The sequence below is a fragment of the Bradyrhizobium sp. USDA 372 genome, from assembly GCF_053629095.1.
Genome location: NZ_JBRJHR010000001.1, coordinates 7074163 through 7304848, shown reverse-complemented (window position 1 = coordinate 7304848; position 230686 = coordinate 7074163). Strand labels below are relative to the sequence as shown.

General features: G+C 65.7%; 197 protein-coding genes, 5 pseudogenes and 3 riboswitches (2 of these 205 running past the window's edge). Of the genes and pseudogenes, 75 read left to right on the top strand and 127 right to left on the bottom strand.

The genetic code is table 11. The annotated features are described in order from the left end of the window. The 7 genes in view from AB7M16_RS34000 to AB7M16_RS33970 are tightly spaced (at most 30 nt apart) and all read left to right on the top strand, a layout consistent with a single transcriptional unit that may run on beyond the window. On the top strand, window positions 1-468 hold the end of the coding sequence (locus AB7M16_RS34000) for a xanthine dehydrogenase family protein molybdopterin-binding subunit (RefSeq protein ID WP_172784498.1). 555 nt of this gene lie to the left of the window's left edge; 468 of the gene's 1023 nt are visible here — the last part of the coding sequence; its start codon lies off the left edge, out of view; the stop codon is at window positions 466-468. 10 nt (window positions 469-478) lie between these two features. Continuing rightward, a complete protein-coding gene (locus tag AB7M16_RS33995; RefSeq protein WP_172784497.1) occupies window positions 479-1360 on the top strand; it encodes an AAA family ATPase in 882 nt (293 codons plus the stop codon). Next, entirely contained in the window at window positions 1357-2475 is a 1119-nt protein-coding gene (locus tag AB7M16_RS33990) for a vWA domain-containing protein (protein ID WP_453946634.1), read from the top strand. Before AB7M16_RS33995 ends, AB7M16_RS33990 begins: the two co-directional genes overlap by 4 nt. Further along, window positions 2472-3356: an amidohydrolase family protein gene (locus AB7M16_RS33985; RefSeq protein WP_453946633.1), complete on the top strand. Its 885-nt coding sequence runs from the start codon at window positions 2472-2474 to the stop codon at window positions 3354-3356. Before AB7M16_RS33990 ends, AB7M16_RS33985 begins: the two co-directional genes overlap by 4 nt. Before the next feature lie 30 nt (window positions 3357-3386). Next, a complete protein-coding gene (locus AB7M16_RS33980) occupies window positions 3387-4235 on the top strand; it encodes an MBL fold metallo-hydrolase (protein WP_453946632.1) in 849 nt (282 codons plus the stop codon). A gap of 16 nt (window positions 4236-4251) precedes the next feature. Further along, the gene (locus AB7M16_RS33975) at window positions 4252-5826 is read left to right on the top strand and encodes an isochorismatase family protein (RefSeq protein WP_453946631.1); all 1575 of its coding nucleotides are present in this window, start codon (window positions 4252-4254) and stop codon (window positions 5824-5826) included. A 3-nt stretch (window positions 5827-5829) separates the two neighbouring features. After that, window positions 5830-6456, top strand: coding sequence for an FMN-dependent NADH-azoreductase (locus AB7M16_RS33970; protein WP_172784492.1), 627 nt, complete (start codon window positions 5830-5832; stop codon window positions 6454-6456). Window positions 6457-6696: 240 nt separating this feature from the next. Here the strand turns inward: AB7M16_RS33970 and hydA (AB7M16_RS33965) are convergent, their stop codons facing one another. After that, window positions 6697-8157 (bottom strand): dihydropyrimidinase, encoded by a 1461-nt coding sequence (hydA, locus tag AB7M16_RS33965; protein WP_453946630.1) that lies wholly within the window; start codon window positions 8155-8157, stop codon window positions 6697-6699. Next, window positions 8118-8831: a maleate cis-trans isomerase family protein gene (locus tag AB7M16_RS33960; protein ID WP_453947298.1), complete on the bottom strand. Its 714-nt coding sequence runs from the start codon at window positions 8829-8831 to the stop codon at window positions 8118-8120. The genes hydA (AB7M16_RS33965) and AB7M16_RS33960 overlap by 40 nt, the downstream gene beginning before the upstream one ends. A 231-nt stretch (window positions 8832-9062) precedes the next feature. Between AB7M16_RS33960 and AB7M16_RS33955 the strand changes: the two genes are divergently transcribed. Together AB7M16_RS33955 and AB7M16_RS33950 are read left to right on the top strand one after the other, a co-directional pair. Further along, window positions 9063-9779 (top strand): FCD domain-containing protein, encoded by a 717-nt coding sequence (locus tag AB7M16_RS33955; protein WP_439400837.1) that lies wholly within the window; start codon window positions 9063-9065, stop codon window positions 9777-9779. Then, window positions 9776-10525, top strand: coding sequence for an aspartate/glutamate racemase family protein (locus AB7M16_RS33950; RefSeq protein ID WP_453946629.1), 750 nt, complete (start codon window positions 9776-9778; stop codon window positions 10523-10525). Before AB7M16_RS33955 ends, AB7M16_RS33950 begins: the two co-directional genes overlap by 4 nt. On the opposite strand, the gene AB7M16_RS33945 is transcribed toward AB7M16_RS33950, so the two are convergent. Next, window positions 10526-11914: an amidase gene (locus AB7M16_RS33945; RefSeq protein WP_453946628.1), complete on the bottom strand. Its 1389-nt coding sequence runs from the start codon at window positions 11912-11914 to the stop codon at window positions 10526-10528. A gap of 88 nt (window positions 11915-12002) precedes the next feature. Here AB7M16_RS33945 and AB7M16_RS33940 point away from each other — a divergent pair, with 88 nt between their 5' ends. Genes AB7M16_RS33940 through AB7M16_RS33925 form a run of 4 tightly spaced genes read left to right on the top strand, consistent with a single transcriptional unit; the run spans window position 12003 to window position 15871 of the window. Further along, complete coding sequence (locus AB7M16_RS33940; protein WP_172784487.1) at window positions 12003-13097, top strand: ABC transporter ATP-binding protein; 1095 nt, start codon at window positions 12003-12005, stop codon at window positions 13095-13097. Window positions 13098-13142: 45 nt separating this feature from the next. Beyond that, window positions 13143-14189, top strand: coding sequence for an ABC transporter substrate-binding protein (locus tag AB7M16_RS33935; RefSeq protein WP_036004961.1), 1047 nt, complete (start codon window positions 13143-13145; stop codon window positions 14187-14189). 3 nt (window positions 14190-14192) lie between these two features. Continuing rightward, window positions 14193-15056, top strand: coding sequence for an ABC transporter permease (locus tag AB7M16_RS33930; protein WP_453946627.1), 864 nt, complete (start codon window positions 14193-14195; stop codon window positions 15054-15056). Next, window positions 15056-15871 (top strand): ABC transporter permease, encoded by an 816-nt coding sequence (locus tag AB7M16_RS33925; RefSeq protein WP_453946626.1) that lies wholly within the window; start codon window positions 15056-15058, stop codon window positions 15869-15871. The genes AB7M16_RS33930 and AB7M16_RS33925 overlap by 1 nt, the downstream gene beginning before the upstream one ends. Here AB7M16_RS33925 and AB7M16_RS33920 read toward each other — a convergent pair whose 3' ends face one another. Then, window positions 15872-16207 carry a hydroxyisourate hydrolase gene (locus AB7M16_RS33920; protein ID WP_453946625.1) on the bottom strand — a complete coding sequence of 112 codons (336 nt, stop codon included), beginning with the start codon at window positions 16205-16207 and terminating at the stop codon, window positions 15872-15874. It abuts the gene before it with no gap. Window positions 16208-16233: 26 nt separating this feature from the next. Here AB7M16_RS33920 and AB7M16_RS33915 point away from each other — a divergent pair, with 26 nt between their 5' ends. Genes AB7M16_RS33915 through AB7M16_RS33905 form a run of 3 tightly spaced genes read left to right on the top strand, consistent with a single transcriptional unit; the run spans window position 16234 to window position 19675 of the window. Next, window positions 16234-17442 carry an MFS transporter gene (locus AB7M16_RS33915; RefSeq protein ID WP_453946624.1) on the top strand — a complete coding sequence of 403 codons (1209 nt, stop codon included), beginning with the start codon at window positions 16234-16236 and terminating at the stop codon, window positions 17440-17442. Further along, a complete protein-coding gene (locus AB7M16_RS33910; protein ID WP_453946623.1) occupies window positions 17423-18790 on the top strand; it encodes an amidase in 1368 nt (455 codons plus the stop codon). Before AB7M16_RS33915 ends, AB7M16_RS33910 begins: the two co-directional genes overlap by 20 nt. Window positions 18791-18814: 24 nt before the next feature. Next, window positions 18815-19675: an alpha/beta fold hydrolase gene (locus AB7M16_RS33905; RefSeq protein ID WP_453946622.1), complete on the top strand. Its 861-nt coding sequence runs from the start codon at window positions 18815-18817 to the stop codon at window positions 19673-19675. 124 nt (window positions 19676-19799) lie between these two features. On the opposite strand, the gene AB7M16_RS33900 is transcribed toward AB7M16_RS33905, so the two are convergent. From AB7M16_RS33900 to AB7M16_RS33855, 10 genes are all read right to left on the bottom strand, one after another. Beyond that, on the bottom strand, window positions 19800-20132 hold the full coding sequence (locus AB7M16_RS33900) for a Rieske (2Fe-2S) protein (protein WP_453946621.1): 333 nt from the start codon (window positions 20130-20132) through the stop codon (window positions 19800-19802). Next, window positions 20125-20829, bottom strand: a complete 705-nt coding sequence (locus AB7M16_RS33895) for an ABC transporter ATP-binding protein (RefSeq protein WP_172784478.1) — start codon at window positions 20827-20829, stop codon at window positions 20125-20127. The genes AB7M16_RS33900 and AB7M16_RS33895 overlap by 8 nt, the downstream gene beginning before the upstream one ends. Further along, window positions 20822-21604 carry an ABC transporter ATP-binding protein gene (locus AB7M16_RS33890; protein ID WP_453946620.1) on the bottom strand — a complete coding sequence of 261 codons (783 nt, stop codon included), beginning with the start codon at window positions 21602-21604 and terminating at the stop codon, window positions 20822-20824. Before AB7M16_RS33890 ends, AB7M16_RS33895 begins: the two co-directional genes overlap by 8 nt. After that, entirely contained in the window at window positions 21604-22650 is a 1047-nt protein-coding gene (locus AB7M16_RS33885) for a branched-chain amino acid ABC transporter permease (protein WP_453946619.1), read from the bottom strand. The genes AB7M16_RS33890 and AB7M16_RS33885 overlap by 1 nt, the downstream gene beginning before the upstream one ends. Beyond that, on the bottom strand, window positions 22647-23519 hold the full coding sequence (locus tag AB7M16_RS33880) for a branched-chain amino acid ABC transporter permease (protein ID WP_453946618.1): 873 nt from the start codon (window positions 23517-23519) through the stop codon (window positions 22647-22649). The genes AB7M16_RS33885 and AB7M16_RS33880 overlap by 4 nt, the downstream gene beginning before the upstream one ends. 297 nt (window positions 23520-23816) lie before the next feature. Continuing rightward, window positions 23817-24971 (bottom strand): ABC transporter substrate-binding protein, encoded by a 1155-nt coding sequence (locus AB7M16_RS33875; RefSeq protein WP_453946617.1) that lies wholly within the window; start codon window positions 24969-24971, stop codon window positions 23817-23819. A 75-nt stretch (window positions 24972-25046) separates the two neighbouring features. Next, window positions 25047-26246, bottom strand: a complete 1200-nt coding sequence (locus AB7M16_RS33870; RefSeq protein ID WP_453946616.1) for a xanthine dehydrogenase family Fe-S subunit — start codon at window positions 26244-26246, stop codon at window positions 25047-25049. Beyond that, window positions 26243-27079, bottom strand: coding sequence for an FAD binding domain-containing protein (locus AB7M16_RS33865; RefSeq protein ID WP_453946615.1), 837 nt, complete (start codon window positions 27077-27079; stop codon window positions 26243-26245). Before AB7M16_RS33865 ends, AB7M16_RS33870 begins: the two co-directional genes overlap by 4 nt. After that, window positions 27076-29469 (bottom strand): xanthine dehydrogenase family protein molybdopterin-binding subunit, encoded by a 2394-nt coding sequence (locus AB7M16_RS33860; protein ID WP_453946614.1) that lies wholly within the window; start codon window positions 29467-29469, stop codon window positions 27076-27078. The genes AB7M16_RS33865 and AB7M16_RS33860 overlap by 4 nt, the downstream gene beginning before the upstream one ends. A 9-nt stretch (window positions 29470-29478) precedes the next feature. Then, on the bottom strand, window positions 29479-30756 hold the full coding sequence (locus AB7M16_RS33855) for an amidohydrolase/deacetylase family metallohydrolase (protein ID WP_453946613.1): 1278 nt from the start codon (window positions 30754-30756) through the stop codon (window positions 29479-29481). Window positions 30757-30967: 211 nt separating this feature from the next. Between AB7M16_RS33855 and AB7M16_RS33850 the strand changes: the two genes are divergently transcribed. Further along, on the top strand, window positions 30968-31411 hold the full coding sequence (locus AB7M16_RS33850) for a MarR family winged helix-turn-helix transcriptional regulator (protein ID WP_172784470.1): 444 nt from the start codon (window positions 30968-30970) through the stop codon (window positions 31409-31411). A gap of 266 nt (window positions 31412-31677) precedes the next feature. Then, complete coding sequence (locus tag AB7M16_RS33845) at window positions 31678-33096, top strand: cytosine permease (RefSeq protein ID WP_453946612.1); 1419 nt, start codon at window positions 31678-31680, stop codon at window positions 33094-33096. Between the two features lie 20 nt (window positions 33097-33116). On the opposite strand, the gene treZ is transcribed toward AB7M16_RS33845, so the two are convergent. Further along, window positions 33117-34937 carry a malto-oligosyltrehalose trehalohydrolase gene (gene treZ, locus AB7M16_RS33840; RefSeq protein WP_453946611.1) on the bottom strand — a complete coding sequence of 607 codons (1821 nt, stop codon included), beginning with the start codon at window positions 34935-34937 and terminating at the stop codon, window positions 33117-33119. Between the two features lie 178 nt (window positions 34938-35115). Between treZ and AB7M16_RS33835 the strand changes: the two genes are divergently transcribed. From AB7M16_RS33835 to AB7M16_RS33825, 3 genes are all read left to right on the top strand, one after another. Beyond that, window positions 35116-35349, top strand: a complete 234-nt coding sequence (locus AB7M16_RS33835; RefSeq protein WP_453946610.1) for a hypothetical protein — start codon at window positions 35116-35118, stop codon at window positions 35347-35349. Between the two features lie 34 nt (window positions 35350-35383). Next, complete coding sequence (gene glgX / locus AB7M16_RS33830) at window positions 35384-37621, top strand: glycogen debranching protein GlgX (RefSeq protein WP_453946609.1); 2238 nt, start codon at window positions 35384-35386, stop codon at window positions 37619-37621. A gap of 290 nt (window positions 37622-37911) precedes the next feature. Further along, on the top strand, window positions 37912-38922 hold the full coding sequence (locus AB7M16_RS33825) for a patatin-like phospholipase family protein (RefSeq protein WP_172784465.1): 1011 nt from the start codon (window positions 37912-37914) through the stop codon (window positions 38920-38922). A 208-nt stretch (window positions 38923-39130) separates the two neighbouring features. Here the strand turns inward: AB7M16_RS33825 and AB7M16_RS33820 are convergent, their stop codons facing one another. Together AB7M16_RS33820 and AB7M16_RS33815 are read right to left on the bottom strand one after the other, a co-directional pair. Beyond that, a complete protein-coding gene (locus AB7M16_RS33820; protein WP_453946608.1) occupies window positions 39131-40027 on the bottom strand; it encodes an SIR2 family NAD-dependent protein deacylase in 897 nt (298 codons plus the stop codon). Between the two features lie 49 nt (window positions 40028-40076). Beyond that, on the bottom strand, window positions 40077-40514 hold the full coding sequence (locus AB7M16_RS33815; RefSeq protein ID WP_453946607.1) for an NUDIX hydrolase: 438 nt from the start codon (window positions 40512-40514) through the stop codon (window positions 40077-40079). 157 nt (window positions 40515-40671) lie between these two features. On the opposite strand from AB7M16_RS33815, the gene AB7M16_RS33810 reads away from it, so the two are divergent. Further along, window positions 40672-40854, top strand: coding sequence for a hypothetical protein (locus AB7M16_RS33810; protein WP_212256679.1), 183 nt, complete (start codon window positions 40672-40674; stop codon window positions 40852-40854). Window positions 40855-40875: 21 nt separating this feature from the next. Here AB7M16_RS33810 and AB7M16_RS33805 read toward each other — a convergent pair whose 3' ends face one another. The 5 genes from AB7M16_RS33805 to AB7M16_RS33785 form a co-directional block, all read right to left on the bottom strand. Next, entirely contained in the window at window positions 40876-41346 is a 471-nt protein-coding gene (locus AB7M16_RS33805; RefSeq protein ID WP_453946606.1) for a metallophosphoesterase family protein, read from the bottom strand. A 14-nt stretch (window positions 41347-41360) separates the two neighbouring features. After that, window positions 41361-41579, bottom strand: coding sequence for a DUF6894 family protein (locus tag AB7M16_RS33800; protein WP_453946605.1), 219 nt, complete (start codon window positions 41577-41579; stop codon window positions 41361-41363). A 190-nt stretch (window positions 41580-41769) separates the two neighbouring features. Next, window positions 41770-43539 carry an SDR family oxidoreductase gene (locus AB7M16_RS33795; protein ID WP_453946604.1) on the bottom strand — a complete coding sequence of 590 codons (1770 nt, stop codon included), beginning with the start codon at window positions 43537-43539 and terminating at the stop codon, window positions 41770-41772. 87 nt (window positions 43540-43626) lie between these two features. Beyond that, complete coding sequence (locus AB7M16_RS33790; RefSeq protein ID WP_453946603.1) at window positions 43627-44559, bottom strand: hypothetical protein; 933 nt, start codon at window positions 44557-44559, stop codon at window positions 43627-43629. Beyond that, window positions 44556-44702, bottom strand: coding sequence for a hypothetical protein (locus AB7M16_RS33785; protein WP_172784459.1), 147 nt, complete (start codon window positions 44700-44702; stop codon window positions 44556-44558). The genes AB7M16_RS33790 and AB7M16_RS33785 overlap by 4 nt, the downstream gene beginning before the upstream one ends. A 206-nt stretch (window positions 44703-44908) precedes the next feature. Here AB7M16_RS33785 and AB7M16_RS33780 point away from each other — a divergent pair, with 206 nt between their 5' ends. The 15 genes from AB7M16_RS33780 (at window position 44909) to AB7M16_RS33710 (ending at window position 60582) form a co-directional block, all read left to right on the top strand. Next, window positions 44909-46009, top strand: a complete 1101-nt coding sequence (locus tag AB7M16_RS33780) for an inositol-3-phosphate synthase (RefSeq protein ID WP_453946602.1) — start codon at window positions 44909-44911, stop codon at window positions 46007-46009. Further along, a complete protein-coding gene (locus AB7M16_RS33775) occupies window positions 46009-46605 on the top strand; it encodes a histidine phosphatase family protein (protein ID WP_453946601.1) in 597 nt (198 codons plus the stop codon). Before AB7M16_RS33780 ends, AB7M16_RS33775 begins: the two co-directional genes overlap by 1 nt. After that, window positions 46602-47705, top strand: coding sequence for a CgeB family protein (locus AB7M16_RS33770; protein WP_453946600.1), 1104 nt, complete (start codon window positions 46602-46604; stop codon window positions 47703-47705). Before AB7M16_RS33775 ends, AB7M16_RS33770 begins: the two co-directional genes overlap by 4 nt. A gap of 2 nt (window positions 47706-47707) precedes the next feature. Beyond that, on the top strand, window positions 47708-48508 hold the full coding sequence (locus AB7M16_RS33765; protein ID WP_453946599.1) for a nucleotidyltransferase family protein: 801 nt from the start codon (window positions 47708-47710) through the stop codon (window positions 48506-48508). After that, a complete protein-coding gene (locus AB7M16_RS33760) occupies window positions 48505-49272 on the top strand; it encodes a TIGR04290 family methyltransferase (RefSeq protein ID WP_260383092.1) in 768 nt (255 codons plus the stop codon). The genes AB7M16_RS33765 and AB7M16_RS33760 overlap by 4 nt, the downstream gene beginning before the upstream one ends. Continuing rightward, window positions 49269-50219 (top strand): beta-xylosidase, encoded by a 951-nt coding sequence (locus AB7M16_RS33755; RefSeq protein ID WP_453946598.1) that lies wholly within the window; start codon window positions 49269-49271, stop codon window positions 50217-50219. The genes AB7M16_RS33760 and AB7M16_RS33755 overlap by 4 nt, the downstream gene beginning before the upstream one ends. Then, a complete protein-coding gene (locus AB7M16_RS33750) occupies window positions 50207-51412 on the top strand; it encodes a phosphopentomutase (protein ID WP_453946597.1) in 1206 nt (401 codons plus the stop codon). Before AB7M16_RS33755 ends, AB7M16_RS33750 begins: the two co-directional genes overlap by 13 nt. Before the next feature lie 195 nt (window positions 51413-51607). After that, entirely contained in the window at window positions 51608-52720 is a 1113-nt protein-coding gene (locus AB7M16_RS33745) for an NAD-dependent epimerase/dehydratase family protein (RefSeq protein ID WP_439363599.1), read from the top strand. After that, the gene (locus AB7M16_RS33740; RefSeq protein ID WP_453946596.1) at window positions 52720-53781 is read left to right on the top strand and encodes an NAD-dependent epimerase/dehydratase family protein; all 1062 of its coding nucleotides are present in this window, start codon (window positions 52720-52722) and stop codon (window positions 53779-53781) included. Before AB7M16_RS33745 ends, AB7M16_RS33740 begins: the two co-directional genes overlap by 1 nt. Beyond that, window positions 53778-55064 carry a TIGR04295 family B12-binding domain-containing radical SAM protein gene (locus AB7M16_RS33735; RefSeq protein ID WP_453946595.1) on the top strand — a complete coding sequence of 429 codons (1287 nt, stop codon included), beginning with the start codon at window positions 53778-53780 and terminating at the stop codon, window positions 55062-55064. The genes AB7M16_RS33740 and AB7M16_RS33735 overlap by 4 nt, the downstream gene beginning before the upstream one ends. Continuing rightward, complete coding sequence (locus AB7M16_RS33730) at window positions 55061-56173, top strand: glycosyltransferase family 4 protein (RefSeq protein ID WP_453946594.1); 1113 nt, start codon at window positions 55061-55063, stop codon at window positions 56171-56173. The genes AB7M16_RS33735 and AB7M16_RS33730 overlap by 4 nt, the downstream gene beginning before the upstream one ends. Further along, the gene (locus tag AB7M16_RS33725; RefSeq protein WP_439363603.1) at window positions 56170-57300 is read left to right on the top strand and encodes a CgeB family protein; all 1131 of its coding nucleotides are present in this window, start codon (window positions 56170-56172) and stop codon (window positions 57298-57300) included. Before AB7M16_RS33730 ends, AB7M16_RS33725 begins: the two co-directional genes overlap by 4 nt. Further along, the gene (locus tag AB7M16_RS33720; RefSeq protein ID WP_453946593.1) at window positions 57297-58385 is read left to right on the top strand and encodes a CgeB family protein; all 1089 of its coding nucleotides are present in this window, start codon (window positions 57297-57299) and stop codon (window positions 58383-58385) included. Before AB7M16_RS33725 ends, AB7M16_RS33720 begins: the two co-directional genes overlap by 4 nt. Then, entirely contained in the window at window positions 58382-59506 is a 1125-nt protein-coding gene (locus tag AB7M16_RS33715) for a CgeB family protein (protein WP_453946592.1), read from the top strand. The genes AB7M16_RS33720 and AB7M16_RS33715 overlap by 4 nt, the downstream gene beginning before the upstream one ends. An 11-nt stretch (window positions 59507-59517) precedes the next feature. Continuing rightward, window positions 59518-60582 (top strand): UDP-glucuronic acid decarboxylase family protein, encoded by a 1065-nt coding sequence (locus AB7M16_RS33710; protein ID WP_453946591.1) that lies wholly within the window; start codon window positions 59518-59520, stop codon window positions 60580-60582. Between the two features lie 34 nt (window positions 60583-60616). Here AB7M16_RS33710 and AB7M16_RS33705 read toward each other — a convergent pair whose 3' ends face one another. Then, window positions 60617-61696: a HoxN/HupN/NixA family nickel/cobalt transporter gene (locus AB7M16_RS33705; RefSeq protein ID WP_453946590.1), complete on the bottom strand. Its 1080-nt coding sequence runs from the start codon at window positions 61694-61696 to the stop codon at window positions 60617-60619. Between the two features lie 255 nt (window positions 61697-61951). Between AB7M16_RS33705 and AB7M16_RS33700 the strand changes: the two genes are divergently transcribed. Beyond that, window positions 61952-62155: a hypothetical protein gene (locus tag AB7M16_RS33700; RefSeq protein WP_439363608.1), complete on the top strand. Its 204-nt coding sequence runs from the start codon at window positions 61952-61954 to the stop codon at window positions 62153-62155. A 27-nt stretch (window positions 62156-62182) separates the two neighbouring features. Here AB7M16_RS33700 and AB7M16_RS33695 read toward each other — a convergent pair whose 3' ends face one another. From AB7M16_RS33695 to AB7M16_RS33650, 10 genes are all read right to left on the bottom strand, one after another. After that, complete coding sequence (locus AB7M16_RS33695) at window positions 62183-63184, bottom strand: formate dehydrogenase subunit gamma (protein WP_212256719.1); 1002 nt, start codon at window positions 63182-63184, stop codon at window positions 62183-62185. A 40-nt stretch (window positions 63185-63224) separates the two neighbouring features. After that, window positions 63225-63821 carry a formate dehydrogenase FDH3 subunit beta gene (fdh3B, locus tag AB7M16_RS33690; RefSeq protein ID WP_027571966.1) on the bottom strand — a complete coding sequence of 199 codons (597 nt, stop codon included), beginning with the start codon at window positions 63819-63821 and terminating at the stop codon, window positions 63225-63227. A 13-nt stretch (window positions 63822-63834) separates the two neighbouring features. After that, window positions 63835-66777, bottom strand: a complete 2943-nt coding sequence (locus AB7M16_RS33685) for a formate dehydrogenase subunit alpha (RefSeq protein WP_453946589.1) — start codon at window positions 66775-66777, stop codon at window positions 63835-63837. Between the two features lie 15 nt (window positions 66778-66792). Then, window positions 66793-67002 (bottom strand): twin-arginine translocation signal domain-containing protein, encoded by a 210-nt coding sequence (locus tag AB7M16_RS33680; protein WP_260383078.1) that lies wholly within the window; start codon window positions 67000-67002, stop codon window positions 66793-66795. A gap of 29 nt (window positions 67003-67031) precedes the next feature. Then, window positions 67032-67811: a molecular chaperone TorD family protein gene (locus AB7M16_RS33675; RefSeq protein ID WP_212256723.1), complete on the bottom strand. Its 780-nt coding sequence runs from the start codon at window positions 67809-67811 to the stop codon at window positions 67032-67034. 129 nt (window positions 67812-67940) lie between these two features. Then, a complete protein-coding gene (locus AB7M16_RS33670) occupies window positions 67941-68552 on the bottom strand; it encodes a DUF3306 domain-containing protein (RefSeq protein ID WP_453946588.1) in 612 nt (203 codons plus the stop codon). After that, window positions 68549-69064: a DUF3305 domain-containing protein gene (locus AB7M16_RS33665; protein ID WP_453946587.1), complete on the bottom strand. Its 516-nt coding sequence runs from the start codon at window positions 69062-69064 to the stop codon at window positions 68549-68551. The genes AB7M16_RS33670 and AB7M16_RS33665 overlap by 4 nt, the downstream gene beginning before the upstream one ends. Further along, window positions 69061-70068: a DUF6352 family protein gene (locus tag AB7M16_RS33660; RefSeq protein WP_453946586.1), complete on the bottom strand. Its 1008-nt coding sequence runs from the start codon at window positions 70066-70068 to the stop codon at window positions 69061-69063. Before AB7M16_RS33660 ends, AB7M16_RS33665 begins: the two co-directional genes overlap by 4 nt. Next, window positions 70065-70604 carry a DUF6505 family protein gene (locus tag AB7M16_RS33655; protein ID WP_453946585.1) on the bottom strand — a complete coding sequence of 180 codons (540 nt, stop codon included), beginning with the start codon at window positions 70602-70604 and terminating at the stop codon, window positions 70065-70067. The genes AB7M16_RS33660 and AB7M16_RS33655 overlap by 4 nt, the downstream gene beginning before the upstream one ends. Continuing rightward, the gene (locus AB7M16_RS33650; RefSeq protein ID WP_453946584.1) at window positions 70601-71341 is read right to left on the bottom strand and encodes a biotin/lipoate--protein ligase family protein; all 741 of its coding nucleotides are present in this window, start codon (window positions 71339-71341) and stop codon (window positions 70601-70603) included. Before AB7M16_RS33650 ends, AB7M16_RS33655 begins: the two co-directional genes overlap by 4 nt. A 164-nt stretch (window positions 71342-71505) precedes the next feature. On the opposite strand from AB7M16_RS33650, the gene AB7M16_RS33645 reads away from it, so the two are divergent. Together AB7M16_RS33645 and AB7M16_RS33640 are read left to right on the top strand one after the other, a co-directional pair. Then, window positions 71506-73476, top strand: coding sequence for a 4Fe-4S binding protein (locus tag AB7M16_RS33645; RefSeq protein WP_453946583.1), 1971 nt, complete (start codon window positions 71506-71508; stop codon window positions 73474-73476). 49 nt (window positions 73477-73525) lie between these two features. Beyond that, window positions 73526-73825, top strand: a complete 300-nt coding sequence (locus AB7M16_RS33640; RefSeq protein WP_246571057.1) for a hypothetical protein — start codon at window positions 73526-73528, stop codon at window positions 73823-73825. 7 nt (window positions 73826-73832) lie between these two features. Here AB7M16_RS33640 and AB7M16_RS33635 read toward each other — a convergent pair whose 3' ends face one another. Both AB7M16_RS33635 and AB7M16_RS33630 read right to left on the bottom strand, forming a co-directional pair. After that, on the bottom strand, window positions 73833-75044 hold the full coding sequence (locus AB7M16_RS33635; protein WP_453947297.1) for a c-type cytochrome: 1212 nt from the start codon (window positions 75042-75044) through the stop codon (window positions 73833-73835). 152 nt (window positions 75045-75196) lie between these two features. Continuing rightward, the gene (locus AB7M16_RS33630) at window positions 75197-75457 is read right to left on the bottom strand and encodes a hypothetical protein (RefSeq protein ID WP_453946582.1); all 261 of its coding nucleotides are present in this window, start codon (window positions 75455-75457) and stop codon (window positions 75197-75199) included. 182 nt (window positions 75458-75639) lie between these two features. Here AB7M16_RS33630 and AB7M16_RS33625 point away from each other — a divergent pair, with 182 nt between their 5' ends. Together AB7M16_RS33625 and AB7M16_RS33620 are read left to right on the top strand one after the other, a co-directional pair. Continuing rightward, entirely contained in the window at window positions 75640-75762 is a 123-nt protein-coding gene (locus AB7M16_RS33625; RefSeq protein WP_257187580.1) for a hypothetical protein, read from the top strand. A gap of 292 nt (window positions 75763-76054) precedes the next feature. Beyond that, entirely contained in the window at window positions 76055-77191 is a 1137-nt protein-coding gene (locus AB7M16_RS33620; protein ID WP_453946581.1) for a GNAT family N-acetyltransferase, read from the top strand. 19 nt (window positions 77192-77210) lie between these two features. Here the strand turns inward: AB7M16_RS33620 and AB7M16_RS33615 are convergent, their stop codons facing one another. Further along, a complete protein-coding gene (locus AB7M16_RS33615) occupies window positions 77211-78428 on the bottom strand; it encodes an FAD-dependent oxidoreductase (RefSeq protein WP_212256738.1) in 1218 nt (405 codons plus the stop codon). 419 nt (window positions 78429-78847) lie between these two features. On the opposite strand from AB7M16_RS33615, the gene AB7M16_RS33610 reads away from it, so the two are divergent. The 3 genes from AB7M16_RS33610 (at window position 78848) to AB7M16_RS33600 (ending at window position 83150) form a co-directional block, all read left to right on the top strand. After that, window positions 78848-80194, top strand: coding sequence for a lipopolysaccharide biosynthesis protein (locus tag AB7M16_RS33610; protein WP_260383070.1), 1347 nt, complete (start codon window positions 78848-78850; stop codon window positions 80192-80194). Window positions 80195-80409: 215 nt separating this feature from the next. Beyond that, on the top strand, window positions 80410-81585 hold the full coding sequence (locus AB7M16_RS33605) for a glycosyltransferase family 4 protein (RefSeq protein WP_453946580.1): 1176 nt from the start codon (window positions 80410-80412) through the stop codon (window positions 81583-81585). A gap of 29 nt (window positions 81586-81614) precedes the next feature. Next, entirely contained in the window at window positions 81615-83150 is a 1536-nt protein-coding gene (locus tag AB7M16_RS33600; RefSeq protein WP_453946579.1) for a glucosamine inositolphosphorylceramide transferase family protein, read from the top strand. On the opposite strand, the gene AB7M16_RS33595 is transcribed toward AB7M16_RS33600, so the two are convergent. The 7 genes from AB7M16_RS33595 to AB7M16_RS33565 all read right to left on the bottom strand — a co-directional run bounded on the left by AB7M16_RS33595 (window position 83115) and on the right by AB7M16_RS33565 (window position 91643). Continuing rightward, window positions 83115-84842, bottom strand: coding sequence for an FAD-dependent oxidoreductase (locus AB7M16_RS33595; protein WP_453947295.1), 1728 nt, complete (start codon window positions 84840-84842; stop codon window positions 83115-83117). The genes AB7M16_RS33600 and AB7M16_RS33595 overlap by 36 nt on opposite strands. Window positions 84843-84888: 46 nt before the next feature. Next, window positions 84889-85356, bottom strand: a complete 468-nt coding sequence (locus tag AB7M16_RS33590; RefSeq protein WP_453946578.1) for a MarR family winged helix-turn-helix transcriptional regulator — start codon at window positions 85354-85356, stop codon at window positions 84889-84891. A gap of 161 nt (window positions 85357-85517) precedes the next feature. After that, a complete protein-coding gene (locus AB7M16_RS33585; RefSeq protein ID WP_172784424.1) occupies window positions 85518-86465 on the bottom strand; it encodes an ABC transporter substrate-binding protein in 948 nt (315 codons plus the stop codon). A gap of 101 nt (window positions 86466-86566) precedes the next feature. After that, window positions 86567-87607, bottom strand: a complete 1041-nt coding sequence (locus tag AB7M16_RS33580) for an ABC transporter permease subunit (protein ID WP_172784423.1) — start codon at window positions 87605-87607, stop codon at window positions 86567-86569. Beyond that, on the bottom strand, window positions 87600-89123 hold the full coding sequence (locus tag AB7M16_RS33575; RefSeq protein WP_439363621.1) for an ATP-binding cassette domain-containing protein: 1524 nt from the start codon (window positions 89121-89123) through the stop codon (window positions 87600-87602). The genes AB7M16_RS33580 and AB7M16_RS33575 overlap by 8 nt, the downstream gene beginning before the upstream one ends. A gap of 137 nt (window positions 89124-89260) precedes the next feature. Next, the gene (gene xylB / locus AB7M16_RS33570) at window positions 89261-90706 is read right to left on the bottom strand and encodes a xylulokinase (protein WP_453946577.1); all 1446 of its coding nucleotides are present in this window, start codon (window positions 90704-90706) and stop codon (window positions 89261-89263) included. A gap of 13 nt (window positions 90707-90719) precedes the next feature. After that, window positions 90720-91643, bottom strand: coding sequence for a LysR family transcriptional regulator (locus AB7M16_RS33565; RefSeq protein ID WP_212256750.1), 924 nt, complete (start codon window positions 91641-91643; stop codon window positions 90720-90722). 107 nt (window positions 91644-91750) lie between these two features. Between AB7M16_RS33565 and AB7M16_RS33560 the strand changes: the two genes are divergently transcribed. The 11 genes from AB7M16_RS33560 (at window position 91751) to AB7M16_RS33510 (ending at window position 102605) form a co-directional block, all read left to right on the top strand. Next, window positions 91751-92074: a Dabb family protein gene (locus AB7M16_RS33560; RefSeq protein ID WP_036005173.1), complete on the top strand. Its 324-nt coding sequence runs from the start codon at window positions 91751-91753 to the stop codon at window positions 92072-92074. After that, entirely contained in the window at window positions 92071-93150 is a 1080-nt protein-coding gene (locus tag AB7M16_RS33555; protein WP_453946576.1) for a maleylacetate reductase, read from the top strand. Before AB7M16_RS33560 ends, AB7M16_RS33555 begins: the two co-directional genes overlap by 4 nt. Window positions 93151-93154: 4 nt before the next feature. After that, on the top strand, window positions 93155-94519 hold the full coding sequence (locus tag AB7M16_RS33550; RefSeq protein ID WP_453946575.1) for an amidohydrolase family protein: 1365 nt from the start codon (window positions 93155-93157) through the stop codon (window positions 94517-94519). Window positions 94520-94540: 21 nt separating this feature from the next. Then, complete coding sequence (locus AB7M16_RS33545) at window positions 94541-95443, top strand: NAD(P)-dependent oxidoreductase (RefSeq protein WP_212256755.1); 903 nt, start codon at window positions 94541-94543, stop codon at window positions 95441-95443. 15 nt (window positions 95444-95458) lie between these two features. After that, window positions 95459-96343, top strand: coding sequence for an intradiol ring-cleavage dioxygenase (locus AB7M16_RS33540; RefSeq protein ID WP_172784416.1), 885 nt, complete (start codon window positions 95459-95461; stop codon window positions 96341-96343). Between the two features lie 50 nt (window positions 96344-96393). Beyond that, window positions 96394-97788, top strand: a complete 1395-nt coding sequence (locus AB7M16_RS33535) for an FAD-linked oxidase C-terminal domain-containing protein (protein ID WP_453946574.1) — start codon at window positions 96394-96396, stop codon at window positions 97786-97788. Further along, entirely contained in the window at window positions 97785-99308 is a 1524-nt protein-coding gene (locus AB7M16_RS33530) for a sugar ABC transporter ATP-binding protein (RefSeq protein WP_453946573.1), read from the top strand. The genes AB7M16_RS33535 and AB7M16_RS33530 overlap by 4 nt, the downstream gene beginning before the upstream one ends. Beyond that, window positions 99301-100251 (top strand): ABC transporter permease, encoded by a 951-nt coding sequence (locus AB7M16_RS33525; RefSeq protein ID WP_453946572.1) that lies wholly within the window; start codon window positions 99301-99303, stop codon window positions 100249-100251. Before AB7M16_RS33530 ends, AB7M16_RS33525 begins: the two co-directional genes overlap by 8 nt. Next, entirely contained in the window at window positions 100248-101225 is a 978-nt protein-coding gene (locus tag AB7M16_RS33520; protein WP_453946571.1) for an ABC transporter permease, read from the top strand. The genes AB7M16_RS33525 and AB7M16_RS33520 overlap by 4 nt, the downstream gene beginning before the upstream one ends. A gap of 41 nt (window positions 101226-101266) precedes the next feature. After that, a complete protein-coding gene (locus AB7M16_RS33515; protein ID WP_453946570.1) occupies window positions 101267-102241 on the top strand; it encodes a sugar ABC transporter substrate-binding protein in 975 nt (324 codons plus the stop codon). A gap of 76 nt (window positions 102242-102317) precedes the next feature. Further along, complete coding sequence (locus AB7M16_RS33510) at window positions 102318-102605, top strand: YciI family protein (RefSeq protein ID WP_453946569.1); 288 nt, start codon at window positions 102318-102320, stop codon at window positions 102603-102605. On the opposite strand, the gene AB7M16_RS33505 is transcribed toward AB7M16_RS33510, so the two are convergent. The 13 genes from AB7M16_RS33505 to hydA (AB7M16_RS33445) all read right to left on the bottom strand — a co-directional run bounded on the left by AB7M16_RS33505 (window position 102577) and on the right by hydA (AB7M16_RS33445) (window position 118188). After that, complete coding sequence (locus AB7M16_RS33505) at window positions 102577-103587, bottom strand: ABC transporter ATP-binding protein (protein ID WP_453946568.1); 1011 nt, start codon at window positions 103585-103587, stop codon at window positions 102577-102579. The genes AB7M16_RS33510 and AB7M16_RS33505 overlap by 29 nt on opposite strands. After that, the gene (locus AB7M16_RS33500; RefSeq protein ID WP_453946567.1) at window positions 103584-104573 is read right to left on the bottom strand and encodes an ABC transporter ATP-binding protein; all 990 of its coding nucleotides are present in this window, start codon (window positions 104571-104573) and stop codon (window positions 103584-103586) included. The genes AB7M16_RS33505 and AB7M16_RS33500 overlap by 4 nt, the downstream gene beginning before the upstream one ends. Before the next feature lie 31 nt (window positions 104574-104604). Further along, a complete protein-coding gene (locus AB7M16_RS33495; RefSeq protein ID WP_453946566.1) occupies window positions 104605-105528 on the bottom strand; it encodes an ABC transporter permease in 924 nt (307 codons plus the stop codon). Continuing rightward, on the bottom strand, window positions 105525-106466 hold the full coding sequence (locus tag AB7M16_RS33490) for an ABC transporter permease (RefSeq protein WP_453946565.1): 942 nt from the start codon (window positions 106464-106466) through the stop codon (window positions 105525-105527). The genes AB7M16_RS33495 and AB7M16_RS33490 overlap by 4 nt, the downstream gene beginning before the upstream one ends. A gap of 17 nt (window positions 106467-106483) precedes the next feature. Beyond that, window positions 106484-108088 (bottom strand): ABC transporter substrate-binding protein, encoded by a 1605-nt coding sequence (locus AB7M16_RS33485; RefSeq protein ID WP_453946564.1) that lies wholly within the window; start codon window positions 108086-108088, stop codon window positions 106484-106486. Window positions 108089-108229: 141 nt separating this feature from the next. Continuing rightward, complete coding sequence (gene nikE / locus AB7M16_RS33480; protein WP_453946563.1) at window positions 108230-109900, bottom strand: nickel ABC transporter ATP-binding protein NikE; 1671 nt, start codon at window positions 109898-109900, stop codon at window positions 108230-108232. Then, window positions 109897-110745 (bottom strand): ABC transporter permease, encoded by an 849-nt coding sequence (locus AB7M16_RS33475; protein WP_453946562.1) that lies wholly within the window; start codon window positions 110743-110745, stop codon window positions 109897-109899. The genes nikE and AB7M16_RS33475 overlap by 4 nt, the downstream gene beginning before the upstream one ends. Continuing rightward, complete coding sequence (locus tag AB7M16_RS33470; protein ID WP_453947294.1) at window positions 110742-111776, bottom strand: ABC transporter permease; 1035 nt, start codon at window positions 111774-111776, stop codon at window positions 110742-110744. The genes AB7M16_RS33475 and AB7M16_RS33470 overlap by 4 nt, the downstream gene beginning before the upstream one ends. 28 nt (window positions 111777-111804) lie before the next feature. After that, entirely contained in the window at window positions 111805-113424 is a 1620-nt protein-coding gene (locus AB7M16_RS33465; RefSeq protein ID WP_453946561.1) for an ABC transporter substrate-binding protein, read from the bottom strand. A 119-nt stretch (window positions 113425-113543) separates the two neighbouring features. Beyond that, entirely contained in the window at window positions 113544-114980 is a 1437-nt protein-coding gene (locus tag AB7M16_RS33460; protein WP_453946560.1) for an NAD(P)-binding domain-containing protein, read from the bottom strand. After that, window positions 114977-115726, bottom strand: a complete 750-nt coding sequence (locus AB7M16_RS33455) for an SDR family oxidoreductase (protein ID WP_453946559.1) — start codon at window positions 115724-115726, stop codon at window positions 114977-114979. The genes AB7M16_RS33460 and AB7M16_RS33455 overlap by 4 nt, the downstream gene beginning before the upstream one ends. Window position 115727: 1 nt before the next feature. Next, window positions 115728-116702: an NAD-dependent epimerase/dehydratase family protein gene (locus AB7M16_RS33450; RefSeq protein WP_453946558.1), complete on the bottom strand. Its 975-nt coding sequence runs from the start codon at window positions 116700-116702 to the stop codon at window positions 115728-115730. Window positions 116703-116718: 16 nt separating this feature from the next. Next, complete coding sequence (hydA, locus tag AB7M16_RS33445; RefSeq protein ID WP_453946557.1) at window positions 116719-118188, bottom strand: dihydropyrimidinase; 1470 nt, start codon at window positions 118186-118188, stop codon at window positions 116719-116721. A gap of 56 nt (window positions 118189-118244) precedes the next feature. On the opposite strand from hydA (AB7M16_RS33445), the gene AB7M16_RS33440 reads away from it, so the two are divergent. Beyond that, window positions 118245-118907 (top strand): aspartate/glutamate racemase family protein, encoded by a 663-nt coding sequence (locus AB7M16_RS33440; protein ID WP_172784397.1) that lies wholly within the window; start codon window positions 118245-118247, stop codon window positions 118905-118907. On the opposite strand, the gene AB7M16_RS33435 is transcribed toward AB7M16_RS33440, so the two are convergent. The 8 genes from AB7M16_RS33435 to AB7M16_RS33400 form a co-directional block, all read right to left on the bottom strand. Beyond that, complete coding sequence (locus AB7M16_RS33435; protein WP_172784396.1) at window positions 118904-119563, bottom strand: flavin reductase family protein; 660 nt, start codon at window positions 119561-119563, stop codon at window positions 118904-118906. The genes AB7M16_RS33440 and AB7M16_RS33435 overlap by 4 nt on opposite strands. Window positions 119564-119568: 5 nt before the next feature. After that, window positions 119569-120501 carry an N-carbamoyl-D-amino-acid hydrolase gene (locus AB7M16_RS33430; protein WP_453946556.1) on the bottom strand — a complete coding sequence of 311 codons (933 nt, stop codon included), beginning with the start codon at window positions 120499-120501 and terminating at the stop codon, window positions 119569-119571. A 104-nt stretch (window positions 120502-120605) separates the two neighbouring features. Then, complete coding sequence (locus AB7M16_RS33425) at window positions 120606-122282, bottom strand: long-chain-fatty-acid--CoA ligase (protein WP_453946555.1); 1677 nt, start codon at window positions 122280-122282, stop codon at window positions 120606-120608. Next, on the bottom strand, window positions 122279-123574 hold the full coding sequence (locus AB7M16_RS33420) for an aminotransferase class III-fold pyridoxal phosphate-dependent enzyme (protein WP_453946554.1): 1296 nt from the start codon (window positions 123572-123574) through the stop codon (window positions 122279-122281). Before AB7M16_RS33420 ends, AB7M16_RS33425 begins: the two co-directional genes overlap by 4 nt. Window positions 123575-123584: 10 nt before the next feature. Beyond that, window positions 123585-125165, bottom strand: coding sequence for a hydantoinase B/oxoprolinase family protein (locus AB7M16_RS33415; protein ID WP_453946553.1), 1581 nt, complete (start codon window positions 125163-125165; stop codon window positions 123585-123587). Beyond that, window positions 125162-127171 carry a hydantoinase/oxoprolinase family protein gene (locus tag AB7M16_RS33410; protein ID WP_453946552.1) on the bottom strand — a complete coding sequence of 670 codons (2010 nt, stop codon included), beginning with the start codon at window positions 127169-127171 and terminating at the stop codon, window positions 125162-125164. The genes AB7M16_RS33415 and AB7M16_RS33410 overlap by 4 nt, the downstream gene beginning before the upstream one ends. Window positions 127172-127635: 464 nt before the next feature. Beyond that, the gene (locus tag AB7M16_RS33405; RefSeq protein WP_212256779.1) at window positions 127636-129066 is read right to left on the bottom strand and encodes a PepSY domain-containing protein; all 1431 of its coding nucleotides are present in this window, start codon (window positions 129064-129066) and stop codon (window positions 127636-127638) included. Window positions 129067-129078: 12 nt separating this feature from the next. Continuing rightward, window positions 129079-131436 carry a TonB-dependent receptor gene (locus AB7M16_RS33400; RefSeq protein WP_453946551.1) on the bottom strand — a complete coding sequence of 786 codons (2358 nt, stop codon included), beginning with the start codon at window positions 131434-131436 and terminating at the stop codon, window positions 129079-129081. A 116-nt stretch (window positions 131437-131552) separates the two neighbouring features. Continuing rightward, window positions 131553-131755, bottom strand: a riboswitch (cobalamin riboswitch). A gap of 71 nt (window positions 131756-131826) precedes the next feature. Here AB7M16_RS33400 and AB7M16_RS33395 point away from each other — a divergent pair. Further along, entirely contained in the window at window positions 131827-132399 is a 573-nt protein-coding gene (locus tag AB7M16_RS33395) for a histidine phosphatase family protein (protein ID WP_453946550.1), read from the top strand. Here the strand turns inward: AB7M16_RS33395 and cobT are convergent. The 8 genes from cobT to cbiE all read right to left on the bottom strand — a co-directional run bounded on the left by cobT (window position 132392) and on the right by cbiE (window position 139586). Next, window positions 132392-133444, bottom strand: a complete 1053-nt coding sequence (gene cobT / locus AB7M16_RS33390; protein WP_453946549.1) for a nicotinate-nucleotide--dimethylbenzimidazole phosphoribosyltransferase — start codon at window positions 133442-133444, stop codon at window positions 132392-132394. The genes AB7M16_RS33395 and cobT overlap by 8 nt on opposite strands. A gap of 10 nt (window positions 133445-133454) precedes the next feature. Continuing rightward, window positions 133455-134204 carry a precorrin-6A synthase (deacetylating) gene (gene cobF / locus AB7M16_RS33385; protein ID WP_453946548.1) on the bottom strand — a complete coding sequence of 250 codons (750 nt, stop codon included), beginning with the start codon at window positions 134202-134204 and terminating at the stop codon, window positions 133455-133457. Between the two features lie 39 nt (window positions 134205-134243). Continuing rightward, complete coding sequence (locus AB7M16_RS33380; protein ID WP_260383036.1) at window positions 134244-134921, bottom strand: energy-coupling factor ABC transporter permease; 678 nt, start codon at window positions 134919-134921, stop codon at window positions 134244-134246. A gap of 37 nt (window positions 134922-134958) precedes the next feature. After that, window positions 134959-135177, bottom strand: a riboswitch (cobalamin riboswitch). A 45-nt stretch (window positions 135178-135222) separates the two neighbouring features. Continuing rightward, window positions 135223-135954 (bottom strand): uroporphyrinogen-III C-methyltransferase, encoded by a 732-nt coding sequence (cobA, locus tag AB7M16_RS33375; protein ID WP_172784384.1) that lies wholly within the window; start codon window positions 135952-135954, stop codon window positions 135223-135225. Further along, on the bottom strand, window positions 135951-137261 hold the full coding sequence (locus tag AB7M16_RS33370; RefSeq protein WP_453946547.1) for a cobyrinate a,c-diamide synthase: 1311 nt from the start codon (window positions 137259-137261) through the stop codon (window positions 135951-135953). Before AB7M16_RS33370 ends, cobA begins: the two co-directional genes overlap by 4 nt. Then, window positions 137261-138043: a precorrin-4 C(11)-methyltransferase gene (cobM, locus tag AB7M16_RS33365; protein ID WP_260383034.1), complete on the bottom strand. Its 783-nt coding sequence runs from the start codon at window positions 138041-138043 to the stop codon at window positions 137261-137263. The genes AB7M16_RS33370 and cobM overlap by 1 nt, the downstream gene beginning before the upstream one ends. Next, window positions 138040-138408: a cobalamin biosynthesis protein gene (locus AB7M16_RS33360; RefSeq protein ID WP_260383033.1), complete on the bottom strand. Its 369-nt coding sequence runs from the start codon at window positions 138406-138408 to the stop codon at window positions 138040-138042. Before AB7M16_RS33360 ends, cobM begins: the two co-directional genes overlap by 4 nt. After that, window positions 138405-139586 (bottom strand): precorrin-6y C5,15-methyltransferase (decarboxylating) subunit CbiE, encoded by a 1182-nt coding sequence (cbiE, locus tag AB7M16_RS33355; protein WP_453946546.1) that lies wholly within the window; start codon window positions 139584-139586, stop codon window positions 138405-138407. The genes AB7M16_RS33360 and cbiE overlap by 4 nt, the downstream gene beginning before the upstream one ends. Between cbiE and AB7M16_RS33350 the strand changes: the two genes are divergently transcribed. After that, a complete protein-coding gene (locus AB7M16_RS33350; protein WP_260383031.1) occupies window positions 139585-140331 on the top strand; it encodes a cobalt-precorrin-6A reductase in 747 nt (248 codons plus the stop codon). The two genes, cbiE and AB7M16_RS33350, sit on opposite strands and share 2 nt — an antisense overlap. Here AB7M16_RS33350 and cobJ read toward each other — a convergent pair. From cobJ to AB7M16_RS33315, 7 genes and pseudogenes are all read right to left on the bottom strand, one after another. After that, window positions 140307-141041 (bottom strand): precorrin-3B C(17)-methyltransferase, encoded by a 735-nt coding sequence (gene cobJ, locus AB7M16_RS33345; RefSeq protein WP_260383030.1) that lies wholly within the window; start codon window positions 141039-141041, stop codon window positions 140307-140309. The two genes, AB7M16_RS33350 and cobJ, sit on opposite strands and share 25 nt — an antisense overlap. Beyond that, entirely contained in the window at window positions 141038-141769 is a 732-nt protein-coding gene (locus AB7M16_RS33340) for a precorrin-2 C(20)-methyltransferase (RefSeq protein WP_260383029.1), read from the bottom strand. The genes cobJ and AB7M16_RS33340 overlap by 4 nt, the downstream gene beginning before the upstream one ends. A gap of 2 nt (window positions 141770-141771) precedes the next feature. Then, entirely contained in the window at window positions 141772-142401 is a 630-nt protein-coding gene (locus AB7M16_RS33335; RefSeq protein ID WP_260383028.1) for a precorrin-8X methylmutase, read from the bottom strand. After that, on the bottom strand, window positions 142401-143564 hold the full coding sequence (gene cobG, locus AB7M16_RS33330) for a precorrin-3B synthase (protein WP_453946545.1): 1164 nt from the start codon (window positions 143562-143564) through the stop codon (window positions 142401-142403). Before cobG ends, AB7M16_RS33335 begins: the two co-directional genes overlap by 1 nt. Then, window positions 143561-146810 (bottom strand): annotated as a pseudogene (gene cobN, locus AB7M16_RS33325) (cobaltochelatase subunit CobN). Before cobN ends, cobG begins: the two are co-directional and overlap by 4 nt. Beyond that, complete coding sequence (gene cobW, locus AB7M16_RS33320) at window positions 146810-147859, bottom strand: cobalamin biosynthesis protein CobW (protein WP_453946544.1); 1050 nt, start codon at window positions 147857-147859, stop codon at window positions 146810-146812. The pseudogene cobN and the gene cobW overlap by 1 nt, the downstream one beginning before the upstream one ends. Continuing rightward, window positions 147856-148230, bottom strand: coding sequence for a DUF1636 family protein (locus AB7M16_RS33315; protein ID WP_025035271.1), 375 nt, complete (start codon window positions 148228-148230; stop codon window positions 147856-147858). The genes cobW and AB7M16_RS33315 overlap by 4 nt, the downstream gene beginning before the upstream one ends. 94 nt (window positions 148231-148324) lie before the next feature. After that, window positions 148325-148545: riboswitch (cobalamin riboswitch) on the bottom strand. A 40-nt stretch (window positions 148546-148585) separates the two neighbouring features. On the opposite strand from AB7M16_RS33315, the gene cobO reads away from it, so the two are divergent. Continuing rightward, window positions 148586-149221: a cob(I)yrinic acid a,c-diamide adenosyltransferase gene (gene cobO, locus AB7M16_RS33310; protein WP_260383023.1), complete on the top strand. Its 636-nt coding sequence runs from the start codon at window positions 148586-148588 to the stop codon at window positions 149219-149221. Window positions 149222-149228: 7 nt separating this feature from the next. Continuing rightward, a complete protein-coding gene (locus tag AB7M16_RS33305) occupies window positions 149229-150677 on the top strand; it encodes a cobyric acid synthase (protein WP_453946543.1) in 1449 nt (482 codons plus the stop codon). Here AB7M16_RS33305 and cobD read toward each other — a convergent pair. Further along, window positions 150666-151631: a threonine-phosphate decarboxylase CobD gene (cobD, locus tag AB7M16_RS33300; RefSeq protein WP_453946542.1), complete on the bottom strand. Its 966-nt coding sequence runs from the start codon at window positions 151629-151631 to the stop codon at window positions 150666-150668. The two genes, AB7M16_RS33305 and cobD, sit on opposite strands and share 12 nt — an antisense overlap. A gap of 11 nt (window positions 151632-151642) precedes the next feature. Further along, a complete protein-coding gene (cbiB, locus tag AB7M16_RS33295) occupies window positions 151643-152584 on the bottom strand; it encodes an adenosylcobinamide-phosphate synthase CbiB (protein ID WP_453946541.1) in 942 nt (313 codons plus the stop codon). 121 nt (window positions 152585-152705) lie between these two features. Between cbiB and cobU the strand changes: the two genes are divergently transcribed. From cobU to bluB, 3 genes are read left to right on the top strand one after another with little or no spacing between them, the layout of a single operon-like run. Next, entirely contained in the window at window positions 152706-153209 is a 504-nt protein-coding gene (gene cobU, locus AB7M16_RS33290; protein WP_439363661.1) for a bifunctional adenosylcobinamide kinase/adenosylcobinamide-phosphate guanylyltransferase, read from the top strand. Further along, window positions 153206-153988, top strand: a complete 783-nt coding sequence (gene cobS / locus AB7M16_RS33285) for an adenosylcobinamide-GDP ribazoletransferase (protein ID WP_453946540.1) — start codon at window positions 153206-153208, stop codon at window positions 153986-153988. Before cobU ends, cobS begins: the two co-directional genes overlap by 4 nt. A 4-nt stretch (window positions 153989-153992) precedes the next feature. Beyond that, the gene (gene bluB / locus AB7M16_RS33280) at window positions 153993-154625 is read left to right on the top strand and encodes a 5,6-dimethylbenzimidazole synthase (RefSeq protein WP_212256820.1); all 633 of its coding nucleotides are present in this window, start codon (window positions 153993-153995) and stop codon (window positions 154623-154625) included. A 181-nt stretch (window positions 154626-154806) separates the two neighbouring features. Here bluB and AB7M16_RS33275 read toward each other — a convergent pair whose 3' ends face one another. From AB7M16_RS33275 to AB7M16_RS33265, 3 genes and pseudogenes are all read right to left on the bottom strand, one after another. Then, complete coding sequence (locus AB7M16_RS33275; protein ID WP_453947293.1) at window positions 154807-156495, bottom strand: ShlB/FhaC/HecB family hemolysin secretion/activation protein; 1689 nt, start codon at window positions 156493-156495, stop codon at window positions 154807-154809. A gap of 11 nt (window positions 156496-156506) precedes the next feature. Next, window positions 156507-173299 (bottom strand): annotated as a pseudogene (locus AB7M16_RS33270) (leukotoxin LktA family filamentous adhesin). A 69-nt stretch (window positions 173300-173368) separates the two neighbouring features. Further along, window positions 173369-174106, bottom strand: coding sequence for a hypothetical protein (locus tag AB7M16_RS33265; RefSeq protein WP_172784363.1), 738 nt, complete (start codon window positions 174104-174106; stop codon window positions 173369-173371). A 288-nt stretch (window positions 174107-174394) separates the two neighbouring features. On the opposite strand from AB7M16_RS33265, the gene AB7M16_RS33260 reads away from it, so the two are divergent. The 3 genes from AB7M16_RS33260 to AB7M16_RS33250 all read left to right on the top strand — a co-directional run bounded on the left by AB7M16_RS33260 (window position 174395) and on the right by AB7M16_RS33250 (window position 178607). Continuing rightward, entirely contained in the window at window positions 174395-175438 is a 1044-nt protein-coding gene (locus tag AB7M16_RS33260; protein ID WP_439363665.1) for an ABC transporter substrate binding protein, read from the top strand. Next, entirely contained in the window at window positions 175435-178128 is a 2694-nt protein-coding gene (locus AB7M16_RS33255) for an ATP-binding protein (protein ID WP_453946539.1), read from the top strand. Before AB7M16_RS33260 ends, AB7M16_RS33255 begins: the two co-directional genes overlap by 4 nt. 308 nt (window positions 178129-178436) lie before the next feature. Further along, window positions 178437-178607, top strand: coding sequence for a hypothetical protein (locus AB7M16_RS33250; RefSeq protein ID WP_212256831.1), 171 nt, complete (start codon window positions 178437-178439; stop codon window positions 178605-178607). 193 nt (window positions 178608-178800) lie between these two features. On the opposite strand, the gene AB7M16_RS33245 is transcribed toward AB7M16_RS33250, so the two are convergent. Together AB7M16_RS33245 and AB7M16_RS33240 are read right to left on the bottom strand one after the other, a co-directional pair. Then, window positions 178801-179277 carry a hypothetical protein gene (locus tag AB7M16_RS33245; RefSeq protein ID WP_453946538.1) on the bottom strand — a complete coding sequence of 159 codons (477 nt, stop codon included), beginning with the start codon at window positions 179275-179277 and terminating at the stop codon, window positions 178801-178803. 354 nt (window positions 179278-179631) lie between these two features. Next, entirely contained in the window at window positions 179632-180555 is a 924-nt protein-coding gene (locus AB7M16_RS33240; RefSeq protein WP_453946537.1) for a LysR substrate-binding domain-containing protein, read from the bottom strand. Window positions 180556-180683: 128 nt separating this feature from the next. Here AB7M16_RS33240 and AB7M16_RS33235 point away from each other — a divergent pair, with 128 nt between their 5' ends. Further along, window positions 180684-181622, top strand: coding sequence for a ring-cleaving dioxygenase (locus AB7M16_RS33235; protein ID WP_453946536.1), 939 nt, complete (start codon window positions 180684-180686; stop codon window positions 181620-181622). Beyond that, window positions 181619-182245, top strand: a complete 627-nt coding sequence (locus tag AB7M16_RS33230; protein WP_453946535.1) for an alpha/beta hydrolase — start codon at window positions 181619-181621, stop codon at window positions 182243-182245. Before AB7M16_RS33235 ends, AB7M16_RS33230 begins: the two co-directional genes overlap by 4 nt. A gap of 36 nt (window positions 182246-182281) precedes the next feature. On the opposite strand, the gene AB7M16_RS33225 is transcribed toward AB7M16_RS33230, so the two are convergent. After that, on the bottom strand, window positions 182282-183256 hold the full coding sequence (locus tag AB7M16_RS33225) for a magnesium transporter CorA family protein (protein ID WP_172784355.1): 975 nt from the start codon (window positions 183254-183256) through the stop codon (window positions 182282-182284). A 219-nt stretch (window positions 183257-183475) separates the two neighbouring features. Here AB7M16_RS33225 and AB7M16_RS33220 point away from each other — a divergent pair, with 219 nt between their 5' ends. After that, window positions 183476-184387, top strand: a complete 912-nt coding sequence (locus tag AB7M16_RS33220) for an arginase family protein (protein ID WP_453946534.1) — start codon at window positions 183476-183478, stop codon at window positions 184385-184387. A 215-nt stretch (window positions 184388-184602) separates the two neighbouring features. Here AB7M16_RS33220 and AB7M16_RS33215 read toward each other — a convergent pair whose 3' ends face one another. From AB7M16_RS33215 to styA, 3 genes are all read right to left on the bottom strand, one after another. Continuing rightward, window positions 184603-185130 (bottom strand): flavin reductase family protein, encoded by a 528-nt coding sequence (locus AB7M16_RS33215; RefSeq protein WP_453946533.1) that lies wholly within the window; start codon window positions 185128-185130, stop codon window positions 184603-184605. Then, window positions 185130-185432 carry an EthD family reductase gene (locus AB7M16_RS33210; RefSeq protein ID WP_453946532.1) on the bottom strand — a complete coding sequence of 101 codons (303 nt, stop codon included), beginning with the start codon at window positions 185430-185432 and terminating at the stop codon, window positions 185130-185132. Before AB7M16_RS33210 ends, AB7M16_RS33215 begins: the two co-directional genes overlap by 1 nt. Window positions 185433-185502: 70 nt before the next feature. Continuing rightward, a complete protein-coding gene (gene styA, locus AB7M16_RS33205; protein WP_453946531.1) occupies window positions 185503-186753 on the bottom strand; it encodes a styrene monooxygenase subunit StyA in 1251 nt (416 codons plus the stop codon). 93 nt (window positions 186754-186846) lie between these two features. Here styA and AB7M16_RS33200 point away from each other — a divergent pair, with 93 nt between their 5' ends. Continuing rightward, window positions 186847-187743, top strand: a complete 897-nt coding sequence (locus AB7M16_RS33200) for a LysR family transcriptional regulator (RefSeq protein WP_453946530.1) — start codon at window positions 186847-186849, stop codon at window positions 187741-187743. Window positions 187744-187894: 151 nt separating this feature from the next. Here AB7M16_RS33200 and AB7M16_RS33195 read toward each other — a convergent pair whose 3' ends face one another. From AB7M16_RS33195 to AB7M16_RS33185, 3 genes are all read right to left on the bottom strand, one after another. Next, on the bottom strand, window positions 187895-188875 hold the full coding sequence (locus AB7M16_RS33195; protein ID WP_453946529.1) for an ABC transporter substrate-binding protein: 981 nt from the start codon (window positions 188873-188875) through the stop codon (window positions 187895-187897). A 225-nt stretch (window positions 188876-189100) separates the two neighbouring features. After that, window positions 189101-190039 (bottom strand): ABC transporter substrate-binding protein, encoded by a 939-nt coding sequence (locus tag AB7M16_RS33190; RefSeq protein WP_453946528.1) that lies wholly within the window; start codon window positions 190037-190039, stop codon window positions 189101-189103. 282 nt (window positions 190040-190321) lie between these two features. Beyond that, complete coding sequence (locus tag AB7M16_RS33185; RefSeq protein WP_453946527.1) at window positions 190322-190852, bottom strand: hypothetical protein; 531 nt, start codon at window positions 190850-190852, stop codon at window positions 190322-190324. 289 nt (window positions 190853-191141) lie between these two features. On the opposite strand from AB7M16_RS33185, the gene AB7M16_RS33180 reads away from it, so the two are divergent. Further along, the gene (locus AB7M16_RS33180) at window positions 191142-191330 is read left to right on the top strand and encodes a hypothetical protein (protein WP_172784347.1); all 189 of its coding nucleotides are present in this window, start codon (window positions 191142-191144) and stop codon (window positions 191328-191330) included. A 745-nt stretch (window positions 191331-192075) separates the two neighbouring features. Here the strand turns inward: AB7M16_RS33180 and AB7M16_RS33175 are convergent. The 9 genes from AB7M16_RS33175 to AB7M16_RS33135 all read right to left on the bottom strand — a co-directional run bounded on the left by AB7M16_RS33175 (window position 192076) and on the right by AB7M16_RS33135 (window position 203684). Beyond that, a complete protein-coding gene (locus AB7M16_RS33175) occupies window positions 192076-193521 on the bottom strand; it encodes an IS1182 family transposase (RefSeq protein ID WP_453942833.1) in 1446 nt (481 codons plus the stop codon). A 174-nt stretch (window positions 193522-193695) separates the two neighbouring features. Then, the gene (locus tag AB7M16_RS33170) at window positions 193696-194697 is read right to left on the bottom strand and encodes an NAD(P)H-dependent flavin oxidoreductase (RefSeq protein ID WP_453947292.1); all 1002 of its coding nucleotides are present in this window, start codon (window positions 194695-194697) and stop codon (window positions 193696-193698) included. 189 nt (window positions 194698-194886) lie between these two features. Further along, window positions 194887-196542 (bottom strand): amidase family protein, encoded by a 1656-nt coding sequence (locus tag AB7M16_RS33165; RefSeq protein ID WP_453946526.1) that lies wholly within the window; start codon window positions 196540-196542, stop codon window positions 194887-194889. A 231-nt stretch (window positions 196543-196773) separates the two neighbouring features. Then, window positions 196774-198270 carry an ABC transporter substrate-binding protein gene (locus AB7M16_RS33160; RefSeq protein ID WP_453946525.1) on the bottom strand — a complete coding sequence of 499 codons (1497 nt, stop codon included), beginning with the start codon at window positions 198268-198270 and terminating at the stop codon, window positions 196774-196776. A 56-nt stretch (window positions 198271-198326) separates the two neighbouring features. Next, a complete protein-coding gene (locus tag AB7M16_RS33155) occupies window positions 198327-199331 on the bottom strand; it encodes an ABC transporter ATP-binding protein (protein WP_172784341.1) in 1005 nt (334 codons plus the stop codon). After that, window positions 199328-200341, bottom strand: coding sequence for an ABC transporter ATP-binding protein (locus AB7M16_RS33150; RefSeq protein WP_453946524.1), 1014 nt, complete (start codon window positions 200339-200341; stop codon window positions 199328-199330). Before AB7M16_RS33150 ends, AB7M16_RS33155 begins: the two co-directional genes overlap by 4 nt. A gap of 2 nt (window positions 200342-200343) precedes the next feature. Further along, the gene (locus AB7M16_RS33145; protein WP_439400908.1) at window positions 200344-201231 is read right to left on the bottom strand and encodes an ABC transporter permease subunit; all 888 of its coding nucleotides are present in this window, start codon (window positions 201229-201231) and stop codon (window positions 200344-200346) included. Further along, window positions 201228-202178 carry an ABC transporter permease gene (locus AB7M16_RS33140; protein WP_172784338.1) on the bottom strand — a complete coding sequence of 317 codons (951 nt, stop codon included), beginning with the start codon at window positions 202176-202178 and terminating at the stop codon, window positions 201228-201230. Before AB7M16_RS33140 ends, AB7M16_RS33145 begins: the two co-directional genes overlap by 4 nt. Before the next feature lie 84 nt (window positions 202179-202262). Next, on the bottom strand, window positions 202263-203684 hold the full coding sequence (locus AB7M16_RS33135) for an amidase (protein WP_453947291.1): 1422 nt from the start codon (window positions 203682-203684) through the stop codon (window positions 202263-202265). A gap of 124 nt (window positions 203685-203808) precedes the next feature. Here AB7M16_RS33135 and AB7M16_RS33130 point away from each other — a divergent pair, with 124 nt between their 5' ends. After that, window positions 203809-204696: a LysR family transcriptional regulator gene (locus AB7M16_RS33130; protein ID WP_453946523.1), complete on the top strand. Its 888-nt coding sequence runs from the start codon at window positions 203809-203811 to the stop codon at window positions 204694-204696. 6 nt (window positions 204697-204702) lie between these two features. Here AB7M16_RS33130 and AB7M16_RS33125 read toward each other — a convergent pair whose 3' ends face one another. The 17 genes and pseudogenes from AB7M16_RS33125 to AB7M16_RS33045 form a co-directional block, all read right to left on the bottom strand. Continuing rightward, on the bottom strand, window positions 204703-205638 hold the full coding sequence (locus AB7M16_RS33125) for a carbohydrate kinase family protein (protein ID WP_453946522.1): 936 nt from the start codon (window positions 205636-205638) through the stop codon (window positions 204703-204705). A 5-nt stretch (window positions 205639-205643) separates the two neighbouring features. Then, the gene (locus AB7M16_RS33120; protein ID WP_453946521.1) at window positions 205644-207290 is read right to left on the bottom strand and encodes an FGGY-family carbohydrate kinase; all 1647 of its coding nucleotides are present in this window, start codon (window positions 207288-207290) and stop codon (window positions 205644-205646) included. Window positions 207291-207329: 39 nt separating this feature from the next. Beyond that, window positions 207330-208103 (bottom strand): SDR family NAD(P)-dependent oxidoreductase, encoded by a 774-nt coding sequence (locus AB7M16_RS33115; protein ID WP_172784334.1) that lies wholly within the window; start codon window positions 208101-208103, stop codon window positions 207330-207332. A gap of 20 nt (window positions 208104-208123) precedes the next feature. After that, the gene (locus AB7M16_RS33110) at window positions 208124-209131 is read right to left on the bottom strand and encodes an ABC transporter ATP-binding protein (RefSeq protein ID WP_172784333.1); all 1008 of its coding nucleotides are present in this window, start codon (window positions 209129-209131) and stop codon (window positions 208124-208126) included. Window positions 209132-209140: 9 nt separating this feature from the next. Continuing rightward, window positions 209141-209971, bottom strand: a complete 831-nt coding sequence (locus AB7M16_RS33105) for a carbohydrate ABC transporter permease (RefSeq protein WP_172784332.1) — start codon at window positions 209969-209971, stop codon at window positions 209141-209143. 3 nt (window positions 209972-209974) lie between these two features. Beyond that, window positions 209975-210847 carry a carbohydrate ABC transporter permease gene (locus tag AB7M16_RS33100; protein WP_172784331.1) on the bottom strand — a complete coding sequence of 291 codons (873 nt, stop codon included), beginning with the start codon at window positions 210845-210847 and terminating at the stop codon, window positions 209975-209977. 84 nt (window positions 210848-210931) lie between these two features. Beyond that, window positions 210932-211846 (bottom strand): annotated as a pseudogene (locus AB7M16_RS33095) (extracellular solute-binding protein); the annotation flags it as partial. Window positions 211847-211942: 96 nt separating this feature from the next. Continuing rightward, entirely contained in the window at window positions 211943-213271 is a 1329-nt protein-coding gene (locus AB7M16_RS33090) for an IS1182 family transposase (protein ID WP_212257604.1), read from the bottom strand. Window positions 213272-213318: 47 nt separating this feature from the next. After that, a pseudogene (locus AB7M16_RS33085) lies at window positions 213319-213684 on the bottom strand (ABC transporter substrate-binding protein); the annotation flags it as partial. Between the two features lie 263 nt (window positions 213685-213947). After that, window positions 213948-214898 carry a sugar-binding transcriptional regulator gene (locus AB7M16_RS33080; protein ID WP_172784329.1) on the bottom strand — a complete coding sequence of 317 codons (951 nt, stop codon included), beginning with the start codon at window positions 214896-214898 and terminating at the stop codon, window positions 213948-213950. A 6-nt stretch (window positions 214899-214904) separates the two neighbouring features. Next, window positions 214905-215567, bottom strand: a complete 663-nt coding sequence (locus AB7M16_RS33075; RefSeq protein ID WP_453946520.1) for an HAD family hydrolase — start codon at window positions 215565-215567, stop codon at window positions 214905-214907. A gap of 73 nt (window positions 215568-215640) precedes the next feature. Continuing rightward, complete coding sequence (locus AB7M16_RS33070) at window positions 215641-217554, bottom strand: VWA domain-containing protein (RefSeq protein WP_453946519.1); 1914 nt, start codon at window positions 217552-217554, stop codon at window positions 215641-215643. A gap of 9 nt (window positions 217555-217563) precedes the next feature. Then, on the bottom strand, window positions 217564-218370 hold the full coding sequence (locus AB7M16_RS33065; RefSeq protein ID WP_453946518.1) for an AAA family ATPase: 807 nt from the start codon (window positions 218368-218370) through the stop codon (window positions 217564-217566). A gap of 61 nt (window positions 218371-218431) precedes the next feature. Further along, a complete protein-coding gene (locus tag AB7M16_RS33060; protein ID WP_453946517.1) occupies window positions 218432-219778 on the bottom strand; it encodes a cbb3-type cytochrome c oxidase subunit I in 1347 nt (448 codons plus the stop codon). 34 nt (window positions 219779-219812) lie between these two features. Next, window positions 219813-220265 (bottom strand): c-type cytochrome, encoded by a 453-nt coding sequence (locus AB7M16_RS33055; protein WP_260382994.1) that lies wholly within the window; start codon window positions 220263-220265, stop codon window positions 219813-219815. 95 nt (window positions 220266-220360) lie between these two features. Continuing rightward, window positions 220361-220621, bottom strand: coding sequence for a cytochrome C oxidase subunit IV family protein (locus AB7M16_RS33050; RefSeq protein WP_439400916.1), 261 nt, complete (start codon window positions 220619-220621; stop codon window positions 220361-220363). A gap of 2 nt (window positions 220622-220623) precedes the next feature. Then, window positions 220624-221199 (bottom strand): cytochrome c oxidase subunit 3 family protein, encoded by a 576-nt coding sequence (locus AB7M16_RS33045; protein ID WP_172784322.1) that lies wholly within the window; start codon window positions 221197-221199, stop codon window positions 220624-220626. Between the two features lie 170 nt (window positions 221200-221369). Between AB7M16_RS33045 and AB7M16_RS33040 the strand changes: the two genes are divergently transcribed. Next, window positions 221370-221525, top strand: coding sequence for a hypothetical protein (locus AB7M16_RS33040; RefSeq protein ID WP_085965373.1), 156 nt, complete (start codon window positions 221370-221372; stop codon window positions 221523-221525). A gap of 152 nt (window positions 221526-221677) precedes the next feature. Next, window positions 221678-222103 carry a cupin domain-containing protein gene (locus AB7M16_RS33035; protein WP_212256863.1) on the top strand — a complete coding sequence of 142 codons (426 nt, stop codon included), beginning with the start codon at window positions 221678-221680 and terminating at the stop codon, window positions 222101-222103. Between the two features lie 97 nt (window positions 222104-222200). Here the strand turns inward: AB7M16_RS33035 and mmsB are convergent, their stop codons facing one another. The 8 genes and pseudogenes from mmsB to yjfF form a co-directional block, all read right to left on the bottom strand. Then, entirely contained in the window at window positions 222201-223391 is a 1191-nt protein-coding gene (mmsB, locus tag AB7M16_RS33030) for a multiple monosaccharide ABC transporter permease (protein ID WP_453946516.1), read from the bottom strand. Next, window positions 223388-224965 (bottom strand): multiple monosaccharide ABC transporter ATP-binding protein, encoded by a 1578-nt coding sequence (gene mmsA / locus AB7M16_RS33025; protein WP_212256864.1) that lies wholly within the window; start codon window positions 224963-224965, stop codon window positions 223388-223390. The genes mmsB and mmsA overlap by 4 nt, the downstream gene beginning before the upstream one ends. A 241-nt stretch (window positions 224966-225206) precedes the next feature. After that, window positions 225207-226277 carry a multiple monosaccharide ABC transporter substrate-binding protein gene (chvE, locus tag AB7M16_RS33020; protein WP_172784318.1) on the bottom strand — a complete coding sequence of 357 codons (1071 nt, stop codon included), beginning with the start codon at window positions 226275-226277 and terminating at the stop codon, window positions 225207-225209. A gap of 71 nt (window positions 226278-226348) precedes the next feature. Beyond that, a complete protein-coding gene (locus tag AB7M16_RS33015) occupies window positions 226349-227227 on the bottom strand; it encodes an SMP-30/gluconolactonase/LRE family protein (RefSeq protein WP_453947290.1) in 879 nt (292 codons plus the stop codon). Next, window positions 227227-228303 carry an aldose epimerase family protein gene (locus AB7M16_RS33010; RefSeq protein WP_453946515.1) on the bottom strand — a complete coding sequence of 359 codons (1077 nt, stop codon included), beginning with the start codon at window positions 228301-228303 and terminating at the stop codon, window positions 227227-227229. Before AB7M16_RS33010 ends, AB7M16_RS33015 begins: the two co-directional genes overlap by 1 nt. A gap of 2 nt (window positions 228304-228305) precedes the next feature. Then, entirely contained in the window at window positions 228306-229232 is a 927-nt protein-coding gene (locus AB7M16_RS33005) for a Gfo/Idh/MocA family protein (protein ID WP_453946514.1), read from the bottom strand. Beyond that, complete coding sequence (locus AB7M16_RS33000; RefSeq protein ID WP_172784315.1) at window positions 229229-230005, bottom strand: FadR/GntR family transcriptional regulator; 777 nt, start codon at window positions 230003-230005, stop codon at window positions 229229-229231. Before AB7M16_RS33000 ends, AB7M16_RS33005 begins: the two co-directional genes overlap by 4 nt. 6 nt (window positions 230006-230011) lie before the next feature. Next, a pseudogene (gene yjfF, locus AB7M16_RS32995) lies at window positions 230012-230686 on the bottom strand (galactofuranose ABC transporter, permease protein YjfF) (its annotated part continues 297 nt past the right edge of the window); the annotation flags it as partial.

Below are 230686 nucleotides of genomic sequence, written 5' to 3'. Positions count from 1 at the left end.
GCCCATGCCTGCCTCGTCGCCGAGGTCGAGGTCGACGACGAGACTGGCGAAGTTGCGATGGTCCGGATGGATTCCGCCTACGAGCTCGGCCGCGCGCTCAATCCGCGCCTGGTCGAGCAGCAGCTCGTCGGCGGCGCCTGGATGGGCGTCAGCCACGCGCTCTACGAGACGCCTGAGCCCTACTATCCCGATCCCGTCCACGGGCCCCGCGACTTCGTCGAATATCTGATGCCCGGTCCCGGTGATATCTGCCCGCATGACATTGCCGTGCTGGAGCGTCCCGCCCCCGATGGGCCGTTCGGGGGAAAAGGCCCTGGCGAGATGTGCGCCAATCCGGTGCTGCCGGCGGTGGCGAATGCGATCTTCAACGCCGTCGGCGTGCGCATCGACGACCTGCCGATCACGCCGGAAAAGGTGCTGCGCGCGATCAAGGCGCAAGGCGGCGCACGGCCGCAGGCGCGGCGCTAGAGGCTCGGCCGTGGCGGTTCGCAGCAACATCGTCGGCATCGACAGCCCCGAGGCGCTGGAGAAGGCGCTGCGCGCGGCGTATTATCTCGCCGACGAAGGGCTGGCGACCGCCGCCTATCTCGGACTCGCGCTCGGCAAGCCGCTGCTGCTGGAAGGTGCGCCCGGCGTCGGCAAGACGGAAGCCGCAAAAGCCATTGCCGCCGTGCTCGGCCGCCGCCTGATCCGCCTGCAATGCTACGAGGGCATCGACGCCTCTGCCGCGCTCTATGAGTGGAACTATCCGCGCCAGATGCTGGCGATCCGCCAGGCCGGCGATGAGAGCATCGACATCTATGGCGAGACGTTCCTGATCGAACGACCGATGCTGGCCGCGCTGCGCGCGCCCGATTCCACCGTGCTCCTGATCGACGAAATCGACCGCGCCGACCAGGAGTTCGAGGCCTTCCTGCTCGAATTCCTCTCCGACTTCCAGATCTCCATTCCCGAGCGCGGCACGGTTCGCGCCGCCGAGCGGCCGGTCGTCGTGCTGACCTCGAACCGGACACGCGATCTGCACGAAGCGTTGCGCCGCCGCTGCGTCTATCACTGGATCGACTATCCCAGCGCCGAGCGGGAGGCGCGGATCATCATGATGCGCGCATCCAGCGTCGCCGAAGCCACGGCCCGCGCCGTCGTCGCGGCCGTCGAGAGATTGCGGCGCGAGCCGCTGAGCAAGGCGCCCGGCATCGCCGAAGCCGTCGACTGGGCCGAGGCCGCGACCCTCCTCAACAAGGGCGGCGCGCGCTGGCCTGATGCCTTCAAGCGCTCGATCGGGGTGGCGCTGAAGGACGAAGAGGATCTGCACTTCATCGCGCCGCGGCTCGATGCCATGCTCGCGGAGGCGACCGCATGAGCCTTGAGCCGCAGCTTCCGCGCGCTGCCCGCACCTTTGTTTCCTTCGCTGCGCTGCTGCGCGCCAACGGCTTCGCCGTCGCGCCGGAGCAGACCACCGCGTTCCTCGCCGCGATCGCGCTGCTGGGCCCGCGCAAGCTCGACGACATCAGGCAATCTGCGCTCGCCACCCTCGCGCCCCCGCCCGAGCGCCGCGCCACTTTTGACCGGCTGTTCGACCTGCATTTCCGCGGCAGCGAGGCGATCGAGCATGCCCGAGAGGGCGAGGACGATGAGACCGTCCGTCTGCAGGAGGAAGGTCGCGGCGACGAGGAGCCGCTGCTCTCCGACGACGCCAACGAGTCCGGCCTGACCGCGACGCGCAGCGAGGCGCTGGTCGAACGCCGCTTCGCGCAGCTCGCCACGACCGACGCCCTGCGCCGCCTGGCCCGCGAGGCCCCGCGGCGCCTGCCGCGACGGCGCGGGCACCGCCGCATGCGTGCGCGGCGCGGCCCCTTCGCCGACCTCCGCCGCACCTTGCGCGACAGCGTCCGCAGCGACGGCGAGATCCTGCGCCTCGGCCACATGAAGCGGCGGCAGCGCCCGCGCAAGGTCTTGCTGCTGATCGACGTCTCCGGCTCGATGAAAAGCCGCACCGAGGAGAACATGAAGCTTGCGCATGCGCTGGTGCAGGCCGCGCCCAATGTCGAGGTCTTCACCTTCGGCACGCGGCTGACCCGTGTCACCCGCGCGCTGCGGCTGAAACGGCGCGAGCAGGCGCTGAGCGCCGCGGCCCATCTGGTCAGCGACTGGGACGGCGGCACCCGGATCGGCGACGCGCTGCAAGCGTTCCTGGCGGTCCCGCGCTTCGGCGGTTACGCCCGCGGCGCCGCCGTGATCATCGTCTCCGACGGGCTCGAGCGCGGCGCGCCCGACGCCCTTCGCGACGCCGTCGCGAAACTGTCGCGGCGGGCCTGGCGCCTGAGCTGGCTGACGCCGCTTGCGACGGGTCCCGGCTTCCGTCCGCAGACCGAAGCGCTGGTCGCGATCGAACGCTTCGTCGACGATCTCGTGGACGGCGGGTCGAGCGCATCGATCGTCGCCCATGTCCTGGCACTGGGAAGGAGAGCTGCGTGAACGGTATTGTCGATGGCCATCATCACATCTGGCGGCAGGCCGATCTGCCCTGGCTGACCGGCCCCATGCAGCCACGCATCTTCGGACCATACGAGCCGATCCGGCGCGATTATCCGATCCAGGAATATCTCGACGATCTCAGGGACAGCGGCGTCACCCGTTCCGTCTATGTGCAGACCAATTGGGCGCCCGAGCATTTCGAGGAGGAGGCAGCCTGGGTGCAGCGTACCTCCGACGAACACGGCTGGCCTCACGCCATCGTTGCCTACGCCAATTTTGCGGCCGACGACGTGCGTCCGCAGCTCGACCGGCTCAAGCGCTATCCGCTGCTGCGCGGGGTACGCATGCAGCTGCATTGGCATGAGAACCCGCTCTATCGCTTCGCGGCGCGTCCGGCTCTCTGCGCCGATCCCGTGATCCGTCGAAACGTCGCGCGTCTTTCCGATTACGGCTGGAGTTTTGACCTGCAGGTCTTCACGCCGCAGATGCCGGATGCCGCGCAGCTCGCCGAGTCCTGTCCCGGCGTGACCTTCATCCTTCAGCATGCCGGCATGCTCGAGGATCTCTCGCCGGCTGGACGGGCGGCCTGGCGCGCCGGGATGGCCCGGCTCGCGACCTGTCCGAACGTGGTCTCGAAACTGTCCGGGCTCGGCACCTTCATCCATCGCAACGATCCCGCGCATATCGCCGCCGTGCTCACCGACACCGTCGCGATCTTCGGCGCCGAGCGCTGCCTGTTCGGCTCCAATTTTCCGATCGAGAAATTGTGGACCAATTATCGCGAGCTCGTCGGAGCCTTTCGCGCCGCAGCCGCCCCGTCCAGTGCGGAGCAGCAGGATGCGATCTTCAGGACGACGGCAATGCGCGTCTATCGGCTTTGACAAACAAGAAACGAGACAGGAGGGACACGAATGGCGCTGGAGATCAAGATCCTGGACTACGGCGATATCGAGCTGGAATCGAGCTTCCTGGTGCTCGGCCGCGACTGCGGCCGCACCCGCCGCGTCCTCACCCTCGGCTTCCTGATCCTCGGCGGCCCCTATCCGGTCGTGGTCGACACCGGCTATCGCTCCAACCAGATCATGGAGACGCTGGGCATGCGCGGGCTGCAGTATCATGAGAACATGATCGAGAACCAGCTCGCGCGCCACGGCGTCCGCATGGGTGACGTCCGCTTCGTCTGCCACACCCATCTGCACATCGACCATGCCGGCAAGGACGATCTGTTTCCCATGAACACGACCGTCGTGCTCAACCGCAAGGAGCTCGAATATTCCGTCTCCGGGCTGATGCATCCGCAATATCCGGCGCCCGACATCAAGCACCTGATCGACCGCCTGCACACCAAGAGCGCGCTGCGCTTCCTCGATCTCGAGATCACCGGACCGATCGAGCTGATGCCCGGCGTCTATTGCGATGCGGCCAACGCCCACACCGAGGGCTCGATGAACATCATCGTCCACACCGCCGACGGCATCGCGACCATCTGCGGCGATGTGATCTACGACTTCAACGACCAGATCGTCACGCCCTTCCACGAAATCCACGATTGGGAGCCGCGCACCACCGGCAATCACGGCACCACCAAGCGCGCAGAAAAGGCGGCGATCAAGAAGCTCCTCAGCAATTCCCGCTACCTGCTTCCTGTCCACGACAGGCCCGCCAAGATCGAAGGCGGCAACGTCGTAGGGCGGCTGCATGATCAGGTCCCCGGCCCGATCGTCCAGTCGCTGCCGGCGCGCAACTGGTTCCCGGCTTGATGTCGAGGACGGACCGATGACGCATGTGACGTTGCGAAGCGAGTTCGAGACCCTGATCGATCCCTATGCGCCGGTCGCCCAGATCGGCACCGGCTTCGACTTCACGGAAGGGCCGATCTGGCACCCGGTCGATCATTATCTGCTGTTCTCGGACATGCCGGGCGACGTGCGGCGGCGCTGGGATGCGCGGCGCGGCGTCGTCGAGGTCAAACGCCCGTCGAACAAATGCAACGGCATGACCTATGATGCCGAGCTCAATCTGATCGTCTGCGAGCACGCGACCTCGTCGCTGGTTCGCGAACGCCCGGACGGACGGCGCGAGGTGCTGGCCTCGCATTTCGGCGGCCAGGAGCTCAACAGCCCGAACGACGTCTGCGTGCATTCATCCGGCGCGATCTATTTCTCCGATCCCTGGTATGGCCGCATGCCGGTCTATGGTGTCGAACGGCCGCGCCAGCTCGGCTTCCAGGGCGTCTACCGCCTCGTGCCCGGCGGCGAGCCGAAGCTCGTGGTCGAGCGCAGTTTGTTCGACCAGCCGAACGGGCTGTGCTTCTCGCCGGACGAGAAGCTGCTCTACGTCAACGACACGGTGCAGGCTCTGATCCGCGCGTTCGACGTCAGCAGCGACGGCTCGCTGTCGAATGCGCGCGTGTTTGCGAGCGGCATCAAGTCCGAGCTCGAGCCCGGTCTGCCCGACGGCATGAAGTCCGATCAGCACGGCAATGTCTGGGTTACCGCGCCCGGCGGCGTCTGGGTCTTTTCGCCGCGCGGCGAACTGCTCGGCAAGGTCCGCCTGCCCGAACTCGTCGCCAACCTCGCCTGGGGCGGGCCGGATTTCCGCACGCTTTACCTCACCTCGACGCATTCGGTGTATGCGATTCCGACCAAGGTCGGCCCGCGGCATGAGCCCTATATGAGCGGCCGGCGCGCTGGTGGCGGAACAAGCCCGAGCTCATCGCCAGCCGCGCCTATTCTGACCGAGGGCGAGATGCGGCTCGATCCGCAACGCTGCGCCATGATCATCCAGGATCTCCAGAACGACGTCATCATGGACGGCGGGGCTTTCGCCGAGTCCGGCGCGCCCGGTCACGCCAAGCAGCAGCACGTCGTGGAGAATGTGCGGCGCCTCGCGGAAGCCGCACGCGCCCGCGGCGTCGCCATCATCCATGTCTGGTTCGTGGTCGAGCCCGGCGCACCCGGCGTCACGCTGAACGCTCCGCTGTTCGAAGGTCTCGTCGACAGCAAGGCGATGGTGCGCGGAAGCTGGGGCGCGGCTCCGGTTTCAGGCCTCGAGCCACGGCCCGGCGATTTCGTCGTCGAGAAGATGCGGATGAGCGCATGGGAAGGCACGCGCCTCGAGACGATCCTGAAAGCGACCGGCCGCGACATGATCATCAACACCGGGGCCTGGACCAACATGTCGATCGAGCACACCGCGCGGACCGGCGCCGACAAGGGCTATTTCATGATCGTCCCCGAGGATTGCTGCTCGACCATGAATGCCGACTGGCACAACGCCTCGATCAATTTCGCCATGCAGAACGTCGCGATCGTGACCAGGGCCGACACCGTCATCAGAGCGCTGGGATGAGCTGTGGCAAAGCTCCTGCACCTGTCCTGCTCGCCGCGCGCCGAGTCCGTCTCGACGGCCGGCGCGCGCGTCTTTCTCGATGGCTTCCGCCAGACTCGGCCGGATTGGGACGTTGACGTCGTGGACATCTGGCGTGAGCGGATGCCGGAGTTCACGGGCCCTATCGTCGAAGCCAAATATGCGCGCATGAAGGCTCAAGGCTTCACCGACGCGCAACGCGAGAGCTTTGCCGAGGCCGAGCGAATGGCGCTGCGCTTCTCGCTTGCCGATCGCGTGCTGATCTCGACCCCGATGTGGAACTTCAGCCTTCCCTACAAGCTCAAGCAATGGTTCGACATCATCGTCCAGCCCGGCCTCACCTTTCGATTCGATCCATCGCAGGGATATCTTCCGCTGCTGCAGGACCGGCCGACGCTGGTGATCATCGCCAGCGGCAGCGATTTCGCCACCGGCATGAACCGCGGTCGCATCGATATGGCAACGCCCTACTTGCGGGAAATCCTGCGCTTCATCGGGATCAGCAATGTCCGTTTCGTGTTGATCGGTCCAACCACGGGACCGCAGCAGCCGATCGATGCCGCCCGTGAACGGGCCCATCAACGCCTCGCTGCAATCGCCGCGACCTTCTGAAGCGCGATCGATTTAGGTTGAATCGATTGCCGCGGGTCGGTCACCTCTCCCGCTTGCGGGAGAGGTCGGCGCGAAGCGTTGGGTGAGGGCTTTCTCCTCTTGGGGATTGTTTCATTGCGGAAGCACCCTCTCCCCAACCCTCTCCCGCAAGCGGGAGAGGGGGCCCACTACCGTCGTCGCAGCAAATCAATCCCAATCTCATCGCGCTTTGGAAGCGCGATGGCGGCGTGTCGCGCCGGATCAGATCAGGCTCGATTTGCCCCGGCTCAGCACCTGGCCTGCGCCTTTGGTGCCGACGATGCGGCCCTGGCTGCAGACCACCTCTCCCCTGGCGATCGTCGTCACCGGCCATCCCGTGACCTCGAAACCTTCCCAGGGCGTGTAGTCCGCGCCGTGATGCAGGTCGGCCTGCCGGATGGGCTTCTTCAACTTGGGATCCCAGAGAACGATGTCGGCATCGAAACCGACGCCGATCGAGCCCTTGCGCGGATAGAGGCCGTAGATGCGGGCGTGGTTGGTCGCCGTCAGCTCGACGAACTTCTGCAGGGTGATGCGGCCCTTCGAGACGCCTTCAGAGAACAGGATCGGCAGCCGCGTCTCGACGCCGGGAATGCCGTTCGGCACCCAGCGGAACGAGGTGCGGGCGTTCGGCGTCAGCTTGCCCTTGGGATCGTCGTAGCGGAACGGGCAGTGATCGGACGAGAAAGTCTGGAACACGCCCGAAGCGATGCCTTCCCAGATCGCCTCCTGGCTCTCGACATCGCGCGGCGGCGGCGAGCAGACATATTTCGCGCCCGTGATGTCCATGTTGAGGCCCTTCATGTCATCGGCCGTCAACGTGATGTATTGCGGGCAGGTCTCGGCGTGAACGGGCAGGCCGCGCTGCTGGGCCCAGCGCACCTGCTCCATCGCCTCGCGTCCGGAGACGTGCACGATCATGATGGGAACGCCGATCACCTCGGCATGACTGATGGCACGGTGCGTCGCCTCGCGCTCGACCGCCTGCGGCCGCGAGGTGCCGTGGTAGTACGGCGCGATATGACCTTCGCGCTCCAGCTTGCTGGTGAGGAAGCGGATGGCGTCGTAGCCCTCGCAATGGACCATGACCAGCGCCTCCTCGCGGCGCGCGACGTCGAACACCTCGAGCAGCTGCTTGTCGCTGAGCACGAGGTCGTCATAGGTCATGAACACCTTGAACGAGGTGTAGCCGTCCTTGACCAGGGCCGGCAGCTCCTGCCCGAGTACCACCGCAGTCGGATCGGAGATGATGAGATGGAAGGCGGTATCGATGTAGCACTCACCTTCGGCGAGCTTGCGATAGTTCTCGACACAGCTGCGCAGCGAGGTGCCCTTCTCCTGCAGCGCGAAGGGCAGCACCATGGTGTTGCCGCCGGCCGCCGCCGCGCGCGTCGCCGAGGCGAAGTCGTCGGCCATCACCACGTCGGGGCCCGAAGGCTGCGAGATATGCACGTGGCTGTCGATGCCGCCCGGCAGCGCCAATAGACCCGTCGCATCGATCTCGCGGGCCGCGCCCTCGATACGATAGGCGATGCTGACGATGCGGCCGTCGCGAATGCCGATATCGGCGCGAAACTCGTCGCTGGCCGTCACGATGGTGCCGCCGCGGATGGCGAGGTCGAGCTGCGTCACTGATGTCTCCGTCACTTGATGTCTGGCATTGTCTGGAAGATCCGGCCCCATTGCGCAAGGGCGGTCACATCTCCGCCCGCGAGGCCGAGGGTCCGCCACAGCGTCACCGCGACCGAATCGAGCAGGGCGATGTCCAGCTCCCGCTCCAGCGTGGCCGCAAGCGCCGCACCATCGAGATTGGTGCAGAGAATGACGATAGCGTCAGACCCCTCCGCCGCCACCGCCCGGATCATGCCTGCGATCGTCGCCGGCGCGACCTCGCCAAAGGAAAAGTTGTCGCGCAAGCCGAGATGCCGCTCGGCATGCGGGGTGATCCCCTCCTCGGCCCAGACGTCGGCAATGCGCCGCTGCACGTCGTCGGTATAGGGCGAGACCAGGCCGATGCGCCTCGCGCCGAGCGCGCGGGCCGCATCGATGCAGGCCAGCGTCGATGTCGTTGCCGGAACATTCGTGCGCGCCGTGATCGCCTCGCACAGGCTGCGGTCGCGGCCGATGCCGAGCCAGCTTGCGGACGTGCCATTCCAGGCGATCGCGTCGACCTTGGCATCCGCCAGCAGATCGGCCGCTGGCAACATCACCGAGGCATCGAACTGGCTCAGCGCGGCGGCATCGAGCGCGATCTCGGTGACGCGGAAGCGCGAGAAATGTGCGGTGATACCGGAGACACCGGCCAGCATGGCGCTGGTGACGGGCTCGAGCACCGAGTTGGAGGACGGCGTGATCATGCCAAGGCGTTTGCGCAAGACTACATCGGTCACGATCGCTCCGTTGCCGTGGAGCGCATGAACGCTCCCTCGAAACGATCATCGGCATCCCCCGTGGGGCGCGCAACCGGCAATTTGCATACTGCATGCAATTTGTTCGATATGCATTTGTTTTAAGCCACATACGTCGCCTATTTGGGCATCGCCTTCGGCTCGGGATGGCTAGGATGAGTTGCAAGCAGGAAATCTCTCGTGCAGCAGAAATCCGAACCGAACCCGGGGCGAAAGTCGCCCAAGCTCAAGCGAATGGGACTGCATGAGCGCGCCGCCGCGCGGATGCGGACGATGATCATTCGCGGCGAGCTGCCGCCGGGCTCGCAGACCCAGGAGACGAAGCTGTCGAAGGAGCTCGGCGTATCGCGCACCCCCTTGCGCGAGGCGATGAAGGTGCTGGCGGCGGAAGGGTTGATCGAGCTGCGTCCCAACCGCAGCCCGCGCATTGCCGATATCGCGGTCGACGGCATCTCGGAATTGTTCGAGGCCCTCGCCGGCATCGAGCGGCTCGCCGCCGAGCTTGCCGCGGAGCGCGCCACCGAGCGCGATCTCGCCCGCCTGCGCACGCTGCAGACCCGGATGGAAGGTCATCACCGCAACGGCAAGCTCGACGATTATTTCGCACTCAACGGCGAGATCCACAACACCATCGTCCGCATGGCGCGCAACACGCCGCTGCGCGAGGCGCACGAGACGCTGATCTCCCGCGCCGAGCGCGCGCGCTATCTCGCGCTCGGCGCCGACAGGCGCTGGAGCAATTCGGTCGACGAGCACGCCGACATCCTCGCCGCCCTCGAAGCGCGCGACGGCGAAGCGGCCGGCCGCCTGCTCGGCGCGCATGTCGCGCGCACCGGCACGGCGCTGCTGGAAGTCCTCGCCGCCTCTCAGGCCAAGCGGACGGTGGCATATTCATGAAGCTGCTGCTGCTCAACCCAAACACCAGCACCGAGGTCACGCAGCTGATGCTGGGGGTCGGGCAGCGCGCGGCCACACAAGGCACCGAGTTGATCCCCTGCACCGCGACCCGCGGCGTGCCATATATCGCGACCCGCACCGAGGCGCAGATCGGTGGCGCCATCGCGCTGGAAATGCTGGCCGAGCAGCACAGGAAGGTCGACGCCGCGATCATCGCGGCGTTCGGAGATCCCGGCCTGTTCGCCGCGCGCGAGAGCTTCGACATTCCCGTGGTCGGCATGGCGGAGGCGGCGATGCTGACCGCGTGCATGGCTGGACGCCGCTTTGCCATCGTCACCTTCGCTCAGGCGCTAGGGCCCTGGTACGAGGAATGCGTCCGCGCCCACGGCCTGTGGGAGCGCTGCGCCGGCATCCGCATGCTAGATACGCCGTTTCAGGCGATCTCCGAGGTTGGCACCGAGAAGGAAGACGTGCTGGTCGAGCTCGCCCGGCGCGCCATCGTCGAGAACGAGGCCGATGTGCTGATCTTTGCCGGCGCCCCCCTCTCGGGCCTTGCCGAGCGCGTTGCCGACCGGATCCCCGTCCCCGTGGTCGATCAGGTCATCGCCTCAGTGAAGCAAGCCGAGGCGCTGCATGCGCTACGTTTGCGCAAGGCCATTGCGGGTACGTTCCGCCGGCCCGCCGCCAAGCCGACCATGGGCCTTGCCGATGCGCTCGCCGCCCGGCTCGAGCATCGCGACAGCTGATCAGAGAGGCTGCCGGCGATGCGAAAACTCCAGTTCGTTCTCGAGCATGCGGCCGAAGGCAAACAAGCGGGATTCGCATCGCGGCGGCGCGATGATCTGGATGCCGAAGGGCAGCTCATTCACCCCGCGCGGCGCCGGCAAAGTCAGGACCGGGAAACCGACCAGCGACACGATGAAGGTGACGGCGAGATAGTCGATTGGCGTCTCCAGCGCAGCCCCGTCGATGGCCGTGACGTCGCTGATCTCATTCGGCCAGGGAAAGACCGACGCGGCCGGCGCGACCAGGAAATCGGCCGCCGTGAACAGCTCGCGAAAGCTGCGATAGATCGCGGCGCGACGCCGCTCGGCGGTGAGGTAGTCCTGCGCGGAGAGGTTTGCGCCGGCCTCGATGTTCCAGATCACCGTCGGCGTGAGCTCAGAACGCCGCGTCCTCAGCAACTCGCCATAGCTGTTCGCGATGTGCGCGGCTCGCAAGGTGCGGAAGGCTTCGATGGCGCCGCTGCAATCGGGCGGGGACGGCACGACATCGGCAACACGCGCGAGCGACTCGCAAGCCGCAGCGAAGCGCACACGAACCTCGCGCGCAACGGGCGCGACACCGAAATCGGGCGTGACGGCAATCCGGGGACGGCCGGCGATGGGTGGATCATCACCGGCGCTGCCGAGCGAGAGCGGATCATCCGCATCGCCTCCGGCGCAGACCGACAACGCGAGTTCGAGATCGTCGACACCGCGGGCAAGGAAGCCGTGGGTTGCCAGCATGTCCCAGCCGAGCGGCCGGCGCGGCGATGCAATACGGCCGGGCGTCGGCCGGATCGAGGCGACGCCGCAGAAACTGGCGGGCGTGCGCACCGAGCCGCCGAAATCGGTGCCATGCGCCAGCGGCACCATGCCGGCTGCGACAGCGACGGCAGAGCCGCCGGACGATCCGCCGGAGGTCAGCGCGGGATCGAACGGGTTGCGCGTCGGTCCGCGCAATCTGTTGGTGCAGACTGCGCCGAAGCCGAACTCCGGCGTGTTGGTCTTGCCCAGAATGATCGCGCCGGCGCGCCGCAGCCGCGCCACAACGAGATCATCCTCGGCCGGAACGTGATCGCGGAACAGCACCGATCCGTAAGTCGTCGCAAGTCCCGCAGTGTCGGTGAGGTCCTTGATGCCTATCGGCACGCCGTGCAGCGGGCCGATCGCCGCAGCAGCCGCATCGCACATCTGCGCGGCGCGGCGGGCGCCGTCCGCATCCACCGTCACGAATGCCGCCAATTGCGGATCGAGGCTCGCAATCCGCGCCAGATGCGCTTCGACGGCCTCATGCGAGGACACTTCGCCCCTCGCAATGGTGCGTGCAAGCTCGGTGGCCGTGAGGTCGCATATCGATCGGTCCGATGTCATCGGGCCACCATGCCAAAACGCTCGCCGAAAAGCGACAGGTGCGGGCACGAGACTTGCTTTCTCATTGGGGGCAACGGGAGGCAACACCATGGCTGATGCGCCAAGCGGCCGATCGCTCGTCGTCGATGCGGTCACCCACCGGTATCCGAGTGGCGCGCTTGCGGTCGAGAACATCAATCTCGACATCAAGGGCGGCGAGATCATCGCCCTGCTGGGCCCCTCCGGCTGCGGCAAGACCACGCTCCTGCGCATCATCGCCGGCTTCATCGCGCAGACGCAAGGGCGGATCATCATCGGCGATGACATCGTCGATGCGCTGCCGCCGAACAAGCGCGCCGTCGGCATCGTGTTCCAGAACTACGCGCTGTTCCCGCACCTGTCGATCAGCGAGAACGTCGCCTACGGCCTCGCCGCCCGCGGCATCGACAAGGCGACACGCCAGCGCGAGGCACAGCGCCTGCTGGAGCTGGTGCAGCTGCCTGCTATGGCCGAGCGGCTGCCGCGGCAGCTCTCCGGTGGCCAGCAGCAGCGCGTGGCGCTCGCCCGCGCGCTCGCGATCAAGCCGTCGATCCTGCTGCTCGACGAACCCTTCGCCGCGCTCGACAAGAATTTGCGCCTGGACATGCAGATCGAGGTCAAGCGGCTGCAGCGCGTCTCCGGCATCACCACGCTGATCGTGACCCACGACCAGGAGGAAGCGCTGTCGATGGCCGATCGTGTCGCCGTGCTGAGCCATGGCAAGCTCGAGCAGTTCGGCTCGCCATCGGACGTCTACGACCGTCCGCAGACGCTGTTCGTCAACACCTTCGTCGGCTCCACCAACCGCATGCCCGGCGTCGTGGTCTCGGCAGACCGCACGGCGGCGAAAGTCCGGCTCGATGCCGGCGCGGAGATCATCGCGCGTCCCGCGGGCGGTGCGCTCAGCGAGGGCGGCCGCGTCACCGTCTGCATCCGCCCCGAGCATCTGCAATTCGTCGGCGACGAGACCGGCTTTGCCGGCGTCGTCGGCATGTCGCTGCCGCTCGGCGCCACCGTCGTGCACGAGGTCACCACGGCCGACGGCTCCGGCGTCAAGGTTTCTCAGGCACGCATCGGCGAGACGCGAGCATTGGAGAACGGCGCGGCAGTGCGCCTCGCACCGCTTGCCCCATCGCTCGCCAATGCCTTTCCCGCAACGCTTTAGATCCAGTCCAGAACGCTTTAGATCCAGTCCAGAGGGGAGTTTGACATGATCATGAACCGCAGAAGCCTGCTGACCACGGCGCTCACACTCGGGGCCATGAAGGCGTTTCCCGGCCTGAGCTACGCCCAGGCGCGGCCGCTGGTGTTTGCGACCTTCACCGGGAGCTGGGAGGAAGCGCACAAGGCCGTGCTGGTGCCCGCGTTCCGCAAAGCCAATGCGGATGCCGCGATGGTGCTCGATCCCATGCTCTCGGTCGACCAGATCGCCAAGGTCAACGCGGCGAAAGCAAATCCGCCGATCGACGTCATGCTGCACGATCCCGGCCCCGCCCTCGTCGCCGTCGGCCAGGATCTGGTCGAGCCCTATCCGGTCGAGAAGAGCGCGTACTACAAAGATCTGATCGCCGAGGCGCAGGAGCCGATGGGCCCTGCACCGTTCTTCCAGGTCGTCGGCCTCACCTACAATCCGGAAGCGGTCAAGACGCCGCCAACCTCCTGGGCCGATCTCTGGAAGCCGGAGTTCAAGGGCCGCGTCGGCATCACCAACCTCAACTCGACGCTCGGCACCGGCTGGCTGGTCGAGATCGCCAAGATGCGCGGCGGCTCGGAGGCCAATGTCGATCCCGGCTTCAAGGCGCTGGAGGAGCTCAAGCCCAACCTCGCCGCGGTCGCCGCCAATCCCGGCGCGCTCGCCACCTTGTTCCAGCAGGGCCAGATCGACATCTCGCCCGGCAATTTCAACGCCATCCAGATCCTGAAGGCGCGCGGCGTGCCGGTCGAGTTCGTGGCGCCGAAGGAAGGCGCGATCGCCTTCAAGACCACGATCCACATCGTCAAGAATTCGCCGAACCGCGAGCTCGCCTTCAAGCTGATCGAGGCGGCGCTGACGCCGGAGGTGCAGACCACGCTGATGAACCCGCCCTATCTGATCGTGCCGACCAATTCCAAGGTGACGATGGGCGGCGAGATCGCGCGTGTGCTGGCCAAGGACACGGCCGAGCTGAAGAAGAAGTTCGTGTTCCAGGACTGGAAGAAGATCAACGAGCAGCGCTCGGCCTGGATCGAACGCTTCAACCGCGAGATCAAGATCTGAGCTATGGGTGCAGCGCCGGCATCACGGGACGTGACGTCCTACGGAATGGGATTGGCAGCGCCGCTGGCGCTGTTCTTCCTGGTCTTCTTCGTCGCGCCGCTGCTGCAACTGTTCTGGCTCTCGCTGCACAACGACACGTCCGGGCTCCATTGGGGGCTCGGCCAATACCTGCACTTCCTCACCGACCCCTTCAGCCTTGGCGTGCTCGGCTCGACGCTGCTGCTGGGCGCGGAGGTGACTGCCGTCTGCCTCGTGCTCGGCTTTCCCATCGCCTGGCTGTATCAGCGGGTCGGGCCAAAGCTTCAGACCATCATCATCCTGATCGTGCTGCTGCCGCTTCTGACCAGCGTCGTGGTCCGCACCTTCGCCTGGATCGTCATCCTGGGGCGGCAGGGCATCATCAATGCGACGCTGCAATCGCTCGGCCTGATCGATACCCCGCTGAAACTGCTCTACACCCAGTTCGGCGTGGTGATCGCGCTGGCGCAGGTGCAGATGCCCTTGATGACGCTGCCGCTGATCACCGCGCTCGGCCGCATTGATCCCAATCTCGACGATGCCTCCTGCTCGCTCGGCGCCGGAAGCTGGCGCACCTTCTTCCGGATCGTGCTGCCGCTGTCGTTGCCCGGCGTCATCGCCGGCTGCACGCTGACCTATGCCGCCGCCATCACCGCCTTCATCACCCAGTCGCTGATCGGCGGCGGCCAGATGCTGTTCATGCCGATGTATCTCTACCAGCAGGCCTCGACGTTGCAGAACTGGCCGTTCGCGGCCGCGATCTCGATCATCTTCCTGCTCGCCGTGCTCGCGGTCGTCTCGGTCTTCACCACGCTCGGCCGCATGTCGCGCGGCTATGGAGGCGCATGATGAGCGGCCGCAAGCGCACGCTCGAGGCGATCAGCTTCGAGCTCGTCATGATCGTGATCGCGGTGATCGCGCTTCTCATTATCATCGCACCGTCGCTGGTAGTGCTGATCGTCTCCTTCACCAGTGGCTTCTCGCTGCGCTTCCCGCCGCCCGGCTATTCGCTGCGCTGGTACGCCGAGCTGTGGAATGCCTGGCAGCTGCATTTCGCGGCCAAGAACAGCCTGATCGTGGCGATGTGGGCGACCGGCCTGTCCGTTACCCTCGGCGTCGCCGCGGCGCTGGCCATCTCGCGATCGCGAACACTGTCGGCGCGGCTGCTCGATTCCCTGTTCATGTCGCCGCTGGTGCTCCCCGCCCTCGCCTTCGGCCTCGCCGCGCTGATGCTGTTCTCGCTGGTCGGACTGCCGGTGTCGCCGCTGACGCTGGTGATCGGCCACACCGTGGTCTGCGTGCCCTATGTCGTGCGCAACACGGTCGCGGCGCTCGCCCAGCTCGAGCCGACCTTGCTTGAAAGCTCGGCCGTGCTCGGCGCGAGCCGCCTCTACACGTTCCGCCGCATCGTGCTGCCGCTGATCCGGCCAGGCATCATCGCCGGCGCCTTCATCGCCTTCATGTCGTCCTTCGACAACGTGCCGGTGTCGCTGTTCCTGCGCGATGCCGCGACCGACATGCTGCCGATCCGGATGTGGCAGGATCTCGAAGGCAAGCTGGATGTCACCATCGCGGCCCTCTCAGGCGTGCTGATCATTGCCACCGTCGCGCTGGTCGCACTCATGGAGCGCGTCACCGGCCTGTCGCGTCGGCTCACCAACTGATCAGGCGCCGCGGAACAGCGAATAGCCCCAGCGCGTGAATTTCAGCGGCAGATGAAAATGCTCGTCAACGTTCTTGATGCGAAAGCGGAACGGCGTCACGGTGAGGAAGCCGTCGTGCTCGCCAAAGAACTCGCCGAGATGAAACAGCACCTCGTACTCGCCTTCAGTCACACCGGCACCTTGCGCGACGGCATGATCGAGCACGCCGTTGGCGCCGAGCCGCCCGTCGGCGATGCGCTGGGAATCCGGATCGATCCGCCAGATCTCGACGCGCAGGCCCTGCGCGGGCCGTCCGCTCGCCACATCGACCGCGTGAATGGAAATACCGCCTGCCACAATGTTCCTCCCATGAGCACGCCGCCATGGTAGACGGAAACACGGCCGCTCGGCCAGCGCCGGCGCTGCTGCCGGCTCTGTTGCCTGCTTTGGGGGCGATGACCGGGCTTCAGGCCCTCGTGGCGCTGGCCTTGTTCGCACCCGGCGTGGTCGCCCCGCGCGCCCAGATCGAGGTCTGGCAGCTCTCGATGTTCTCCTGCGCGGTGTTCGCGGTCGGCATCCCCGCCTCGTTCTGGGGCGGCGGCTTCATCGCGCGCGTTGGCTCGCTGCGGATCGCGAGCCTGTGCGCGGCGGCCATCGCCGTCGGCATGGCACTGGCGTCGCTCGGAACGAGCGCCGCCCTGCTGGCGGCAGGCCTCTGCATCGGCCTTGCCATGGGGCCCGAGACGCCGGCGAGCGCAGCGCTGCTGGCGCGGCTCGTGACCGCCGAGCGGCGCGCCTTCGTGTTCTCGGTGCGCCAGACCGGCAACCAGATCGGCGCGGTCTGCGGCTCGCTGGCCCTGCCCGCGATCGCCATCGCGTTCGGACCGGCATGGTGCTATGCGACCGTAGCTGCCGTGGCGCTGCTGGCGATCTTGCTGTTCGAATGGTTGCGGCCGGCCTATGCCGGCAAGGTCGCCCCGCCGCCGAAGCTCGATCTCCGCGTGCGGCTGGCGCTGGTGATTGCGGACCGGCGGATCGCGATGCTGGCGCTGGCCTCGATGCCGTTCAGCGCGATGCAGGTGTCGCTCAACACGGTCTTCGTCACGCTCGGCACACGCGAGCTTGGCCTCAGCCATATCGAAGCCGGCACGGCGCTCGCTTGCGCGCAGGCCGGCGGCCTCGTCGGCCGGCTCGGCTGGGGCTATGTCGCCATGCGCCTCGATGCCTCGCGCGCCGTTCTCGTCGTCATCGGCCTCGGCATGGCCTTCTGCGCCGCGCTGCTGGGCCTCGATGGCGCATCGCTCGGCCGCAACGGGCAATTCATCGTTGCCGCATTGTTCGGCCTGACGGCGTCGGGCTGGAACGGCGTCTTCGTCGCCGAGATCGCCCGCCTCGCCCCGCAGGAGCGGATCGGCGAGACCACCGGCGCGGTGCTGACCGCATCCTATGTGGGCCTCCTTGCGGCGCCGGCGCTGGTGTCGATCCTGGATGGCGTGGCCAGCCTCGGCATGGCGTTCTTCGCCCTGGCGTGCCTTGCGCTCGGCGGCACATTGGCGTTGATCTGGGGAGGCCATGACAAAGCCGAAGAATAGCGCGCGCGAGATCGCTGCCGACGTCAGCGCCGGGCGGACGAGTGCCGTCGAGACCGCAAAGGACGCGCTGGCACGGATCGAGGCTGCCAAGGCCTTGAACGCGGTCGTCACGATCGATCCTGCACGCACACTCGTCGATGCCGCAGCGGTCGATGCTCGCCTGTGCGCCGGCGAGACCATGCCGCTCGCCGGCGTTCCCATCATCGTCAAGGATAACATCTGGGTCGGCGGCTGGCGCGTGACGCAGGGTTCGCGCCTGTTCTGCGACTTCATCGCGCCGCGCGATGCCATCGCGATCGAGCGGCTGCGCAAGGCCGGTGCCGTCGTCGTCGGCATCGGCGCGACCTCCGAATTCGCCTGCAAGGGCGTTACGACCTCGCAACTGTACGGGCCGACGCGACATCCGCTCGATCCCGCGCTGACATCAGGCGGCTCATCGGGCGGCCCCGCCGCAGCGGTTGCGGCCCGTCTGGTACCGCTCGCGATCGGCACCGATGCAGGCGGCTCCAGCCGCAGGCCGCCGGCCCATGTCGGGGTCGCCGGCTTCAAGCCGTCCTATGGCGCGATCCCCTATGGGCCAGGTTTCGCCGAGCCGTTCTTCGGCCTCTCCGTCATCGCGCCGATCGCATCCGATGCGACCGACATCGCGCTGGCCTTTGAAGCCATGGTCGGCACCGATCCGCGCGATCCGGATTCTGCCGTCGTGGCGCAGCAAGCCAAAGACATCGGCGGTCAGCGCATCGCATTCTCGCCGCGCCTTGGTCTCGACGTCGCGATCGACGACGTCGTCGCGAATGGCCTCGCCGCCGCCGTTGACCGGCTTTCCGCCGCAGGTCTGCGCATCACCCAACGCGATCCCGTTTGGCCGGCAGGCGCCACGGAGGACGCGATCATGCCGCTGCAGCATGCCGGTCTCGCGGCGCTCCATGGCGACACCTTCCGCAAGGATCCGGCTGCCTTCGACCCTGACATCGCCAAGCAGATCGAGCGAGGTCTCTCCTGGTCGGGTGCCGACGTTGCGGCAGCGCTGCTCGCGAGCACCGCGATCGCCAATACCTTTGCGGCGTTCTTCGCTGAGACCGACCTGCTGCTGGCGCCGACCGTCCCGTGCGTCGCCTGGCCGCTGACGCAGCTCGGCCCGGACATGATCGGTGGAAAAGCGGCAAGCCCGCGGGCCCACGCGGTGTTCACGCCCTTCGTCAATCATGCCCGCCTCCCGGCGATCTCGATTCCGTGCGGAACGGATCAGCGCGGGCTTCCCTTCGGCCTTCAGATCATTGCGGCGCGCGGACAAGACCGCTCGCTGCTCGCAGCCGCGCAAAAGATCGAAGCGACCTTGCGAGCGTAGGGCCTGACGCAAACGGAGACTCCCATGGTTGAGAACGCTCATTTGACAATTCGGCCGCTCGACCCTCGCGACCACTGGTCCGAGCTGTCCCGGGCGGAGCGCAGCGCGGCCTATGACAACAACGCCGCCGTCAAGAACAGCCCGGCCCTGATCGCCGAGCGCAACGAGGCCTCAAGCCGGATGCGGAGCACGCTGAAATCCCATCTCGACCTGCCCTATGGCGAGCGGGCCAACAACAAGATCGACATCTACCCGGCCGCCAAGCCTGATGCGCCCTGCCTGGTGTTCCTGCATGGCGGCTACTGGCAGCGCAATTCGCGCGAGCTGTTCGCCATGCTAATCGAAGGCGTCGCTGCGCATGGCTGGTCGGTGGCGATCCCCGGCTATTCGCTGGCGCCCGAAGTGTCCCTCGGGAACATCGTCGGCGAGATCCCGCGCGCACTCGACTGGCTCGCGGCGCACGGCGCGTCCTACGGCGTTGCCGGACCGGTCGTGCTGTCGGGTTGGTCCGCCGGCGCCCATCTTGCTGCGATGGCGCTGGATCATCCGCGGGTCCATGCGGGGCTGGCGCTCTCGGGCGTCTACGATCTCGCGCCGATCCGCGATACCGGATTGAACGATGCGCTGAAGCTGACCGACGAGGAGATCGCCACGCTGTCGCCGCTGCGCCTGCCCGTCACCCGGAAGCGCCTCGACATCGCCTATGGCAGCAGCGAGCTGCCGGCGCTGGTCTGCGATTCAATCAATCTCTTCGACAAGCGCGTGGCGGAGAGAGCGCCGGGCAAGCTCATCTCGGTCGAAGGCGCCGACCATTTCACCATTCTCGAGGCGCTGCGCCGGCCGGACGGTGTCCTGGTGGAGGCCGCGCGGCGGCTGCTGGACTAAAACTCGCGAAAACAACCCCATGCACAGTAGCGATGCCGTTGTTCTCAAAGGGACATTTTTCGAAGGCCCATCGACACCGTCGTGACCGCTTTGACTCGTCGGGCAAAACAGGGGCATGATGTCATCATCGCCCCGGCTGCCACTCCTGCAGCTCAATCCAGATTTTCTCGCCCTTGATCCGCGCCGGATAAAGCCGCAACGGCGGACTCGGCCATCCCGCGGTGATCGCGCCATCGCGCAAATCGAACGATGCCGCGTGACGCGGGCAATACAGCCGCCCCGTGCTCACCTGCCCCAAGGCCAGATCAGCCTGTTCGTGCGGACATGCACGTTCGCAGGCGACGACATCGCCCTCGTTCCAGATCACGAGCAGGTCGCATCCGGGGACGCGGACGATCGTCTCCGCCTTCAGCCGGTCGAGATCGCAGACGGCAATCCACCCGGCGTCGTCACCCACCGAGATAGGCCTTGCGCACATGCTCGTTCGCGATCAGCTCGGTGCCGGCGCCCGACAGCACGATGCGGCCGTTCTCGAGCAGATAGGCGTGGTCGCACATCTCGAGCGCGGCGAAGGCGTTCTGCTCGACCAGCAGCACCGTGGTGCCGGCATCGCGAATGCCGCGAATGATCGCAAAAGTGCGCTCGACGATGTTGGGCGCGAGCCCGAGCGAGGGCTCGTCGAACATGATCAGCCGCGGCCGCGACATCAGCGCGCGCCCGATCGCGAGCATCTGCTGCTCGCCGCCCGACAGCGTGCCCGCCGCCTGCCGGCGCCGCTCGGCGAGCCGCGGAAATTCCGTGTAGATGCGGTCGCGGTCGGCCGCGATCTCGCCCGAACCACGCCGGAGGTAAGCCCCCATGTCGAGATTTTCCTCGACGCTCATATGCGGAAACACGCGCCGCCCTTCCGGGCAATGCGCGATGCCGCTCGCCAGCACGCGCGGCGGCCTCGCGCCGGTGATGTCGATGCCCTCGAATTTCATCTGGCCCGAGCGCGGCGGCACCAGGCCGGAAATCGCGCGCAGCGTCGTACTCTTGCCGGCGCCGTTGGCGCCGATCAGGGCGACCAGCTGGCCGGCCTTCACGTCGAGCGAGATGCCGCGCAGCGCGGTGACGCCGCCGTAGGTGCAGACCATGTCGCGGATCTCAAGCACGCCCCGCTCCATGTCCGAGATAGGCTTCGATGACCGCGGGATCGTTGCGGATCACCTCCGGTGTCCCTTCGGCGATGATGCGGCCATAGTTGAGCACCACGATGCGATCCGAGACCGTCATCACCATCGGCATGTCGTGCTCGACCAGCAGGATGGTGATGCCGCGGTCGCGAATGCTGCGGATCAATTCGACGAAGCGGTGCGTCTCCGAGGCGTTCATGCCGGAGACGGGCTCGTCGAGCAGCAGCATCGACGGCTCGGCTGCAAGCGCCAGCGCGACGCCAACGAGACGCTGCTCGCCGTAGGACAGCGAGCCAGCGGCATCGTGGGCGCGGCGTTCGAGCCCGACCCATTCGAGCAGCTCGCTCGCCCGCTGCCGTAAGCGGCGCTCCGAGGCGCGCGCGCCTGGCAGGCCGAGGATGGCGTCGAGCAGCCGAACCCGACCCTGCCGGTGCAGGCCGATCAGGAGGTTGTCGTAGACGGTGTCGTTCGGGAATACGCTGGTGCGCTGGAAGGTGCGGATCAGGCCTAGATCGGCGATCTCATGCGGCTTCAATCCGGCGAGCCCAGTGTTGCGATAGGTGACGCGGCCCGCGCTCGGCGTCAGGAATCCGGTCATGACGTTGAAGGCGGTGGTCTTGCCGGCGCCGTTCGGCCCGATCAGGCTGACGATCTCGCCCTCGCCGACGTCAAAGCTCATGTCGGAGATCGCGACCAGTCCGCCGAAGCGCACCGCGACTTGATCGATGGTCATGGCGATGCTGCGCGCCGTCATCAGGCCGACTCCTTGGCGCTGGTTTCACTGAGCGCGACCGGTGCCAGCGCCGCCGTCGCGCTCCGTTGCCGGGTCAACCGCTGCGCCAGCGACGGCACGATGCCGCGCGGCAGCACGAACAGGATCGCGATCAGCACGCCGCCATAGGCGATCCATTGCGCCTCCGGCGCCATGACCGGACGAAGCGCGACCGGCAGAAGCCCGAAGATCAGGCCGCCGACGACGGGCCCCGCCAGCGAGCCCTTGCCACCGCTGATCACCATGATCACCATGGTGACGGTGTTGATGAAGGCGAACACTTCGGGGTCGATGATCCGGATGTAATGAGCATAGAGGCTGCCGGCCGCGCCCGCGATCGCGGCCGAGATCACCGCCGCGATCGTCAGAGTCCTGGTCACGTCAATGCCGACGGAGACGGCGAGCGTTTCATTTTCCATCAACCCGCGCATGGCGCGGCCGAAATGGGAGTGAACGAGGCGTGCGATCAGGAGATAGGCGATGAGCGCCACCACCAGCACCAGATAGTAGTTGTGGAATTTCGTGCGCAGCGTCAGCTCACCGAAGCCGGGCAATGGCAGCGCGATGGAGGGGATGTTGGTCAGCGCCAGCGGTCCCTGCGTCAACTCGACCCAGTTCAGCGCGACCAGCCGCACGACCTCGGCAAAGGAGATCGTGACAATGACGAAATAGGCGCCGCGGACGCGGAACGAGAGCAGGCCGACGAAATAGCCGCACAATCCGGCAATCAGGATCGCGAGCACGAAGCCTGCGATCGGCGGCCAGGGCGCGTGAACCAGGCGGAAGTCGCCGGGCAGGCCGATGTCGAAGCCGAGCGATGTCAGCGCGCTGACATAGGCGCCGATGCCGAAGAAGGCGATGTGGCCGAGGCTGAGCTGGCCGGTGAAGCCGAGCAGCAGATTGAGGCTCATCGCGCCGATGACGAAGATGCCGGTGGTGATCAGCGCATTGAGCAGATAGGGATCGCGCAGCCAGAGCGGCACGGAGGCAAGCGCAGCGACGGCGAGGATGGTGATGATCGTCCTCATCCGACGCGCTCCGCGCGCGCGAACAGGCCGGTCGGCCGGAAGATCAGGACGGCGATGATGATCAGAAAGCCCATGGCGTCGCGGTAGCCCGACGAGACGTAGCCGGCGCCGAGCTCCTCGGCGAGCGCCAGGATGAAGCCGCCGATCACCGCGCCGGTGATGTTGCCGAGGCCGCCGAGAATGACGATGGCGAAGGCCTTCACCGCGGCGAGATCGCCCATCTGCGGAAAGATGACATAGACCGGACCGAGCAGAGCCCCCGCGGCCGCCGCGAGGCTGGAGCCGATCGCGAAGGTCGAGGTGTAGATCATGTCGACATTGACGCCCATCAGCGAGGCCGTGTCGTGGTCCTGGAACGTCGCCCGCATCGCGCGGCCGAGGCTGGTCTTGTTGATCAAGAGGTATGTCACCAGGATCAGCAGCGCGGCTGCAGCGAGCACGAACAGGCGCAGCCAGGATACGGAGACCGGCCCGAGCACCAGCGGCGCCTCCGGAAACGGCGTTGCCACTGATTTGGCGACGCCGCCCCAGATCCACAGCGTGCCGGACTGCATCGCTATCCAGGCGCCGATCATGACCAGCATGGTGGTGTCGATGTCGGAGCCGCGCAGCGGCCGCAGCAGGGTCAATTCGATCGCTGCACCCAGTAGCCACCCGGCCAGCACGGCAACCGGCAGCGCGAGGAAGAAGTTCAACCCGAGCTGCTGCACCACGATGAACATGATGTAGGCGCCGAACGTGTAGAGCACGCCATGCGTGAAGTTCACGACGTTCATGATGCCGAAGATCAAGGTCAGCCCGATGCCCAGCAGCGCATAGGTGCCGCCGAGCACGAGCATGTTGACCAGATGCTGGAGGAATTCGCTCAAAGCCGTTCCCGAATAGTAGCGCTACCGCTTATGACAGAAGGCATCCGGGCGAGTTCGGCCTGCATGGTTCGCCCGGCGATGCGGAGCATCGTCCGGCGAGCCCGCTTTGGCGGGCTCCTCACCATGAGGGTCTGATATCTCTCCGCAAAACGCGACCTCATCCTGAGGCCCGCCAAAGGCGGGCGTCTCGAAGGATGGGCCGCAGGCAAGCTGTCCACCACGTCTTTCCTCATATGAGATAGCCCTACGTAGTGAGGCGAGAGCGACGATGCCGCCCTCGCCCGGGATTGATAGATGCTAAAGCGTCTTCATCTCGACCTTGCCGTCGTTGATCTCGATGAGATAGACGTTCGGCTGGCTCTGCCCGCTCTCCTTGCCCTCGGGGCCGGACTTGCGGAACACGATGTCGCCATTCAATCCCTTGATGTTGATGTTCCAGAGCGCCGCCTTGATCGCGGCGGGTTCGGCCTTGCCGGCCTTCTCGATCGCGGCCGCCGCGGTGCGGATGCCGTCATAGCCACGAAAACTCTCGGTGCAGCCGGCGAACTCGAAGCCGCGCTTCTTCCATTCCGTGATGAAATAGTTGGTGGCTTCCGGGTTCGGCGTCTTGTCCGGGAACCAGGGCAGGAACGTCGTCAGATGCATGGTGCCGTTGGCAGCGGCGCCCGCCTGCGCGATGATCTGGTCCGGGTTCTGCGAGCCGCCGGTGGTGATGATGCGCTTCTTCAAGCCCAGCGCGGCCGCCTGCTTGAAGATCAGCGTAAGCTGGTCGACTGCGGTCGTGACGATGACCGTCTCGGAATCCGAGCTCTTGATCTTGGAGAGCTGCGCGCTCATGTCCTGCGCGCCCTGATCCATGGTTTCGACGAGGCCAATGGTGATGCCCTTGTCCTTCATCATCTTGCTGAAGTCCTCGGCGGTGCCGCGGCCCCAGTCGTTGTTGATGACGAGGAAGTCGACCTTCTTCAGCGCGAGCTTGTCGACGATGCCCTTGAACGCGGCCGCTTCCACCGCTGACGGCGGCGAGATGCGGAAGATGAAGGGATTGCCCGTCGTCGTGATCTTGCCGGAGGACGAGGTCTCCACCACCATCGGCGTCTCGTATTCCATCAGCTTCGGCATCACCGCGAGCGTCAGGCTCGAGCCCCAGGCGCCCATCAGGACCGGCACCTTGTCGCTGGTGATGAGCTTCTCGGCGACGGCGGCGGCCTCCGTCGGGTTGCTCTTGTTGTCCTCGATCACGAGCTCGATCTTCTTGCCGAGCACGCCGCCCTTGGCGTTGATCTCGTCGGCGGCGATCTTGGCACCGTTGACGACGTAAGTGCCGGACGCGGCGAAAGCGCCGGTGAGCGGCTCGTTGACGCCGATCTTGATGGTCTGCGCCCCCGCGGCGCCGCCGAACAAGGCCGTCGCCAGCGCGATTGCCGGAACCAGTCCGAATGTTCGTGTCATGCTGTCTCTCCAAATCCCACGCTGTTGATGTCTAGGCAGTCCAGGCTTCGTCACTCCGCGGCGCCGGCGCGCCGATCATTCCGCGCCATCTCTCCCGGTGAAGGCGCGGCCAAACATGCGTGCGAGCCGGGCTCGCAAAACATCCGAGACAATCGACCAGCCACTAAGCTCTGCCGCGGCCGCCTGCCCTGACGGCGCGCCGGACATGTGGCGATCGAGATTGGCGGCGAAGTCCGCGACCAGACGGCGGGCGAGATCGCGCACCAAGCCTGGGCGGCCGACCTGCGCCAGCATTCCCGTGAGCGTGTAGCCGATCGACAGCTCGACGGCCGTCGCCGCGCCGTCTTCGCGCGCAAGCAGGCGATAGCGGATCTCACCTTGCGTCGCCGAATGGCTGCGCTGGTCGGAGCCGATGCCGACGATGCGCCCCGACAGCATTGCGGGATCGCGCTCGACCCGAGCGGCGCCCTCGAAGCTTGCTGCGATCGGCCCGAGCCTGACGCGGATCGATCCCTCCACGCGCTCCGGCCTCGGCGGCGATGTCAGCGACACGCCGGGCAGGCAGGCGGCGATGGCTGCGATGTCGTCGAACATCGCAAACACCTTTGCCGGCGGATGCGGCAGTGTGAAGCGCTGGTCGAGCACGGTTGCCGGGGTGAAGTCGGGGATGCTGACCGTCGCGGCGCTCTCCGATGCCGCAACCGGAGCCTGGCGCGCAGGCTGCAGCTCGTTCCGGGCGGTCGCCGCGCGACCAGAGCCGGCAGGACCAAGCACGGTTCGGCCGCCATCCTCCACCGGCGCGACGTTGCGCGCGCGCCTCGCCTCGATCACGGACTGCACCGCGCGCACGATTCCGACATAGCCGGTGCAGCGGCAGAGATTGCCGCTGAGGCCGACGCGAATGCGGCGCTCGTCGGCATCGGGCAGGCGCAGCACCAGGTCGCGCGCCGAGACCAGCATGCCCGGCGTGCAATAGCCGCATTGCAGCGCATGCTCGCGGGTGAAGGCGGCGCGCAGTTCGGTGGTGATCTCGTCCTCGTCGAGGCCTTCGATGGTGGTGACGTCAGCGCCGTCGCAGGCTGCCGCATAGGTGATGCAGGAGCGCGCCGGCACGCCGTCGAGCAGCACGGTGCAGGCGCCGCAGACCCCATGCTCGCAGCCGAGATGGGTGCCGGTGAGATCGAGCTTGTCGCGGACGAAATCGGCAAGGCTGGTGCGCGGCTCGGCCGAGACCTCTACCGCACGCCGGTTGACCTGAAGCGCGATCGTGGTCATGCCGCGGCCTCCTGGACGGCACGCTTCAGCACACTGACGTGGATGTGGCGCTGCGCGGCATCGTCGATGCCGGCGCTTGCGAGCAGAGCATCGGCGGCACGGACATCGAAACGTTGCTTGTAGTCGGCGGCGATCCGGCCGCCGAACAGCACCGCGGCATCAGTGATGACGATGGGCGCGGTATCGATCGCACCGATCACGACACGCGCCGAGGCGGCAGCGGGATCGACCAGCACCGCGCCGATGGCATGCGCGAATTCGCCGGTCTTGCGGCAGCTCTTGGCGTAGCCCCAATGTGCCGTCGCCGATCGTGCCGGCACGTGGACCGCCTCGACGATCTCGCCGACATGCAGCGCGGATTCCAGCGCACCGACCACAAACGCTTCGACCGCCATCGATCGCGCACCGGCAAGGCTGCGCAGCATCACCCGCGCGCCTAAGGCCGCCAGCGCTGAAATCCAGTCCGCGGCAGGATCGGCGTGGCTGAGCGAGCCGCCGATCGTGCCGCGGTTGCGCACCGCGCGATAGGCGATGTTGGCGGCGACTGCCCGCATCGCGCCGCGGGTCACATCGGCCGTGCGGCCGTCCTCGATATCGGCATGGGTGACGAGCGCGCCGAGCACCAACTCGCCGCCGGAGACTTCTGCACGCTTGAGCTCGGCCAGGCCGGAGATGTCGATGATGAGCTCCGGCTGCACCAGCCGCAGATTGAGCATCGGCCCGAGCGACTGGCCGCCGGCGATAATCTTTGCCGATCCGCTATTTGCGGCGAGCATCGACAGTGCCGCATTAAGGTCGCGCGGGCGCTCGTAGGCGAAGGGCGCCGGTTTCATGCCGCGCTCCTCTCAGCCGCACGCGCAGCCAGCACGGCCGCGACGATCCGATGCGGTGTGATCGGCGACTGCATCAGCTCGACGCCGAGCGGGCGCAGCGCGTCGTTGACGGCATTGGCGATCGCGGCCGGCGGCGCAATCGCACCGCCCTCGCCGATGCCCTTGACGCCGAACTGCGTGTAAGGCGACGGCGTCTCCATGTGGTCGAGGCGCGCGGCCGGGACCTCGGTCGGGCCGGGCAGCAGGTAGTCGGCGAGCGTCGTCGCCAAGGGCTGGCCGGAGGCATCGAACGGCATTTCCTCGTAGAGCGCGGTGCCGATGCCCTGTGCCAGGCCGCCATAGATCTGGCCGTCGACGACGAGCGGATTGACCAGCACGCCGCCGTCCTCGACGATCACGTAGTCGAGGATCTCGACCTCGCCGAGATCGGGATCAACCGCGACGACGGCGGCATGCGCGGCATAGCTGAAGGTGCCGCTGTCGCGCACGGGCTTGTAGCCTTGCGTCACCTCCAGCCCGCCGGGATCGACGTCTGCCGGCAAATCCTGTGGGCGGCGGTACCAGGTGTGGGCGATCGCCTTCAGGCTGACGCTGCCGTTGACGCCGCGCACCTCGCCGTTCTGCAACACCACGGCGGCCGGATCGTGCTGCAATAGTTTAGCGCCGATGCGGCGCGCACGTTCGCCGAGCTCGCGGCAGGCGGTCGCGACCGCACCACCCGCCATCACCATCGAGCGCGAGCCCCAGGTGCCGGTCGAATAGGGCGTCATCGCGGTGTCGCCGAGGATGATGCGGATGTTCGCGACATCCACGCCGAGGATTTCATGCGCGACCTGGGCGAGCGTGGTCTCCATGCCCTGCCCGTGCGAGTGCACGCCGACGCGCAGTTCGAGGCCGCCGTCCGGCGTCATCCGGGCCGAGGCCTGCTCGTGGCCCGGCACCATCGGGATGCCCCAGCCGGAATAGACCGAGGTGCCGTGCGCGGCCTGCTCGCAATAGATGGAGACGCCGACGCCGATGCGGCGGCCGTCGGCCTCGCCCTGCTTTTGCCTGGCGCGGATGGCGTCGATCTCGATGGCCGCGAGCGCGCGGCGCATCGCTTCCGGATAATCGCCGCTGTCGAAATGCTTCCTGGTGATATTGTCGAACGGCATCTGCTCGGGGCGCACCAGATTGCGCAGCCGCACCTCGCCGGGCTCGAGACCGGCTTCCGCCGCTACGAGGTCCAGCATCAATTCCAGCGCAAAGCAGACGCCGGTGCGCGCGACGCCGCGATACGGCAAAATCGGGCATTTGTTGGTGGCGACCGAGAAGGTGCGGCAGCGATAAGCCGGCATCTTGTAGGGACCGGGCAAAATGCTCGCGACCTGCGCGGCTTCGAGACAGGCCGAGAACGGATAGGACGAATAGGCGCCGGAATCCACGGTCGCCTCGCAATCGATACCGCGCAGCGTGCCGTCGCTGTCAGCATAGACCGTGATCTTGTAATGATGCTCGCGGCAATTGGAGCTGGCGACGAGGTGCTCGCGGCGGTCTTCCAGCCAGCGCACCGGATGGCCGCAGCGCATTGTCAGCCAGGACAGGCAGACCTCTTCGGGCAGCAGAATGCCCTTGTGACCGAAACCGCCGCCCACATCGGGCGAGATCACGCGGATCTGGCCCTCCTCCATGCCGAGGCATTCGGCAAGGCCGCTGCGCGTAATGTGCGGCATCTGTGCCGCCGAGTGCAGCGTGAGCTGGTCGAGCCTCTTGTCGAAGGTCGCGACCACGCCGCGGCCTTCCAGCGGCGACATGCATTGCCGCGCGGTCGAGATCTCGCGCGTCACCTTGATCGGCGCGTCGAGCGCGGCGGAGATGTCGACCTCGTAATTGGTCTCCAGGAAGACGTTGTCGCCCCAATGCTCGTGCACCAGCGCCGAGCCAGGCTCGCGCGCCTTGAGCATGTCATGGATTGCGGGCAGCTCCTCCAGATCGAGCGCCACGGAGGCCGCGATATCCTCCGCCTCGGCCCGGGTCGGCGCGAGACACATCGCGACGAGCTCACCGACCTGGCGCACCTTGCCGGTGGCCAGCACCGGCTGCTCGGAAATCTTGAAGCCCGGCAGCCCCGACACCGCGCGGATCGGCTTGATGCCGACGAGATCGGCAGCGGTGAAGACACTGCCCCGATAACGTTCGGGCACGTGAATGCCGCGGATGCGCGCATGCGCCAGCGGGCTGCGCACCAAGGCGACGTCCTGAAGGCCGGCGAGCCTGACGTCGCCGACATACTGGCCGCGACCGCGCATCAGGCGGTCGTCTTCCTTGCGCGGCAGCCGCGCGCCCACGCCCTGCCCGGTCTTTCCGTGCGGAAACTCTCGCTCGTTGCGCACCCGCGCGCCCTCCTTCACGGCCCGGCCTTATGCCGCGACGGCCTGCGGCAGGATCGGCGCGACCGCGTCGAAGCGCGTGCCGGCGCGCAGGCAGAAGGCCGGCTGCAGCAGGCGCTCGGCGATCACCTCGTTCTTCTCGTTGTCCTTGAGGACGAAGCGGCCATTCTGCTCGGTGAGCACGGAGACGTCGGCGTCCATGCCGACCTTGAGCGCGCCGATCTCCCCGCTGCGGCCGAGCATTTTGGCCGGATTGGAGGTGACCATCGGCACCACCTGCTCCAGCGACAGGCCGAGCGCCATCATCGAGCTCATCGCCTGGACCAGACTGAACTTGGCCTGGCCGGCGAAGGGATGGTTCTCGTCGTCCTCGTGCTGGTCCGGCGTTCCCGCCGGCGCGGGCACATGGGTGTTGTAGCCGTGGATGTCGGCGCCGAGCGTGGTCGGAATGATGCCGGCAGCGATCGCCTTCTTCGCAAGCCGATAGGAGAAGTGGCTGCCGTGGCCGACATCGACCTTGAGGCCGCGGTCCAGCGCGGCCTGGATCACCGGGTGCACCTCGCCCTCGCGATTGACGAAGCCGCCGGGATGGCGCGTGAAGGGATGAGCGAGGATGTCGCCCTCGCGCAAGAGCGGGATTACGCGGGTGAGGATGGTGTCGGCATCCTCGCCATTGGCGCCGCTCTCGGGCAGGCCCCAGAGCTGGCCGAAATGCACATAGACCGGCAGGTCGGCGCGCTTGCCGATCTCGGCTGCCATCTCGATGACGCGAATGCCCCAGCGCGCGAAGCCGCCGATCTCGGCGTGAGCCTTGATGCCGCGCACGAGATCGAGATTGGCCGTCGCCGCCTTGACGGTGGCATCGATGTCGACGCCGTCGGGGCTGTAGAGCTGCGGATAGAAGTGGCCCTCGAGGCCGCCGACGAGATAGGCGGAGATAAACGCATAGACGCGCGAGGCCGCTTGCTCGGCAATGAAATGGCGGAAGCCCGGCAGCGTCATGCAGGACGGACCGCCCTGATCGACCAGCGTCGTCACGCCGGATTGCACGCCGACCATGTCGGGGTTCATGCCGAAGCGGCCGGAGACATATTGGTAGACGTGGGCGTGGGTGTCGATCAGCCCAGGCAGCACGAGCTTGCCGCTGACATCGACGATCTCCTTCGCGCTGGTCGGCAGAATGTCGGATGCGACCGCCGCGACCTTGCCATTGCGGATGGCGACGTCCTGGAGGCCATCGACGCCGGAGGCCGGACAGATCACGCGGCCACCTCGCAGCAGAAGATCGAAGCTGGCAGTGACGGACATGGCGCTCTCCTCAGGCTCTTGCGCAGGCGGTTGCCCCGCTCTCGAATTACGAAGCATGCTTCGCATTTGGATAAAAGCAAGCTTCGTGCCATGATGCTGTTGTGGCGAGCGCGTTCGAATCGAGCTAAGCGCGGAAGGTCTGGGGTTGGGAGAGCGTGCATTGCGGCAAGCCAGGAAAAGTCGCAGCGGGGGCAAGCACCGCCCCTGGCCATTGTCGGAACGGCCCGGCTATTTGATCCGGCGCTTGCATCAGATTCACGTTGCGCTGTTTCAGGAGGCCTGCGGCGAATTCGAGGTCACGCCGCTGCAATACAGCCTGCTCTCGGCGCTGGCGGTGCGCGAAACCGCCGACCAGACCACTTTGGCGGCCGATATCGCGCTCGACCGCACCACGACGACAGGCGCATTGAAGCGGCTCGCCGCACGGAACCTGGTCGAGCGCGCGGTGAACAAGGACGATCGGCGCGCGCGATTGTGCCGCCTGACGCCCGCCGGCGCCGCGCTGCTGATCAGAATCGAGGGCGCAGCACGGCGGGCGCATCGCGCCACGCTCGGCGATTTGAGCCAGCGGGAACAGGCGCTCTTCATCGAGATGATGCAGCGCATCGTGGCCGGCAATCCCAGTCGCGACAGCGCCGCTGCCCTATTCGACTAGAGGCGGTTGCTGCGCTTTTGAGTTGGGCTGCTCAATTTATCATCGTACCGCTGCCCGGCCGTGCATCGATCGCGACCATCAGGCGTCAGGTCGGGTGTGACGCAGCACGTCGGCGCGTCAGCATCGCCCGCGCTTGAAAACGCAGTCGCATCCGAGGCGAGCCTCGTTGCATCCGGCATCCGAACGTGCCCTGCCCGGCCGCCCCGCAACCCATGGCACGATTTATGCTGCGATGATGCGAAGCGTGCTTCGTATTGGGGGATGTCATGACGGATTCCGAACTTCGCGCTGATATTCACAGCATCGAGCCAATTCCCGACGCGGACCGGGACTCGACCGGGCCGCAGCAGATGTGGATCTGGGCCGGCGCCAACATCGCGCCGGTGAACTGGGCGCTCGGCGCGCTCGGCATCATCCTCAAGCTCGGCCTGATGGAGACGATCGCGGTCATCGTGGTCGGCAACATCGTGGGCTGCGCGATCTTCGCCACCTTCACGGTGATGGGGCACAAGACCGGCGTCAACCAGATGGTGCTGAGCCGGTCCGCCTTCGGCGTCCGCGGCGCCTACCTGCCGAGCATACTGATGTTCCTGATGACGCTGGGCTGGATCGGCGTCAACACCTACTTCCCGGTCAAGGTCTCGATGGGCATCCTCGGCCAGTTCGGCGTGCCCGACACCTGGCTGGTCGAGATGATCGTCATCACGCTGGTGATGGCGGTGCAGGTGCTGATCGGCGTCTACGGCTTCTACGCGATCCGCACCTTCGAGAAATACACGGTGCCGCCGACCATCGCCATCATGGTGCTGATGAGCATCCTGGCCTGGACGCGGCCCGGCGTCGTCAACTGGAGCCTGACCACCTCGCTGCCGCCCGGCGCGCATCTTGCGATGCTGACGCTGCTGATGACCGCAATCGGCGTCGGCTGGGGAATTTCCTGGGTCACCTGGGCCTCCGACTATTCGCGCTTCGTGCCGCGCTCGACGCCGTCGAAAGCCGTGTTCTGGTACAGCTATGTCGGCATGTTCGTGCCGACGGTCTGGCTCGGCATCCTCGGCGCGACCATCGCCTCGACGACGCTGGATACCGATCCCGCCAAGATGGTGAGCGCGGTGTTCGGCGGTCCGGTCAGCATCCTCGTGCTCTTGATGGTGCTGCATGGCCCGATCGCCACCAACATCCTCAACGTCTATTCGGCGACCTTGGCGGCGCTGAGCGCGGGGCTGAAACTCTCGCGCTTCTGGCTTACCGTCATCGTCGGCATCGCCGGCTATCTGGGCACCCTCTACTTCATCTTCGCGCCGTCCTTTGCGAAGGCATTCGACAATTGGATGATCAGCCTGCTGTTGTGGATGAGCCCGTGGGCCGGCGTGGTGCTCGCCGACTTCTTCATCAAGCGCAAGGGCAAGATCGAGGTGGCCGAGCTCTATCGCTCGCCGGAGACCAGCGCCTATGGCGATATCAACTGGGCCGGCATGATCGCGTTCTTCGCGGGCCTCGTTGCCGGATGGCTGGTGCAGGACGGCCTCGTCGGCGCGCTGCAGGGACCGATCTCGATCAATCTGCTCGGCGGTGCCGATCTCAGCTGGCTGTTCGGGATCGGTGTGGCCGGCCTCGTCTACCTCGGGCTCGGCAAGTTCGCGACCTCGCCCACACCGGCCGTCGCGAGCCGGGCCGGCGGATAGCCCGCTGACCTCGTCTCTCGTCAGCGCTTCCGTCCAAGCCTCACCATCATGTCGCCGGGCCCAAGCCCTCCGGCGACATGAGAGCGCAATCGCCACAGGCTCTCGCCGTCGACCAGCGAGGGCATCGGGAGTTCGTGGTCGGCGAAATTGACGGCGATCTGCAGCACGTCGCCCTGCTCGGTCTGCCAGCGTACATCTACGCCGCCGAAGCGGGGATCGGTGCCCAGCAGCTGTCGCTGCGCCGAAACGAACCCGCGTTTGATCAGCGGCACGATCTTCTCGCGCCGCATCGTCAATAGCTGCGCCGTCAGCGCCCGGAACCTTGTGCCGGACGGCGACTGGTCGATGCCGGTCCAGTCCAGCTTGGAGGCGAGGAAGGTTCTTTCGTCGCACGGGTCGGGGATCCCGGCGCGCGTTTCGGGCGTCGCGAACGCCTTGAAGTGCGAAAACTCCTTGCGGCGGCCCTCCCGTGTCAGTTCGCCCGTCCAGTCGGCGAAGAACAGGAAGGGCGTTTCGGCTGCCGCTTCCTCGCCCATGAAAAGCAACGGAATATGCGGACTGAGCAGAACCAGTGCGAGGGCCAGTTCCAGTCTGTCCGGACCGACCAACCGGGACAGCCGTTCGCCGAAGGCGCGGTTGCCGACCTGGTCGTGGTTCTGGGCGAAGAAGATGGTCGCTTCGGGCGGCAGGTGCGCGCTCGGCTCGCCGCGCGGCGCCTGGTGCAGGGGGAAGACCTCGCCCTGATAGGCAAAGCCCTCGGTCAGGGATCGCGCCAGATGTTCGAGCGGCTTGTCTGCAAACGCCCGGTAATAACCTTCGTCCTCGCCGGTGAGCAGGACGTGGAGCGCGTTGTGAAAATCGTCGCCCCATTGCGCGTCGTAGTACGTCGCGCGTCCCTGTGACCGCGCGAGCAGGTGCGCCTGATTGGCCTCGTTCTCCAGCATCAGATGAACGCGCCGGCCCGCCAGCTGACTGCGCAGGGTCTCGGCGAGCTCGACCAGGAAATGACGCTTCGAATCGTCCTTCAGCGCATGAACGGCATCGAACCGCAATCCGTCAAACCCATAGTCGCGCAGCCACATCAGCGCATTCTCGATCAGAAATCCGCGCACGAACGCGCCGTCGGCTCCTTCGAGGTTGACGGCGGGGCCCCATCCAGTGGTGTGGCGCGAATTGAAGAAGTTCTCCGCATAGAGATGCAGATAGTTCAGCTGCGCCCCGAAATGGTTATAGACGACGTCGAGATAGACCATGATGTCGAGGGCATGCGCGGCCCGCAGCAGCCGCTTGAGATCCTCCGGCCGGCCGTAGCGGGCATTCGGCGCGTTCAGGAGCACGCCGTCATAGCCCCAATTGTGCCGTCCTGGGACGTCGTTGAGCGGCATCAGCTCGATGGCGGTGATGCCGAGATCGCGAAGATAGGGCAACTTCTTCTCGACGCCGGCATAGGTCCCCTCGTCGCTGAACGTGCCGACATGCAGCTCGTAAATCACGGCTTCCGCCCAGGGACGGCCCGGATAGAGCACCGAGTCCCTCAACGCGGCCGTATCGATCACCTCGCTCGGCGCGCCGACGTCGTCCGGCTGGAAGCACGAGGCGGGATCAGGGACGAGGAGATCTTCGTCGATCCTGAACTGATAGCGCGTGCCGGCGCGCGCGGTCCGGCTGAGCAGCTGACACCAGCCGTCCGCATCGCGCGGCATCTTCCGTGGCGGCTGGCCGATTTCGAGCAGCTCGACGGATCGCGCCGTCGGCGCCCACAAGTTGAACGAGACCCCTTGATCGACGATCTGGGGACCATGGCGCCGACTTTGCTCGGCCTTTCCCAGTCTTTGATTCAAGCCCGTCGCCTTTCGCCGCATGCCGCCTCGGCACGCTCCAAGATCGCTTGCGCGCGTCGGGGCGACAAAGCGGAGCCGCACGCGTTCGTTCCTCCACGGCGCCGACGCCGGACATTTGCAACGCGACGGGAACGGAATCAGCAGCGCGACGGTTACCGTTCCAACAGGAGCTGTCGCCATGCGCCGCCCGAAGCCGCAACCGATCCGTAACAAGCTCGACCTGACCGACCGCACCCAGGTACGCCTCGTCAAGAAACGGCTCGGACTGTCGGACGCCGAGCTGATCGCGATCGTAGGGCGCATCGGCAACTCCATTCCGGCCATCAGCAAGGAGGTGGCTCTGCAGAAAGCCAACGCGCTGTCCAAGCCGGCCGACGTCGAGCCCATTGCCGCGACGGCGCCGATATCCTGACGGGCAATTCGGGGGCAGAAATTCGGGGGCAGAGATGGACCAGCCAGCACATTCAGACGAGGCCCTGACGCGGACGGCCTCGCGCCTGCGCCGCACCCGGATCACCGAAGGCAGACCCTTCCCGCTCGGCGCCACCTGGGATGGCCTCGGCGTCAATTTCGCGCTGTTCTCAGCCCATGCCACCAAGGTCGAGCTCTGCCTGTTCGACGATGCCGGCGAAACCGAGCTCGAGCGCATCGAGCTTCCCGAATATACCGACGAGGTCTGGCACGGCTATCTGCCCTCCGCCCGCCCCGGCACCGTCTACGGCTATCGCGTCCACGGCCCTTACGAGCCCGACGCCGGCCACCGCTTCAATCCCAACAAGCTCGTGCTCGATCCCTACGCCAGGCAGCTGGTCGGCCAGCTCCGCTGGGGACCGGAGCTGTTCGGCTACCGGCTGGATCACGCCGACAAGGACCTCTCCTACGACGAACGCGACAGCGCGCCCTTGATGCAGAAATGCCGCGTCATCGATCCCGCCTTTACCTGGGGCATGGCGCGCAAGCCGGAAGTGCCGTGGGAACGCACGATCTTCTACGAGATGCACGTCAAGGGCTTCACCCAGCTGCATCCGCTGGTGCCGGAAGCCGACCGCGGCACGTTCTCGGGGCTCGCACATTCGGAAATCCCGGCTTACTTGCGCTCGCTCGGCATCACCAGCGCCGAGCTGCTGCCGATCCATGCCTTCGTCGACGACAGCTATCTGGTCGAGAAAGGCCTGCGCAATTACTGGGGCTACAATTCCATCGCCTTCTTCGCTCCTGATCCGCGCTACCTGAAGGCGACGTCTGCGAACGAGTTCAAGGCCACGGTCAACCAGTTTCATGCCCATGGCATCGAGATCATTCTCGACGTCGTGTACAATCACACCGCGGAAGGCAACGAGCTCGGCCCGACCCTGTCGTTCAAGGGCATCGACAACGCCAGCTATTACCGCCTGCTGCCGGACAAGAAGCGCTACTACATCAACGACACCGGCACCGGAAACACCGTCAATCTCTCGCATCAGCGTGTGCTGCAACTCGTCGCCGATTCCTTGCGTTACTGGGCGACCGAGATGCGGGTCGACGGCTTCCGTTTCGATCTCGCCACCATTCTGGCGCGCGAACCCTATGGCTTCGATGAAGGCGGCGGCTTCCTCGACGCCTGCCGCCAGGATCCCGTGCTCTCCAGCGTCAAGCTGATCGCGGAGCCCTGGGACGTCGGGCCCGGTGGCTACCAGGTCGGTCAGTTTCCGCCGGGCTGGGCCGAGTGGAACGACAAGTTCAGGGATACCGCGCGCGCCTTCTGGAAGGGCGATCCGGGCACGCTGGCCGACTTTGCCAAGCGCGTCTCCGGCTCCGGCGACCTCTTCAACAAGCGCGGACGCCGGCCTTGGGCCAGCGTCAACTTCGTCACCGCCCATGACGGCTTCAACCTCAACGACCTCGTCTCGTACAACGACAAGCACAACGAGGCGAATGGCGAGGACAATCGCGACGGTCACAGCAACAACCATTCCTGGAACTGTGGCGTCGAAGGGCCGACCACCGACCCGGAGATCATCGCCTTGCGCGAGCGCCAGAAGCGGAATCTGCTGGCAACGATGCTGCTGTCCCACGGCACGCCGATGCTGTTCGCGGGCGACGAGTTCGGGCACACCCAGAACGGCAACAACAACGCGTACGCCCAGGACAACGAGACCACCTGGCTCAACTGGATGGGCATCACCGCGAACGGCCGCAGCCTGCGCGAGTTCGTGCGCAAGCTGATCGCCACCCGCAAGGCGTTTCCGATCCTCTACCGCAGCCGCTTCCTGGTCGGCTCGCACAACGAGGAGCTCGACGTCAAGGACGTGACCTGGCTGTCGCCATCGGGCGAGGAGATGACGACGGAGCAATGGCAGGACGGCAATGCCAAATGCTTCGGCATGCTGCTCGACGGCCGCGCGCAGGAGACCGGCATCAAGCGCCGCGGCTCGGATGCGACCATGCTGCTGGTCTACAACGCGCACCATGACGTCGTGAATTTCACCCTGCCGGAAGTCACCGACGGACGCAGCTGGCTCGGCCTGATCGACACCAATCGTCCCGACGCGCCGATGGCCGAGTTCGAGTTCGGGCATGCTTACGCGGTGACCGCGCGCTCGCTGGTGGTGTTTGGCCTTGCGAACGACAGCATCGCGACGCGGCGCCTCCGCCAAGGCCTCGGCGCGCTGATGGACATCGCCGACACGCCCCTGCCCGAGTAGCCGCGTGCCGTTCGCTCGCGATCAGCGATCGACTTCGCCGAAAACGATGAGCCAGCGAGCCAAGAATGGCCGGGACGTCCGCCAGCAATGCCCCTTACAGCCGAAAATCCATCGCTTGAGCCTTTGGAACACCGCATCAAGAGCCGCGTTCAATGTCGGAATTGGAGACTTGAGATGAATGTCGATTGCTCGCCGCCGCTCTCGCGATCAATCCTCGCTACGCCTGCGCGCGCCGTTACAGGAGTTACCGGTGATCGGCCCGACCAACCGACCGGCAACTGGCGCTCGTCTTGACCGACCGTGCAGCTGGACCGGGCGGCGCGAGCGCAGCCGAGCGCCCTCTCTCCGCCGTCGCGTTCTCGGGCGGTCTCGGCCTCGGCGCCTATCATGGCGGTGTGTTTGAAGCACTCACTTCGCTTCGGCTGCCGATCGACTGGGTGACCGGTTCGTCGGCAGGAGCCATCACGGCTGCGTTGATCGCGGGGAGCGCGCGCGACGACCGGCTGCGGAATTTACGCAGCTATTGGCATGCGCCAAGCAGTCCAACCGACGTGCCGAACGCGAGCCGCCATACGTTCGCGTGGCTGAGCTCCATCAGTACGCGCGTGCTGGGCCATTCGGGATTCTTCCATCCCCGCCTCCCGATTCCGGCTTCTCACTACGGCGGCCTCTACGATCTCGGCCCGACCCGCGAACGCCTGCAGCGCTTGATCGATTTCGGACGTCTGAACGGCGGCGATCCGCGCGTCACGATCTGCGCCACCGACGTCGAGAGCGGCGATGCCGTGTTGTTCGACACCGCGTCGGAGCGGATCGAAATGGACCATATCCTGGCCAGCTGCGGGTTTCTCCCTGAATTCGCTCCGGTGCAGATCGCCGGCCGCTGGCTCGTCGACGGCGGGTTCTCGCTGAACGCGCCGTTCGACCCGATCCTCGAAACTGCAGGCCCGCTCCGCCTCTATGTGGTCGATCTGTTTCCGCGCGACGGCAAGGTCCCTGACGGGCTCGAGGCCGCGTCGGAGCGCAAGAGTGACCTGACCTTCGGCAATCAGACCTTCCAGCGCCTCGGCTACGCTCTCGAAGCCCGTCAGCTCCGCGCCGAGCTCCAGGACCTCCACTACGACGACGAGGTCCATCTCCTGAGCTACCGCCCGGGCCGCGAGGAAGCCGGGCCGGAAAAATCCTTCGATCTGTCTGAGACAGCCATGGCGCAGCGCTGGTGCGCCGGCTTTCTGGACATGCAATATGCCGCAAGCCTCACGCCAGTCCCGAACGAGATCTGCAGCGTGCGGCGGCCCTAAAGCGGAATGGCTTTAGGTTGAATCATTTGCCACGGGCTCGGTGCAACCTCTCCCGCTTGCGGGAGAGGGAGCGCCGAAGGCGCGGGTGAGGGTTTTCTCCTCTAGGGGGCTATCCCATTGCGGAAACACCCTCTCCCCAGCCCTCTCCCGCAAGCGGGAGAGGGAGTGCACTTACCTTGTGGCAATCAAACCTGATCTCATCACGCATTTAGTGATGTCTGTCGGTGTCGGGACGCTCGCTACGCGCTGTCTTGCCGCCGAGCCGCTCGCGAATGTCGCACAGCAGCTGCCTGAGACCGTCATCGGCAGCCATGCCGTCGGGCGGGGCGATCGTGGTAATGCCCCAGTTCGCGAGCACTGCCTCCTGCACCGGGTTGCGCTGCGCGACGAACACGAAGGATCGCGGCCGGTCCTGGCTGTGCCCGGACTCGTCCCAGATCTGCCAGATCCGGTGCAGCAGCAGGCGAATGTTCGGATCGGACATGCTGTATCCGACGAAGAGCAGCGTGCTTCCCAGCGCATCGGCGCGAAAGCGGATATCCAGCGGGGAATTGAAGGCGAGCCGGTTGAGAAAGTCGGTCTCGGTCAGAACGAGCGAGGCATCATCGTCGAAATCGCCGTGGAATTTGATGATGTGGGTGACACCGGCACGAGCGCTCGCGATCTCCTTCGCGTTGCTGATCTTCGCAAAGGGCTTTTTCAGGACGTCGAATGCGGTTTCGAGATTGCGGTCGTAATTGGTGGTGTAGATGACCGGAAAATCCAACTCGACGATCATCCGATGCAGCTCCGAAGCCGCGATCTTCTCGGGATCGACACGCCAATTGCGGTCGAGCCAGCTGCGCAGCGGGCCGATTCCGCCGCGCCTGATCCGGTAATATTCCGCGAGCATCTGATAGCCGCCGTGCATTCCGTCGATGACGTCGCGTTCGAGGCCGAGATCGTCCAAGAGGTGATCGATCAGCGACTGCCAGGACGGCAAGCCGACCGCCATCGAGACCCCGGCGCCGACGAACAGCACCGCGCGGCGTCGCTCGATCGCCGCTGCCAGGATTTCATGAGGCGGCCGCTCCTCGGATATGAGCCCTGTCGTTTGTTGGTCCATCAAGCTTGAATGACGGGGCGCGCGAGGCGTTCCTAAGGCTGACTACCCCTCACCGGCTCGGCGGCGAGGATGCCTCGCGCACCGTCCGCGCCGCGAAGCGGGCGATCAGGCGCCGGAGCTGCGCCTTGTGCACCAGGCGCGCCGCCGTCTTGGGCGAGACCCAGATGGCTTCCCGCTCTCCCTTCTCGGGCCACCAGCGCTCCCGCCCGTGCACCTTCATGGGGAAGACGGCAACGTTCATGGTCCGCTTGCGATCGCCCTTTCGCTTGCGGTGCTTGAAGCTGCCCAAGGCGCGCGTTGCCACGACACCGACCAGGCCCGCCTCCTCATAGGCCTCGAGCGCTGCCGTCAGATGCGGCTCCTTGTTGCGCATCGGCGATCCCTTCGGGACGCTCCACCGGCGCTTGCGCCTGGTCGTGATCAGCATCACCCGCAGCTCGGACTTGTCCAGACGAAACGGCAGAGCGGCAAATTGCTTCTTTCCCATCGGGCGCCTCCAACTCGCGTTCGATAAGCGAGCGCCGCAGCCATGGTTCCTGTTCTGCGCAGCGGCGCCTCATCCACGCAGGGAACACCCTGCTGTCACCTGGGTTATTTAAAGGGCGGTGGCACAACGCCATCGTGCGAGCTCGACAGGGAAACATATGCCGAAGGCAACTGAAAACGACCCGCGAGAGACACCGCTTGACGATCCGCGCCAGCAGACGGACATGCCGACGCACCGGCAAACGAACAAGCCGTGGCAAGGCAATCCCGAGAAGGACCAGATCGATCCGAAACGGCCGCCGGTGGATCTGGAGCGTTGGCAGAAATCGAAGACGCACTAGGCAGCGGCCGCTGGCTGGCCGTCACATCCGGTCGAGATCATGAATGACGGGCCGCAGTGGCCCGGCGGAATCGAGGTCGAGCGTTGCCAGCGTAATCGGCAGCTTGAAGCGTCGCTTCCCTGCACTGCCCGGGTTCAGATAAAGCACGCCTTCCCTGGTCTCGATCCGCACGCGGTGGGAATGCCCTGAGACCACGACGTCGATGCCGCGCTCGGCAGGATCGATCGCCAGCTCGTTGAGGTCGTGCAGAACGTAGAAGCCGCGACCGCCGAGGCGCAGCGTTTGCGTTTCAGGATAGCGTTCAGCCCACGCGCCCCGGTCCACGTTTCCTCTGATCGCGGTGACAGGGGCGATGCGGCCAAGCCCGCCCATCACAGCCTGGGCGCCGATGTCGCCGGCGTGGATGATGTGCGAGACGCCGGCGAGGCAGCGCTCCGCCTCGGGCCTCAACAGCCCATGCGTGTCGGCAATCACCCCAATCCTGAAGGTCATGTCAGATCATCGCTTCAGTGCAAGACGTCCAACGGCACCCGGCCGATTTCCTCACCATCCTCGTTCGTGACGAGGATCGCGAAGTGACGGCCCTTGAGCTCGGGACGCTGCGCGAGCAGACGCCGCGCAATTTCTTCGGCAACGTCCAGGGCCTGCATGTCATCCGGCAACTCGGCACCTCCTTCGTCTGCCACGGTTTTAGAATCCACCAAATCAAAATGATAGCGCGGCACGTCTGGCCCTCAGCTTTTCCCGCAGGAACGCCCGGTCTCGAAGCTTCGTTCCGGCGGGGGAGCCATCTGCGGTCCAGCAGACAATACGTCGTGACGGTGGACGGAGGCCACGGCTCGTTCGGCGCCAAGCTCGGCGATTGCGTCAGGGCCTATGCCTTGCCGGAGCGACGGCAACAGACGAGCGGCGGCGTCACGCGCGGCGCCGCCGCGTCCGCGCGCGGGAGCGGTACGGACGGCCGGCCCTCGATGCCGCGAACGCCAGGCCGGCAGCGATCCCGAGCACCACGAGCCCCTTGCTGAGCACAGCGGCGGGCGGAACTTGCTTCCGCGCCAGCCAGCCGCCGTCGACGGACGTGCCCTGCGGAGCCGCTTCGAGCATGGTGCCTTCGTTCCTCGCGGCGGGACGCGCGCGCGACAGCAGCCAGCGGAATGCTGCTCCCAGGATATTCTCGGTGATCCCAGGGGCAATCGCATAGGCCAATTGCCCGGCGCGCGCCGGCCACCCCACCGCCACCTCGTCACGAGGCGCGTGGGCGAGGCGCAGGAAGGTCTGAGCCACGTCTTCGGATTGATAAAGCAGCGGGCCAGGATCGAGCCTTCGTCCGGAGGCGTTAGCGCCGTGGACGAAGCCCGGCGTATCGACGATGGACGGGAAGACGCCGCAGACATGAATGTCGGGACGAGCCCGGAGCTCCTGACGCAAGCTTGCGGTGAAGCCGCGCAGGCCGAACTTGCTGGCGGTATAGGCTGCGGCGAAGGGCGTCGGCGCCCAGCCACCGAGCGAGATGTTGTTGATCAGGACACCGCGGTTCTGGCGGAGGAAGATCGGAAGCACCGCGAACGCGCCATGCATGGTGCCGAGCAGATTGACCTCGATGGTGCGGCGATGGAGCGCGATATCCGCATCCTGATAGGCCCCGAACACGCCGGTGCCGGCGTTGTTGATCCAGACGTCGATGCCGCCGAAGGCCTCGTCCGCCGCACCGGCCAGACGCTGCACCGCCTGCGCGTCAGTGACGTCGGTCGGCACGGCCAGGGCCCGGCCTCCGAGCGCCTCACATTCGGCAGCAAGGCGCATCAAGACCTCGCCGCGGCGCGCCGCGAGGACCACGCTCGCGCCCTCGCGGGCAAAAGCCAGCGCCGCGGCACGCCCGATTCCACTGGAGGCGCCGGTGACGACGACGCGGGTGCCGACCACCTGCCGCTGCTCGCGTCCCGAAACGTCTGCGGGAAGCAGCCAGCGCAGCGATCGCCGCAGGCGCGCCGTTCCCTGGGTTTCGAACCAGTCGCCATGCGCAAAGATCACCCGCTCCGGAGCCAGCTTCACCAGCCGCTCGGCCGCAGCCTGCGCCGAACGGCCGCCGAGACGCAGCAGCAGCCGCAGATAGACCGGGGCCTTCCCGTCCGGCTTGGCAATGCCGAGCAGGTTCGCCGCAGCCGCATTCGAGGCGCTGAGGTGGTGGGGATCGAGGTTCTGCACGATATCGGTCAGAACCAGCGTCCGGCTCCGCCGGTCGAACAGCTCGACCTCGGAGAACATCGGAGCATTCACCGACAATGTTTGGAGGTCGGCGGCCCATTCCTCCGGCGTCGTGTCTCCAATTTCGCGATCGATACGGATGCCGGCCGCCCGCACCTGCCCGCGCGCCGCAAGGCCGCGCGCGGCAAAGATCGCGGCCTGCGGCAGCTGCCTTTGCCATTCAGGCAGAAACATCCAATGCGCGATATTCGGCGCAAGCAGGTACCTGATCGAGCCCAGCCGCTCCAGCTCCTGGCGCAGAGCGGGCGAATAACGCACCGGCGAATGCAGCACGAGGTCGCCATTCGACAAGCGGATGACGGTCATCCGCACGGGCAGTTGCAGGCCGGCGGCGCTGATCGGCTTGTCATCCAGGATCCAGATATCGTCCGTCACCCGCGACAGGCTGGCGGTCGACACAGCGGCGTCGGAACTTTGCATGAGCGTCTTTCCCTCGCGAGGACGTTGCTCCAAAGCGCGTGGGCGACGCTCGTTCCTCAGCAATGTCTTGGAAATAATGGTCTGGAATCACGTCGCCGCAGTGGCTCGACCTGCTTCGAGGCGCGCCCGCAGCGCGTCGCGGACTTCGGCGACGACATGGCCCCAATCGCCCGGCCGTCTTTGGTGAAACAGGCGCAGGCTCGGATACCAGAACGAGCGCGCGCCGGATGGAGGCCAGCGCCAGTCGCAATCGGCATGAAGCAAGACCCAGGCCTCGCATCCAAGCGCGCCCGCAAGGTGTGCGACCATGGTATCGACACATACGACGAGATCGAGCTGCCGCAGGCGATGGCCGAGAGCTGTGATGTCGGGCGTGCTGACGTCCCGCGCTCCGATCGCCGCGAGCTCTTCGGTGCTGGCGCCGCGCTGGAGCGAATGGAGCGTGACGCCGAACCCTGCGAGGTTGCGCAACAAGACGGCCGGCACCTCCCGCCGCTTGTCCCACTCACCGACCTTCCAGACCAGGCCGACGGCCAGACCTTGTTCTCTTCGGGGCGGCCGAACGGCAAGTGGAGGCAGCGCCAGGTAAGGCCCGCGCATTTCGACCTGATCCCGTCGGGCTCGGATCGCGTGCGGCACCTCCATGATCTCGATGTCGACCTCGAAAGCGATCTCGGGCGCACCATCATGCAGCGGGATCGCACGATCGACGCCCGCGGCGCCCACGACCAGCGGCAGCAGCTCGGGTTGACACCACAGGGTCACGCTGCGCGCAATCGCGCGAAGCGGACTCATGAAGCGCAGGAACTGGATGGTGTCGCCGAGCCCGTGATAGCAGCGCACCAGCACGTGCTTACCCTTGAGGTCCTCGCCGCGCCAGATGCGCTGCAGATGGCGCGGGCCGGTGTGCTTGGGCGGATGTGCGATCTCCAGCAGATCACGATCATTGACCATCCAGGCCCGAGCGAAATCGCCCGCCCTGATCGCTTCCGCCCAGCAACCGGGCGCCCTCGACGTCATGTCACCTCTCTTTGACGAACCGGGCGATGAGCCCGTACCGCACCGAACCATTGGCCGACAAACGCGGGCCGGAATGATTGGTTCTTCGCGGCAGATTCGAAGCGGTCGTGCGAGGCGAGCATCATCTTCTTCATCTTCATCATGAAAGCTGTTCGTTCCCGGTTGGCGGTTCGGGAATCTATCCCATGTTAAGCGCGTCGCATTTTGTCGCGATGAATCGCCCAAGCCCTGCCGCTCGCATCTCCTTTCCAGGAACGAACATACCTTCCGCACGTTCGCCGACGTACTTACACCGACTCTTGCACCGACTCTTGCACCGACGCCGCGTGTTTCCGGAGGGCTTCATTCCATGCATTCTCGTCTTCAAGACAGGCGCCGCGTGCGCGTCGGACTCGTCGGCGTCGGCAATTGCGCGAGCTCCTTCGTCCAGGGCCTCACCTACTACCGGAACGCCAAGTCGAACGAGCCGGTCCCGGGACTGATGAACGCGGACCTCGGCGGTTACCATATCAGCGACATCCAGATTGCGTCGGCCTTCGACGTCAACGCCAACAAGGTCGGCCGCGACGTCGCCGATGCGATCTTCGCGGCGCCCAACAACACGCACCGCTTCTCCGACGTCGCGCCGACAGGCGTGATCGTCCAGCGCGGTCCGGTCCTGGATGGCATCGGCCAATATCTCACCGACGACGTTCCGGTTGCGGACGTGCCGGAGGCCGACGTGTCCGAAGTGCTGGCGATGTCCCGCACCGACGTTCTGGTATCCTATCTTCCGGTCGGCTCGCAGCGCGCCAGCGAGTGGTATGCGGCGCGCGCCATCGAGGCCGGCTGCGGCTACGTCAATTGCATTCCGGTTTTCATCGCCTCCAATTCGGAGTGGCGGCGCCGCTTCGAGGAGGCCGGCCTGCCGATCGTCGGCGACGACATCAAGAGCCAGGTCGGTGCCACCATCCTGCATCGCGTGCTCGCCAATCTGTTCCGTGACCGCGGCGTGCGGCTCGACCGCACCTACCAGCTCAATGTCGGCGGCAACACCGATTTCAAGAACATGCTCGAGCGGGAGCGGCTGGCCTCGAAGAAGATCTCCAAGACCCAGGCCGTGACCAGCCAGTTCGACGTCCCCATGGACCCCGACAACATCCATGTCGGACCGAGCGATCACGTGCCATGGCTCACCGACCGCAAGCTCGCCTTCATCCGCCTGGAGGGAACGACGTTCGGCGGCGTTCCCTTGAGCGCCGAGGTCAAGCTCGAGGTCTGGGACTCCCCGAACTCGGCCGGCGTCGTGATCGACGCGGTGCGTTGTGCCAAGCTCGCCATGGACCGCGGCCAGGCCGGAGCGCTGACCGGCCCTTCCAGCTATTTCATGAAATCGCCGCCGCAGCAGTTCACCGACGAAGAGGCCGGACGGCGGACACGCGCCTTCATCGACGACAAGGCGCTTGCGTGATGGCTGGGATCATCCATCTCGTCCGGCACGGTCACCATGCCCTGCTCGGCCGCATCCTGTGCGGCCGGATGAAAGGCGTCGAGCTCAGCGATCTCGGCTGTGAGGAGATGGCACGCTGTGCCGGCACCATCGCGCCGCGGCCATCGCTCATTCAGTCCAGCCCGCAACGGCGCTGCGTGCAATCGGCCTGCATCCTCGCCGCGCATTTCAGGCTGCCGGTGGAGATCGTCCCCGCCCTCGACGAGCTCGATTATGGCGAATGGACCGGACGATCGTTCGACGACCTGGCGCCGGATCGTCGATGGTCGCGCTGGAACGGGCGACGCGGCACGAGCCGCCCGCCCGGCGGCGAGACCATGCGGTCGCTTCAGAACCGCGTGGTCGCTCATCTGGAGCAGCTGCGTGGCGATCGCAATCTCGGTGCCGCCGTCCTCGTCAGCCACGCCGAGCCGATCCGCGCCGCGCTCCTGCACTATTCGCGCACGCCGCTCGACCAGTTTCTTTCGATCGAGATCGATCCTGCCAGCATCAGCACGCTCCGCGCCGACGCCCGCGGCATGAAGATCACCGGGATCAACCAGCGGGTGCCGGCGTGAAGATCGTCATCTTCGGCCTGACAATCTCCTCATCCTGGGGCAACGGGCATGCCACCTTGTGGCGCGGCTTCTGCAAGCATCTCGCGCGGTCGGGGCACAGTATCGTCTTCTTCGAGCGCGACGTTCCCTATTATGCCGGTGCCCGGGATCTCCAGGAACTGCCGGGCGGCGCGCTCCGGCTGTTCGCGAACTGGGACGATGTGCGGCAGGCGGCAAGCGCCGAAATCCGTGATGCCGACGTTGCGATCGTGACTTCCTATTGTCCCGATGCGATTGCCGCGACCGAGCTGATCCTCTTCGAAGGTCGTGCTGTTCCCGTGTTCTACGACCTCGATACGCCGATCACGCTGGCAAAGCTCGACGCCGGCGAGCCCGTCCCCTATATCGGTCCGCGCGGCCTGCAGGATTTTGAGCTGGTGCTCAGCTTCACCGGCGGACCTCACGTTGCGGATGAATTCCGCAATCGGCTCGGGGCGCGGGATACCCGGGCGCTTTATGGGCATGTCGACACAGACATCCACCATCAGGTCATGCCGCAGCCGCATTATCGCGCCGATTTGTCCTATCTCGGCACCTACTCCGAAGATCGCCAGCGCACGCTCGGGACACTTTTCGTCGCGCCCGCGCGGGCGCGCCAGGACCTCCGCTTCCTGATCGGCGGCGCGCAATATCCGGACGATTTCCCGTGGTCGCCCAACATCTATTTCGTGCGGCACCTGCCGCCGTCCGAGCACGCACCGTTCTTTGCCTCGTCGCGGCTAACGCTCAACGTCACCCGCCGGGCCATGGCGGAAATGGGCTGGTGCCCATCCGGCCGGCTGTTCGAGGCCGCGGCCTGCGGCGCCCCGCTGCTGAGCGACCACTGGCCCGGAATAGCGGACTTCTTCGCGCCCGGAGAGGAAATCCTGATCGCACGCGACGAGCACGACGCGCTCGCCGCGCTCGCGATGCCGGATGCCGAGCTCAGGCGGATGGCCCGGCGCGCTTATGACCGCACCATGGACCAGCACACATCCGACAAGCGCGCGCGTGAACTGATCTTAATGCTCGAGCAGATGACGTCGAGCCACGTCAGCCGGCAACAAATCGAGGAGGCCTGATCATGTGGGGCATCGTTCCGGCCGCGGGCCGCGGCAGCCGAATCCAGCCGCTTGCGTTCTCGAAGGAATTGCTGCCGGTCGGCAGCCGGAGCGACGACGGTACGGACCGTCCCTGCGCCGTCTCCGAATATCTGCTGGAGCGCCTCATCCTCGGCGGCGCCGACAAGATCTGCTTCGTGATCTCGCCCGGCAAGTCCGACATCCTGGAATATTTCGGCGACCATTACGGCAGCGCCGAGCTCGCCTATGTGGTGCAGCCCGAAGCCTCCGGCCTGTGCGACGCCGTGTTCAGGGCAAGCACCGTCGTCGGGCAGCACGAGGATGTCATGGTCGGCCTGCCCGACACGGTCTGGTTTCCCAAGGCGGCCCTGCAGTCCCTGCCCGATGCAGACCTCTCGTTCCTGCTGTTCCCGGTCGAGCATCCCGAATTCTTCGATGCGGTCGTGCTGGACGGCGAGCAGGTGACGGAGATCCAGGTCAAGCAGCCGAATGCAAGCTCGCGCTGGATCTGGGGTGCTTTCAAGATGTCGGCGCACGGCTTCCGCCAGCTGCAGTCGCTGTGGCACGCACGCGAACGCCGCGACGAATATTTCGGGACGCTGGTCAATGCCTATCTTGCGGCCGGCGGCAACGGCATCGGCGTCAGGGCCGGCGAATCCTACGTCGATGTCGGCACCATCGACGGCTATCGCACGGCGATGGCCCTGCTTGCCGAGAGCGCCGAGGGCCGTTCCAAGTTGCGGGCCCGCGCCTCATCGGACGGAGCCCGGCCGGTCACTGTGAACAACGGAGCGATTGCATGACCATAGGCGCCCTCTCCCGTGAGGAAATCCGCCAGCGTGTCGATGCGCTGGGGCCATGGTTTCACAATCTCGACCTCCAGGGCGTGCCGACCGCGCCGTCGCACTTTCTCGGCGACTATCCCAATGTGAAGTGGCAGCGCTTCTCCGGCATCATCCCGGACCGGCTCGAAGGCAAGACCGTGCTCGATATCGGCTGCAATGCCGGCTTCTACGCCATGGAGATGAAACGGCGCGGCGCCGAGCGCGTGCTCGGCCTCGACACCGACGAGGAATATCTGGCCCAGGCCCGCTTCGCGGCCGAGGTCAACGGGCTCAGGATCGAATTTCGCAAGATGTCGGCCTATGATGTCGGGCAGCTCCGTGAACAATTCGACCTCGTGATCTTCATGGGCGTGCTCTATCATCTGCGACACCCGCTGCTGGCGCTGGACCTGATCCATGAGCATGTCGCCGGCGATCTCCTGCTGTTCCAGTCGATGCAGCGCGGCGACAGCCACGTCGATGCGATCGAGAAGAACTACGACTTCTGGACCACCGACCAGTTCGGTTCCTCCGGCTACCCGAAGCTGCACTTCATCGAGCACAAATATGCCGACGACCCCACCAATTGGTGGGTGCCCAATCGCGCCTGCGTCGAGGCCATGCTGCGCAGCGCCGGCTTTGCCATCGCGGCCCATCCCGAGGAGGAAGTCTACCTGTGCAAGCGCACGACGCGGCCGCAGGCTGACGGGCCGGTCTATCCGTCACGGGAGGCGGGCCGATGATCGAGGCGGCCAAGATCTGGAACGAGCCCAACAACAAGTCGCATTGGGACATCCTGATCGACCCGGACTGGGCGATGTTCGCCAACCTGGCGCTCGCGGCCGGAAAGGCCATCCGCAGCGCGTATCCGACCTTGCCGCGCGTGCTCGGTGGCATCTCGCCGATCGACCCGTCCTTCATGCGCAACATGCAGGCGCGCGGCGTGCTCGATCACGTCGACGCCGTCGCCGTGCACGGCTTCCCGCTCGACTGGAATTTATGGCAGATCGGAGAATGGCCGGCCAAGATCGAGGAGATCAGGGCCGTCACCTCGCTCCCGGTCTGGGTGACCGAGGTCGGCGTCTCCTCGTTCGGCGCCGAGGAGGTGCAGGCGTGGGGCCTGTCGCGCACCGCCGAGCTTCTGATCGGCCGCGCGCCGCGCATCCATTGGTACAGCCTCTACGATCTCCCTTCGGCCTGGGAGGCGACCACCCGGCACAAGGAGGCGGAGGGATCTTCCTACTACCGGCATTTCCACATGGGCCTGCTGCGCGAGGATGGAACGCCGAAAGCCGCCGCGGAGCTGTTCGGGCAATATGCCGCCGACATGGGCCTGTGCCAGTGGTTTCACTTCGAGGACCATCGCCTCGATGACGCCGTGCGCTGGATGCGCCGCTTTGGCGTGAGGCACTTGCGGACCGGGCTGTCATGGGCCGACAGCTTCCGTCCCAACGCGCTGGACTGGTTCGACCGCCAGATGGATGCGCTGGCCGAATTCGAGGTCACCGTGACGTTCTGCTTCACGCCGGAGCACCGCGGTCTCGAACCGCATCACACCAGCCCGCCGCTCGACGTCAACGAGTTCGCCGACTTCTGCGCGCAGATGATCGAGCGCTATTGCACCAAGACCGGTCTCGCCGCCTCCATTGGCGCCTCTCCACCGATCAGGGAGCCGACATGCGTGCCCTGATCCTGGTGATGGATTCCGTCGGAATCGGCGCGGCGCCCGACGCTGTCAATTACGGCGACGAGGGTGCCGACACCGTCGGCCACATCGCGGATGCGTGCATGGCCGGCCGTGCCAATGGTCCGCAACGGGAGGGCCCGCTGCGCCTGCCCAATCTCGTGGCGCTGGGCCTTGGCGAGGCCTGCCGCCTCTCCACGGGCCGGATCCCGCCCGGGCTCGACGGCCGGACACAACATGCGCGCTATGGCTGCGCCAGCGAGATCTCGAGGGGCAAGGACACGCCATCAGGCCATTGGGAAATCGCCGGCGTCCCTGTCGCGTTCGATTGGGGCTATTTTCCTAAGGTCCAACCCTGCTTCCCGCCCGCTCTCGTAACGAAGCTGTGCGAACAAGGCGGACTGCCCGGCATCCTCGGCAATTGCCACGCTTCCGGCACCGACATCATCGCCGAATTCGGCGAGCGCCACATGCGCAGTGGCGAGCCGATCTGCTACACCTCGGCCGACAGCGTGTTCCAGATCGCGGCGCACGAGGAGACGTTCGGGCTCGAGCGGCTCTACGACGTCTGCGCGGTCGCGAGGCGGCTGGTCGATCCCCTCAACATTGGGCGCGTCATCGCGCGTCCGTTCGTCGGAACGAGCGCGGACAATTTCAAGCGCAGCTCGCACCGGCGCGATTTCTCGGTACCGCCGCCCGAGCGAACCATCCTCGACCTTGCAGAAACTGCCGGCCGCGACATCGTGACGATCGGCAAGATCGACGACATCTTCGCTCATCGCGGCACCGGGCGAAACCTGCGCGGCGACGGCAATGCGGCGCTTTTCGATGCCACGCTCGATGGGCTGGCAGGCCTTGCAGAAGGCGGGCTGTTGTTCGCGAACTTCATCGATTTCGACACGCTCTACGGCCACCGTCGCGACGTCGCGGGCTACGCCGCGGCGCTTGAAGCCTTCGACGCCCGCCTACCCGAGCTGCTGAGCCGGCTGCGAAGCGACGATCTCCTGATCATCACCGCCGATCATGGCTGCGATCCGACCTGGAATGGCACCGATCACACGCGTGAGCAGGTCCCGATCCTGACGTGGGCCGCACAATCGATGTCTCCGATCGGCCGGCGCGCCGGCTTTGCCGACATCGGCGCGACCGTTGCAAGACATCTCGACCTGCCGGCGCCGCTTCATGGCGCGCATTTCTAGCCGGGATTCACCTGGGTTATTGATCCAGGTTAGAGAACTTTTCGTTTGTAGGTTTCGCAGGAACGAACATTCCTAGCACCGCTTCTAATTCCCAGACGTGACTGGCGCGCAGGTCGCCCGACCGAGCAAAGCGCGCTTCAACTCTCATCATCGGCCGGTCCGAACGGATCGGTCCCATGCGGCACGGAGCGGTGAATGACGCGAGTATTGATCACTGGGGGCGCGGGATTCATCGGTTCGCATACGGCGGACGTGCTGCTTGCAGCCGGCTACGAGGTCCGCCTTCTCGACAATCTCTCTCCGCAGGTGCATGGCGGCAACCGTCAGCGTCCCGCCTATCTCGCCGACGACGCCGAGCTCGTGGTCGGCGACGTCACCGATGCCGCCACGGTCGAACAGGCCTTGCGCGGCGCCGACATGGTCCTGCATCTCGCCTCCGCCGTCGGCGTCGGCCAGAGCATGTACGACATTGAGCCCTATGTCAGGACGAACGAGCTTGGCACCGCCGTGCTGCTGCAGGCGCTCGCCAGGCGACCGGTCGCACGGCTGGTGGTGGCATCCTCGATGAGCATCTACGGCGAAGGCCTGTATCGTGATGCCGTTGGAAGCGTCGTCGCCGGCGACGAACGACCGATCGAGCAGCTTCGCAAGGGCGAGTGGGAATTGCGGGATCATGCAGGCCATGCGCTCGATCCCGTGCCCACCCCTGAGACCAAGCAGCCGTCGCTGAGCTCGATCTACGCCCTGAACAAATATGCGCAGGAGCGCATGTGCCTGATCACAGGCAAGGCCTACGGCATTCCGACCGTCGGCATGCGCTTCTTCAACGTGTTCGGTCCGCGGCAAGCGCTGTCGAATCCCTATACCGGCGTGCTGGCCATCTTCGCCGCACGGCTGCTCAACGGCCGGCCGCCGCTCGTCTTCGAAGACGGCCTGCAACGGCGCGATTTCGTCCATGTGCACGACGTCGCCCGCGCCTGCCGCATGGCGCTCGAATCCGACCACGCCCAGGACGTCTTCAACGTCGGTTCGGGTCAGAGCCGCACCATTCTGTCGGTGGCCGAGGATCTGGCGCAGGTGATGGGACGGCGCGAGATCGATCCCGAGATCACGCGAAAATACCGTGCCGGCGACATCCGGCACTGCTTCGCCGATATCGGCAAATCACGCGACCTGCTCGGCTTCGAGCCGCATGTCGCGTTCAAGGACGGCCTTGAAGAGCTCGCCGGGTACCTCGCCGACCAGATCGCCGACGATCAGGCAGAACGGGCGACCCGTGAGCTGCTGCAACGAGGGTTGGTCGCGTGATGAGTGAACAAGACAACAGACCCGTCCTGGTCACCGGCGGCTGCGGCTTCATCGGCTGCAATCTCGCCGACCGTCTCGCCGAGCGGGGCGATCGCGTGCTGGTGCTGGACAATCTCGCCCGCGCCGGCGTGCGCGAGAACGCGCAATGGCTGAAATCCCGGCATGGCGACCGCGTCGCGATCACATTGGCCGATATCCGCGACCCCATTCCGGTGATCGACGCCGTGCGCGAGGCGCGGGCCGTGCTGCACCTCGCAGCCCAGGTCGCGGTGACCGACAGCGTCAGCGATCCCTCGGCCGACTTCGAGATCAATGCGCGCGGCACGCTGAACGTGCTGGAAGCCGTTCGCCTGCACAACGCTTCGGCCCCGGTGATCTTTGCCTCGACCAACAAGGTCTATGGGCGCCTGATCGACGACAGCGAGATCGCGCTCACCGACCGCCGCTACACGCCGGTCAATGATCTGCTCGCGGGGGGCATTTCGGAGAACGCGCCGCTGGATTTCTACAGCCCCTATGGCTGCTCCAAGGGGACCGCCGATCAATACGTGCACGACTATGCCCGGGTGTTCGGGCTGCAGACCGTGGTGATGCGCATGAGCTGCATCTACGGGCCGCGGCAATTCGGCACCGAGGATCAGGGCTGGATCGCGCACTTCCTGCTCAGCGCCATCAGCGGCAATCCGCTGACGATCTACGGCGACGGCAAGCAGGTCCGCGACGCGCTGCACGTGTCGGACGCGGTGAGCGCCTGGCTCGCGGCGCTCGACCACATCGCGCTGGCCCGCGGGTGCGTCTTCAATCTCGGCGGCGGTCCGGCGAATGCGGTCAGCCTGCTGGAGTTGATCGACCGCATCACCGAGCTGACGGGCCGCAAGGTCAGCTATCGCTTTACGGACTGGCGACCGGGCGATCAGCCCTGGTACGTGACCGACACGCGGGCGCTCGCCACCGCGCTCGGCTGGGCGCCGCAAATGCCGCTCGCGGACGGCCTACGCTCACTCCACACCTGGCTCGACAGCCGCTTCGGATCACAGGACAGAAGCGAGGCCCTGGCATGACGCGGGTCGCCCTCATCAATCCCAACTGGGATTTTTCGGGCAGCATCTATTTCGGCTGCCGCTCGCCTCACCTGCCACTCGAGCTCGGCATCTCCGAGCACTATCTGAAGGCGGCGGGCCACAACACGCTGCTGCTCGATGCGCACATGTTCGATCTTTCCCTCCCTGAGATCGAGGCCGAGCTGCGCGCCTTTGGTCCCGACCAGATCGTCTTCACCACCGCACCGACCTATCTGTTCTGGCGCTGCGCGCCGCCCGAGCTGCGCGTGCCCCAGCAGCTCGCGATCGCGATGCGGGACCTCGCGCCGACCCTGATCGCGGTCGGCCCGCATGGCTCGACCACGCCGAAGACCGCCCTGAAGAAGCTCGGCGTCGACATCGTGGTGATGGGCGAGTGCGAGTCGTCGCTGCTGCGGCTCGCCAATGGCGAACGGGACTTTCCCGGCCTGTGCTTCGCCGACGGTGCTTCGCTCCGGGTCAATGACGGCCCACAGGTGGTCGCGTTCAACGATCAGCCCGTGCTCGAATGGCCGGGCGAGATGATCCGGCGTCACCATCACCATCATCACCGCTTCGAGGCCGAGCCGATGGCGCCGGGCGCCGAGGTGGAGGCCTCGCGCGGCTGCCCCTACAATTGCACATTCTGCGCCAAGGAGAATTTCCGCAACGCCTATCGGAAGCGGCCGCCCGCGATCATTCTCGACGAGATCGATCGTCTGCGCCGTCACGGCATCGAGTACGTCTACTTCATCGACGAGATCTTTCTTCCCAATCGCGAGCTCCTGGAGGGCCTGACGACGCGCGGGCTGAAGTTCGGCGTGCAGACGCGGATCGATTTGTGGAAGCCCGACATGCTCGCCCTACTCGGGCGCGCCGGCTGCGTCTCGATCGAAGCCGGCATCGAGAGCCTCACCGTGGAAGGGCGCGCGGCCCTGGCCAAGAACTGCAAGATGACGACGGATCAGCTCGCGGGCCGGCTGGTCGAAGCCCGCCGCCACGTCCCCTTCGTGCAGGCCAATCTGATCGAGGTGCCCGAGGACGACGATCCCGTCGTGCAGCGCTGGCGCCGCACCATGCAGGATGCCGGCGTCTGGGCCAACGATCCGGTGCCGCTCTATCCCTATCCCGGCTCGCCCGACTACCGGAAGCTCTGGGGCGAGCCCGACGATGTCGCCTGGGAGCGCGCGCACCGGCACTATCTCGCGATGTTCGACCAGTTCAGCGACGTGCAGAACGATCGCCCGGTCCCGCTCGACACCCTCGAACTCCAGGTGGCCTCATGAGCCGTGGCGCCGACATCAGGATCATGATGACGACCGACACGGTCGGCGGCGTCTGGACCTATTCCTGCGCCCTCGCCGCCAGTCTCGCTGCGTCCGGGGCCGACGTCACGCTCGTGACGCTGGGCCCGCGGGCGCGTGTCGATCAGCGTCAGATGCTGCGTGAGACCAGTGTGCACCTGATCGAGACGGACCTCGCACTCGAATGGCAGGACCCGGAGGGGCGGAACGTCTCCGACGCAAGGCGCGTGCTTGCGAACCTCGAAGCCAGATTGGTGCCTGATGTCGTGCATCTGAACAGCTTTCGCGAGGCGACCTTTGCCTGGCACGCCCCGACCGTACTGGTGGCGCATTCCTGCGTGAACTCCTGGGCGCTCGCCTGCCACGATACGGCCTGGCTCGGCGAACCCAGATGGCGCCGCTACAGCGAGCGGGTCGCCGCGGCGCTCGACATCACGCAGGCCTGGGTCTGTCCGAGCCGGGCCTTCCACGACGACATCACCGCGATCTACCAGCCGCGATCGCGCGGCGCGGTGATCTGGAACGGAATTGCGCCACGCGCCCCTTCTGGACGAAAGCAGGGCGTGATTTTCGCGGCGGGACGGCTGTGGGATCGTGCCAAGAACATCGAAGCGCTCGCCACCGCCGCGCCCGGGCTGGATTGGCCGGTCGAGGTGGCCGGTCCTATCGACGCACGTCTGCCAGCTGACGTCACCTGGCTCGGAGAGCTGCCGCACGGTGCGCTGGAGGCGCGCTTGCAGCATGCAGCGATCTTCGTCAGCCCCGCACTCTATGAACCGTTCGGCCTTTCGGTGCTGGAAGCCGCTGCCGCGGGCTGCGCGCTGGTCCTCTCCGACATCCCGACGTTCCGGGAATTGTGGCGCGGCGCCGCCTTGTTCGTCGATCCCGCCGACAGCGTCGCGCTGCATCGGACACTGGCAGAGCTTTGCGCTGACGATAGGGGTCGAGCAAAGCTGCAGCGCGCTGCCTACGAGCAATCCCTGACCTATTCCTTGACGCGCATGACGAGCGCTTATCTCGGGCTCTACCAGGACCTGATCGCATCCAGCCGGACGAGCGCGGCGGCTAGCCAGATCGAGGTGCGCGCATGAAATGCGTCCTGTTCTACCATGCCTTCACCTCCTGCTGGAACAACGGCAACGCGCATTTCCTCCGTGGCTATGCGCGCGAGCTCCATGCGCTCGGACACGAGGTCGTCGTGTTCGAACCCATCGACGGCTGGAGCCGGCTGAACGCGATCCGCGAAGGCGGCAGTCATGCCATGGACGACATTCCCGTGCTCTTTTCCGGCATCGACATCCGCCGCTACGATACCGGCCTCGATCTCGCGCGGGCGCTTGACGGCGCCGATCTCGTCATCGTGCACGAATGGAATTCGCCCGACCTCATCGCGCAGATCGGGCGCAGGCGGGCGCAAGGCGCGTCCTTCACCCTGCTGTTTCACGACACCCATCACCGCGCGGTCAGCGCACCCGAGGAGCTTGCGCAATTCGATCTCGACGGATTCGATGGCGTGCTCGCTTTCGGCGAGGTGCTTCGGCAGATCTATCTGAAGCTCGGCTGGGCCGACCGGGTCTTCACCTGGCACGAGGCCGCCGATGTCGCGTTGTATCATCCGCTGCCGCAGGTCGAACGGACCGACGATCTGGTCTGGATCGGCAATTGGGGCGACGGCGAGCGCAGCGCCGAGCTGAATGAGTTCCTGGTCACGCCCGTGGCGGAGCTGAAGCTCCGCGCGAGCGTCCATGGCGTCCGTTACTCAGATGGCGCACTTCACACCATCAGGAGCGCAGGCATCCGCTATGGCGGCTGGCTGCCGGCGCATTGGGCTCCCGTCGCCTTCGCCGGTGCGCGCGCGACCATCCATGTGCCGCGCGGGCCTTACGTCGCCCTGCTTCCGGGCATCCCGACCATCCGCGTGTTCGAGGCGCTGGCCTGCGGCATTCCCCTGGTTTCAGCACCCTGGTCGGATGCGGAAGGCCTGTTCCCCGAGGGCGCTTATCTCAGCGTTGCCGATGGCGCGCAGATGAAGCAGGCGCTTCGTACTGTCATCGACGATCCGGAATTCTCTGCCGCGATGGTGGCGACCGGGCTGAAGGTCATCAGGGATCGTCATACCTGCCGCCACCGCGCCGAGCAGCTCATCGACATCGTCACCGACATCAGGGATTCGGGTCGTTCGGCACGGCCTCAGCACGACATCGGAGCCGTTGCATGAAGATCTGCTTCTTCGGATCCAGCCTCGTCTCGTCCTACTGGAATGGCGCCGCCACGTACTACCGCGGCATGCTGAAGGAGATCGCGGCGCTCGGCCACGAGGTCACCTTCTACGAACCCGACGCCTTCGAACGCCAGTCGCATCGCGACATCGAGGACCCGGATTGGGCCAGGGTGATCGTCTATCCCGCGACCGCGGACGGCTGGCGCCGCTCGCTCGACGACGCCGCACAATCGGCCGACATGCTGGTCAAGGCCAGCGGCGTCGGCGTCTTTGATCTCGAGCTGGAGAACGCCGTCGCCGAGCTGCCCTCGCGGCTGACGCGGATCTATTGGGACGTCGATGCTCCCGCCACGCTCGAGGCGATGGAAAGCGATCCGCAGCATCATCTGCGCCGCGCGATCCCCTGCTACGACATGGTCCTGACCTATGGCGGCGGCGAGCCCGTCGTATCCGCGTATCGATCTGTGGGCGCGCGGGACTGCGTGCCGATCTACAACGCGCTCGATCCGGCCACGCATTTTCCCTCGCCGTCCAATCCACGCTTCGCCTGCGATCTCAGCCTGCTGGCGAACCGCCTGCCCGACCGCGAGACGCGCGTCGAGCATTTCTTCCTCGACGTCGCGCGCCGCCTGCCTGAAAAGTCCTTCGTGCTCGGCGGCTCCGGCTGGGACGACAAGGACGCCTCCGCCAATCTGCGCAAGGTCGGCCATGTCGGCACCGCCGACCACAACGCGTTTTTCGGCTCCGGGCTCGCCACGCTCAACGTCAATCGCGACAGCATGGCGCGCTACGGTTTCTCCCCGCCAACGCGTGTGTTCGAAGCGATCGGCGCCGGCGCCTGCCTGATCACCGACCAATGGGCCGGCATCGATCATTTCCTCGATCCCGGCCGCGAGGTGCTGGTCGCCGCTGACGGGGCCGAGGTGGCAGAGCACCTCGCCACGCTCAATCCGGAGCGAGCCCGGTCGATCGCCCGCCGTGCCCGCGCACGCATCCTCAGCCAGCACACCTATCGGCAGCGCGCCCGTCAGTTCAACGATCTCTTCGTCGCCAACAGCTCCCGAATCGAGGCAGCAGAATGAATCTCTCCATCGTCGTCATCGGTCTTTCGGTCACTTCGTCCTGGGGCAACGGTCATGCGACGACCTACCGCGCCCTGATCGAAGCGCTGGCGCGACGAGGTCACCGAGTCACGTTCCTGGAGCGGGACGTGCACTGGTATCGGGATCACCGCGACCTGACCAAGCCCTCTGCCTGGACGGTCGAGTTGTACCAATCCTTAAAGGATGTTCCGCGCCAGTTCGGCAAGCTGATCCGCGATGCCGATCTGGTGATCATCGGCTCATACGTTCCTGACGGCATCGCGATCGCCGAATGGACCACGACCCACGCGAGGGGCGTCACGGCGTTCTACGACATCGACACGCCTGTTACCCTGGCGCGGCTGGAGCAGGGACTCGACTATCTCTCGGCGGCAATGATCCCACGCTTCGATCTCTATCTCTCCTTCACCGGCGGACCGGTGCCCGGCATGATCGAGCAGAGCTACGGCAGTCCGCTCGCGCGCGTGCTTTATTGCAGCGCGGATGCGGAGACCTACGCACCGAAGCAGGCGCAGCCGAAATGGGCGCTCGGCTATCTCGGGACCTACAGCGAGGACCGGCAGCCCGTTCTCGACGAGCTGCTGCTTGCACCGGCGCGCACGCTGCCGTCGGATCAATTCGTCGTCGCCGGCGCGCAATATCCGGAAGACATCGCCTGGCCCGCCAACGTCGCCCGGATCGAGCACCTCTCGCCGAAGCAGCATCCGGAGTTCTACGCGGCGCAGCGTTTCACGCTGAACGCCACCCGCGCCGACATGAAGGCGCTGGGCTTCTCCCCGAGCGTCCGGCTGTTCGAAGCCGCTGCCTGCGGCACGCCCGTGATCTCGGACCGCTGGCCCGGGATCGAGACGATCTTCGCGCCGTCGAAGGAAATTTTGCTGGCAACCAGCCCACGCGAGGTCGTCGAGATCCTGCGCGACATGCCGGAAGAGCAACGGCGCACGATCGCCCACAACGCGCGGCAGCGAGTCCTCGCCGATCACACCCCCGACCATCGCGCGCGGCAGCTCGAGACCTATTACGCCGAGGCAGCCGCGCGGCGCCGCCGCAAGGCGGCGCCACTCCCCGTCGTTCGCCCCATGCAGGTCGCCCAACTCTGAAAGGCCACATCATGACGCTCCAGACCCGCATCCACGCGTCCCGCCGCTCGCCGACGGTCCTGGTCGCCGGCGGCGCCGGCTTCATCGGATCGCATCTCTGCGACGTGCTCCTGCAACGCGGCAGCATGGTGATCTGCCTGGACAATTTGTTCACGGGAACCACCGACAACATCCGGCCCCTGCTCAATCATCCGAACTTCCGCTTCATCGAGCATGACGTGCGCGATCGCATCGAGATCGAGGGCGAGATCGACCGGATCTACAGCCTCGCCTGCCCGGCCTCGCCCCGCCACTATCAAGTCGATCCGGTCGCGACGATGAAGACCTGCGTGCTCGGCTCGATCAACCTGCTCGAACTAGCGCGGCAGAAGGGCTCCCGGATCCTTCAGGCCTCAACCAGCGAGGTCTACGGCGACCCGGAGGTGCATCCGCAGCCGGAATCCTATCTCGGCAACGTCAATCCGATCGGGCCGCGGGCCTGCTACGACGAGGGCAAGCGCGCTGCGGAGACGCTGATGTTCGACTACCGGCGCATGCACGGGACGGAGATCAAGGTCGCGCGCATCTTCAACACCTACGGGCCGCGCATGCTCGAGAATGACGGCCGCGTCGTCTCCAACTTCATCGTGCAGGCGCTGCGCGGAGAGCCGATCACGATCTACGGCCAGGGCACGCAAACCCGCAGCTTCTGCTTCGTCGACGACCTGGTGCGGGGGCTTCAGCTCTTGATGGAGAGTCCCGCCTCGGTCAGCGGTCCGTGCAATCTCGGCAATCCGCACGAGGTCACGATCGAGGCGATCGCCCGTGAGGTGCTGGCATGCACCGAATCGGCTTCCCCGCTGCGCTTCGAGCCCCTGCCGAAGGACGATCCCAGGCGGCGCAAGCCCGTGATCGATGCCGCCGAGAAGATCCTGGGATGGCGTCCGAAGGTGGCACTGAAGGACGGCCTTCAAGCGACCATTGCCTATTTTGCGCTCCGCATCGCCGGGGAAGCGCCCACGCTCGTGCCGGCCATCGCCGCGCGCAGGACGCGCCAACCCGCACGCGGCCGGCTGACGATGTCCGAGCAGTCGTAAGACGTCGCTCGAACGGTCGCGTAGGTCGGGCAGCCTAGGCCGCCTCGGTCGCATCAGTGCATTCCAGGACTTTCGTGCCGGCGCGGCGCCGGCCGTTCGCAAACATGCGGCGATAGAGCACGACCGAGACGAGCCATGCGGCCGCGAACAGCGCGATCACGACAAAGCCGACATTGGCAAGCGACTCATTGAGGTCCTCGACCAGCGCCCATGCGCCGCCAGAGAGGCCGAGCCGATCGCTGATCAGGCCGAGCGCCTCGATGCCACCGATGAACAGCGCGACCGCGACGGAGGCGCCGGTGATCGTGAGATTGTACCAGAGCTTGCGCAAGGGATCGACGAAGGCCCAGCGATAGGCGCTCACCATCAGCGCCGAATCGGCCGTGTCGACCAGCGCCATGCCTGCAGCGAACAGCGCGGGGAAAACCAGCACGTCGGCGAGCGAGGCGCCGCGCGCGGCTTCGCTGGCGGAGATGCTGAGCAGGCTGATCTCGGTGGCGGTGTCGAAGCCGAGGCCGAACAGGAAGCCGAGCGGGTACATGTGCCACGGCTTCGTCACCAGGCGGAACATCGGGCCGAGCAGCCGCGCCAGCACGCCGCGGCCGGCAAGCAGCGCATCGAGCTGCGCAGCGTCGTGAACGCCCTGCTCCCGCGCCGCGCGAAACGTCCGCCACAGGCCGGCGAAAATGACGAGATTGATCGCGGCAACCGCGAGCAGGAACAGCGCCGAGACCGAGGTGCCGATGAGACCGCCGACCTCCTTGAGCAGGCTGTCGCCGCCAAGGCTCACGACGCCCAGTGCCAGCAGCATGGTCGCCACCACGACCACGGTGGAATGGCCGAGCGCGAAATAGAGGCCGACGCTGCGCGGCGTCTCACCGGCATGCATCAGCTTGCGCACGACGTTGTCGATCGCGGCAATGTGGTCGGCATCGACGGCGTGGCGCAGGCCGAACACCCAGGCCAGCAAGGCGGTCGCCATCACCGTAGGCCGCTCGCCGAACAGCGTGAAAGCCCAGGCCCATGCGGCGAGATTGGCGGCGACGAGCCCGCCGAGCAGCGCCACCGTTCCGGGCTCGACCGCCCGCAAAGTCCGCATCGCTGCTCGTTCCATTCGCCCGCCTTTACGGTATGAGGTTTATCAAAATCTCTCATACTGGCAAGAGCAAGAGCCGGACCAGTTGCGCGCTGACGACCTGACGAACCGACGGAATGGGAGCCAAATGGCTGGCCTGATGGAAGAATTCGGCTTCCAGAACAGGCTCTGTCTCCACACAAGTGGAACCGATCGTTGTGAAGCGGCTCACATCGGGTTTGACGATCCGGATGTATTCATCGTGCCGGGTGGAGATGGCAGACGGAGACGCGCATGAAACTCCTCATGCTCTCGCTTATTGCAGCCATGCTTCTCGCCGGTGCGGCCAACAGCGTGTTCAGGCCGCATGCCGTGCCTCATTTCGGTCAGCACGGCATGGCGTCCATTCAAGACATGCAGACAGGAAAGGCCGACCAGCTTCCCGAGCAGGAGCTGCAGGATCGCTCCGTCTTGTTTGCGAAAGAGCCGGCGCGGTAGTCCGGCGCGTCCGCGCAAGAAGCCGCCCTATTCGGCCGCTGCGGTCGCGGGTTGCGGCTGCCCGTCGTTCGGTCCCGTTCGCGCCTTCTGCTCATCGAGCCAGAGGCTATGGTGCTCGCGCGCCCAGTTGACGTCGACTTCGCCCGAGCCCATGGCCTCGAACGCGCCTTCCATGCCGATCGTGCCGATATAGATGTGCCCGATCATCGCCGCGACGAACAGGACCGCCACGATGGAGTGAACGATCTGGGCCATTTGCATGCCCTCGATCCCCGTGCCGTAGAACGGGAACATCAGCGCGTAGCCCGACGCTGCGACCAGTGCGCCGCCGATCACGACGATCCAGTAGATCATCTTCTGGCCGCCGTTGAAGCGGTAAGCCGGCGGATGGTCATGTCCGATCAGCCCGCCGCCGCGCTTGGCCCATTCGATATCCACCTTGTTCGGGATATTGCCGCCGATCCACATCAGGAAGATCAGGACGACGCCGAGAGTGAACGGGAAGCTCAGATAATTGTGCGCGTACTTGGCCCATTGCGACCATTCCGAGAACGCTTCGAAACCGATCAGCGGCAGCAAGAGCGGCCGGCCGAACGTGATGTTGAGCCCGGAAATGGCCAGCACGATGAAGCAGGTCGCCGTCAGCCAGTGCACGAACCGCTCGAAGGCGTTGAAGCGCACGATGGTGCGGCCGGACCGTCCGGCTTCGAGACGCACCATCCCGACGGTGAGATAGAAGATCACGACGGCCGCGATCGCGCCGAGGATCGCGATGCCGCCGATCCAGCGCAGCGTCACATTGCGGAATTCCCGCCATTCCCGGCCCTGCGGCTGCTCGAGCACGCCGGAGCGCTGATCGGGAATGCTGACGCGGCCCTGGATCCGGTTGAGCTCCTGCAGGAGCTGCTGCTCCTTGACCGAGCTCGCGGTCGGGTTGACCTGCTGAGCGCTCGCGGGCGCCATGTTCACCAACAAAAGCAGCGCCCAGGCGCCCAGCGCCAGACGAACGAACCTTCCAAACGACGCCATCACGTCCTCCCCGGTCTTGCGCGCCCGTCAGCTGCCCACGTCAGGACTCGATTGTCTCGCGATATGCGGTCTTCCAGCCCCACGCACCTGAGCCGTAGCCGCGCTTCATGACGCGCTCCTTGTAAATCTGCGCGATGATCTCGCCGTCGCCGGCAAGCAAGGACTTGGTCGAGCACATCTCGGCACACAGCGGCAGCTTGCCTTCGGCCAGCCGGTTCGCACCGTATTTCTCGTATTCCTCCTTGCTGCCGTCGGCCTCCGGGCCGCCGGCGCAATAGGTGCATTTGTCCATCTTGCCACGCGAGCCGAAGTTTCCGACCTTCGGATATTGCGGCGCGCCGAACGGACAGGCGTAGAAGCAATAGCCGCAACCGATGCAGAGGTCCTTGGAGTGCAGCACCACCGCATCGGCCGTGGTGTAGAAGCAGTTCACCGGACACACCGCCGCGCAGGGCGCGTCCGTGCAGTGCATGCAGGCCATCGAGATCGAGCGCTCGCCCGGCTTGCCGTCGTTGATGGTGACGACGCGCCGCCGGTTGATGCCCCAGGGCACCTCGTGCTCGTTCTTGCAGGCGGTGACGCAGGCGTTGCACTCGATGCAGCGATCAGCGTCGCAGAGAAATTTCATCCGAGCCATGTGCGTGCTCCTCTCAGGCTGCGACGATCTGACAAAGCGTGACCTTCGGCTCCTGCATGCCCGTTGCGGGATCATAGCCGTAGCTCGTGATCGTGTTGGCGCTCTCGCCCAGCACGATCGGATCGGTGCCGGCGGGATAGTTCTTGCGCAGGTCGTTGCCGCCGAGCCAACCGCCGAAATGGAACGGCATCCAGGCGACGCCCTTGCCGACACGTTCGGTCACCAGCGCCTTCATCCGGGCACGGGAATTGTTCTCGGCGCCGCTCACCCAGACCCAGCCGCCGTCCTTGATGCCGCGATCGGCGGCATCGGCCGGGCTGATCTCGATGAACATGTCCTGCTGCAATTCGGCGAGCCACGGATTGGTGCGGGTTTCCTCGCCGCCGCCTTCGTATTCGACGAGACGCCCGGAGGACAGGATCAGCGGGAACTGCTTGGCGATCCCCTTCTCCACCGCCGCCTTCTGCACCGAGAAGCCGATGTTGGGCAGGCGGAACTGCTTGGCGTCGGCCAAGGTCGGATATTTCTCGACGAGGTCGACGCGCGGCGTGTAGATCGGCTCGCGATGCACCGGGATCGGGTCCGGCAGACCGAACGCATTCATGCGCGCCTTGCCGTTGCCGAACGGCACGCAGCCATGCTTCAGCGCGACGCGCTGGATGCCGCCGGAGAGGTCGAGCGCCCAGGACACCGCATCCGGATTGGCCGGGTTGACCCGCTGGATCGTCGCCATTTCAGCCTCGGTGAGATCCTTGTCCCAACCGAGCTTCTTCAGGCTTGCCAGCGTGAACTCGGGATAGCCGTCCTCGATCTCCGAGCCCTTGGAGAAGGACTTGTCGGCGAGCAGGCTCACCTTGCGCGTCGTGCCGTCCGGCAGCTTCTCCTCGCGTTCGATGCCGAAGCGCGGGCGGAATGCGCCGCCACCGTCCATGACGTGCAGATCGTTGTTGTAGAGCAGCGGCGAGCCGGGATGCTTCACCTCGGGCGCGCCCCAACATGGCCAAGGCAGGCCGTAATAATCGCCGCCGACTTCCGGATCGTCCTTGGGCGCGCGCATCGTCACCAGGTCGAACTTGTGCTGGTTCTTCATGTGCGCCTTGATGCGCTCCGGCGACTGGCCGCAATAACCGGTCGACCAGCTTCCACGGTTGATCTCGCGCAGCACGTCCTCGGCGACAGGAAGATTGTTCTCGACCTTGATGTTCTTGAACATCTTGTCGGCGAAGCCGAACTTCTTCGCCATCAGATAGATGATCTCGAGGTCGTCCTTGGATTCGAAGATCGGCTTGACGATCTGCTCGCCCCACTGCATCGAGCGGTTGGAGGCGACGCGCGATCCAGTGCATTCGAACTGCGTGGCCACGGGCAGGATATAGACGCCGTCCTTGCGCCCGGCCTCGACCGCCAGGGCCGCCCAGGTGGTCGGGTGCGGATCCGCGATCACCAGCAGTTCCAGCGCCTTCAGGCCCTTCAGCGATTCGGGAATGCGCGTGATGCTGTTGCTGGCGTGGCCTTGAACGAACACCGCCTTGACGTTGTCCTTCTGTGCGACGTCGGCCTTGGGCAACAGCGCGGCATCGAACCAGCGCGTGAGCGGGATGCCTGGCGTCTCCATCTGCTTCTTCTCGTCGAAGCGGGAGACGAGATAGTCGTAATCGACCTCCCAGACCCGGGACCAGTGCTTCCAGGCGCCTTCCGCGAGGCCGTAGTAGAACGGCAACGTCACGATATCGAGGCCGACGTCGGTCGCGCCCTGCACGTTGTCATGGCCGCGCAGAATGTTGGCGCCGGCCCCGGACTTGCCGACGTTGCCCGTCATCAGCAGCGCGATGCAGCTCGCCCGCACGTTGGCGGTGCCGACCGTGTGCTGGGTCTGGCCCATGCACCAGATGATGGTCGCGGGCTTGACCGTGGCGAACGTCTTGGCGACGCGCTCGAGCTGCGCGGCGGGCACGCCGGTGACGCGCTCGACCTCCTGCGGATTCCATTTCTCGACCTCCTTGCGCAGGTCGTCGAAACCGTAGACGCGCTGGGCAATGAATTCCTTGTCCTCCCAGCCGTTCTTCAGGATGTGCCACATCATGCCGTAGAGCACGGGAATGTCGGTGCCGGGACGGATCCGGACATATTCGGTGGCATGTGCCGCGGTGCGCGTCAGACGCGGATCGAAGACGATGAAATTCGCCTTGTTGATCTCCTTGGATTCGAGCAGGTGCTGCATGCTGACGGGATGCGCTTCCGCCGCGTTGCTGCCGATGAACAGCATCGTCTTGGAGTTGCGCATGTCGTTGATGCTGTTCGTCATCGCGCCATAGCCCCAGGTATTGGCGACGCCGGTGACGGTGGTGGAGTGGCAAATCCGCGCCTGGTGATCGGTGTTGTTGGTGCCCCAGAACGCGCCGAACTTGCGGAACAGGTAGGCCCCTTCGTTGGTCATCTTGGCCGAGCCCAGCCAATAGACGGAATCGCTGCCCGACTTCTCGCGAACCTGCAGCAGCTTGTCGCCGATCTCGTTTACCGCCGTGTCCCACGACACGCGCGTCCACTGCCCGTTCACCAGCTTCATCGGATAGCGCAGGCGGCGATCGCTGTGCACGAGCTCGCGCACTGACGCGCCCTTGGCGCAATGCGAGCCGCGGTTGATCGGCGAATCCCAGCTCGGCTCCTGCCCAATCCAGACGCCGTTGAGCACTTCCGCCGTCACCGTGCAGCCCACGGCGCAATGGGTACAGATGCTCTTCTTGACGGTGGCGCCGGCCGCGAGCGGGCCGGCTGCGGCCGCCTCCGCCTTGCGCACGTTGCCGACCGGCATGGCCCCGAGCGCGGCGAGCGCGCCGCCGGCAAGGCCCGACTTGCGCAGGAATGTGCGGCGATCAAGTCCCCCGCCTTGGCCCGCAAGGGATTCGGCCACGGAACCTCGGCGATCGGAACGCTGGTGTGTTCGCTTGATAAGCACGGGCAGCCTCCCCTCTCAAGCCGGATAACGGTTGACGCGGTAGAACGTCTTGACGTGATCGGATTCCTTGTAGCGCGCCTTGCGCTTGTCATCGTTGGTTTCGCTGTCGGCCTGGGCAGGCCCGACCAAGGGCGTCGCAAGCGTCGCGCCGACACCGGCCGTGCCCAAGCCGACCTTGCGAAGGAAATCGCGGCGTCCGACCTTTGCTTTCGTCTCGTCACTCATCGCATCTCTCCCGGACCGAAGCGCCTCGGTCAGCTGGCGAATGTGAATGCTTCCGTCTCGATTTCGATGAAGGTGCGGCCGAGCGCACCGACTGCGCGATAGAAACGGGCATCTCCCGCGTTCTCCATGTCGGCGAACAGCCGCCCCATCCAGGGCGAAACATGCTTTTCGAAGAAGGCACGCTGCGCCTCGGGCGCGGCATCGAAGCGGCCATCGGCAAGACCCGACATGATCTCGCACAGGATGGCGGCGTGATCTTCGGGTTCGGAATTGTTGGCGATACGCTCGATGCCGAGCGTCATCAGATCGCCGCGCAAGCGCGACAAGGGCCGTTCGTTGAGAAAGCCCGTGAGATAATAGGAGGCATAGGGCAGCAATTCGCCACGGCCGAGCCCGACGAACAGGTCGAAATATTCCCGCTCGACTTTGGCCGGGACGGCGCTCGAGGCGACGTCGGCGAGCGCCGCATGCGCGCGCCCGAGCGGCGTCGCGTCACCGCTCAACGCGGCGAGTTGATCGAGCAGACGCTTCGACGGAGGCGCAGACAGCAGCACCGCCAGCAGCGCGTATTCGCGCGCGCGCGCCGCGTCGATGGGATCGACGAGCTCGGCGGAGCCGGCTTGCTCGCCGTAAAGATCGGGCCGCAGATCGTTTCGGGAAACGCCGGTCGCCATCTCGACCGCAACCACCCGTTGTGCGGGCACACGGGTCCAATTCGACACGGACGGCTGACTGATGCCTATTTTGCGTGCAAGCTGAGCGATGCCGCCCGCAGCATCGATCGCGCGATCAAGTCCGTCATCACGCACGTGGACCTCCCATCCAAGTCCCGTCTGCTTGATTATCGCTTTTGTTACAAAGCAGTAGGCAGCGTAATCTCGGTTCCAGCAACGGTCAATCGCCTGCCATAGCCTGTACCTATAGCCTTTGGTCGTGGTTCAGCGCGGCAGTGCACCGCCATGCGTGCGGGACCTGACGGGTTCCGCAGAAATCGCAGATGTTTCACCCACTGGCGGTTGCACTGCAGCAGCGATTGCCTGCTGCTCCGTCTCATCCGGCGGCTCAACGACATTGGCAGCAAGTCCCGCATCGGCTTGATGCGATTCCGCCGGAGAATTTCCCGTTTCGATCGATGCCTCGGCGAGAGACTGGGCCGCCTCCCGGACGCCGCCGACAATGCGATCGACCAGTGCTGCCAGCTCCTCCGAGGAGCAATCCAGCGGGCCAAAGCCCGGCATCGCCGTTGGGTCGTTGAAGTCCCATGCATTCTCCGCAAGCCCGACGAAGTCGCGAATCGCGGGATCGGTCACCCAAGCGCGGCGAAGAGCCGCACGGCTCAAGTCGCGAGGAATCCCCTTGGCGAGGAAGGCCGTGATGTCGGTGGCAGCATTGATTTCGTCGATCGACGGCAGACTCGACAGATCGAGTTCCGTCTCGTCCCCTTTGGTTTCCGATGGCGACGCGGGCTGCGCCGCGGCAGGCTTCGCCGGCTCCGCCCGCGATTGCTGTTTGCGGCGGGACCAACGCGCAAGGAAGTCCTCCTCACTCATTCCTGTCCGCCTTCATGTTCGCGCCGCGCCAGCGCCTCCGGGTCGGCGCGGCGCCGCTTGCGCTTGACGAATTCCCGCTCGACATGGTGCTCGGCCACGAAGCTTTCAATCGCTTCGCGCAGCACCTCCGGCATCGGCACGGCCTCGACGAGATTGTCGGCGGCTTCGGTATAGCCTTCGCCCTCGGCGGGATCGGCGGTCACTGCGGTGACAGCATAGGGCCAGGCGCCCTCCGAGGGTGACAGCACGATCCAGATGCTCGGACGGCCGGAGGCGAGATTGTCGCGATAGCGCGCCGTTTCCGACGGATAGAGATCGATCGTCGCGCTTCCGGCATAGAACAGGGTCGTGCCGTCCTGCTCGCGAAGCACGGTCCAGGGTTGCGTCGACGGCTCGTCCGGCAGGACGGCAATTCCGCGCCAGATGAAGTCGACCCAAGGCGAGTCGGCCTTGCGCCGCTCGACCACGATGCCGACGGCAATCGAGAGGGACGGCAATGCCGCAGGGCTCATGTCGCCATCTCCCGGCGCTTCACCGGCAACCCGGTCAGCAGATTCTGTGGCTTCATCCGGAGCTTCTGATCCGCCGTCATCGACAGGATCAGGTAGACCGGTTCATCCCCGACCTCGTCGAGGGCACGGCTGGAATCCGCAAACGTCAGCCGGAACAGCGCGAGCACACGATCGGCCTCGCGCTCGCCGAGCTCTTCGCCGTGCCACAGACGGTCGCCGCGCCTCGTGGCATCGACATCGAGCCCGACATACCACGCCAGCTTTGCCTCGTGCAGCGCCCGTAGCGGCTCGATCACGACATCGATGCCGAGCAGATGGGAGACCCAGCGCGTCATCGCCTGCGCCAGCGCTACAGGTCCGCGGCCGTCCGCGGTCAGGTCGAGAGCCATGTCGAACTGATCGCTACGGTGCCAGTATTCCTCCGAATTCTCCTCGCCCAACACCTCCACCACCGCATCGGTGGTGGCGCCCAGCATCGACATCAGCGAGAGCACCGGGGTCGGGCTCCGGCCGCCGACGACCTCCTCGTCGCCCAGCAACAAAGCGTGCTCATGCGGCAGGACGCGCTGGGTCCGGAAGAACAATTCGGCCGCGCGCAGCACGAACGGGTCGTCGCAGCCATCGAGCGCGTTGCGCAGGATGACGTGGACGAGCTGGTTGACGAACAGCGGCGGCAGATCGTTCGCCCCTGAGCGCACCCAGGCAAGATAGGCGGCTTCGAGCGTCGGATGCCGCAGCAGAAGATCGCGGAACGCCAGCACGAACTGCCAATTCTCCCGGGCATCCGCATCGAGGATCGCGGCGATCTCGGCGGCGCTGACCGCCTGGCGCGGGTCGGCGAGCAATTCGCGATGCAGCCGGCGTTCGACCGGGCACGCCTCGTCCGGCGGCATCAGCTCGGGACGGGCAAAATAGGCTTTGAGAAATTCGTCCGTGACACGCAGCCCGCCGCCCTCGTCTCGATCGAGCAGGTGATGACCACAGGCGATCCAGAAATCATTCATCTGTCGGTCGGCTCCCGGCCCAGATCCGCAAGCTTGAGATCGCCGTCCGGCTGGACGTCGTCCTCCATCTCCATGAACGAGAACGCCTTGCTATGCCCCTGCCCCTCCCGGAGCTGCAGCCGGCGGAACGACTCGCGGACCTCACCGTCGCTTGACCTGCGGTGCACTGCAATAAGCGAGCTGATGGGATGGCTGCAGAGCGACTGCGCGAAAGCGACCTCCTCTTCCGCGGCCGTTTTCGCCGCCGCCATGTCCGGCGCGCCGAAACGATCGACGAGTTGCCTCGCCAGGAGATCGACGAGGCCGTGGTAATCGTCTGCCGTCGCCGGAACGATCTGCGCCAACGTCGACCAGCCCCAGGATTGCACCCCGAGGAAACCGCCGCGAAACGCCGCGCGTGCCTTGCCCTCGAGCGTCGCGCCATCGCAATCCCAGAAGCGGAAAGCGCCGGAGACGGCCCATTCGCCCGGCTCTGCCGCCACGTCGAACACGAAGGTGTCGGAGGGATCGAGCGCGATGGTACGCAGGAGCTTCACAGGCGCGGTCCTCCGAGGGCCGGATCGAGCCAGGACGGGCCCGCGAGCGCCCGGACGAGGTCGCTCCGTTCGATCCTCTCCGTCCCGATGCGGCGCGTCAGGAGGTCGCCGCGATCATCGATGCGCTGCATAGTCTGCCTTTCACGCGGCATCCGCGTGAGATAGTCGCGCGCGACACTGTCAAAGCCGTCGACCCGCCAGCCGTCCAGCGCCAGCATCAGGTGCCGGGCGAAGCTCTCCGTGATCTGCGCTGCGCCCGCCTCGCCAAAGCCTTCCTGGTCGAGCGCCGAGGCCAGCGGGTGGACGCCTGGATCATCATCGTTCATGGCAACCGTTCGTATCATGGCGCCGAACACCAGCCAGGGCGGCGGCGCGTCCTCGTCAGCTCCGGAAAGCCAACCCAATCGTCCGCCGCCGACCAGCCCCCCGTCGATCCTGACCGCATCCGGCCAGCCGATCGTGATCGGCTTGCTCGGCGGCGCGTAGGCGCGAAGCGCATCCGTGAGCGCGACCATGCCGGCGTAGAACGCGCGCCGCGCGCTGCGCAACGGCTCGGCCGGCTCGAGCACCACGGCGAACTCGGCGAGGTCAAAGCGGCCGACATAGACGAGCGTTCCGGCGCCGCTCTCCGGTGCGATGCGGCATGCATGGGCAAAAGCGTCGCCGCTCTCGCGCAACCGCACCAATGTGAAAGGCGGCGGCAGGTGGATCGGTTCCGCCGCGGAAACATGGCTCACTGGGATCGACGGCAGGCCGTCCTCCGCTTTCCTTTTCTTCCCGATGGATAATGTCTATACGAGGCGAAGGGCCGGCGCGAGTCCGTCGTCGGCGTCCGAATGGCGGAGGGTTTAACCTGGAGCAGCCGTCGAAGACCGTCCTGATCTGTTCGTGCGAAGACACGATGCCCCTCGACGTGGCTGCGATCCGGCGCGGATGCCCGAATTGTGAGGTCAAGAGCTTTCGCCACCTCTGCGGAGCGGAGCTCGAATCATTCCGCAAGATGGCCGCGACAGAAGGCGTGTTGACGGTCGCCTGCACGCAGCAGGCAGCGCAGTTTTCGGAGGAGGCCGGCGAGCGGCCTGACGCGATCAGCTTCGTCAATATCCGCGAAACCGCCGGCTGGTCGCGCGGCGGCGCGCGCGCCGGGCCAAAAATGGCTGCCCTGCTCGCATCCGCCGCCATCCCCGCCCCGGACTATCCGCTTGTCACCTTGTCGAGCGAGGGCGTCATCCTGATCTACGGGCGCGATGAGGCCGCGATCGAGGCCGGCCGCCTGCTTGCCGATCACCTCGACGTCACGGTGATGCTGAAGCAGCTCGATGACACAGTTCCGCCGGCGGCAACGGTGTTCCCGATCGTGAAGGGCACGATCCGCTCCGCGAAGGGACATTTCGGCGCGTTCGAGCTTGCAATCGACGACTATGCGCGTCCCCGCCCCTCCTCGCGCGATCGCTTCGTATTCGAACCGCCGCGAAGCGGCGTCACCTCGCGCTGCGATATCGTGCTCGATCTTTCCGGCGGTCCGCCACTGTTTCCCGCCCACGACCTGCGTGACGGCTATCTCCGCGCCGACGCGAAAGATCCCGCCGCGGTGCTGCGCGCCGTGCTGACCGCGCGCGATCTCGTCGGCAGCTTCGACAAGCCCAGATATGTCGAGGTTGCGCCTGCGCTTTGCGCCCATTCGCGCTCGAAGCGCACCGGCTGCCATCGCTGTCTCGATCTTTGCCCGACCGGGGCGATCACGCCGGTCGGCGATCATGTCGCCATCGATCCGAACATCTGCGCGGGCTGCGGCCAATGCGCGGCGGCCTGCCCGACCAGCGCGGTCTCCTACGCGCTGCCGCCCGCCGATACGCAGCTCCAGAGACTTCGCGCCATGCTGCTCGCCTATCGCGAGGCCGGTGGCGCGGATGCGGTGCTGCTCTTTCATGACAGCCCGCACGGCACGCCGCTGATCGACGCACTCGCGCGGCATGGCGACGGCCTGCCGGCAAACGTGCTTCCCTTTGCCGTCAACGAGCTCACGCAGGTCGGGCTGGAGGCGATCGTCGGCGCCTTCGCCTATGGCGTCTCGGCCGTGCGCTTCCTGCTCCGTGGCAAGCCGCGCCACGACGTGACCGGATTGACGCAGACGATCGCGATGGCGGATGCGATCCTCGGCGGCCTTGGATTTGCGGGCGTTCGCATCGCGACCGTCGAAACCGACGATCCCGACGCGCTCGGCCAGCATTTGACGGATATTGGCGCGCTCACTGCGGTCGCGACGCCGGCAACCTTCAAGACCGTCGGCAAGCGGCGCGATCTCTTGCGGTTCGCCCTCAGCGAGCTGCACCGGCTGGCGCCGCAGCCGGTCGACGTCATCGCGCTGCCGCAAGGTGCGCCGGTTGGCGCAATTGCCGTCGACACCGATGGCTGCACGCTGTGCCTTTCCTGCGTCTCGGCCTGCCCGACCGGCGCACTGCGCGACGATCCCGAGCGGCCGGTGCTGAAATTCATCGAGGACGCCTGCGTGCAGTGCGGCCTGTGCCAGAGCACCTGTCCGGAAAAGGTCATCAGCCTCAAGCCGCAGATCGATTTCCGCGCGGCGCGCGCGCCCGCCGCTGTGATCAAGGAAGAGGAGCCCGCGCTCTGTGTCCGCTGCGGCACGCCCTTCGGCGTCAAGAGCACGATCGACCGCATCGCGGCCAAGCTCGAAGGCCGGCACTGGATGTACCCGGCCGGCGACAAGCGGATCGAGGCGCTCAGGATGTGCGCAGACTGCCGCGTCGTGGTCATGAGCGAACAACAATTCGATCCGTTCAAGGGCGTTCCGGAACGAACGCCGCCGCGAACGACGGATGATTATCTCCGCGAACGCAACGGCAAGGACTAAACAAGACGAACAGACATCTTCGCAGGGTCGGAAACCAGGAAGCATCACCATGTCTCGTTTGATCACAGCTCTGTCGACGTCCATGATCTTCATCGCCATCGCCGGCGGAGCGGCCGAAGCTGCCGCGCCTCCGCTGACCAAGGCGCAGAAAGTGGCCGTGAAGCAGGCAATCGTCGCATGCAAGGCCGAAGCCAAGGGCAAGAAGATCGCGTGGCTGTCGCGCCGCAAATACGTCAACCATTGCGTGGCGGAAGCGCTCAGGGAGCACCCCACGATCGACGTCATTCAGATCCTCAAGGCGCATCCGGAAATGAGGGATTTCCCGATGGACAATTGGGACTCGATCTGAGCGGATGTTAGCGCGAGGTCGCGCGGCCCAGAAACTCGGTCAGCGCGCGCCGGTCCTCGGCCGAGCCGATGCGCTGCTCCGGCATCTTCGTGCCGGGGGTGTAGGCATTCGGCCCGATTTCGAACAATTTCGCGACGGTTTCCGGCGTCCAGACGATGTCCATCGTCTTCAGCGCATCGGAGAAGCGATATCCCGGCAGCGAAGCAATCTTGCGGCCGTAGAGTCCCGCAAGCGTGGGACCCGCACGCTGGACCTCCTTGTCCGAGAGCGTGTGGCAGGCAACACACGCCCGAAACACATCGGCGCCATGATCTCCGGCGTAGGCGGCGAGCGGATCGGCCGGTGTGCCGACCAGACTTGACCCGATGGGATCGCCGGTGCGCGCATTCCAGCGCCTGATCCTGCCGTCCGCACCACCCGTCATCAGTGTCTCGCGATCGGGAAGGAAGGCGACCGCCCACACCGGCAGACCGGGCCCAACCAGCGTGCGCAGCAGCTTGCGCGACTTGCGATCGATGATCGCCACTGTGCCGCCGATGCCGGCCGCAGCGATCAGCGCGCCGTCCGTCGACATGGCCAAGGCCACCACCGGCGTCGGACCGGCCGAGACCTCGCCGCTGACCTTGCCGTCCGCAGTCAGCATGCGCAGCTTGCCATCGACGGCGCCTGTGACGATTTCGCCATCCGGCGCGACAGCCAACGCGTTCAGCGGCGCCGGCAACGTCACGATGTCAGGCTGGCCCTCCGGCAAACGCCAGATGCGCAGTGCAAGATCGTAGCCGACGCTGACGGGCCTGCCGTCGGGCAGGAAAGCGACGCCGTTGACGTTCTGCGTATGCCCTTCGAGCACGCGGGATGTGCCGTCCGACAGCGACCAGAGCCGCACTGTCCGGTCCCATGACGCCGATGCGAGAAGCGTCCCATCGGGCGACACCGCGAGCGCCGCGAGGGGTGCGACATGTCCCCCCAGCACCCGGTCCGGCTCCGGCCGGCCCGCCGTCCATACCGCAATGCGCGCATCGGCACCGGCCGTGATCATGCGGCCGTCTTTGAGAAACGCGACGGCATTGACGCCGTCGGCATGATACCGCAGCACTTGCTCGGCAGTATCCGTCTTGAGCGACCAGCGGATCACGGCCGTGTCGAAGCTGCCGGACAGAAGGCTGTCGCCATCGGGCGAAATGGCGAGAGACCGTATCGGGCCACCGTGCCCGACCATGTCGGCCTGCACCGACGATGCGGCAAAGAGGGCCCACAGCACTGCGGCCACCTTCGTGCACAGAGATGATCTGTTCATTCCTGGCCGCCTGCTGACATTCACCCTTTCGAGATTGCCAGAAGAGGCACCGGAAATGAATATCCTGAAACGGTCTACTTGGCCGGTGCCGTCGTGGTCTTGGACGAGCCCTCCGGCGCAGCCTGCATTCCAGGCGGGCTCTGGCCCTGGGGACTTTCGGGCGGCGCACCACCCGAACCGGTGTTGATCGGGCCCGTCCAACCTTGCGGCTGGAGCTGGCCCTTGTCTTCGGGAGGCGTTTGCGGCGCCGGCGAGTTGGTTTGGGCGGGCTGGGCCAGCGCACCCTCGACAAAACAAAGTGCTGCGAAGCACAGGATCGTTCTCGGTAATTTCACGCAAGGCCTCCGATGCGCTCACCAGGCTTGCAGAGAACTTGCAAGACCTGCATCCGTTCCGAATCGTGCAGCGCAACAGCGAGCTCGCGGAATCCTCCGCTCGAACGGCGATCGCCGCGACCGGCTTGCTCGCCGCAAGCCCTGTCGTATAGATGGCTTGGTCCAACCGAGGGAGGCTGAGGATGAAGGCTTTTTTGCTTGGCTGCGTCGCGGCCGTCGTGATCGCGCTTGCCGGGATGGTGGTCCTCAATCGCATGCAAGAGCCCGCCGCGCAGGCGTTTGCGACCACCGGGGTGCGCCTCTGAGCAGCCTCACTGGCGCTTGAGCCCGATCTAGTTGAGGATGGGAGCGAAGGGCACGAGTTCGACCTAGCGAAGCATAGCCTGCAGCTGAGGATCAGAGATCCCTGCGCTATGCGGACGATAGCGGCGTGCGAGGCGGCCTCCACGCGCCTTAAGCATTTGTTAACCATACCAGCATGGTTGAACGCATTGGCGCAAATCGCACGGTACCGGTGTCTGACCTGTAACGCCCTTGCTATAAGCGCTTCTACGGTTCGAGCACCGCTCGCGAATGACCCGGTTTTCTTGATTGCTCATGAACAAGCTCAGCAACACCTTCGACATCGCCATCGAGCCGTCGTTCGACTTTCTGTCTCCTGAATATGCAGAGCTGTTCGATCGCTCCGCTGCCACAGCGTTCCAGCATCCGGTCTGGTTGCAGAGCCTCTACGCCAGGCTCGCGCCGGAAACGGGCGCAACAGCTCTGGTCGTCGTGGTGCGCCACCGCGACACCGGTGCCCTTGCGATGGTGCTGCCCCTGCTTCGGATCCGGCGCGGTCCGATACGAACCGTCGAGTTCGCCGACCTCCGCGTTTCCGACTATTTGGCGCCGGTTTGCAGCCCGGACGTGTTCTCACGATTGCTCCAGGATGCGGCTGCATGCGCGCAGATTCGCCGCCTTGTCCGCCCCTTCGATCTGCTCCGAATGGCCAAGCTGCCCGACGGACGGCTTCCGATCGAAGACCTCCTTGCCACGTCCCGCCGCGTCTCGATGAACACCAATGCCTACGCCACGGTTCTGGTCGCGCCGTACGAGCAATGGCGGGCCAGCGCGATGGATCGCTCCTACCAGAAGGAGCTCGCAAAGAAGTCTCGTCAGCTGCAGAAGAAGGGCGCGCTGAGCTTCGCATGCTGCGGCGACAGCGCCGCCGTGCTCGAGGCGATGGACGTGATGAGAAAATTTCGCGGCCCGCGCTTTCACGCACAAGGCGACGGAGACCTGCTGCAGCGTCCCGAATATTACGGCTTCTATTCCGACGTCGCCCTTCGCGGCCTCGGCTCCTTCGTCCGCCTCTACGCCATGAAGATGGACGGCGAAGTGATCGCCGCCGTGCTTGGATTGTGCCACCGCGGCAGCTTCCTCGTCATCATGAGCGCCTTCGACATTGCCGGTTACAAGAGCCAGTCCATCGGCGCGCTGATGTTCGAACAGGTGGCGCGGGATTGTATCGAGCGCGGAGATCAGATGCTCGACTTCACCATCGGCGACGAGCCATACAAGAAATCGTTCGGCGCACAGCCTTCGCCGGTGTGGGAGGTCACGCAGGCTGGCAGCGCCGTAGGCGCCATCGCGCTCTTCGGGCTGAAGCAGGCGCCCTGGCTCAAGCTGGCGGCCAAGCGGCTCTCGGATCTGAAGGTTCAGCCTGCCCACACTCCGAGGCCGACGCGCTGACGGACGGGGGCCCTAGAGCTCAGGCGCGCAATGCGCCGCGGACACGCCCAAGCCAGCCCGGGTGCATCTGATCGACGCGGTGTGCAAGACTGCGCCGCAGGAAGTGCAACCGTCGCCGCACGTCCCAGCCGATATCGTTGCGCGAGGTCAGCGCCTGGCGGAAGCGGGCCATCTTCAGCGACTGCTGATCCGCCGCGATCTTGTCGCGATCGGCATAGAATTGCGAGATCTTGTCCAGGCCCATGCCTGCGGTCATGAGCCATTGCGGCACATATTCGGTGCAAAGACGATCGACGTCCACCAGCAGGCGGGCGACACCCGTTCCGGCCGCGGGACAATTGGTCTGGAACGCATCGCCGATGAGCACGATTCCGGGCTGAAGATGCCCCTCGACGACGGTCAGATCCATCACCCAGTTCTGGACCCGGTCGGTCACACGGAAATCGCCGAGGTAGCTCCGCAACCCCGGCAGCAGACGCAAGACTGTCGCTTCCGGCTCGCGGCGCAACTCGCGCATGATCGGATCGGTCGGATCGCGGAACATGAAGAGATTGGCTCGCATTCCGGCGCGGACCGGAAACAGGCTGAGATAGTCGATGCCATCCGCCGTGCGTTCGCCGTAACAGGTCAGCGCCTCGAAATCGAACGGGGTGCCATCCTTGCGAGCGATCGTGAAGCCGAACGACACCGAATGGCGCTCGGCCAGCACGCGCCGCCTGATGCCGAGCTTGTAGCCCAGGACTCCCGCCATGCCCGTGGCCAGAACGACGAGGCGCGCCCTCACGCGCCGTCCGGAGGCCAGCTCGACATGCTGGACGTCGTCGCTAGGACCGATCGCCGTGACCTCGTCGACGATCAGACTGGCGGGATCGGGAATCTGGCGACGCGCCATGGCGACGAGATCGGCATAGGGAAATCCGTAGGCCTGGCCGACGCTGACATCGACCACCTTGCCCTCGCGGATGTTGAGCACTTGATCATATCGGCACGCGACATCTCCGAGTGCGTCGAGGAAGCCGAGCTTGCGGAGCAATTCCAGCTGATGGCCGCCGATCTTCTCGACCCGGAACTCGTCCGGATAGACCGCCCGCTTGTCGACGAGCGCGACGCGATGCCCTGCCCGCGCCAGCACGGCCGCCGCAAGCGATCCCGCAAGGCCGCCACCGACGATGGCGACGTCCGAATCGATGGCCGCGCTCTCGCCTCCATCAACTGGCTCGGTCACGGGTCTCGTCATGGCTCCGGCTCCCACGATTGACGACGTCTGCAGTGCAATTCTCTCGCCTGATGTCGCATCGCAGGGCCGAGTGCGAACATTTCCTGAGATTGAGGTTAACGACCGGACGCGCCGAGTTCGCTGCCTCGCCGCGGCACGCGTCTTGCTGCGTCGAATCCATTCCGCACGCGAGCGCCAGATCTCGTCTTCTCGGTCGTCGATGCGCTACAAATGCCGGCAGTCGCGCGGGCCTGAACTTGCAGAACCAGGACAATGGAGACGGCGATGTTCCAGAACGAAGCAATGGCATCACCGCGATATCGCCGCGACCGCCGAAATCCCCCAGCTCGTCCATTAACACTCGCGATTTCTCGACATGCTAGGTTGCCGCCGGTATCGGAACATGTCCCGTCAGGGGAGCGCAGCCCCTTAACCCTTCCATGATCGCATCCATCCTCCAGTTCATGCGGCGCGACGTCACGCGCGGTGTCGTCGGGACCATCCTGCTCAAGGTCGGCAGCGGCGTGCTCGCGTTCGCATTGTTCTCGCTGGCGGCGCGGACGATGTCGCCTGACGGCTTCGGCATCTTTGCGACCTGGCTTTCGGTGGCGCAGATCGCGGCCGTCGTGGGACTGGTCGGCCAGGAATCCTTGCTGGTGCGATTCCTGAACGAATATCAGGTCGGCGAACGGCCGGACCTTACCAAAGGCGTCCTCCAATCGAGCTTGAAGATCACCTCACTCGCAATGCTGATCGTGATCGGCGGCATCGCGATCGCCGCGAGCATGAGAGGCGACTGGTGGGTGCTGATCCTCGCGGTGTCGGCCTACACGGCCGTCAATGCCGGATTGATGCTCGGCAGCCAGATCGCCCGCTCGCTGGTCAGCATTCTCATGGGTGAAGGAAACCGCGAGTTCCTTTGGCGGGCCATCGTCGTCCTGTTCCTGCTCGTCATGCTGCTCGCCCATCGCCAACTCGATCCGGCCGAGATGTTCGCGGCGATGACGGTCGCCATGTCGGCCGGCCTTGTTGCGCAGATCGTATCCGTCGCCCGCGTGCTGCCGGATCTGCGCAGTACGCCGGCGCGCTCCGAGACGTCACGCTGGCGATCGAGTGCCCTGCACTTCTGGATCGCATCGATCCTCGAAGTCGCCAACCAATATCTCGACGTCATTCTGGTCTACTGGATGCTGGATCCGACGACCGCAGGAATCTACTTTGCCGCCTCGCGCCTCGCCAACATTTTCGCCATGGTTTCCGCGGCACTTTACACGTTCGGTGCGCGCCGGCTCCCGTCGCTGTATTTCAGCAAGAACCACAGGGAGTTCGAGCGGACCTCGCGCTTGATGGCGGAAGTGACTGCGCTCTGCGTCGTCGCCGGTCTCGCCACGATCTGGATCGGCGGCCCCTATCTCCTCAACCTGTTCGGACCTCATTTCGCCGAGCAGCATTCGGTCCTGATCGTGCTCGCAATCGGAACCGCCATCCAGGCAGCGGGCGGCCCGTCGGCTGCGATCCTGCAGCTGACCGGCCATGAACGAATCTATGTGCCGGTTGTCGCCGCCAGCGTCGCGCTGCGGCTCGTCGGATTTCTCGTCCTCATTCCCTTCCTCGGCGTGCTTGGCGCGGCGATTTCGACGACCGTGTCGCTCGCGCTCGCGACCATTGCGCTGAACGTCCTCTGTCGCCGGCGAAGCGGGGTCGATCCTTCCGTTCTCGTGCTGTTGCGCTTCCCTGCATCGAGGCGCGGCAACTACGCAGTTCGCAGCGCGGAATCACGTGATTAAGTGTCACGTGCCGCTCGGATCATCCGCGCAGGACCGATTGGTTAACGCGCCCGCTGCGCGCCAGCCGGGAACCAGCTGAAATGCTGCGCGAACGACGTCGTCGCCATAGCATCGCATTAACTCCGTTTGTTGCAAGTCGGTGTCCGCGAGACGCCCGCATGATAGGTACGGAGTTAAGAAGGTGAAGATTTCCTTTCTTTAGCGGGTCGGGATCCGTGCTCCACTATCAGCCGAACAAGGACTTGGGCGAGACGAGCGCGACGGCACCTGCGCGGCCGGACGGCGATGGGCGAAAACTTCACGTGCTTCTCGCACAAACCCAGGCCGAGAACGCCGGTGCACAGGAGATCTCCCGGCTGCTCGGCGCCGGCCTGACCGCGCGCGGTTACCGAGTCACCAACCTGTTCTTCTTCCGCAAATCGGATTCCTTCGACGAGCCGCCCGATACGCTCTACTGCGCGCCAAGCCGGCCGGGCAATCCGCTGGCGCTGCTGCGGATGCTGTGGACGCTCGGCCGCCACATCAGATCCACCAGGCCCGACGCCGTCCTGACGTTCCAGCATTTCGGCAACGTCATCGGCGCCGGCGTCACGCGCCTCGTCAGCCGTGCACCGGTCGTCGCCAATCAGGTTTCATCCGCGCTGGCGATGAGCTGGCCGGTCCGCACCGCCGACATCGCCATGGGCAGCCTCGGCTTCTTCGATTGCATCACGCTCAATTCGCGGGACATGGAGCGCGAATATTCGCGCTACCCCGCGGCCTACCGGTCGCGCATGGTGCATGTGCCGCACGGCTTCGACGACAAGGCCCTCACCCTGTCGAAGGAGGCGGCGCGGCAGCGATTCAATCTGCCGCCGGATCGCGTCCTGCTTGGCTGCGCCGCACGGCTGCATCCGCACAAGCGGCTCGATCTGGCGATACGTCTGCTGCCGGATCAACCGTCCTGGCATCTTGCGCTCGCCGGCCAGGGAGCCGACGAGGCCCGGCTGAGGCAACTGGCGAACGACTTGAACGTCTCGGACCGTCTGCATTTGCTCGGGGAGATTCCTCCCGGCCGGATGGCGGACTTCCTCGCCTGTCTCGATGTGTTCGTCTTTCCGACCCAGGCCGAGACCTTCGGTCTGGCTGCCGTCGAGGCCGCCAACGCCGGTGTTCCCTCCGTCGTGACCGATCTTCCCGTCCTGCGCGAAGTGTTGTCCTACGAGGGCAGACCAACTGCATTCTTCGTCGATGCCTCCGATCATGCGCAGCTCTCCGCGTCCGTCTCGAGGCTGCTGACCGACACGCAATTGCGCGACGACCTGCGACAAAACGCCAAAGGCCTGCGGCTGCGCTATTCGGTAGATGCCATGGTCGAGGAATACATCCGAATTCTCGACCAGGTCGTTTGACCTGATTCGCTGGAACAGATTGGCTCGACATGATCATCGAGTTTCGCTGTGAACGTGAGTACGCGCGACGCTGGATGGACCGCAGGACGCTGTCGGTCGACGGCCGGGACGTGCCGGTGCAAGTTGCATGGACGGCAACGGCGGAGTCACGGCCGGCGGGTCTCGATGCCCTGTTCGAGCTCGAGCGCCTGGTGTTGCACAAGGGCAAGCGCAGCAGGGCCGACAGGCTGACGATCGGCTCCGAACCAGCACGCGCCAGCGTCGGCACGGCCGACGTGATCGTCGATTTCACGAGTGCCCCACGCGATCCGGCCAGCCCTGCCCGGCTGTATCTCCGGCCGCTGTTCAACGGCGTCGCCGGTGAAAATGCCGCGCTCGCCGCCATCCTCGCCGGCGACCTGCCGGTGATCGAGATCGTCAACGAGATCGACGGCTCGGTCCTCGATCGCGGCCATCCGTCCGGAGAGATTGCCGCGGGCCTCAGCGGCGCGCTCGAAACAGTGATGGCGCGGACCCTGACCATGCTGGCGGCGATCCTGTCGGGAAGGCCGCGCATCGTGCCGCAGCTGCCGCACCCCGCTGGAATTGGCTCGCGACGCGGCGCGGTTGGCTACGTCGCGCGCGGCCTTGCCGTATCGATCGCCAAGGGGATCTATCGGCTCTGCTGCTATGCCCCGCATTGGCATATCGGATGGCGCTTCAACGACGGCGCGGGCGTCTGGCAGACCGGAGACCTGTCAGGTCCAGGCTGGAACGTTCTGAGAGATCCTGGAAACCACTTCTATGCCGATCCCTTTCCCGTCACCTGGCAGGGCCGGACCTTCGTCTTCTTCGAGGATCTCGATCACCGCGTCGGAAAAGGCATCATCTCGGCGATCGAGTTCGCCGACGCGGGGCCAGTCGGCGAGGTGATGCCGGTGCTCGAGGAGCCCTGTCACCTCTCCTATCCGTTCGTGATCGAGGACGATGGCGAGCTCTGGATGATCCCGGAGAGCTCGACCCGCGGGGACGTCGCCCTCTACAAATGTGTTCGGTTTCCGGACAAATGGGAGCGATACGCAACGCTCCTTTCCGGCCTCGAGCTGGCCGACGTCACGATCACGCGCCACAACGGCCTGTATTATCTGTTTGGCGCCTGGCGCGACGGAACGGCTGGCTATTCGGATTCGCTGGCGATCTACCACGCCGATCGACTCTTGGGGCCCTGGTTGCCCCACGCCAGCAATCCCGTCCTGATCGACCGTGCAAGCACGCGGCCGGCAGGAAACTTCGTCACACTCGATGACAAGCTGTGGCGACCGGTCCAGGACTGTACCGACGGATACGGCGCAGCGCTTGCCCTGGCGGAAGTGGTCGAACTGTCGCCGACGGCATTCAAGCAGATCGTCCGCCATGCTCTGAAGCCCGGACCGGCATGGCCCGGCAGGAAGCTGCATACCCTGAACCGCTGCGGCCGCCTCGAGCTGATCGACGGATCGCGCGTCCAACCCAAGACCAGTCTGTTCGCGAGCGCAATTCCGTCGGCCGTGTCACCTGCGCGAACCAATCCGTCCGCCGCCGGCTAGCAGCCGCGCGTCTTCGCGCGCGAGTACGCGGCCGAGCACGCGTGCGATCGTCCCGGCCTGCGATGCGTTGCCGCGCCAAGCCACGATCTGGTCGGGACGAATCAGGGCGAGATCCGCCTCGTAGAGATCGCGCAACGATCTGGGCAGCGTGACGAGCTTTACATCGGCTCCGATCGCGCGGATCGTCTCAGCGAATGACCCATGGGCCGACATCACGTCCCCAAACTGAAGCAGCGTCCATTCGAATCCGAACAGGTCATACAGCGACATGCCGTCCTCCAGCCACGCATGCGGTGCGCGGCCGCCGGGACAGGCGGTGGGAATGTAGACGTTGGCGGCATCCGGCGGCGGCTCGCTGCCATCGGGGACGATGATCGGCGAGCCGTCGTAGCGCCCGCCGAAGGTGACGCCGGGGATGTTGAACTCGGCGCGGGCGTGCTGATCGAGATAGGCGCCCGCGATCCGCCGCGCTTCGTGGCCGGCGTCCGTCGCATCCTCGATCTCCGGCGCCGGTGCGAAGAGGCCGAGCGAATCGGCGAAGCGCCGCGCATAATCGGTGTTGCGGAGCGCCACCGGACGCCGCTCGACCTCGTAGCTGCCGAGCAGTGCCGCCGGGCTCACGCCCTTGACGACGCTTGCGAGCTTCCAGCCGAGATTGACCGCATCCTCGATCGCGGTGTTGTAGCCGAGCCCGCCGGTCGGCGTGAACAGATGCGCCGCGTCGCCGCCGAGGAAGACCCTGCCCCGCTGCATCCCGTTCGCGACCAGTGCGTGACCGGCGGTCCAGGTCAGGAAGGACAGAACTTCGCAATCGATCGGCGCACCGCAGGCGCGCTGGAACGCGGCTTTAGCCTGGTTGATCGTGATCGCACTTTCGTCCTCGCCCGGCCGCAGCTGCGTGTGGAACGCAAATTCATCACGGCCGTTCACCGAGGCCATGAAGGCGCGGCGGTCGCCGTTGAAGCAATTGTACATCCACGCTTTCGCGTGGGGGACGCGTGCGTAGAAGTCGGGCGAGCGGAGATAGACCGCCAGCATGCGGCCGCCCATGAAATCGCGCTGCGTCCCGGTCTCGCCGCCATAGACGATCCCGAGCGATTGGCGAACCATGGAGCGCGGCCCGTCCGCCCCGACCAGGAAGTCGGCGCCGATCCGGAAGCGGCTGCCATCGTCGAGACATTCGACCTCGCCAACGATACCGTCATCGCTTTCGGTGTAGCCGATCAGCCGGTGACCGTAGTTGAGCTCGATGCCGGGGAGCCGTTCGGCGTGGCGGCGCAGCACCGCCTCGACATATTTCTGCGAGACCCGATGCGGCAGCTCGGCCGCGCTCCAGGAGCCCGACAAGCCCTTGATCAGCTCGCCCGCCCGCGACGCCGACGGCAGCGCGAACCGCGCCAACTCGTAGCCGGTATAGCGCGTGAAATAGGCAACATCGGTCGGGTAGTCCGCGGGCAGACCTTCGCGTCTGATCTCGTCGGCAAAGCCCAGCCGTCGATAGTGCTCCATCGAGCGCGCCTGCGTCGCATTGGCTTGCGGATTGAAGGCCGTGCCCGGCTTTTCATCGACCAGGATCGCGGACACCCCGCGGCGGCCGAGCTCGTTCGCCAGCATCAGCCCACAAGGGCCCCCGCCCACGATGAGCACCGTGGCCGTCAGACGAGTTTCCAAGACGCTTCTCCCTGCCAGCATCATCTTGCATGGTAAGGTTACCTGACGATTTAGTCAAGCTGCCTGACTAATCGGGATCGTCGAGCGTATCGAACTCCGTGCCATACGCCGCGAGGCCCTTCAGGATTGCATCCATCGTGGCCTTGCCGAGCTCGGCGCGCATCTCCCGCTCGGCGACGTCGACGGCATCGCGGAACGCATCGAGCCATTTGCGCCCCGTGGGCGTGAACATGACGATGCGCGCGCGCCGGTCGGTCGGATCGGCGATGCGATCGACGAGGCCGAGCTCGGCGCATTGATCGACCAGTTCGCCCATCGCCTGCTTGCTCATGGAGGCGCGGCGGGCGAGCTCGGTGAGCCGCGTCCCCTCCACGTCGAGATTGCGGGTGAGGCTAACATGGGCGATGCGCGTCTCGTCGTGGCCCCGCTCGATCATCAATTCGAGCACACGGCCTTCGAAGCGCCGCACCGCGTTATTGAGCAGGCGGCCGATATTGGCATGCCGCCACGCCGTGCCTGACGTCCTGGATTTCACCGGATCTGCTTTCCGAATCGACCGATCGAGATCGTGGAAAGCTAGCACAGGCATCGCTGCGTACTACCGGTGAGCACGCAGGGTATCGGCGGCGGGCGGCGCGATTAAACCGCCGCCCGTCACCTCTCATGCTTCGAACGTCTCCAGCAGCGGACGATGCCTTACTGGGAGCGATCCGAGGTCCAGCCCTTGTACTCGGCGACGTTGTCCCTGGTCACGAGCTTGGACGGCAGCAGCTCGACGGTCGAGGCCGGCTTCTGGCCGTTGAGAATGCCGACGCCGACCTGCACCGCGCGCCGCGCCATGAAGAACGGATCCTGCGACGCGGAAGCCTGGATCTGCGGCGACTGCGGATCTTTCAGCGCGGCCTCGATATCGGGCGCGCCGTCGACGGCCGTGATGATCATGCCGCTGCGGTTCTGCTGGCGCGCCGCAAGGTCGGTGCCGATCGCCTGCGGATCGTTGATGGCGAAGATGGCGTCGATCTTGGGGAAGCGGGTCAGATAGCCCTGCGCGACGGTGAGACCGCCCTCGCGCGAGCCCTTGCCGTCCTGGTCGCTGGACAACACCTTGATGCCGGGATTTTTCGAGAAGACATTCTTGCAGCCGACGACACGGTCGATGACGGCGGAGACCTGTGGCCCGTTCTCGATGATGACGTCACCCTTGCCGCCCAATTTGTCGACGATGTACTGGCAGGAGATCTCGCCGGCCTGCACGTTGTTCGTGGTCACGGTGGCATCGGCACCCTCAGCCGCGGTGTCGACCGCGACGACGACGATGCCCGCGGCTTGCGCCTTCTTGATGGCCGGCCCGATCGCCTTGGGATCGCCGGGATTGAGCAGGATCAGGTCGACGCCGGCGGCGATGAAATTGTCGATCTGGGTGACCTGCTTGCCGAGGTCATATTCGAAACCGACGGCCGTGATCTTCACGTTGGGATTGGTCTTCTTGGCCTCGAATTCGGCGCCTTTCGACAACGCGACGAAGAACGGGTTGCCCATCGATCCCAGCGAGACGCCGATCGACTTGAGCTCCTTGGCGAAGGATGGTGCGGTGGTCAGGGCAAGTGCCGTGGCGGCGCCGGCGAGCATGATCGTCTTCAACATGGTCTTCCTCCCTGGTCTGTCTTCGTCCCCGGCGCGGCAGACCAGTTGCCGCAACGGAATCTCGTATCACGCCATTCGCGCAGTGTTGCGGGCCGGGCGTCTCACGTTCTCGCGGAGCCTTGCAACCGGTAGCGGTCGAGCGCCACGGCGCCGATGATCACCAGGCCCTTGATCACATATTGCCAGATGTCGGAGACGCCGATGAGGATGAGCCCGTTGGACAGCACGGCGATGATCAGCGCGCCGACCAGCGTGCCCCAGATCGAGCCGATGCCGCCGACGAACGAGGTGCCGCCGAGGATCACGGCGGTGATCGCATCGAGCTCATAGGACTGGCCGAGCTGGAGGCCGTTGGCCGCATAGAGGCGCGCCGCCTGCATGCCGCCGCCGAGCCCGGCGAAAAGTCCGGATATGCCGTAGACGAAGATCAGGACGGCCCAGACCTTGATGCCGGCCAGCCGCGCCGCGCTCTCGTTTCCGCCCACTGCATAGATATGCACTCCGAGCACGGTCCGGCGCAGCACCAGCCAGGAGACGAGAATGACGAGCAAGGCGATCACCGAGAGCCAGGGGATCGACGCGACGCCGGGAATGAGCGTCAGCGAGCCGTTGCCGATGAAGGCATAGGGAATGGAGGGATTGAACACGGTGGTGTCGGCCCCGAGCAGCCGCGCGAGGCCGCGCACCGCGGTGAGCGAGCCGAGCGTGACGATGAAAGGCGGCAGGCGAAGCAGCGCAATCAGCGCGCCGTTGACGATTCCGAAGCCGAGGCCGGTGAGCAGCGCGGCCGGCAGCCACAGCATCCCGAGCTCCGGCAGCTTGGAGAGCGTCAATCCCGCCATTGCGGAGGCCGCCAGGATCGAGCCGACCGATAGGTCGATGCCGCCGGTGAGGATGACAAAGGTCATGCCGGCGGCGAGCACGGTGTTCACAGCGGCCTGCTGCAATACGATGCCGAGATTTTGTCCGGTGAAGAAGCGGCCTTCGGAGAGCACGTTGAAGCCGATGCAGAGGATCAGCAGCACCGGCAACATGCCCAGCGCACTGATCAGCATCCGCATCCGCTGGCGCCTTGTTTCTGCGGCAGCTCCGTTGGTCGTGGTCGATGCCGGCTTCGCCCCCACACCACCATTGTCAGGCATCGAGATGCTCCATCCCCGTAGCTAGCCCCATGATGTCTTCCTGCGCCAGCGGCGAATTCGGGCCGCGGGTGACCTCGCCGGCGATGTGCCCCGCACGCATCACGACGACGCGGTCGCAGATGCCGATGATCTCGGGCAGATCGGATGAGATGACGAGGATCGCGGTGCCGGCCTTGGCGAGATTGTCGATGATCGAATAGATTTCAGACTTGGCACCGACATCGACGCCGCGCGTCGGCTCGTCGAGAATCAGGACCTTCGGTGCGATGGCGAGTAGCCGCGACAGCAGCACCTTCTGCTGGTTGCCGCCTGACAGGCCGCCGGCGGGAACGCCGGCATTGGTGGCGCGAATGCTGAGGCCCGCAAAGGCGCGGTCGGCGCGCTCGCGTGCCTTGTCGCGATCCAGAAACCAGCCGAGCTTCGCATCGCGGCCGAGCACGGCGAGGTTGATGTTGTCCAGACACGACATGTCGAGAAACAGGCCGAGCGCCTTCCTGTCTTCCGTGAGATAGGCGATACCGGCCTCGAGCGCCTCGCCCGGCGTGCGGATATCGACCGGACGCCCCTCCAGCTCGAGCCGGCCCGAGGTTTTCGGCGACGCACCGATGATGAGATGGGCAAGCTCGGTGCGGCCGGCGCCGATCAGGCCGGCGAGGCCGACCACCTCACCCGCATGCACGGTGAGCGAGCAGCCCTTGACGCGCTGGCCATCGGCCATGTCGATCGCCGCGAGCACGGGATGCCCCCGCCCCGCCTCCGGATCATGGTCCTTCTTGTAGAACGAGGAGACGTCGCGACCGACCATCAGTCGCACGATGGTGTCGGCGCGAATTTCGGGCTTGTCGAGCGAACCGACCAGGCGGCCGTCGCGCAGCACGGTGACGCGGTCGCCGAGCGCGTAGACCTCGTCCATGCGATGCGAGATGTAGATGATGGCAAGCCCCTCGGCGCGAAGCTGGCGGATCAGCGCGAACAGCCGCTCGCTTTCGGCGGCCGACAAGGAGGTGGTCGGCTCGTCCATGATGAGAATCTTTGATCTGACATGCAGCGCACGCGCGATCTCGACCAGCTGCCGCTGGCCCATGGACAGATGCGCCACCAGCGTCGAGGGCAGGAAGTCGGCGCCCAGTCGTTTCAGGATCGGGCCGACGCCCTCGCGCATGGCGCCGCGCGCCAGCAAGCCCGAGCGCGACATCTCCCGGCCCAGATAGATGTTCTCGGCAACGCTGAGATTGGGAGCGAGCGACAGCTCCTGGTAGATGATGGAGATGCCCGCCGCGCGGCCGCCGAGCGGGCCTTCGATCCGCACCACCCTGCCCTCGATGCGGATCTCGCCGCCCGGATCGGGCCGGTAGGCGCCGGACAGGATCTTCATCAGCGTCGACTTGCCGGCGCCGTTCTCACCCATCAGGGCGTGAATTTCACCGGGATAGACGGTGAGATCGACCGCCCGCAGCGCCTTGATGCCGAAGAAGGTCTTTGAGACCCCGCGCATCTCGAGGATCGGATCGTTCATCGTGCCTCCCGGCGCACAATGCGTTTCCCACCCGCGTCTCGTTTCTCGGCAACGCGGTTTGGTCATTAAACAAAAGCGGTGACGCAGGGCAATACCGAAGGCGAGTATACCGAAGTATGCAAACCAGATTGGGCCAGCTAGTGGCGCGGCCGATACAGTTCGCGCCAGGCGGGAAGCCGTTCGGCGTAGGCATCGACCAGTGCAGCGTCGGGCTCGAATGTTTCGATGCGCTGCGGCCGCACGCATACGTCACCGATTGCCTCACCCGTGACAGCAAGCCGCCCCAATCTCGCCGCACCGAACGCGGCGCCGGTCTCACCTCCGGCAAAGCGATGGACTGGAACATTGAGCACATTCGCCAGCACCGAGAGCCAGAAGGCCGAGCGCGAACCACCGCCGATCACATCTGCTTCCGCAATCTCAATACCGGCACCGGCGAGCGCATCGCGGCAATCGGCAAGCGCGAAGGCAACGCCTTCGAGCACCGCCTGCACGATCGCCGCGCGATCGGTGCCATGGCTCAGCCCATCCAGCATGCCGCGCACGACGGGATCGTCGTGCGGCGTCCGCTCGCCGGCCAGATAAGGCAGGAAGCTCACGGGCGACGGTGCCCGCGGTCGCGCTCCAAGCGGAGCCAGCAGTTCCGCCTCGGTGGCGCCGAACAGGCGCGCGAGCCAGGCGAGGCAGGAGGCGGCCGAGAGGATCGCGCCGGCCTGAATCCACATGCCGGGAATGGCGTGGCAGAACGTATGCACGACGCGATCGGGATTGGCGGCGATCCTGTCGGTCGGGGCCATGAGGGCACCCGAGGTTCCCAGGGAGACGAATGCCGCTCCCGGCCGGACTGCGCCGATACCGACGGCGCCCGCGGGATTGTCGCCGGCACCGCCCGCGATCACCGGCTGCCTGACCATGCCCCAGCGCCGCGCGAGCTCGCTGCGCAGCGTGGTTGCGGGCGCGCATCCCTCGACCAGGCGCGGCATGTGCGCGCGTGACAAGCCGGTCGCTTCCAGTGCTGCGTCCGACCAATCGCGGCGCGCCGCGTCGAGCCACAGCGATCCCGAAGCATCCGAGACATCCTCGACGGCCTCGCCCGATAGCACCAGGCGCAGATAGGCCTTTGGCAGCAGAACGAGCTTCGTCGCCGCGAAGATCTCGGGCTCGTGCGCGGCGATCCAGAGCAGTTTTGGCGCGGTGAAGCCCGGCATTGCCTTGTTGCCCGTCACCGCGCGCAAGGCGGGCCAGCGTTGCTCCAGGATACGGCACTCACTGGCCGATCGTCCGTCGTTCCAGAGGATGCAGGGCCGCAGCGGCCTCAAGCTCTTATCGAGCAGCGTGGCGCCATGCATCTGGCCGGACAGTCCGATGCCTTCGACCGCCGCCAACGCATCGGCGTGCGACGCCTTGAGGGCATCCAGCGTGGCAAAGGTCGCATCGATCCGCTGCGCCGGATCCTGCTCGGAATAGCCCGATTGCGGCGAGACGGTCGCGAGCGGCCGGCTCTCGCTTGCGATCACGCGCTGGGCATCGTCGACGAGAACCGTCTTGACCGCCGACGTGCCGAGATCGATGCCGAGATACATGGATGCTTCCCATTCACTTCGCCGCGTCGATCCAGATCCCCGGCTCCGAATGCTCCCGGATGTAGCTCACGAGGAAATCGGAGAACACCCTGATCTTGGCGGGCAGCCTGACCCGATTTTGATAGGCGATGTTCATGGTGAGCAACGGCAGCTGCCAATCCCTCAGGACAGGCACCAGCCGGCCGGCCGCAATATCGCCCTGCACGATATAGAGCGGCTGGATCAGGATGCCGAGCCCGGCGCGCGCTGCACCACAGATGATCTGGCCGTCATTGCTGTCGAGCGTCGGCGCGATTCGCACCGTCTGCGTCGTGCTGCCCTGGCTCAACCGCAGCGAATAGGGATCATTGGCGAGGTTGTAGATCAGCATGTTGTGACGGGCGAGATCGACGGGATGCTCGGGCCGGCCGTGCTTCTCCAGATAGGACGGAGCCGCCGCAAGCACGCGGTGCATCTGGCCGATGCGGCGGACGATGATGTTGGAATCCGGCTCGTGCTCCCGAGTCCGGATCGCAACGTCGATGCCGGCTTCGATGAAGTCGGGGTAGCGGTTTGCGCTGATGATCTGCACGCTGAGATTGGGATAGAGCGCGCGGAAGGCGGGTAGCATCGGCGCGAGATAGATCATCGCGAAGGACAGCGAAGACGTCACGCGCAGCATGCCCTTCGGCGACAACGCGCGGTCGGAGACGGCGTCCTCGGCTTCGGCGAGCTCGTTCAGGAGCGTGCTGCAACGCTGCAAGAGCTCCTGCCCGGCTTCGGTCAGCCATTGCCGGCGCGTGTTGCGCTCGATCAGCCGGACCGCCAGCCGCTCCTCCAGCGCACTGAGATGGCGGCTCGCGGCCGCGTTCGACATCCGCAGGATTTCGGCGGCCTTGGAAAGGCTGCCGAGCTCAGCGGTTTTGGAGAAGACCTCGAGTTGGAGGAGCCGGTCCATTTTTGCGAAAATAGGAAAAGAGACTTACAAATTTTGACCTTTATTTCCGTTTTCTGCAAGGCAAAATGGCGCCAACAAAGCACCATTGCAGGCGAGGAAATCAGGAAATGTCGGGCCCGATCAGGCACATCGTGATGTGGCGGCTGCGCGGGGAGAGCCCCGAGGAGCGCTCCGCCGCCCGGCTCAAGGTCAAGACCCTGTTCGAGGGCCTCAAGGGCCGGATCGACGGCCTCACCCATATCGAAGTCGGCATGGACGTCAGCGCGGTCGATTACGCCTGCGACGTCGTGCTGTTCTCCGAATTCACCGACCAGGCGGCGCTGGCCGCCTACGCCAACCACCCGGAACATCTGCGGGTGCGCGAGGCGCTGGGCGACTTGCGGATCGGGCGCTTCCAGGTCGATTATCCCATCAAAGAGACCGGCGCATGATCGGTTCGTTCACCTTCGAAAACCTGCCTTGCCGCGTTGTGTTCGGCAGCGGAACGTTGGCTAACGCCAAGGCCGAGGTCGAGCGGCTCGGCGGCGAGCGTGCGCTGGTGCTGACGACGCCGCAGCAGGAGGCGCAGGGTAAGAGCTTGGGGGCCGCGCTCGGTCCGCTCTATGCCGGCATCTTTCCCGGCGCCACCATGCACACGCCGGTCGAGGTCACGGAACGCGCGCTCGCGGCGATGAAGGCATGCGAGGCCGATTGCGTCGTCTCGCTCGGCGGCGGCTCGACCACCGGACTAGGCAAGGCGCTGGCCTTGCGCACCGGTGTCAACCAGCTCTGCATCCCCACCACCTATGCTGGCTCGGAGATGACGCCGATCGTCGGCCAGACCGAGAACGGGCTGAAGACCACGGTGCGCGATGCAGCGATACTGCCGGAGACCGTGATCTACGACGTCGACTTGACGCTCACGCTGCCGGCGGGTCTCGCCGCAACATCAGGCATCAACGCCATCGCGCATGCGGTCGAGGCACTCTACGCGCGCGATGCCAATCCCGTGACGTCGCTGATGGCCGAAGAAGGCATCCACGCGCTGGCGCGTGCCCTGCCCGCCATTGCCGCCAAAAGCGACGACCGCGAGGCCCGCACCGAAGCCCTTTATGGCGCCTGGCTGTGCGGTGTCTGTCTCGGCACGGTCGGCATGGCACTGCATCACAAGCTCTGCCACACGCTCGGCGGCACGTTCGACCTGCCGCACGCCGAAACGCATACCATCGTGCTCCCGCACGCGCTGGCCTACAACGCACCGGCCGTGCCCGATGCGATGGCGCGCATCTCGCGCGCAATCGGTGCGGCTGATGCATCGCAGGGACTTTACGATCTCGCCAAGGGGCTTGGTGCGAAGCTGGCGCTACGCGATGTCGGCATGCCCGAGAGCGGAATCGACAGGGCCGCAGATCTCGCCGTCACCAATGCCTATTGGAACCCGCGCCCGCTCGAGCGTGGCGCCATTCGCGGCTTGATTGCGCGCGCCTTCGCCGGCGAGCCGCCAAGCGCCGTCAAAGCGGCGGCGTAAGGCAATGCGGCGCACGCTGATCAGATCGGCCATTGTCATCAGCATGGATGACGCGATCGGCGATCTCCTGACCGGCGATGTGCTGGTCGAGGGCAACCGGATTGCCGATGTGCGCCCGTCGATCGACGTTGGAGCCGACACCGAGGTCGTCGACGGCGCGGGCCGCATCGTCATTCCAGGCCTGATCAACGCGCATATGCACACCTGGCAGACGGGCTTGCGCGGCTTTGCCGCCAACTGGACGCTGCTGGAGTATTTCCGCCGCATGCATGCCGGGCTCGCGACCGTGTTCCGGCCCGACGACATCTACATCGCAACCCTCGTCGGCGCGCTGAACCAGATCAACCATGGCGTCACCACGCTGGTCGACTGGTGCCACAACAACCCGACGCCCGATCACACTGACGCCGGCGTGCGCGGCCTGATCGAAAGCGGCATCCGCGCCGCGTTCTTCCATGGCTCGCCGAAACCCGAGCCGAAGCCGGGCGAGCCGCATTTCTCGGAAGTGCCGCATCCGCGCCGCCAGGTCGAGCGGCTGCTGGCGGGCCCCCTCGCCGACCGCGACGGCCTCGTCACGCTCGGGCTCGCCATTCTCGGTCCCCACTATTCGACGCTCGACGTCGCCATGCACGATTTCCACCTGGCGCGGGAGCTGAACTTGACCGCCTCGATGCATCAGGGCGGCGGTCCGGCCAAGACGCCTGGCGGCTGGGAGAAGCTGCTCGAGGCCGGCCTCGTCGGCCCCGGCGTCAATATCGTCCATGGCAATGATCTGCCGGATGATCTGCTCGATCGTCTCGTCGATCTCGGTGTGTCCTTCTCGGTCACACCCGAGAACGAGATGATCCAGGGCCATGGCTTTCCGATCACCGGATGCCTTCTGAAGCGCGGCGTGCGGCCGACCATCGGCATTGATCTGGAATCCGTGCTGGCGGGCGATCTGCTCTCCGCCGCGCGCGTTGCGCTGTCGATGCAGCGGGCGCTCGACAATGCCGAGTCGCGCAAGACCAGCGGCACCATCCCGGCAACGACCACGATTCCGATCCGGGAAGCGCTGCGCTGGATCACGACGGAAGGCGCCCGCATGCTCGGCCGCGAGCACCAGATCGGATCGCTGACGCCGGGCAAGCTCGCCGACCTCGTGATCATCAACGCCTCCGATCTCAATCTCCATCCGGTGCACGATCCCATCGCGACCGTCGTGATGCAGACGAGCCTCGCCAACATCGAGGCCGTCATGATCGGCGGCGCCTGGAAGAAACGCAATGGCCGGCTGCTGGTCGGGGGACTCGAGACGAAGAAGGAGCTGCTGGCGCAATCCGGCCGGCGGCTGGTGCAAGACATCGAACGACAGGGACGCGCCGCCTGAAAGCGCCAATGGACAAGAACAATGACTGACGCTCTTAAAACAGTTGCTTTCATCGGGATCGGCAAGATGGGCCTGCCGATGTCGGTGCTCGTCGCCAAGGCCGGCTACACCGTCACCGCGTTCGACCAGAGCGCGGCGCGGATCAGCGACGCACGCGCGCAGGGCATTGCGATCGCCGCCTCGCCGGCCGAGGCCGTGAGCGGCAAGGCCGCCGTGATCACCTCCCTGCCCGACGACGCCGCTTTGCGCGGCGCGTTGCTCGGCCCCGCCGGCCTGATCGCCGCGATGGCCCCCGGTGCCGTCTTGATCGAAACCAGCACCGTCAGCGTCGCAGCCTCGGCTGAGGTTGCGGCCGTCGCAGAGGCGCACGGCATTGCCTATCTGCGCTCGCCGGTGTCCGGCAATGCCAGCATCGTTCACACCGGCGCGCTGACCTGTTTCGTGTCGGGACCGACGGACGCGTTCGAGCGCGCAACGCCGCTGTTCGCAGCTTTCACCCGCGCCCAGACCTATCTCGGCCCCGCCGAGGAAGCGCGCTACGCAAAACTCTCGGTCAATCTGATGATCGCGGTGTCGGCGGCGATGATGGCGGAGAGCCTGGCGCTGGCGCGCAAGGGCGGCATCGCCTGGCAGGACATCCTGAAGGTGCTCGACGACAGCGCGGTGGCCTCACCCATGGTCAAGTACAAGACTGCGCCGCTGCGGACCCGCGACTTCGAGTCCACCTTCTCCTGCAAGCAGATGGCCAAGGATCTCGATCTGATCCTGGGCGCCGGCCACGCCGTCGGCGTGCCGCTGCAGCTCGCCGCGCAAGTGCGCGAGACCTATGGCTCGCTGGTCGCCCAGGGCGACGGCGACACCGACTTCATTGCGACCGTCAAGCATCTCGAGCGGCTGTCCGGCCTCGGCGAGCCGAAGCTGTGATCAACGGAGACCGACATGCGTAACTTCAACGAGAACACGATCACGGACGCGGTGCTGGAGCGGATCGCGGGCGCGACCGATCCACGCATCAAGCAGGTCAGCGAGGCGCTGGTGCGTCACCTTCACGCGTTCGTCCGCGAGGTGCGGCCGACCCAGAAGGAATGGGAATACGGCATCGACTTCCTGACCCGCACCGGGCACATGTGCAACGACAAGCGTCAGGAATTCATCCTGCTGTCGGACACGCTCGGCGTCTCCATGCTGGTCGACGCTATCAACCATCCGGTGCCGGAAGGCGCGACCGAGACCACGGTCCTCGGCCCGTTTTTCGTCCAGGCCGCGCCGGAGAAGGACAGCGGCGCTGACATCTCCGGGTCGATGGAAGGCGATCCGATGCTGGTCACCGGCTCGGTCTCGACCGTGGACGGACAGCCGCTGGCCGGCGCCATCGTGGACGTCTGGCATTCCGACGACGACGGCTATTACGACGTGCAGCAGCTCGACAAGATCGGCGATCTCGCGATGCGCGCCCGCTTCCACACCGACGCCAACGGCCGCTTCCATTTTTGGTCGATCAAGCCGGCCGCCTACCCCATTCCGCATGACGGACCGGTCGGCGAGATGCTGGAGGTGCAGGGACGCCATCCCTGGCGCCCGGCGCACGTACACTTCATGATCTCAGCGCCCGGTTTCGAGCAACTGGTGACGCACGTCTTCGTTGCCGGCGACCAATATCTCGACAGCGACGTGGTGTTCGGCGTCAAGGACAGCTTGATCCGCGAATTCGTCCGGCATCCCGCGGGCCGTGCGCCGGATGGTCGCATGGTGGAGCGCGACTATTTTCATCTCAACTATGATTTCGGCCTGAAGCAGGTCGCAAGCAACGCAAGAGCCGCTTAAGCTCAACGACGGACCAACAAGTGTCCGTAAAACAGGGACGGGAGCTGAGGATGGGACCGCGGGTCAGCACGGGCACATTGGCCGATCGCCTCACCGGCATGATCGGCCCGCGCGTGAGCGTCGCGCGCGGCGTGCTCGATCAGCACGGGCAGAGCGAGTCGCATTATCAGAACCTGCCGCCCGATATCGTGGTCTTCCCCGAGACCACGCAGGAGGTCGCCGAAATCGTCAAGCTCTGCGCGAGCGCGGGCATGCCGATCGTCCCGTTCGGCGCCGGGACCTCGCTCGAAGGCAATGCGGCCGCGGTCGCCGGCGGCGTCTGCTTCGACTTCGCGCGCATGAACAAGGTGCTCAGCCTGCACGACAGCGACATGGACGTCGTGGTGCAGCCCGGCATCACGCGCAAGCAGCTCAATGCGGAGCTGCGCAACACCGGCCTGTTCTTCCCGATCGATCCGGGCGCCGACGCTTCGATCGGCGGCATGACCTCGACGCGCGCCTCGGGCACGATGGCGGTGCGCTATGGCACCATGAAGGACAACGTCATGGCGCTCGAGGTCGTGCTGGCCGACGGGCGCATCATCCGCACTGCAAAGCGCGCGCGGAAGTCGGCCGCGGGCTATGATTTGACGCGCATGTTCGTCGGCGCGGAAGGCACGCTCGGCATCATCACGGAGATCACGCTGAAGGTCCATCCGGTGCCGCAGGCGATCTCGGCGGCAGTCTGCAGCTTCGACACCCTGCACGACGCCGTCGACACCGCGATCTCCGTGATCCAGTCCGCGATCCCCGTGGCGCGCATCGAGCTGCTCGACGACGTCATGATGCGCGGCATCAACGCCTACGCCAAGCTCGGCTATCGCGAGGCGCCCACCCTGTTCTTCGAATTCCATGGCTCGGAGACATCGGTCGCCGAACAGGCCGAGGCCGCGCAGGCGATCGCGGCCGACCACGGCGGCCATGGCTTTGCCTGGGCCAAGGCACAGGAAGACCGCCGCCGGCTCTGGCACGCCCGCGACAACACGCTCTATGCCGGCCTCGGCCTGCGGCCCGGCGCACGCGCGGTGATAACCGACGTCTGTGTGCCGATCTCACGGCTGGCGGAATGCCTGACCGAGACGCGGCGCGATGCGGACGCGCACGGTTTCACCGCACCGATCGTCGGCCATGTCGGTGACGGCAATTTCCACATGCTGATCCTGATCGACCCGACAAAGCCGGAGGAGGCCGAAGGCGCCAAGGCGCTGCAGGCCCGCATGGTCGCGCGCGCCATTGCCATGGACGGCACCTGCACCGGCGAGCACGGCATCGGGCTCGGCAAGATCGATTATCTCTCCGATGAGCTCGGCGAGGCCGTGGACGTGATGCGATCGATCAAGACGGCGCTCGATCCCGCGGGATTGATGAACCCCGGAAAGATCTTTGCTGGCGGAGCCAAAGCATGAGCGACGCGCTCCCGATCGAGGTCACCTCGCCCACGCCGCTGCTGGAGCTGCGCGGCATCAGCAAGGAATTTCCCGGCGTCAAGGCGCTGGACGACGTGTCCTTTGCCGTCTACCCCGGCGAGGTCCACATGCTGCTGGGCGAGAACGGCGCCGGCAAGTCGAGCCTGATGAAGGTGCTGTGCGGCGCCTATCGCGCCGACGCCGGCGAATTCTACCACAAGGGCGAGAAGGTCGCGATCTCCTCGACCGCGGATGCGCAGAAGCTCGGCATTGCCGTGATCTTCCAGGAATTCTCGCTGGTTCCCCATCTCGACATCGCCCAGAATATCTTCTTGGGGCGCGAACCGAAGGGCCGCATTCCCGGCACCATCGACCGCCGCAGGTTATTGGCCGACGCAAGGCGCGTGCTCGACACCATCGGCTTCGACATCGATCCCTCCACCATCGTCGACAAGCTTGGTGTTGCGCAGCAGCAGATGGTCGAGATTGCCAAAGCGATCAGCCAGAACGCCCGCATCCTGGTCATGGACGAGCCGACCGCAGCGCTGTCCGACCGCGAGACCGAGCTCTTGTTCGCACTGATCGCGCGGCTGAAGGCGGACGGCGTCTCCATCGTCTACATCTCGCACCGCATGGCCGAGGTGTTCGCGCTCGGCGATCGCATCACGGTGCTGCGCGACGGCCGCCGCATCGATGGCGTCCGGCCCGCCGACGTCACGCCGGACCAGCTTGTCCGCATGATGGTCGGCCGCAACGTCGACATGACCTACCCGCGCCATTTTGCCGACAAGCCCGGCGAGGTGTTGCTGCAGGTCAAGGGCCTGAGCGCGCCGACCGGCATCTCCGACATCAACATCGAGGTGCGCCGGGGCGAGATCGTCGGCCTGTGCGGGCTGGTCGGCTCCGGCCGCAGCGAGGTCGCGCGCGCGATCTTCGGCGCCGATCCCGTGACATCGGGCGAGATCATCTTCGAGGGCAAGAGCATTTCCGGCGAGCCGGATCTCGCCGCCCGCCGCGGCATCGCGCTGATCCCGGAGAGCCGCAAGAGCGAGGGCCTCGCGCTGCTGCGATCCGTCAGCGACAATCTGGTGGTGTCGGCGCTGAGGAAGCTGTTCCCGAGCGGGCTGTTCGACCAACGCTCGGCGCAGCGTACCGCCGACGGCCTGATCCGACAGCTCCGCGTCGCGACACCGAGCGCACGCCAGACCGTCGGCCTGCTCTCGGGCGGCAACCAGCAGAAGGTCGTGATCGGAAAATGGCTCGCCGCCGGCTCGAAACTCTTCATCTTCGATGAGCCGACGCGCGGCATCGACATCGGCGCCAAGTCGGAAATCTTCGCGCTGATCGACCGCCTCGTCGCGGAAGGCGCGGCGGCGTTGATGATCTCGTCCGAGCAGGTCGAGATCTGCCATGTCTGCGACCGCGCCTATGTGATGCGCGAGGGGCGCATCGCCGGGCACCTGACACGCAACGAATTGACCGAGGAGAATATCGTGCGACTGGGGATGCATCATGCGTGAAGCCGCGGTCGTCGCCCAACCCAATCCGCTGCAACGCATCCCAGGCGTTGCCATCGTGCTGGTGCTGCTGATCGCGCTGTTCAGCGCGATCGCGCCCGGCTTCCTGTCGGTCGCCAACCTCTCCAACGTGCTGGTGCAGTCGACCATCCTGACCATGCTCGCGCTGCCGATGACGCTGATCATCATGACGGAGGGGCTGGACCTGTCGATGGGCGCGGTGCTGACGCTGACCTCGCTCTGCGTCGCGATCGTGTCGCTGGCGACCAAATCGATGCTGCTGGGCCTTGGCGCCGGCCTTCTGGTCGGCGCGGCCTTTGGCCTTGCCAACGGCTGGCTGGTCGCCATAACAGGCATTCCGCCTTTTGTCGCGACGCTCGGCACGCTCGGCATGGCGCAAGGCCTGTCGCTGATCGTCAGCGACGGCCAGAGCGTGGTCGGCATTCCCCACAGCGTGCGCGACATCTATTCGGCGACGCTGCTCGGCATTCCCGTGCCGATCGTGATGGCGCTGGTGACCTACGCTGCCTTTCACGGCCTGCTCTATCACACCCGCTTCGGCACCTATATCTTCGCCCTCGGCGGCAACCGCGAGGCGCTGCGCTATGCCGGCCTCTCGCCCAACAAGCTGCTCATCGCGGTCTATGCGATCGGCGGCGCCATGGCCGGCATCGCCGGCCTCTTGATGACCGCACGCATGAATTCCGGCCACCCCACCGCCGGTCTCGGGCTGGAGTTCGATGCCATCGCGGCCGTCGCCGTCGGCGGCACCTCGTTCGAGCGCGGCAATGGCTGGCTGCTTGGTACCCTGCTCGGGGTCCTCTCCGTCGGCGTGTTGCGCAACGGGCTGAACCTGATCTCGCTGCCCTCCTCGGTGCAGGTCGCCAGCGTCGGCGTGCTCGTCATCGTTGCCCTGTTCCTCGACGGCCTCAGGAGCCGCACATGACCGATATCACCAAGGGCGCCATCGCGCCGCCCCGTTCCTTTCTGTCCCAGGACGCGGTCCAGCTGTTCTATCGCCTGCTCGCGGCTTTCCTGATCTGCGCCGTCCTCGCCGTGCTCAGCGATTCCTTCCTCAGCCTCGGCAACATCCTCAACGTGCTGAGGCAGGCGAGCCTGACCTTCTTCATCGCCTCCGGGCTGACGCTGGTGGTGCTGACCGCGGGCCTCGACCTCTCCGTCGGCGCCAATGTCGCGCTGTCGGCCTGTATCGCGGGGACCGTGATCCACAAGACCGGCTCGCCGGCGCTCGGCATCCTCACCGGCCTTGCGTGCGGCGGCATCGTTGGCCTGCTCAACGGCATCATGGTCACGGCGCTCCGCATCCCATCCTTCATCGCCACCTACGGCATGCTCTGGGTGCTGAACGGTCTCACCTATTGGTACATGGCGGGTGAGACCCTGCACGGCTTCCCGGCCGGCTTCCGCCAGATCGGCAGTGGCTATCTGTTCGGCCTGCCGATCCCGGTCTACCTGCTGCTGGTGTTCCTCGGGATCGGGACGTTCTTCGCCCAGCGCACGATCTGGGGCCAGGAGATCTATGCGATCGGCGCCAATCCGGTCGCGGCGAGGCTCTCCGGCATTCCGGTCGCGCGGCGCCTGCTGCTGGTCTACGCGGTATCGGGCACCATGGCGGGACTTGCCTCGATCATCTTCCTGTCGCGGCTCAATTCGGCGGAGGCCGACATCGGCGAGAGCCTGACGCTGCCGGCGATCGCAGCCGTGCTGATCGGCGGCACCTCGCTGTTCGGCGGCGTCGGCACCGTCTTCGGCACATTCATCGGCGCGCTGATCCTGACCCTGGTGCTGAATGGCATGAACCTGCTGTCGGTCAGCGCCAATTGGCAGCCGCTCGTCACCGGCGTCATCGTCATTCTCGCCGTCTGGCTCGACATGAAGACCCGCCGCCGCGCGCAATGAGTTCTAGCAATCCAACAAGCAAAATGAGGGATGGAGGCAACATGAAACAAGGACTGGGCTATCTGGCACTGCCGCTGCTGATGGCGGCCGCGTTCACGACTGGGGCACGTGCCGACGGCGAGACCATCGCCGTCTTCACCAAGAACCAGACCAATCCGTTCTTCCAGACGGTGCGGGTCGGCGCCGACAACATGGCGAAGACGCTGAACGCGAAGACGCTGCAGTACATTCCGACCAAGCCGGACTCGATTCCCGAGCAGCTCAGCCAGATCGAGGACGTCGTCGTGAAGAAGCCGAGCGCGATCGTGTTCACGCCGGTCGACTACAAGGCGATGGTGCCGGGGGTCGAGAAGATCAACGAAGCGAAGATCCCGGTCGTCAACATCACCGATCGCTCTGCCGGCGGCAAGTTCCTGTCCTTCGTCGGCGCCGACGATTACAGCCTTGGACTGGAGACCGCGCGCTTCCTGCTCAAGACTCTCGGCGGCAAGGGCAACATCGTCATCATCGAGGGCGTCAAGGGCTCGCTGACCAATGTCGACCGCGTGCGCGGCTTCAACGATGCGCTGAAGGAAGCGCCCGGCGCCAAGCTCTTGGCCTCGCAGCCAGGCAACTATCAGCGGCTCCAGGCGCTCCAGGTCATGGAGAATTTGATGCAGTCGAATTCGCAGATCGACGGCGTGCTCGCCGCCAACGACGCCATGGCAGTCGGCGCGATCGAGGCGCTCGACGGCGCCAACCGCAAGGCGCAGGTGATCGGCATCAACGGCACCAAGGAGGCGATCGACGCGATCAAGACCGGCAAGCTGCTTGCGAGCGGCGACTACAACGGATTTGCGCAAGGCTGCCTCGGCACCATGATGGCGATCCGGTCGCTGCGGAACCAGCCCGTGATCAGCGAGATCGTGCTGAAGCCGACCGTGATCACCAAGGACAATTTTGGGCCGTTCGACGTGCCGCTGGAGCAGCGGACCTGTCCGACCTTCGAGGACGCCGGCAAGCTCAGCGCGAAGTAGACGACCCGATCACAACAAGCCCGGACGGCCGCAGCCCGCGACCGTCCCAAGAACTGACGCAAGAAACGGAGACACGATGCTGTTCGCCATTCACGCCGTCGACCGCGCCGACGCGTTGCCGACCCGGCTCGCCAATTACGATGCCCACAAGGCCTTCCTCAGCGACACCTCGCGCTTCGGCGTCAAGATCGTGATGTCGGGACCGCTGGTCTCCGACGATGGCCAGACCATGATCGGCAGCCTGTTCCTGATCGAGGCTCCCGGCCGCGCCGAGGTCGAAGCCTTCAACCGTGCAGATCCCTTTGCCGCAGCCGGCATCTGGGAAAAGGTCACGATCACGGGCTTCCTGCGCCGGCAGGGATGAGCCCCTGCGGCGGTTCGTCGAGGTGACAGGCCACCCACTGCTCCGGTCCTGTGGCGCGAAGTACCGGCTCCTCGGTCCGGCAACGATCGAAGACGAAGGGACACCGGGTATGAAAGCGACAGCCCTTCGGCGGGTTGATCGGGCTCGGCACGTCGCCCTTGAGGATGATGGGATTGCGCTGGGCTCCGGGCTCCGGCAGCGGCACGGCCGAGAGCAGCGCCTTGGTATAGGGGTGCCTCGGCGCGGCAAAGATCTCGCGCCGAGGTGCCACCTCGACGATCTTGCCGAGATACATCACCGCCACGCGGTGGGTCATGTGCTCGACGATGGCGAGATCGTGGCTGATGAACAGCAGCGCGAGGCCGAACTCGCGCTGGAGATCCTGCAGCAGATTGACGATCTGCGCCTTGACTGAAACGTCGAGCGCGGAGACCGCCTCGTCGCACACGATCAGCTCCGGCTCGGCCGCGAGCGCCCGCGCAATGCCGATGCGCTGACGCTGGCCGCCGGAGAATTCGTGCGGCCTGCGGTTCAGCGCCTCGCGCGGCAGGCGCACCGTGTCCATCAGCGACGTGACACGGACCTCGAGGTCCTCCGCGGATTTGGCGAGGCCGAAATTGCGGATCGGCTCGGCGAGAATGTCGCGCACGCGCATGCGCGGATTGAGGCTCGAGAACGGATCCTGGAACACGACCTGCACGCGGCGGCGCATCTGGCGCATCGTGCTCGGATGCGCATCGTCGATGCGCTGGCCGTCGAGGACGACCTGGCCCGAGGTGATTTCGAACAGCCGCAAAATGGCGCGGCCGACCGTCGACTTGCCGCAGCCGGACTCGCCGACCAGCGACAAGGTCTCGCCGCGCGCGATCTCGAACGACACGCCGTCGACCGCATAGACGAATTCGGTTTGCCGCCCGAAGAGGCCCTTGTTGATCGGGAAATGCTTCTTGAGGTCGTTGACCTGGAGCAGCGGAGGACTCATGCCGCAACGGCTCCCTTGGCAGCGTAGTGACAGGCCGCGATGTGGCGCGGGCCCTTCTCTTCCAGTCCCGGCGCATATTGCCGGCAGACGTCGGTCGCAAGCGCGCAGCGGCCGGCAAAGACGCAGCCGGTGATGGGCTTGCGGAGATCAGGCACCTGCCCAGGGATCTCCGCAAGGCGAGTCGCGGTGCCCGCGAGCGAGGAGCCGAGCTTCGGCACCGCGCCAAGCAGGCCTTGCGTATAGGGATGGCGCGGCGAACGGAACAGCTCGGCCACCGGCGCCTCCTCGACCTTGCGGCCGGCATACATCACCATGACGCGCTCGGCGATCTCGGCGACGACGCCGAGATCGTGAGTGATCAGGATGATGGCGGCACCCACCCGACGCTTCAGATCCAGCATCAGCTTGAGGATCTGCGCCTGAATCGTCACGTCGAGCGCGGTGGTCGGCTCGTCCGCAATCAGAAGCTTCGGATTGCAGGCCAGCGCCACCGCGATCATCACGCGCTGGCGCATGCCGCCGGACAGCTGGTGCGGATATTCGCCGACGCGCCGTTTCGGCTCGGGAATGCCGACCAGGGTCAGCATCTCGACCGCGTGCGCCTCCGCCGCCTGCTTGTCGAGGCCCTGATGGATCATCAAGGTCTCGCGGATCTGGCGGCCGACGGTGAGCACCGGGTTCAGGCTCGTCATCGGTTCCTGAAAGATCATCGAGATGTCGTTGCCGCGGATCGCGCGCATCTCGCGGTCGGACAGCTTCAGGAGATCCCTGCCCGCGAAGCGGATGCTGCCCGCGATCCGGCCCGGCGGCTCCGGGATCAGCCGCATCAGGGACATCGACGTCACCGACTTGCCGCAGCCGGACTCGCCGACGATGGCGAGCGTCTCGCCTTCGTTGACATGGAAGGACACCCCGTCGACCGCGCGGTTGATGCCGCCGGGCGTGCGGAAATGGGTCTGGAGGTTCTCGACTTCGAGCAAAGCCATCGCGATCAGCCTCGATCCATCAGAGGCAACATCACAGGCTCTTGGCCATGCGCGGATCGAGCGCATCGCGAAGGCCGTCGCCGAGCAGATTCACGGCGAGCACGGTGATGGACAGGAACGCCGCCGGGAAGAACACGATGTAGGGCTTCACCTGCCAGAGCGCACGGCCCTCGGCCATGATGTTGCCCCAGGACGGGATGGTCGGCGGCGTGCCGGCGCCGATGAAGGACAGGATCGCCTCCGTGATCATGGCGCTGGCGCAGATATAGGTCGCCTGCACCAGCATCGGCGCAACGGTGTTGGGCAGGATATGGCGCAGGATGATCATCGGCGTGCGGGTGCCGCAGGCCACCGCCGCGTCCACATAGGGCTGTTCGCGCAAGGACAGCACGACGCTGCGGACGAGGCGCGAGACGCGCGGGATCTCGGCCACGGTGATTGCCAGGATGACGTTGCCGACGCTGCCGCGCGTCAGCGCCATCAGCGCGATCGCCAGCAGGATCGGCGGGATCGACATCAGCCCGTCCATGAACCGCATCAGGATGCCATCGGCCCAGCGAATGAAGCCGGAGACCATGCCGATGGCAAGGCCGATCGCCGACGCGAAGATCGCGACCGACAGGCCGACCGTGAGCGAGACGCGTGCGCCGAACAGCACGCGCGAATAGATGTCGCGGCCGAGCACGTCGGTGCCGAACCAGAAATCGGCCGACGGCGCGCGGGTGCGCTTGGCGGGCGCAAGCGCGGTCGGGTCGACCGTGCCGAGGTAAGGCGCAAAGACCGCGATCAGCACCAGCGTCAGCAGCAGCGCGCCGCCGATCGCGACCGTCGGATGGCCGCGCAGCAGGCCGACGAAGCCGCGCCGAATCCTGACCGGCCGCAGGATCTCGGGCAGTTGCGGCGCAAGGACGAGGCCGGCCGGAAGCGATTGCGGATTGACGGTGGTGTCGGTCAATAGCGGATCCTCGGGTCAACGAGCGTGTAGACGACGTCGATCATCAGATTGACGAGGACGTAGACGAAGCTGAACAGCAGCACGATGCCCTGGATCACCGGATAGTCGCGGCGCAGGATGGCATCGATGGTGAGGCGGCCGAGGCCGGGGATCGCGAACACGCTCTCGGTGACGACCGCGCCGCCGATCAGGAGCGCGATGCCGATCCCGATCACGGTGACGATCGGCACCGCCGCGTTCTTCAGGGCGTGGATGAACAGGATGCCACCCTGCCCGAGGCCCTTGGCCTTGGCGGTGCGGATATAGTCCTGCTGCAGCACTTCGAGCATGGCTGCCCGCGTGATGCGGGCGACGAGCGCGATATAGACGCAGCCGAGCGCGACCGCCGGCAGGATCAGGTTCTCGAGCCACGGCCAGAAGCCGGAGCTGAGCGGCGTGTAGCCCTGCACCGGCAGCCATTCCAGCTCCAGCGCGAAGATGTAGGCGAGCATGTAGCCGACCACGAAGACGGGCAGCGAGAATCCGAACACGGCAAAGCCCATGATGACGCGATCGATCAAGCTGCCGGCCTTCCATGCCGCCACCACGCCGAGCGGCACCGCCACCACGACCGTCAGCAGCAGCGTGACGATCATCAGCGACAGCGTCGGGCCGAGACGCTGCCCGATCATCGCCGAGACCGGCAGGTTGGTGAAGATCGAGGTGCCGAGATCGCCGTGCAGGATGCGCCAGACCCAGCTTCCGAACTGGACCAGGAAGGGCCGGTCCAGCCCGAGGCTCTGGCGGATGCGCTCCACATCCTCCGGGCTTGCCTGATCGCCCGCGATCACCACGGCCGGATCGCCGGGCGCGATGTAAAGCAGGCTGAACACGAACAGCGCGACGATTGCCATGACCGGCAAGGTCGCGGCGATGCGACGGAGGATGTAGGAGAGCATCTTGCTTCAGCGCACGATCATGCAGATTTCGACACGCCCCAGAAGAACGGCAGCGGCCCCTTGGTGACGCCGGAGACGTTCTTGCGCCAGGCGGTGTAGCTCAGGAAGAAGCCCGTGGGCGCGTAGACCACGTCGTCGAGCGCCGCCTTGTTGAGGCGACCGATGGCAGCCTTCTCCTCGTCGAGGCTCTTGGCCTCGAACCAGGACGCGACCTCCTTCTCGGTGCCGGGGCTGTTCGGCCAGCCGAACCAGGCCTTGTCGCCGTTGGCGCGGATGGCGGTGTAGGGAGCCGGATTGATGCAGTCCGCGCCGGCATGCCAGGTGTGGAACATGTTCCAGCCGCCCTGTCCCGGCGGCGTCTTCTGCGCGCGACGGGAGCCGACCGTGCCCCAATCGGTGGCGACGAAATCGACGTTCATGCCGAGCTTCTTGAGCAGGTCCGCGGTGACGTCACCCATTGCCTTGGTGATCGGCTGGTCCTGCGCCACGATGCAGGTCACCGGCTGGCCGGAATAGCCGCTCTCGGCGAGCAGCTTCTTGGCCGCATCGAAATCGCGCTTGCCCTTCAGGATCTCGCCACCGACTTCGCTGTAGAGCGGCGTCTCCGGCGTGAAGTAGCCGGGCAGCGGCTTCCAGAGCGCGTTGTCGTCGCCGACGATCGCGCGCATATAGTCTTCCTGGCTGAGCGCCATCAGCACGGCACGCCGCGCCCGCACGTCGTTGAACGGCGCGAACAGATGATTCATCCGGAACGAGCCGATATTGCCCAGCGGATCGCCGATGTCGACGCTGATGTTCTTGTTCTTCTTTAGGACAGGCACGAGGTCGGCAATCGGGTTTTCCCACCAATCGACCTCGCCGTTCTGCAAGGCAGCGGCGGCCGTGGCCGGATCCGGCATCACGATCCATTCGATGCGATCAAGCTGCATCTGCTTGCCGCCCGCGAGCCAGGACGCCTTCTCCTGCCGCGGCACGTAGTCCGCAAATTTCTCGAACACCGCCTTCGCGCCCGGCACCCATTCGCCCTTGACGAACTTCATCGGCCCGGAGCCGACATAGTCGGTGATCTGCTTGAACGGATCGGTCTGCGCGATGCGCTCGGGCATGATGAAGCCGCAAGGCGAGTTGTTCTTGGCCAGCGCGTAGAGCATCTTCGGGAAGGGCTGCTTGAGCACCCATTTGAAGGTGCGATCGTCGACCGCGGTCAGCTCCTGCTGCAGCGCCTTGATCATCAGACCCATCGGGTCGCGCGCCGACCAGCGCGTCAGGCTTGCCACGACGTCCTTGCTGAGCACCGGCTCGCCATCGTGGAACTTGAGCCCGGAGCGCAGCTTGAACGTCCAGGTCGTGCCGTCGTCGGTCACCTCCTCGGACTCGACCATCTGGCGTTGCGGCTTCAGCGAGGAATCGATGCCGTAGAGCGTGTCCCAGACCATCGCGGCGGCATTGCGCACGACATATTGCGTGCCCCAGATCGGGTCGAAATTGGCGAGATTGGCCTGCGGCACGAAACGCAGGGTGCGGGCCGCGGCGCCCTGAGCGATCGCCGGGGCCGACAGGCCGCCCGTCAATGCCAGACCGCCCGCGCCCGCCAACCCCTTCAATACCGTCCTGCGATCCATGAAGTCCTCCCAGTAATGCCGTGATGCCAGCTGTTCATTGGCAAAGGGCAAGTGAAACCGAGCCCATTTGCAAGCAAATGGTATGCCACTAAATGCGCCATCGCCAGTGGGATCTCACCGCCATTTGGGCTGATCCCGGCCTCAAAGAGCGGCCGCCAGGGCCGGCCCGGCCTCGAAATGCGGAATCCCCTCGACCAGCTTGCGCGTGTAGTCGGTCTTCGGATTATCGAACAGGGCCCGGCTCTCGCCCTGCTCCACGATGCCGCCGTTGCGCAGCACGATGGTGCGGTCACACAGCATGCGCACGACGTTGAGATCGTGGCTGACGAACAGCAGTGCAATGTCGTTTTCACGCCTGAGGCGATCGAGCAGCTGCAGCACAACCGCCTGCACCGAGACGTCGAGCGCGGCGGTCGGCTCGTCCAGCACCAGAAGCCGCGGCCGGCAGGCGATGGCGCGGGCAATGCCGACGCGGGCTTTCTGGCCGCCCGAGAGCTGATGCGGAAACCGCGGCAATAGATCGAGCGGCAAGCCCACCCGCTCGGCGCATTCTTCTACCCGTTTGCGCAGCCCCTCGCCGGCGCGCATGCCGTCCAGACGCATCAAGGGATGGGCAATGCAATCGAACGCCGTGAAGCGTGGGTTGAGGCTCTCGTTCGGGTCCTGAAAGACCATCTGGATGTCTTTGCGCAAGGGCGAGCGGTGGAAATCGCGCGCCGCCACGTGCCCGATCGACTGCCCGCCGAACACGATGTCGCCTTCGCTCGGATCGATCAGGCGGCAGATCATCCGCGAGGTCGTGCTCTTGCCGGAGCCGGATTCGCCGACGAGACCGACGCTCTCGCCGCCGGCCATCGTCATCGAGAAGTCGGCCACCGCGGCAGAGCCCTGATCGAAGCGCTTGGCGAGCTTCCGTACTTCCAAGAGCGGCGGCGTGCCGTGCGCCAGCGCAGGCCGTGGCTTGCCGAGAACGGCCGTATAACGCTCGCGCTCCTCCTCCGTCACGAGATCTTCGATCCGTGACGTCGCCGTCGGTGATGCCGCAACCAGGCGCCGCGTATAGGCGTGCTGCGGCGCGCTGAAGAGAATGCCGGGGCTCGCCTCCTCGACGATGCGGCCGCGCTCCATCACGGCGATGCGGCGGCAATAGCGCGCCGCAAGGCCGAGGTCGTGCGTGATCAGGATCGTCGCCATGCCGCGCGCGGCGGCAATGTCTGCCAGAAGATCCATCACCACCTTCTGCGTGGTGACGTCGAGGCCGGTGGTCGGCTCGTCCGCGATCAACAGCGCAGGATTGCAGGAGATCGCGATCGCGATCATGACGCGCTGGCACATGCCGCCGGAGAGCTCGTGCGGATAGGCGTTCATCCGCGCCTCGGGATCGCGGATCTGGACCGCCCGCAGCAACTCCAGCGCCTCGGCGCGCGCGGCCTCTTTCGAGATACGCTTGTGGGTGAGGATCGCGTCCGCGATCTGCAGGCCGATCGCACGGATCGGATTGAGCGCCGCCCGCGGGTTCTGGAAGATCATCGACATGGCGGTGCCCTGCAACTGTCGCAGATCATCGCCGCGGAGCTTGGTGACTTCCTGCCCGCGAAACAGGATCTTGCCGCCGGTGACGCGGCCGGCGGCATCGAGCAGCCGCGTCGTCGCAAAGCCGGTGACCGACTTGCCCGAGCCGCTCTCGCCGACGAGGCCGAGCATTTCACCGGCCTTGACGGTGAGCGTCACGCCGCGCACGGCCTCCACAATGCCCCGCCGCGTCGAGAACGAGACGTGGAGGTCGTCGATCCTGAGCAGGTCCTCGCTCATGTGCGCATCCGGGGATCGAGAATGTCCCGCATCCCGTCGCCGAGGAGATTGAAGCACAGCACCGCCAGCATCAGCGCAAGGCCGGGAAAGGCCACCAGCCACCAGCGTCCGGTCGAGATGAAGCGCGCTCCCTCTGCGACCATGATGCCCCATTCCGGCGTCGGCGGCTTGACGCCGAGGCCGATGAAGGACAAGCCGGCGGCATTGAGAATGGCCCAGCCCAGATTGAGCGAGATCTGCACCGCCATCGCCGGCAGGATGTTCGGCAGCAGGAAGCGCAGCACCACCGAGAAATGGCTCTCGCCGCAGGCGCGCGCGGCCTCAACCCAGCCGACATTGCGCCGGACGTTGACCTCGGCGCGCGCGAAGCGGATGTAGAAGGGAAGATTGATGATCGCGGTCGCGATCACGATGTTCTCGATCCGGTTGCCGAGAGCGGCGACCATCGCCATCGCCAGCACGAACAGCGGAAACGCCATCATCACGTCGACGAAGCGGCCGACGGCGCGATCGAGCCGTCCGCCGGCATAGCCGCAGAACGCGCCGACGACGGCCCCGATCACGAACGAGATGCCGACCGCGGAGACTGCGATGGCAAGGTCGAGCCGTGCGGCGATGATGAGACGGCTGAACACGTCGCGCCCGAGCTGGTCGGTGCCGGCAATATGCGCCGCGCTCGGTGGTAGCAGGGCCTCCGAGACGTTGGAGACCACCGGATCGTAAGGCACGATCCAGGGACCAAAGATCGCGACCAGGACGAACAGCGTCACGCCGGCCGCGGCCACCGCCGTGAGCGGATTGCCGCGCAGGATCCAGACCGAATGGCGGAGTGTGGCGCTGGTCATTCGATCGACACCCTGGGATCGGCGATGCCGTAGCAGATGTCCACGACGAGATTGACCAGCACGAACAGGCTGGCCATCAGCAGCACGAAGCCCTGCACCGGCGCATAGTCGGACGACAGCAGCGCATCGAGCGCATAGGAGGCCACGCCCGGCCAGGAGAACACCTTCTCCACCAGCACATTGGCGCCCAGCATGGTCGAGAACACGATGCCGGCGATGGTGATGACGGGCAGGATCGCGTTGCGGAGCGCATAGGTGACGACGACCTTGCGCCAGGACAATCCGACCGAGCGCGCGGTGCGCACGAAATCGCTGCCGAGCGAGACCAGCATCGAGGCGCGCGTGATCCGGGCCAGCGGCGCGATCACGAACAGCGCCATGCTCACCGCCGGCAGGATCAACTGCCTGCTGGCCGCCCACCAGCCCTCGACGTCGCCGGCGAGCAGGAAATCGATCGAGAGGAAGCCGGTGCGCTGCGGCGGCAGCGAGGTGAAGACGTCGATCCGCCCGGTCGGATCAGGCGCCAGCCCGAGCAGATAATAGAAGACGTAGATCAACAGCAGGCCCGAGACGAAGGTCGGCACGCAGACGCCGAGCGCGCAGAACAGCCGCACGCCGTGATCGATGATCGATCCCGGCCGCAGCGCCGCAATGACGCCGAGCGGCACCGCCGCGATCAGCGCGATCAGGAGTGCGGTGAAGGTGAGCTCCAGGGAGGCCGGCAGCCGCTCGCGGAGGTCCTTCAGCACCGGCTGGCCGGTCATCATCGAGCGGCCGAGATTGCCGTGGCCGATGTCGGAGAGATAGAACACGAGCTGCTCCGGCACGGATTTGTCGAGCCCCATCTGCTTGCGGATCTGCTCGATCTCCTCCTTGCCGGCATTGGGCCCCGAGGCGAAGAACACCGCGGGGTCGCCGGGCAGGACGCGCATCAAGAGGAAGGTGAAGACCAGCACACCGAACAGCGCCGGCAGCGACGACAAGAGCCGCCTGCCCGCCCGCACAATCGTTGCACCAAGACCGGTCGTCACCATTCAGTGTCCCTGCTGGCCGCTGATGTCACTTGCGGCTGACATCGCGATAATCCACCTGGCGATGGAACTCGTAAGTGTAGCCTTCGATCGACGGCGCCATCACCGCGTCCTGATTGGGTTGCCACAGCATGATTTGCGGCATCAGGTCGAAATGCATCGCGTTGAGCTTGCGGCCGGCTTCCTCGTACTTGGCCTTATCCGGCTCAAAGCGCGCCTCCTGCGCAATCGCCGCAAGGTCGGGGTTGTTGATCGAGCTGTAATTCCAGCGCTGACTGCCGGTGTAGAAGTTGCGGTAGAAATAGTCGGTCGACGGCAGCCAGGCGACGATCCCTTCGGTGAAGAACGGCAGCTTCTTCTCGTTGATCTGCGTCGACATCTGCGCGTCCGGCAGCTTCTGGATGTCGACCTTGATCCCGATCTTGCCAAGCGACTCCTTGACGAGGGCGGCCATCGGCTCGGCGGTCGAAGCCTGGCCGACGTTGAAGCTGAAGGTGGTCGAGAAGCCCTCGGGAAGACCAGCGGCTTTGAGGTACTCCCTGGCCTTGTCGAGATCGAGCTTCAGCGGCTGCTGGAACGGATAGATGCCGTTCGCCGGCTTGCCGTCCGCCCAGGTCGCGCCAAACAGGGGCGCCCCCCGGCCGAACAGAGCGGCCTTGAACATGTCGTCATAGGGCAGCGCGGAAGCGATGGCGCGGCGAACATTGACGTTGTCGAAGGGCGGGATCTGGTTGTTCATCGAGACGAAGGTGACCGCGTTGTATTGCGGCGTCGAGATCACCTTGAGCTTGCCCTTGGCCTCCAGCGACTGCACGTCGCTCGCCTGCAGGTCGAGCACGAGATCGGCATCGCCGCGTTCGACGAGGTTGGCGCGCGTCGCCGGCTCCGGCACCGACTGCACGATGACGCGCTTAAAGAACGCGGGCTTGTTGGCCGAGCCGCGGTTCCACTCCTCATTGCGCTTGATGATCACTTGCTCGCCGGGCTTGAAGCTCTCGACCGCATAGGCGCCACTGCCGGCGGTGTGCTCCTTCAGCCAGGCCGTGGCCCAGGGATCGTCAGCCGTCGCGTGCTCTTTTGCCACTTTCGAGTTGATGATCATCGGATAGACGGTGGCAAGATTAGGCAGCGCAAGCTTGTCCGGTTTTGGCAGCGTCACCTCGATGGTGAGGGGATCGATCACCTTGAACTGATCGGCTGACGTCAGCGAGCCCGTCAGCAGCTGCGCCTTGCCGAGGATCGGCGCGGTGACGCAGCGGTCGAGCGACCACTTCACGTCCTCGGCGGTGACGGGCGAGCCGTCCTGGAATTTTGCATCCTTGCGCAGGCGGAAGGTGATCTTCAGGCCGTCGGGACTGACGTCGTAGGATTCGGCGAGCTCGCCGGTGATCGTATCGAGATCGAACACCCATTTGCCGTTGAGCTGCTTGCGGCCGAACGCGACCAGCCGGTCATAGGTGCTCATGCTCAATGCGAAGGACTCGCGGGTCGAGCCGGGAATGTTGGGATCGAGCGTGTTGACGGAGGCGCCGGTGACGTAGCGCAAGGTCTCGGCCCGGGTTTGCGCCTGCGAAGGCGCGGCGGCGATGAGCAACAGCGCGGTGGTGGCGAGGACCGACGACGCCAACCTGAAAGACACAAAACGCATTGGTTTTTCCCTGAATTTCGAACGAGAACGCCAGCAAGGCAGGTTCAAAAAGAAGCAAGTTGCGCGCCAGTCTCACCGCGCGTTTTTGGGGACGCATCGTCGCGGCGGCGCATGGATGATCACAGCGATTCCCCCATTTTTCGCGCCGGCCGCGCAACCACGGCCTGCGGCACGTCATAGGCGCTGAGCGAGGCCCAGTGACGCGCGATATCGGCGCGGAACAGGCCGCGCGTCAGGCCGTGGACCAGCTTTGGAACAGCGGTCGTCATCGCGTTGATCGACGATCCCGACGGACCGAAGCTCATGGTGGAGGCGATGGCGAAGAGATGGACGTCGGAGATCCACGGCGTCGTTCCCGGCACGCGCTCGGTGAAGGAATAGTCGTCGGCAAGATAGGGAAAGCGGCCGAGCCGTTCGTTGCGTTCGTCTTCCGGCGGCTGGTAGCGGTCGGTCCAGGTGGCGATGTTGCCGGCGAAATTGGCGAGCTCGCCGCGACCGGCAAAGTCCATGTCGATGCCGGTACCGCAGATGACGAAATCGGCCGTGATGGCTCCGCGTGGCGTCTGGAGTTCAACGCCTTTGCCGGTCTTGCGCGCGGCTTCGACCGGCGCGCCCTCGTGCAAGGTGAAATTGGCGTGACGCGCGCAGCGGTCATAGGTCGGTTGCGGAAATCCCTCGCGCATTTCGAGGATCTTGCGCATGAAGCGCCAGCGCCAGGCATCGTCGAGATCGCTGAGATGGCGCAGGAAGCCGCGAAAGGTCAGCCAACGATAGGGCTGGATGACCTGGATCTGCGCACGGCGGCACAGCAGGTGTACCTCGGCGGCCCCGGCTTCCAGAGCCGTCGCCGCATTATCGAAAGCGGAGGCGCCGGCACCGATGACGGCGACGCGCTTGCCGCGCAGGCTTTCGAAATCGATGTCGTCGGCAACGGTTGCAACGGAGCTCGCCGGCAGATGCGCTAGCTGCTCCGGGATCATCCAATCGCCCATGCCCTCCTGCCCCGTCGCGAGCACGATCTTGCGGGCATAGAGCGTTTCGTCCGCTCCTGCCCGTTTCACGCGCGCAGCGAGCAGGCCGTCAGCCGCCGGCCCGATCTCCAGCAGCTCACAAGCATTGCGCACCGGCAGGCCGACCGTGCGCCGCAGCCAGAGCAGGTACTCTGCCCAATGCTCCCGCGCGATCAGGCCGAGCTCCTGCCAGCTCGCCTTGCCGAAGCGGGCCTCGTGCCAGGATTGGTACGTCAGGCTGGGGATATCGAGATCGGGCCCGGTATAGTCCTTCGGGCTGCGCAATGTCGGCATCCGGGCGTAGGTGAGCCACGGGCCCTCCTTCCCCTCCTCGGCCTTGTCGATCAGCAGAATGTTGCTGACGCGCGAGCGCAGCAGGCCGAAGCCGATGGCGATGCCGGACTGGCCGGCGCCGATGATGAGGACATCCAGCGCCGGCTTGCCATCGGGTCCCGTTTTGGGATCGAGCCAGGCAGCGCCGGGATGCGCGATCCTGGAGAGATCGGCGCGAATATCGGCTTCGAGCTGGGTGAGCGCCTCACTCATGCCGCGAGCCAGCCTCCGTCGACCACCATCACGGTGCCGGTCGTGAACGAAGAGGCGTCGCTGGCGAGATGCAGCGCGGTCTGCGCGATCTCCTCGGCCTGGCCGAACCGCTTCATGGCGTGCCGGTTGCGCGAGGCTTCGCGCACTTCGTCCGGATTGGCGTGGCGGGCAAAGCTGCGGCGAAGCATCGGCGTGTCGATCGCGCCAGGCGCGATCGCGTTGACACGGATGCCGTCGGTGGCGAAGTCCACCGCCATGGTCCGGGTCAGGCTGATGATCGCGCCCTTGGCCGCGATATAGGCGCTGTTACCCTTGCCGCCGGCAATGGCGAGCTGCGAGGCCAGCGTGATGATCGAGCCGCTGTTCTGCCGCTGCATCTGCGGCACCGCGGCCCGCGCCCACAGCCAGGTGCCGCCGACATTGGCGCGGAACACCGCATCCCAGTCATCCAGGCTCGTCGTCAGCACCGTGCCGCCACAGGAGAAGCCGGCTGCCGTCATCAGGATGTCAAGCCGGCCGTGCCGGGCCACGACGTCGCCGACGACCGTCTCGGCGAATGCGGCATCGCCGACGTCGCCGACATGCATCGTTGCCTCGCTCAGCAGCCTCAGCGTGTCCTCGAGGCCAGCGGCATCACGATCGACCAGGGCAAGGCGCGCGCCCTCCTCCGCGAACAGTTTTGCGCTGGCGCGGCCGATGCCCGAGCCCGCGCCGGTGATGATGGCGGTGCGCCCATTCAGCCGCATCTCAGATCCACTCCTTGTGCTGCTCCAGCCAGGCGCTCATCGCGGCAGCGGACTCGGCGCAGCCGAACCGCGCGCGCCAACCGAATTCGTCGGCCATTCGCGTCACCGACAGCGGCGCGCGATAGGGCCCGTGCAGCTTGATGGCCGTCTTCTCTCCCGGCGCCGCGAGCCGGCACTCCAGGCCGGGATGCAACGCTGCGAACGCCTCGCCCCATTGCAATGCGGGCCACGCCCCGCCGTTCGAAATGTTGTACAGCCGGTGACGAGGGCGCTCGGCTTCGACCAGAAGCGCGACAGCTTCGGCAGCGTCCGGCGCGTAAGTCCAGTCTCGCAGACCCGGCTCCGGCATGATGGCCGGCTCGCCGCGAGCGAATGCGGCCAATATCTGATATTGGAGGCTCGGCGTATCGCGCACGGACCCGGGGCGCTCCCACGGCCCGAAGACCGCAGTCAACCGCACACTCAGGAAATCACCGCCAAAAAGTTCGGCGTGCCGTGCCACCGATCGTTCCGAGGTGAACTTGCTGATGGCGTAGAATGAGACGGGATCGCAGGGCGTTTCCTCGTCCAGAATGTCGACCCGCGCACCCGCCGCGCCATAGGCCGACGCCGACGACAGATTGACGACGCGGCGAACGCCATGGCGGCTCGCGGCTTGCAGGATCGGGATCTGCGCCATGACGTTGATCTCGAGAACGCGCGCGGTCGATGCCCTTTCGAGGTCATCCCCGGCGGTCACCGCGGCGCCCAGCACGATCGCATCGCAGCCCTTTGCGACAAGGGCATCGATGGTCTCTGCGTCGGTAATATCGCCCTGCACCGCTTTCAGCCGTGCGCCGAAGTCGGCAAGAGATCGCTGCGCGGATGGCGGCAACGGTGCACGATCATACAGCGTCACCTCGTGCCCACGCGCGAGCAGCACCTCGGCCAGATTGAGGCCGACAAAACCGGTGCCGCCGAAGATGACGATCTTCATCGCGCGCGATCCACCATCACAGCAGCTTGGCTCCAAAATTCCGCTCCGGATCCATGTCGGCAACGAGCCGGCCGGTGGGCTTGGCCGCCTCGCCGCCGCTGCGCGCCAGGAATTTTCCGCTGCCGGCGCGCGCAAGACACTTGTCGCCCTCGATGATCACGCGGCCGCGCGAGAGCACCGAGACCGGCCAGCCCTTCAGCTGGCGGCCCGCGAACGGCGTGTAGCCGGCGAGATCGTGCATCATCTCGTCGGCGATGGTGACCTCGCGGTTGGGATCCCAGATCGCGATATCAGCATCGGCGCCGACGGCGATCGAGCCCTTGCGCGGATGCAGATTGTAGATCTTTGCCGGCGCCGTCGCGGTCAGCTCGACGAATTTTTCCAGGCCGAGCCGTCCCTTCGACACCATCGCGTCGAACAACAGCGGCAGCCGCAGCTCCAGGCCCGGCAGGCCGTTGGCGACCTGCTTGAAGTTGGGATTGGGACCGGCGCGCAACTTGCCGGTCTCGTCATAGCGATACGGCGCGTGGTCCGACGAGATGGTCTGGAGATCACCGAGCGAGAGCGCCTGCCACAGCGCCTCCTGGTCGGCATGCGTGCGCGGCGGCGGGCTGCACATCCACTTCGCGCCCTCAGCACCCGGCTTGTCGAGATCCGCAGCGGTCAGGAACAGATATTGCGGGCAGGTCTCGGCGAAGACCTTGAGCCCCTGCCCGCGCGAGTCGCGGATCACCTTGGCACCCTCGGCTGTCGAGACATGGAAGATCATGATCGGCTGGTCGATCAGCGCCGCCATGCCAATCAGCCGGGTGAAGGCTTCCGCCTCCGAGACGCGGGCGTGGCTGACGGCGTGGTATTTCGGCATGCTGTAGCCGCGCGACAGCAGCCGCTTCACCATCCAGGCGATGATGCCGTGATTCTCGGCATGCGCACACAGCATCGCGCCGGATTGGCGCGCCGCAAGCAGGATGTCGAGCAGCGGCTCGTCGTCAACCTTGAGGCGGTCGTAGGTCATGAAGATCTTGATCGAGGCATGGCCTTGCTTCACCAGCGCGGGAATGTGCTCCTCGACCGTCTCCTTGGTCGCGTCCGCAATGATCATGTGAAAGGCGTAGTCGATCACCGCCCCCTTCTTCGCCAGGGCGTGATAATCCTCGACGACCTGCGGCAGCTTCATGCCGACATGCTGAGCCGCGAACGGGATCACCGTGGTGGTGCCGCCGAAGGCGGCGGAGACGGTGGCGCTCTCGAACGTATCGGCGTTCATGATGCCGGCGGCCGAGAGCTGCTCGATATGGGCGTGGCTGTCGACGCCGCCGGGCAGCACCAGCTTGCCGCGGGCGTCGATTTCGCGCTTTGCGGGCGGAAGCCCGCGGCCGATCGCCGCGATGGTCTCGTCGGAGATGGCGACGTCGGCCTCGAAGACGTCGGTCGTGGTGGCGACGCGGCCGCCGCGGATGATCAGGTCGTAAGCGGGTTCAGTCATGAGGCACTCCGTGATAGGCTCAAGGCACGTTCGCTAAATTTCGCAGGAAGATCATCATGTCCCGGCCGCGCATTCTCGTCATCAACCCGAACTCCAACCACAAGGTCACGCAGGGGCTGGAGGATGCGTTGAAGCCGCTCGATTTCGAAGGCGGACCCGAAGTGGTCTGCCAGACGCTGGCCGAGGGTCCGTTCGGCATCGAAAGCCAGGCGGACGCCGATAGCGTTGCGATACCTTTGCGGAAGCTGGTCGAAAGCGACAACAGCTCGGCCGCCTTCGTCATCGCCTGCTACAGCGATCCCGGGCTCCAGGTCTGCCGTGAAGGCACCGACCGGCCGGTGTTCGGCATTGCCGAGTGTGGCGTGCTGACGGCGCTTTCCCGCGCGGAGACCTTCGGCGTCATCGCGATCGCGCAGCGCTCGATCCCGCGGCACATGCGCTATCTCAGGCAGATGGGCCTGACCGACCGCTTTTCCGGCGAGCGGCCGCTGAACATGAGCGTCGCCGAAACCGCCTCCGGTGAAGGCACGCTCGCCAAGATGATCGAGGTCGGCCGCGCGCTGCGCGACGAGGACGGTGCCCGCGCCATCGTGATGGGCTGCGCCGGCATGGCCCGCCACCGCCGTGCGCTGGAAGACGAGCTGCGCATTCCCGTGATCGATCCGACACAGGCGGCCGTCACCATGGCGCTGGGTACGGTGCGCTTCTCGGCTCACTAGGCGTCCTTCAGCTCTTTGGTTTCCTGGCGCGCGAGCCATTGCGCATGGCTCTCGCGGACCAGGGCAAACGTGTCACGCTGGGTGGTGTAGAGGTTGCCGAACATGCGGCCGATCGGCCGATAGGCGTCGAGATCGACATACATGTTGGCGGTGTCGACGAGGCCCTCGCGGGCGTGAACCCGCACGACCTCGCCGACCAGGAGCTCGCGATCGGGCGAGAAGGTCAGCACGACATGGCGCCGGCATTCCAGCGCGAACGGCGCCGCAGCGAGGCGCGGCACCTTCACGTCCACGGAGGGAAGCGTCGCCAGGCCCGTCGCGGCGACCTCGCTGTCGCCTGAGGGGAAATCGACCGCGCAGTCGTTCATCGCGACCGACAGCGCCTCGTCCACCATATGCACCACGAATTCGCCGTCGCGATGGATGTTGCGGGTGGTGTCCTTCGGCGAGTGGTCCGGCTTGTGCTGGAGCCCGAGCACGATCAAGGCCGGGCTTTCGGAGAACACGTTGAAGAAGCTGAACGGCGCGGCATTCACCGCCCCGTTCTCGTCCAGCGTGGTCACCAGCGCGATCGGCCGCGGCACCACCACGCCGCAAAGCAGCTTGTAGCGATCGCGCGGATCGAGCTCACGCAAGGAGATGCCCTTGTCAGCCATCGGGGTCAGTTCTCCGGCGGCGGCACCGCGCCGGTCTGGCTGGTGATCAGGCCGTAATGCTCGATGCGGCGATGCCGGCCGAAATCGAAGATCGTGGTCTTGCCGAAGGTGGTGGCGTCGAGGTCGCAGGCGTGAACCAGAACCTCGTCGTCGTCTGTCTTCGCCTCGGCCACGATCTCGCCATTGGGATCGACGATCAGGCTGCCGCCGAACAGCGGGTGACCGTCCTCATTGCCGGCCTTGGCGACCGCGACCACCCAGGTCGCGTTCTGATAGGCGCCGGCCTGCACCGAGAGGCGATTGTGGAACAGGCGCTTCTCGACGCCCTCCTCACTCTTCTCCGCATTTACCGACGGCGTGTTGTAGCCGATCAGAACCATCTCGACGCCCTGCAGGCCCATGACGCGATAGGTCTCGGGCCAGCGGCGGTCGTTGCAGATCGCCATGCCGATGATGCCGCCGAGCTCGCGCCAGACCTTGAAGCCGAGATCGCCCGGCTCGAAATAGCGCTTCTCCAGGTGCTGATGCGAGCGCTTGGTGTCGTATTCCACATGGCCCGGCAGATGCACCTTGCGGTATTTGCCGACGATCTTGCCGGATTTATCCGTGAGGATCGCGGTGTTGAAATGATGACCGTCCGGCGTCAGCTCGGCGTAGCCGAAATTCATCGCCATCCCGTGCTGCGCCGCGCGCTCGAACAGCGGCCTGGTTGCCGCGTTCGGCATCTCGCGTTCGAACCAGATGTCGAACTCGGCGCGGTCCTCGACGTACCAGCGCGGGAAGAACGTCGTCAGCGCCAGCTCGGGATAGACGATCAGGTCGGCGCCCTTCGCTTTCGCCTCGTCCATCAGCGCGACCATGCGCTTGACCACAACCTCGCGGCTGTCGGCTTTCTGGATCGGGCCCATCTGGGCGGCGGCGACATTGACGATGCGCATCAGCGAGTTCCTGGTGATGTCTGGGGGGGAAGGGTCGGCTTGTAGGATCTTCCGCCGCGCCGAGCATAACGCGGCTCCGTGCCGATATTCCAGCCAAGCAGCTTTCATGCCGTCCGCCCCCATTCGGCATCCTGCAACAGCCGCCAGTTGATTTTGTTGCTGGCGGTGCGCGGCAGGGACTCGACGAAAACGACGGCGCGCGGCGCCTTGTAGCTTGCCATCGCGCCGCGTGCCCAGCCGACGATATCATCGGCCGAAGTCGTCGCGCGCGCGGCGTCATCGAGCACCACCAGCGCCTTGACGGTCTCCCCGCGATAGCCGTCCGGCGCTGAGATGATGCAGCATTCCCGGACGGCGCGGTTCTGGTACATCGCCGCCTCGACCTCGGCTGGCCACACCTTGAAACCGCTGACATTGATCATCCGCTTCAGGCGGTCGACGGCGAAGAAATAGCCGTCGGCATCGCGGTAGCCGAGATCGCCGGTGCGCAGGAACCGCTTGCCGTCGCGTTCGATGAAGGCCTCAGTATCCGCCTGCGGCCTGTTCCAGTAACCCTGCAGCACCTGCGGCCCATGCACGATGATCTCGCCGACCACGTGGTCGTCGAGCTCGATCAGGCTTTCGGGATCGATCACCCTGGCGTCGGTCTCGTGCACGGCGATGCCGAGGCATTGCCGCTTGGGCGCGGCCATCGGATTGAGGTGCGTCGGGGACATCGTCTCGGTCATGCCGTAACCCTCGACGAAATCCAGGCCGAACCGCCCCTTGAGCCGTTCGGCGACCGCGGTCGGCATCGCCGCGCCGCCGCCAGTCAGCACCTTGAGCTTGGCAAAGCATTTGTCGCGGAAGCTGGCGCTGGCGAGCACATCCACGATCATGGTCGGCGCGGCGTTCCAGAACGTGACGCCATAGGTCTCGAACAGGTCGGGGAGCAGATCCTTGTCCCAACGCGCCATCAGCAGCAGCGTGGCGCCGGAGACGATGGCGGCATTCATCGAGCCCTGCATGCCCGCGACATGGAACAGCGGCATGAAGCCGGTCATCACGTCGCTGCCATTGAGCCCATACCAGCGCGCTTGCAACACGGCGGTGAACAGCGCGCTGCGATTTGTATGCATGCACGCCTTGGGCTTGCCCGTCGTCCCGGACGTATAGGGCAGGATCATGAGATCGTCCGGCCCCGCCTCCATCGCACCCGGCTGCAGGCCTTGCGCGATCGCGGGCGACCACGAATGCCAGCCCGGCGACGACGGCACTTCCGACGGCGCGTCGGTCGCGCTGCGCGGCAGCGTGTAGGGCGTGGCGGCTGGAACCTCGTCGCGATATTGCGCGACGATTGCATGCGTGATGGCCTCGCCGACCAGTGGCGCAACCACATCGCTCAGCTCGCTGCCGATGATCGCGACTCTGGCGCCGCTGTCCGCGGCGAGGTACGCGATCTCTGCAGTCTTGTTCATGGGATTGACCGGTACGATCACGGCGTCCGCCCGCATCACCGCGTAATAGGCGACGACATATTGTGGCGAGTTCTGCAGCGCGATCATGACGCGGTCGCCGCGCTTGATGCCGCAAACGCTTTGCAGGAAGCCGGCCATGGCATCGACCCGGTCGCGCAGCTCGGCGTAGCTCAGGCTCGCGCCGTAGAACACCGTCGCCGGATGCGATGGCCGTTCACGTGCAGCACGCACCAGCGCGTCGTAGAGCGTCCCCTCCGGCATCGCGAGATGCCAGGGCTCGTCCGCCGGCCAGGCCGGTGACCTCAGGGACGTTGTGTGGCTCACCCGTGCTCCTTGTCAGCGACATCGAGACCGTGGTCGAGCGCGTCCAGAAGCTGGTTAGCCTCGCGCTCGGAGATGATCAGAGGCGGTGCCAGGAACAGCGAGGTCTGCTCGCCGCTTGTGCCGATGACCGCGCCGGCCTCCAGCGCCCGCTCCGCGACGCGCGAGGCGATCGGCACCTCCGTGGTGTCGGCGTGCCAGCTGCGCCAGTCCGGACCGTACAGCTCCACCGTCCAGTGCAGTCCCTGCCCCGCCACGCGCTGCACGCTCGGATGCTTTTGTGCGATCGCAAGCAGGCGTCGCGCAAACAGCTTCTCGAGGCTCGCGACGTGCTCCAAAATCTTGTCGTCGCTGACGACCTTCAAATAGGCGCTCACCGCTGCCATGCTGATCGGATGGCCGCGCAACGTGCCGTAATTCTGCCAGCTCGTGCCCTTGAGCCGCTCGACGATGTCCTTCGACACCACCACCGCGGCGACCGCCGCCGCCCCGCCGCCCAGTGATTTGCCGAGCGTCACGATGTCGGGGCGGCTCTGCGCGCCCTGGAATGCGAACCAGCGGCCCGCGCGGCCTGCGCCGGTGACGACCTCGTCCGCGATCCAGTACGAACCGGCCTCTCGCGCGCAGCGCGCGACCTCGTCCTGATAGGCGCCGTCGAAATAGATGCCGCCCTGGGTGTAGTCGATGATCGTCGCCGCGGTGTCCGACAAGAGGCGCGGCGCGTCAGCCAGATATTCGCTGGGCGGCGCGTTGTTGGCCGGCGCGCCATAGATCGCGCCATTCGGCGCCGGCAGAATCCGCACCGGTGCCATCGGTGCCGGCAATTTTGAGCCGCCGGCGTGCACCGCGAGGCCGCCGTGCCATTGCGGCTGCACCGTCATGCTGCGGGACAGGCCGGTGATGCCGTGATAGGCGCGCTCGCGCGTTGCCAGCGCGGAGCGCTGCGTCAGCGCCTGGCACAGCGACAGCGCCATGTCGTTGGCCTCGCTGCCGCTGATGCAGAAGCGCACCGCGCCGACCCAATCCTCTTCGCCCTTGAAGGCGGTGGCCATCAGATCGTCGGCGGCCTGCTCGCGGCCAACCCAGGTCCACCCTTCGTTGACGACGGGCGTATCCGCCGCGCGGCGGACCGCCTCCACCATTGCGGGATGGCGGTGGCCGAGACCGCCGCCGGTGTTGCTGCCGTCGATCAGCTTGCGGCCGTCCGCAAGGTGAAAGTAGACGCCCTCGCCGCCGACCACGGCCATCGGTGCGGCCTCGCCCGCGTTCAGCCCGGTTCGCAACAATCTGCTCATGGCCAATGCCTCACTTCGCTGTCGCGGCGCCGTAGCCGCCGCCACCGCACATCTCGATCGTGACGAGATCGCCTTGCTGCAATACGAGGTTCGACTTGCCGTCGATCGTGACGTTTCGGCCCTGCCGGACCAGCGAGATGCGGCAGGCCTTGCCGGGATAGCCGCCCTGCATGCCCCAAGGCGCCATCACCATGCGTTCGATGCAGGTGGTCAGGTGCATCGATGGCGCCAGGATGCGGTAGGTGCGGACGGAGCCGTCCCCACCGCGATGCGCGCCCGCGCCGCCGGAATTCCGGCGGATGGCCTGCTGCTCCAGCCGGATCGCGTAATTCGCCTCGATCACCTCGACCGGCGTGTTCGAGGTGTTGGACAGATGCACCCGGGTGGCGGAGGTACCGGCTCGATCGTGCCGCGCGCCTTCGCCGCCGCCATGGACCTCGTACAGCATCTTCCACGACCCGTTCGGCCGCGGCTCGGCGAAGAATAGCACGCCGGCGGTGGTCGCCCCGCCCGCCGACAGGCGCTCGGGAATGGTGTCCTGCATGGCGCGGAAAATCGCATCGACGATGCGCATGGAGGTCTCGTGATTGCCGGCGGCAACCGAGGCGGTCCAGCCGGGCTCGAGGATCGAGCCCGGGCGCGTGATGATGGTCAGCGGCCGCAGCGCGCCGGCGTTCTGCTGCATGTCGCGTCCGCTCATGATGCGCGCGGCATAGGCCACCGCCGAGCGCGCCATGAACGGCGTCGTGTTGCAGAAATTGGAGACCCGATCGCAGCTTCCGGAGAGATCGAAGGTCGCTCCATTCCCGCGAATGGTGATCTTCACATGGATCCGCGCCGGCGCATTGTTTGCGCTGCCGTCGTCGAGATAATCCTCACCCTCGTAGACGCCATCCGGCAAGTCGCGCAGCGCTTCCCGCATCTCGATTTCGGAGAGATCGTGCAGGCGCGACTGCGCCGCCATGAAGACCGCCTTGCCATGCTCGCGGCAGAGCTCGACGATGCGCTTCTCGCCAGCCTTGGTCGCCGCGATCTGGGCGAGCAAGTCGCCCTCGCAGGATTCGGCATCGCGAACGTTGGCTTTGAGCAGCTGCACGATCGGCGTGTTGAGGCCGGCAGCAGTCGCGATCAGCACCGGCGGAATCCGCATCGCCTCCTGGAACGTGTCGACCGCCTTGGCGAAATAACTGCCGGGCCAGGTGCCGCCGATGTCAGGCCAATGGGCGAGGCTGACCGCGAAAGCCACGATCTCGCCGTCGAAGAAGACGGGCCGCACGACCTTGACGTCATTGAGATGATTGCCGCCGAGCGCGCCGATATTGTAGATGACGACGTCGCCGTCGTTCAGGCCATCGCGCGGCATCACCTTCAGGAGTTCGGGGATGGTGTAGGCCATCGCGCCGAGATGGATCGGAATGTCGCGGCCCTGTCCGACCAGGCCGCCGTAGCCGTCGGTGATCGCCGACGACAGGTCGCCGGCTTCGCGCAACAGCGGCGAGCGCGCCGAGCGCGTCATGACGAGGCTCATCTCCTCGGCCGCGGCCGAGAGCCCGTGCCTGATGACCTCGACGACGAAGGGATCGAGCTTCATGCCGCCCTCCGCCTCAGGAACAGATTGCCTGATGGATCGGGCCTCGCCTGCCAGCCCGGCGGCACCACCACGGTCGACCAGGCGTCTTCGATGATGGCGGGACCATTGATGGTCTCGGTGAGCGAGGCGCGGTCGACGATCGCGGTTGCGATGTCATGGAAGCCGTCGAACGAGCAGGTGCGCGTGCCCGTAGACACCGCCCTCGCCGCTGTCGCCGGCCGGCTGACAACGGTTGTCGACGGGCGCCGGGCCTGCACCCGCACGGATTCGATGACGCAGGGCTCACCGGTCGCATAGCCGAACAGCTCGTGATGCCGCGTCAGAAAGTCCTGCTTCAGCCTGACAACGTCGAGCGGCAGCGTGAACGATACCGGAATGGCGTCATTCTGCGCCGCATAGCGCATCAAGGCCACCAGCTCGACCTGGATCTCCGCTCTTGCAACATTGTTGGCGAGAAGCGGCGCCGAGGCATCGGCAATCAGGGTTTCGATCCGCTCCGAGACGCCGGCGAGATCGATGCCGTCGAGGGCAGCGCGAAGGGTCTGCTGCTGCAGGAAGCTGAAATCGGCGGTGAGGCAGCCCAGGGCCGAGAACGCACTCGAGGCACTGGGCACGACGACCTCTGCAATCCCGTAGAGATCGGCAAGGCCCGCGGCATGCATCGGGCCGCCGCCGCCGAAGGCCAGCAGCGTGCAGTCGCGCCCGTCGATGCCGCGCTCGACCGTGACGCGGCGGAGCGCGCGGGCCATAGTCGCGTTCGCGACCTTGATGATGCCGAGCGCCGTTTCGGTCAGGCTCAGTCCGAGTGCGTGCGCAATTGGCGCAATGACACGCTTGGCGCTCTCGATGCCGATGCCGATGCGATCGCCAAGCTTGGTCTCGGGATTGAGATAGCCGAGCACGGCATTGGCATCGGTGATGGTGGGCTCCGTGCCGCCACGGCCATAGCAGGCCGGGCCCGGCTCGGAGCCGGCGCTCTCGGGCCCGACCGTCAGCCCGCCGGGACCGTTGCGCACGATCGATCCGCCGCCCGCACCGATCGAATGCACCGCGAGCATCGGCTGGCGCAGCGGCTTGTCGCCGAGCATGCGGCCGTCGGTCATTTCGGCCTGGCCGTCGACGATCAGGCACACGTCCGTCGTGGTGCCGCCCATGTCGAAGGTCAGCATCCGCGAGCAGCCGAGCTGGCGCGCGATGCTGACCGAAGCCGAGACGCCCGCCGCCGGCCCCGACATCGCCATCACCAGCGGACGCCGCTTCACCGCCGAAATCGGGACCATGGCGCCGGCGGAGTGAAACACCTGCAGGCCGGGCCCGATCGGCAGCCGCTGCTCCAGCTCGCTGAGATATTCCACCGCGATCGGCATCGCGGCCGCGTTGAACACGGTCGCCGAGGTCCGCTCATATTCGCGTGCCTCGGGATTGACCTCGTGCGAGAGCGAGACATGGGCGACGAGGTCCTTGAGCCGCTCGCCCAGCATCTTTTCATGCACCGGATTGGCATAGGCGTGAAGGAGTGCAACCGCGACGCTCTGCACGCCGGTCTCTTTCAGCCACGCCACCAGGCGCTCGATCTCGGCTTCCTCGAGCGCCTTCAACACCCGCCCCTCATGATCGAGGCGCTCGGCGAGCCCGAAGCATCGTTCAGGCGGCACCAAAGGCGGCGATTTCGGCGGAATGTCGAGCCGGTAGAGATCGCGCCGGCGATAGCGGGCGATCTCGAGCACGTCGGCGAAGCCTTCGGTCGCGACCAGCGCCACCTTCGGCAGCCGATTCTCGACGATCGCGTTGGTCACGCGCGTGGTGCCGTGGACGAAGCGCCTGACCTCGCTCTTGCGCAGACCCACCGCCTCGATCGCCTCCAGCATCGCCTGAACCGGTGCGTCGGGGCGCGACGGCACCTTTGCAATCCGCGCTTCCGCGGAATCGCGCCGGATGGCGATGATGTCGGTGAAGGTGCCACCGATATCGGTGCCGACCTCCCAGTGATTGTCGGAGTAGCTCATCTGCACAGTCAGCTACGCGTGACGTCCGGACCGGACGCCAGGTCCTTCCCGGCCATTGCCGCATCCAATGCCAAAGCGAGCACGCTCATCGTCATTCCCTGTCATGCCATCACGGGAGAGCGTGCGACAGAGCGATGGCCGCGGGATAGGGTCGGAGTTGTCGCAAACCACCGAGCCAGCAAGCCGCCGGCATTGCGCGGCGCACCATCGGCTGCACGTTTTGGTGCAGCGCTGCTCGCGCAGAGAGCAGAAGCATACGAAGCCAGAAATGTGCAGCGCACCCTTGGATTCTTCGACACAAATGGGAGCGCCCGTTGCACTGCAATCGGATCGCGCAAGTCCATTTGTCTAATTTGCAGGCGATCAATCTGCGGTGCGGGAGAGAGGGCTGACCAGGAGCTATGCACGCAGGTCGGCTCAGCCTCTCTTTATTGTACGGTCAGTAAGCGAGGAGATCACCGGCCTCAGGAGGCCAGCGACGCCCGCAAGCGTCGCCAACCGATGACGACGCCGGTGATGGAGAACATCAGTCCGAGCGTACAGAGGCTGACAATGAGAGCGTCACGCAGCCGCGCGTGAGCCAGCAGAATCGGGAAATCAAGCGTGTGCAGCGCACTGTAGAGCCAGCGATAGACCCGCCGCGACGGGTCCAGTCTTTGCAGTACCTTGCCATTGGCGGCATCGATATCGAACCAGAGAGCGCCGCAGGGCGTGCGGTAGACAGGAGCCCCCGGAACACTGGATTGCGCCGGATAGTCGTCGTTGCCGGCGAGCAGGAACGGTGCGGCACAGCCGGCGCCAAGGCGCGCCGTCAGATCCCCGATCTCCTGCGTATCCAGGTATGCCGCCTGTCCGTCGCGCGGCGCGTCCCCTGCCCTGATCAACGTCTGATGGCCAAGGGCGAGCCGATCGCGCCGATAGACCCTCCCGCCGAAGGCGAACCATTCGACCTCGCGCGCCGACGGCGATATTGGCGGCAGATCGAGCGGTGAAGCGTCTCGCCAATCCGGGGCGGCATCGACCACGCCCGCCTCTGCCGGCGTCAATTGCCCGCGCGAGAACAGGCGGCCGTGATCCATCGAGAGCCAGCCGCTGAAGATCCAGCTCAGCACGAACAGCGTCGCCGCGAGGCCGATCAGGTGGTGCAGCGCATGCCAGCCACGGTAAGGCGAGCCGAATTGGCCTTTGCGAAACCTGATCCGCACGATTCCGAGCACCGCGCCAAGCAATGCCGCAATCAGGGCCAGCAGCGACAGCGTCCAGACCACGCGATCCCACACCGCCCAGCTGCTGCGCAGAACCGTCGGATAGATCCAGTGCAGCACGCTGCCGGCCCAGTTCCACGCGCGCTCACTGCGCGTCGTATCCAGGACGACCTCCCCAGTCAGCGACGAAACGTAGACCTCCGTTCCAGGGGCATCGCCGAGAGCGGCGCGAAACAAGGGGCGATGGCGATCAAAACCGTTCGGCACGCTCCATTGATCGTAGTCCGACCGCGCGACGATCGCCGCGCGAGGCGCGTCGAGCCCGCGCTGACGGGAATAGGCTTGCACGATGGTGAGCGCGACATCGGCGGACGTCACCGATGCGTCTCCTCTATCGGAGGCGCGGACCGCTCGCGAACCTGCGGGGCCCGAGACGACGTAGACCGGTCCATCACTGCGCTGGATCAGCCGAACACGCGTCCCGTCGGTGATTCCGCTCGCCGCAACGGCGTCCGCGACCGAGATCGTCTTGTCATGATCTAGCGGCGCGAGTCCGGCAAATCGCTCCGCTTCCGTCAGCGACGGAAACGGGACGAAGTGCATCACGATCCCGCTCGCGAACCACATCGCGAACAGCAGGCAGAACGCGATCCCGAGCCAGCGATGCGAGACGACGATCGCGCCCATCATGCGCTCAGCGCCTCACCATTTGAACGCGGCCGAGACCTCGTAGGTGCGCGGCGCGCCCAGGAGGATCTGGTCGGGATAGAACGGATCGCCCCAGATCGCATAGCGCTTGTCGGTGATGTTGCGGACGCGGAAGGTCAGGCGGGCCTGGTCGACCGCGTTGAAGACGGCCTTCGGGATATCGACGAAGGCGTAGACGTCGGCCACGGTGTAGGCCTTCATCGTCACGACGTTCGCGTCGGTGTTGTAGCGGTCGCCGACATGACGGCCGGTGATGCCGAGCTCCACAGGCCAGGGCGTGAAGAACCGGTACGATGCGCCGGCATTGGCCACGATACGCGGTACGTTCGGCGGCGTATTGCCGGAGAACGAGCCACCGACGAAATTGTAGTCGGCATAGCGCGCATCGACATAGGCGATGTTGCCCCACAACCGAAGCGGCTCGATCGGCCGCACCGAGGCGGCAAGCTCGACGCCCTTGGACTCCTGCCGCCCGGCGATATTGAGCGCCTGCCCGCCGGCCGCCGCATAGACGTTCTTGCGCAGGATGTCGTAGGCCGAGAACGACCACTCCGCCCTATTGTCCCAGAACAGATGCTTGACGCCGGTCTCGTAGGTTCGCGACGTCGTCAGGTCCAGTGGCTGGGTCGGCAACAGCAGGAAGATGTTGTTGGCTGCGACGTCGGCGCCGGTGGCGTACTGGCTGAAGAAGGTCAGGCCGGGCACGGCCTCCCAGGTGTAGCCAATGCGTCCCGTCACCGGCGCCCAGTCTTTGGTGTACGGAAAACCCGCCTTCTCTACGCCGTTCTTGTCGGTCGAGTTGCGGTCAAGCCCGATGTGCTCGACACGCAGGCCCCCGATCAGCGCGAAGCTGCGCGTCAGCTTCAAACGGTCCTCGAACGACAACGCCTCGTTGTCGATGCGCGCGGTCTGCTGCTGTGTCGTGAGCAGGCCGTAGAAGCCGCGGTTGGGATCGACCAGCGAAACGGAATCCCCGGGAAAGTTTGCCGCGCCGGGCCTGACGAAATCGAGATAGCTCGACGAGAGCGTCGTGACCAACCGGTTGTCGAATCCTGCGATGTTGGTGTCCCAGATCAGGTCGGTGATGTTGCCGACCAGCCGCTGGCTATGGGCGACATAGAAGCGCTCGCGATCGACCAGGTTCGTGGTGGAGTTGAATGCCTCGATCTCGTTGTTGAACCAGGTCCGTTCGGCGCCATAGCCATAGGCCTGACTTTTCAGCGTGAGGTCAGGCGCGAGTTTCAGCTCGAAGCCGCCGCGCAGCCACACCTCCTGCGCCACGTTGCGGTTATCGAGAACGTTGTAATTGGTGTTGAAGGTGCGGTCGTCGATGGTGACGGCACCGAGATTGGTACCGTTGTAATTCGAGACGTAGTTGCCGGAGACGATCCCCGTCGTCGCATGCGAACCGCTGAAGGCGACCGGCACCAGCGGCGCGCCCCAATAGGCCTTCGAGCGGTCTTCGCGATACTCGACCGCACCCCAGATCTTGAGGCTGTCGGAGACCCGGTAATTGAGCTGGCCGGACGTGCCGAACGTCTTGACGTTGGTGTCGTCGGCAAAGCCGTTGAGCGTGGAACGGCTGATGTCGAAGCGATAGTCCAGCCCTTGCACATTGGTGCTGCCGCCCGAGCCGTAATGCGCGCGGAACGAATTCAGGGAGTCGTACGAGAAGTCCGCCTCGCTTCGGATCGCTCCCGTGTGCGGCTGCTTGGTGACGAAGTTGATCGCGCCGCCGGCGGCACCCTCGCCCGAGATCAGCGAGGCCGGTCCTTTGATGAATTCCACGGCCTCCAGATTGGCGGTGTCGACGATCCGCGACGTCATGTTCTGCGGACCGATCTTGATGCCGTTGTAGAGCGTGTTGATCTGGCTGTTGGTGAAGCCGCGCATCGAGAAGGCGGAAGGTTCGGCCGGGTTGTCGCCGGAGGTGACGCCGACGGCGCCCTGCGCCACCTCGGACACGGTGCGATAGCCCTGCTCGCGCATGGTTTCGGCCGAGATCACCTCGACGGTCGCGGGCGTCTGCCGCACCGTCAGGCCGAGCCGCGAGGCGCTTTCGGCAACGGCATTGGTGTTGAGCGGCGTTTGCGCCGTCGAATCCGGCATCACGGGTTTTGGCGCTGCCGATACCGCCGCCGGCCTGCGCGCTGCCGCGCGGCGCGCGCTCGCCGCCTCTCCTGCTGCCGGTCTGGCCGGCTTGCGCGCCTGGGCGGGCGACACCTCGACGGGTGGCAGCGGCTCTCGGACCTGCTGCGCCAGAGCGGCAGGCGGATCGAGAACGGCGAAGGACGTGAACGCGGCGGAAACCAGCAGGACGCGGCGCGGTCGTGCGATACGGATGGAAGACACGGTACTAAACCTCGGTATGACGTCAGTGGCACGTCACAGCGAACGAGGTCTCACCTTTTGGCCTTGCAGCCGTCCGATGAAGCCGAATGTCTGTACTCCCCGACCGACATCTTCGCGTGTGACCACGGCTGACGGCAGGTCTCCTGGCTCGCGGGTCGTGACCTCTTCGTCGCCTTCCCGGGACCGAGGACCCAGTGGCTCGTGACGAAAGATTCACCGCTCACAGTTGCGGGGGCAGCCGCGGCATTGGGGACAATTTTCCCCGCACCGCATTCCCTTTTCATTCCCTCTCGGGAAAACCGTCGCGAGCATCTAGGATTACCACCAAGACAGAGTCAATGTCCCAGTTGCGGCGTCGTGGCGACCGCACAAGCTTCCCTGGAGATGAGCATGGAAGGCGAGACCTTCCTCTGGTTGATACGGCACGCGGTTGTCGCGGGCGTAGCCGGGACGATCCATGCAGCCGATGCGCCGGCCGATCTCGGCGATCACGCGGCATTGGCGGCTCTCAAGCAGCGCTTGCCCGCGGATGTCGCCGGCTATGCCAGCCCGTCGCGGCGCACGGTCGAGACGGCGCGCGCGCTGGGGCTGGAACCGGAGCTGGTCAGCGAATTCCGCGAGCAGGATTTCGGCGATTGGACCGGCCATCGGCATGACGAGCTCGCCGCGACCGGCGGCGAGATCTACGGGCAGTTCTGGCGCGATCCGGCGCGCGGACGGCCGCCGAACGGCGAAAGCTTTGCGGATCAGGTCGCCCGCGTCCGCCTCGGCCTGTCGCGGATCGGCGCAGGCTCCGCGGCGCTGGTCGTCCATTCCGGCACCATCCGCGCCGCGCTCTGCATCGCGCTCGATCTCGCACCGGAAGCGGCGTTGCGCTTCGTGATCGATCCGTTGTCGCTGACCCGGATCGACCGGCTCGCCAGCGGCTGGCGCGTCGTCTCGGTCAATCAGCGGATCAGCTAGACCGGTCCGGCACATTGGCCTGCGCAAAGGTCGCCATGCCGTTGTGAAGTGCGCAGGCCGAGCGCACCAGCGGCAGCGCAATGGCGGCGCCCGATCCCTCGCCGAGCCTGAGATCGAGGCTGATCAGCGGCTGCACGTTCAGCGCGCGCAACACCAGCCGATGTCCTTGCTCCGCCGATTGATGCGAGGGCAACAGGAACGGCTGGCAGGAGGGATTGAGCCGCGCCGCCGCCAGCGCCGCCACCGAGACGATGAAGCCGTCGATCAATACGGGAATGCGGCGTTGCGCGGCCGCGATGATCGCGCCCGAGATCGCCGCGATTTCGAGGCCGCCGACCGCGCACAGGATTGTCTCGACCGAGGCTCCGGCGACGCGATGGCGTGCGATCGCCGCATCGATCACCCGCGCCTTGTGTACGCGGCCGGCCGCATCGACGCCGGTGCCGCTGCCCGCGATCTCTTCGGCGCTCACACCGAGCAGGCTCGCAGCAATCGCGGCTGACGTCGTGGTGTTGCCGATCCCCATCTCGCCAAAGATCAAGAGATCAGGCCGGCCGGCCTCGGCGCGCGCCACCGCGCGCTGGCCGGCCTCGAAGGCGAAGACCAATTCCGCCGGGGTGAGCGCGGCCTCGGCACTGAAATCGCGCGTGCCGCCGCGCGGCTTGTCGGTGACGATTCCGGCCATCTGCACCTCGGACAGCGTACCGGCGTCGACGACCTCGAGGCTCGAACCCAGCTCGCGCGCCAGCACCGAGATCGCGGCGCCTCCGGAGGCAAAATTCGCCATCATCGCGATGGTGACGGCTTGCGGATAGGCCGACACGCCCTGCGCGACGATGCCGTGGTCGCCCGCGAAGATGATGATCGGGACGCGCGCGGCGCGCGGCTGCTCGGTGGCCTGCAGGCCCGCAAGCTCGATCGCGAGCTGCTCCAGCCGGCCGAGCGCGCCCGTCGGCTTCGTCAGTTGCGCCTGCCGCGCAATGGCTGCCTCGCGATGGACCGCGGAGATTTCGGGGCAGTTCTGGGTGACCCATTCGGGAAGCATGCTGCCTCGCTCAACGCCTGCGTTTGAGAATGTAGCTGTCCATGATCCAGCCGTGCCGCTCACGTGCTTCCTGCCTCGCGGCGGCAATGCGCGAACCCACTTCGGTGAGCGCACCGGACATGAGGATCTGATCGGCCATGCCGAGATAGGCCCCCCACCAGATGTGAAGCCCAGCCGGATCGAGCGACTGGAACGCCGTGCCGCCGTCGAGCATCACGACCACCGTGTCGACGCCCTGCGGCCAGCCTCCCTCGCGCAAGCGCCGGCCCGTCGTGACCAGAAAGGGCTCGCCGATATCGTTGAGCGGCAGCGCATGCGCCGCACACAGCGCCTGGATCGAGGTGATGCCGGGCACGACTTCGATTGTCGGCAACGGATTCAATCGCCGCGCAATGCGCAGCGAGGAATCGTAGAGCGACGGATCGCCCCAGATCAGCAGCGCGACCTTGCCCGCACGGCCGAGATGGCTTGCAATGGTCCGGGACCACGTGGCGGCAACGGCATCGTGCCATTCGTCGACGCCCTTGCGGTAATCGGCCTCGGTCGCGTCGCGCACGGGAAGGTCGAATTCGGCGATGCGCGTCGCTTTGTTGGTGAGCACGTCAGTGCAGATCGTCCGCCTGAGATCGGCGAGATCGGATTTTGCGCTCCCCTTGCGCGGGATCAGGACGAGATCGGCCGCGTTCATGGCGGCAATCGCGGCGCGCGTGAGCTGCTCGGGATCGCCGCAACCGATGCCTATCAGAGAGAGCGTGAGCATCGGGCGTACGGGGCGACCATGACGGCCGCCCCTTGTCTCTTAAGCCGCGTTGTGCAGGCGAGGCGTGACGAGGCCAGGCGCGGTGACACCACGCAGAGACTTCGCCAGCGCCAGCACGGCAAGATCGGCCAGCGGCTCGATCACGATGACCAGTGCGTAGGACGCCGCGAACGTCGCGATGCTGGCGAGGTTGCTCATGGCGAAACCGGAACCATAAAGCGCCCAGAACGCCACCCAGGCGATCACGCCGGCCTGGTAGGTCGTCGAAAGCGCCAGCGCCTGCCGATACTTCAAATCAACATAGGCGCTGTTGCGCGAAATGATCCGGGCAGCGATTGCCTGGATCGCGAACAGCGGCACCAGCAGCGTCGTGACATTCATGCCATATTGCGGCAGGTCGGCCGGCTCGAAGAAAACGCCCTGGAGCAGCAGGCCGAGCGCAAGGCCGAACGCCGCGGGAGCCGCGCCGAACAGCAGGAACAGTGTCGAGCCGAGAATGAAGTGCACCTCGGAGACGCCGACCGGGAAGTGCGGCAGGATCTCGAAGAAGGTGAAGACGAGGCCGGTGGTGGCGAGCGTCCGCGCCGCGAACGACACGACGCCCTGCTCGCGCACGGTCTCGGCCGCAAGCTTCAAGGCAATGCCACCTGCGGCGATGCCGGTTGCGTAACTCAACACGAGCTTGGCGCCCGTCACGACGCCGGGTTCGATATGCATGGCTCAATTCCTTCCTGCCGTCACACCCGACGGCCTTGGCCTCAACACGTGCACGGCCGGTCTCCTGGCTCGCGGTTCACTGGGTTCTCCGGCCTTCCCGGACCTTGCGGTCCAGTGGCGGTTCGGAGCCCCTCACCGCTTACAGTCGCGGGGGCGGCTGGGGTTTTGGGCGCCGCAACTGGGTCCGCCCATCCCCATTCCCGATTATGCTCCGGCGCTTTGCGCCGCGTCGAGCACCATGCCGCTCTTGTGTGCCCCTTTCGCATTGCGGGCGTCAAGGGGCGAACCGCTGCCGGAACCGTCATGCCGGATATTCTCCCGCCAGCGCGCCGAACAGGATCACAGCGGCGGTGGAAGCGGCGCCGCCGCGGCCAAGCTGCTCGGCAAGCTCGGCAATCGTGGTACGGACCAGCCGTTCGTCGGGACGCCCGAGAGATTCGGCGAACAGCGCCGGGGTGCTGGGGGCGAGACCGTGCGCGATCAATTTTGCGGCAAGCGCCGGAAAGGTGCGCCGGCCCATATAGACCACGGTCGTGGCCTCGGGATCGGCCAGCGCGGCCCAATTCAAATTGGGCGGCAACTCGCCGGTGACATCAGCACCGGTGATGAACTGCACCCGGCGGGAGGTATGCCGCCGGGTCAAGGGAATGCCGGCCTCGGCGGCGGCGACACAGGCGGATGTGACGCCGGGAACGATCTCGTAGCCGATGCCGGCTTCGCGCAGTGTTTCCAGCTCCTCCTCGAGCCGGCCGAAAATGCCGGCATCGCCGGACTTGAGGCGCACCACGCGCGCGCCGGTTGCAGCGTAGTCCACCAGGAGACGGTTGACGTGGTGCTGCTTGGTCGAAGGACGCCCGGCCCGCTTCCCCACCGCGACGAGATTGGCACCGGGCCGGGCGAGATCGAGGATCGCGCCGGAGGCAAGGTCGTCATAGAGCACGACATCGGCCTCGCGCAGCCGCGCGGCGCCCTTCACCGTGAGGAGCTCGGGGTCGCCGGGGCCGGCGGAGACGAAAGAGACAAAACCGCTCACCGATCCTCCGCGATCAGATGGAAGAACGTGCCCGTGGCATGGCCACGGCGCGAGCCGGTCTCGGCGATGACCGCGCCGGTGGCGTCGTGCACGACGGCCAGCGGCGTATCGGGTTGGGCGAGGATGGTCGAATAGTGGAATTCGTGGCCGCGCAAGCGCGCGCCCGGCCGATGCCCCGGCATCGGCGCGGCGAGTTCGGCAAGACGATAGCCGAGATGCATGCGGCGCTTGGCAAAGCTGGTCTCCAGGCCGAGCAGTCCCGCCATCTCATGGCTGATACCGTCAGCGTCGGTGAGGCCTGCGCCCAGCACCATATAGCCTCCACATTCGCCATGCACGGGCCGTGTCTCGGCGAAAGCGCGCAAGGAGCTGCGAAAGCGCGCATTGGCCGCGATCGTTCCGGCATGCAGCTCGGGATAGCCGCCCGGCAGCCAGCACACGTCGGCGCTCGCATCGGGCGCTTCGTCGGCCAGCGGCGAGAACGGCACGATCTCCGCGCCCGCCGCGCGCCAAGCTTCCAGCATATGCGGATAGACGAAGGAGAATGCCGCATCGCGGGCCAGCGCGATGCGCTGCCCGGGCGGCGTTACGTTCATGTCGTTCGCCGCAGCTTGCGGCGACCATTTGCCTGCCGATTGCAACACCGCATCGAGACCGACGTGCTCGGCAACGAAGCGCGCGGCCTCGTCGATCAGCTTGCCGATCTCGGCCTGCTCCTCGGCCTGCACGAGGCCAAGATGCCGCTTCGGCAGGCTGATCTCGGCGTGGCGCGGCAGCGCGCCGAACACGGTGATACCGGCCTCGTTCAGCGCGCGCCGCACGAGGTCTTCGTGGCGCGGGCTGGCGACGCGATTGAGCACGACGCCGGCGAGGCGCACGCCGGCGCGGTAATCGCGAAGGCCCGCGGCGATCGCCGCCGCGGTCTGCGCCTGCCCCGAGGGATCGATCACCAGCACCACCGGCCAGCCCAGCATCTCCGCGATATCAGCGGTGGCACCGGTGCCGGAGACGCCGCGTGCGGCGACGCCGTCGAACAGGCCCATCGAGCCTTCGGCGAGGACAATGTCGGCGTCCGTGCCGCGGCTGACGAGATGCGCGATCGTCGTTCGATCCATCGCCCAGCTATCGACGTTGACAGAGGCGCGTCCCGTAGCGGCGGCGTGGAAGGCGGGATCGATATAGTCTGGCCCGCTCTTGAAGCACTGCACGTTCAGTCCGCGATGGCGCCAGGCGCGGGCGAGCGCCAGCGTCAGCGTGGTCTTGCCGACGCCGGAGGCCGGCGCGGAGATGACGAGCGCAGCCGGCATCACGACGCCTCCGGAAAGCGCGGCTCGGCACCGACCGGGCGATAGCGGCGGTCGTAGTCGGCGGCATAGAGGCGGCTCTCGTCGAAATCCGCAGCGCCAAGCGTCTTGCCGATCAGGATCAGCGCGGTGCGCTCCATCTCGCTGCCCACGGCCGCATCGAGCGTTGCCAGCGTCGCGCGCACGATGCGCTGCTCCGGCCAGCTCGCGCGCCAGACGATCGCGACCGGGCAATCCGCGCCGTAATGCGGCGTCAGCTCGGCGACGACCTGGTCGAGCAGATGGATCGACAGGTGAATCGCGAGCACCGCGCCGGTCGCAGCGAACGCGGCGAGCTTCTCGCCTTCGGGCATCGCGCTGGCTCGACCTGGCGTGCGCGTCAGCACGACCGTCTGAGCAAGACCGGGCAGCGTCAGCTCGGTTTCCAGTGCCGCTGCGGCAGCCGAGAATGAGGGAACGCCGGGTGTCACTGTGAAGGGAATCCCAAGCGCGCGCAAACGGCGGAGCTGCTCGCCCATCGCGGACCAGATCGAGAGATCGCCGGAATGCAGCCGCGCGACGTCTTGGCCGTCCGCATGCGCGGCGGCGATCTCCGCGATGATCTCGTCGAGCGACATGGGCGCGGTGTTGACGATGCGCGCTCCCGGCGGGCAATGCGCCAGCACGCCCTCCGGCACCAGCGAGCCGGCATAGAGGCAGACCGGACAGGCCGCGATCAGATCGCGGCCGCGCAAGGTCAGCAAGTCAGGCGCGCCCGGGCCGGCGCCGATGAAATGCACCGTCATGGGCCGTCTCCTTCGGCAATCGCGGCGGTCGCGGTGCGATCCTGCGAGACCACGCGCGTCGCGATCAGACGGGCACGAGGTCCGACCGCGGCGAGCGCCACGGCCTCGGCGACCGATCCCGTGCCGAACCCTTCGGTGATCCGCTGCGACTGCGTCGGCGTATCAATACCGGCCAACGCGTCGGCCGAGACAGCCTTGATCGGAACGCCACACTCCCGCGCGAGCTGCTGCAGCGCCTCTGCATCGGCCTTGTCGCCGACGGTTGCCACGGCCGCGAGACCGTCGGGACCGCCGGCCGCAACAAGCGCCTCCCGTAACGAGGCCAGCGTCACATTTTTCTTGAATCCGAGTCCGGCGACCTTCATCGGACCGTACTCCATTGCACCACTGGCCGCGTCGCCTCCCACGCGCGGTAACGGCCGAGCGGAGCGGCATGCGCGATCTCGACCCGCATCAACTCGCCGCCATGCTGTTGATGCAGCTGGCCGAGCAGCGCTTCCGTCTCCAACGTCACGGCATGGGCGACGAACCGCGTGCCGGGCGTAATCCGCGACCAGACAGCTTCGAACATCGCGATATCGAAGCCGCCCCCGAAGAACACAGCATCCGGCCGGTCCAGCGGAGCGAGCGCGTCGGGCGCGGTGCCCGCAACAACCGTGATCTTGTGTTCCACCCCGAACGCTTCCGCATTGCTGCGGATGTTGGCGGCGCGATCCTCGCGCGCTTCGACGGCAATCGCTGACCCGCCCCCCAATGCCCATTCTACCGAGATCGACCCCGAGCCCGCACCGATGTCCCACAACCTCCTGCCAGGGCATGGACCGAGTGCCGAGAGCGCCAAGGCGCGCATCGGCCGCTTGGTGATCTGACCGTCGTGAGCAAAGAGAACATCTGGTAGTCCCGAACTGCGAGAGAGACCGTTCGCCCCTCTTGCCTCCAGCGCGACAGCAACGAGGCTTCCGGCGGAAACGCGCGTATAGGTCTCCGCGTGAAACTTGCGCACCTTTTCATGGGGTCCGCCAAGCGCGGCGAGGGTCCAGAATAGCGAAACACCCCATCCGCGCTCCGTCAGCCATCTCGCGAGATCAACGGCGGCCTTGCCGTCTCGCACGAGACAGATGATCCGCGCGCCATCCGCCAGATGGGGTACAAGCCGTTCGAACGGCGCGGCATGAAGGCCGAGGCAAACGGCGGATTCGAGCCGCCAGCCCAACCGCGCCGCGGCGAGGGAGAAGGTCGATGGCGCGGGGTGCGCGATCCACTCATTGGCATTGAGCTTCTCGGCGAGAGTAGCGCCGGCGCCGTGCCAGAACGGATCGCCGGAGGCGAGCACCACCGTCGGTCGGCCGCGGCAGCTCAGCACGACATTCGCATCGAACGGCACCGGCCACGGCCGGCCGCGGCTGCCAACCTCGGCAAGCGCGAGATGGCGCTCGCCGCCGAACACGGTTTCGGCCTTGGCAAGCGCCTTTCGGCTTGCCTCCGACAGCCCGGCAAGGCCATCTTCGCCGATACCGATGATGGTCAGCCAGGGTTCACTCATGATTCGCGCCCTCGTTCTGGGCGGAACGGCCGATGCGAGCCTGCTCGCCGCGGAGATCGCGCGCGCCGGCATCGACGCCGTCTATTCCTATGGCGGCCGCACCCGCGCGCCGGCCGATCAACCGCTGCCGACCCGCATCGGCGGTTTTGGTGGCGTGAGCGGGCTGGCCGACTACATCCGCCGCGAAGGCATCACCCATGTGATCGATGCGACGCATCCCTTCGCCGCAGAAATGAGTCGCAACGCCGTCGAGGCGTGCGCGGAAACCGGCACGCCGTTGCTTGCCCTGGAGCGCGCGCCCTGGATCAAGGCACCCGCCGACACCTGGATCGAGGTGGCGGATGTCAACGCTGCCGTCGCCGCGCTGCCTGACGCCGCTGCAAACGTGTTCCTCGCCATCGGCCGCCAGCACATTGCGCCATTCGCGACGAAGCCGCAGCACGCCTACACGCTGCGCTTCGTCGATCCGCCCGACGCGCCCCTGCCCTTCGCGGCCGATGTGATCGTGTCGCGCGGCCCGTTCACCTTCGACGGCGAGCTGAACATGCTGCGCACACGCGGCATCGGCTGGATCGTCGCCCGCAATTCCGGCGGCGACGGCGCGCGCGCCAAGATCGATGCGGCCCGCGGGCTCGGCCTTCCCGTAATCATGATCTCGCGACCAGAGCTGCCCGAGCGCCGACGGGCCGAGCGCGTCAGTGACGTGATGCAATGGCTCGGTCATTCTGCCCGCCTCGGCGCATAGACCCAGCGGCCGACACGGCGTGTCTGCGAATTGCCGACGATCACCAGCGTGCGCATGTCGGCCATCTCGGGCCGCGCCTCTTTCAGCGTAACGGTCACGATCTTCTCGTCAGCCGCACTGATCGCGCGCGCGAAGATCACGAGACGCTCGCCGCAGCCCGCCTCGCGAAGCACTGCCAGCGCCCGGCCGAATCCTTCCGGCCGGCTTGCCGAGCGCGGATTGTACATCGCGATGGCAAAATCGGCTTCCGCCGCAAGGCGCAGGCGTTTCTCGATCACCGCCCAGGGCTTGAGGTTGTCGGAAAGGTTGATCGCGCAGAAATCATGGCCGAGCGGCGCGCCGGCGCGTGCCGCCGCCGCCAGCATCGCGGTGACGCCCGGCAGCACCCGGATCGGCAGATCCCGCCATTGCGGCGCCCGTTCGAGCGCCTCGAACACGGCCGAGGCCATCGCGAACACGCCGGGATCGCCGGAGGAGACGACCACGACCTGCCCGCCTTCGGCGGCAAGCCGCAGGGCTTCGCTCGCACGTTGCAGCTCTTCGCGATTGTCGGAGGGATGCAGGGTGAGCCCAGGCCGCGGCGGCACGCGCGAAACATAGGGCGCATAACCCAGAATATCGGTCGCCGTCGCGAGCGCGGCCGTGACCTCGGGCGTCACCAACGCGTCGCTGCCCGGCCCGAGGCCCGCGATGGTGAGCGTGCCTGTCATTCGGCGGCGTCCAGATGCCGGCCCTTGCCGTGCACGAGCACGATCGCGAAATAGGGACAATCGGCCGCATCGATCTCGGCGAGCCGCGCCACCCGCTCGCCCGGCATAGTGCCGCGCTCGACCAGCCAGGCATCATCCAGCCGCCCGGCGGATACGAGCGCGCGGCGCACTTTTGCGAGATTGCGGCCGGTCTTCATGACGACCAGCGCATCGGAATCGCGCATGCGCCGTTCGAGCTCGGCCTCGGGGAGCGTCCCCATCAGCACCGTCGTGACGTCGTCACCGAGCGCAATCGGCTGGCCGACCCCGTTCCAGCAACCGACCATCCCGGGAATGCCGGCGATCACCTCGATCTCGACGCGGCCCTGCAGGCGCGTGTGCAGATGCATGAACGATCCATAGAAATATGGATCGCCCTCGCAGAGCACGACGACGTCGACGGCGCGCGACAGCCGCGCCAGGCGCTCGGCCCATTCGTCGTAGAAGCCAGCGAGCAGCTGGACATATTCGGGGCTGTCGAAGGCGATCTCCGTCGTGACCGGATACTCCATCGGATATTCGGTGACGCCGCCCGCCAGCATGCCCTCGACGATGCGCCGCGCCTGACCCGGCCTGCCCTTCTTGCGGAAATAGGCGACGTGGCTGGCGCCACGCACCGTGCGATCGGCACGCACGCTCATCAAGTCGGGATCACCGGGGCCGAGACCGCAGCAGATGATGCGTCCCATCTCTATTCGCTCCGGCTCGCAAGCGCGTTCACGGCAGCAACCGTGATGGCGGAGCCGCCGAGGCGGCCGTCGACGGTCAGCGCCGGCGCCGGCGGATCGGCCATCAGCGCGGCCTTGGACTCGGCCGCGCCGACGAAGCCGACAGGACAGCCGATGATCGCTGCCGGCCGCGGACAGTCGCGATCCTCCAGCATGTTGAGCAGATGAAACAGCGCGGTCGGCGCATTGCCGATCGCGACGATCGCGCCGTTAAGATACGGTCGCCATAGTTCCAGCGCCGCGGCCGAGCGCGTGTTGCGCATGGACAAGGCCAGCGCGTGCACGGCGGGATCGCCGAGCGTGCAGATCACGGCATTAGCGGCGGGAAGTCTTGCGCGCGTAATGCCTTCGGAGACCATGCGCGCGTCGCACAGGATCGGCGCGCCCTTCTGCAAAGCCGCGCGCGCGGCAGTCGCCATGTCAGGCGTGAAGCGGATATACGCTTCCAGACCGACCATGCCGGCGGCATGGATCATCCGCACCACGACCTGCTCCTCGTCCGGCGTGAAGCGCGCAAGATCGGCCTCGGCCCGGATGGTCGCAAAAGATTGCCGGTAGATCGCCGCGCCATCGGTCTCGTAGGTGTGCGGCATCAGTTCCCTCCGACCAGGATGGAGGGATCCCTGACGATGTCGGCGCCGTTCAGCCCGCGCAGGATCGGCGCGTCGCGGGTCGAGCCGTCGCGCACGAGATCGAACCCGGCACGCGTCGCAATCAGCGTGACCGCAGCCGCGCCGGAATGGGCGCAGCCCTTGCCGCAGCCGGAGACGTGCAGCCGCGCATCGGCGGCGATGCGCGGCGCCAGCGCTGCTGCCAGCGCGCGCGTATCGGCATGGGCTTCGCGGCAGCGCGGCGCGCCGCTGCAGGCGATGACGCGCAGCGCCGGGTCATAGGGCTCGGTGATGAGCCCCGCCCCGCTCGGCATCTCGCGCTTGCCCTCACTGAGCACCATCCGCCAGGGGGTAATGCGCAGCGCATGGCCGCAGGCAGAGAATTGATGAAGTGTCGCGTGCAGCATCTGCCCGAACGCGACACCGACCATCGCGCCTTGCGGATAGGGCCCGGGCCGCACCGCGGCCATCACGGGGGCCGGCTCGGTCTCGCCGCGCAACGATTGAGGCAACACGGCACCGGATGCGACGTGGGCTGCCATGCGCCCGCGCCCGTCCTTCGCACCGCCGAAGATGATGAACCAGCTTGCGAGCGCCAGCGCCGCGCTCACAGCCTGGCCGCGATCGACGGAGCGGCCGAGCTTGGCGCCGTCGGCCCGCACGAGGAGACCGCCCGAGCGGTCGCGCTCGATGCGGATGTCGGCGGAATCCCCGGCGAGAACGCGCGATCGTCCGTCATCGATGGCGAAGCCGAACTTGGTGGGAAGCGCAAGGCCGGAATGGACAAGCGCCTCCTCGAGCTCCGCCGCAAGCGACTGTGTTTCGTCGCCGCTGCTCCAGAACGGCGTCACCAGGACGTTGCGCCTGGCTTCGATGTCGGCGTCGGGATCTAGCAGTGCCAGTCGCGCAAGACCGTCGAGCAACGGCCGATGGCCGTCCTCTTTGACACCCCTGATCTGCAGATTGGCCCGGCTCGTGACGTCGACCAGACCATTGCCGAAGCGCTCGGCGAGTTCCGCAAGCCCGGAGATTTGCGGCGCTTCAAGGCGCCCGCCGAACGGACGCACGCGCACCACGAGCCCGTCGCCCGATTGCATCGGGCGCAGCGCGCCGGGACACCAGCCCTTGACTGTGGCCGCGCTCATGACGCCTCCTTTAGCGCCGCTGCAATCGAATTGCGGCGGGTTCGCCAGAGCGAGGCTTCGTGCAGGTGCGTGAAGCAGTTTTCCATTGCGGCGAGCGCCGCCGGATTTTCGTGCGCCATGAAGGCGCGGACGTCGTCGTTGCCGAGTGTCGCGTCGTAATAGAGGTCGAACAGATGCGGCGGCACGGCGCCAGCGAGATGCGCGAACGCCGCCATGTGCTCCAGCGTCGCGGTGATCTCGGCGGCGCCGCGAAAGCCATGGCGCATCATGCCGGCGATCCAGGCCGGATTGGCCGCGCGTGCCCGGACGACCCGTGAGATCTCCTCCGTCAGCGTGCGCGCATGCGGCTCGCCGGGCCGTGTCGCATCGAGGTGATAGAGCGACGGCGCGCCTGCGCCGAGATGCGCGGCTGCCGCAGCGACACCTGCCTCATGCGCGGCATAATCGGCGGCGAGCAGCAGATCGGTTTCGGGCAAGTCCTGGACATGGACAAAAGCGTCGGCGGACGCGAGACGCTGTTCGATACCTGCGCGATCCGGCTGCATCGCGCCATCGGCAGAGAACGCCCAGGACGACGCCGACAGCCAGGCTTCGCCGGCGGCCTCGCGCGTCTCCGGCGTGAACGCATCCGAGATAGCCGAGAGCCCGACGCCGTATTGTCCGGGCCGCGGCGCGAACACGCGGGACGCGCGGTGGCGATACGGATTCTCCTCACCCTCTTCTTCTCGCGACGCAAGCGCTTCGGAGGCGGCTTCGAACAATTGCGCCAGACCCGCGAAGACATCGCGGAACAGGCCGGATACGCGCAGCGTGACGTCGATGCGCGGACGGCCGAGCTCGGCCGGCGCGATGATGTCGTAGCCGGTGACGCGGCCGGACGCATGATCCCAGCGCGGCGCAAGGCCGGCCAGATGCAGCGCCATCGCAAACTCCTCACCGGCGGTACGCATCGTCGCCGAGCCCCAGAGGTCGACCACGAGCCCTTTCGGCCAGTCGCCGTGATCCTGCAAGTGACGACGCAGCAGCTCTTCAGCAAGCTTGATGCCTTGCGCATGCGCCGACGGCGTCGGCACCGCGCGCGGGTCGACGGCGAAGAGATTGCGCCCCGTCGGCAGCACGTCCCGTCGCCCGCGATAGGGCGAGCCCGACGGTCCCGGCGCAACGCGTTGTCCGGCGAGCGCGGCACGCAACGCATCCCGCTCCGCTTCGGCACAGGCGCCGCGGCCGAACACGTGCAGGCCGTCGCCGAACTGGCTCTCCTTGAGATCGCAGACGAAGCGATCGATCCGCGGAATCGCTTCGGCCGGCGCAGCCGATGCTTCGAGACCGAGATCCTCTTCGAGGCCGGCCGCACGGGCCTCGTCGCGGATTGCCGCGATCAACCGCTGGCGGCGGGCGGGATCGAGACCATCGGCGGTCGAATATTCGTCGAGCAGCCGTTCGAGCCGGCGCAAAACTTCCGGCACCGCGGATGTCTCAAGCGGCGGCGGCAGATGGCCGATCGTGAGCGCGCCGATGCGCCGCTTGGCCTGCGCGGCCTCGCCGGGATCGTTGACGATGAAGGGATATATGACGGGGAGATCGCCGATCAGCGCTTCGGGCCAGCACGCTTGCGACAGCGCCACGGATTTGCCCGGCAGCCATTCCAGCGTGCCATGTGCGCCCATATGCACGACGGCATCGCAGCCCTGCTGCCGGAGCCAGAGATAGAACGCGACATAGGCATGGCGCGGCGTGCGGGCGAGATCGTGATAGTCGGCATCGCGCGAGGCCGCATCGCCGCGCTCGGGCTGGACCGCGATGATTGACCGGCCGCACGCGATGCCGGCGAAATGGAATACGCCATCGCGGCAGCTCGGATCGTCATCCGGCGCGCCCCAGGCGCGCGCAAGATCGTCCTGCAAGGATTGCGGGAGACACGAGAGCGCCGCCCGATAATCCGCGACGCTCCAATTCAAGCTCTGCTTCAACAGTCTCTCGCGGAGCGCATCCACCGGCGCAACGTCGAAGCCGAGCTCCGCGACATCGGAAATCAACGCCTCGACCGACGCCAGCGCATCGAGACCAACGGCGTGCGCGATCTGGTGCGGCCGGCCCGGATAGTTCGAAAGCACGACCGCCAACCGCTTCTCACTGATCGGCTTCTCCGCGAGGCGCCGCCAAGCCGCGACGCGCGCGGCAACGGCGTTGACGCGCTCCTCGTCGGGCCTGTGCGCCAGGTGCGCGAACTGCAGATCGGGATCGTGCTCTGCCGCCGATTTGAAGCTCACCACGCCCGCGAACAGGCGGCCGTCGACTTCGGGCAGGACCACATGCATTGCCAGATCGCCGGGCGACAGGCCGCGCAGCGATTCCGCCCAATCCTCGCGCCGCGCCGTCGAGAGCGCGACCTGGAACACCGGACAGGACGCGACATCGAATGGCGTCGTGCTGTCATCGCCAAGGGCCGAAAACGCCGTCGCGTTGACGATCGCCGCCGCAGGGTGCTGCGCCAGATGCGCGCGCAGCCAGTCGGCAACGCCTGGCGCCTTCAGCGAGGTGACGAACACGCCGTAGGCGTCAAATCCCTTCTCGCGCAGCGCGGCAATCAAGGCGTCGACCGGCCCGGTATCAGCGGCCGTGACATAGGAGCGATAGAACGTCACGAGCGCGTGCGGCTTCCCCTCGCCGCCCGACGGCGCGGCAATGACGCCGCGCGCGGGATCATAGAATCCCATATCGGGCACGGTCATCTCGCCAATGACAGGTCCGGCGTAGAGCCCCGAGGCGAGCGCGAGCTGCGCGATCGCGGCTTGCGCGGCGACCGGACCGCCAGTGTCGCAGAGCACCTTGAGCCGACGCAGCGTCGAGACCGGCAGGGTCGAGTACGCATCCAGCCGCGTGTCGTCGCGGCCGTCCGCCGGCAGCACGGCGAGCACGATGTTGCGCTCTTTCGCGAGTTGCTGGAGCGCCGCGAGCCCGTACGCCCAATAGGATTCCCCCGCCGATCAGGCGCACCAATATGCCGCGCGCCTGCGACAGCGTGCGCTCGATATAGGTGTCGACCGACAGCGGATGACGCAGCTCGGCGAGATTGGCGAGCCGCAGCGACGGCAGGCTGCCTCGGCCGCGCCGCCAGCCGGCCGCAAACGCGGCAAGGTCGGAGTCCGAATACGAGAGCACCACGAGATCGGCCGGGTCCTGGCCGATGTCTCTTGGCGTCGCGGTCTCCTCGAGACCGCGGCTCTCGCGGAAGACGACGTGCATCAGATGCCAGATCCTGAAAGACCAAGTCCTGCCTTGATGGCGGCCTCGTCGATATCGCCGTGCTCGCCGATCACGACGAGCTTGGACTGCCTGTGACCCGCGCCCCATGGCTTGTCGAACTGGTGGCGCACGCGCTCACCGACCGCCTGCAGCAACAGGCGCATCGGCTTGCCCGCGACCGCGATGTAGCCCTTGGCCCGCAGCACGTTCTGCTCGCGCGCCAGCTTCTGCACCGATGCGACCAGCGCCTCGATATCCGCGACCTCCGGAAGGTCGATCACGACGGAGGCGAAATCATCATGCTCGTGCTCTTCCTCGCCGTCATGATGCGAGGGGCGCGCGGCGAGATCGTTCTCGGCCGCCGCACCGAGCCCGAGAATGACGCGCGCATCGATCGCGCCGTCTGTGACCGGCAGCATCGGCACGCGGCGCGGCATCTCGGCGGTGATCGCCGCCTTTGCGGCTTCGATGCCCGCGGTGCCCGCAAGGTCGGCCTTGGTCAGCAGCACGATGTCGGCACAGGCGATCTGGTCTTCGAACACCTCCGACAGCGGCGTCTCGTGATCGAGATTTTCGTCCGCCGCGCGCTGCGCTTCGACCGCAGCCGGATCCGGCGCGAAGCGGCCGGCCGCGACAGCCTCGGCGTCGGCCAGCGCAATCACGCCGTCGACCGTGATGCGCGAGCGGATCTCCGGCCAGTCGAACGCCTTCAACAGCGGCTTCGGCAATGCCAGGCCGGAGGTCTCGATCAGGATGTGATCGGGCCGCACCGGCCGCGCCAGCAATTGCTCCATCGTCGGAATGAAATCATCGGCCACCGTGCAGCAGATGCAGCCATTGGCGAGCTCGACGATGTTCTCCTCCGGGCAGTTCGCATCGGCGCAAGACTTCAGGATCTCGCCATCGACGCCCTCGCTGCCGAACTCGTTGACGAGCACCGCGAGCTTCTTGCCGCCGGCATTGCTGAGCAGATGCTGGATCAGCGTCGTCTTGCCGGAACCGAGGAAACCGGTGACCACCGTAACAGGGACTTTTGCGAGCGAGTTCATTCAGCGGCCTCCGGCACGACGGCAATGGGGGGAATGCGGGCAAGCGACTGCTTGCGGAAGATTTCGGGACGGCTGCGCCAGGGCACGATGCCATCGGGCGCGGCAGCGTAGGCAGCGGCGCCTGCGACCACGTCCTGTGCGTTCGCATCGGACAGGCGACCATAGACATAGGACCAGCGGCCGGGTGCGCTGAGCGCGACCGAGCAGCCCTGGCTGCAGGCCGACAGGCATTCGACGGGAACCACGCTGACGCCCTCCGGCACGCCGGCCTCGAGGATCGCGCCGTGCAGGCGCTTGCCGGGCGTCGTCTCGCCCTCGCCCAGCGTCTGGCCGGCGCGGCAGGTGATGCAGACATGAAGTGTGACGGTCATCGCCTCTTCCAGATAACAGCGGGAGGCGATGAGGCGCACGGACCATTCTCCTGAAGGCCCGCTTCCCCGTCGCGGAACACCCCGTCCGCCGGTCCAAAACTCGTCCGCGCTGGCAGGTCTCCCGGCTTGCGGAGCAGGGTTTTGGCCCTTCGATCCCCGCCTTCCCGATTCCGAAAGGAATCAGTGGCTTCGGGCATCTCTCCGGTCACGGTCGCGGGGGCGGCTGCTGTTTGGATCCAAATCTTGCCGATTCGGACCCTATCGCATTCCCTCTTCGCCTGTCATAGGACAGGAACCAACGCCGGGCCACCATTTGCCGGTGGCCGCCACTTGTCAAGCCGAAGGACCGGGTCCCATGACGTCTGAACCGGATACCCAATCAGCCGAGGATACCGACATCAGGCACGCCCAGAAGATGGCGAAGAAGAAGGCCGCCCGCGACAAGATCATGGCGACCAAGAGCGGCGAAAAGGGCCTGATCATCGTCCATACCGGCGCGGGCAAGGGAAAATCCTCCTCGGCCTTCGGCATGATCGTTCGCTGCGTCGCGCATGGCTTCCCTTGCGCGGTGGTGCAATTCATCAAGGGCGCCTGGGATACCGGCGAACGGCGCCTGCTCACCGGCCATTTCGGCGATCTCTGCCAGTTCCACGCGATGGGCGAAGGCTTCACCTGGGAGACGCAGGACCGTGCCCGCGACATCGCCGCCGCACGCGCCGGCTGGGAGAAAGCCAAGGAGCTGATCCTTGACGCGAACTTGCGTATGGTCGTGCTCGACGAGATCAACATCGCGCTCCGCTACGACTATCTCGACATTGCCGAGGTGGTGGAGTTCCTGACGACGCAGAAGCCGCCGATGACGCATGTCGTGCTCACCGGGCGCAACGCCAAGGACGAGCTGATCGAGATCGCCGACCTCGTCACCGAGATGACGCTGGTCAAGCATCCGTTCCGTTCCGGCATCAAGGCGCAGGCCGGCGTCGAGTTCTGAAGGCACGATGGCACGCGCATTGATGATCCAGGGGGCCGGCTCGGACGTGGGCAAATCGCTCATCGTCGCCGGCCTCGCGCGCGCCTTCACGCGCCGTGGTCTGCGGGTGCTGCCGTTCAAGCCGCAGAACATGTCGAACAACGCCGCCGTCACCGTCGATGGCGGCGAGATCGGCCGCGCCCAGGCGCTTCAAGCGCTTGCCGCCGGCGTCGAGCCGCACACCGACATGAACCCGGTGCTGCTCAAGCCCGAGACCGACGTCGGCGCGCAAGTCGTGGTCCATGGCAAGCGCATCGCGACCGCACGCGCGCGCGAATACGCGGCGATGAAGCCGTCGCTGATGGGCGCGGTGCTGGCGAGCTTTGAACGGCTGAAGGCGCGGGCCGATCTGGTGCTGGTCGAGGGCGCCGGCAGTCCGGCCGAGGTGAATTTGCGCAAGTCCGACATCGCCAATATGGGCTTTGCCCGCAAGGCGGATGTGCCGGTCGTGCTGGTGGGCGACATCGATCGCGGCGGTGTCATTGCCCAACTGGTGGGCATCAAGACGGTGATCGATCCCGACGATGCCGCGATGATCTCCGGCTTCGTCATCAACAAGTTCCGCGGCGATCCCACGCTGTTCGACGACGGTTACAGGCTGATCGAAGCGAAGACCGCCTGGCGCGGCCTCGGCGTGCTGTCCTGGTTCGCGCGCGCCGGCGAGCTGCCGGCCGAGGATGCGCTCGGCCTGCGCGACGCACGCAAGCCCGGTCAATGCAAGATCGCCTGTCTCGCACTGTCGCGGATCGCCAATTTCGACGATCTCGACCCGCTCAAGCTCGAGCCAGGCGTCGATCTCGTGATGGTGCGCCCAGGCGAGGCAATCCCGGGCGACGTGCGCCTCGTTATCATCCCCGGCTCCAAATCCACCCGCGGCGACCTCGCCTTCCTGCGCGCGCAAGGCTGGGACATCGATCTCCTCGCGCATCACCGCAGGGGCGGCCATGTGCTCGGCCTCTGCGGTGGCTATCAGATGCTGGGCCGCAGCGTCGCCGATCCCGAGGGCATCGAGGGACCTGCGGGCGACACGCCGGGCCTCGGGCTTCTCGATGTCGAGACGGTGATGAGCCCGCAGAAAACGCTGACGCGCGTTGCGGCCGTACATGCCGCGACGGATCAGCCGATCCAGGCCTACGAGATTCACATCGGCCGCACCGACGGCCCGGATCGCGCCCGCCCCTTCGCGAAGTTGGGCGGCGAGCCCGAAGGCGCCATCTCGCGCGACGGACGCGTGCAGGGCAGCTATCTGCACGGCCTGTTCACGTCGGATGATTTCCGCAAGGCATACCTCGCCAAGCTCGACATTCCCGCAGGCGAGGAACCCTATCACGACCGGGTCGAAAGCGCGCTCGAGGCGCTGGCCGATCACATCGAAGTCCACCTCGACGTCGAAGGCCTGCTCGCACTAGCGCGCTAGGGCCTCGGCCAGGCGCGTCCATTCGGCTTCCCTGCCGGGAAGCCCGAGGCGCAGCCATGTGGGCTGTTGCGCGAAGACACGGGACCAGATGTGGGCGCGCGCGAGCCTCTCTTGCGCGGTCTGCGCGTCAGGCGTTTCGTACAAGCGGAACAGCGGTGTGCCGCCGATCAGCCGCCAGCCTTTCGAATGCGCCATCGCGTCGAGACGACGACAGTCGCGCGCGAGCCGCGCCGACGTCGCCTCGGCCCAGGCCTTATCGCGCAAGGCTCGGCAGCCGATTTCGATCGCCGCGCCTGAAACAGGCCATGGGCCCGACATCGCGGCAAGCCTGTCGATATCGGCGGCATCACCGATTGCGAAGCCGAGCCGCAGGCCGGCCAACCCATAAAACTTTCCAAAGGACCGCAGCACCAATAGTCCCGGCCGATCCGCGTCGGGCGCAAGCGACAATTGCGGATCGGCATCGGCAAAGCTCTCGTCGATGACGAGGTGGCCGACGCGCCGGAGCAATGCCAGCAAGTCCTTCGGCGCATGACGTCGACCGTCGGGATTGTTGGGATTGACCACGATGGCGAGGTCCGCACCCGCGAGCGCATCGAGCTCCGCAGCCTCCTGGACATCCCAGCCCGCGGCCGACAGCACCCCGGCATATTCGTTGTAGGTCGGTGCGAGGATGCGCGCGCGCCCTGGCACCGCAAGCTGCGGCAGCAATTGGATGGCGGCCTGTGCACCGCCCATCGCAACGACCGGGGCGCTCGTGCGATAGGCCTGCAGGCCGGCCCGATGCAGGGCCTCGATCTCGGCACGCGAGGGCAGCGCGCTCCACGCGCGCGCGCTCACCTCGCCCACGGGATATGGCAAGCGGTTGATGCCCGTCGACAGGTCGATCCAATCCTCCGCGCGTCCGCCAAAACGCTGCTGGGCCAGGTCCAGATTTCCGCCGTGCTCACGCATGCCCCGTTCTTTCACGCGAAGGCCAGGATCGCAAGCAGGCCTGCGACCAGCGACATGGCACGACGGTAGACGGTCAGCGCCTCCGCAATGTCGGCGGCGCGCGGATCGCGCGCGCCTTCGTTCAGCCAAGGCTCGTCGGTCGCAGTGCCGTGATAGATGCGGGGACCGCTGAGCCGCACACCCAGTCCGCCCGCCATCGCCGCTTCCGGCCAGCCGGCATTGGGCGAGCGATGCCGGCGCGCATCGCGCGTCATGCAGGCCAATGCCTCCGACCGCTGCGGTGCCAGCAGCACGAACAGGAATCCGGTGAGCCGCGCCGGGATGAAATTGACGACATCGTCGATGCGCGCCGCCACCCAGCCAAAGGCTTCGTACCGTTCGCTGCGATGGCCGATCATGGAATCCAGCGTGTTGATGGCCTTGTAGCCGAGGATACCGGGCAAGCCGAACAGCGCGCCCCAGAACACCGGCGCGATGATGCCGTCGGAGGCATTTTCGGCAAGGCTCTCGATCGCCGCGCGCGCGATGCCGGCTTCATCGAGCGCTGCGGGATCGCGGCCGACGATGCGTGAGACCGCTTCGCGCGCGGCGGCGACGTCGCCGGCCAGCAAGGGCGTGGCGACGGCAGCCACATGATCTTGCAGCGAGCGCAGCGCGACCAATGGCCAGGCAAGGATGCCAATCAGCACGATCTGGATCCAGCCCGAAGGCAACAGCGATTGAAGCGCCCAACCGAGCGCAGCGGAGAGCGCGATCACCGCAAGCGCGCCGGCGACGCCGGCGGCTCGACGCAATGCCGGCGGATCGGACGCGCGATTCCAGGCGGTGTCGATGGCAGCAATCAGCCGGCCGAGCCAGGTGACGGGATGGCCGATCCGCGCGAACAGCCATGCCGGCCAGCCCAGAAGGGCATCCACCGCCATCGCCACCACCATCGCGCCCGCAAAGTCCACATCGGTCTCCTGTCCCGCCCCTGTTGCGCAAGACGGCGGCCGAGCGCAAGCCCCTCGCCCCCTGATTTCGGCTTTGTCTTTGGCCGCGTTTGATGATTAGTGCTCATCGCAGGAGACCTTCATGGCCGTCATTCTGATCACCGGCGGGGCGCGATCGGGCAAGAGCACCCGGGCGGAAGCGCGCGCGCGCAGCTTTGCCGGCCAGCCCGTCTACATCGCGACGGCCGAGGCGCTCGACGGCGAAATGCAGGAACGCATTGCAAGACACCGCGCGCGCCGCGGAACCGATTGGATCGAGCGCGAGGTGCCGCTCGATCTCGTGCCCGCGCTGCTCGCAACCGATGGCGGCGGCGCAAGGCTGGTGGATTGCCTGACACTCTGGCTTTCCAACCTGATGCATGCCGGGCGCAACTGGGAGCACGAGGTGAACGCGCTTGCCGCGACCCTCTTCAATCTCAAGAGCCCGGTCGTCCTCGTCACCAACGAGGTCGGCCTCGGCATCGTGCCCGACAATGCGCTGGCGCGCAGCTTCCGCGATGCCGCCGGGATCATGAACCAGATCATTGCCGGTGTCGCCGACGAGGTCGAGTTCGTCGTCGCCGGCCTGCCGATGAAGCTGAAATGATCCCGCGCGCCGAACTGCTCAAAGACATCGTCGCCGATCTCAGGATGGCGACATCGTTCGTGACGATTCTCCCGGTGGCATCCTCGAAGCCTGCCGATGATGGCGCGATCGCGCGCGCGACTTGGGCGCTGCCCGTCGCGGGACTGCTGGTCGGGCTCGCTGGCGCCCTCACTTACAAGATCGCCATTCGATTCGGACTGACGCCGAGCCTTGCCGCTTTGCTCGTGCTGGCCACGACTGCCCTCATCACCGGCGCGCTGCACGAGGACGGACTGGCCGACACCGCGGACGGACTTGGCGGCGGCCGCACGCGCGAGCGCAAGCTCGAGATCATGCGCGACAGCCGGATCGGGACCTATGGCGTCTGCGCACTGATCCTGTCGTTCGGCCTGCGCTGGAGCGCGCTTGCGACGATCGCAAATCCGTGGGCCGTCACGCTCGCGCTGTGCGCGGCGCACGTTGCCGCCCGCGCCGGCGTGCCGGCCTTCATGTCGCTGGTCCCGCCGGCGCGGCCTGACGGTTTATCGGCCGGCGCCGGGGCGCCGCCCGGCCGCAGCGTGGCCATCGCCTTCGCGCTTGGAACGCTCGCGCTTGCCCTGGCGTTGGGGCCGGGCAAGGCGCTGGTCGGCCTAATCCTGCTATCGCTGGCCGGCCTGATGCTGGCGCGGCTTGCCATCCGCCAGATCGGCGGGCAGACCGGCGATATTCTCGGCGCGTTCGAGCAGACGGGCGAGATCCTGATCCTGCTGGTGGCCGCGTCCTTCCAGATGGGGCGATGACCTCATGGTCGAGTTCGACGATACCTTCCGCCAGCACCTGCGCGAGCTGTTCGTGTGGCGCCGCGACGTGCGCCGCTTCCGCAGCGATCCGCTGCCGGAGGGTGCCATCGATCGCCTGATCGAGACCGCTTGCCTGTCGCCTTCGGTCGGCCTCAGCCAGCCCTGGCGCTTCGTCGTCGTCAACGATGCCACGCGGCGCCGGGCGGTCGCCGACGATTTCAAGGCGTGCAACACCGACGCGCTGAACTGCTATTCCGGCGAACGCGCGGCCCGCTACGCCACGCTGAAGCTGTCGGGCCTCGAACAGGCCCCCGGCCACCTCGCCGTGTTTGCCGACAAGGCCAGCGACATCGGCCACGGCCTCGGGCGCGCGACCATGCCGGAGACGACCGAATATTCCGTGGTCGCCGCCATCACCGCGATGTGGCTCGCCGCCCGCGCCGAGAGCATCGGCATCGGCTGGGTCTCGATCCTCAATCCGGATCGCATTCACGCCATCCTCGATGTGCCTGAAACCTGGAAATTCATCGCCTATCTCTGTGTCGGCTATCCGGAAGCCGAATGTGACCAGCCCGAGCTGGAGCAGGCGAAATGGGAGCACCGGCGCGGCGCGGAGGAGTTTACGCTGCTGCGCTAAGCGGATCGCGCCCCGGGCAGAGACCAGCAGTCGATCCATCCTCCGTCATTGCGAGCGAAGCGAAGCAATCCAGAATCTCTCCGCAGAAAGGGGCTGGATTGCTTCGTCGCAAGGGCTCCTCGCAATGACGGTGGTGAGAGAGTGGGGCTCGCAATGACGGGGAAAAAGCGTCAGGCCGCCGCTACGACTTGCTCCTGCCGGCCACCGCCGCCACCGGCGCGGGGCTTTCCGGCTTCTGGAACATCAGCAGCGGCCGGAAGATGACGCGGCCATAGGCCTCGTAATGGTTCTGGGTCGAGACCGCCATCTTCAGCGGCGTCGCGTAATTGGCCTCGAAGGTCATGAACGGCGCGTAGGTCCAGGAGAAGCCAACGCCGACCGAGGCCATTTCGGTGACGCCGGGGAAGGTCGAATACACCGCCCCCCAGTCGGTGAAGACGTAGGTGTCGAAACCCCTCAACCATTGCGACCAGTTGTAGTGCAGCTCGGCGTTGAAATAATAGCCGCTGTCGCCGGACGCCGCGCTGGAGGGATAGCCACGCACGGTGGTCGGACCGCCGATCGAAAAAATCTGATCGCCCGGCAGCAGCTTCTCCTGCGTGTACTGCCAGCTCGCCAGCACGTTGGCGCTGAAGTTCGCGGGCCCCGCGGCGCTGGTCGCGATCAGCGAGCCGGTATAGGTGTTGAACGCGCGGTTGTTGCCGAGCACATAGTCATGCCACGCGATGTAGTTCACCGCCGGCGAGACCGTGATCGAATAGGTGTTGCCGGACTTGGTCACCGAGACGCCCGCCGTGGTCTTGTCGTAATGATCGTCGGTGACGGCGACGGTGGCAAAGCGGCTGACGGTCTTGCCCTCGGTCAAGGCGGCGTTGAGCAGCACCAGCCAGTCCTGGGTCACCCAGACCGGCTGGCTGAGATTGACCGACGCCTGGCTTGAGCGTCCGGTGACGTCGAGCGCGACGAACGGCCCCTGGATGATCTTGATCTTGCCTTCGGTGTAGCTGACGCCGACACGCCCGCCCCAGGGATTGAAGGGAATGCTGTAGGCGACATTGCCGTTGAGATTGCCGTCGGAGCGGACGCCGTAGAAGGTCAGGCGGTCGTCGACACCGAACAGGCCGTGGCGCTTGTAAAAGGTGCCGCCTTCCCAGCGCCCGGTGTTCTCCACGCCCTGATTGTCGACGAAGAGCTGCCAGGTGTCGACCGGCGGCTCGATCACCGCGAACTGGAGGTCGGTCAAGCCGAAGCTCGAGCCGGGCTGCAGCAGCGCCTTGATCTGCACGTCGTTGGTCCGGTTGAACCAGATCACGTCGCGGTTGAGCTTGGGAACGTCGAGCACCTCCCCTTCGGGCTCCTTCACGCGATCGAGGATGTAGTCGGTGCGGGTCTGCTTGTTACCCTCGACGGTCGTCTTCTGGAGCCGGCCCTCGGTCAGCTTGACGCGGACGATGCCGCCCTTGGCGTCCTGCTCCGGCAGCGTCGCGATGCCCGTGATGATGCCGCGCGCGACATAGATGGCATTGATGTCGGCGACGAGCTGCAGCAGCGCGGCGATGTCGACATCCTTGCCGACATATTTCTTCGCGATCTCGTCGAGCTCCGCCGGCGTGATGAACTTGGACTCGTCGAACGTGACCTTGCGCAGCCGGAACTTCGGCCCACCCGGCTTGAGGAACTGGGACTTCTCCCGCTCGCCGCCGATCACTGCGGGCCCGGTGAGCTTGGGCGGCGCGCTCTGCTGCTCGAGCTGGCGGCGCTGCCGGTCAATGTCCTGCTGGATCGCGCCGGGATTGATCGACTGGGCACGCGCGGAGGCGATGCACGATGCTGTCAGCCCGACCGCCAATGCTGCCCGCAGAATCCGCATGCCCAAGCCCGTCACCATGCCTCCGCCAGGCGACCGATTGCCGGCTTCACTGTTTCGATCGCCGCATCCTTCCAGCCCGGACGTCCCGCGCGCTGTCCCTTCTGGCGCAGCTTGCGCATGTCGCTGAGCCCTTCGATGTTGACGGCGGGGCCGGACCCGACCGCCTCGACCGGCCGGGGCGTCAGCAGCGCGTCGAGCCGCGCCTGGCCGGAGAGGCCGAGCAGGTAGAATGTGCCCCCGTCCTTCTTGGCGAGCCAGGTCTCGATGTTCTGGTTGCCCTCGCCGTCGACCGAGATGTTGCGCACCATGCTGGCGCCGGTGAAGACGTTGCAGCAGGCGTGACTCGGCCCGTAATTGGTCACCGTCGCCGAGACGTCGCCGGTATAGAACACCACATAGGCATTGCTGACATTGGCATTGCCGGCCTGGCTCATCGTGAACACGCCGCCCGGCTGGTAGAGCTGGAGCGTCGGCCAATTGGACGGCGCCGGCGTGCGGTTGTTCAGGAGTATCTGCTGGGTGGCCGTGGTGAGCATGAGCTGGCCCGGCACATAGCCGTTCAGGATCGAGACAGCCGGCGCATCGGTCCAGAAGGTCGCATCCACCACCCTGAACTGGTTGATGATGATGTGGTCTGGGTCGATCGAGACGTCGGCGGACTTCGCGACGCCGCCGTTATAGCCGGTGATGTTCATGACCAGCGGGATTGCCGGCGTCGAGCGGATCTGCTCGCCCTTGACGTTGATCGTATCCGCCGCGAGGTCGAGCTCCTTCACGACGCTGACCCAGCCGATGGTCAGGTCACCCGGCGAGGTCATCTTGATGGTCTTGCCGCTGATCCTGTCGAGCGAGACCGGGCCCGCCGAGACGAAATGCGTGTCGCCGTTGGCGGAGATCGATCCGCCGCGGATCGCACCCGTATCGGAGCGCAGGTCGATGTCGCCGAAATCGCCCGGGATACCGGTCGTGGTAAGCTGGCTGAAGACGATGTCGTTCACGGCGTGCAGGGTCTGCGTGCGGCCGCTGACAGCGGTGCCGACGGTGATCGCTCCGGCCGTCGCGGTGACGTCGAGCGTGCCGCCGACATTGAGATTGTCCCAGTGAACGACCGTGCCGCTGAGGACTGCATTGCCGGTCGAGGCCGTGAGGTTATGGCCGGTGTTGGTGCCCGCCGCGATCAGCCGCGCCGAGCCGTGGGCCGAGACCGAGCCCTGTGTCGGCACGCCGCCCGAAATCACCGTCTGCGCCAGGATGAAGCCGTTGTCGGCGGTGACGTTGATGTTGCCGACGTCGCCGGCGATGCCGGTCGCCGTCAGTGCGTTGAAGGTGACATTGTCGCGGGCATGAATGGTCTGCGTGCCGCCGCTCTGCGCGGTCTGGAAGATGATGCTGCCCTGGCTCGCCATCGCAGCCAGCGTCGTTCCGACACTGAGAGCGTTCCAATCGATCGGGCCGCCGTTGGCCGTCAGCAGCCCCGAGCCGGTCGTGGCGGCGAGCGTGTTGCCGGTGATGGTCGTGGCGGCCAGCAGCGTCGCCGAGCCACGGGCCGAAACCGAGCCCAGCGTGGTCGCGCCGCCCGACGTCACCGTCTGCGCCAGGATGAAGCCGCTATCGGCGGTGACGTTGATGTTGCCGGCATCGCCGCTATTGCCGGTTGCCGCGAGCGATTTGAACGTCACATTCCGGGTCGCGTGGATCGTCTGCGAGCCGCTGCTCTCGGCGGTGCCGATGACGATGCTGCCATTGTTCGTGACGGCGTGGAAAGATCCGCTCGCACCGGTTGCCGTGCCCGCCGCCACCTGATCGAGCGTCAGGCCACCGGTGCCGATGATGTCCACGCTGCCCTTCACTGCCGACAACAGGCTCGCCTCGGTGTCGGTGAGAACCTTGACGTAGATGTCGCCGGCGCTCGTGCTCGCCGACAGCCGCGCGGCACTGAGAATGAACCGGCTGGTCGCGTTGCCGATGCCGTTCGATGCGCTCAGCGACACCTCGGCGCCCGCGCCGGAGGCGACGAACTTGGTCCGGCCGTCGCCATTGTCGACGATCGCGCCGAGCGAGGCGACGCCGCCGGCGGTGACGATGATCGAGGGCGCGTTCGATGCTGCCGCGTAGGACAGCGACGAGTTCAGCTGGCCGATCGTCGCATCGCCCGTGGTGGTCACCGAGATCAGTCCGGCCGCATTGATGGCCGAATAGGCGCCCATCGACAGCGTCGCCGCGACGAGCGTGACACCATCGGAGCTGCTGGTCGCGACCACCGGCGCCGCACCGGTGCCGGCCGCGAAAGTCATGCCGCGGTTGGCGAGCAGCTGCATCAGGCCGCCGCTGGTGATGCTGGTGTTGATGGTGAGCGCACCGCGCGCCACGTTCAGCGTCAGCGCACCGCCGGCCGTCAGCGCCCCATAGGGGCCGCTCGTGCCGACCGCGAGATCGCCGGTCACGGCGAGGATGCTGAGATCGCCGACCGACGAGCCGGTCACCGCGCCGGAGACGTTCACCTGCAGCGGCTGGAAGGTTGACCCGTTGAAGCCAATGCTGCCGCCGGCGCGCAGATCGAGGTCGGTGCCAAGGATGTGGATCGCAGAGCGGTCCGTGAAGCCCGCCTCGGCGTAGATGCTGCCGGTCGCGGCGAGCTGGATCGCATTGCCGGCAGCGATGTTGCCGAGGATGAGATCGCCGGTGGTCTGTCTCACATAGATGCCCTGTGCCGACGAGACCTGGTCGAGCTGGTCGTTGCCAGGGTCGGCAAACGCGATCTGGAGCGCGTTGGCGTTGGCCGCGGGATTGCTTCCGGCGGCCCCGGGCGCGCCGACATTGCCGCGCTCGGCGATCAGGGTCAGGTTGGCGATATCGCCCGAGATCACGGCCCCGCCCGCATTGGCGGAAATGCTGTTCACGGCGTCGAGCTTGACGTCGCCGCGGCCGGTCACCTCGATGCCGTTGGCCTGGGCGGCCGTGATCGGGCCGTAGTTTGCGGTGACGCCGCCGAGCGCGAGGCTGTTCTTGCTGCCGAGATAGATGTTGGTCAGCGCCTTGGCCGAGATCGCGATCGGGTTGTCGACCACGACGAGGTTCTGCTGCGACAGGCTGACCGTATAGGTCGTGACGTGGGTCGTGGGATTCGTGACCGCGCCGACGGTGAGCTGGCCGGGACCGGCCGTCGCGAGCAAGCCCCTCTGCTCCGGCGTCAGCGACGAGGAATCGACGCTGGTGAAGGTGAAGGTCTGGGGCGCGGCCGAATTGCCGACCGAGCCGCGCGGCGCGTAGAGCATGATCTGGTTGGCGCTGACATTGGCGATGACGTTGTCGTCGATCGGCGGCGGAGCCGCGCCGACGGCCGACGACGACACCGTGTAGGCGAGTTGGCTCTGCGTCCACTGCGAGCCCGCGGTGATGATGCCGTAGACCCGTTCGGTCGACGCGAGCGTGTAACTGTAGCTCGCATTGTAGGCGTTGAGCGCGGTCTGCAGCGCCGCGTTGCTGGGAAGGCGCTGATTGGCCGTTGAGACTCCCTCGAACAGCTTGGTGAACAGGGTCGACGACAGCGAGCTGCCGAACAGCGTCCCCAGTGGATCCGTGGGCGCGCTGCCGAGCAAGGTCGTCAGCGAGCTCTTGAGCTGGTCGGTGGTGAGCTGGCCGAGCAGGAACTGATCCCGCAGGAACCGCGTCGTGGCCTCGGTCTTCATCTGCGTCGCCGTGACGCTGGCGGGATCGATGCCGAGCTTGGCCGCCACCTGCGCCCGCAGCACCGTCTGCCCCACCGAGGTCGGAGCGTAGGTGCTGCCGTTCGGGAATGCGATGTTCTTGAGCTGGAAGTAGTCGTTGTAGGCCGAGGTCACCATGGACTGGTAGCTGTTGACGGCGTTGGTGGCGGCGTTGCCGCTGAGCAGGTCAAGGCTGGCCCAGACGCCCTGCAGATGCTGGCTCTGCGCCGGGGTGAGACCGACCGCCGCCCGGCCGTTGAGGATGCTGGCCTGGTTGCCGTCGGAGCCGGCGGCTTCGAGGAAGACCGGGCCGCCGGTCGACTGCACCGTGCCGAGGCGCAGATCGCCCTTGGACTGGACGATGTAGGTGCCGGTGGCCGAAGCGCTGTCGAGAACACCGCCATCGACGGTGCCGTCGGTCTGCGTGGTGCCCGTCGCCTGGATCACCAGGGGGTTGATGTTGGTCAGCGTGGACGCGCCGTTGACGACGGCGCTGGTCGCGCCGATCGCGCCGGCACTGGAGTTGATCTCGACATTCTTGCCGATCACGACCGGGGTGGCGACGTTGTAAGCGGCCGCCGAGTTGATGTCGCCGGTCGCGGAGATGAAGACGCTGCCCTGCGGCGCGCGGCCGGAGACGCCCGAATTGACGGCGACCTGGTTGATCGAGAGCGAGCCGACCGCCGCGATCGCGATGTCGCGATCGATCGAGGTGGCGGTCAGGTTGCCGCCGTAGACCTGCACCTGGACGGGAACACCGTTTGCGCCGATCGAACCAATGCCGCCATCGGCCCGCAGCGTCACGTTCTTGCCCGAGATCATCGGGTTGTTCGCATTCGCCCCGGACGTGATGGCCGAATTGGCGCCGGTGGCGATCACCGTCGTCGACCCCGAAAGATTGTTGATCGGCCCGTTGATGACGATGCCGGAGTTCGAGCTGACATTGACCGTGCTCGCACCGCCGCCGCTGAACTGGATGTTGATCGGGTTCGACGCCTTGACCGTGTTGGTCAGCGTCAACGTCAGGTGATCGTAGATCTGCTGAAACCAGTCGAAATGAGCGTCCGCGCCACAGCACTTGCCAGCCCCGGTGTTGTAGCCAGCGTTATGATAGCTGCCGGTCGCCGTGACCACTTCCTGGAAGTTCGCAGTCTGCAATTGGCCGGTGTTGCCGCCCCCGCCCGTGGCCTGCATCACGTTCTCGACCAGGCTGATGGTGCGCGTCCAATTCTCGCCGGTCGCAGCATTCGGCGTGTAGTGCCAGCCGTAGTCGAATTGGGTGCTGGTCACCGGACGATCGAGCGTCGCCGTGTCGACCCACTGGTAGTACATGTTGGGCTTCACGGTGTACTGGATGCCCGCTGTGCCGCTCATGCCGGCCAGCATCGAGGCGGTGTACGCGCTCGCGTTGACGCCGGCCGTCCGGTAGGTCGACACCTGCTGACTGCCCGCAGCGGAGGGATTGTAGACGTACCAGGTCGTCTGCTGCTGGAGCTGATCGACGATCTGGATCACGCTGGGCGCGCTGACGCCCGTGTTGATGGTGTTGGTGACGAGCTGGAGTCCGGTCGTATTGTTGACCGTGATCGAGCCGGCACCACCCTTGACCGCGATCGTGCCCTGAGGCGTGCCGTCGGTCGAGGTCGAGATGATCTTACCGTTCAGATAAACGTAGCCGCCCGAGCCCTGCACCACGCCATTGACGAGGATCTGGTCGGTGAGCGCGTTGTACCGCACTCCGATCTTGATGTCGCTGGCGACCAGCGGCGCCGCAGCGGCTGTGATGTCGTAATAGCTGCCGTTCCGCGCGTTGGCCTGAGCCTGGGCGAAGGCCGCGCTGTTGCCCTTGAGGTCGTTGATGGCGGACAACGCGCCGCTGCCGATGTCGATCGAGTAGTTGCTGCTCGTGCCGCTCTGGATCAGGCCGTTGACGTTGATGACACCCGCCGAGATGATGATCGCCTGTCCGAGGATGAAGGGCGCGTTCGCGGGATTCTGGTATCCCGAGGGCGTGGTTGAGGCCCAGTTCGTGATGGCGTTGGTGTTCGCGGTCCTCGGCGTGACCACATCATTCTGGATATTGACGACCTGGAAATAGGTTCCGCAACCATCACAATTGAACGGCGAGTAATACGTGTAGGTGCGGGTCGAGGTCGAACCGTCGGGGTTAGTAATAGTCACGTCGCGGGTTGTGTTGCTGAAGACGCCCTGGCCGGCATAGGTGTTGCGCTCCCACGGCGCGGTGACGATCGGTTGGACCGTCGGCCCTTCCATCGCCGCGAGCGTGGCGGTGCTGCCCACGCTGCCGCCGCCTCCGTTGGGCGTGCCGTTACCCGTCGGCAGGAAAATCGCCGAATAGAGCGACAGGCCGTCGTAATAGGTCATCAGCATGCGCGCGGTGAAGACCGTGCTGTTGGCGGCCGTTTGCTGAACGCCCGTGTTGCCGTCGACGCAGCAGTAGTAGAAATACGGGTGATTGCCGCCCGCGCCGATATGCGGGCTGTAGGCGTAATCGCCATAGGCCCCGAGGAAGGTCGCCGCTGCCATCACGGCCGTCAGCGTGTCGTTGCTCGCCGGCTTGTACTGGACGCCGGCCCATTGCGCGGTGACGTCGTGATTGGAATTGTAGAAGCTGCCGATGCCGCCGAGGAAGATGAACGAGCCGTTTGGCGCCACCATCTGGATGGTCGCGGCATTGAGCGACTGCGACGCCACGACGCTGCCGAGTTGGCTGGTAATCTTGAGCAGACCGTTCTCGTTGCTGACGATGCCATCGAAGTAGATGTCGGGCTTGCGGGTCAACTGGTTGCCGTTGTCGTCGACGCCAAGCCCGGTGCTGGGATCGACCCGGTTGTAGGTCGCTGAGATGTCGATGATCGGCGTTGCGCTCGGCGTGGCGGTGAAGGTCACGTTGGAGTGCGAATCCGGGTCGACATGGTCGATCTGTCGGTAGGTGATGTTGCCGCCGGTCACAGTGGTAACCGTGAGGTTCGCAAAGTCCATGAAATCGAGGCCGCGGTTCTCGACCTTGATCATGGGCGAGCCTCGCGCGATGACCGCTGGCGCCGAATGACCGGCGAGGCTGTTTCCGGTCAGCTTCTGCGCCAGGATCGAGACATTGCCTGCTGACGCCAGCATGTCGCCGAAGGCAAAGGCGTTGCCGCCGGCATCGGAGGTGTATGGTGCCTGCTGGATCAAAGCGTTGATCTGACGCTGGATGTCGCCGGTCGGATCGGCCCCGGACGGCGTCATTGTGGCGGGATGTGTGGACGTCGACGCCGCCAGCGCGGTCCGGATTTGCGTATCGGTCAGGCCGGTGAGGGTGCCGAGCTGGTTGACGATGTTCTGGTAGGGATTGAAGCCGCCGACGATCGTGTACTGCACCGTCTGGTGGTTCCAGCTCTTTACCGGGCTGAAATGATCGACGTCGGCGACGTATTCGAGTGTGGATGACAGCGACGAGTACGGGCTCGTCGTGCTCAGGGTCGGCGCGCTTGCACCGAGATCGATCGTGATGAGCACGTCGCTGTTGATGCCCGCCACCACAAGGCCGTTGAGCGCGACGTCGCCGGTTCCGCTGGCGTGGCTGTGGTTGTCGCTGTTCTTGGCGCTGAAGATGTCGAGGTACGGATTGTAATTGCTGCCGTTGCCGGACGCGGTGACCTGCCCCTGCGTCGCGCCCAGATAGATGTCGCGCACGCCGAGCACGCGCGAGCCGTCAGTCAGCGTCAGGCTGCTGTCGCCGCCCGCATTGGCCGTGCCGCGGTAGAGGGTCGAGATCGGAATGGCGGTGTTGTTGTAGACGACCGTCGTCGCCGTGGCCTGGATGCTGCTGAAGGTGATGGTGTCACCCGACATGCCGGCAAAGATGTTGATGTCGCGCCAGGCCTGGATCGTCGTACCGCCGTCGACGGTGACGTCCTGGTCGGCGTGGACCCAGGTGTTGGTGCTGGCACCGACGCCGGCGATCGCGCCGTAGAGACTGGCGTTGGCGTTGTTGGACGCGGCCATCTTCGCAGCCGTGCCGATGAAGATCTTGCCGACGCTGAACAGCTCCCGGGCATGGATGTTGACGGCGAGCGTGGCGTTCGCCGTCATGTTGGACACGGCGCCGCCGCCAGCGAAGAAGCTGGCCGTGGCGAGGCTCGCCGTGTCCCTGGTGTTCAGCGTGTTGTAGGCCTCGATGTCGATCACGCCCGTCGACGTGCGCGGGTCACCGTTGAGGCTCAGGATCGTCCCGGCGCCGATATTGGTGGTGACGGTCTGGGTGACATGGGAATCGCTCAGCGCAGCCGCACCCGAGAACGAGCCGCCGGAGCCCGAACGCGCGCCGCCGCCGGCCTGGTTCACGATGTCGTTGGAGATGACGACGATATCGCCGCCATCCGTGTTGATGATCAGATGCGTTCCGATCTCGGCGGTGGTGGTCGAGGTGACGTCATTCTGCGCCTTGCCGGCGGAGACGCCGGCCGTGGACGCCTGGTAGGCGTCGCCGTTGGCCGCATAGTTGGTGGTGTGCGTGGCCTTGACGCTGAGGCCGCCGAAATAGAGCGTGTCGTCGGTCGTACCGCCGTCGAACCGCGCATTGGTGACCGCGGTCGAGCTGGTCGTGGCGACCGCCGCGGCGCCGGCGTAGGTGCCGCCCGCACCGACCGTCGCGTTGGAGACGTTGGTATCCTTGCCCGTGGCGGTGATCTGAAGGATGCCGGTGTAGTCGGCATGGTTCAGGCTATCCATGTCCGCGGGCGCGCCGAGATAGGCGTAGGTGTGCGCGTTCGAGGACGTCTGCGCGACGGTCGCACCCAGCGCCAGGAACCCGGTCGAAAGGCCGGTCCCTTCCGCATATTGGGCGCTATCGTTCTCGGCGGCGATGACCACGTCGGCATTGGGAAGCCGGATCCCGACTCCGCCATAGGCGCTGACCGTCGCGTTCTCCGACGCCCTCGCCAAGCTGCCCTGCGCGCCGATCAGCGAGCCGCCGCCACCGGCGAGCGACTTGGCGTAGGTCGTCGTGCCATAGATCGTCGTCGTGGTTCCGTCGGTGTTGGTCTGCGTACCGATGATTGGGACGAGCGCCATCGCGGTCACGCCCAGCGCGCCGCCCGAGAAGACGGTGTTGTCGCCGACATCGGCCGTTACGGTGGCTCCGACCGTCGACTGGGCGATCGCGACGCCGACCGCACCGCCGCCCACCGAGACGCCGATCGCCTCGCTCGACAAATTGGGCGTGATCGATGCCGTCACCAGGGTGCCGACACCGGTCGCGGACGTGGTGATCGAGGAACCAGTGCCGATCTCGGCGGTCACGTTCGAATTTTCGTGCGCCTCAGCGTCCGCGCCGACGCCGGCGAGGATGCCGCCGCCGAGCGCCGTTGCGGTCGTCGACAACGTGCCGGCTCCAGCCGCGCCCACCGCCAGCGTCGAGGCATTGACGGTGGCGTTGTCCAGGACCTTCGCCGCGACCGAGCTCGACCGTCCGGCCGTCGCGACCGAGGCGCCGACCGCCGCGGCTCCGGCAGTGACGCCGCCCGTGAAGGCGACCTGGGTCGTGGAGTCCTGCGCCATGACGGCGACGCCGGTGCCGCCCGTGCCGGTGACCTGGCCGCCGAGCTGGGCCGTCACGGTGTTGGCGACGTTGCCGAACGCCACCGCCGCCTGGGCGCCGAAGTAGAGCGCCGCGCCGCCCGCGATCGCCTCGGTGTCGATGGTCTTGCCGGCATAAGGTCCGGTGTTGGCATCCCTGACGACCGCCGCAACCGTCACGGACGGCGCGGACACGATCGCGCTCAGATTGGCGAGCACGCTGCTGTTGACGCTGGTGTAGCCGATGCCGGCACCGATGCCGACGTTTTTCGCAAAGCCGGCGCCGAGCAGGTACATCTTGGCTGCATTGGCGCTGGTGGCACCGACATTGACCTGCGTGCCCGTGACATTGCCGCCGGCGATCTGCGCGGTGACGCCGTCATTGCCGCCGGTGAGCACGCTGCTGACGTTGTAGGTCGACGTCACATTGGCACTGCTGGGATTTCCCGCCGTTCCGCTCGCGACCGCATCGCTGCCTTGCGCGGTGCTGGTCCTCGCGTTCACCGCGGCGATCGTGCCGTTGCCATTCTGGTTGAGCTGACCGGTCTGCTGCCCCTGCGTATCGGGATCGGCGGTATTGGTGCCGACGATGATGACGCCGACGGTCGCACCGATGCCGACGCTGCCGCCGATGCCGGCCGTCACCGCGTAGGACAGCACTTCCTTGGTGCTGAGCGCATTGACATTGATCGCGCCGGACGAATTCAGATTGCTGTTGCGGCTTTCCGCGATGGTCTGGCTCTTGAAGACGATGACGTTGGCCGCGGCTCCGACGCCGACCCCTGCCCCGCTGGCGCCGACCGCGAGCGCGCCGGCGATCTCCTTGATCGCCACGTCCTCGTTGGCGTTGATGGTGACCGCACCGGCCGCACCGCCGGTCACCGATTGCAGCGTGGTGTCGTAGACGCCGGCGATGGTGGTGTTGTTGGCGATCTCGATATTCGCCATGCCGGCGATCGCGGCCGTTCCCGTCGAGAGCGCGCCGCCGATCGCATAGGCCTCGAAGCGGTTCTTGGTCTTGGCCTGGACGTCGAGCGCGCCGCTCAGGTTGAGCGCGGTCGTGTGCGGTGTCGTGCCGCCATGATAGGCGAATTCGTCGCCGACATAGGCCTCGGTCCGGTTCGAGGAGACCTGCACCAGGAAGGCCGCGCCGATCGCGGCCTGGCTGCCATAGGCGCCCGAGCCGTTCGCGGAGAAGATGCCGGTGTTGTTGTTGGCGTTCACCGTCAGCGATGCCGCCGTCAGCGCGCCGCCGACGACATAGGCTTCCGTCGTTGCCTGGAACACGTTCAACCCGACCGAGCCGGTGTTGAACCCGACCGCGATCGAGGACGCATCCTGCTCGGCATTGGCTTTCACCGTGACGGCACCGATGGTCGGGCTCGACGACTGCACTCCTCCGACCGTGGCATTGGTGATGGTGGCGAAGGTGCTGCGCGACATCGTCGTGCTGATGACGGTGGCGCCGCCACCGCCATTGCCGGTGGGCGGCACGATGCCGGCGCCGAACGCGCCGGAGTAGGAGAAGCTCGACGCGGCGACCACGATCTGCGGCGCCAATGTCGACGAGGTCAGGCGTGTGTCGATGGCGGCGCTGGCGATATACGCTCTCGTCGCGCCGCTCATCACGTTTGTGATCGGGTTGATCATGATGGCGATGCCGCTGCTCGCGGCAAGCGAGGCGACGTTGGCCACCACGGCTTGGTGCGAGCTCGCGACGACGGCAAGGCCGCGCACGGTGTCCTGGTTCTCCGAGAGATCAGGTGTCGTGTCGGTCGGGGCATGGGCGGCGCCGAGATCGAAAGCATGGACCAGCGTGCCGTTGTTGACCGCCAGCGTGTCGGTCGAGCTGGTTCCGAGCGCATCGACCTTGGTGTTCACCCCGCTGATATAGGCCGCCGTGGTCCCGGTGATCTGGTTGGTCACCAGCGAGCCGGCAATGCCAGCCGCACCCTTGCTGATCGACAAGGCGCCGGCGAACACGGCCGCCTTGTCGTTGTTGCCGGCGATCACGCCGACATTGTTGGTAGCGGTGACGTCAGCGCCGTTGATGCCGTTGGTGCCGGCCGCGGTGATGCTGGCGGTGACGTTGGTGCCCATCAGATTGGTGGCGACCGAGCCTGCCAACCCCACCTGCGAGGACATCGCGACGCCGACGGCAACCGTCGAGATGCTGGCGTTCGAGTTCGCACCGATCGCGACGTTGCCCGAGGCGGTCAGCTTGGAGCCGGTGACGCCGGCGCTGACAGTGTTGGCGATGCTGCTGTTGACGAGCGCCAGGCCCGCGGCGCTGCCTTGCGTCGAGGCGCCCGCGACCGCGGCGGTTCCGGTGATGCTGGAGTTATCCGTCGCGGTGACGGACACGTTCCTGGCCGTGACGCTCGATTGCGTCGTGCTCGACTGGCTGTTGCCGATGGCCGCCGAAACAGTGTTGGAGATGCTGCTGATCGTGGTGCCGCCGACGCCCGCGAACTGACCGGTCGCAAGACCAAAGCCGATCGTGACCGCCTGGATCTTCGAGGAATCGACCGCGCTCACGTTGACAGTGCCGTTACTGCCGGCCGTCATCAGGACGTTGGCGATGGAGGCCGAATGCGTCGTTGCGATCGTGTTGTAGACGATCGAGGCGCCGACATTGTTCTTGCCGGCCTGGACATCAGGACGTTGGCGATGGAGGCCGAATGCGTCGTTGCGATCGTGTTGTAGACGATCGAGGCGCCGACATTGTTCTTGCCGGCCTGGATCAGGCCCGCAACGGAAACGATGCTGGCGCCCGGACCGTTGCCCGTGCCGTCGTTGAGCGCAGCCGCGCTGAAGTCGATGCAATTCTGCCCGCCCGTGCCGCCGGCGACCGTGCAGGTGTCCGTGGCGAGATGATTGTTGTTCGACTTCTTGACGAGGTTGCCGAGCGCCGTATCCAGCGCCGACACGGCGCCGCTGTCCGCCAGCACCGTCACGCGGCCGACGTTGATGTTCACCGTCGCGCCGCTGCTGATATAGGCCGTCGTGGTCGGCGTGATCTCGCTGACCACGACCGCGCCCGCAAGCCCGTTGGACCCCGCCCCGCCCGACGCCGCACCGGCCGCAATCACGCTGGCGCTGTCGGCCATCACCAGCAGGGTGTCGTAGTTCGAGATCGAGCTGCTGCGGATATGCGCGTCGGTCGCGTTTCCGCCGGTGGGATCGCCGATCGAAGCATAGGTCAGCCCGATGCCCACGCCGGCCTGGCCACCCGATATATAGAGCGAGCCGCCGCCGATCGCGACGTTCGTGGTCTGGTAAGCATCGACCTCGAGCGCGCGGTTGACGCCTGAGGACTGCCCCGTGATCGTCGAGCTCTCGATATAGGCGTTGGCACTGTCGGTGATGATGCCGACGGAAGCCGACAGCGAGGCCGCGTTGGATTTCGATCCCGCAACGCCGATGGCGACGACGGTCTCCGTGCCGCCGTTGAGCGCCTGCACCGTCACCGAACTCTGGTTGTTCACGGTGGTGCCGTAGATATAGGCGAGCGTCGTATTGTTGGACATCGCCGCCGCGATGGCGCCGCCGATCGCAGCGCCCTGAGCGGACGCTCCGGCCAGGTTGAGCGCCGCAGAGCCCGAACCGTTGCTGAGAATGGTGTCGTTGAGCGCCTGGACGATCGTATTGGTCGTGACAGCGGTGGCCGTGGTGTACTTGTTGACCGTCGTGTTCCTGATATAGGCGCTGGTGCCGAGCGAGACGTCGCTCACCGAGGAGCTTCCGGCGAGATCGATGCTGAAGCCGTCGGTGCTCGATCCCGACGTCGAGCCGATCTTGCTCGCGGCCGTCGTAACGCCGGTGGGCCCTCCGGTCGCGCCGGCCCCGGCAGCGCCCGCCTTGTCGGAGAAGCTGGATGCGGCCGGCTCGGAGATCGATGCCGCGACGGCGGCGGCGGTGATGCGCCCGGAGGTGGTCGCGCTGATCGTGAGATTGTCGACATTGACCGCGCCGCTCCCGCCGCTCGTGCCGGCGAACGGATCGTTGAAGCTGAACACGCCTGGGCGAATGTCGGAATGGTTGTCGCCGATATAGGCGGAGGTGTCGGTATTGGCTCCGAGATAGGCCACCGACAATCCGACTGCGGAGCCGCCGCCTCCATTCCGGCTCATCGCCCCGGACAATGTCACCACCGACAGATCCTGCTGCGCCAGGATGCCGACGGTCGGGGCATAGACGGTTGCCTGGCTCGAGATCGACGCATGCGTCGTGTTGTTCAGGAAACCGAGCGAGGTAATGCCGTTCAGCGCCAGCGCGCCCGCGGCCTTGCCGGACGACGGCGCAACGGCGACGAACTTGTCGGAGGTGATCGCGTTGACGGCGATATCGTCCGCCGCCCGGAGCGTCGCGCGGTCCGAAACGCCGGCAATGGTGTTGGTGTTGAACTGGACGAGATTAAGCGCACCGCCGACAGAGGAGCCGCCCGAGGTGTTGCCGGTCAGGAAGCCGAGCGTGCCGACGTTGCCGGCAGCGTCGATCGACGCCGTGGTCGTGGTTGCCGCCACCTGGATGCTGGCGTTGTAGGTGTGGACGTCACCATTGTCCATCCCGGCCGCCCAGCTGCTGCCGCAGGTCGCGCTCGTGCAGGTCGCCGTCAAACTGGCGCTACCTGCGACCCACGCCGTCGTGTTGTTGTTCACGACGAAATGGTTCAGCGAACCGGCGATGCCGATCGTGTCGCCGGCGTCCGCCGTCGCATTGGCGTAGCTGGTCAGAATGTTGCCGCCGACGCCGAGACTGCCGTTGAGGTGGCTCAGAGTCGCACCTAACCCGTCCCATTTCAGCCAGGTGTTGGTGATGGGCTGTTCGGTGGTGGCATCGACCGCGATGTTCGCCGCGTTGATCAGCGTACCGCTGCCGACATAGGCGTTCGAATTGTGGGTGAAATTGCCCCAGGCGACTGCCGCGCTGATGGCCGTGCTCTCGCCCGACACCACGTCCTTGGTGATCGCGCTGGCCGTCGCATTGCTGCGAACGCCGCGATCGATGACGTTGCTGGCGACGGCGACGTTGCCGCTGGCATAGATGCTCGGCGCGCCGCCGCTCGGATTCTGCGCGATCGCAGCGGTCGCGCTCTGGGTGCTGTTGGCCAGCGAGAGCGCACCTGCGGCCTTGAAATTGAAGTTCAGCGGCACCAGCGAGGACATGTGGTCCTGGATGATCGACGTCGGCGCGGTGACGGCGCGCAGTCCTCTCTCGATCGCCGCGATCAGCGCCGGCAGGCCCGCGATGGACGACGCCATCGTGGAATTGCTGGTCGTGTCGGACGTCGCCTCGACCAGTACGGAACCGTTCATCCGGTGAGCGGTATCGGTTCCGAGCGATGCGCCGAGCGTCGCGGTCACTGACGTTGTGATGTCGCTGATGGCGAACGCACCGCCGACGGCGCCGCTCGCCCCTAATCCGGGTGCCGCAACCGACGTTGCGCTGGTCGAGAAGGAATTGTTGTTGATCGCGCGCACCTTCAGCGTGCTGCCGCTCGTGTTCACGGTGCCGGCTGCGATATGCGCGCTGCTCTCGACGTTCGCGACCGTCGTCACCGATCCCTTGGAATAGGCCACCGTCGGGACGATCTGCGCGCTCGTCGATGCCGCGAGGGCGGAGACGGCGATGGTGGCGTCGTTGAGCGCCTTGATCTCGAGGTTGCCGCCGGCATTGACCGTCGCACCCGAGGCGACGTTGGTCGTGGCAGTGCCGTCGATCTTGCCGACGACCACGCCGGCCGCAACCGGCGTGAGGCTGCCGAGCAAGGTGGACGCGATCGCCGGGTCCGAGGCGGTTTCCGATGCATGCGCTGAAATGGTGACATCGCCACGGCCGTTGATGTCGGCATGGCTGTTGACGTTGATGGTCGCGGTGGCGCTGGCGGCGACATAGCCGCCATTGAGGCCCAGCAGCGAACCGGCAAGCGTCGAGCCGACGAGCGCCAGGGCTCCGACTGGCGAACCGTCAAGGAAACTCGACACGGCCGTCGACGTCGCGCTGATCGAGACGATGCCGCCGGTGATCTTGCCGTCGACCGTGATCGCCGTCGCCGCGGTGGCCTGGCCGGACAGCTTGATGTCGCTCGCCGTTGCTCTCAGCGTCACATTGCCGTCGGTATAGGTGGTCCCGCCAAAATTGACCGACTGGGCCAGGATCTGCGCGCCATTCCTGATATCGATATTCGGCGCGTCGATGATGACGTTGTTGGCGTTCCCGGTCGAATGGCCGGAGCCATCGAGACGGCGGGCGTCGATCACCGCATGCGCGGCAAGCGTGATCGAATTGTCCGCCTGGATGAGGTAGTCGGCGCCGGCGCTGAGCCCGGCCAGCGCATTCGCGATCGAGCTGTTCGACAGGGTCACGCCGGTGTCGCCCTGGCTCGCGTCGCCGACCACCAGGTCGATCGGATCGAACAGCAGCGTGCCGGCCTTGCCGTTCGGCGCGGTAAGGTTGACGGCAACGCCGCGGCCGACATCGATGATGCCGTTCGCGCTGAAATCGACGAGGCCCGCATTGCCCGTCTTCGCGCTGGCGTTGAACCTGGCCCCGCCGGCCACGGTCAGGTTCTGCGCCGCCTTCAGGCGGATCTCGCCGGCATCGCCGGACTTGCTCGCGATATTCAGCCTGGCGTTCCTGCCGATATCGATGTTTTTGCCGGCCTGCACCGTGATGTTGCTCGGCGTCGTGGTCTTGCTGCGCGCGGTCAGCCGGCCGTTGACCCTGGCGTTGTTGACGGCACCGATATGGATCGAGCCGTTGCTCACCGTGATGGCGCTGGCGCTGCGCAGGCCCTTGGAGTTGACCGAGGCCGCGAACTTGGCGGCATGGTCGAGATTGGTGATGTCGCGCTGGCTGGCGCCGCCAACATAGACGTTCTGCCCGGTCAGGCGCACGCCGTCCTGAGCGTTGATCCGGCCGTAGATGCGGATGTTGCCGTCCGGCGAGACCGGGAACGAGCCCGCCATGAGATTGCCGACGGCCGTGCCGTTGATCGCGCCTCCGGGACCGATCAGGCTGTCGGTGAACTCGCGCGTCGGCGTCGAGACGTTGAGGCTGCCGACATTGACCACGCCGCTGCGGCCGACCACGAACCCCTTGGGATCGGCGAAGTAGACGTTACCGCCGATCGCGCCGTTCATGTAGGAATTCAGCGTGCCGTTGATGTAGACTGGCGCGTCGCGAACGATGTTGACGAGGTTCTGCGTGCCGGTCGGCAGTTGCAGATTGACGGTGTTGCCCTGCCCGACGCTGAACTGCGAGAACGAGTTGAAGGCATTGTTGCCCGAGACCGTCGACGTCGTGACATTGGTGACGCTGCCGGAGGTCTGAAGGCTGGTTCCAGTCCGTCCGTCGGGAACGATGACGTTCGCGGTCTGCGCCTGAACGCGGACGCTGTACACCGGCAGGAAGACCATCTGCATCGCGCAGAGCAGCGACATCGAGCGGAACTGCGCAAGTCCGCGCAGGCCCCGTTCGTCAGTGTCTCGCCTCGCAGATAGCCCGCGCATTTCAGATCCTCTTCATCGGCATTGGCGCCGATCCACGACCGGGTGGGAGAATGTCGCGATCGTCCGGCATCAGAACTGGCCGGGCGGAAGCTTGAAGATGTCGGGGCTCTTGGCGTCGGCGACGTAGAACAGCAGCAGGCTGGTCGGCGTCAGCACGCGGTTGCTCTCCTTGGTCTCGAACGTGCCCTGGAGCAGCAGGATCACCGAGCGATCCTTGGCGTCGCTGCCGCGGAACATCACGATGCCGCCGGCGACGGGCATGTTGACCGCGATGGAGTCGGGCTTGAAGCCCTCGCCCATGAAATGGGCGCGCAGGATATTGGCGTTCGAGAAGAGCTTCTCCGGCGTCATCGCGGTGTCGGTCCCCTTCGACCAGACCGCGCCGACCTGGATCAGCGACTTCGACTTGTAGCCGAGCACGTAGGAGAGCTCGGCGGTGCCGCCGTTCGGCAGCAGCTCCGGAACGGACAGCAGAATGCTGTGCGTCAGCTCGGACGCGTTGTCCTGTGACCTGATGGCGTCGGGCTTGGCGTTGAAATCCTTGGTCATCGCCGCGCGCACGTCGGCCTCGTTCATGCCGAACTTGGCCGAGCGGAAGCCATCGATCGCCTTGATCTTGTCGTCGGCGACTGGCGTCTCGGCTGCAACCGCAGATGTCGCACCGGCAGCAACCGGCGTCCCGGCAGCACTGGCCTTGGGCGCCGGCGCCGCCTTCTGCTTCGGCACGGCGCCCTGGGCCGCGACCGGCCCGACTGCAACGGAGGTGAGCAGGCCGACGAGGGCCGGAATGAGATAGATTCTGCGCATCGAAAACCTTCGAAAAACCTGAAACAACGCTTCAAAAATCAGCAGCAGCGAAACCGGCTTCCCCGAACCGTCGTCGCAGCCGGACGGAAATTGTTGCAGCGCCGCAAGGCGTTACAAGCGTCACGGAGAAGACGAGATTCGAAACAGCGACTCCTTGGCAGCAAAGGCATACGGTATCGGGCTGCCAAACGCTGCGAATGAACATTCACAAGCGCATTTTTTGATCAATTGTGGTCACCAGCCTTTCGCGTTATGCAACCGCCTGGGGAAAATCTTGCGAAGCATTTCATGATCGAGCGGCGCGCTCCTGCCCACACTGTGCCGGCGGTTGCCCGCCGCGATGTCCTTCGCCTTGCAGGTGCATCGGTCGCGGGCTGGATCGCGCTCGGCGCAACGACCGATCGCATGCGGATCGTCGCCTCGCTCACCGCATTGCCGCTCGACGACGAGCTGACCAGACGCGGCATGATCGACAGCGCGAGCTCTCGCCTGGGCAACCTCGTCGCCGGCTTGCGCCAGCGCGGCTGGGTTGAAGGCGTCAACTTCCGCCTCGAGCTTCGTTCGACCTTCGGCGCACCGGACAGGCTGAAGACGGCGGTCCAGGAATTGCTCGACCTCAGGCCGGACGTGATCCTGACCGGGTCGACGGTCGAGACCGCCGCCGTGCTTGCCGCCACCAAGACCATCCCGGTCGTGTTTGCGACCGCCAACGATCCGGTCGGCAACGGCTTCGTCGAAAGCCTGGCGCATCCCGGCGGCAACGTCACCGGCTTCACCAACAGCACCGCCGAGATGGGCGGCAAATGGCTCCAGCTGATCCGCGAGGCCGTGCCCGACGTCGCGCGCGTCGGCGTCCTGTTCAACCCGGCGACCACGCCGCGCGGCGGGCGCTTCTTTCTCGACTCGATCGAGCAGGAGGCCGCAGTGTCCGGCGTGTCCGCGGTGCCCGCCCCCGTCAACGCGCCGACGGAGATCGATGACGCCATCAGGCGCTTCTCCGAATCGCCCAAGGCGGCGATGCTTGCGCTGGTCGACAGCTTTCTCGTGGTCAACCGGCAGGCGGTCGTCACGGCAGCCGCCAAATACCGCGTGCCCATGATCTATCCGTTCCATTACTTCATGGATGCCGGCGGGCTGATGAGCTACGGACCGACGCTCGAGGTGCGCTCGGCCGATTATGTCGATCTCATCCTGCGCGGCACCAAGGCCGGCGATCTTCCGGTGCAATCGCCGCGCAAATACGAGCTCTTGATCAACCGCACGGTCGCCCGCACGCTCGGCTTGACGATCCCATTCACGCTGCTCGCGCGCGCCGACGAGATCCGCGAGTGAACGAGCCGGTCGACCAGGGACCTTCGCGGACGCCTTCCGGCCGGTTGTTCAGGAAATATCTCTACTCGATCGTCGCCCTCGCCTTTGCCGCGCTCGCCATCAACACCGGCTTCGACGTCTGGTTCTCCTATCGCGAGCAGAAGCAGCTGCTGGCGGCGACCCAGCGCGAGCAGGCCGCCTCCGCAGCGATCCAGATCGGACAGTTCATCGGCCAGATCGAGAACCAGATCAGGTGGCTTGCGCGCCTGCCGCCGGAGCTCTCGACCAACGAGGACGAGCGGCTGAACGCCATCCGCCTCCTGCGCCTCTCGCCCGCGATCGCCGAGATCGCCCAGCTCGACGCGCAGGGCCGCGAGCAGGTGCGTGTGTCGCGCCGTGTCGCCGACAGGATCGGCAGCAAGATCGATCTCTCCACGACGCCCGCCTTCCGTGGCGCCAATGACACCCGGGCCTATTACGGACCGGTCTACTTCTTCGGCGACACCGAACCGTTCATGACGCTCGCCACGCGCGGCACCGGCCGCGCTCCCGATGTGATCGTCGCCGAGGTCAATCTGCGATTCATCTGGGACCTGGTCGCCGGAATCAGGGTCGGCAACACCGGCAAGGCCCATGTGGTCGACCGCAAGGGCGTCTTGATCGCGCATCCCGATTTGTGGCGGGCGCTCCAGCGCAGCGATCTCTCCGGCCATGCCGACGTCCGCGCCGCGCTCGACGGCGTCGGGCCGCCTTCGGGCGGCCTCGTCAAGGAGGATCTGTCCGGCCAACGGGTGCTGTCGACCTATGCGACGGTGCCTTCGCTCGGCTGGCTGGTGTTCGTCGAGCTGCCGCTCACCGAAGCCTACGCGCCGATCTACGCCTCGATCGGCCGCTCGACCTTCCTCCTCGTCATCCTCCTGGCCGGTGCGGTGTTGGTCTCGCTGGTTCTCAGCCGGCGCATGACCGTGCCGATCCAGTTGCTGACCCAAGGAGCCAAGCGGATCGGCAGCGGCGACCTCAACTCGCGGCTCGCGATCAAGACCGGCGACGAGCTGGAGGCGCTCGGCGAGCAGTTCAACCGCATGGCGGCGCATTTGCGCGAATCCTACGCCACGCTCGAGCGCAAGGTGATCGAGCGCACCTCCGAGCTGGAAAAGGCGCGCGACCACGCGCTCGCCGAGCACGACGCCGCCGAGCGCGCGCGCAGCGCGGCGGTGGCGGCCAACGAGACCAAGTCGCGCTTCCTGGCCGTCGTCAGCCACGAGCTGCGCACGCCGCTCAACGGCGTCATGGGGGTGCTGCAATTGTTGGACGACGGCAGCCTCAGCGAGGCCCAGCGCCGCCACCTCGCCACCGCGGCGGCGTCGGGCGAAACGCTGATCGCGCTGGTCGATGCAGTGCTGGAATATGCGCGCCTCGAAGCGAGCACGGAAATTCTGGAGACGCGCGACTTCCGTCTCGACCAGCTCATCGAAGCCGCTGTCGACCTGATGCGTCCGCAAGCCCTGGACAAGGGCCTGCGCTTCGACCTCGCCTGCGATGCGACGGTCGACGTCGCCGCGCATGGCGATCCCGTCAGGCTCAATCGCATCCTGCTCAACCTGATCGGCAACGCGGTCAAGTTCACCCCGAGCGGCGGCATCGGCGTGAGCGCGGCGGCCGAGCGGCGCGACGATCACCTCCTGCTGCGCATCAATGTTCGCGACACCGGCATCGGCATCGCGCCCGAGTTGCACGAGCGGATCTTCGAGGATTTCGTCCAGGCCGACGACAGCATCGCGCGGCGGTTCGGCGGCACCGGCCTTGGCCTTGCGATCGCGCGCCGCCTCACCCGCCTGATGCGCGGCGAGCTCAAGGTCGAGAGCGCGCCCGGCGCAGGCAGCACGTTCACGCTTCAAGTGCCGCTCGGTCTTGCCGGAGACAGCGTGGCGCAAGGCGCGCTCGCGCCGCCGTCGCGGCAGCTCCGCGTGCTCCTGGTCGACGATGACCCCGTCAATTGCGAGGTCGGCGCAGCCATCCTGCACCGGCTCGGCCACCACGCCACGATCGCGAGGAACGGCGCCTCCGCCATCGAGCTCGCCCGCGATCAGGCCTTCGACGTCATCCTGATGGACCTGCACATGCCCGACATGGACGGCGTCGAGGCCGCCTCGCGGATCGGCGAGCTCGGTCTTGCCAAGATGCCGCGCCTCGTCGCCGTGACCGCCGACGTCTCGCGCAGTGCCCGCGATCGGCTCGCGGGCGCTGGCATCGCCAAGGTCGTGAGCAAGCCGATCCTGATCAACGCGCTACGCGAGGCGATCGGGGATGATCAGGCAGTCGAGCCGGCAGCCGCGCAACTCGCGGCCCACGAACTGATCGATCGGGTTTTCCTCGACGACCAGCGGGAGCTGCTGGGCGCGACGCAAATCGACAAGCTCCAGCAGCTTCTCCAGCAGACGGGCGAGCGACTGATCGACGACATCGCCACGGCCGCGGCGGCCGGCGATCACAAGCAGCTCGCGCGATCCGCGCATCAGCTCGGCAGCGCGGCAAGCGCGCTCGGCCTCGTCCGCCTGTTCGAGCGCTGCCGCGAGGTCGAGGAAGCCGCGCCCGCGATGCCGCTGCAGGAATGCCCGAGCGCCGCTCGCGAACTCGCCGCGCTGCGGGAAGCGTCGATGAGCGCGCTTGACGATCTGCTCCGCCCCGCCGAGCAGCGCTTGCTCGGCTAGCGCGAGTCCATAAATCTGCAGAGCGGACGGCTTGCCAGAGCCCGCTATCCCTCGACAGCAGCCAAATTCGCCATAGCGTCTGACCTACGTCAGTATGGTCACGTCATACCCCCGCACAATGGCGATGATCAGGTGCTCTTGCTATCTACCAACGCAGAATGAGACGCAACGGAACCGGCCCCGCGAGCCGGCAGTTGCAGGACAAGTCCGGTGGCGTAGCGCCCGCCGGCCTTTCTCCTGATCGAGCGGCAGCATGCTGCTTCGAGACCCTGGCGTCGACCGTCACACTTGGCTGCTGAGAGTACGCCATGAGAAACATCGCCAATCTCCTCACGCGGTTTTGGCAAGGGAGCCAGCCTGCATCCGATGCTCAGGTTGCGGCTGAAGCCGAACACCGAGATCAATCCAGCATGGCTGATTTTGTCCGCATCCTGCAGGCCTACGATCAAGACCCGTGGGGCGACCGCGCCCGCCCGTGACACCGTCGCCGCAGCAGATCAGCGCTGAGGCACGGGCTGCGGACTGTCTCCAGTCAGCTGGTCAACAAGATCAATCTTCCGACTCCAATCGGTCTTGAGCGGGTCGCCCGGCCAGCAATGTGCCGCCGGCCGGGCCAACACCCACACGAGGAATCAACTTCCTTCGTGCCGGAAACCTGTGACCATTGCGCTGTCATGAGCCCGACGTTTTAACGACGAGCTTTATATTTAGCAGGTTGACGCCTTTGAACGGGTTCGGCGCGCTTTCGATTGTTCCCGTACCCGTGGCGTTCGCATAAGCACCTGTGCCCGATAGGATCGTGTATTCGCCCGTTGATTTTCCATCTTTGGCCGAACCAGTGTAGCGCGCCGTGATCGAGCCCTCCTCGAACGTGTAAGTGCTATAGCCGAAGAAGGGACCCGACCCTTTAAGCAGGTCCGAAGTATTCACGAACTCTTTCACTCCGATGCGGCCATCGCTGAAGACGGCAACCCCAAAGAACTTACCAGACACAACCGTCTGTCCTTCGACGTTTGCGGCCTCGATGACCTTGAGGTCGATCGGCTTCGTGATCAGCTTGAACTCAAGCACCCGCTCGCCGGCTAAGGCGGGTGACGCCGCGACCGCCAATGCCAGTCCGGAAAGGAGAATGGTGAGAGACTTCCGCATAGGCTCCTCCTGCGCTTGTTGAAATCAAGTCGAGAAGTGCCAACGAGCTACACATCGTGCCGCCGCTTTTCGCTGCGGCATGGAAGAGAGCCCTCGGCGACGCCCCGGCAGCGGCTGAAGCTCTCTGGTCCTAAGGCGCGAAGCCGGGACACAAGTATGAGTCCGAGCGAGCGGAAGAAAGTTCAGGTTTTCGCTGCGGTATAATAGTGTCCAGCCAACTATGCGGGACTCTCAGTGAGTCGACACGGGCGACATGATCGAGCTGATCAAAACCTGCTTCGAAGGCGCTCTTTGGCATCTGGCCCAAGCTCGACCCGTCTCGCGCTTTGCGGCAACACCACTGACCTCTTCCCTCTAGCGGGTCGTCGCTTTGCGCCCGCCGGCTTCGTCCACGTCCCGCCCAAACCGCTCCACCAGGAAATCGATGAGCAGCCGCACCTTCACTGACAGGTGCCGGGTCGGCGGATAGACCGCATAGAGCGCTAGCGGCGGTGCGGAATAGTCATCCAGCACCGTGCGCAGCTCGCCCTTCCGCAACGCATCGGCGGCGATGAACTCCGGCAGCAGTGCCAGGCCCCGGCCCTTGATCGCGACGTCGCGCAGCACCTCGGCGTTGTTGACGCAGAGCGACCAGGCCGGCTGGATCCAGTGGTCGCCGTCGCTGCCTGTGAGCTTCCACTGATTGCCTGTGAGCAGGAAGCCGTAGGTCAGCGAAGCATGCTCGCGCAGATCCTGCGGATGTTTTGGCGTGCCGTGGCGCGCCAGGTAATCCGGCGAGGCGCAGATCATGCGCGCCACCGGCATGATCTTGCGCGCGATCAGGCTGGACGATTCCAGCTCCGCGATCCGCAACGTCACGTCAAAGCCGTCCTGCACGGGATCGAGCAGATCGTCGCTGAGCACGATCTGGAGCTGAAGCTCCGGGTAAAGCGCCATGAAATCGGCGAGCACCGGCCCGAGCCGCATCGTGCCGAACGACATCGGCGCGTTGACGCGGAGCAGCCCCCGCGGCGCCGATTGCGCCTGCGTCACCGCCTGGTCCGCCGCCTCGATCTCCGAGAGGATCACGACCGCCCGCTCGAAATAGCGCTGGCCGTTCTCGGTCGGGCTCGCGTGCCTTGTGGTGCGGTTCAAGAGCTGGACGCCGAGGCTCTCCTCGAGGTCGGCGATGTACTTGCTGATCGCCGAGCGCGACAGCCGCAGCTGCCGGCCGGCCTCGGCAAAGCTGCCGCTTTCCACCACCTTTACGAAGGCCCGGAGGCTGCCGAGCTTATCCAAGGGGTCGCCCCGCTGATTGTTTCCAAATCGTAGACATAGCCGTCATATTTGCATGGATTGTCTCCAATCCAAAGCGGAACGATATTTCCGGCCAGAGCAAGACCGCTCCCCGAATCTGGAGGACGACAATGTCTGGACTTCACCATGTCACCGCGATTGCCGGCGATCCCATCCGCAATTTCGGCTTCTACACCCGCGATCTCGGCCTGCGCTTCGTCAAGAAGACGGTCAATTTCGACGATCCCGGCACCTACCACTTCTATTACGGCGACGAGACCGGCCGCCCCGGCACCATCCTGACCTTCTTTCCGTGGGCCGGCGTCTCGGCCGGGCGCCGCGGCGTCGGCGAGACCCACCAGACCGCCTTTCGCGTGCCGCAACGCTCGCTCGGCTATTGGACGCAGCGCTTCACCGAGAAGGGCATCGCGTATGAGGCGCTGGAGAAGCGTTTTGGCGAGTCCGTGCTGCCGTTCACCGATCCTGATGGCATGGCGCTCGCGCTGGTCGGCGTCCCCGGTGCCGAGAACGAGCCGGGCTGGAGCAATGGCGACGTGCCGGCCGAGCATGCGATCCGCGGCTTCCACGGCGTGACCCTGCTGCTCGACAGCGCGGCGAAGACGGCGGCCGTCCTCGCCGACGTGTTCGGCTTCAAGGAGACCGGGCGCGAGGGCTCGGTGATCCGCTTCAAGGCGCCGGGCGATGCCGAAGGCAGCGTGGTCGACATCTACGAAGCCAAGGGCTTCCTGCGCGGGCACCAGGGCGGCGGCTCCGTCCACCACATCGCCTTCCGCGCGGCCGATGATGCCGAGCAGGGCCGGATGGCGCAAAAGCTCGTGAGCAATCACGGCCTGCACCCGACCGAGCAGCGCGACCGCAACTACTTCCGCTCGATCTACTTCCGCGAGCCCGGCGGCGTGCTGTTCGAGATCGCGACCGATATTCCTGGTTTCGCCGTCGACGAGCCGGTCGCGACGCTGGGGCGTGACCTGAAGCTGCCGAGCTTCCTCGAGCAGCATCGCAAGCAGATCGAGGGCGTGCTGCCTAGCCTGGAAGAGACCGTGTCATGACCGAGACTGCATTCATCCATCGTTTCGAGCCCGCGGCCAGCGCGGGCTCCCCTCCGCTGCTGCTGTTGCACGGCACCGGCGGCGACGAGAACGACCTGCTCGGCCTCGGCAAGATGATCTCGCCTGGCTCTGCCCTGCTCTCGCCACGCGGCCGCGTGCTCGAGCACGGCATGCCGCGCTTCTTCCGCCGCCTCGCCGAAGGCGTGTTCGACGAGGAGGACGTACGCCGTCGCGCGAACGAGCTCGGCGACTTCGTCGCGGAGGCACGGCAACGCTACGGCCTCGCCGCGCCGATCGCGGTCGGGTTCTCCAACGGCGCCAACATCGCGGCGGCGCTGTTGCTGCTGCAGCCGGACGCGCTTGCAGGCGCGATCCTGCTGCGCGCGATGGTGCCGTTGTCCGATCCGCCCAAGGCTGATCTTGGCAACAAGCCGATACTGCTGCTTTCGGGCCAAGCTGATCCAATCGTGCCGGCGAGCAATTCGGCGCGGCTCGCCGCGCTGCTGTCGCAGGCAGGTGCGAGCGTCACCCACAAGGTGCTGCCGGCGGGCCACCAATTGTCGCAGGCCGACGTGACGCTCGCCCGCGACTGGATCGGCAGCGTCGAGGCCAAGGCCGCATGAGCGGCGGCGCATCGTTCGAACGATGCGCCGCTGCCATCACTCGAACCAGCCGCGCCGCTTGAACCAGATCAGCGGCAGCACGCCGCTGGCGATGACCGCGAGCCAGGCCAGCGGATAGCCGAAGCTCCAGTCCAGCTCGGGCATGTGCTTGAAGTTCATGCCCCAGATGCCGACCATGATCGTCGGCGGCACGCCGACGACCGACACGATCGTCAGGATCTTGAACAGCTCGTTCTGCTGGATGTTGATGAAGCCGAGCACGGCGTCGAGCAGCAGCTGGATCTTGTCCGATAGTCGCGTCTCGTAGTCGCTGAGCGAGACGACGTCCTTGGACACGGCCTCGAGGCGCTTCTTCGACGACGCCGTGATCCACTCGCTGCCGACGTCGCCGGCAAACGCGGCGATGCGGCCCACCCCGAGCAGGACATCGCGCGCCTTGGCGAGGCGCTCGGCCAGCTCGCCGACATTCTCGAGGGCCTCCCGCATCCTGCGACTGGAGCGCACCGGGCGCTGGGTGCGCACCAGCCCGCCCTTGAAGACCCCGCGCGAAAGCTGATCGACCTTGGCGCCGAGATGCTCCAGGACATCGGCGCCGCGATCGATCATGGCCTCGAGCAGGCTGACGAACACGCACATGCCGTTCTCCAGGCTGTCATCGGAGCCGACGCGCTTGCCGATGTCGTCGAAGATCGGCAGCTCGGCAAAGCGCACCGTCACCAGCACGTGCGGACCGATGACGAAGCCCACCGGCGTGATCTCGGCCTCGTTGGCCTCCGTGACCCGCACCGCCGGCGAGCTGAGATAGAGCGTGCCGCGATCGAAGATCAGGCGGCTCGACGCCTCGATCTCGCTGAGCGAGTCTTCCGAGGGAATGCGGATGCCGAGCAGCCGCTCGACGAACTGCTTTTCCTCGTCGGTGCCGTTCAGGAGATCGGCCCAGATGATCTCAGAGGGCATTTCCGCGCCGATGCCGTGCCAGTCGTCGGACGGCCACCTGTAAAGCCTGAGCAAGAACCGAACTCCGTGGCCGCATCGTCATGCCGGATGGTGCATGTCCCTCATCCGCTAACGCATGAGAGTTCCAAACGTTCAAGACCTCTACGTGACAGCAATATTCACGCCGCTCACCGATGCTTCCAGGGGACATCGGAGATACCGACCGGAACACGGCCGAGCGATGCACGTTGAGGACGCGCGGGTGATCCATGGATACGCGTAGTGCATCCCGACATGACGACTTTCCTGGGTGTTGAGGCCTGCGACTTGACCACCGCACCGCCGGCGGCCGGCGCGATCCTGTTCGGCGCGTCGGATGCCACCCCATACCTTGCGGGTCAGACCAGCCATGCCGCAAAAGCGCCGGACGTCATCCGCCGCGCGCTGCGTCACTACGAGAGCGATCTCACCCGTTGGGATTTCGACCAGGACGCCGAGTTGCTCGACCCGGGCAAAACGAGGGTCTTGGACGGCGGAAACGTGCCGACCGACCCAATGACGCCGGAGAGCAACCGTGATGCGATCAGAGCAGCCGCGCAAGCCGTCCTTTCGGTTGGCGCCGTTCCGATCCTGCTGGGCGGTGATGACTCCGTCCCCATCCCTTTCTTCGAGGCATTCCAGGGCAGCAAGGGACTGACGATCGTGCAGATCGACGCCCATCTTGATTGGCGGGATCAGCGAAACGGATCGGGCTATACCTTCTCCAGCACGATGCGGCGCGCCAGCGAACTACCCTGGGTCAAGCGCATCGTGCAGGTCGGCTTGCGCGGCGTCGGCGGCTCCGGTCGTGCCGAATTCGATGATGCAAAGGCCTGGGGCGCGAAGATCTTTACGGCGAGGCATGTCCAGCATCACGGGATCGCAAGCGTGCTCGACGCGATCGAGGATGACGGCGAGTGCCTGATGACCATCGATTGCGACGGTCTCGATCCATCGGTCATCCCGGGCGTGCTCGTCCCACAGCCCGGCGGCCTGTCCTATTTCGACGTGGTCGACCTCATACGGGGTGTCGCGGCAAAGTCCAGAATAGTCGGCCTGGATGTCGTCGAATTCGTTCCCGAGCGCGATGTGCAGAATCTTGGAGCGATTGCGGTCGCGCGGATCATCTGCAATGCGCTGGGTTGTGTTCGGCGGCGGAAGGTATAGCTGCTACGGCATATGAATCGTGGCGGCGACCGGTGCGCACGCCTCGTCCTTCGAGACGGCGCTTACGCGCCTCCTCAGGATGAGGCTCATCAGCGTCGGTGCCTGCTAGAACTGCAGCCACGCACTCCGTCCTCATCCTGAGGAGCCCGCCAAAGCGGGCGTCTCGAAGGATGGCCGCGAAGGCTCTCAAATGCTCCTGGCGCAACAACATAAATCTAGGTCCACCATCCGTCACCGGGATAGGCAACACTATCCGCGGAAGAGATTTCCATCCCCACGCCCCTTCGAAGACGGCTGGCGTAGAACGCGAGAGGCGCTCCCTCATTGTGTCGGCACCAGCGCACCGCGCCGATGAAGAGCGTGTGGTCAGCGATATCGATCGATTGGACCACATCGCAGGCGAACTGCGCGATTGCCTGCGGGAGCACGAAAAATCCTTGGCGCGGGACGAGCGGCGGTGCGTCGCGCAACAAAGGCCTTCCGGCAAAGTGCGCGCACAGCGCAGCGTCTTCCGCATGCAGGACATTGACTGAATAGATGCCGGACCTGGCCACAGCCTGCCACGTCCGCCCGTGCATGAGAGAGACAAGCACAGTCGGCGGATTCGCTGAAATGGTCGTGAAGCTGTTGGCGGTCATGCCGAGCGGCGCGCCATCCTGGTCGACGGTTGCGACGACCGTAATGCCCGTCGCGAACCGCGATGCGGCTGCCCGAAAACCGGCCGGTTCGGCATGATGGCCCATTACGCGCCTTCGATCTTGAAATGGCAGAGCGTCGCCCCCTTGGGCGAATAGTTCGGCACGTCGGCTGCGACCTTCCGGCCGATGCTTGAGCCGAGCGCCGCCTCCATCGCAGCAGCGTCGGGGAAGAACGCCTGGAAGATGCAGAAAGGCGCCTCCCCCGGTCCGAGGCGTTGGGGGAAGGCGTAATGGTGACGCACCAGACCGGGGAGTGTCGCTGCCAAGGGTACGTGCTTGTCGACGTAGTAGCCCCTGAAGGCCGCTGGATCGTCGGGCGTCGGGTAAAGAACGGTCAGGCAGTGCATTGGCGTTCCTCTCAGACATGGTTCAGCCAACCGCCCGGGAGCAGGACTGCTTCCGTGTGGCGGTTCGCCGTCAGGCGGCGATCCTGCCGCGGCTTTCGATCCAGGCGTGGATGCGCTTGTCGCTCGCCAGACGATCCCACTGGCGCTCCGGATAATTGAAGTTCTCGGTGAACTCGTCGCAAAGCTCCCGGTCCTGCGACATGGCGAAAATCAGCCGGCCCATGGCCTCCGACGGCGGCTGCAGCATCATGTTGGTCCAGCGGGCAGCGGCAAGCACGCGGTTCTCGCGTGCGCGGTCGACGTCCTCGACGAAGCGCGCATCGAATGCCACCGCCTCGACGATCGCCTTGCCGAGTTCGAAGGCCGCATATGAGGCCATGTTGGCGCCCTGGCCCATCAAGGGATCGACGACGGAGTGAACGTCGCCCAAGGCAACCGCAAGCTTGTCGCCGTCGAAAGCGACCCAGGACTGCCGCACCGTTGGCACCACCGCGCCTTGCAGCAGGTCGAGAGGTTGGGCCAGCCCGAAGCGGTGCGTGTCGATCCGGTCGTAGGTGTGCGGATGATGCTTTTCCAGCTTGTCCAGAAGGGTCTGGCGGAATGCTGCCGGGTTGGCATCGTAACTGAGCGAGACCAGGTCGGCCATGTCGCCGCCGGGAATGTTTTCCATCAACAGCGCCGTTTTCATGCCGCCGAAGGTCAGCGTGGGAATGACGATCATCTCGCCATGGCCGGGCGAGACGGACAGGGTGACGCCGCGCGGATCGTCGCCCTCCGGGCTGCCGTGATCGACGCCGTCGTACAGGCCGACGCAAAGCAGGCGCTGTGGCCGACTGTACGGAGAGAGTTCGGGCCGGTGAGCGAACATGCGCCCGAGGGCGCCTTTGCCGGTGGAGACGACGAGAAGGTCGAAGCGCGAGACCAGTGCGGGAATGTCGTCATCCTGAATGCTGGCATATTCGATGCGACCGCCGCGATCCTCGAAGTCCTTCATCAGTGCCGGCAGGTAGATCCGATAATCCACCGCGCGGCTCGGCCGCCGAAATGCACCGCGGAACAGGAGCCCGCCGTCCGGGAAATTGAAGTAATGATCGTGATGGTGATAGACCAGTTGGGGATCGTCCCAGTGGTTCACTCCGAGCTCGTCCTCGCGCGCGATGGTGACGCTGTGATGCGCGACGGTATTCATCAGCCGTGTCGCCGCATACTGCTCCGGGGCGCGGTCCGTCAGCACGGTTGCCGCGATGCCCTGCTTCTGCAGGTAGAGTGCCAGATGCAGGCCGCCGATGCCGGCCCCGAGAATGCCGATCGATTTGCTCATTCGCCTTCCTCCCCTGAACGCAGGAAAGCTAGACCGGACCAGCCATGCCGTATATGGAATGGTGAGAATATTATAAATTCCGGCGAGGAATGAATGGACCGGATAGAGGCGCTGCAGACCTTCATCCGAGTCATGGAGGCAGGCAGTTTCACCCAGGCCGCCGAGGATCTCGGTCTGGGGCAGCCGGCGATCAGCAAGCGGATCGCGCTGCTGGAAGCCGAGTTTCGCTGCCGGCTGTTCGTGCGCACCACGCGCAAGCTGCGGCCGACCCCGGAAGCCGACCGCGTGTTGAAGTACGCCAAGGACATCGTCGCGCTGCTGGAGAGCGCCGGCGCTCCGACGCAGAGCCGGATCGCCAATCCGTCAGGGACGTTGCGGATGACGGTGCCGACGTCGTTCGGCCGCTTCTTCTTCCGTGAGATCTTCGCCGAATACACCCGCCGCTATCCCGATGTCCGGCTGGACGTCAGCTTTACGGAACAGTTCGTCGACCTCATCGAAACCGGGACCGAGCTCGCGATACGGATTGGCAGCCTCAATTCGAGTTCGTTGGTGGCGCGGCGGGTGGGCACCATCAAACGCCGGCTGGTGGCGGCGCCCGCGCTGCTCGCGCGTCATCAGGTGCCATCGCTGCCGGATCATCTGCGCCGCATGCCCTGCGTCACCTACTCACGCCTGTCGCAGAAAAATCAGTGGACGTTCGAATCCGAAACCGGCCGTTACGTCGTGGACATCGCGCCGGCGATGACCTGCGACGATGCGGACGTGATGACGTTGGCTGCATTGGAGGGGATCGGCGTCGCCGTGCTGCCGAACTGGTGTACCGTCGAGCACATCGCGGCCGGCCGTCTCGTCCATGTGCTGCCCGACTTCGTCGTGCCGCCGCTGCCCATGCATGTCGTCTACCCCGACCCGCAATGGATGTCACACCGGGCGCGACTGTTCCGCGATCTGATCATCGAACGTGCGGACGTCTTTGCACTCGGGTGATCGCTTTCGGCACCCACAGAAACTGGCTCATTCGATTTGCCCAGCGGTCGGGCGCTTCCGGTTTACCCCGGTTTCCGGACAACTCGTCGCTACGCCCTAACGGAAGCGATGGGCCATGAACGGACTCATGCACCGCAGCAAACCAACAGCTCTATTCGATCACTTCATCGGCGCGGGCAAGCATCGACGGCAGCAAAGCTAGGCCGAGGGCCTTGGCGGTCCTCAAGTTTACGACGAAGTCGAACTTGGCCGGCTGCTCCACCGGAAGATTAGCGGGTTTTGCTCCACGCAAAATCCTGTCGACGTATTCGGCAGCGCGGCGATACAAATCCGTAAAATTCGGCCCATAAGACATGAGGCCACCCGCTTCGACGTGCTCTCTGGCGTTGTAGATTGTTGGCAGTCGCGCTCCCATTGCTAAAGTCTGGATCTGATCGCGGTGGGTATTCACAAGCGGATCGGCAACTATATACAATGCCCCTGCACCACCTTTTAGCGCCTCGAAGGCAGACGGGATGTCCTCTGCTTGACGAATTGTGAGGATGTCGGTCTCAAGACCAAGCCTCGCCGCCGCCGCTTGCACCTCACTAAGCTCCAGTGCAGACAAGGAATTGCCAATGTTCCCAATAGCTGCCAAACGCCGAAGACTTGGAATGGCCTCGCGCAAAAGTTCTAGGCGCTTGCCGGCAAGATCGGTTGCTACCGTCGAGAGGCCCGTGACGTTGCCGCCAGGTTTCGCCAAACTCGCAACCAGTTTGTTTGCAACTGGGTCTCCCGCCACCGCGAACACGATCGGAATAACCGAGGTTGCCTGCATCGCCGCGATAACGTTTGCGGTCCCCGAGGTTACAATGACATCGACTCTAAGCCGAACGAAATCCGTCGCAAATTTAGCGAAGCGTTCACTGTTTCCTTCGCCCCACGCATACTCAATCACGACGGTTCGCCCCTCGATCCATCCGAGTTCACTCAGTCGCTTCAAGAATGCAGCAAGCCGTTGGCGCTCGACCGAAGGGGTGCTCTGACCCAAGAACCCGATGGTTGGCAATCGAGGGGATTGCTGCGCGCGGCCCGTTACCGGCCGCACGGCCACCAGACCAGCAAGAGCACCAAGCAAATCCCGGCGCCTCATACCTACCTCAACCGCGGACGACGGCATCATATGACTGAGGCCAGCGTTTTGGTAGGGATGAAACCGGCTTCGCCGCGGTCCGATGTCCGAGTTGGGTCAAAGTGCGAAGAACTCAAACGTGAGCAAATCTGGTCCGCTATGCCTCGGTGAGCGGACCTCCTGGCGAGGTGCCACCACTTCGCCGATGGGCCAACAGCGGACTCATGCGCTGCAGCAATTGCGACCCTATTCGATCACCTCATCAGCGCGGGCAAGCAGCCCCGGCGGCACGGAGAGGCCGATCGCTTTCGCGGTCCTTAGGTTGATCATCAGTTCGAACTTTGTGGGCTGCTCCACCGGGAGTTCGGCGGGGCGTGCGCCTTTGAGAATGCGGTCCACATAGACCGCAGCACGCCCGATGAAATCGGACATGTTCACCCCATAGCTCATCAGGGTGCCGGCCTCAGTGAACTCCCGGAGGAAGGTTATGACCGGCAATCGCGCCGCTATCGCAAGTTCGGCGAGTTTGGCGCGATGGGGCGTGAAAGGAGATGTCATAATTGCAAGGCCATCCATGCGGGCCCGCGCCATCTCGGCAAACGCATGATCAAACTCTTCAGGACCTCGCGCTTCGAACAATTGAAGGCGAATGTTCAACGAGTGCGCGGCGATCTGAAGCTCCTCCATCTGTAATGCAAGACCCACGTCGGCCGGGTTGCCAAGGACCGCAACTGCGGTGATGTGAGGGGCGGCCTGCTTCAGAATTTCCAGAAGTTTGCCGATAATTTCCATGCCTACCGAGGCGGTCGTCCCGGTGACGTTTCCACCGGGCTCGTTAAGGCTGGAAATGAGTCCCAGCTTCACGGGATCGCTCGGGAAAGTCATGACGATCGGAATACGGCCGGTCGCGTTTTTTGCCGCCAAGACCGCTGAGGTGGCCGGTGCAACGATCAGGTCTACGTTGAGCGCCACCAGCTCCCTTGCAAGCTCGGGCAACCAGTCGATGTTTCCCTCAGCCCATCGATATTCAATGATGAAGTTCTCGCCTTCAACCCAACCCAGTTCGCGCAGCCTCCGCAAGAACGCCTGGAGCGGACGCTGGACTGATTCCCGGGTGGGGGCGCTTAAATAGCCGATGCGAAAGACCTTCTTCTGTTGCGCAAGGCCGGTCGCCGGCAAGGCCACCGCGGCTCCCAACACCAGGATGAACTCCCGCCGCCTCATTGAGCCCCCGCTAGGAACCACATCATTGGCGCCTGCAGCCTACCACTTTGTGGCAAGACGGCGAGCAAGAATGGGCAAACAACCGGCTCTAGATCCTGCTAGCGAATGTCCGCATTGTTCACAAGCGGGTATCGCCGCGCTCCCCGACCTTGGTCGGGTTTCGGCCGAACAGCCGACATTCCGATTTTGAGATAGAAGTCAGCTAGCGGCCAACAGCGGAAGTGCTGGTGGAATGACCCGCCGTCAGCGCGACCCCTCAATGTCGGCTTCAGTCTCGATACTACTTCCACACGCGACGCAAAGAAAGACGTGACGCATTGTCGGACCATCTTTCACCAATTGGGAGCGGGACCACTTCATGATAGTCCCGCACCCAGAGCACATTGGAGGTCTCATTCCGCTGGAATAGGCATCCGAACTTGCGATATCTTCTAGACCTTGTGCGACCGAGCTATAGCTCTTGGCGATATGTTGTAATGTTTCGCGCCTAGACTCATTGCCGACTTGATCGGCCATCTGTAAAGCTTCGGCGGCCTTGTCCCGAAAGCGCTTGGCGTTTTCCAAACCAGTACGCGCCTTCTGACGGAGTTTGCCGGGCGAGGTCAACCACTCGCTCATATGCGAACCGGTTTCGGCCTGGCGGGCCTTCCGCGGAAGTTGCTCGCGCTCGGGGCCGCGCGGCAGAGACTTCGCCTCGTCGCGCAGCCGATTGGCTTCCTGACGAAGCCGTTCTTCGAGAGAATGGCTCTGCTTGAAGCGACGGCGCTCTATCATGGCGCTGCTCCATTGGTAAGTTAAGCGGAGCGCAACTGGCGTTCACACACACCGATAGAGGTCTCGGACCACTCAGTGATGGAACAAAGTGGAGCTAGGAAGAAGACAACGCCAACGGTTTTATTTCGTTCCGTACACGGAACTATCCAGGAACTACTCAAAAGCAGCCGAATTGGCCAATACCCACATTCGCTTTAGGAACGGCCAATCCGGCGGCTCATTGAAGATTGGGGGACGTCAGTGCCGCGACACGCTGGCGCAAGCACGTTAGTGCCGCAAGGCTACAGCCATGCACGACATGCAAACCCACCTAGAAAAACTCCTCACCGAAGCGGAGGAGTGCGCGCTTATCAGCAGACGCCACGCAGCCGACCAGTCGAAGAAGGAGTTGTTTGCTGATCTCTCCTCGAACCTATTGGGGCTCGCCACCAAGTTGGAACGCGCGATCCAAGAGCGTCAGGACTGGTCTAACAGGTAGGTGCATCGGCGAGCCTTGCCTGCGTCTCGCACCTGGCGCTCAGAGAGTAGGTCTAATCGCGACAGGCGATCGGTAGTCAATGATCAGGTTCTTCCCTTCAATCCGGCCATGATCGCGCAAGCTTCCCTGCCACACGTTTGAACAGCGGCAACTACATGGTCGCACCATCAAGATAGCCAATCCGGCGAGCGGCCCCTCTGCCCACCAACGCGGGGCGAGACAAGCAGTGCCGCACTAGTTGCCGGAGTTCCTAACTGGCTGCTCTGCTACGTCTCGCAGGGTGCGGACCTGCTCCGCCCGGCGCGCGAGCTCCTCATAGGTCTTAGCGACGTTACGCAAGCTTTTCCTTGTCTCAGGATGCTCGCAGTTGTCCGCCTTCGCCCGAAACTCCTCCGCTCGCATCTCCCAGTAGTGAGGCGAGTGCATACGCTCGATACCCATGACGCCAAATTTCCTGAATTGGTCGTTCATGCTGATTAATGTACGTTCAGTCCAAGTGTTCCGCTCCTACCCAGGGAACGGTTAGGTCGCTTCCTCAGCCTAGTGAGCAAAAGCGATAAGGATCACGCCGGAGAGCCGGCCTGGGTCAGCTTCGGGTCTTGGCTGTGTGCAAACGGATGGTCGGCACGCGGCCGTGGGTCGCCAATCACTGCAGGCGGCTGAGGTTCTCGCGTCGGATCGCCCAATGACGGCCAAAGCGGGTATCGCGAGGCGGTATTGCGCTTTTGGACGTACTTTCCGGGCTTCAGGCGGCGCGGATGGCTGCAATCAGGCGCGGTTTGCCGACGATGTTCATCACCCGTGTGAGGTTATAGGCGAGAACGTGCAGCGCCATTTCGGCGGCGACGTTCCGTAGGCGCTTCATCAGGAAGTGGGTCGCCCCCATACGGGCCTTGATCGTGCCGAAGGGATGCTCGACCGTCTCGCGCCGCCTCCGCATGGCGTCGGGGTCGGAATCGAGCCGTCTCTGGACCTCCTCGACCACATGCTCATGCTCCCAGCGTGTGATGCGGCGCTCCTTGGACGGCGTACATTGGCTCTTGATTGCGCAGCCTTGGCACGCTGCTGTCGACCAGTAACGGCGCAGCGTCATTCCATGCTCGATGTTGGTATAGCGATAGGGCAGCACCTGGCCGGACGGGCAACGGTAGACGTCCTCGTCAGGTAGATAGGCGAAGTCCTGTTTGCCGAACCGACCCTCCGCCTTGGCGTTCGACGTCATGGGCTTGGGCAGCGTGACTGCAACGCCAGCCTCTTTGCAGGCCAATATCTCCTCTCCGTCGAAGTAGCCACGGTCGGCGACCGCCTCCAGTTTGTCCACTTCGAGCACTTCTTTGGCTTGCTTCGACATCCGAGCAAGCTGCCCACGGTCGTTGCCGACGTTGATGACCTCATGCGTAACAATCAGGTGGTGTTCGGTGTCCACCGCGACCTGGACATTGTAGCCGACGACACCTGATCCGCGTCCACTGGTGGCCATCGAACGGGCATCCGGATCGGTGAGCGATATCTGTTGATCCGGCGTGTTGCGCATCTGCGCATCGAGCACTTCCAGGCGGCCCATCTCCTGCTTCAGCCGAGCGATCTTTTCCTTAATCCTCGTCGTCTTGATGCTGATCGCTTCCGATGGCTCCTGCCGATCGGCGCTATCGAGTTGACGCAGATATCGACCGACGCTTTCCTCGATCTGCGCCATCCGCCTCGCCATCTTGGCATGCGTGAAGTTGCGGTCGCGGTTGTTCACCGCCTTGAACTTGCTGCCGTCGATTGCGACGCTTGAGGTCTGCAACAGGCCCATTTGCCGGCATAGTGCAATGAACTTCGCACAAACCTTCCGAAGCGCCGCACCATTGTCCTTCCGGAAATCGGCGATCGTCTTGTGATCGGGAGCCAGGCGGCCGATCAGCCACATCACCTCGATATTGCGGCACGCCTCACGTTCCAGGCGGCGACTGGATTGCACCCGATTGAGATAACCGTAGATGTAAAGCTTCAGAAGCACTGCCGGATGATAGGAAGGCCGGCCCGTCTCCTTGGCGATCACACGCTCAAACCCCAGTCCATGCAGGTCGAGCGCTTCGACGAACGCATCGATCACATGGACCGTGTTGTCCTCACTTACCCAATCCTCCAGGCATTCCGGCAAGAGCGTCAGCTGGGATCTGTCCGCGCCTTCAACGAAGCGTCCCATCCGTATCCTCCATCAGAAAACGGAGGAATCGTAACCGACTCGTGGCTTTTCACACAGCCAGGGTCACAAGCGGCGGTCGGGCAAGCTCTAGCCCGCGTCCGCTCTGGCTCCCTTAGCCGACATAGCAAATGCCTCAGCCCGGTTCGGCTAAGGGCTAGGAGCGGACATGGCAATTCACTGAGGCTTTACGGGCGTTGCTAGCCGACCTAAGACAGCCTGAGCTTCGTCAAAAATCTCCTGCACGATCTCCGCTGCAGGCTGTGTCTTATGGACGAGCGCAACGCTCTGCCCGGCCCAGAGCGACAGTGCATCGATGTCACCCTCGGCATCGGCTGCTGGTGTATAGGATCGATAACGGACGATTGGGCCACGAGATTTCGAGGTGGCGACGACCTCGCCCTCACCCGGCCGCTTTCCCGAAACTGGACGCCCGGCGGCTTCCCAAGCCGCGACAGTGCTGTTGCGCAATACACGGTGAGGAGCCTTTGGCCATCCGATGTCAAATAGCTCTTCGAGATAAACGGTATCGTCTTCTGTTGCTCGAAATATTCGCTCGCGATAATGCGGATGAATTTCCACTTCAGTGCTCGCGAGGAAACGGGTCCCGATCCAGACCCCCGAAGCGCCGAGCGCCAAGGCAGCGGCAAGTCCACGACCATCCGCAATGCCTCCCGCCGCTATGACTGGGACACGGCCAACAGCATCGACCACTGCGGGTATAAGTGCCATCGTCGCGACCTTCCCACGCACATGGCCACCTGCCTCCCATCCTTGTGCAACGACGATGTCAACCCCGCATTCTACTGCTCGGCGCGCGTCTTCGGCGGTGCCAACCGTATGAAGTACGACAGCGCCGCCCGCCTTCGCACGGGCCACAAGCGCCGAGGGTTCGCGCCAGAAGAAGGAGATAATCGGCACGCGCTCCTGCAGGCAAGCGTCGAGGCGCTCTTCTTGCGCGAACTCTAGGTTTAAATTGACGGCGAATGGCTTGCTTGTAAGGGCTTGAGTTTCGCGAATTTGCCGACGCAACGTTTCTATGTCCGCTCCCCATAAAGCCAAGGTGCCCAGCCCACCGGCATTGCTCACTGCTGCAGCAAGAGCGGGACCGACCGCTCCGCCCATTGGGGCTTGAATGATAGGAAGTTCGATCCCAAGACGCGTGCACGCTGCCGTCATCACGAGTGTGGTCCTCCAGTTTCAGAGCACAGCAAATCAAAGCATGAAGGGCCGCCCGCCGACTAGGGCTGGCTTCCGCTTCAGGTCACAAAGCGCCCTCCCCAGGGCAGGACGGCGCGTCCGCTGCATCTGCGAGAACAGACAGCGGATTTGTCAGCACATGCCAGAGCGGCGCACCCACAGTGCACTCTAAAGCGCCGACAGGCCGGGCGGCGGCTTGCGCTTGGCGGAGGCCTGTTCAAAGGCGTAGGCCAAGCGCAGCAGCTTGTGCTCGCTCCAGGCGCGGCCTGCGAAGGTGACGCCGAACGGATAGTCGGGCGTATCCTTGCCGTCATCTGTCCCCGAAACGAACCCGCCCGGCACCATGACGCTGGGATAACCCGCCTTGGCGGCGATTGCGGCTCCGTATGCGCCGGGGAACAGGACGGCGTCGAGCTCGTGTCGGCTCATATAGGCATCCATGCCGCGCGTCTTGGCCGAGAGCAGGTCCATGGCGCGTGCGGATTTGTACTCGCGCTCGCTGAGATCGCCCCTGGTCATCTCCGCGGCGAGAAAGTGGTCCTGGCCGAAACGCAGCGCCCTGTCCGCATTCGCCTCGTTGAAGGCGACGATGTCGGTCATGGTCTTGATGTCGGTGTTGGTCGCCCACTCCTTCAGATACAGATTGAGGTCGTGCTTCATTTCATAGAGGAAGACGACCGGCGGTCGGGCGATCGTGCCTTTGTGGGCGCTCAGCGGATTGCGGTTGAGCACGGCCATGGTCGTGCCCGGCCCGCCGATCCAGCCGGGCGTCGGCATGCTGGCACGCACGATGACGGCGCCGAGATCCTCCAGCACCTGGGTCGCTTCGGCCATCAGCTTGACCCTGTTGGGCAGCAGCTTGCCGTAAAAGCAATCATTCAACGGGTCGGCAGGGTCGCTCGGCACGCCGATGCGCGCACGTTTCATGGCGTCGGCGGCAAGGCCGTCGGTGAAATCGTCCGGCCGCCGCTGCTTTTGCGTTGCCGGGTCGAGCGGATCCTTGGCCGCCAGCACGTTCAGCAGCAGCGCCGCGTCGCGCACGGTCCGCGTCATCGGCCCGGCGGTGTCCTGGCTGTGCGCGATCGGCACGATGCCGGCACGGCTGATCAGGCCGACCGTCGGCTTCACGGTGACGAGGCCGTTCTGGCTGGCGGGAAACAGCAGCGAGCCCGAGGTCTCCGTGCCGATCGAGGCCGCGCACAAACCTGCCGCCACTGCAACCGCCGAACCCGCGCTCGAGCCGCCCGAGGACACGACGGGGATGCCGTGATCGTCGGCCAGCGCCGGCGCATAGGGGTTCTTCACCTGACCGCCCAGCGACGAATAGCCGGCGGGCATGTCGACCGCGATCATGTTGGAAAATTCGGTCAGGTTCGCCTTGCCGAGGATCACCGCACCGGCCTCGCGCAGCAGCTTGACGAGCGTCGCATCGTCCCGCGCATGCGCGCCTTCCAGCGCCAGCGAGCCCGCCGTGGTCGGCTGCTCGCCACCGGTCGCGATGTTGTCCTTCACCAGGATCGGGATGCCGGCCAGCGGCCGCTTGGGCGACTTGACGCCGTCGAGCCTGGCCGCGATCGCGAGCGCGTCGGGATTGAGCGTGCGTACCGCGTTGAGCCTGGGCCCGTCGCGGTCGTAGGCTTGGATGCGCGCGAGATAGGCTTTGAGCAGCGCCGTGGCAGTGACATGCCCATTGGCCAAAGCATGAGCGATATCGCTCATCGACGCATGATCGAGCCTTGCATGATCAAGCTTTGGGGAGATCGGCGCCTCGGCGCGGACGGCCGCCGCGGCAATGCCGTCATCGCGGCGGGATGGCTTCTTCACGGCTGTCTCGCCTTGCGGCGCGTCCCTGACCACGAGACCGCGACGATGCCATCATGCCAGTGTTTTGCCCGACGGGTCAACTTTCAGGCGCACCGCCTCGATCGCACAGGCGCGACGTGCAAACCATTGAAATGACTAACCCCGGCTACTGTGCACGGGGTTGTTTTTCAGGTTTTGGTTTGGAGCTGTGTCCTCTCCCACGCGTGGAGAGGACACGGAAACGGACGCCGCCTACTCCCAATACCACGTGGAGAAGTCGTTCTCGAATTGCGGCACGTCCTTCCAGACGCCCTTCAGCTTCTTGGCTGTGATGGTGATGAGCTGCGGCTGGTACAGGTAGGCGGAGACCGCGTCGGCGGCGAGCATGCGCTGGGCGTCGCCGAGCAGCTTTGCACGGGCGGCTTCGTCCGGCGTCGAGACGATCTGCTTGTAGAGCGCGTTGAAGGCCTCGTTGTTGTAACCGAGGTAGTAGTCCGACTCGGTGATCTTGACGAGGTCGAACGGCTCGACATGGCTGACGATGGTCAGATCGAAATTGTGCGGACCATTGCCGGCGAACACCTGCGACAGCCATTGCGCCCATTCGACGTTCTCGATCTTGGCGACGATGCCGACCTTGGCGAGCTGGGCCGCGGCGATCTCCCCGCCCTGCCGCGCATAGGACGGCGGTGGCAGCTTGAGCGACAATTCGAGGGGCGTGGTGACGCCGGCTTCAGCGAGCAGCTTCTTGGCCTTCTCGGGATCGTAGGGGTTGATGCCGGTGGTGTCGACATAGCCGAGCGCGCCTGGCACGTAGAAGCTCCCGATCGGCGTGCCGAAGCCGTCGACGGCGCCGTCGATCATGGCCTTGCGGTCGATCGCGGCAAGGATGGCGCGGCGGACGCGGACGTCGTCGAGCGGCTTCTTGCGGTGGTTGATCGCGACGATGGTCTTGGCCCGGGAGCCGCCGACCTGGACGTTGAAGCGCGGATCGGCCTTGAACTGTGCCAAGGCGCGCGCCGCGGCGACGCGCGGGAATGCATCGACGTCGCCCGACAGCAGCGCCGCCACCTGCGCCGCCGGATCGGAGATGAAGCGGATCGTCACCTTGGACAGCTTGATCGCGGAGGCGTTGCGGTAGTCGGTCCATTTGTTCAGCGTGATCGAAGAGCCCTTGGCCCAGCCGCCAAGCTGGTACGGTCCGGTGCCGACCGGCTGCGTGACATTGGTACCCGCGCTCTTCGGCTCGACGATCGAGCCGCCCGCCTGCCCGAGCAGGAACGGCAGGTTCGGCTCGGAATATTTCACGGTGATCACGACGGTGTCGGCGTCGGGCGTCTCGACCTTCTCGAAGGCCTGGTACAGGCTCTTGTCCTTGTTGGTGCTGGTCGGCGCCGCGTTGCGCTCGAACGAAAACTTCACCGCCGCGGAATCGAACGCTTCGCCATTGTGGAATTTGACGCCCTTGCGCAGCTTGAACGTATAGGTCTTCAGATCGGGCGAAGCGGTCCAGCTCTCGGCCAGCAGCGGCGAGACCGAGCCGTCCTCGTTGATCTTGGTCAGGGTCTCGTAGATGTTGTAGAGCGTGACCTCGGCGATCGCGGCCGCGGCGGCGTTGGTGGGGTCGAGCCCCGGCGGCTCCAGCGCCATCGCCATGACGACGCTGTCCTTCTTGCTCTGCGCCAGCACCGGCAAAGGCGCCGCGACGAGCGCAGCGGCAAAGGCGACGATCGATAGTTTCCTGAACATGCGCAAACTCCCCGGCCAATCCTGTTTCCAGCTTAACGCCAATCCTGCCCCGGACACTAACCTTCCATGGCCGCCTGCGGCAACGCCATCACGGCCTCGGCCTTGTGGCAGGCGGCAAGGTGTCCCTCGCCCACCTTGCGTAACGCAGGCGGAACCTCGCGGCAATGCTGGTCGGCAAGGGCGCAGCGCGCGGCATAGGGGCATCCGGCCGTCGCGGCCGATTGCGAGGCGATCGCCTGGGCCCCGCGCCGGCGCCGGCCACCCCCGGCACGCGCCCGCGGCACCGCATCCAGCAGCGCCCGCGTATAGGGATGGGCACCGCGCTCGAACAGATCCTCTGGCCGGCCCTGCTCGACGATGCGGCCGAGATACATCACCGCGACCTCGTCGCAGAGATAGTCGACGACGGCGAGGTCGTGGCTGATCAGGATGTAGCTCAGGCCGAACTGCTCCTGGAGGTCCTGCATCAGGTTCAGCACCTGGGCCTGCACGGAGACGTCGAGCGCGGAGACCGGCTCGTCGGCGACGATCAGCTTCGGCTGGGTGATCAGCGCACGCGCAATGGCGATGCGCTGGCGCTGGCCGCCGGAGAATTCGTGCGGATATTTTTCCATGTCCGCATCGCGCAAGCCGACCTGGCGCAACACCGCTGCGACGCGGTCGCGGAACGTGGTGCGGACGGCACCTTCCAGCACGGTCAGCGGCTCGGCGACGATCCGTGCGATGGTCTGGCGCGGATCGAGCGAGCCATAGGGGTCCTGGAACACCATCTGGAAATCGCGCCGGGCGCGGCGCAGCTCGTCGGCCGGCAGGCGATTGAGATCACGCCCGAGCAGCGCGACCTGCCCTGAAGTAGGCCGCTCCAGCGCCATCACGACGCGCGCGAAGGTGGATTTGCCGGAGCCGGACTCGCCAACGATGCCGAGGCTCTTGCCGGCCTGGACCTGCACGCTGACACCGTTGAGCGCGCGCACCTGCCCCGGCGGTCGGAACAGGCTCTCGCGCGGCAGCGTGTAGCGCTGTTCGAGATCCCGGACGTCGAGAAGCGGCGCGGTGCTCATGCGGTCAGCGCTCCGACGCGTTCGGCCATCGACACGTCCGTTCGGATGCAGCGCGCAAAATGGCCGGGTCCGACACCCACCATCGGCGGCAGCGCGGCGCGGCACTGGTCGATCACGAGCGGACAGCGATCGGAGAAGGTGCAGCCGGACGGCAGATCGGCGAGTTCCGGCACCGTGCCCGAGATCGTCTTCAGCCGCGTCCCCTTGCGCGCGCCGAGCTTGGGCCGGGCACGGAACAGGCCCTGCGTGTAGGGATGGCCCATGCGACGGAAGACTTCGTTGGTCGGCCCGCTCTCGACGACGGTGCCGCCATACATCACCATCATGCGCTGGACGTTCTCGGCGATGACGCCGAGATCGTGCGAGATCAGGATCATCGACATGCCGCGCTCCTCGACGAGGTCGTCGATGAGATCCAGGATCTGACCCTGGATGGTGACGTCGAGCGCGGTGGTCGGCTCGTCCGCGATCAACAGGTCCGGCTCGCAGGCAAGCGCCATCGCGATGGTGATGCGCTGACGCTGGCCGCCGGAGAACTGGTGCGGATAGGCATCGACACGACGTGCGGGGTCAGGCAGCCCGACGCGGTCGAGCAAGGCGATCGCCTCTTTGCGCGCCTGCGCCGCCGAATATTTCTTATGACGCCGCAGCGGCTCGGCGACCTGGTTGCCGATCGTGTGCATCGGGTTGAGCGCAGTCATCGGCTCCTGGAAGATCATGCTGGTGCGGTTGCCGCGCAGGCGGCAGTAATCGGCATCCGCAAGTCCGACGAGCTCGTCGCCGTCCAGCTTGATGCTGCCGGTGACGACGGCACTGTCCGGCAGCAGCCCCATCAACGACAACGCCGTGACCGACTTGCCGCAGCCGGACTCGCCGACGAGCCCAAGCGTCTCGCCGCGCTTCAGCGCAAAGCTGACACCGCGCACGGCCTGCGCCGGCCCACGGCTGGTGTTGAGGCGAACGCCGAGATTGTCGACTTCGATCAGCGGCATGTTGGCGCGCTCGGCCATCGTCATCGCTCCCGCGCCAGCCGGGGATCGAGCAGGTCGCGCAGTCCGTCGCCGAGCAGGTTGAGGCCGAGCACGGAGATTGCGATCGCGGCGCCCGGATAGACCGCGAGCATCGGCGACTGGAACAGCAGCGTCTGTGCATCGTTCAACATCCGCCCCCAGGACGGCTGTGGCGGCTGCGTGCCGAGGCCGAGATAGGACAAAGCGGCCTCGGCGAGAATGGCGAGCGCGAACTGGATGGTAACCTGCACGATCAGGATCGACAGAATATTCGGCAGCACATGCTCGATGGTGATGCGGAAGCGCCCCTTGCCCGCCGCGCGTGCCGCAAGCACGAATTCGCGCGCCCAGATCGCATTGGCCGAGCCGCGCGTCAGCCGAGTCAACGTCGGGATCTGAAAGATGCCGATCGCGACGATCGAGGTCACCATGCCCGGCCCCACCACGGCGGCGAGCATGATCGCGGACAGCACAGCCGGAAAGGCGAAGGTGAAATCGGAGAAGCGCATGATGATCTCCTCCGTCCAGCCGCGCCGGGCCGAGGCGATCAGGCCCAGCGTGACGCCGAAGGTGAGACCGATGCTGACGGCGATGACACCGACCATGATGGTGGATCGGGCGCCGGCAAGCAGCAGCGAGACGATGTCGCGGCCGAAGGAATCGGTGCCGAGCCAATGCGCCGCCGAGGGCGGGCGGAGCTTTGCGGCGATATCGATCTCATAGGGCGACCACGGCGTCCATACCAGCGACACCAATGCCGAAGCCAGCACCAGAAGGCTGAGCGCGCCACCGAGGACGAAGCTGCGGTGGCGCAGCGCGCGGCGCCAGAACGTGCGCGCCGGCAGCGGACGCGTTGCGACGGGCGCGTCGATGGTGATGGGCGCGCTCACAGGTCGTGCACCTTGATGCGGGGATCGATGAAGGCATAGAGCACATCGACCACGAAGTTGACGATCACGACCATCGCGGCGAGCAGCATCACGCAATTGCGCACCACGATCAGGTCGCGGTTGGCGATCGACTGGAAGATCAGGCGGCCGAGGCCCGGCAGGTAGAACACGTTCTCGATCACGATGGTGCCGGCGAGCAGATTGGCGAATTGCAGCCCCATCACGGTCATCACGGGGATCATGGCATTGCGCAGCACGTGGCTCCACAGCACCTCGCGCTTGCCGAGGCCCTTTGCGCGCGCGGTGCGGACGAAGTCTTCGCGCAGCACTTCGAGCACGGCCGAGCGCGTGACGCGCGCGAGGATCGCGGCCTGCACCACCGCGAGCGAGATCGCCGGCAGCAGCAGCGACTTGATCCCCGGCCAGATGCCGTCCTCCCAGCCGGCGAAGCCGCCTGCCGAGAGCCATTGCAGCCGCACCGAGAACAACAGCACCAGGAGAATCGCGAACCAGAAGTTCGGCAGCGCGATGCCAACTTGCGTCAGCGACATCACGCCGACGTCGCCGAGCTTGTTGTGATTGGCGGCGGTGTAGATGCCGGCGGAGAGCGCCAGCGTCACCGTGATCGTCATCGCCATGATCGCGAGCGGAATGGTCAGCACCAGCCGCTCCGCGATCAGGCTGGCGACCGGGGTGCCGTAGACGTAGGAATTGCCGAGATCGCCGACGAGGAGGCCCTTGATCCATTGTACGTAGCGAACGGCCAGCGGCTGGTCGAGCCCGAGCTTGACGGTGAGCGCGCGGACCGCGTCCGGCGAAGCGTCGGCGCCCATCAGCATTTGCGCCGCGTTGCCGGGCAGCGCGTCGAGCACCAGGAAGATGATCAGCGACGCGCCGACCAGCGTCGCCAGCAGGGTCAACAGACGTCGGAGGACAAAGACGCTCATGCGCGCTCGGCTTCAGGGCTCACCAACGCCACGATCAACATGTCCGGACGCCTTAAGCAAGCTCTTTGCTGCACGCCCATCTCCTCAAGCCGGCCAGCGGGACAGAAGATCGCTTGACGCCTCGAACAGTGCGCTCACGCGCAGCAATTCCGCATCGGCCCGGAAGCGGCCGACCAGCTGAAGCCCGATCGGCAGCCCGTCGCGGGCAAAGCCCGAGGGAAGGCTGATCGCGGGATGGCCGGTCATGTTGAACGGCATGGTCCAGGGGAACCAATGCGGCCGGACGCTGTCGTAGTGCCTGCCATCGATCTCGATGCTGCCGAACAGGTCCTGCTTGATCGGCAACGCGGTGCGCGACAGGGTCGGCATCGCCAGGAGGTGACCGCGCGCAAGCAGCGATTGCACGCGGCGGAACAACGCGGTGCGCGCGAACATCGCCTCCTGATAATCGACGCCGCTGACTTCGCTGGCGAGCGCGAGCTGCTTGAGAAAAGCCTCGCTCAGCTCGCCCCCATGCTCGGCCGCAAGCTTGGTAAAGCGCGTGCGCCAGACGGTGTGGTTGATGGCGCGCCAGATCGGCTCGATGTCGAAGCCCTCGCCGGAGAATTCCTCGAGTTCGGCCCCCAATCCGGCCAGCCGGTCGAGGCTCGCCTTGAAACTGGCGGCGACCTCGGCGGAGACCGGACGGCCCGGCGGCGTCAGGCAGTACAGAATCCTTATCCCGCGCAAATCGCCGCGCGGTGCGGCGATGCCGATGAAGTCAGGCACGGGCACGCCGATCGACCAGGGATCGATAGGATCTTCGCCCGCCATCGCCTGCATCATCAACGCGGTGTCGGCGACGGTACGGGTGGTCGGCGTGACATAGGTCTGGTTGCCGAAGACGTCGAGGGCCTGGCTGTGCGGGATCACGCCGTTGCTCTGCTTCAGGCCCACCACGCCGTTGCAGGCCGCCGGAATGCGCGTCGAGCCGCCGCCGTCGGTCGCAATCGCCAGCGGAGCGATGCCGCTGGCGACAGCGACCGCCGCGCCACCGCTGGAGCCGCCGGAGGAACGGCAGGCGTCCCACGCATTGCGGGTCCGACCGAACAAAGGTGAATCGGTGAGGCACTTGCTGCCGAACTCAGGCGTCGTGGTCTTGCCGATCAGGATCGCGCCTGCGCTGCGCAACCGTGCGACGGCGACGGCATCCTCGGTCGGCACATTGTTCTTGTAGGGAACAGCGCCAAAGGTGGTCTTGACGCCCTTGGTGTTGACGATGTCCTTGACGGTGACGGGGATGCCGTGCAGCAGGCCGAGCGGTTCGCCCGCCATCACCTTGCGCTCGGCGTCGCGCGCCGCTGCGATCGCCTCGTCACCGCACAGAGTGATGAAGCAATTCAATTCGGGCTGGCGCGCCTCGGCGCGGGCAAGTACGGCGCGGGTGAGCTCGACCGGCGATATCCGCCTTGCCGCAATGAGACCGCGCAGCTCGGTTGCGGACAACAGACAGGGATCGCCGTTCATCGTCACATCACGCTCCGAAGCGGGCCGCCATTGGCCCGAAGACATTGACAGCGAGAATGACAGTTTTGTTAACTCGCCGTCCAATACGATTTTTGTGGCCAACCCATACGCTCTCGGTATGCCAATGGATCTTCGCCGGCTCCGCTATTTCGTCGCCGTCGCCGAGGCGCGCAGCATCGGCAAGGCCGCCGAGCGGCTCCGGATGGCGCAGCCGCCGCTCTCGGTCCAGATCCGCAAGCTCGAGGCCGAGATCGGCGCGCCGCTGTTCCGCCGCGGCACCCGAGGCATGGATCTGACCGAGGCGGGCCAGGCGTTGCTGGCGCGCGCCAGCGAAGCGCTGGCGCTGGCGGCCGACGGCGCCGAAGCCGCGCGCGCGGTTGCTTCGGGACGGCGCGGCCGGTTGTCGGTGGGCTACATGTTCGTGCTGGCGAATGCGATGCTGCCGCGGCTCATCCCCGAACTGCGCCGCGCGGTTCCCGGCGTCGACCTCAGCTTCGCCGAACTCAGCGCCTCGACGCGCGAGGCCCGCGTGCTCGACCGCAGCGTCACGGTCGCGCTGTGCATGCCCGCAATCAATCATCCCGAGATCCAGGTGGCAAAGATCGGGGCACAGCCTTTCATGCTCGCCATGCCGATCCGCTCGCCCCTCGCCCGCTTGAGCTCCGTGCCGATGGCCCGGCTGCAGGGCTGTCCGCTGATCGCACTGCCGCATCCGGACCATGGACCCGCCTCCTCGGCGGTCGTCCCCTTGTTGCGTCGGCACCAAGTGGTGATGCCGATCGCCAGCCGGGTGGAGACGGTGCATTCGGCGATGAGCCTGGTCCTGGCCGGTGAAGGTCTCGCCATCCTGCCGGCCTGCGCACAGCTCGGCGCGCCACGCGGAGTCGTGTTCAGACCCCTGCGTGACGTCGACGACTCCCTCGACGTTGCAGTCTGTTGGCGGCGGGACTCGCAAAGTCCGCTGATCGGAACCTTCCTGAAATGTGCCGAGAAGGCCGTCGCGCGGATGTGACGCGGACTACCAGCTCCAATGGATCTCGTGACTCCAGGGCGGATCGGCACCCGGACGCGTGCAGGTCAGGCCGGCACAATTGGCCGCAAAGGACAGCGCACGGCGGAGCTCGTCCGCGCCGATGTCCTTCAATCGCGGCCGGGCGATGCGGCCCTGCTTGTACAGGGCGAACAGCAGCGCCGCCTGAAAGCTGTCGCCAGCGCCAATCGTGTCGGCCACCTCGACCTTGGGCGCAGCGACTTCAATCTGGCCTGCTCGCGCATGCCAGGCGATGGCGCCGTTGTTGCCGCGGGTGATGACGACAAGGCTCGTGCCCTGCGCCAGCAATGTGTTCGCGCGCTGCTGACAAGGCTCCTCGCCGAACAGATAGGCGAAATCGACGTCCGACATCTTGATGAGATCGGCGCTTCCGGCGAACTCGGCCATGCTAGCGAGATACGCGGGCTTGTCCTTGACGAGGTTCGGTCGGCAGTTCGGATCGAAGGAGATCGTGGTCGACGCCCGCGCGTCTGCAATCAGCGCCTTGGTCTCGGCCGCACCCAGGTCGTTGACCAGCGTGGTCGAGCCGATATGGACGGCCTCGATCGTATCGAACGGAACTGTGCCGCGGCGGTACGTCCAGCTCCGCGTCGCGGTCTCGGCGTCGTAGAAGGCGTAGTGCGACTCGCCTGCGACAATACGGACAAAGGCGAGCGTGGTCTGGTGGTCGCTGCGGGTGGCGAGATCGAGCGCGACGTTCGATGCGGTGGCATGGTCGGCGATCATGCGCCCGAACAGGTCGGTCGAGATGCCGCCGACAAAGCCGGTCGGCGCACCCAGCCGCGCCATGCCGATCGCGACATTCAGGCAGGAGCCGCCGACCGCGGGCATCACGGCCTCGCGTCCGTCGACGTTTCGCGTCGGCACGAAATCGATCAGCGCATCGCCGCAGGCAATCAGCATGTCTTTCAACCTCTCGCGACACTGCTCATCGCCGCGCGGCTGCCGCGATCGACTTCGCGCAGCAGCTTGTAGACCTCGCGCTTGCGGGTGTGAAATGCGGCCATGTCGGGCGCGGTCGGCTCGCTCTTGCGTCCCAGCGCCGACATTTTTGCCATGGTCTCGCCGATCGAGGCATAGGCGCCGCCGGCGACCGCCCCGAGCATCGCGGCGCCCAGCAGGACCGGCTCTTTCGTTTGCGGCAACGCAACCGTGAGGCCGGTGGTATCCGCCATGATTTGGCGAACCAGCGGGCTGCGGCTGGCGCCGCCGCCCATGATCATGAGACTGGAGCGCACGCCATGCGCTGCAAAGGCCTCGATCACCTCGGCGAGACCATAGGCGAGACCGCAGAGGCCGGCGACGAACAGCCGCTCCATTGAGGCGATGTCGGTGTCGAGATCGAGGCCCGCGATCACCGCGCGCGTGTCAGGGTCGGCATAAGGCGAGCGATTGCCGATGAATTCCGGGAGCACGTGGACGTCGCGCGCCAGCAGCGCGGCGCGGCTGGCATCGCCGGCGCGCGCGATGATGCGGCGCTCGAGGAAATCGATGAGATCGAGGCCCTCGCTGCGCGCCGCCGCGCTCGCCTCGCCATGGCCGGGATGCGACTTGAGGAGATGATCGATCGCAGCGCCCGCGGCGGACTGCCCGCCTTCGTTGAGCCAGAACTCCGGCACCATGCCGGAATAATAGGGGCCCCACACGCCCGGCACGAAGCACGGCTCCTTCGTCGTCGCCATGATGCAGGCCGACGTTCCCATGATGTAGGCGAGACGGTCGCTGACATCGCTCGCGCCCCCCGATCCGTCGCGGCCGCCGATCGCGCCGATGCCGCCGGCATGGGCGTCAATCAGGGAGGCGCCGACCGGGATGCCCGGAGCGAGGCCGAGCTCGACTGCTGCTGCCGGCGTGAGCCCGGCGCCGAGGCGCGTACCGGGCGCAACGATCTCGGTGCCGATGCGCGCGTATTGTTCGGTGACGAAGTCGGACAGGCCGATGCGCTTGAAGAACGGCGCGCTCCAGCCGCCGCCGTCATGGGCGAGATAGTTCCACTTGCAGGTGACGGTGCAGGTCGAGCGCTGCAGCGCCCCGGTCGCGCGCCAGGTCAGATAGTCGGCCAGATCGAAGAAGTGACCGGCGGCATTGAAACTCGCGCGCAGATGCCGCTTCAGCCAGAGCAGCTTCGGCATCTCCATCTCCGGCGAGATCGAGCCGCCGACATAGCGCAGCACGGCGTCCTCGGTCTCGTTGATCAGCCGCGCCTCGGCCGTGGCGCGGTGATCCATCCAGACGATGACGTTGCGCTGCGCCTCGCCGGACGCACTGACGGTGAGCGGCTCGCCTTGCGGATCGAGCACCACGAGGGAACAGGTGGCGTCGAAACCGATGCCGCCAATGCTGTCGGGGACGACGGCAGCTTCCGCCATCGCCGCCCGCACCGATTTGACACAGGCCTTCCAGATGTCTTCCGACGACTGCTCGACGATATCGCCGGCCTCGTGCCAGATCCTGATCGGATGCCGGGCCGTCGCGAGCAGTGTGCCGGCCTCGTCAAACACCCCTGCCCGCGTGCTCGTGGTCCCCACGTCGACGCCGATATACGCTCGCGGCATTGTCGCTCCCGGTCGCTTTCCGTCCGTTTTGACGTAAGCCTACCAGCAAGTGTAGCCGCCATCCACCAGCACGATGCTGCCGGTCATCAGGCTCGCGGCCTCGGATGAGAGGAACAGGACGACGGAGGCGATCTCCTCGACCTGCCCCATCCGCGCCATCGGGGTTCCACCGATCCAGGCGTCGTACATCTTCGGATTGCTCTTCACGAAGGCGTTGAGCGGCGTCTCGATATAGGTCGGGGCCACCGCGTTGACGCGGATGCCGCGCGCGCCCCATTCGGCGGCCAGCGACTTGGTCAGATGGTGCACCGCGGCCTTGGAGGCGTTGTAGAAGCACTGCTCCTGCGGCTTGTTGACGATGAAGCCGCTCATCGAGCCGACATTGACGATGGCGCCGCTCTTCGCCTTGAGCATGTGCTTGCCGAATTCGCGGCAGCACCAGAAGGTGCCGTTGAGATTGACGTCGATGACGTTGAGCCAGTGCTCGTCGGTGACGGTCTCGGCAGGCGTCTCGCTGCGCGCGATGCCGGCATTGTTGACGAGGATGTCGACCTTGCCATGGCGGGCGACGAGATCATTTGCCACCTCCGCCACGCGTTTGGTGTCGGTGACGTCCATGATTGCGGTCTCGGTGTCATAGCCCTTCGCCTTCAGGCTGGCTTTGGCGCTGTCGGCGACCTTGCCGTCGCGGTCGCCGATGATGACCTTCGCACCGGCCTCCGCCAGCGCCTCCGCGCAGGCGAGGCCAATGCCCTGCCCGCCGCCGGTGATGAACGCGGTCTTGCCGCTCAGCCTGAACTTTTCCAGATACATGATCGTCTTTCCGTTTCTTGTCAGCCCCGAAGAGCGTTGCCGCTCTCGTCGAAGCGGTGGATGCGCGCTGGGTCCGGCATCAGCGACACCCGGTCGCCGGCATGCAGGCTCAATTCGCCGACGTAGCGCGCCGTCAGCATGCCGAGCGCGCCGGCATCGACGTAGAGGAAGGTGTCACTGCCGAGATGCTCGGCCACCGCAATGGTGCCCTGCCAGCCTCCGCCGCCGTCGCGCTCGATCTTCAGATGCTCCGGCCGGACGCCGATCGTCGCTGCCCCCTTCTGCAAAGCGGGCTCGCCGGTGACGAAGTTCATCTTGGGCGAGCCGATGAAGCCGGCGACGAAGAGATTGGCGGGCCGTTCATAGAGCTCCAGCGGCGAGCCATATTGCTCGATCTTGCCGCCGTTGAGCACGACGATCTTGTCGGCCATGGTCATGGCCTCGACCTGGTCGTGGGTGACGTAGATCGCGGTGGTGCCGAGCTGCTTCTGCAGCCGCGTCACCTCGATGCGCATCTGCACGCGCAACGCGGCGTCGAGGTTGGAGAGCGGCTCATCGAACAGGAATGCCTTTGGCTCTCGGACGATGGCGCGGCCGATCGCGACGCGCTGGCGCTGGCCGCCGGAGAGCTCGCGTGGCTTGCGGTCGAGGTAGGGGGTGAGGTTCAGGGTCGCGGCGGCCGCCTCGACCTTGCGGTTGATCTCGTCCTTCCGCAAGCCCGCCATCTTCAGGCCGAAGCCGATATTGCCGCGCACGCTCATATGCGGATAGAGCGCGTAGGACTGGAACACCATCGACAGTCCGCGCTTGGCGGGCGGCGTATCGACGACGTTCTTGCCGTCGATCAGGATCTTGCCGCCGCTGACGTCCTCGAGCCCCGCGATCAGCCGCAGCAGCGTGGTCTTGCCGCAGCCGGAGGGACCGACGAACACGACGAAGGAGCCGTCGGCAATGTCGAGGTCGGCGCCCTTGATGATGTGCACGGGGCCGAAGGACTTTTGTACGCCCTGAAGTGTGATCTGACCCATGATCCCCCTCTACTTCACCGCACCGAAGGTGAGCCCGCGCACGAGTTGCTTCTGGCTGAACCAACCGAGGACGAGAATGGGCGCGATCGCCAGCGTGGACGCCGCCGACAGCTTTGCCCAGAACAGCCCTTCGGGGCTGGAATAGGATGCGATAAACGTGGTCAGCGGCGCAGCGCTCGAGGTGGACAGGTTCAGCGTCCAGAACGCCTCGTTCCAGGCCAGAATCAGATTGAGCAGCAGCGTGGACGCCAGCCCCGGAATCGCCATCGGCGTCAGCACATAGACGAGCTCGCGGCCGATCGTGGCGCCGTCCATGCGCGCGGCTTCGAGGATGTCGCGCGGGATCTCCTTGAAATAGGTGAAGAGCATCCAGATCACGATCGGCAGGTTGCCGAGGCACAGGATGAAGACGAGGCCGATGCGGGAATCGAGCAGGCCGAAGCTCTTGTAAATTAGGTAGATCGGCACCAGCACGCCGACCGGCGGCATCATCTTGGTCGAGAGCATCCAGAGCAGGACGTCCTTGGTGCGCTTGGTCGGCGAGAACGCCATCGACCAGGCCGCGGGAATGGCGATCAACAGCGCAATGAGCGTCGAGCCGCCGGCGATGATGATCGAGTTCATCGCGTGGTGCAGATAATCGCTGCGCTCCTGCACCGTCGCGTAGTTTTCCGTGGTCCAGTGGAAGAACAGGAAGGATGGCGGGATCGCGAAGGCCTCGAGCTCGGTCTTGAAGCTCGCCAACCCCATCCACAGGATCGGAAAGAAGATCAGGAAGCCGAACAGCCAGGCTCCGATCGTCGAGATGACCACCCGTTGTCTCGTCGCCATCCGCGCCATGCTTCAAGCCTCCAGATTGCGGCCGACGATGCGGACGAGAAAGAAGGCGACGACGTTGGCGATCACCACCGCGACGAGACCGCCCGCGGAGGCGCTGCCGACGTCGAACTGGATCAGCGCCTGCGAATAGATCAGGAAGGCGATGTTGGTGGTCTGCAGGCCGGGCCCGCCGCCCGTGGTGACGAAGATCTCGGCGAACACCGTGAGCAGGAAGATGGTCTCGATCAGGATCACCACGGTGATGGGACGCGCCAGGTGCGGCAGCGTGATGTAGATGAAGGTCGAGATGGCGCTCGCGCCGTCCATCTCGGCGGCCTCCTTTTGCTCCTCGTCGAGCGATTGCAGCGCCGTCAGCAGGATCAGCGTCGCGAACGGCAGCCATTGCCAGGTCACGATCAGGATCACCGCAAACAGCGGCACGTCGTTGAACCAATCGATCGGCGTCAGGCCGAACAGCGAGGCGAGCCAGGCGAACAGCCCGGACACCGGATGCATCAACAGGTTCTTCCAGACCAGCGCGCTCACGGTCGGCATCACGAAGAACGGCGCAATCACCATCAGCCGGACGAAATTGCGGCCGATCACGGGCTGGTCCATCAGCAGCGCCAGCGGAATGCCGAGCAGGATCGTCAGCGCCAGCACCGAGCCGACCAGCACCAGCGTGTTTTGGAGCGAGGCCAGAAAAGCGGGATCGGTGAGGAAGTAGCGGAAGTTTTCGAGGCCGACGAACGATTCCGAACCGGGATCGAGCAGGCTGTAGTGCAGCGTCGAGAAATAGATCGTCAGCGCCAGCGGGACGATCATCCAGATGAACAGCAGCCCGACGGCGGGGGTCAGGAGCGACCGCGCAAGAAACTGCGTCTGCCGGGTTGCCATTTCTTGGCGCTCCGCTCGGAGGAAGAAGACGGCCATCCAGCAAGGATGGATGGCCGCAAGTTTGAGCTCAAGGAGAGCTCGGGTTCACTTGATGTAGCCGGCGCGCTTCATCTCGCGCTCGGTAGCAGACTGCGCAGCCGTGAGCGCTGCATCGACGGTCATCGATCCCGCAAGCGCCGCCGAGAACTGCTGGCCCACTTGCGTGCCGATGCCCTGGAATTCAGGGATCGCGGCGTATTGCACGCCGACGTAAGGAACGGGCTTCACCGTCGGCTTGTTGGGATCGGCGGCGTCGATCGAGGCCAGCGTTAGTTTCGCGAACGGCGCGACCTTCAGGTACTCATCGTTCTGGTAGAGCGAGGTGCGCGTACCCGGCGGCACGTTGGCCCAGCCCTCCTTCGACGCCACCAGCTTGGTGTAGTCCTTGCTGGTCGCCCAGGCGATGAACTTCTCGGCAGCTTCCGTCTTCTTGGAGCCGGCGGGAATCGCGAGATTCCAGGCCCACAACCAGTTGGCGTTCTTGCCGAGCCCGGTGTTGGGCGCGAGCGCGAAGCCGACCTTGTCGGCAACCTTGGAGTCCTTGGGGTTGGTGACGAAGGACGCCGCGACCGTGGCGTCGATCCACATCGCGCATTTTCCGGCGTTGAACAGCGCCAGATTCTCGTTGAAGCCGTTGGAGCTCGCGCCGGGAGGGCCGGCTTCCTTCATCAGGTTCACATAGGTCGTGAGCGTCGTCTTCCATTCCGGCGTATTGAACTGGGGCTGCCAGTTTTCGTCGAACCAGCGCGCGCCGTAGGAATTGGCCATCGCCGAGAGGAACGCCATGTTCTCGCCCCAGCCCGCCTTGCCGCGCAGGCAGATGCCGTAGGTGCCGGCACTCTTGTCCGTCAGCTTCTTGGCGGCGTCGATCACGAAGTCCCAGCTCGGCTTTTCCGGCATCTTCAGGCCGGCCTTCTCGAACAGATCGGTGCGGTACATCACCATCGAGCTCTCGCCGTAGAGCCTGTGAGCCAATTCGTTTTGTTTCGGCTTCGGCATCAAGGGGTGGTATCGCCCCTTGATGGGGGAAGCCGGCGGCGTCAGGCTGTTGGTTATCTATGCTTTTGCGAGACGATGCCCTTGCAGGATGTTGTTGGTGAGGGCGTACCAGAGCACGACGGCACGGACCTTCTCGATGCCGCGCACGGTCAGTTGCCTGAGGTCCCAGTTGCGCCAGCGGGCATGGATGCATTCGCAGATGGTACGGGCCTGGTACTGTGCCTTGCCGGCTTCGCTGGCCATGCGAGCACGCCAGGCCGCTATGCCAGGACCGTCGCTGCTCCGGGGTAAGAAGGGATCGACACCGCTCCTGGATTGGGGCGGTGGACAGTAAACCTCGATGCCCTCGCCATGCGCCCATTCGATGTCGTCGCCAGTGCAGAACCCGCCATCGGCGAGGTAGCGGCGTGGCAAGCGCTTCAGCCGAGCGCGCGTTCGCTCCAGCATCGGGCGCATCAAGCCACGATCTGAGCCGCTGTTGTCGACATCGATCGCGACCACGATCAGTTCGCCAGCCGCGCTAGCCACCTGCACATTATAGGCCGGACGGAAGCCGGCATCGGCCATCTTCATCACCCTGGCCTGCGGGTCGGTGGTGGAGGCCCGAGGCTCCTTCGGCTTCTTGCCATTGCCGCCCTTGTCGTCGAGCTGTTTTCGCTTGCGCTTGATCTCGGCCAGCGCGGCCTGCGCGGCTTGCACCCGCTCGCTGCGTTCGCGCGCCGCCCGCTCTTTGGCGGCCCGGATCCGCCGATTGCTGGCTTCCGGGTCCGCATCGACCTCGCGCTTGAGCTCTTCCACAATGGCCTCGGCCTGCGCCATCTGCCGATCCAGCGTCGCCTCCCGCCGGAAAGATCCGGTCCCGGCATTCGCTCGTATCCGCACCCCGTCCTGGGTCAGCTTCTCCAGATCGACCAGCCCTGCCTCGTTCAGGGCCACCAGATGTTCAACCAGCAAACGGTCGAGCAAGTCGGCACAGCCGACCCGGAAGTCCGACAGCCCGTGATGGTTCAACGACACGCCACCGCAGAGCCAGCGGTAGACGTCGTGGCTGTCGCAGAGCCGGTCCAGCGCCCGCGCGCTGCCAACGGCATCGCTCGCGGCGTACAGCCAAAGCGCCAGCAACAACCGTGGCGATGGCGCCGGATGGCCCGGCCTGTTTTCCCGTGCCTTGACGCGATCTTCCAGCTCGCTCAGGTCCAGCCCTTCGACATAAGCCCAGATCACCCGCGCTGGATGATCCTGCCCGATCAGGCTGTCGATATCGACCGCTCGCAATTCGACCTGATTGCGCACAGGCTCGCGCAGCCGAGGTGCGCCTTGCGGCACCGCTTCGGTTCGTGCCGACTGCTCCGGCAATTCACCAAAAAGTCCGTCGTCAGCCATCATCCTCTCCAGCAGATCAGTCTGCCCAGAGAATCACATTCGTCTGACGCGCGGTACAAAAGATTCACAGTCTCGTAGAATGGCGCGGCGTAGAGCTTGCCGTCGGCGGAGACCGCGTCCTTGATCTTGGGCAGAAGGTCGGCGACGTCGTAATCGGCACCGAGATTGGCGAGCGGCACCAGCCAGCCCTTCTTGGCCCAGATCGGCACCTCGTAGGTGCCGATGGTGAGCACGTCGAACTGGCCGCCCTTGGTGGCGATGTCGGTGGTGACGCGCTGGCGCAGCACGTTCTCCTCCAGCGTCACCCACTTCACGGTGATGTCGGGGTTCTTCTTGGTGAACTCGCCCGTCAACCCCTGCATGCGGATCATGTCGCCATTGTTGACGGTGGCGATGGTCAGGGTCGTTTCGGCCATCGCAGGGACGGCCAGCAGGACAGACGCGCCGCAGACGGCGCCCAGGACATGTTTCACGGTGACCTCCCCTCAATTCGCGTTTTGAGCATATGCCCACGCGTTGGGCGTATGTTCAACGGGGGCGCGCCAGTTGTCAAGCACGCGCGCGGGTGTTTGCGCAACTTATGAGTGCTGCAGTGCGGGAGGGTGGAAGGACCCAGGCGGAAGCGACGGCATTGTTGGGAACGAACGCCGCGGCTTGCTACACCTCCGCGCGAACCGTCCTACCGCTCCAGAATCGCCCTTGCCGTCGCTTCGTCGGTGATCAGGCCGTTGATCAGGCCGCCGTTCAGTGCCGCCGCGATCGCCGCCACTTTGGCCGCCCCGACCGCTGCGCCGATCGTCGTGGTTTTCGCCGGCACTTCCGGCGGGATGCTGGTGAGGCGCTTGTTGGTGCCGGCCTTGAGCAGGCGGCCCTTGGCATCATAGGCCCAACCGGTGATCTCGCCGATCGCGCCCAGGCGCATCATCTCGAACAATTCGTCGCGGGTGACGAAGCCGTCGACGTGCACCTGCGCCTTCTGGTCCATCTGGCCGATGCCGACGAGGCGCAAATCCGCTTTGGCTGCGACCGCTTTCACCTTCGCGATCGGCTCGATGCGCACCATCCTGTTGCGCTCGTCCTCCGACGACATCAGGAACGGCAGCGGCATCGGATAGTGCCGCGCGCCGGTGCGGTCGGCGAGCCGGCCGACCGTGTCGTAGAAGCTCGCCGAGCCGTCGGCGGAGATGTTGCCGACCAGCGAGACGATCTGGTGATTGGGCCGCTCGATCGGCGTGACGCGCTCGACCGCGGCGCGCACCGCCCGGCCGGTCCCAAGCGCGACGATGACAGGCGTCTCCGAGCGCAGCGTGGAATCGAGCAGATTGGCGCAGCGCTCGGCAATGCCCGCCGTGGCCTGTGGCGCGGCAGGATCTGCCGGCACCACCTCGCAATGGACGAGGTCGAACCGTTGCTTCAAACGCGCCGCCAGCTCCATGCAGGCCGCGATGGGATGTTCGAGCCGGAAGGTGATGAGCCGCTCGGCGAGGCACAGCGAGACCAGCCGCTGCGCCGAGGCGCGCGAGACCTGGAGCATCTTTGCGATCTCGTCCTGGGTATGGCCGGCAATGAAATAGAGCCAGCCGGCGCGCGCGGCGTCGTCGAGTCTCGACTTGTCGTTCTCGGCGGCCATGCGGGCTCACATCTCCCAGAAATCGCTCATGCGCGCGAAGACCCGATCGGCTCCGGCCGCGGACAATATAGCGCAGCCATCGCGGCTGCGATAATGGCCGCCGCCGACAAATCCCCAGACGGTCATGCCGGCGGCCTTGCCCGCTTGCACCCCACTGACGCTGTCCTCGATCACCAGCGTGCGTGTGGGCGGTGTGCGCATGCTCTCGGCGGCATGAAGAAAGAGATCGGGCGCCGGCTTGCCGTGCCTGACCATCTGCGCAGTGTAGATCCGGTCGCCGAAATATCCCCGAAGACCGGTGACGTCGAGCGCGAGCGACACGCGATCGAGGTCGCTGGACGAGGCCACGCAGAACGGCACGGTCAGCGCCGAGATCACCGCCTCCACCCCGGGGATCGGCTCGAGCGAGGTGGCGAACGTCTCCAGCACATGCGACTTCAATCGCGGCAGGAAGCCATCTGGCACGACCTGACTGAGATCGCGATAGTGCTGCTCGATCGCCGTGGTGCTGCGTCCGAGAAACAGTTCGAGCGCCTGCTCCTCGCTGAGCAAAAGACCGAATTCAGCCAAGGCCTCGGACAGGCAGCGGCAGCTCAAGAGCTCGCTGTCGACGAGCACGCCGTCGCAGTCGAAGATGATCAGATCGGGGTTTGGCCGGCCCTTGTCCATCCGGCCATTCGATCATATACCCACACTATGAGCAATAGTTCAGCCGAGAACACGGCGCCGTGGCGTTCCCGCATCAGTGCGCCACCTGCCGGTAGATCGCCGGCAGCGCCGCGGGCAATCGCTTGATGTTGCCGACGATGGCATAGCCGCTGCGCCCGAACAGCGTCGGAAAATAGGATTGCGCCGCCGCGTCGATCGTCACGCCGAACACCACCATCCCGAGTCGGCGCGCTTCCTGCACAGACCTCCTGGTGTCTTCGACCGCAAAGCGCCCCTCATAATGATCGACGTCGTTCGGCTTGCCGTCGGTGAGGACGAGCAGCAGCTTTTTACGCTGCGGCTGGCGTGCAAGCTCGGCGGCGGCATGGCGGACCGCCGCGCCGATCCGCGTGTAGTAGCCGGGCTTGAGCGCACCGATGCGGCGCTCGACCACGCCGCTCATCGGCTCGCCGAACGCCTTGACCGTCTCGAGCCGCACCCAGGACCGCCGACGCGAGGTGAAGGTCAGGATGCTGTGGTGATCGCCGCAGGCGGATAGGCCGTGGGCAAGCACGAGCAGCGCCTCCTTCTCGACGTCGAGCACGCGGTAACCATCAACCCAGGCGTCCGTGGAGAGTGAGACGTCGACCAGCAGAGTGACGGCGAGATCGTGCCCTTGCGGGCGCATCGCAACGTGGACACGATCAAGACCGCTGCTGCTGCCGGCGCGGAGGTCGCATCGCGCGCGCACCAGCGCGTCGAGGTCGAGGTCATGTCCGTCGGCCTGGGCCCGCATCAATTCATGGCGCGGCCGCAGGACCCCGAAGCGGCGGCGCACCTGGCGCACGTGCCGGCGCATGGTCTCGTCAGGCGTCCAGCTTTCACCGGTTTCAGACGCGGCAGATGCGAGCACGCGGCAATGATCGGGCAGATAGGAGCGGCCTCGATAGTCCCATTCGGGATAGGTCAAATCCGCAGTCAGCCGCGATGCATCGAGCGCTTCCGGCGGCAGGTCGAGATCGAACTTGAACCGGCTCGCCGGCTTGCCGCGGCGGCTGAGCGTGATCTCCTCGAGATCGTCGGCCGCCTTCTGGGCGTCCTCGTCCTCGCTGTCATCCGAGGGGCGATCGACATTGACCATCTCGGCCATCGCCAGGATCTTTTCGAAACGATTCAGCACGAAGGGATCGCGGCGATTGGCTCCGTCCTCGCGTTCGCGGACGGCAAAGCGCTTGCGATTGTCCTCGCTCGCGGCCTCCGCACTGCCAGCGCACTCATCCTCTCCCGCATGCGTAGGCGACAGCTCGCGGGTCCAGCAATCGCCCCAGACTGGGCATGGCAGAATCGGACGATAGCCCGGCGGAGACTTGCCCGGCAGCGGTCCATTCCCCATCATCGCCGACCACAATTTCCCTGCCGGTGCAGGTTCCGCGCCGAGCAGGGCGAGAATGATCTGCTCGATCTCCTGCTCGATGCGCGGCAGGGGACGCCGGGGCCGCGCCGCTGCGGTCGCGGCGGCAAGCTGCGCGTAGTCGGCGACAAGCCCGGGAAACTGGGTCAGCACGAAGACCGCGGTTTCAGCGGCGCGGCGCAGCACGAGCAGATCGCGCCGGAGCGGATCGGTCTCGGCGATCGCCTCGACCGGCGCAACCGCGAACCATGCCGCGAGCCAACGATAGAGGCATGCATTGAGCTCGCGGTCGGCGAAAATCCCGATGCTGTCCGGCAGGAAGATGGTCGCGGCATCGCGACCCGGCTGCTCGAGGCGCTCGTCACCGAGACCGATGCGTTGCCACCAGCCGAGCCGGTGCCCGGACTTGCGCGCGCAGGCGCTCGCGATCTGCACACTCGCCTCACCGCCCAGCGCGCGGAACATCACCGCGAGCCTGTTTCTCATTTCCGCAAGCGAGACGACGTGATCGGCATGAACCGGATAGCTGGCGGTGGCGCCGACCATGCGGTGCCAGGCGCGGCCGACCGTCTCCTCCAGTTCGAGGAAATCGAGCATGGTCGTACCTCAGCCGATCATCGCGCGCGCGACGTCGAGAAGCGCCGCCTTGACGTCGGCATCGTCGGTCAGCGGCTCGATCATGCCCGCGAGCACGGCATCCGCAAGCGGCATGCCGGCCGCGATCAGGGTCGCGCAATAGACCACGAGCCGGGTCGAGACGCCCTCCTCCAGGTCGTGCCCCTTCAGCGCGCGCAGCCGGCCAGCCAGCCCGACCAGCGGCCGCACGCGCTCCGGCGACAATCCGCTCTCGGCCGCGACCACCGCGATCTCCTGCTCCGGGGCCAAGAAGCCGAACTCGATGGCGACGAAGCGCTGGCGCGTCGACGGCTTGAGCGCCTTCAGCAGCGTCTGGTAACCGGGATTGTAGGACACGACGAGCATGAAGCTGTTCGGTGCGGCAAGCTCCTCGCCGATGCGCTCCAGAGGCAGGATGCGGCGATCGTCAGTCAGGGGATGCAGCACGACCGTGACATCCTTGCGCGCCTCCACGACCTCGTCGAGATAGCAGATGCCGCCCTCGCGCACCGCCCGCGTCAACGGGCCGTCACTCCACACCGTATCGCCGCCCCTGAGCAGATGGCGGCCGGTGAGATCGGCCGCGGTGAGATCGTCGTGGCAGGCGACGGTGTGCAGCGGCAATCCCAACCGCGCCGCCATATGCGCAACGAAGCGCGTCTTGCCGCAGCCGGTCGGTCCCTTCAGCAGCACCGGCAGCTGGTGCCGCCAGGCGTGCTCGAACAGCGCGCATTCATTGCCGCTTGCGACATAGGCCGGCAGCGCCGGCGCGGTAACGGCGTGAAAGGCAGCTTTCATAATCATTCTCCGCAATTCGCATCGAGATGGCGGCCGCGGCGAACCGCGGCCGCCTTTACGCTCATTCGGCCGGCTGCAACGCGCCGGGGATGACGGGCTGCCTGGCGCGGCCGGGCACCAGCACGGCCCACACGAACATCAGTGCGGAGCTGGCGACGAACACGCCGGACCCGAGCCGGACCCAGTAGAACATCGAAAGCTGGTCCTGCACGTCCATGTACCCTTGGCCGAGCACGCGCTGGAGGTGAACCTGGACCACGCCAGCGAAGGTCAGCGCGAAGGTCATCACCATCATGGCCGTGCACATGATCCAGAAGCTCGCCATGGAGAGCCACTGGTTGTAGGGCGCACGTCCCTTGAGCTGCGGGATCGCATAAGCCATCACGGACAGGTTCAGCATCACATAGGCACCGAAGAAGGCGAGATGGCCGTGCGCGGCGGTGACCTGCGTGCCGTGGGTGTAATAGTTCACCGAGGACAACGTGTGCAGGAAGCCCCACACACCGGCGCCGAGGAATGCCATCACCGAGCAGCCGACCGACCACAACAGCGCAGCGCGGTTCGGGTGCTTGCGGCCGGCCTTCCAGGTCATCTGCACAGTGAAGATCACCATCGTGAAGAACGGCGCGACCTCCAGCGTGGAGAACAGCGAGCCGATCCACTGCCAGTAGCCGGGCGCGCCGATCCAGTAGAAATGATGGCCAGTGCCGAGAATGCCCGAGAACAGCGCCAGCCCAATGATGACGTAGAGCCACTTCTCCACCACCTCGCGATCGATGCCGTTGAGCTTGATCATGAGATAGGCGAGCACGGAGGCCATGATCAGCTCCCAGACGCCCTCGACCCAAAGATGCACGACGTACCACCAATACATCTTGTCGACCGCGAGGTTCGCCGGGTTGTAGAAGGCGAACAGGAAGAAGATCGCAACGCCCCACAGTCCGAACAGCAGGATGTTGGTGATCGTCGTCTTGCGGCCCTTCAGCGCCGTCATGGTGACGTTGAACAGGAACATCAGGCAGACCACGACGATGCCGACCTTGATGATGAAGGGTTGCTCGAGGAATTCGCGGCCCTCGTGGTAGTGGAAGAGATAGCCGACCACGGCCACGCCCGCAGCACCGAAGAACATCCAGAACTGGATCTTGGCGAGCAGCGGGCTGTAAAGCTCGGTCTCGGTTTCCTCAGGCAGCAAGTAATAGGTCGCGCCCATGAAGCCGATCAACGACCACACGATCAGTGCGTTGGTGTGGATCATCCTGACGATGTTGAACGGCAGGAGGGCCGACAGCGTGTTGGGCAGGACGTAGATGGTTCCGGCGACAAGACCGAACAGGACCTGGGCCAGGAACAGCGTCAGCGCGCCGTAGAAATACAGCATCGCGACTTTCTGGGTTTGGTATTTCATCTCGGGTTCTCTCTGTCTGGAAAGAGGAAGGCGCTCAGCCAGCCTTGTTCGGCGGCCATTCCTGGCGCTTGATCTTGCTGGTCCACTGCAGGAAGTCGGCGAGATCGTCGAGTTCCGGGTCGGTCAGGTTGAATTGCGGCATCTGCCGACGACCCGGCGCGCCGGAGGGCTGCGATTGCATCCAGGCCTTCAGCGTCTCACGTGCGGCGGCCGGGTCCTCGTTGCCGCCCCAGCGATCCCAGACATTGCCAACCTCAGGGGCGAAATAGGCGCCCTCGCCCAGCAGCGTGTGGCAGTTGATGCAGGAGTTCTTTTCCCAGACGTGCTTGCCGCGGGCGACCGACGACGTCAGCATCGTCGCGTCCGTGGAGGACGTGGCCATGTAGTAATGGCTGTGCGCCGTCAGCCCTATGAAGATCGCAAAGAAGAAGGCCGAGCCGCCGTAGAAGACGTTCCGAGCGGCCGACTTGGTCAGGCGTTCAGCCATTGCCAATCCTTTCCGGTTTGATTCCGAAGACATGCGATGGTGTGATTTATTGCCGCTTTGCCCGGCACGTTCTTTGTCAGGGCGCAATGAGCGCGTCAGATCAGGGCGGCGACGGCCGAGGCGAGCCAGGCAAGCAGCAGCACGATCAGGATCCAGCTCACGACGAGACCGCGCCAGAGCGCGGGCACGACGCGAAGATCCATGAAATCGAGCGCGATGCGGTGCCCCTTGAGCGCTGCGAAGGCGAGCAGCAGCGCATTGCCGAGCAGCGCCCGCGGCATCAGCGGCGGCAGCAGGATGGTCGCGAGCGCGATGCCGATCAGCACGATCCAGGTGATGTCGATGCGATCCGGCATCGTCATCTCACCAGGTAGAGAATGGGAAACATGACGATCCAGACCAGATCGACCATGTGCCAGAAGGCCGTTCCCGTCTCGATGCCTGATATTTCGGCGCGGCGGCAGACCACGGCGAGAATGACGATGCCGAGGCCGACATGCAGAAGATGAAAGCCGGTCAGCAGGAAGTAGAGCGTGAAGAACGGGCTGGTTTCGAGCCCGACCCCGCCTCCAATTTCTTCGGCATATTCGGCAAGCTTGATCGCGATGAAGAGACCGCCGAGCACGATGGCGCCGACAATCCAGGATCGCGCCACCTGCCGTTCTCCGGCGCGCGCAGCCTTCGTGGCTCTTGCCGCCGCCCAGCCGCTCGATACCAGCACGACGGTGTTGAGGCCTGCGAGATTCGAATTGAGCGCGGCCTGCCCGGCCGCGAACACAGCCGGGTGGATCGCACGGGCGACCGAAAAGGCGCCGAGGAACAGGCCGAAGGCGACGAGCTCGCTGAAGATCAGCACCCAGATCATGGGATCGCCGGGGAGATCTTGCAGAATTCCCCAGCCGGTTTCCTGTTGTTCGCACTCGGTCGTCGACATCGTCTTTCCGGACCAGGACACCGGCCAGACTTAGCCCGGCTTCCCGGTTCCGAATTTGTCGGCGGACAAACTGGGGATCGCCAGAGCACTTGTTTGCGCCGACGCAACGTCCGGCCGGCCGGATCGCGGTACGAACCGGCGCAGGGTTCCCAGGACCGGCGAACGATCACATGAGTGATGCACAAATCGGGCTGATGACTGCGACCCCCATCATCATCGCCTTTGCCATCGCGCTCAGGCGCATGGGGGTCTTGTCGACCGTGGCAACGGTCTCGGCCGTGAGCCTCTCCGTCGCGATCGCGACGGTGCTGTTCACGACGCAGTAGCGGCCCGCGCCCCGAGCGCAATGCAGAGCGTCATTACGATGCTGCACAGCAGGAGGCACCTGCTGTTCGTGGTGTCAGACAGTTCCATTCCTCGGTTTTGGCTTCTTGACGTCGTGCGCTAATATTGCGCTCCACGATTGGATGAGTTGGCCATGCCTGAGATCATCAACCTTGGCGCGCTGCAGCTGACATTCCTACAGAGCAAGGACGAGACCGCCGGCGGCCTCGATCTGTTCGAGATGACATTGCAGCCGAACGCGCGCATGCCGATTCCGCATTATCACGATCGCTGGGACGAAACGATCTATGGACTCAGCGGCATCTCGACCTGGCGGATCGAAGCAAAGGACATTGACGTCGCGCCGGGCGAAAGTCTGTACATCAAGCGCGGCGTGGTGCACGGCTTCATCAACCGTTCGCCCCGACCGGCAACCTGCCTGTGCATCCTCAGCCCCGGCGTACTCGGTCCGCAATACTTCAGGGACATGGCGGGCCTGCTATCGGCCGGCTCGCCTGATCCGGCCAAAATGAAGGAAACGATGCTGCGCTACGGGCTGGTTCCTGTGATGCAATCCTGAGGATGAGCGCGGCGCGAGCGGGGTGGAGTGAGATGGCTAAAGCGTTCGCGATTGGTGGGCACGGCGCGTTGCGCCTTTGCCCACCCTACGAGACCGCCTACCGCCGCTGATTGTACACGTCGATGCACACGGCACCCAGCAGCACCAGGCCCTTGATGACCTGCTGATAGTCGATGCCGATGCCGAGGATGGACATGCCGTTGTTCATCACGCCCATGATCATGGCGCCGACCACGGCACCGCCGACCCGCCCGACGCCGCCATAGGCCGAGGCGCCGCCGATGAAGCAGGCGGCGATGACGTCGAGCTCGAAGCCGAGGCCGGCCTTTGGAGTTGCCGTGTTGAGGCGCGCGGCGAAGACGAGGCCGGCAAGGGCGGCGAGCACGCCCATGTTGACGAAGGTGAGGAAGGTCAGCCGCTCCGTCTTGATGCCCGACAGGCTCGCCGCCTTGGCGTTGCCGCCGACGGCGTAGATCTGCCGGCCGATCACGGTGCGGCGGGTGACGAAGCCGTACAGCGCGATCAGGATACTCATGATCACCAGCACGTTGGGCAGGCCGCGATAGGTCGCGATCAGATAGGTGAAGTAGAGCACCGCGCAGGCCAGCACAGCGCTCTTGCCGAGGAAGAACGCATAGGGCTCGACCTCGATGCCATGCGACTGTTCGCGCGACCTTCCCTTGGCACTGGCATAGACCAGCCCGAGCGCGAGCAAGGCGCCGATCAGCATGGATGTCGGATGCAGCGTGCCGGCCTCGGGCAGCAATTCGGGAATGAAACCGGACGACAGTTTCTGGAAAGTCGCCGGGAACGGGCCGAGCGACTGGCCCTGCAACACCGCGAGCGCCAGCCCCTTGAAGACCAGCATGCCCGCCAACGTCACGATGAAGGACGGAATCTTGAAATAGGCCACCCAATAGCCCTGCGCCGCACCGATGGCGGCGCCGAGCGCGAGGCAAGCGATGAAGGCGAGCGTGTAATCGACCTTGTAGGTCACCATCAGCAAGGCCGCCACGGCACCGATGAAGCCCGCGACCGAACCGACCGAGAGGTCGATATGGCCGGTGACGATGACCAGCAGCATGCCCAGCGCCATGATGACGATGTAGCTGTTCTGCAGCACCAAGTTGGTGAGGTTGAGCGGCTGCAGCAGCGTGCCGCCGGTCACGACCTGGAAGAACAGCATGATCGCAACCAGCGACATCAACATGCCGTAATTGCGCAAATTGTTCTTGATGAAGCTGCCGTGCCGGCGCTCCTCGGGCAGCGAAACCGTCTTGTCGGTCATGGCTGCGATCCTCCCATCTCCGCGGCCGCGGGCGCGGCGTTCCCAATGCTTCGTTCGTTGCGCATGATGGCGCGCATGATCTTTTCCTGTGTCGCCTCCGAGCCCTTGAACTCGCCGACGAAAGCGCCGTCGTTCATGACGCAGATGCGGTCGCAGATGCCGAGCAGCTCGGGCATCTCCGAGGAGATCACCACGACGCCGCGGCCGGCTTCCGCAAGCTCATTGATGATACAGTAAATCTCATATTTGGCACCGACGTCGATACCTCTTGTCGGCTCATCCAGGATCAGGACCTTGGGGTCGGTCATCAGCCATTTCGATAGTACGACCTTCTGCTGGTTGCCGCCGGAGAGCTGGCCGGTCTCCTGGTAGACGTCGGAGCAGCGGATGCGCATCCGGTTGCGGTAGTCGCTGGCGACCTTGAGCTCGGCGATGTCGTCGATCACCCTGCTAGGTGCGACCTGGTCGAGGCTCGCCAGCGTGATGTTCTTGCGGACGTCGTCGGCGAGGATCAGGCCGAGCTGCTTGCGGTCCTCGGTGACGTAGGCAAGACCGGCGTCGATCGCGGCGGCGACGCTTGGCAGCGCGATCTCACGGCCTTCGAGCCGGATAATGCCGCTGACATTGGTGCCCCAGGAGCGGCCGAACAGGCTCATGGCAAACTCGGTACGCCCTGCCCCCATCAGGCCGGCAATGCCCACGACCTCGCCTCGCCTGACGCCGAAACTGACGTTCTTGATCACCTGCCGCTCGGGATGGATGGGGTGATAGACCGACCAGTTCTCGACGTCGAGCACCGGCTCGCCGATCTTCACATTGCGCTCCGGGAAACGGTGCGCCATATCGCGATTGACCATGCTGCGGATGATGCGGTCTTCCTGGATCGGCTCCGCATGGCAATCGATGCTGTCCACCGTGCGGCCGTCGCGCAGCACGGTGATGTGGTCGGCGACCTTGGCGACCTCGTTCAGCTTGTGCGAGATCAGGATCGAGCCGATGCCCTGCTCGCGGAACGCCATCAGGCGATCGAGCAGCGCGGCGCTGTCGGCCTCGTTGAGGCTCGCGGTCGGCTCGTCCAGGATCAGCATCCGTACCCGCTTGGACAGCGCCTTGGCGATCTCGACCAGCTGCTGCTTGCCGACGCCGAGATCGGTGATCAGCGTATCCGGGGATTCCTTCAGGCCGACCTGCGCCAGCAGCTCGCGCGTGCGCCGGTAGACCTCGTCGCGGTCGATCACCCCTAGCTTCGACGGCGGATGCGACAGGAAGATGTTCTCCGCAATCGACATCAGCGGGATCAGCGCCAGCTCCTGATGGATGATGATGATGCCCAGCGCCTCGGAATCGTTGATGTCGCGAAAGCGCCGCTCCTCGCCGTCGAAGACGATGGTACCCTCGTAGCTGCCGTGCGGATAGACCCCGCTCAGCACCTTCATCAGCGTCGACTTGCCGGCGCCATTCTCGCCGACGAGCGCATGGATCTGCCCGGCGCGAACCGAGAAGTTGACGTCGCGCAGCGCCTGCACGCCGGCAAAGCTCTTGCTGACGTTGCGCATCTCCAGCATGGCGGTCATGGCTTTGGTGTCCCTTGCTTTACTTCGCCTCTCTCCGCGTGCGGGGAGAGGTTAAATGATATCGCTGCATCCACATCGTCATTGCGAGCGCCGAAGCAATCCAGACTATTTCCGCGGTGGCAGACTGGATTGCTTCGCTGCGCTCGCAATGACGGAGTGCATAGCAACCACTGCACGCATGGAAAGAGGCCCCTCATCCTAACCCTCTCCCCGCAAGCGGGGAGAGGGGAAAGAGAGAGTCTTACTGGAACTGCGACTTCTTGTAGTAGCCGCTGTCGACCAGCACCTTCTCCCAATTGTCCTTGTAGACCACCACCGGCTTGAGCAGGTAGGACGGCACGGTCTTGACGCCGTTCTCGTAGGTCTTGGTGTCGTTGACGGTGACCTCCTTGCCGGCGAGCGCGGCGTCGACCATGTCAGCGGTCACCTTGGCGAGGTCGCGGGTGTCCTTGAAGATGGTCGAATACTGATCGCCGCGCAGCATGGCCTTGATCGAAGGCACTTCGGCGTCCTGGCCCGAGATGATGGGCATCGGCTGGCCGGCACTGCCGTATCCGACGCCCTTCAGCGAAGAGATGATGCCGATAGAGAGGCCGTCATAGGGCGACAGCACGGCGTTGACCTTCTTGTTGCCGTAGTAGGCGCTGAGCAGGTTGTCCATGCGGGCCTGCGCAGTGGCGCCGTCCCAGCGCAGGGTCGCGACCTTATCCATGCCCATCTGGCCGGACACGACGACGAGCTTGCCGCTGTCGATATACGGCTTCAGCACGCTCATGGCGCCGTTGTAGAAGAAGTAGGCATTGTTGTCATCGGGCGAGCCGCCGAACAGCTCGATGTTGAAGGGACCCTTGCCGTCCTTCAGGCCAAGACCTTGCACGATCGACTCTGCCTGGAGCACGCCGACCTGGAAATTGTCGAAGGTCGCGTAATAGTCGACGTTGGGCGTGCCGCGGATCAGGCGGTCATAGGCGATCACGGTGATGCCTTTTGCTTTCGCCTGCTTCAGCACGTCGGACAGAGTGGTGCCGTCGATCGCGGCGATCACCAGCGCCTTGGCGCCCTTTGTCACCATGTTCTCGACCTGGGAGAGCTGGTTCGGGATATCGTCCTCGGCATATTGCAGGTCGGTGTTGTAGCCGCGCTCCTTCAGCACCTTCACCATGTTGTTGCCGTCGTCGATCCAGCGCGCCGAGGATTTCGTCGGCATGGCGATGCCGACCGTCGCCTTCTGGGCGAAGGCAGCGACGCCCGTGGCCATCGTGGCGGCACTGGCCAGCGCCAGCGCGAGAAATGTCGTCTTCAGTTTCAGCATGTTTCACTCCCTTTGGGTGTCAGACTTTCTTCGTAGTGTCGAGAACGACGGTGGTGTACGGCTTGGGCCTCCTATACGAGCTTGACGTCGGGTTCCGCGCGCCCGGGCGCGTTTGCTTCGAGCAGAAAGGTGCAGCCGGCTTTCGGATCGGCGGCGCGTGCCGCCGCGTCCATGTCCTGCCAGGCCGACGTGACGAGCAGGCGCGACAGGTCGGGGCCGACGAAGGCGGGGCAGCTCGCCTGCTTCGCCGGCACGCTGAGTGACCGCAGGCGCTCGCCCTGCGGCGAATAGACATCGATCCGGCTCGCGCCCCAGCACGCATTCCAGATCTGCCCGTCGGCGTCGCACACCGAGCCGTCGAGACCGCCGATGCCGCTGTGGCGCAGCAGCACCTCCGGCTCGCCGCGCGGCAGGCCGGTCGCGGGGTTCAGCGGCACGGCATAGAGCACCGCGCGCGGGGTGTCGGTGAAGTAGCCAGTGGCGCCGTCAGGCGAGAAGCAGATCGAATTGGGAATGCTGATGCCGGGAAACAGGGTCGAGATCTTGCCGCGATGAAACGCGTAGATCGCGCCCGCCTTCGGCTCGGCTTTCTTGCCCATGGTGCCGATCCAGAACGTACCCGATTGATGCACGCGGCAATCGTTCGAGCGCGTCGCCGGATTGTCCGCTTCGAGTGGACAGAACAGCGTCATCGCACCATCAGCGAGCTTGCGGATGTAGAGGCCGTCTTCGGCGACGATCAGCTGCCGCTCGGCGTCGATGCGCCCGAGCGCGCTCGCCATCCGGCCGAGCGCGTGGATGCGGACAGAACCGCTGCCGAGTTGCGCCTCGAACAGCTTGCCTTCGCGAATGTCGAACCACCAGGCCGTGTCCGTGGTCACGTCATAGGTCGGGCCTTCGCCGAGATGGCAAGGATGGTCCGAGAGGACAGTCGTTGGCACCTGCTCCATCATGGCGACCTCACCGAAAAGCGATAGACCGTGTGATGGCGATAGACCCCGCCGGGATCGAGGCGCGGGCTCGGAAAGTCCGGCCGGTTCGGAGCGTCGGGCCAGATATGCGGCTCCAGGCACATGGCGTCCGATTGCCGGATCAGCTTGCCGCCTTTGCCCGCCATCGTCCCGTCGAGATAATTGCCGGAATAGACCTGAAGTCCGGGCTGATCGGTGAGCAGCTCCATGATGCGCCCGGAGAGCGGCGCCTCCAGCCGCGCCGCGAGCGCAAGCTTGCCGTCGCGGCCGAGGCAATAGGTGTGGTCGTAGCCCCTGCCGTTTCGCAATTGCGGGTCGCTCTCGCGGATGCGCTCGCCCACCGGCCGCGGATTGCGGAAATCGAACGGCGTGCCGGCAACGCTGCGCGGCGGCTCCGGCAGCGGAATTGCGGTGGGATCGATTGCGAGGAACTGCTCGGCGGCGACCATCAGGCTGTGATCGAGAATGGACGTACCTGACGTCGCACCCTCGAGATTGAAGAAGCTGTGGTTGGTCAGATTGACGATGGTCGGCCGGTCGGTCCGCGCTTCCATCAGCAACGACAGCTCGGTCGGACCGGTGATGCGATAGGTCACGCGGACGTCGAGCTTACCCGGATAATTCTCCTCGCCATGCGGGCTGACATAGGTGAGCGTCACCGCGGGCTCGGCGCCCTCGTCGATGTCCGCGATCTCCCAGAGCTTGCGATCAAAACCCTCGAGCCCGCCGTGCAGCGCATTCGGACCGTTATTGACGGGAAGCTGCACCGTCTCGCCTTGAAACGAAAATTGTCCCTTGGCGATGCGGTTGGCATAGCGGCCGACGGTAGCACCCAGAAACTTCCGTTCGGCGAGATAGCCCGCGAAGACATCATGGCCAAGCACGATGTCGTCGTATCCGCCGTTGGCATCCGGCGCGATCAGCGCTTGCAGCACCGCGCCGTGGCTGATGATACGCGCCTCGAAACCGCCCTCCCCACGCAGCGCGACGCGCTCGACCTTGCGGCCGTCGGGCAGCGTCCCGAAGACGTCTCTTGTGATTGTTGATGCGGCCATGCTCAATCCACAAACGGTTCGACGATCGTGCGCTTGCCGAGCAGGAAGGCGTCGGCGACGAGACGGAGCGGCGTCAGATCGACGTCACTTGCGCCGGCCGCTGCAAGCTCGACGAAGCGCCGGTAGAGTCCGCGATATTCCTGATCAGGTCCTTCGGCAAGCACCTTGCCGTCGACGGCCATGCGCGCGCCACCGCTTGATAGCGTCAGCCGGCCCTGATCGGTCTCGACGAGGATATCCCAGCTCTGCGGCCCGGTCTGGCGGAAGTCGAACTCGGCAGTCACGGGCAGGCCGCTGATATCCGTCAGGTTCAGGTTCGCCGCGATCGGCGCCTGGCAGTTGGCGGGAAAGGCCAGCTCGGCCGCGGTGACGAACACGGGCTTCGGCAGAATCCTGGTCAGGATCGACAGCGCGTTGATGCCGGGATCGAACACGCCGAGGCCGCCCGGCTCCCAGATCCAGCCCTGCCCGGGATGCCAGACGCGGACATCCTCCTTCCAGCTGATGTGCACCGAGTTGATGCACCGCTCGGCGAGCCATTGCCGGGCCGGCTCGACCGCCGGCGCATAGCGCGAATGCCAGGTCGCAAACAATGTCCGCTTCGCACCCGCCGCCATCGCAATCAACGGATCAAGCTCGGCAACCCCGGTGCCCGGCGGCTTCTCCAGCATGACATGCTTGCCGGCGGCGAGCGCCGCCGCGGCCTGGACCCGTCGCACCTGCGGCGGCGTGCAGAGCGAGACCGCGTCGATCGGCGGCCCCTTCTGAAGCAATTCCTCGATGGTTGCAAAATGCGGCACCCCCGGTAGCGAGGCATTGCGGCTCGCCACGGCGGCGAGCATTGCACCCGGTGTGGCGGCGATCGCCGCCACATGCTGGTCCCGCGCGATCTTGCCGAAGCCGACGATGGCGATGCGAAGGTCTGTCACGCTTGTTCTCCGGTATCGGTCGATGGCAGCGGATCGGCCGGGGCGGTCTCGATCACCGTACTGTCGTGGCGGCGCATGCCATTGTGAATGACATAGACCATGGCCTCGGATGCGGCGTCGGCATCGCCCGCGACGATGGCATCGACGATCCTCTGATGCCACAGCAGCACCGTCTCGCGGTCCTCGGTTTCGACCGGGGCGCTGAGCAGGAACGATGCACGCAGCGCTGCTTCGATGACATGCCCGACCGAGCGCATGAATAGATTGCCGGAGGCGCGCGCCACACCAACGTGAAGCGCGAGATCGGCATCGGCAAAGCCGACCGAGTCGGAGGCTTCACGCCGCATGCGATCCATGCAGCGGCGAAGCTCGCTGATGTCCTCCTCGGACCGCTGCGTGGCCGCCAGCATCGCCGCGCGCGGCTCGACCGCCAGACGGATCTCGGCGAGGTCGTTGAGGAAGCGCTTGTCGATGCCGGCGTCGAGGTGCCAGGCCAGCACGTCCGCGTCGAACATGTTCCAGGCGCCGCGCTCGCGCACGACCGTGCCGACCCGGGCCTTGGTGGTGAGCAGGCCCTTGGCGACCAGCGTCTTCACGCTCTCGCGCAGCACCGGCCGCGACACGCCGAACATCGCGATCATCTCGGCATCACCAGGCAGGCGCGTGCCTTCCGCATAGCGGCCGGCGATGATGTCGACGCCGATCGAACGCGCCACCTCCGCATGGTTGGAGTGGGCCCGCCGCGTCGGGATAACGACGATCCGCGAGGTCATGACGCCGCTCCCATATGTTTCACCCGCCGGCCGGCGCGCAAGCGTGACCAGCCCCTGTTGCAGGGCGATGAAGGCGAACAGAAGCACGCCGGTCGCGATCTTGGTCCACCAGCTCGACAGCGTGCCGTCGAAATTGATGTAGGTCTGGATCAGGCCCTGGATCAGCGCGCCGAGGAATGTTCCGACCACCGAGCCCTGGCCGCCGGTGAGCAGCGTGCCGCCGATCACAACGGCGGCGATGCTGTCGAGCTCGACGCCGACGGCGGAGAGCGAATAGCCGGCGCTGGTGTAGAAAGAGAAGACGATCCCGGCGAGCCCCGCGAGCAGGCTCGACAGCATGTAGATCTTGATCGTCATCTTGCCGACGGCAACGCCCATCAGGCTCGCGGTGGCCCGGCTGCCGCCGAGCGCATAGACGTTGGCGCCGAACCGGGTGAGATGCAGCAGCAGGGCGCCGCCGATCACGATCAGGAGCATGATGATCGCGATGGCCGTCAGCCGGCCGCCGCCGGGCATCCGCAGTGCAAAATCTGACACCGTCGAATAGATCGGCGCGTTGATCGGCACCGATTCGGTCGACAGCAGGAAGCTCGCGCCGCGCGCCAGGAACATGCCGGCCAGCGTCACGATGAAAGGTGGCAGATCGAAGACGTGGATGACGGCGCCCATCGCCGCGCCAAA

Coding starts and splice junctions, on each gene's coding strand:
- AB7M16_RS33990 (WP_453946634.1), top strand. CDS start 1,357: ATGAGCCTTGAGCCGCAGCTTCCGCGCGCTGCCCGCACCTTTGTTTCC.
- AB7M16_RS33980 (WP_453946632.1), top strand. CDS start 3,387: ATGGCGCTGGAGATCAAGATCCTGGACTACGGCGATATCGAGCTGGAA.
- AB7M16_RS33975 (WP_453946631.1), top strand. CDS start 4,252: ATGACGCATGTGACGTTGCGAAGCGAGTTCGAGACCCTGATCGATCCC.
- hydA (WP_453946630.1), bottom strand. CDS start 8,157: ATGGGGCCGGATCTTCCAGACAATGCCAGACATCAAGTGACGGAGACA.
- AB7M16_RS33960 (WP_453947298.1), bottom strand. CDS start 8,831: ATGATCACGCCGTCCTCCAACTCGGTGCTCGAGCCCGTCACCAGCGCC.
- AB7M16_RS33950 (WP_453946629.1), top strand. CDS start 9,776: ATGAAGCTGCTGCTGCTCAACCCAAACACCAGCACCGAGGTCACGCAG.
- AB7M16_RS33945 (WP_453946628.1), bottom strand. CDS start 11,914: ATGACATCGGACCGATCGATATGCGACCTCACGGCCACCGAGCTTGCA.
- AB7M16_RS33940 (WP_172784487.1), top strand. CDS start 12,003: ATGGCTGATGCGCCAAGCGGCCGATCGCTCGTCGTCGATGCGGTCACC.
- AB7M16_RS33935 (WP_036004961.1), top strand. CDS start 13,143: ATGATCATGAACCGCAGAAGCCTGCTGACCACGGCGCTCACACTCGGG.
- AB7M16_RS33930 (WP_453946627.1), top strand. CDS start 14,193: ATGGGTGCAGCGCCGGCATCACGGGACGTGACGTCCTACGGAATGGGA.
- AB7M16_RS33925 (WP_453946626.1), top strand. CDS start 15,056: ATGAGCGGCCGCAAGCGCACGCTCGAGGCGATCAGCTTCGAGCTCGTC.
- AB7M16_RS33915 (WP_453946624.1), top strand. CDS start 16,234: ATGGTAGACGGAAACACGGCCGCTCGGCCAGCGCCGGCGCTGCTGCCG.
- AB7M16_RS33910 (WP_453946623.1), top strand. CDS start 17,423: ATGACAAAGCCGAAGAATAGCGCGCGCGAGATCGCTGCCGACGTCAGC.
- AB7M16_RS33905 (WP_453946622.1), top strand. CDS start 18,815: ATGGTTGAGAACGCTCATTTGACAATTCGGCCGCTCGACCCTCGCGAC.
- AB7M16_RS33890 (WP_453946620.1), bottom strand. CDS start 21,604: ATGACGGCGCGCAGCATCGCCATGACCATCGATCAAGTCGCGGTGCGC.
- AB7M16_RS33885 (WP_453946619.1), bottom strand. CDS start 22,650: ATGAGGACGATCATCACCATCCTCGCCGTCGCTGCGCTTGCCTCCGTG.
- AB7M16_RS33875 (WP_453946617.1), bottom strand. CDS start 24,971: ATGACACGAACATTCGGACTGGTTCCGGCAATCGCGCTGGCGACGGCC.
- AB7M16_RS33870 (WP_453946616.1), bottom strand. CDS start 26,246: ATGACCACGATCGCGCTTCAGGTCAACCGGCGTGCGGTAGAGGTCTCG.
- AB7M16_RS33865 (WP_453946615.1), bottom strand. CDS start 27,079: ATGAAACCGGCGCCCTTCGCCTACGAGCGCCCGCGCGACCTTAATGCG.
- AB7M16_RS33855 (WP_453946613.1), bottom strand. CDS start 30,756: ATGTCCGTCACTGCCAGCTTCGATCTTCTGCTGCGAGGTGGCCGCGTG.
- AB7M16_RS33845 (WP_453946612.1), top strand. CDS start 31,678: ATGACGGATTCCGAACTTCGCGCTGATATTCACAGCATCGAGCCAATT.
- AB7M16_RS33835 (WP_453946610.1), top strand. CDS start 35,116: ATGCGCCGCCCGAAGCCGCAACCGATCCGTAACAAGCTCGACCTGACC.
- glgX (WP_453946609.1), top strand. CDS start 35,384: ATGGACCAGCCAGCACATTCAGACGAGGCCCTGACGCGGACGGCCTCG.
- AB7M16_RS33820 (WP_453946608.1), bottom strand. CDS start 40,027: ATGGACCAACAAACGACAGGGCTCATATCCGAGGAGCGGCCGCCTCAT.
- AB7M16_RS33815 (WP_453946607.1), bottom strand. CDS start 40,514: ATGGGAAAGAAGCAATTTGCCGCTCTGCCGTTTCGTCTGGACAAGTCC.
- AB7M16_RS33810 (WP_212256679.1), top strand. CDS start 40,672: ATGCCGAAGGCAACTGAAAACGACCCGCGAGAGACACCGCTTGACGAT.
- AB7M16_RS33805 (WP_453946606.1), bottom strand. CDS start 41,346: ATGACCTTCAGGATTGGGGTGATTGCCGACACGCATGGGCTGTTGAGG.
- AB7M16_RS33795 (WP_453946604.1), bottom strand. CDS start 43,539: ATGCAAAGTTCCGACGCCGCTGTGTCGACCGCCAGCCTGTCGCGGGTG.
- AB7M16_RS33790 (WP_453946603.1), bottom strand. CDS start 44,559: ATGACGTCGAGGGCGCCCGGTTGCTGGGCGGAAGCGATCAGGGCGGGC.
- AB7M16_RS33785 (WP_172784459.1), bottom strand. CDS start 44,702: ATGATGAAGATGAAGAAGATGATGCTCGCCTCGCACGACCGCTTCGAA.
- AB7M16_RS33780 (WP_453946602.1), top strand. CDS start 44,909: ATGCATTCTCGTCTTCAAGACAGGCGCCGCGTGCGCGTCGGACTCGTC.
- AB7M16_RS33775 (WP_453946601.1), top strand. CDS start 46,009: ATGGCTGGGATCATCCATCTCGTCCGGCACGGTCACCATGCCCTGCTC.
- AB7M16_RS33765 (WP_453946599.1), top strand. CDS start 47,708: ATGTGGGGCATCGTTCCGGCCGCGGGCCGCGGCAGCCGAATCCAGCCG.
- AB7M16_RS33760 (WP_260383092.1), top strand. CDS start 48,505: ATGACCATAGGCGCCCTCTCCCGTGAGGAAATCCGCCAGCGTGTCGAT.
- AB7M16_RS33755 (WP_453946598.1), top strand. CDS start 49,269: ATGATCGAGGCGGCCAAGATCTGGAACGAGCCCAACAACAAGTCGCAT.
- AB7M16_RS33750 (WP_453946597.1), top strand. CDS start 50,207: ATGCGTGCCCTGATCCTGGTGATGGATTCCGTCGGAATCGGCGCGGCG.
- AB7M16_RS33745 (WP_439363599.1), top strand. CDS start 51,608: ATGACGCGAGTATTGATCACTGGGGGCGCGGGATTCATCGGTTCGCAT.
- AB7M16_RS33740 (WP_453946596.1), top strand. CDS start 52,720: ATGAGTGAACAAGACAACAGACCCGTCCTGGTCACCGGCGGCTGCGGC.
- AB7M16_RS33735 (WP_453946595.1), top strand. CDS start 53,778: ATGACGCGGGTCGCCCTCATCAATCCCAACTGGGATTTTTCGGGCAGC.
- AB7M16_RS33730 (WP_453946594.1), top strand. CDS start 55,061: ATGAGCCGTGGCGCCGACATCAGGATCATGATGACGACCGACACGGTC.
- AB7M16_RS33725 (WP_439363603.1), top strand. CDS start 56,170: ATGAAATGCGTCCTGTTCTACCATGCCTTCACCTCCTGCTGGAACAAC.
- AB7M16_RS33720 (WP_453946593.1), top strand. CDS start 57,297: ATGAAGATCTGCTTCTTCGGATCCAGCCTCGTCTCGTCCTACTGGAAT.
- AB7M16_RS33715 (WP_453946592.1), top strand. CDS start 58,382: ATGAATCTCTCCATCGTCGTCATCGGTCTTTCGGTCACTTCGTCCTGG.
- AB7M16_RS33710 (WP_453946591.1), top strand. CDS start 59,518: ATGACGCTCCAGACCCGCATCCACGCGTCCCGCCGCTCGCCGACGGTC.
- AB7M16_RS33705 (WP_453946590.1), bottom strand. CDS start 61,696: ATGGAACGAGCAGCGATGCGGACTTTGCGGGCGGTCGAGCCCGGAACG.
- AB7M16_RS33700 (WP_439363608.1), top strand. CDS start 61,952: ATGAAACTCCTCATGCTCTCGCTTATTGCAGCCATGCTTCTCGCCGGT.
- AB7M16_RS33695 (WP_212256719.1), bottom strand. CDS start 63,184: ATGGCGTCGTTTGGAAGGTTCGTTCGTCTGGCGCTGGGCGCCTGGGCG.
- fdh3B (WP_027571966.1), bottom strand. CDS start 63,821: ATGGCTCGGATGAAATTTCTCTGCGACGCTGATCGCTGCATCGAGTGC.
- AB7M16_RS33680 (WP_260383078.1), bottom strand. CDS start 67,002: ATGAGTGACGAGACGAAAGCAAAGGTCGGACGCCGCGATTTCCTTCGC.
- AB7M16_RS33670 (WP_453946588.1), bottom strand. CDS start 68,552: ATGAGTGAGGAGGACTTCCTTGCGCGTTGGTCCCGCCGCAAACAGCAA.
- AB7M16_RS33665 (WP_453946587.1), bottom strand. CDS start 69,064: ATGAGCCCTGCGGCATTGCCGTCCCTCTCGATTGCCGTCGGCATCGTG.
- AB7M16_RS33660 (WP_453946586.1), bottom strand. CDS start 70,068: ATGAATGATTTCTGGATCGCCTGTGGTCATCACCTGCTCGATCGAGAC.
- AB7M16_RS33645 (WP_453946583.1), top strand. CDS start 71,506: ATGCCCCTCGACGTGGCTGCGATCCGGCGCGGATGCCCGAATTGTGAG.
- AB7M16_RS33640 (WP_246571057.1), top strand. CDS start 73,526: ATGTCTCGTTTGATCACAGCTCTGTCGACGTCCATGATCTTCATCGCC.
- AB7M16_RS33635 (WP_453947297.1), bottom strand. CDS start 75,044: ATGGTCGGGCACGGTGGCCCGATACGGTCTCTCGCCATTTCGCCCGAT.
- AB7M16_RS33625 (WP_257187580.1), top strand. CDS start 75,640: ATGAAGGCTTTTTTGCTTGGCTGCGTCGCGGCCGTCGTGATCGCGCTT.
- AB7M16_RS33620 (WP_453946581.1), top strand. CDS start 76,055: ATGAACAAGCTCAGCAACACCTTCGACATCGCCATCGAGCCGTCGTTC.
- AB7M16_RS33615 (WP_212256738.1), bottom strand. CDS start 78,428: ATGACGAGACCCGTGACCGAGCCAGTTGATGGAGGCGAGAGCGCGGCC.
- AB7M16_RS33610 (WP_260383070.1), top strand. CDS start 78,848: ATGATCGCATCCATCCTCCAGTTCATGCGGCGCGACGTCACGCGCGGT.
- AB7M16_RS33600 (WP_453946579.1), top strand. CDS start 81,615: ATGATCATCGAGTTTCGCTGTGAACGTGAGTACGCGCGACGCTGGATG.
- AB7M16_RS33595 (WP_453947295.1), bottom strand. CDS start 84,842: ATGCTGGCAGGGAGAAGCGTCTTGGAAACTCGTCTGACGGCCACGGTG.
- AB7M16_RS33585 (WP_172784424.1), bottom strand. CDS start 86,465: ATGTTGAAGACGATCATGCTCGCCGGCGCCGCCACGGCACTTGCCCTG.
- AB7M16_RS33580 (WP_172784423.1), bottom strand. CDS start 87,607: ATGCCTGACAATGGTGGTGTGGGGGCGAAGCCGGCATCGACCACGACC.
- AB7M16_RS33575 (WP_439363621.1), bottom strand. CDS start 89,123: ATGAACGATCCGATCCTCGAGATGCGCGGGGTCTCAAAGACCTTCTTC.
- xylB (WP_453946577.1), bottom strand. CDS start 90,706: ATGTATCTCGGCATCGATCTCGGCACGTCGGCGGTCAAGACGGTTCTC.
- AB7M16_RS33565 (WP_212256750.1), bottom strand. CDS start 91,643: ATGGACCGGCTCCTCCAACTCGAGGTCTTCTCCAAAACCGCTGAGCTC.
- AB7M16_RS33560 (WP_036005173.1), top strand. CDS start 91,751: ATGTCGGGCCCGATCAGGCACATCGTGATGTGGCGGCTGCGCGGGGAG.
- AB7M16_RS33555 (WP_453946576.1), top strand. CDS start 92,071: ATGATCGGTTCGTTCACCTTCGAAAACCTGCCTTGCCGCGTTGTGTTC.
- AB7M16_RS33550 (WP_453946575.1), top strand. CDS start 93,155: ATGCGGCGCACGCTGATCAGATCGGCCATTGTCATCAGCATGGATGAC.
- AB7M16_RS33545 (WP_212256755.1), top strand. CDS start 94,541: ATGACTGACGCTCTTAAAACAGTTGCTTTCATCGGGATCGGCAAGATG.
- AB7M16_RS33540 (WP_172784416.1), top strand. CDS start 95,459: ATGCGTAACTTCAACGAGAACACGATCACGGACGCGGTGCTGGAGCGG.
- AB7M16_RS33535 (WP_453946574.1), top strand. CDS start 96,394: ATGGGACCGCGGGTCAGCACGGGCACATTGGCCGATCGCCTCACCGGC.
- AB7M16_RS33530 (WP_453946573.1), top strand. CDS start 97,785: ATGAGCGACGCGCTCCCGATCGAGGTCACCTCGCCCACGCCGCTGCTG.
- AB7M16_RS33525 (WP_453946572.1), top strand. CDS start 99,301: ATGCGTGAAGCCGCGGTCGTCGCCCAACCCAATCCGCTGCAACGCATC.
- AB7M16_RS33520 (WP_453946571.1), top strand. CDS start 100,248: ATGACCGATATCACCAAGGGCGCCATCGCGCCGCCCCGTTCCTTTCTG.
- AB7M16_RS33515 (WP_453946570.1), top strand. CDS start 101,267: ATGAAACAAGGACTGGGCTATCTGGCACTGCCGCTGCTGATGGCGGCC.
- AB7M16_RS33510 (WP_453946569.1), top strand. CDS start 102,318: ATGCTGTTCGCCATTCACGCCGTCGACCGCGCCGACGCGTTGCCGACC.
- AB7M16_RS33505 (WP_453946568.1), bottom strand. CDS start 103,587: ATGAGTCCTCCGCTGCTCCAGGTCAACGACCTCAAGAAGCATTTCCCG.
- AB7M16_RS33500 (WP_453946567.1), bottom strand. CDS start 104,573: ATGGCTTTGCTCGAAGTCGAGAACCTCCAGACCCATTTCCGCACGCCC.
- AB7M16_RS33490 (WP_453946565.1), bottom strand. CDS start 106,466: ATGCTCTCCTACATCCTCCGTCGCATCGCCGCGACCTTGCCGGTCATG.
- AB7M16_RS33485 (WP_453946564.1), bottom strand. CDS start 108,088: ATGGATCGCAGGACGGTATTGAAGGGGTTGGCGGGCGCGGGCGGTCTG.
- nikE (WP_453946563.1), bottom strand. CDS start 109,900: ATGAGCGAGGACCTGCTCAGGATCGACGACCTCCACGTCTCGTTCTCG.
- AB7M16_RS33475 (WP_453946562.1), bottom strand. CDS start 110,745: ATGACCAGCGCCACACTCCGCCATTCGGTCTGGATCCTGCGCGGCAAT.
- AB7M16_RS33465 (WP_453946561.1), bottom strand. CDS start 113,424: ATGCGTTTTGTGTCTTTCAGGTTGGCGTCGTCGGTCCTCGCCACCACC.
- AB7M16_RS33460 (WP_453946560.1), bottom strand. CDS start 114,980: ATGAGTGAGGCGCTCACCCAGCTCGAAGCCGATATTCGCGCCGATCTC.
- AB7M16_RS33455 (WP_453946559.1), bottom strand. CDS start 115,726: ATGCGGCTGAATGGGCGCACCGCCATCATCACCGGCGCGGGCTCGGGC.
- AB7M16_RS33450 (WP_453946558.1), bottom strand. CDS start 116,702: ATGAAGATCGTCATCTTCGGCGGCACCGGTTTTGTCGGCCTCAATCTG.
- hydA (WP_453946557.1), bottom strand. CDS start 118,188: ATGACTGAACCCGCTTACGACCTGATCATCCGCGGCGGCCGCGTCGCC.
- AB7M16_RS33440 (WP_172784397.1), top strand. CDS start 118,245: ATGTCCCGGCCGCGCATTCTCGTCATCAACCCGAACTCCAACCACAAG.
- AB7M16_RS33435 (WP_172784396.1), bottom strand. CDS start 119,563: ATGGCTGACAAGGGCATCTCCTTGCGTGAGCTCGATCCGCGCGATCGC.
- AB7M16_RS33430 (WP_453946556.1), bottom strand. CDS start 120,501: ATGCGCATCGTCAATGTCGCCGCCGCCCAGATGGGCCCGATCCAGAAA.
- AB7M16_RS33420 (WP_453946554.1), bottom strand. CDS start 123,574: ATGAGCAGATTGTTGCGAACCGGGCTGAACGCGGGCGAGGCCGCACCG.
- AB7M16_RS33415 (WP_453946553.1), bottom strand. CDS start 125,165: ATGAAGCTCGATCCCTTCGTCGTCGAGGTCATCAGGCACGGGCTCTCG.
- AB7M16_RS33410 (WP_453946552.1), bottom strand. CDS start 127,171: ATGAGCTACTCCGACAATCACTGGGAGGTCGGCACCGATATCGGTGGC.
- AB7M16_RS33405 (WP_212256779.1), bottom strand. CDS start 129,066: ATGATGGGCGCGATCGTCGTCTCGCATCGCTGGCTCGGGATCGCGTTC.
- AB7M16_RS33395 (WP_453946550.1), top strand. CDS start 131,827: ATGGAAGGCGAGACCTTCCTCTGGTTGATACGGCACGCGGTTGTCGCG.
- cobT (WP_453946549.1), bottom strand. CDS start 133,444: ATGCTTCCCGAATGGGTCACCCAGAACTGCCCCGAAATCTCCGCGGTC.
- cobF (WP_453946548.1), bottom strand. CDS start 134,204: ATGCTCACGCTCTCTCTGATAGGCATCGGTTGCGGCGATCCCGAGCAG.
- AB7M16_RS33380 (WP_260383036.1), bottom strand. CDS start 134,921: ATGCATATCGAACCCGGCGTCGTGACGGGCGCCAAGCTCGTGTTGAGT.
- AB7M16_RS33370 (WP_453946547.1), bottom strand. CDS start 137,261: ATGCCGGCTGCGCTCGTCATCTCCGCGCCGGCCTCCGGCGTCGGCAAG.
- cobM (WP_260383034.1), bottom strand. CDS start 138,043: ATGACGGTGCATTTCATCGGCGCCGGCCCGGGCGCGCCTGACTTGCTG.
- AB7M16_RS33360 (WP_260383033.1), bottom strand. CDS start 138,408: ATGAAGGTCGCCGGACTCGGATTCAAGAAAAATGTGACGCTGGCCTCG.
- AB7M16_RS33350 (WP_260383031.1), top strand. CDS start 139,585: ATGATTCGCGCCCTCGTTCTGGGCGGAACGGCCGATGCGAGCCTGCTC.
- cbiE (WP_453946546.1), bottom strand. CDS start 139,586: ATGAGTGAACCCTGGCTGACCATCATCGGTATCGGCGAAGATGGCCTT.
- cobJ (WP_260383030.1), bottom strand. CDS start 141,041: ATGACAGGCACGCTCACCATCGCGGGCCTCGGGCCGGGCAGCGACGCG.
- AB7M16_RS33340 (WP_260383029.1), bottom strand. CDS start 141,769: ATGGGACGCATCATCTGCTGCGGTCTCGGCCCCGGTGATCCCGACTTG.
- AB7M16_RS33335 (WP_260383028.1), bottom strand. CDS start 142,401: ATGCCGCACACCTACGAGACCGATGGCGCGGCGATCTACCGGCAATCT.
- cobG (WP_453946545.1), bottom strand. CDS start 143,564: ATGAGCGCGGCCACAGTCAAGGGCTGGTGTCCCGGCGCGCTGCGCCCG.
- cobW (WP_453946544.1), bottom strand. CDS start 147,859: ATGAACTCGCTCGCAAAAGTCCCTGTTACGGTGGTCACCGGTTTCCTC.
- AB7M16_RS33315 (WP_025035271.1), bottom strand. CDS start 148,230: ATGACCGTCACACTTCATGTCTGCATCACCTGCCGCGCCGGCCAGACG.
- cobO (WP_260383023.1), top strand. CDS start 148,586: ATGACGTCTGAACCGGATACCCAATCAGCCGAGGATACCGACATCAGG.
- AB7M16_RS33305 (WP_453946543.1), top strand. CDS start 149,229: ATGGCACGCGCATTGATGATCCAGGGGGCCGGCTCGGACGTGGGCAAA.
- cobD (WP_453946542.1), bottom strand. CDS start 151,631: ATGCGTGAGCACGGCGGAAATCTGGACCTGGCCCAGCAGCGTTTTGGC.
- cobU (WP_439363661.1), top strand. CDS start 152,706: ATGGCCGTCATTCTGATCACCGGCGGGGCGCGATCGGGCAAGAGCACC.
- cobS (WP_453946540.1), top strand. CDS start 153,206: ATGATCCCGCGCGCCGAACTGCTCAAAGACATCGTCGCCGATCTCAGG.
- bluB (WP_212256820.1), top strand. CDS start 153,993: ATGGTCGAGTTCGACGATACCTTCCGCCAGCACCTGCGCGAGCTGTTC.
- AB7M16_RS33275 (WP_453947293.1), bottom strand. CDS start 156,495: ATGCGGATTCTGCGGGCAGCATTGGCGGTCGGGCTGACAGCATCGTGC.
- AB7M16_RS33265 (WP_172784363.1), bottom strand. CDS start 174,106: ATGCGCAGAATCTATCTCATTCCGGCCCTCGTCGGCCTGCTCACCTCC.
- AB7M16_RS33260 (WP_439363665.1), top strand. CDS start 174,395: ATGATCGAGCGGCGCGCTCCTGCCCACACTGTGCCGGCGGTTGCCCGC.
- AB7M16_RS33250 (WP_212256831.1), top strand. CDS start 178,437: ATGAGAAACATCGCCAATCTCCTCACGCGGTTTTGGCAAGGGAGCCAG.
- AB7M16_RS33245 (WP_453946538.1), bottom strand. CDS start 179,277: ATGCGGAAGTCTCTCACCATTCTCCTTTCCGGACTGGCATTGGCGGTC.
- AB7M16_RS33235 (WP_453946536.1), top strand. CDS start 180,684: ATGTCTGGACTTCACCATGTCACCGCGATTGCCGGCGATCCCATCCGC.
- AB7M16_RS33230 (WP_453946535.1), top strand. CDS start 181,619: ATGACCGAGACTGCATTCATCCATCGTTTCGAGCCCGCGGCCAGCGCG.
- AB7M16_RS33220 (WP_453946534.1), top strand. CDS start 183,476: ATGACGACTTTCCTGGGTGTTGAGGCCTGCGACTTGACCACCGCACCG.
- AB7M16_RS33215 (WP_453946533.1), bottom strand. CDS start 185,130: ATGGGCCATCATGCCGAACCGGCCGGTTTTCGGGCAGCCGCATCGCGG.
- AB7M16_RS33210 (WP_453946532.1), bottom strand. CDS start 185,432: ATGCACTGCCTGACCGTTCTTTACCCGACGCCCGACGATCCAGCGGCC.
- styA (WP_453946531.1), bottom strand. CDS start 186,753: ATGAGCAAATCGATCGGCATTCTCGGGGCCGGCATCGGCGGCCTGCAT.
- AB7M16_RS33200 (WP_453946530.1), top strand. CDS start 186,847: ATGGACCGGATAGAGGCGCTGCAGACCTTCATCCGAGTCATGGAGGCA.
- AB7M16_RS33195 (WP_453946529.1), bottom strand. CDS start 188,875: ATGAGGCGCCGGGATTTGCTTGGTGCTCTTGCTGGTCTGGTGGCCGTG.
- AB7M16_RS33185 (WP_453946527.1), bottom strand. CDS start 190,852: ATGATAGAGCGCCGTCGCTTCAAGCAGAGCCATTCTCTCGAAGAACGG.
- AB7M16_RS33180 (WP_172784347.1), top strand. CDS start 191,142: ATGCACGACATGCAAACCCACCTAGAAAAACTCCTCACCGAAGCGGAG.
- AB7M16_RS33175 (WP_453942833.1), bottom strand. CDS start 193,521: ATGGGACGCTTCGTTGAAGGCGCGGACAGATCCCAGCTGACGCTCTTG.
- AB7M16_RS33170 (WP_453947292.1), bottom strand. CDS start 194,697: ATGACGGCAGCGTGCACGCGTCTTGGGATCGAACTTCCTATCATTCAA.
- AB7M16_RS33160 (WP_453946525.1), bottom strand. CDS start 198,270: ATGTTCAGGAAACTATCGATCGTCGCCTTTGCCGCTGCGCTCGTCGCG.
- AB7M16_RS33155 (WP_172784341.1), bottom strand. CDS start 199,331: ATGAGCACCGCGCCGCTTCTCGACGTCCGGGATCTCGAACAGCGCTAC.
- AB7M16_RS33150 (WP_453946524.1), bottom strand. CDS start 200,341: ATGGCCGAGCGCGCCAACATGCCGCTGATCGAAGTCGACAATCTCGGC.
- AB7M16_RS33140 (WP_172784338.1), bottom strand. CDS start 202,178: ATGAGCGTCTTTGTCCTCCGACGTCTGTTGACCCTGCTGGCGACGCTG.
- AB7M16_RS33135 (WP_453947291.1), bottom strand. CDS start 203,684: ATGAACGGCGATCCCTGTCTGTTGTCCGCAACCGAGCTGCGCGGTCTC.
- AB7M16_RS33130 (WP_453946523.1), top strand. CDS start 203,809: ATGGATCTTCGCCGGCTCCGCTATTTCGTCGCCGTCGCCGAGGCGCGC.
- AB7M16_RS33125 (WP_453946522.1), bottom strand. CDS start 205,638: ATGCTGATTGCCTGCGGCGATGCGCTGATCGATTTCGTGCCGACGCGA.
- AB7M16_RS33120 (WP_453946521.1), bottom strand. CDS start 207,290: ATGCCGCGAGCGTATATCGGCGTCGACGTGGGGACCACGAGCACGCGG.
- AB7M16_RS33115 (WP_172784334.1), bottom strand. CDS start 208,103: ATGTATCTGGAAAAGTTCAGGCTGAGCGGCAAGACCGCGTTCATCACC.
- AB7M16_RS33110 (WP_172784333.1), bottom strand. CDS start 209,131: ATGGGTCAGATCACACTTCAGGGCGTACAAAAGTCCTTCGGCCCCGTG.
- AB7M16_RS33105 (WP_172784332.1), bottom strand. CDS start 209,971: ATGGCGCGGATGGCGACGAGACAACGGGTGGTCATCTCGACGATCGGA.
- AB7M16_RS33100 (WP_172784331.1), bottom strand. CDS start 210,847: ATGGCAACCCGGCAGACGCAGTTTCTTGCGCGGTCGCTCCTGACCCCC.
- AB7M16_RS33090 (WP_212257604.1), bottom strand. CDS start 213,271: ATGATGGCTGACGACGGACTTTTTGGTGAATTGCCGGAGCAGTCGGCA.
- AB7M16_RS33080 (WP_172784329.1), bottom strand. CDS start 214,898: ATGGCCGCCGAGAACGACAAGTCGAGACTCGACGACGCCGCGCGCGCC.
- AB7M16_RS33075 (WP_453946520.1), bottom strand. CDS start 215,567: ATGGACAAGGGCCGGCCAAACCCCGATCTGATCATCTTCGACTGCGAC.
- AB7M16_RS33070 (WP_453946519.1), bottom strand. CDS start 217,554: ATGCTCGATTTCCTCGAACTGGAGGAGACGGTCGGCCGCGCCTGGCAC.
- AB7M16_RS33065 (WP_453946518.1), bottom strand. CDS start 218,370: ATGAAAGCTGCCTTTCACGCCGTTACCGCGCCGGCGCTGCCGGCCTAT.
- AB7M16_RS33060 (WP_453946517.1), bottom strand. CDS start 219,778: ATGAAATACCAAACCCAGAAAGTCGCGATGCTGTATTTCTACGGCGCG.
- AB7M16_RS33055 (WP_260382994.1), bottom strand. CDS start 220,265: ATGGCTGAACGCCTGACCAAGTCGGCCGCTCGGAACGTCTTCTACGGC.
- AB7M16_RS33050 (WP_439400916.1), bottom strand. CDS start 220,621: ATGCCGGATCGCATCGACATCACCTGGATCGTGCTGATCGGCATCGCG.
- AB7M16_RS33045 (WP_172784322.1), bottom strand. CDS start 221,199: ATGTCGACGACCGAGTGCGAACAACAGGAAACCGGCTGGGGAATTCTG.
- AB7M16_RS33040 (WP_085965373.1), top strand. CDS start 221,370: ATGAGTGATGCACAAATCGGGCTGATGACTGCGACCCCCATCATCATC.
- AB7M16_RS33035 (WP_212256863.1), top strand. CDS start 221,678: ATGCCTGAGATCATCAACCTTGGCGCGCTGCAGCTGACATTCCTACAG.
- mmsB (WP_453946516.1), bottom strand. CDS start 223,391: ATGACCGACAAGACGGTTTCGCTGCCCGAGGAGCGCCGGCACGGCAGC.
- mmsA (WP_212256864.1), bottom strand. CDS start 224,965: ATGACCGCCATGCTGGAGATGCGCAACGTCAGCAAGAGCTTTGCCGGC.
- chvE (WP_172784318.1), bottom strand. CDS start 226,277: ATGCTGAAACTGAAGACGACATTTCTCGCGCTGGCGCTGGCCAGTGCC.
- AB7M16_RS33015 (WP_453947290.1), bottom strand. CDS start 227,227: ATGGAGCAGGTGCCAACGACTGTCCTCTCGGACCATCCTTGCCATCTC.
- AB7M16_RS33010 (WP_453946515.1), bottom strand. CDS start 228,303: ATGGCCGCATCAACAATCACAAGAGACGTCTTCGGGACGCTGCCCGAC.
- AB7M16_RS33000 (WP_172784315.1), bottom strand. CDS start 230,005: ATGACCTCGCGGATCGTCGTTATCCCGACGCGGCGGGCCCACTCCAAC.